Source organism: Pseudooceanicola endophyticus (assembly GCF_018760365.1).
GTDB lineage: Bacteria > Pseudomonadota > Alphaproteobacteria > Rhodobacterales > Rhodobacteraceae > Pseudooceanicola > Pseudooceanicola endophyticus.
In genome coordinates, this window is record NZ_JAHIAB010000007.1 from 1 (window position 1) to 224,181 (window position 224,181).

At 67.8% G+C, this 224,181-nt stretch carries 210 protein-coding genes, 1 tRNA gene and 1 riboswitch (1 of these 212 only partly in view); of the genes, 98 read left to right on the top strand and 113 right to left on the bottom strand.

What is annotated here, in order from left to right:
* On the top strand, nt 1–386 hold a 386-nt coding region (locus tag KM176_RS13010), incomplete at its 5' end, for an electron transfer flavoprotein subunit alpha/FixB family protein (RefSeq protein ID WP_215558786.1).
* A 979-nt stretch (nt 387–1,365) separates the two neighbouring features.
* On the opposite strand, the gene KM176_RS13015 is transcribed toward KM176_RS13010, so the two are convergent.
* Entirely contained in the window at nt 1,366–2,205 is an 840-nt protein-coding gene (locus tag KM176_RS13015) for a DUF6473 family protein (protein ID WP_160894337.1), read from the bottom strand.
* A 156-nt stretch (nt 2,206–2,361) separates the two neighbouring features.
* Between KM176_RS13015 and KM176_RS13020 the strand changes: the two genes are divergently transcribed.
* Together KM176_RS13020 and KM176_RS13025 are read left to right on the top strand one after the other, a co-directional pair.
* On the top strand, nt 2,362–3,237 hold the full coding sequence (locus tag KM176_RS13020) for a 3-hydroxybutyryl-CoA dehydrogenase (protein WP_160894336.1): 876 nt from the start codon (nt 2,362–2,364) through the stop codon (nt 3,235–3,237).
* Nucleotides 3,238–3,337: 100 nt separating this feature from the next.
* Nucleotides 3,338–4,333 carry an FUSC family protein gene (locus KM176_RS13025; RefSeq protein ID WP_160894334.1) on the top strand — a complete coding sequence of 332 codons (996 nt, stop codon included), beginning with the start codon at nt 3,338–3,340 and terminating at the stop codon, nt 4,331–4,333.
* On the opposite strand, the gene KM176_RS13030 is transcribed toward KM176_RS13025, so the two are convergent.
* The 4 genes from KM176_RS13030 to ccrA form a co-directional block, all read right to left on the bottom strand.
* Nucleotides 4,330–5,049, bottom strand: a complete 720-nt coding sequence (locus KM176_RS13030; protein WP_160894332.1) for an SDR family oxidoreductase — start codon at nt 5,047–5,049, stop codon at nt 4,330–4,332. The genes KM176_RS13025 and KM176_RS13030 overlap by 4 nt on opposite strands.
* Nucleotides 5,046–6,572: an ATP-dependent DNA helicase gene (locus tag KM176_RS13035; protein WP_160894330.1), complete on the bottom strand. Its 1,527-nt coding sequence runs from the start codon at nt 6,570–6,572 to the stop codon at nt 5,046–5,048. Before KM176_RS13035 ends, KM176_RS13030 begins: the two co-directional genes overlap by 4 nt.
* Before the next feature lie 314 nt (nt 6,573–6,886).
* Nucleotides 6,887–7,150 (bottom strand): hypothetical protein, encoded by a 264-nt coding sequence (locus KM176_RS13040; protein ID WP_160894328.1) that lies wholly within the window; start codon nt 7,148–7,150, stop codon nt 6,887–6,889.
* Between the two features lie 86 nt (nt 7,151–7,236).
* Entirely contained in the window at nt 7,237–8,523 is a 1,287-nt protein-coding gene (gene ccrA, locus KM176_RS13045) for a crotonyl-CoA carboxylase/reductase (RefSeq protein WP_160894326.1), read from the bottom strand.
* Between the two features lie 360 nt (nt 8,524–8,883).
* Here ccrA and KM176_RS13050 point away from each other — a divergent pair, with 360 nt between their 5' ends.
* The 5 genes from KM176_RS13050 (at nt 8,884) to KM176_RS13070 (ending at nt 14,157) form a co-directional block, all read left to right on the top strand.
* The gene (locus KM176_RS13050; protein ID WP_160894324.1) at nt 8,884–10,881 is read left to right on the top strand and encodes a protein meaA; all 1,998 of its coding nucleotides are present in this window, start codon (nt 8,884–8,886) and stop codon (nt 10,879–10,881) included.
* Between the two features lie 113 nt (nt 10,882–10,994).
* On the top strand, nt 10,995–11,267 hold the full coding sequence (locus KM176_RS13055; RefSeq protein WP_160894322.1) for an acylphosphatase: 273 nt from the start codon (nt 10,995–10,997) through the stop codon (nt 11,265–11,267).
* Between the two features lie 65 nt (nt 11,268–11,332).
* Nucleotides 11,333–12,388: a hypothetical protein gene (locus tag KM176_RS13060; RefSeq protein WP_160894320.1), complete on the top strand. Its 1,056-nt coding sequence runs from the start codon at nt 11,333–11,335 to the stop codon at nt 12,386–12,388.
* Between the two features lie 78 nt (nt 12,389–12,466).
* A complete protein-coding gene (deoD, locus tag KM176_RS13065; RefSeq protein WP_160894318.1) occupies nt 12,467–13,171 on the top strand; it encodes a purine-nucleoside phosphorylase in 705 nt (234 codons plus the stop codon).
* On the top strand, nt 13,168–14,157 hold the full coding sequence (locus tag KM176_RS13070) for an aldo/keto reductase (RefSeq protein WP_160894316.1): 990 nt from the start codon (nt 13,168–13,170) through the stop codon (nt 14,155–14,157). The genes deoD and KM176_RS13070 overlap by 4 nt, the downstream gene beginning before the upstream one ends.
* Before the next feature lie 141 nt (nt 14,158–14,298).
* On the opposite strand, the gene KM176_RS13075 is transcribed toward KM176_RS13070, so the two are convergent.
* From KM176_RS13075 to KM176_RS13090, 4 genes are all read right to left on the bottom strand, one after another.
* Nucleotides 14,299–15,153, bottom strand: a complete 855-nt coding sequence (locus KM176_RS13075; RefSeq protein ID WP_160894314.1) for an urea carboxylase-associated family protein — start codon at nt 15,151–15,153, stop codon at nt 14,299–14,301.
* Nucleotides 15,154–15,582: 429 nt separating this feature from the next.
* Nucleotides 15,583–16,761 carry a type III PLP-dependent enzyme gene (locus KM176_RS13080; protein WP_160894312.1) on the bottom strand — a complete coding sequence of 393 codons (1,179 nt, stop codon included), beginning with the start codon at nt 16,759–16,761 and terminating at the stop codon, nt 15,583–15,585.
* 283 nt (nt 16,762–17,044) lie between these two features.
* Complete coding sequence (locus KM176_RS13085; RefSeq protein ID WP_160894310.1) at nt 17,045–17,251, bottom strand: hypothetical protein; 207 nt, start codon at nt 17,249–17,251, stop codon at nt 17,045–17,047.
* A gap of 100 nt (nt 17,252–17,351) precedes the next feature.
* Nucleotides 17,352–17,498, bottom strand: coding sequence for a hypothetical protein (locus KM176_RS13090; RefSeq protein WP_160894308.1), 147 nt, complete (start codon nt 17,496–17,498; stop codon nt 17,352–17,354).
* Nucleotides 17,499–17,702: 204 nt separating this feature from the next.
* Here KM176_RS13090 and KM176_RS13095 point away from each other — a divergent pair, with 204 nt between their 5' ends.
* Nucleotides 17,703–17,867: a hypothetical protein gene (locus KM176_RS13095; RefSeq protein WP_202397806.1), complete on the top strand. Its 165-nt coding sequence runs from the start codon at nt 17,703–17,705 to the stop codon at nt 17,865–17,867.
* Nucleotides 17,868–17,966: 99 nt separating this feature from the next.
* Here KM176_RS13095 and KM176_RS13100 read toward each other — a convergent pair whose 3' ends face one another.
* The 9 genes from KM176_RS13100 to KM176_RS13140 all read right to left on the bottom strand — a co-directional run bounded on the left by KM176_RS13100 (nt 17,967) and on the right by KM176_RS13140 (nt 25,255).
* The gene (locus KM176_RS13100; protein ID WP_160894306.1) at nt 17,967–18,746 is read right to left on the bottom strand and encodes a succinate dehydrogenase iron-sulfur subunit; all 780 of its coding nucleotides are present in this window, start codon (nt 18,744–18,746) and stop codon (nt 17,967–17,969) included.
* A gap of 12 nt (nt 18,747–18,758) precedes the next feature.
* The gene (gene sdhA / locus KM176_RS13105) at nt 18,759–20,564 is read right to left on the bottom strand and encodes a succinate dehydrogenase flavoprotein subunit (protein ID WP_160894304.1); all 1,806 of its coding nucleotides are present in this window, start codon (nt 20,562–20,564) and stop codon (nt 18,759–18,761) included.
* 15 nt (nt 20,565–20,579) lie between these two features.
* Entirely contained in the window at nt 20,580–20,951 is a 372-nt protein-coding gene (gene sdhD, locus KM176_RS13110) for a succinate dehydrogenase, hydrophobic membrane anchor protein (RefSeq protein ID WP_160894302.1), read from the bottom strand.
* Between the two features lie 14 nt (nt 20,952–20,965).
* Nucleotides 20,966–21,355: a succinate dehydrogenase, cytochrome b556 subunit gene (gene sdhC / locus KM176_RS13115; protein WP_160894300.1), complete on the bottom strand. Its 390-nt coding sequence runs from the start codon at nt 21,353–21,355 to the stop codon at nt 20,966–20,968.
* Nucleotides 21,356–21,699: 344 nt separating this feature from the next.
* Nucleotides 21,700–22,338 (bottom strand): TorF family putative porin, encoded by a 639-nt coding sequence (locus tag KM176_RS13120; RefSeq protein WP_160894296.1) that lies wholly within the window; start codon nt 22,336–22,338, stop codon nt 21,700–21,702.
* Nucleotides 22,339–22,565: 227 nt separating this feature from the next.
* Nucleotides 22,566–23,594 carry a MaoC family dehydratase gene (locus KM176_RS13125; protein WP_160894294.1) on the bottom strand — a complete coding sequence of 343 codons (1,029 nt, stop codon included), beginning with the start codon at nt 23,592–23,594 and terminating at the stop codon, nt 22,566–22,568.
* Between the two features lies 1 nt (nt 23,595).
* Nucleotides 23,596–23,802 (bottom strand): DUF1737 domain-containing protein, encoded by a 207-nt coding sequence (locus KM176_RS13130; RefSeq protein ID WP_160894292.1) that lies wholly within the window; start codon nt 23,800–23,802, stop codon nt 23,596–23,598.
* A 6-nt stretch (nt 23,803–23,808) separates the two neighbouring features.
* Nucleotides 23,809–24,360, bottom strand: coding sequence for an NnrU family protein (locus KM176_RS13135; protein WP_160894290.1), 552 nt, complete (start codon nt 24,358–24,360; stop codon nt 23,809–23,811).
* Between the two features lie 46 nt (nt 24,361–24,406).
* On the bottom strand, nt 24,407–25,255 hold the full coding sequence (locus KM176_RS13140; RefSeq protein ID WP_160894288.1) for an HpcH/HpaI aldolase/citrate lyase family protein: 849 nt from the start codon (nt 25,253–25,255) through the stop codon (nt 24,407–24,409).
* A 252-nt stretch (nt 25,256–25,507) separates the two neighbouring features.
* On the opposite strand from KM176_RS13140, the gene KM176_RS13145 reads away from it, so the two are divergent.
* The 12 genes from KM176_RS13145 to KM176_RS13200 all read left to right on the top strand — a co-directional run bounded on the left by KM176_RS13145 (nt 25,508) and on the right by KM176_RS13200 (nt 39,245).
* Complete coding sequence (locus KM176_RS13145) at nt 25,508–25,807, top strand: hypothetical protein (protein ID WP_236045308.1); 300 nt, start codon at nt 25,508–25,510, stop codon at nt 25,805–25,807.
* A 290-nt stretch (nt 25,808–26,097) separates the two neighbouring features.
* The gene (gene mdh / locus KM176_RS13150; protein WP_160894286.1) at nt 26,098–27,060 is read left to right on the top strand and encodes a malate dehydrogenase; all 963 of its coding nucleotides are present in this window, start codon (nt 26,098–26,100) and stop codon (nt 27,058–27,060) included.
* A 411-nt stretch (nt 27,061–27,471) separates the two neighbouring features.
* Nucleotides 27,472–28,665, top strand: a complete 1,194-nt coding sequence (sucC, locus tag KM176_RS13155; protein WP_160894254.1) for an ADP-forming succinate--CoA ligase subunit beta — start codon at nt 27,472–27,474, stop codon at nt 28,663–28,665.
* A 4-nt stretch (nt 28,666–28,669) separates the two neighbouring features.
* Nucleotides 28,670–29,551, top strand: coding sequence for a succinate--CoA ligase subunit alpha (sucD, locus tag KM176_RS13160; protein ID WP_160894252.1), 882 nt, complete (start codon nt 28,670–28,672; stop codon nt 29,549–29,551).
* A gap of 224 nt (nt 29,552–29,775) precedes the next feature.
* The gene (locus KM176_RS13165; protein ID WP_160894250.1) at nt 29,776–30,477 is read left to right on the top strand and encodes a hypothetical protein; all 702 of its coding nucleotides are present in this window, start codon (nt 29,776–29,778) and stop codon (nt 30,475–30,477) included.
* 5 nt (nt 30,478–30,482) lie between these two features.
* Nucleotides 30,483–30,785 carry a hypothetical protein gene (locus KM176_RS13170; protein WP_160894248.1) on the top strand — a complete coding sequence of 101 codons (303 nt, stop codon included), beginning with the start codon at nt 30,483–30,485 and terminating at the stop codon, nt 30,783–30,785.
* Nucleotides 30,786–31,336: 551 nt separating this feature from the next.
* Nucleotides 31,337–34,297: a 2-oxoglutarate dehydrogenase E1 component gene (locus KM176_RS13175; protein ID WP_160894246.1), complete on the top strand. Its 2,961-nt coding sequence runs from the start codon at nt 31,337–31,339 to the stop codon at nt 34,295–34,297.
* A gap of 6 nt (nt 34,298–34,303) precedes the next feature.
* Nucleotides 34,304–35,809 (top strand): 2-oxoglutarate dehydrogenase complex dihydrolipoyllysine-residue succinyltransferase, encoded by a 1,506-nt coding sequence (gene odhB, locus KM176_RS13180; protein ID WP_160894244.1) that lies wholly within the window; start codon nt 34,304–34,306, stop codon nt 35,807–35,809.
* 172 nt (nt 35,810–35,981) lie between these two features.
* Nucleotides 35,982–36,371: an MAPEG family protein gene (locus KM176_RS13185; RefSeq protein ID WP_160894242.1), complete on the top strand. Its 390-nt coding sequence runs from the start codon at nt 35,982–35,984 to the stop codon at nt 36,369–36,371.
* Entirely contained in the window at nt 36,371–36,784 is a 414-nt protein-coding gene (locus KM176_RS13190; protein ID WP_160894240.1) for an MAPEG family protein, read from the top strand. The genes KM176_RS13185 and KM176_RS13190 overlap by 1 nt, the downstream gene beginning before the upstream one ends.
* Before the next feature lie 117 nt (nt 36,785–36,901).
* The gene (gene lpdA, locus KM176_RS13195; protein WP_160894238.1) at nt 36,902–38,296 is read left to right on the top strand and encodes a dihydrolipoyl dehydrogenase; all 1,395 of its coding nucleotides are present in this window, start codon (nt 36,902–36,904) and stop codon (nt 38,294–38,296) included.
* 121 nt (nt 38,297–38,417) lie between these two features.
* The gene (locus tag KM176_RS13200; RefSeq protein WP_160894236.1) at nt 38,418–39,245 is read left to right on the top strand and encodes a glycosyltransferase family 2 protein; all 828 of its coding nucleotides are present in this window, start codon (nt 38,418–38,420) and stop codon (nt 39,243–39,245) included.
* Here KM176_RS13200 and KM176_RS13205 read toward each other — a convergent pair.
* The 5 genes from KM176_RS13205 to KM176_RS13225 all read right to left on the bottom strand — a co-directional run bounded on the left by KM176_RS13205 (nt 39,242) and on the right by KM176_RS13225 (nt 42,911).
* Nucleotides 39,242–39,907, bottom strand: a complete 666-nt coding sequence (locus KM176_RS13205) for a peptidase associated/transthyretin-like domain-containing protein (RefSeq protein WP_160894234.1) — start codon at nt 39,905–39,907, stop codon at nt 39,242–39,244. The two genes, KM176_RS13200 and KM176_RS13205, sit on opposite strands and share 4 nt — an antisense overlap.
* A 69-nt stretch (nt 39,908–39,976) precedes the next feature.
* Nucleotides 39,977–40,582, bottom strand: coding sequence for a pyridoxamine 5'-phosphate oxidase family protein (locus KM176_RS13210; RefSeq protein WP_160894232.1), 606 nt, complete (start codon nt 40,580–40,582; stop codon nt 39,977–39,979).
* Nucleotides 40,560–41,306, bottom strand: a complete 747-nt coding sequence (locus KM176_RS13215; protein ID WP_160894230.1) for a lysophospholipid acyltransferase family protein — start codon at nt 41,304–41,306, stop codon at nt 40,560–40,562. The genes KM176_RS13210 and KM176_RS13215 overlap by 23 nt, the downstream gene beginning before the upstream one ends.
* A gap of 1 nt (nt 41,307) precedes the next feature.
* Complete coding sequence (locus KM176_RS13220) at nt 41,308–42,237, bottom strand: cell division protein FtsX (RefSeq protein WP_311136154.1); 930 nt, start codon at nt 42,235–42,237, stop codon at nt 41,308–41,310.
* A complete protein-coding gene (locus KM176_RS13225) occupies nt 42,234–42,911 on the bottom strand; it encodes a cell division ATP-binding protein FtsE (RefSeq protein WP_160894228.1) in 678 nt (225 codons plus the stop codon). The genes KM176_RS13220 and KM176_RS13225 overlap by 4 nt, the downstream gene beginning before the upstream one ends.
* Before the next feature lie 238 nt (nt 42,912–43,149).
* Between KM176_RS13225 and KM176_RS13230 the strand changes: the two genes are divergently transcribed.
* Nucleotides 43,150–43,947 carry a zinc-ribbon domain-containing protein gene (locus KM176_RS13230; protein ID WP_160894226.1) on the top strand — a complete coding sequence of 266 codons (798 nt, stop codon included), beginning with the start codon at nt 43,150–43,152 and terminating at the stop codon, nt 43,945–43,947.
* Nucleotides 43,948–44,028: 81 nt separating this feature from the next.
* Here the strand turns inward: KM176_RS13230 and KM176_RS13235 are convergent, their stop codons facing one another.
* From KM176_RS13235 to argH, 4 genes are all read right to left on the bottom strand, one after another.
* Nucleotides 44,029–46,620 carry a TIGR02302 family protein gene (locus tag KM176_RS13235; RefSeq protein WP_160894224.1) on the bottom strand — a complete coding sequence of 864 codons (2,592 nt, stop codon included), beginning with the start codon at nt 46,618–46,620 and terminating at the stop codon, nt 44,029–44,031.
* Between the two features lie 33 nt (nt 46,621–46,653).
* The gene (lysA, locus tag KM176_RS13240; RefSeq protein WP_160894222.1) at nt 46,654–47,919 is read right to left on the bottom strand and encodes a diaminopimelate decarboxylase; all 1,266 of its coding nucleotides are present in this window, start codon (nt 47,917–47,919) and stop codon (nt 46,654–46,656) included.
* Between the two features lie 117 nt (nt 47,920–48,036).
* Nucleotides 48,037–48,216, bottom strand: coding sequence for a hypothetical protein (locus tag KM176_RS13245; protein WP_160894220.1), 180 nt, complete (start codon nt 48,214–48,216; stop codon nt 48,037–48,039).
* Complete coding sequence (gene argH / locus KM176_RS13250) at nt 48,195–49,586, bottom strand: argininosuccinate lyase (RefSeq protein WP_160894219.1); 1,392 nt, start codon at nt 49,584–49,586, stop codon at nt 48,195–48,197. Before argH ends, KM176_RS13245 begins: the two co-directional genes overlap by 22 nt.
* A gap of 22 nt (nt 49,587–49,608) precedes the next feature.
* Here argH and KM176_RS13255 point away from each other — a divergent pair, with 22 nt between their 5' ends.
* Nucleotides 49,609–50,178 carry a TlpA disulfide reductase family protein gene (locus KM176_RS13255; RefSeq protein ID WP_160894217.1) on the top strand — a complete coding sequence of 190 codons (570 nt, stop codon included), beginning with the start codon at nt 49,609–49,611 and terminating at the stop codon, nt 50,176–50,178.
* A gap of 63 nt (nt 50,179–50,241) precedes the next feature.
* Here the strand turns inward: KM176_RS13255 and KM176_RS13260 are convergent, their stop codons facing one another.
* Nucleotides 50,242–50,814, bottom strand: coding sequence for a DNA-3-methyladenine glycosylase I (locus KM176_RS13260; protein ID WP_160894280.1), 573 nt, complete (start codon nt 50,812–50,814; stop codon nt 50,242–50,244).
* A gap of 76 nt (nt 50,815–50,890) precedes the next feature.
* On the opposite strand from KM176_RS13260, the gene KM176_RS13265 reads away from it, so the two are divergent.
* From KM176_RS13265 to yddG, 4 genes are all read left to right on the top strand, one after another.
* The gene (locus KM176_RS13265) at nt 50,891–51,715 is read left to right on the top strand and encodes an EAL domain-containing protein (protein ID WP_160894215.1); all 825 of its coding nucleotides are present in this window, start codon (nt 50,891–50,893) and stop codon (nt 51,713–51,715) included.
* Nucleotides 51,716–51,855: 140 nt separating this feature from the next.
* Nucleotides 51,856–53,031, top strand: a complete 1,176-nt coding sequence (locus KM176_RS13270; RefSeq protein ID WP_160894213.1) for an acetyl-CoA C-acetyltransferase — start codon at nt 51,856–51,858, stop codon at nt 53,029–53,031.
* A gap of 193 nt (nt 53,032–53,224) precedes the next feature.
* Nucleotides 53,225–53,947, top strand: a complete 723-nt coding sequence (gene phbB / locus KM176_RS13275; RefSeq protein WP_160894211.1) for an acetoacetyl-CoA reductase — start codon at nt 53,225–53,227, stop codon at nt 53,945–53,947.
* A gap of 135 nt (nt 53,948–54,082) precedes the next feature.
* Nucleotides 54,083–54,985, top strand: a complete 903-nt coding sequence (gene yddG, locus KM176_RS13280) for an aromatic amino acid exporter YddG (protein WP_160894209.1) — start codon at nt 54,083–54,085, stop codon at nt 54,983–54,985.
* Nucleotides 54,986–55,108: 123 nt separating this feature from the next.
* On the opposite strand, the gene KM176_RS13285 is transcribed toward yddG, so the two are convergent.
* From KM176_RS13285 to KM176_RS13295, 3 genes are all read right to left on the bottom strand, one after another.
* Nucleotides 55,109–55,288, bottom strand: a complete 180-nt coding sequence (locus KM176_RS13285) for a YdcH family protein (RefSeq protein WP_160894207.1) — start codon at nt 55,286–55,288, stop codon at nt 55,109–55,111.
* Between the two features lie 157 nt (nt 55,289–55,445).
* On the bottom strand, nt 55,446–56,225 hold the full coding sequence (locus tag KM176_RS13290; RefSeq protein WP_311136153.1) for a tRNA1(Val) (adenine(37)-N6)-methyltransferase: 780 nt from the start codon (nt 56,223–56,225) through the stop codon (nt 55,446–55,448).
* Nucleotides 56,218–56,433 carry a putative signal transducing protein gene (locus KM176_RS13295; RefSeq protein ID WP_160894205.1) on the bottom strand — a complete coding sequence of 72 codons (216 nt, stop codon included), beginning with the start codon at nt 56,431–56,433 and terminating at the stop codon, nt 56,218–56,220. The genes KM176_RS13290 and KM176_RS13295 overlap by 8 nt, the downstream gene beginning before the upstream one ends.
* Before the next feature lie 57 nt (nt 56,434–56,490).
* Here KM176_RS13295 and KM176_RS13300 point away from each other — a divergent pair, with 57 nt between their 5' ends.
* Nucleotides 56,491–57,486 (top strand): polyprenyl synthetase family protein, encoded by a 996-nt coding sequence (locus KM176_RS13300; RefSeq protein ID WP_160894204.1) that lies wholly within the window; start codon nt 56,491–56,493, stop codon nt 57,484–57,486.
* 77 nt (nt 57,487–57,563) lie between these two features.
* Here the strand turns inward: KM176_RS13300 and KM176_RS13305 are convergent, their stop codons facing one another.
* A complete protein-coding gene (locus KM176_RS13305; RefSeq protein WP_160894202.1) occupies nt 57,564–58,520 on the bottom strand; it encodes a hypothetical protein in 957 nt (318 codons plus the stop codon).
* 51 nt (nt 58,521–58,571) lie between these two features.
* Complete coding sequence (gene greA, locus KM176_RS13310; RefSeq protein WP_160894200.1) at nt 58,572–59,042, bottom strand: transcription elongation factor GreA; 471 nt, start codon at nt 59,040–59,042, stop codon at nt 58,572–58,574.
* Between the two features lie 316 nt (nt 59,043–59,358).
* Here greA and KM176_RS13315 point away from each other — a divergent pair, with 316 nt between their 5' ends.
* From KM176_RS13315 to KM176_RS13330, 4 genes are all read left to right on the top strand, one after another.
* Nucleotides 59,359–61,005 (top strand): electron transfer flavoprotein-ubiquinone oxidoreductase, encoded by a 1,647-nt coding sequence (locus KM176_RS13315; protein ID WP_160894198.1) that lies wholly within the window; start codon nt 59,359–59,361, stop codon nt 61,003–61,005.
* Between the two features lie 122 nt (nt 61,006–61,127).
* A complete protein-coding gene (locus KM176_RS13320; RefSeq protein WP_160894196.1) occupies nt 61,128–62,885 on the top strand; it encodes a tetratricopeptide repeat protein in 1,758 nt (585 codons plus the stop codon).
* Between the two features lie 25 nt (nt 62,886–62,910).
* On the top strand, nt 62,911–63,765 hold the full coding sequence (locus tag KM176_RS13325; protein WP_160894194.1) for a 4-(cytidine 5'-diphospho)-2-C-methyl-D-erythritol kinase: 855 nt from the start codon (nt 62,911–62,913) through the stop codon (nt 63,763–63,765).
* A gap of 98 nt (nt 63,766–63,863) precedes the next feature.
* Entirely contained in the window at nt 63,864–64,337 is a 474-nt protein-coding gene (locus KM176_RS13330) for a lytic transglycosylase domain-containing protein (protein ID WP_160894192.1), read from the top strand.
* Nucleotides 64,338–64,351: 14 nt separating this feature from the next.
* On the opposite strand, the gene mobA is transcribed toward KM176_RS13330, so the two are convergent.
* Nucleotides 64,352–64,969, bottom strand: a complete 618-nt coding sequence (mobA, locus tag KM176_RS13335) for a molybdenum cofactor guanylyltransferase MobA (protein WP_160894190.1) — start codon at nt 64,967–64,969, stop codon at nt 64,352–64,354.
* Nucleotides 64,970–65,063: 94 nt separating this feature from the next.
* On the opposite strand from mobA, the gene KM176_RS13340 reads away from it, so the two are divergent.
* Together KM176_RS13340 and KM176_RS13345 are read left to right on the top strand one after the other, a co-directional pair.
* Nucleotides 65,064–65,798, top strand: coding sequence for an AzlC family ABC transporter permease (locus KM176_RS13340; protein WP_160894188.1), 735 nt, complete (start codon nt 65,064–65,066; stop codon nt 65,796–65,798).
* Nucleotides 65,795–66,121, top strand: coding sequence for an AzlD domain-containing protein (locus tag KM176_RS13345; RefSeq protein WP_160894186.1), 327 nt, complete (start codon nt 65,795–65,797; stop codon nt 66,119–66,121). Before KM176_RS13340 ends, KM176_RS13345 begins: the two co-directional genes overlap by 4 nt.
* Nucleotides 66,122–66,125: 4 nt before the next feature.
* Here the strand turns inward: KM176_RS13345 and KM176_RS13350 are convergent, their stop codons facing one another.
* The 3 genes from KM176_RS13350 to KM176_RS13360 form a co-directional block, all read right to left on the bottom strand.
* Nucleotides 66,126–66,764, bottom strand: coding sequence for a hypothetical protein (locus KM176_RS13350; protein ID WP_160894184.1), 639 nt, complete (start codon nt 66,762–66,764; stop codon nt 66,126–66,128).
* 61 nt (nt 66,765–66,825) lie between these two features.
* Entirely contained in the window at nt 66,826–66,960 is a 135-nt protein-coding gene (locus KM176_RS13355) for an aa3-type cytochrome c oxidase subunit IV (protein WP_160894182.1), read from the bottom strand.
* A gap of 88 nt (nt 66,961–67,048) precedes the next feature.
* On the bottom strand, nt 67,049–68,755 hold the full coding sequence (locus KM176_RS13360; protein ID WP_160894180.1) for an acyl-CoA dehydrogenase: 1,707 nt from the start codon (nt 68,753–68,755) through the stop codon (nt 67,049–67,051).
* Between the two features lie 132 nt (nt 68,756–68,887).
* On the opposite strand from KM176_RS13360, the gene KM176_RS13365 reads away from it, so the two are divergent.
* The gene (locus tag KM176_RS13365) at nt 68,888–69,853 is read left to right on the top strand and encodes an L-threonylcarbamoyladenylate synthase (RefSeq protein ID WP_160894178.1); all 966 of its coding nucleotides are present in this window, start codon (nt 68,888–68,890) and stop codon (nt 69,851–69,853) included.
* Nucleotides 69,854–69,956: 103 nt separating this feature from the next.
* On the opposite strand, the gene KM176_RS13370 is transcribed toward KM176_RS13365, so the two are convergent.
* Entirely contained in the window at nt 69,957–70,523 is a 567-nt protein-coding gene (locus KM176_RS13370) for a YqgE/AlgH family protein (RefSeq protein WP_160894176.1), read from the bottom strand.
* A gap of 208 nt (nt 70,524–70,731) precedes the next feature.
* On the opposite strand from KM176_RS13370, the gene KM176_RS13375 reads away from it, so the two are divergent.
* Nucleotides 70,732–71,562 (top strand): protein-disulfide reductase DsbD domain-containing protein, encoded by an 831-nt coding sequence (locus KM176_RS13375; RefSeq protein ID WP_160894174.1) that lies wholly within the window; start codon nt 70,732–70,734, stop codon nt 71,560–71,562.
* A gap of 4 nt (nt 71,563–71,566) precedes the next feature.
* Here KM176_RS13375 and moaB read toward each other — a convergent pair whose 3' ends face one another.
* Genes moaB through KM176_RS13390 form a run of 3 tightly spaced genes read right to left on the bottom strand, consistent with a single transcriptional unit; the run spans nt 71,567 to nt 73,505 of the window.
* The gene (moaB, locus tag KM176_RS13380; protein ID WP_160894172.1) at nt 71,567–72,109 is read right to left on the bottom strand and encodes a molybdenum cofactor biosynthesis protein B; all 543 of its coding nucleotides are present in this window, start codon (nt 72,107–72,109) and stop codon (nt 71,567–71,569) included.
* Nucleotides 72,110–72,114: 5 nt separating this feature from the next.
* The gene (locus KM176_RS13385) at nt 72,115–72,723 is read right to left on the bottom strand and encodes a LysE family translocator (RefSeq protein ID WP_160894170.1); all 609 of its coding nucleotides are present in this window, start codon (nt 72,721–72,723) and stop codon (nt 72,115–72,117) included.
* Nucleotides 72,724–72,725: 2 nt separating this feature from the next.
* The gene (locus tag KM176_RS13390) at nt 72,726–73,505 is read right to left on the bottom strand and encodes a uracil-DNA glycosylase (RefSeq protein WP_160894168.1); all 780 of its coding nucleotides are present in this window, start codon (nt 73,503–73,505) and stop codon (nt 72,726–72,728) included.
* Between the two features lie 104 nt (nt 73,506–73,609).
* Between KM176_RS13390 and KM176_RS13395 the strand changes: the two genes are divergently transcribed.
* The 5 genes from KM176_RS13395 (at nt 73,610) to KM176_RS13415 (ending at nt 77,653) form a co-directional block, all read left to right on the top strand.
* Nucleotides 73,610–74,551, top strand: coding sequence for an aspartate carbamoyltransferase catalytic subunit (locus KM176_RS13395; RefSeq protein WP_160894166.1), 942 nt, complete (start codon nt 73,610–73,612; stop codon nt 74,549–74,551).
* A gap of 87 nt (nt 74,552–74,638) precedes the next feature.
* On the top strand, nt 74,639–75,223 hold the full coding sequence (locus KM176_RS13400) for a hypothetical protein (RefSeq protein ID WP_160894164.1): 585 nt from the start codon (nt 74,639–74,641) through the stop codon (nt 75,221–75,223).
* Nucleotides 75,224–75,301: 78 nt separating this feature from the next.
* Nucleotides 75,302–76,585: a dihydroorotase gene (gene pyrC / locus KM176_RS13405; protein ID WP_160894162.1), complete on the top strand. Its 1,284-nt coding sequence runs from the start codon at nt 75,302–75,304 to the stop codon at nt 76,583–76,585.
* Nucleotides 76,585–77,196 carry a glycerol-3-phosphate 1-O-acyltransferase PlsY gene (gene plsY / locus KM176_RS13410; RefSeq protein WP_160894277.1) on the top strand — a complete coding sequence of 204 codons (612 nt, stop codon included), beginning with the start codon at nt 76,585–76,587 and terminating at the stop codon, nt 77,194–77,196. Before pyrC ends, plsY begins: the two co-directional genes overlap by 1 nt.
* A gap of 61 nt (nt 77,197–77,257) precedes the next feature.
* Nucleotides 77,258–77,653, top strand: coding sequence for a DUF805 domain-containing protein (locus tag KM176_RS13415; RefSeq protein ID WP_160894161.1), 396 nt, complete (start codon nt 77,258–77,260; stop codon nt 77,651–77,653).
* Here the strand turns inward: KM176_RS13415 and KM176_RS13420 are convergent.
* From KM176_RS13420 to KM176_RS13435, 4 genes are all read right to left on the bottom strand, one after another.
* Complete coding sequence (locus tag KM176_RS13420) at nt 77,647–79,017, bottom strand: glutamate--cysteine ligase (protein ID WP_160894159.1); 1,371 nt, start codon at nt 79,015–79,017, stop codon at nt 77,647–77,649. The genes KM176_RS13415 and KM176_RS13420 overlap by 7 nt on opposite strands.
* A gap of 81 nt (nt 79,018–79,098) precedes the next feature.
* Nucleotides 79,099–79,617, bottom strand: coding sequence for a hypothetical protein (locus tag KM176_RS13425; RefSeq protein WP_160894157.1), 519 nt, complete (start codon nt 79,615–79,617; stop codon nt 79,099–79,101).
* The gene (locus KM176_RS13430; RefSeq protein ID WP_160894155.1) at nt 79,614–80,441 is read right to left on the bottom strand and encodes a GNAT family N-acetyltransferase; all 828 of its coding nucleotides are present in this window, start codon (nt 80,439–80,441) and stop codon (nt 79,614–79,616) included. Before KM176_RS13430 ends, KM176_RS13425 begins: the two co-directional genes overlap by 4 nt.
* A 32-nt stretch (nt 80,442–80,473) precedes the next feature.
* On the bottom strand, nt 80,474–81,208 hold the full coding sequence (locus KM176_RS13435) for a 16S rRNA (uracil(1498)-N(3))-methyltransferase (protein WP_160894154.1): 735 nt from the start codon (nt 81,206–81,208) through the stop codon (nt 80,474–80,476).
* 11 nt (nt 81,209–81,219) lie between these two features.
* Here KM176_RS13435 and ubiA point away from each other — a divergent pair, with 11 nt between their 5' ends.
* The 3 genes from ubiA to KM176_RS13450 are packed head-to-tail and all read left to right on the top strand — an operon-like array spanning nt 81,220 to nt 84,690.
* Complete coding sequence (gene ubiA / locus KM176_RS13440) at nt 81,220–82,197, top strand: 4-hydroxybenzoate octaprenyltransferase (RefSeq protein WP_160894152.1); 978 nt, start codon at nt 81,220–81,222, stop codon at nt 82,195–82,197.
* 60 nt (nt 82,198–82,257) lie between these two features.
* Entirely contained in the window at nt 82,258–84,312 is a 2,055-nt protein-coding gene (locus KM176_RS13445) for an OmpA family protein (RefSeq protein WP_160894150.1), read from the top strand.
* A gap of 48 nt (nt 84,313–84,360) precedes the next feature.
* The gene (locus tag KM176_RS13450) at nt 84,361–84,690 is read left to right on the top strand and encodes a hypothetical protein (protein WP_160894148.1); all 330 of its coding nucleotides are present in this window, start codon (nt 84,361–84,363) and stop codon (nt 84,688–84,690) included.
* Between the two features lie 139 nt (nt 84,691–84,829).
* Here the strand turns inward: KM176_RS13450 and KM176_RS13455 are convergent, their stop codons facing one another.
* From KM176_RS13455 to pgsA, 3 genes are read right to left on the bottom strand one after another with little or no spacing between them, the layout of a single operon-like run.
* Nucleotides 84,830–85,291, bottom strand: coding sequence for a molybdenum cofactor biosynthesis protein MoaE (locus tag KM176_RS13455; protein ID WP_160894146.1), 462 nt, complete (start codon nt 85,289–85,291; stop codon nt 84,830–84,832).
* A 2-nt stretch (nt 85,292–85,293) separates the two neighbouring features.
* A complete protein-coding gene (gene moaD, locus KM176_RS13460) occupies nt 85,294–85,539 on the bottom strand; it encodes a molybdopterin converting factor subunit 1 (protein WP_160894144.1) in 246 nt (81 codons plus the stop codon).
* Nucleotides 85,539–86,201, bottom strand: a complete 663-nt coding sequence (pgsA, locus tag KM176_RS13465) for a CDP-diacylglycerol--glycerol-3-phosphate 3-phosphatidyltransferase (protein WP_160894143.1) — start codon at nt 86,199–86,201, stop codon at nt 85,539–85,541. The genes moaD and pgsA overlap by 1 nt, the downstream gene beginning before the upstream one ends.
* A 262-nt stretch (nt 86,202–86,463) precedes the next feature.
* On the opposite strand from pgsA, the gene KM176_RS13470 reads away from it, so the two are divergent.
* The 5 genes from KM176_RS13470 to uvrC all read left to right on the top strand — a co-directional run bounded on the left by KM176_RS13470 (nt 86,464) and on the right by uvrC (nt 91,507).
* Nucleotides 86,464–87,261, top strand: coding sequence for a S49 family peptidase (locus KM176_RS13470; RefSeq protein WP_160894141.1), 798 nt, complete (start codon nt 86,464–86,466; stop codon nt 87,259–87,261).
* Nucleotides 87,242–87,448 (top strand): hypothetical protein, encoded by a 207-nt coding sequence (locus KM176_RS13475; protein WP_160894139.1) that lies wholly within the window; start codon nt 87,242–87,244, stop codon nt 87,446–87,448. Before KM176_RS13470 ends, KM176_RS13475 begins: the two co-directional genes overlap by 20 nt.
* Before the next feature lie 6 nt (nt 87,449–87,454).
* Nucleotides 87,455–88,408, top strand: a complete 954-nt coding sequence (locus tag KM176_RS13480; protein ID WP_160894137.1) for a calcium/sodium antiporter — start codon at nt 87,455–87,457, stop codon at nt 88,406–88,408.
* Between the two features lie 10 nt (nt 88,409–88,418).
* Nucleotides 88,419–89,210: an SDR family oxidoreductase gene (locus tag KM176_RS13485; RefSeq protein ID WP_160894135.1), complete on the top strand. Its 792-nt coding sequence runs from the start codon at nt 88,419–88,421 to the stop codon at nt 89,208–89,210.
* Between the two features lie 413 nt (nt 89,211–89,623).
* A complete protein-coding gene (uvrC, locus tag KM176_RS13490; protein WP_375372120.1) occupies nt 89,624–91,507 on the top strand; it encodes an excinuclease ABC subunit UvrC in 1,884 nt (627 codons plus the stop codon).
* A 156-nt stretch (nt 91,508–91,663) separates the two neighbouring features.
* Here uvrC and KM176_RS13495 read toward each other — a convergent pair whose 3' ends face one another.
* The 3 genes from KM176_RS13495 to KM176_RS13505 form a co-directional block, all read right to left on the bottom strand.
* A complete protein-coding gene (locus KM176_RS13495; RefSeq protein ID WP_160894133.1) occupies nt 91,664–92,425 on the bottom strand; it encodes an ABC transporter permease in 762 nt (253 codons plus the stop codon).
* On the bottom strand, nt 92,422–93,351 hold the full coding sequence (locus tag KM176_RS13500) for an ABC transporter ATP-binding protein (RefSeq protein WP_160894131.1): 930 nt from the start codon (nt 93,349–93,351) through the stop codon (nt 92,422–92,424). The genes KM176_RS13495 and KM176_RS13500 overlap by 4 nt, the downstream gene beginning before the upstream one ends.
* Nucleotides 93,352–93,633: 282 nt before the next feature.
* Nucleotides 93,634–94,164 carry a CoxG family protein gene (locus KM176_RS13505; RefSeq protein ID WP_160894129.1) on the bottom strand — a complete coding sequence of 177 codons (531 nt, stop codon included), beginning with the start codon at nt 94,162–94,164 and terminating at the stop codon, nt 93,634–93,636.
* Between the two features lie 115 nt (nt 94,165–94,279).
* A riboswitch (TPP riboswitch) is annotated at nt 94,280–94,393 on the top strand.
* Between KM176_RS13505 and KM176_RS13510 the strand changes: the two genes are divergently transcribed.
* The 5 genes from KM176_RS13510 (at nt 94,385) to KM176_RS13530 (ending at nt 98,937) form a co-directional block, all read left to right on the top strand.
* On the top strand, nt 94,385–94,993 hold the full coding sequence (locus KM176_RS13510) for a YkoF family thiamine/hydroxymethylpyrimidine-binding protein (RefSeq protein WP_160894127.1): 609 nt from the start codon (nt 94,385–94,387) through the stop codon (nt 94,991–94,993). Its footprint overlaps the riboswitch before it by 9 nt.
* A 4-nt stretch (nt 94,994–94,997) precedes the next feature.
* Nucleotides 94,998–95,765: an ABC transporter permease gene (locus tag KM176_RS13515; RefSeq protein WP_160894125.1), complete on the top strand. Its 768-nt coding sequence runs from the start codon at nt 94,998–95,000 to the stop codon at nt 95,763–95,765.
* Nucleotides 95,762–96,502: an ABC transporter ATP-binding protein gene (locus tag KM176_RS13520; RefSeq protein WP_160894123.1), complete on the top strand. Its 741-nt coding sequence runs from the start codon at nt 95,762–95,764 to the stop codon at nt 96,500–96,502. Before KM176_RS13515 ends, KM176_RS13520 begins: the two co-directional genes overlap by 4 nt.
* Nucleotides 96,503–96,537: 35 nt before the next feature.
* Nucleotides 96,538–97,554 carry an ABC transporter substrate-binding protein gene (locus tag KM176_RS13525; protein WP_160894121.1) on the top strand — a complete coding sequence of 339 codons (1,017 nt, stop codon included), beginning with the start codon at nt 96,538–96,540 and terminating at the stop codon, nt 97,552–97,554.
* A gap of 306 nt (nt 97,555–97,860) precedes the next feature.
* Entirely contained in the window at nt 97,861–98,937 is a 1,077-nt protein-coding gene (locus KM176_RS13530) for a helix-turn-helix transcriptional regulator (protein WP_160894120.1), read from the top strand.
* Nucleotides 98,938–98,947: 10 nt separating this feature from the next.
* On the opposite strand, the gene KM176_RS13535 is transcribed toward KM176_RS13530, so the two are convergent.
* The 3 genes from KM176_RS13535 to KM176_RS13545 form a co-directional block, all read right to left on the bottom strand.
* On the bottom strand, nt 98,948–99,901 hold the full coding sequence (locus KM176_RS13535; RefSeq protein WP_215558787.1) for a sensor domain-containing diguanylate cyclase: 954 nt from the start codon (nt 99,899–99,901) through the stop codon (nt 98,948–98,950).
* A 218-nt stretch (nt 99,902–100,119) separates the two neighbouring features.
* Nucleotides 100,120–100,196: transfer RNA gene (locus KM176_RS13540), tRNA-Arg, on the bottom strand.
* 100 nt (nt 100,197–100,296) lie between these two features.
* The gene (locus KM176_RS13545; RefSeq protein WP_160894116.1) at nt 100,297–101,700 is read right to left on the bottom strand and encodes a sensor histidine kinase; all 1,404 of its coding nucleotides are present in this window, start codon (nt 101,698–101,700) and stop codon (nt 100,297–100,299) included.
* A gap of 399 nt (nt 101,701–102,099) precedes the next feature.
* On the opposite strand from KM176_RS13545, the gene rpmH reads away from it, so the two are divergent.
* From rpmH to yihA, 9 genes are all read left to right on the top strand, one after another.
* Entirely contained in the window at nt 102,100–102,234 is a 135-nt protein-coding gene (gene rpmH, locus KM176_RS13550) for a 50S ribosomal protein L34 (protein ID WP_005980833.1), read from the top strand.
* A gap of 42 nt (nt 102,235–102,276) precedes the next feature.
* Complete coding sequence (rnpA, locus tag KM176_RS13555; protein WP_160894114.1) at nt 102,277–102,729, top strand: ribonuclease P protein component; 453 nt, start codon at nt 102,277–102,279, stop codon at nt 102,727–102,729.
* On the top strand, nt 102,726–102,947 hold the full coding sequence (yidD, locus tag KM176_RS13560) for a membrane protein insertion efficiency factor YidD (RefSeq protein WP_160894112.1): 222 nt from the start codon (nt 102,726–102,728) through the stop codon (nt 102,945–102,947). Before rnpA ends, yidD begins: the two co-directional genes overlap by 4 nt.
* A gap of 125 nt (nt 102,948–103,072) precedes the next feature.
* A complete protein-coding gene (ttcA, locus tag KM176_RS13565) occupies nt 103,073–103,939 on the top strand; it encodes a tRNA 2-thiocytidine(32) synthetase TtcA (protein ID WP_160894110.1) in 867 nt (288 codons plus the stop codon).
* 56 nt (nt 103,940–103,995) lie between these two features.
* Nucleotides 103,996–105,546, top strand: a complete 1,551-nt coding sequence (locus tag KM176_RS13570; protein WP_160894108.1) for a putative bifunctional diguanylate cyclase/phosphodiesterase — start codon at nt 103,996–103,998, stop codon at nt 105,544–105,546.
* Between the two features lie 191 nt (nt 105,547–105,737).
* A protein-coding gene (locus KM176_RS13575) for an IS3 family transposase (RefSeq protein WP_160894106.1) occupies nt 105,738–106,840 on the top strand; the annotation gives its coding sequence in 2 pieces (ribosomal slippage) (nt 105,738–105,999 and nt 105,999–106,840; 1,104 coding nt in all).
* Nucleotides 106,841–107,341: 501 nt separating this feature from the next.
* Entirely contained in the window at nt 107,342–109,171 is a 1,830-nt protein-coding gene (gene yidC / locus KM176_RS13580; RefSeq protein ID WP_160894104.1) for a membrane protein insertase YidC, read from the top strand.
* A gap of 1 nt (nt 109,172) precedes the next feature.
* Complete coding sequence (locus KM176_RS13585) at nt 109,173–109,910, top strand: MOSC domain-containing protein (RefSeq protein WP_160894102.1); 738 nt, start codon at nt 109,173–109,175, stop codon at nt 109,908–109,910.
* The gene (yihA, locus tag KM176_RS13590) at nt 109,907–110,560 is read left to right on the top strand and encodes a ribosome biogenesis GTP-binding protein YihA/YsxC (RefSeq protein ID WP_160894100.1); all 654 of its coding nucleotides are present in this window, start codon (nt 109,907–109,909) and stop codon (nt 110,558–110,560) included. Before KM176_RS13585 ends, yihA begins: the two co-directional genes overlap by 4 nt.
* Nucleotides 110,561–110,638: 78 nt before the next feature.
* Here yihA and KM176_RS13595 read toward each other — a convergent pair whose 3' ends face one another.
* The 5 genes from KM176_RS13595 to KM176_RS13615 all read right to left on the bottom strand — a co-directional run bounded on the left by KM176_RS13595 (nt 110,639) and on the right by KM176_RS13615 (nt 114,804).
* A complete protein-coding gene (locus KM176_RS13595) occupies nt 110,639–111,151 on the bottom strand; it encodes an outer membrane beta-barrel protein (protein WP_160894099.1) in 513 nt (170 codons plus the stop codon).
* A gap of 85 nt (nt 111,152–111,236) precedes the next feature.
* The gene (locus KM176_RS13600; protein ID WP_160894097.1) at nt 111,237–111,914 is read right to left on the bottom strand and encodes an ABC transporter ATP-binding protein; all 678 of its coding nucleotides are present in this window, start codon (nt 111,912–111,914) and stop codon (nt 111,237–111,239) included.
* Complete coding sequence (locus KM176_RS13605) at nt 111,907–113,154, bottom strand: lipoprotein-releasing ABC transporter permease subunit (protein ID WP_160894273.1); 1,248 nt, start codon at nt 113,152–113,154, stop codon at nt 111,907–111,909. Before KM176_RS13605 ends, KM176_RS13600 begins: the two co-directional genes overlap by 8 nt.
* A gap of 280 nt (nt 113,155–113,434) precedes the next feature.
* A complete protein-coding gene (locus KM176_RS13610; protein WP_160894095.1) occupies nt 113,435–114,223 on the bottom strand; it encodes an SseB family protein in 789 nt (262 codons plus the stop codon).
* Nucleotides 114,220–114,804, bottom strand: coding sequence for a uracil-DNA glycosylase family protein (locus tag KM176_RS13615; protein WP_160894093.1), 585 nt, complete (start codon nt 114,802–114,804; stop codon nt 114,220–114,222). Before KM176_RS13615 ends, KM176_RS13610 begins: the two co-directional genes overlap by 4 nt.
* Nucleotides 114,805–115,003: 199 nt before the next feature.
* Here KM176_RS13615 and KM176_RS13620 point away from each other — a divergent pair, with 199 nt between their 5' ends.
* The 3 genes from KM176_RS13620 to KM176_RS13630 all read left to right on the top strand — a co-directional run bounded on the left by KM176_RS13620 (nt 115,004) and on the right by KM176_RS13630 (nt 118,611).
* Entirely contained in the window at nt 115,004–116,251 is a 1,248-nt protein-coding gene (locus KM176_RS13620; RefSeq protein WP_160894091.1) for a Na+/H+ antiporter NhaA, read from the top strand.
* A gap of 160 nt (nt 116,252–116,411) precedes the next feature.
* The gene (locus KM176_RS13625; RefSeq protein WP_160894089.1) at nt 116,412–117,065 is read left to right on the top strand and encodes an ABC transporter ATP-binding protein; all 654 of its coding nucleotides are present in this window, start codon (nt 116,412–116,414) and stop codon (nt 117,063–117,065) included.
* Nucleotides 117,049–118,611, top strand: coding sequence for a capsule biosynthesis protein (locus KM176_RS13630; protein ID WP_160894087.1), 1,563 nt, complete (start codon nt 117,049–117,051; stop codon nt 118,609–118,611). The genes KM176_RS13625 and KM176_RS13630 overlap by 17 nt, the downstream gene beginning before the upstream one ends.
* 164 nt (nt 118,612–118,775) lie before the next feature.
* Here KM176_RS13630 and KM176_RS13635 read toward each other — a convergent pair whose 3' ends face one another.
* The 5 genes from KM176_RS13635 to KM176_RS13655 all read right to left on the bottom strand — a co-directional run bounded on the left by KM176_RS13635 (nt 118,776) and on the right by KM176_RS13655 (nt 124,500).
* Nucleotides 118,776–120,797 (bottom strand): M3 family metallopeptidase, encoded by a 2,022-nt coding sequence (locus KM176_RS13635; RefSeq protein WP_160894085.1) that lies wholly within the window; start codon nt 120,795–120,797, stop codon nt 118,776–118,778.
* A complete protein-coding gene (locus KM176_RS13640; protein ID WP_160894083.1) occupies nt 120,797–121,834 on the bottom strand; it encodes a HesA/MoeB/ThiF family protein in 1,038 nt (345 codons plus the stop codon). The genes KM176_RS13635 and KM176_RS13640 overlap by 1 nt, the downstream gene beginning before the upstream one ends.
* A 3-nt stretch (nt 121,835–121,837) precedes the next feature.
* Nucleotides 121,838–122,299 carry a dUTP diphosphatase gene (gene dut, locus KM176_RS13645; protein WP_160894081.1) on the bottom strand — a complete coding sequence of 154 codons (462 nt, stop codon included), beginning with the start codon at nt 122,297–122,299 and terminating at the stop codon, nt 121,838–121,840.
* Between the two features lie 41 nt (nt 122,300–122,340).
* Nucleotides 122,341–123,534, bottom strand: coding sequence for a bifunctional phosphopantothenoylcysteine decarboxylase/phosphopantothenate--cysteine ligase CoaBC (gene coaBC, locus KM176_RS13650; protein WP_160894079.1), 1,194 nt, complete (start codon nt 123,532–123,534; stop codon nt 122,341–122,343).
* Nucleotides 123,535–123,621: 87 nt separating this feature from the next.
* Nucleotides 123,622–124,500, bottom strand: a complete 879-nt coding sequence (locus KM176_RS13655; protein ID WP_160894077.1) for an RNA polymerase factor sigma-32 — start codon at nt 124,498–124,500, stop codon at nt 123,622–123,624.
* 123 nt (nt 124,501–124,623) lie between these two features.
* On the opposite strand from KM176_RS13655, the gene cobU reads away from it, so the two are divergent.
* The 4 genes from cobU to KM176_RS13675 all read left to right on the top strand — a co-directional run bounded on the left by cobU (nt 124,624) and on the right by KM176_RS13675 (nt 128,247).
* Nucleotides 124,624–125,136 carry a bifunctional adenosylcobinamide kinase/adenosylcobinamide-phosphate guanylyltransferase gene (cobU, locus tag KM176_RS13660; RefSeq protein WP_311136152.1) on the top strand — a complete coding sequence of 171 codons (513 nt, stop codon included), beginning with the start codon at nt 124,624–124,626 and terminating at the stop codon, nt 125,134–125,136.
* Complete coding sequence (locus KM176_RS13665; protein WP_160894073.1) at nt 125,133–125,711, top strand: histidine phosphatase family protein; 579 nt, start codon at nt 125,133–125,135, stop codon at nt 125,709–125,711. The genes cobU and KM176_RS13665 overlap by 4 nt, the downstream gene beginning before the upstream one ends.
* Nucleotides 125,712–125,787: 76 nt before the next feature.
* Entirely contained in the window at nt 125,788–126,660 is an 873-nt protein-coding gene (locus KM176_RS13670; RefSeq protein ID WP_160894071.1) for a glutathione S-transferase, read from the top strand.
* A 75-nt stretch (nt 126,661–126,735) separates the two neighbouring features.
* Nucleotides 126,736–128,247, top strand: coding sequence for a YifB family Mg chelatase-like AAA ATPase (locus KM176_RS13675; RefSeq protein ID WP_160894069.1), 1,512 nt, complete (start codon nt 126,736–126,738; stop codon nt 128,245–128,247).
* Here the strand turns inward: KM176_RS13675 and gshB are convergent.
* From gshB to rsmI, 3 genes are all read right to left on the bottom strand, one after another.
* On the bottom strand, nt 128,244–129,179 hold the full coding sequence (gene gshB, locus KM176_RS13680) for a glutathione synthase (RefSeq protein ID WP_160894067.1): 936 nt from the start codon (nt 129,177–129,179) through the stop codon (nt 128,244–128,246). The genes KM176_RS13675 and gshB overlap by 4 nt on opposite strands.
* 69 nt (nt 129,180–129,248) lie before the next feature.
* Nucleotides 129,249–129,644, bottom strand: coding sequence for a YraN family protein (locus tag KM176_RS13685; RefSeq protein ID WP_160894065.1), 396 nt, complete (start codon nt 129,642–129,644; stop codon nt 129,249–129,251).
* Nucleotides 129,645–129,656: 12 nt separating this feature from the next.
* Nucleotides 129,657–130,517, bottom strand: a complete 861-nt coding sequence (rsmI, locus tag KM176_RS13690) for a 16S rRNA (cytidine(1402)-2'-O)-methyltransferase (protein WP_160894063.1) — start codon at nt 130,515–130,517, stop codon at nt 129,657–129,659.
* 104 nt (nt 130,518–130,621) lie between these two features.
* Here rsmI and KM176_RS13695 point away from each other — a divergent pair, with 104 nt between their 5' ends.
* Genes KM176_RS13695 through KM176_RS13710 form a run of 4 tightly spaced genes read left to right on the top strand, consistent with a single transcriptional unit; the run spans nt 130,622 to nt 137,773 of the window.
* Nucleotides 130,622–131,830 carry a penicillin-binding protein activator gene (locus KM176_RS13695; protein WP_160894061.1) on the top strand — a complete coding sequence of 403 codons (1,209 nt, stop codon included), beginning with the start codon at nt 130,622–130,624 and terminating at the stop codon, nt 131,828–131,830.
* Between the two features lie 50 nt (nt 131,831–131,880).
* The gene (locus tag KM176_RS13700) at nt 131,881–134,643 is read left to right on the top strand and encodes a [protein-PII] uridylyltransferase (protein ID WP_160894059.1); all 2,763 of its coding nucleotides are present in this window, start codon (nt 131,881–131,883) and stop codon (nt 134,641–134,643) included.
* Complete coding sequence (gene murJ / locus KM176_RS13705; protein WP_160894057.1) at nt 134,640–136,190, top strand: murein biosynthesis integral membrane protein MurJ; 1,551 nt, start codon at nt 134,640–134,642, stop codon at nt 136,188–136,190. The genes KM176_RS13700 and murJ overlap by 4 nt, the downstream gene beginning before the upstream one ends.
* A gap of 59 nt (nt 136,191–136,249) precedes the next feature.
* Entirely contained in the window at nt 136,250–137,773 is a 1,524-nt protein-coding gene (locus KM176_RS13710; protein WP_160894055.1) for a phospholipase D family protein, read from the top strand.
* Nucleotides 137,774–137,782: 9 nt separating this feature from the next.
* On the opposite strand, the gene KM176_RS13715 is transcribed toward KM176_RS13710, so the two are convergent.
* On the bottom strand, nt 137,783–138,478 hold the full coding sequence (locus tag KM176_RS13715; RefSeq protein ID WP_160894053.1) for a rhomboid family intramembrane serine protease: 696 nt from the start codon (nt 138,476–138,478) through the stop codon (nt 137,783–137,785).
* Between the two features lie 124 nt (nt 138,479–138,602).
* Here KM176_RS13715 and trpS point away from each other — a divergent pair, with 124 nt between their 5' ends.
* The 3 genes from trpS to KM176_RS13730 all read left to right on the top strand — a co-directional run bounded on the left by trpS (nt 138,603) and on the right by KM176_RS13730 (nt 141,430).
* A complete protein-coding gene (trpS, locus tag KM176_RS13720; RefSeq protein WP_160894051.1) occupies nt 138,603–139,652 on the top strand; it encodes a tryptophan--tRNA ligase in 1,050 nt (349 codons plus the stop codon).
* Between the two features lie 144 nt (nt 139,653–139,796).
* Nucleotides 139,797–140,279 carry a VOC family protein gene (locus tag KM176_RS13725; protein ID WP_160894049.1) on the top strand — a complete coding sequence of 161 codons (483 nt, stop codon included), beginning with the start codon at nt 139,797–139,799 and terminating at the stop codon, nt 140,277–140,279.
* Nucleotides 140,280–140,563: 284 nt separating this feature from the next.
* The gene (locus KM176_RS13730) at nt 140,564–141,430 is read left to right on the top strand and encodes a branched-chain amino acid aminotransferase (RefSeq protein ID WP_160894047.1); all 867 of its coding nucleotides are present in this window, start codon (nt 140,564–140,566) and stop codon (nt 141,428–141,430) included.
* A 53-nt stretch (nt 141,431–141,483) separates the two neighbouring features.
* Here KM176_RS13730 and KM176_RS13735 read toward each other — a convergent pair whose 3' ends face one another.
* Complete coding sequence (locus KM176_RS13735; protein ID WP_160894045.1) at nt 141,484–142,203, bottom strand: GNAT family N-acetyltransferase; 720 nt, start codon at nt 142,201–142,203, stop codon at nt 141,484–141,486.
* Between the two features lie 110 nt (nt 142,204–142,313).
* Here KM176_RS13735 and KM176_RS13740 point away from each other — a divergent pair, with 110 nt between their 5' ends.
* Nucleotides 142,314–142,790 carry a hemerythrin domain-containing protein gene (locus tag KM176_RS13740; RefSeq protein WP_160894043.1) on the top strand — a complete coding sequence of 159 codons (477 nt, stop codon included), beginning with the start codon at nt 142,314–142,316 and terminating at the stop codon, nt 142,788–142,790.
* Between the two features lie 107 nt (nt 142,791–142,897).
* Here KM176_RS13740 and KM176_RS13745 read toward each other — a convergent pair whose 3' ends face one another.
* Nucleotides 142,898–143,740: an SDR family oxidoreductase gene (locus KM176_RS13745; RefSeq protein WP_160894041.1), complete on the bottom strand. Its 843-nt coding sequence runs from the start codon at nt 143,738–143,740 to the stop codon at nt 142,898–142,900.
* A gap of 81 nt (nt 143,741–143,821) precedes the next feature.
* On the opposite strand from KM176_RS13745, the gene KM176_RS13750 reads away from it, so the two are divergent.
* Nucleotides 143,822–144,229: a winged helix-turn-helix transcriptional regulator gene (locus KM176_RS13750; RefSeq protein WP_160894039.1), complete on the top strand. Its 408-nt coding sequence runs from the start codon at nt 143,822–143,824 to the stop codon at nt 144,227–144,229.
* A 108-nt stretch (nt 144,230–144,337) separates the two neighbouring features.
* On the opposite strand, the gene aspS is transcribed toward KM176_RS13750, so the two are convergent.
* The gene (aspS, locus tag KM176_RS13755) at nt 144,338–146,119 is read right to left on the bottom strand and encodes an aspartate--tRNA ligase (protein ID WP_160894037.1); all 1,782 of its coding nucleotides are present in this window, start codon (nt 146,117–146,119) and stop codon (nt 144,338–144,340) included.
* Nucleotides 146,120–146,517: 398 nt separating this feature from the next.
* Between aspS and KM176_RS13760 the strand changes: the two genes are divergently transcribed.
* From KM176_RS13760 to KM176_RS13775, 4 genes are all read left to right on the top strand, one after another.
* A complete protein-coding gene (locus tag KM176_RS13760) occupies nt 146,518–147,759 on the top strand; it encodes an SAM-dependent methyltransferase (RefSeq protein ID WP_160894035.1) in 1,242 nt (413 codons plus the stop codon).
* 281 nt (nt 147,760–148,040) lie between these two features.
* Nucleotides 148,041–151,325: a carbamoyl-phosphate synthase large subunit gene (gene carB, locus KM176_RS13765; RefSeq protein ID WP_160894033.1), complete on the top strand. Its 3,285-nt coding sequence runs from the start codon at nt 148,041–148,043 to the stop codon at nt 151,323–151,325.
* A 271-nt stretch (nt 151,326–151,596) separates the two neighbouring features.
* Entirely contained in the window at nt 151,597–152,076 is a 480-nt protein-coding gene (locus tag KM176_RS13770) for a pyridoxamine 5'-phosphate oxidase family protein (protein ID WP_160894031.1), read from the top strand.
* Nucleotides 152,077–152,157: 81 nt separating this feature from the next.
* Complete coding sequence (locus KM176_RS13775) at nt 152,158–152,745, top strand: thymidine kinase (RefSeq protein WP_160894029.1); 588 nt, start codon at nt 152,158–152,160, stop codon at nt 152,743–152,745.
* Between the two features lie 152 nt (nt 152,746–152,897).
* Here KM176_RS13775 and KM176_RS13780 read toward each other — a convergent pair whose 3' ends face one another.
* From KM176_RS13780 to KM176_RS13860, 17 genes are all read right to left on the bottom strand, one after another.
* Complete coding sequence (locus KM176_RS13780) at nt 152,898–153,860, bottom strand: 2-hydroxyacid dehydrogenase (RefSeq protein ID WP_311136151.1); 963 nt, start codon at nt 153,858–153,860, stop codon at nt 152,898–152,900.
* Nucleotides 153,857–154,195, bottom strand: a complete 339-nt coding sequence (locus KM176_RS13785; RefSeq protein WP_160894027.1) for a tRNA-binding protein — start codon at nt 154,193–154,195, stop codon at nt 153,857–153,859. The genes KM176_RS13780 and KM176_RS13785 overlap by 4 nt, the downstream gene beginning before the upstream one ends.
* Nucleotides 154,188–155,003: a pyrroline-5-carboxylate reductase gene (proC, locus tag KM176_RS13790; RefSeq protein WP_160894025.1), complete on the bottom strand. Its 816-nt coding sequence runs from the start codon at nt 155,001–155,003 to the stop codon at nt 154,188–154,190. The genes KM176_RS13785 and proC overlap by 8 nt, the downstream gene beginning before the upstream one ends.
* Nucleotides 155,004–155,041: 38 nt before the next feature.
* A complete protein-coding gene (locus tag KM176_RS13795) occupies nt 155,042–155,542 on the bottom strand; it encodes a type III secretion system chaperone family protein (RefSeq protein WP_160894024.1) in 501 nt (166 codons plus the stop codon).
* A 313-nt stretch (nt 155,543–155,855) separates the two neighbouring features.
* Entirely contained in the window at nt 155,856–156,818 is a 963-nt protein-coding gene (locus KM176_RS13800) for a cell envelope integrity protein TolA (protein ID WP_160894022.1), read from the bottom strand.
* A complete protein-coding gene (locus tag KM176_RS13805) occupies nt 156,815–157,210 on the bottom strand; it encodes an ExbD/TolR family protein (RefSeq protein WP_311136150.1) in 396 nt (131 codons plus the stop codon). The genes KM176_RS13800 and KM176_RS13805 overlap by 4 nt, the downstream gene beginning before the upstream one ends.
* 4 nt (nt 157,211–157,214) lie before the next feature.
* On the bottom strand, nt 157,215–157,595 hold the full coding sequence (locus tag KM176_RS13810; RefSeq protein WP_160894020.1) for an ExbD/TolR family protein: 381 nt from the start codon (nt 157,593–157,595) through the stop codon (nt 157,215–157,217).
* A gap of 21 nt (nt 157,596–157,616) precedes the next feature.
* Complete coding sequence (locus tag KM176_RS13815) at nt 157,617–158,624, bottom strand: MotA/TolQ/ExbB proton channel family protein (protein ID WP_236045309.1); 1,008 nt, start codon at nt 158,622–158,624, stop codon at nt 157,617–157,619.
* Nucleotides 158,625–158,882: 258 nt separating this feature from the next.
* On the bottom strand, nt 158,883–159,635 hold the full coding sequence (locus tag KM176_RS13820; protein WP_160894016.1) for an iron ABC transporter ATP-binding protein: 753 nt from the start codon (nt 159,633–159,635) through the stop codon (nt 158,883–158,885).
* Nucleotides 159,632–160,597, bottom strand: a complete 966-nt coding sequence (locus tag KM176_RS13825) for an iron chelate uptake ABC transporter family permease subunit (RefSeq protein WP_160894014.1) — start codon at nt 160,595–160,597, stop codon at nt 159,632–159,634. Before KM176_RS13825 ends, KM176_RS13820 begins: the two co-directional genes overlap by 4 nt.
* Nucleotides 160,590–161,537, bottom strand: coding sequence for an ABC transporter permease (locus tag KM176_RS13830; protein WP_375372121.1), 948 nt, complete (start codon nt 161,535–161,537; stop codon nt 160,590–160,592). Before KM176_RS13830 ends, KM176_RS13825 begins: the two co-directional genes overlap by 8 nt.
* Nucleotides 161,538–161,542: 5 nt before the next feature.
* The gene (locus KM176_RS13835; RefSeq protein WP_236045311.1) at nt 161,543–162,496 is read right to left on the bottom strand and encodes a siderophore ABC transporter substrate-binding protein; all 954 of its coding nucleotides are present in this window, start codon (nt 162,494–162,496) and stop codon (nt 161,543–161,545) included.
* Nucleotides 162,497–162,683: 187 nt separating this feature from the next.
* Nucleotides 162,684–162,923: an Lrp/AsnC ligand binding domain-containing protein gene (locus KM176_RS13840; protein WP_160894012.1), complete on the bottom strand. Its 240-nt coding sequence runs from the start codon at nt 162,921–162,923 to the stop codon at nt 162,684–162,686.
* 204 nt (nt 162,924–163,127) lie between these two features.
* Nucleotides 163,128–164,912: a glucans biosynthesis glucosyltransferase MdoH gene (mdoH, locus tag KM176_RS13845; RefSeq protein ID WP_160894011.1), complete on the bottom strand. Its 1,785-nt coding sequence runs from the start codon at nt 164,910–164,912 to the stop codon at nt 163,128–163,130.
* Between the two features lie 111 nt (nt 164,913–165,023).
* A complete protein-coding gene (locus tag KM176_RS13850) occupies nt 165,024–165,203 on the bottom strand; it encodes a hypothetical protein (RefSeq protein WP_160894009.1) in 180 nt (59 codons plus the stop codon).
* Nucleotides 165,204–165,211: 8 nt separating this feature from the next.
* Nucleotides 165,212–166,894 (bottom strand): glucan biosynthesis protein, encoded by a 1,683-nt coding sequence (locus tag KM176_RS13855; RefSeq protein ID WP_160894007.1) that lies wholly within the window; start codon nt 166,892–166,894, stop codon nt 165,212–165,214.
* A 431-nt stretch (nt 166,895–167,325) separates the two neighbouring features.
* A complete protein-coding gene (locus KM176_RS13860; protein ID WP_160894005.1) occupies nt 167,326–168,708 on the bottom strand; it encodes an aspartate aminotransferase family protein in 1,383 nt (460 codons plus the stop codon).
* A gap of 593 nt (nt 168,709–169,301) precedes the next feature.
* Here KM176_RS13860 and KM176_RS13865 point away from each other — a divergent pair.
* The 6 genes from KM176_RS13865 (at nt 169,302) to KM176_RS13890 (ending at nt 175,429) form a co-directional block, all read left to right on the top strand.
* Entirely contained in the window at nt 169,302–170,282 is a 981-nt protein-coding gene (locus KM176_RS13865) for an ABC transporter substrate-binding protein (RefSeq protein WP_160894003.1), read from the top strand.
* Nucleotides 170,283–170,345: 63 nt separating this feature from the next.
* Nucleotides 170,346–171,125: an ABC transporter ATP-binding protein gene (locus KM176_RS13870; RefSeq protein WP_160894001.1), complete on the top strand. Its 780-nt coding sequence runs from the start codon at nt 170,346–170,348 to the stop codon at nt 171,123–171,125.
* Nucleotides 171,125–171,973: an ABC transporter permease gene (locus tag KM176_RS13875; RefSeq protein WP_202397798.1), complete on the top strand. Its 849-nt coding sequence runs from the start codon at nt 171,125–171,127 to the stop codon at nt 171,971–171,973. The genes KM176_RS13870 and KM176_RS13875 overlap by 1 nt, the downstream gene beginning before the upstream one ends.
* Nucleotides 171,973–173,349, top strand: a complete 1,377-nt coding sequence (locus KM176_RS13880; RefSeq protein ID WP_160893999.1) for an amidohydrolase family protein — start codon at nt 171,973–171,975, stop codon at nt 173,347–173,349. The genes KM176_RS13875 and KM176_RS13880 overlap by 1 nt, the downstream gene beginning before the upstream one ends.
* 73 nt (nt 173,350–173,422) lie before the next feature.
* Nucleotides 173,423–174,412 carry an isopenicillin N synthase family dioxygenase gene (locus KM176_RS13885; protein ID WP_160893997.1) on the top strand — a complete coding sequence of 330 codons (990 nt, stop codon included), beginning with the start codon at nt 173,423–173,425 and terminating at the stop codon, nt 174,410–174,412.
* 63 nt (nt 174,413–174,475) lie between these two features.
* Nucleotides 174,476–175,429 carry an isopenicillin N synthase family dioxygenase gene (locus KM176_RS13890; protein WP_160893995.1) on the top strand — a complete coding sequence of 318 codons (954 nt, stop codon included), beginning with the start codon at nt 174,476–174,478 and terminating at the stop codon, nt 175,427–175,429.
* Between the two features lie 2 nt (nt 175,430–175,431).
* Here KM176_RS13890 and KM176_RS13895 read toward each other — a convergent pair whose 3' ends face one another.
* The 4 genes from KM176_RS13895 to KM176_RS13910 all read right to left on the bottom strand — a co-directional run bounded on the left by KM176_RS13895 (nt 175,432) and on the right by KM176_RS13910 (nt 183,010).
* A complete protein-coding gene (locus tag KM176_RS13895; RefSeq protein ID WP_160893993.1) occupies nt 175,432–176,310 on the bottom strand; it encodes a transglutaminase family protein in 879 nt (292 codons plus the stop codon).
* Between the two features lie 3 nt (nt 176,311–176,313).
* On the bottom strand, nt 176,314–178,851 hold the full coding sequence (locus KM176_RS13900) for a circularly permuted type 2 ATP-grasp protein (RefSeq protein ID WP_236045312.1): 2,538 nt from the start codon (nt 178,849–178,851) through the stop codon (nt 176,314–176,316).
* An 86-nt stretch (nt 178,852–178,937) separates the two neighbouring features.
* Nucleotides 178,938–182,351, bottom strand: a complete 3,414-nt coding sequence (locus tag KM176_RS13905) for a transglutaminase family protein (protein ID WP_160893991.1) — start codon at nt 182,349–182,351, stop codon at nt 178,938–178,940.
* A 161-nt stretch (nt 182,352–182,512) separates the two neighbouring features.
* The gene (locus KM176_RS13910) at nt 182,513–183,010 is read right to left on the bottom strand and encodes a GNAT family N-acetyltransferase (protein ID WP_160893989.1); all 498 of its coding nucleotides are present in this window, start codon (nt 183,008–183,010) and stop codon (nt 182,513–182,515) included.
* 132 nt (nt 183,011–183,142) lie between these two features.
* On the opposite strand from KM176_RS13910, the gene KM176_RS13915 reads away from it, so the two are divergent.
* Complete coding sequence (locus KM176_RS13915; protein ID WP_160893987.1) at nt 183,143–185,494, top strand: Tex family protein; 2,352 nt, start codon at nt 183,143–183,145, stop codon at nt 185,492–185,494.
* 119 nt (nt 185,495–185,613) lie between these two features.
* Here KM176_RS13915 and yghX read toward each other — a convergent pair whose 3' ends face one another.
* From yghX to KM176_RS13960, 9 genes are all read right to left on the bottom strand, one after another.
* Nucleotides 185,614–186,531 (bottom strand): YghX family hydrolase, encoded by a 918-nt coding sequence (gene yghX / locus KM176_RS13920; protein ID WP_202397797.1) that lies wholly within the window; start codon nt 186,529–186,531, stop codon nt 185,614–185,616.
* A 180-nt stretch (nt 186,532–186,711) separates the two neighbouring features.
* Nucleotides 186,712–187,014: a hypothetical protein gene (locus KM176_RS13925; RefSeq protein ID WP_160893983.1), complete on the bottom strand. Its 303-nt coding sequence runs from the start codon at nt 187,012–187,014 to the stop codon at nt 186,712–186,714.
* An 81-nt stretch (nt 187,015–187,095) separates the two neighbouring features.
* Entirely contained in the window at nt 187,096–190,242 is a 3,147-nt protein-coding gene (locus tag KM176_RS13930; RefSeq protein ID WP_160893982.1) for an efflux RND transporter permease subunit, read from the bottom strand.
* Nucleotides 190,243–190,246: 4 nt separating this feature from the next.
* Nucleotides 190,247–191,473, bottom strand: a complete 1,227-nt coding sequence (locus tag KM176_RS13935) for an efflux RND transporter periplasmic adaptor subunit (RefSeq protein ID WP_160893980.1) — start codon at nt 191,471–191,473, stop codon at nt 190,247–190,249.
* A gap of 23 nt (nt 191,474–191,496) precedes the next feature.
* Nucleotides 191,497–191,982, bottom strand: coding sequence for a GbsR/MarR family transcriptional regulator (locus KM176_RS13940; protein WP_202397796.1), 486 nt, complete (start codon nt 191,980–191,982; stop codon nt 191,497–191,499).
* Between the two features lie 141 nt (nt 191,983–192,123).
* On the bottom strand, nt 192,124–192,798 hold the full coding sequence (locus KM176_RS13945) for a TetR/AcrR family transcriptional regulator (protein WP_160893978.1): 675 nt from the start codon (nt 192,796–192,798) through the stop codon (nt 192,124–192,126).
* Nucleotides 192,795–195,845, bottom strand: a complete 3,051-nt coding sequence (locus KM176_RS13950) for an efflux RND transporter permease subunit (RefSeq protein ID WP_160893976.1) — start codon at nt 195,843–195,845, stop codon at nt 192,795–192,797. Before KM176_RS13950 ends, KM176_RS13945 begins: the two co-directional genes overlap by 4 nt.
* On the bottom strand, nt 195,842–196,930 hold the full coding sequence (locus KM176_RS13955; RefSeq protein ID WP_160893974.1) for an efflux RND transporter periplasmic adaptor subunit: 1,089 nt from the start codon (nt 196,928–196,930) through the stop codon (nt 195,842–195,844). The genes KM176_RS13950 and KM176_RS13955 overlap by 4 nt, the downstream gene beginning before the upstream one ends.
* Nucleotides 196,927–197,991 carry an efflux RND transporter periplasmic adaptor subunit gene (locus KM176_RS13960; protein ID WP_160893972.1) on the bottom strand — a complete coding sequence of 355 codons (1,065 nt, stop codon included), beginning with the start codon at nt 197,989–197,991 and terminating at the stop codon, nt 196,927–196,929. Before KM176_RS13960 ends, KM176_RS13955 begins: the two co-directional genes overlap by 4 nt.
* Nucleotides 197,992–198,236: 245 nt before the next feature.
* Here KM176_RS13960 and KM176_RS13965 point away from each other — a divergent pair, with 245 nt between their 5' ends.
* The 3 genes from KM176_RS13965 to KM176_RS13975 all read left to right on the top strand — a co-directional run bounded on the left by KM176_RS13965 (nt 198,237) and on the right by KM176_RS13975 (nt 205,049).
* Entirely contained in the window at nt 198,237–199,817 is a 1,581-nt protein-coding gene (locus tag KM176_RS13965; protein WP_236045321.1) for an efflux RND transporter periplasmic adaptor subunit, read from the top strand.
* 3 nt (nt 199,818–199,820) lie between these two features.
* Entirely contained in the window at nt 199,821–202,988 is a 3,168-nt protein-coding gene (locus KM176_RS13970) for an efflux RND transporter permease subunit (RefSeq protein ID WP_160893969.1), read from the top strand.
* 147 nt (nt 202,989–203,135) lie between these two features.
* The gene (locus KM176_RS13975; RefSeq protein WP_215558788.1) at nt 203,136–205,049 is read left to right on the top strand and encodes a response regulator; all 1,914 of its coding nucleotides are present in this window, start codon (nt 203,136–203,138) and stop codon (nt 205,047–205,049) included.
* A gap of 36 nt (nt 205,050–205,085) precedes the next feature.
* Here KM176_RS13975 and KM176_RS13980 read toward each other — a convergent pair whose 3' ends face one another.
* From KM176_RS13980 to KM176_RS14005, 6 genes are all read right to left on the bottom strand, one after another.
* Entirely contained in the window at nt 205,086–205,499 is a 414-nt protein-coding gene (locus KM176_RS13980; RefSeq protein ID WP_160893964.1) for a response regulator, read from the bottom strand.
* A 100-nt stretch (nt 205,500–205,599) separates the two neighbouring features.
* The gene (locus KM176_RS13985; protein ID WP_160893962.1) at nt 205,600–207,348 is read right to left on the bottom strand and encodes a SulP family inorganic anion transporter; all 1,749 of its coding nucleotides are present in this window, start codon (nt 207,346–207,348) and stop codon (nt 205,600–205,602) included.
* A gap of 96 nt (nt 207,349–207,444) precedes the next feature.
* Entirely contained in the window at nt 207,445–208,329 is an 885-nt protein-coding gene (locus tag KM176_RS13990) for an MBL fold metallo-hydrolase (protein WP_160893960.1), read from the bottom strand.
* Nucleotides 208,330–208,357: 28 nt separating this feature from the next.
* On the bottom strand, nt 208,358–208,798 hold the full coding sequence (locus KM176_RS13995) for a DUF6691 family protein (RefSeq protein ID WP_160893958.1): 441 nt from the start codon (nt 208,796–208,798) through the stop codon (nt 208,358–208,360).
* Nucleotides 208,798–209,232 (bottom strand): YeeE/YedE family protein, encoded by a 435-nt coding sequence (locus KM176_RS14000; RefSeq protein WP_160893956.1) that lies wholly within the window; start codon nt 209,230–209,232, stop codon nt 208,798–208,800. Before KM176_RS14000 ends, KM176_RS13995 begins: the two co-directional genes overlap by 1 nt.
* Before the next feature lie 167 nt (nt 209,233–209,399).
* Nucleotides 209,400–210,074, bottom strand: coding sequence for a Crp/Fnr family transcriptional regulator (locus KM176_RS14005; protein WP_160893954.1), 675 nt, complete (start codon nt 210,072–210,074; stop codon nt 209,400–209,402).
* Nucleotides 210,075–210,659: 585 nt separating this feature from the next.
* On the opposite strand from KM176_RS14005, the gene KM176_RS14010 reads away from it, so the two are divergent.
* The 3 genes from KM176_RS14010 (at nt 210,660) to KM176_RS14020 (ending at nt 215,470) form a co-directional block, all read left to right on the top strand.
* Nucleotides 210,660–211,877 (top strand): NAD-dependent epimerase/dehydratase family protein, encoded by a 1,218-nt coding sequence (locus KM176_RS14010; protein WP_160893952.1) that lies wholly within the window; start codon nt 210,660–210,662, stop codon nt 211,875–211,877.
* Nucleotides 211,878–211,969: 92 nt separating this feature from the next.
* Nucleotides 211,970–213,610 (top strand): cellulose biosynthesis cyclic di-GMP-binding regulatory protein BcsB, encoded by a 1,641-nt coding sequence (locus tag KM176_RS14015; protein WP_160893950.1) that lies wholly within the window; start codon nt 211,970–211,972, stop codon nt 213,608–213,610.
* 9 nt (nt 213,611–213,619) lie between these two features.
* Complete coding sequence (locus tag KM176_RS14020) at nt 213,620–215,470, top strand: glycosyltransferase (RefSeq protein ID WP_236045314.1); 1,851 nt, start codon at nt 213,620–213,622, stop codon at nt 215,468–215,470.
* 21 nt (nt 215,471–215,491) lie between these two features.
* Here KM176_RS14020 and KM176_RS14025 read toward each other — a convergent pair whose 3' ends face one another.
* From KM176_RS14025 to KM176_RS14050, 6 genes are all read right to left on the bottom strand, one after another.
* Complete coding sequence (locus tag KM176_RS14025; protein ID WP_160893948.1) at nt 215,492–216,190, bottom strand: GntR family transcriptional regulator; 699 nt, start codon at nt 216,188–216,190, stop codon at nt 215,492–215,494.
* Nucleotides 216,191–216,342: 152 nt separating this feature from the next.
* A complete protein-coding gene (locus KM176_RS14030; protein ID WP_160893946.1) occupies nt 216,343–217,107 on the bottom strand; it encodes a FadR/GntR family transcriptional regulator in 765 nt (254 codons plus the stop codon).
* Nucleotides 217,076–218,044: an ABC transporter ATP-binding protein gene (locus KM176_RS14035; protein WP_160893944.1), complete on the bottom strand. Its 969-nt coding sequence runs from the start codon at nt 218,042–218,044 to the stop codon at nt 217,076–217,078. The genes KM176_RS14030 and KM176_RS14035 overlap by 32 nt, the downstream gene beginning before the upstream one ends.
* A complete protein-coding gene (locus KM176_RS14040) occupies nt 218,041–219,909 on the bottom strand; it encodes a dipeptide/oligopeptide/nickel ABC transporter permease/ATP-binding protein (RefSeq protein ID WP_160893942.1) in 1,869 nt (622 codons plus the stop codon). The genes KM176_RS14035 and KM176_RS14040 overlap by 4 nt, the downstream gene beginning before the upstream one ends.
* Nucleotides 219,906–220,853 carry an ABC transporter permease gene (locus KM176_RS14045; RefSeq protein ID WP_160893941.1) on the bottom strand — a complete coding sequence of 316 codons (948 nt, stop codon included), beginning with the start codon at nt 220,851–220,853 and terminating at the stop codon, nt 219,906–219,908. The genes KM176_RS14040 and KM176_RS14045 overlap by 4 nt, the downstream gene beginning before the upstream one ends.
* 66 nt (nt 220,854–220,919) lie before the next feature.
* Entirely contained in the window at nt 220,920–222,509 is a 1,590-nt protein-coding gene (locus tag KM176_RS14050) for an ABC transporter substrate-binding protein (RefSeq protein WP_160893939.1), read from the bottom strand.
* 100 nt (nt 222,510–222,609) lie between these two features.
* Here KM176_RS14050 and KM176_RS14055 point away from each other — a divergent pair, with 100 nt between their 5' ends.
* Both KM176_RS14055 and KM176_RS14060 read left to right on the top strand, forming a co-directional pair.
* Complete coding sequence (locus KM176_RS14055; protein WP_160893937.1) at nt 222,610–223,275, top strand: DUF1028 domain-containing protein; 666 nt, start codon at nt 222,610–222,612, stop codon at nt 223,273–223,275.
* Nucleotides 223,276–223,554: 279 nt separating this feature from the next.
* Nucleotides 223,555–224,181 carry the 5' portion of a polyamine ABC transporter substrate-binding protein gene (locus tag KM176_RS14060; RefSeq protein WP_160893935.1) on the top strand. Its footprint extends 390 nt past the window's final position, so 627 of the gene's 1,017 nt are visible here — the first part of the coding sequence; its start codon is at nt 223,555–223,557; its stop codon lies off the right edge, out of view.

Genomic DNA, 224,181 nt, shown 5'->3' on the forward strand with positions numbered 1-224,181 from the left:
AGGTGGCCGAGAGCGACCGGCCCGAGCTGACCTCGGCGAAGATCGTGGTTTCGGGCGGTCGCGGCGTCGGTTCGGAGGCGGATTTCGCGCTGATCTCGGGCCTGGCGGACAAGCTGGGCGCGGCGGTGGGGGCCTCGCGCGCGGCGGTGGATTCGGGCTTTGCGCCGAACGACTGGCAGGTCGGCCAGACCGGCAAGGTCGTGGCGCCGGACCTTTACGTTGCGGTCGGGATTTCCGGGGCAATTCAGCACCTTGCGGGGATGAAGGACAGCAAGGTGATCGTCGCGATCAACAAGGACGAGGAGGCGCCGATCTTCCAGGTCGCCGATTACGGCCTGGTCGCTGACCTCTTCGAGGCCGTTCCCGAGCTGACCGCAAAGCTCTGATCCCAAGGACACCCATCAAAAGGCCCGCCCTGGCGGGCCTTTTTTGTCGATCAGGGCGGCTGCCGGCAGACCGTCAGGAACGCCTCAGCTCCGACCATCGCAAGGCGCCCCCTCTGCCCGGACCGAATGTGTCGAAGGCACCGCCCTCCGGCGTCGGGGCCACCGCCGTCGCGACGACCGCCAGAAGCATGCCCCCCCGGGCCCAGGCCCTCCGGGAGGGCGAAACCTGTCCATGATCCCTGCCATGCGGGCCGGAAACCGCAGGACGCAGCCCTTGGAAAGGAAGCGTTGTGCAAACTGCAGGAGGCATTGCACTGCCCCCCTGCCGGCACTCTCCCGGCTGCCGGCCATAGAGGCGGCGGCCCTGCATAAGAGTTTTACCGCCGCCGGTGGCAGGGCAGATCGCCGCCCGGGAGGCCGAACCGGGAGAGCCCTGTTCGAACGGCACATCTGCGCGGTTTACCTGGCAGCGGCGGGGCTGGCCTTCGGTCAGGTGGCCGGCGGGGCGCTGAGCGTTCTGCTGGGCTCCGACGGGCTGGTGCTGCACTGCCAGCTGAACAGGTCTGAAACCGGTTGATGACCGGCTCTCGCGGTTGAAGGCGCGCCATCCCCACTTGGCGCTGCGGGGGGAGCTCCATGCCCCCCTTCCGCCCGAAGCCCTGTCGCACCATCCCCGGCTGTCGCCCCGGGACTGGACGGACCGGTTCGCCGCTCTTGGACGCAGGGCTTCGTCGCCGGCGGATCATCCGTTTCGACAGCTTCCCTCTGGGCTGTCAGGCAGGGTGGCGGGACAGGGCCTTGCCCTTGGCGGGCGCGAAACCGTCGCAGGGTTGATCGCCAAGGGGAAACCGGCGCGCATATGCCGGGAAACGGCCCCCGTACGGCCGACTTCCCGGTCATCCGGGGCGGCGATTACGCCGACACCAGTGCCCTTCTGGCCTGACTTACGCAGAGCTGACGGCGCCCCGGCCCCAACGGGTCAGGCCCTCAGGCGGTCGGCCGAGAGCAGCCGGCGCAACGGGGCCTCCAGCTGGCGGGCCGCTTCCTGGTGGGCGGCCACGGGCAGGACATGGGCTGTCAGCGCCGCCTCGGACCGGCTGAAGACCATCCCTGCCGTGTCCGCCGCCGCCCCGCCCCCCGGCACGGCCCGGATCAGGCCGGCCGCGTGCGGTTCCAGCGCCTCGATCACCGCCCGGGTCAGCAGCGCCGGCGCCCGCGCCCACTCGACCGGCTGCGCGCAAGGCGCATGATCGGCAAGCCACAGCAGCAGCACCGGGCCGGGCAGCGCCCGCAGCAAGGCCTCCATCCGCGCGCACCAGACGCTTCGCAGGGCCTCGGCCAGATGGTCGAAACGCTCCGGCGCAGCAGCCCGGAGCCGGCCCAGCAGGTGACCGGTGAAATGGATCTCGGCAACATCCACCTCTGGAAACAGGCGACGCAGCAGCGGGTGCACCCGCACCACGCGGTCATTGCGCCGGGGATGCACATCGTAGAAGCGGTTGCTGAGATTGGCAGCCCCGGGCAGTTCCAGTACCACGGCGCGGGCCCCCGCCGCCAGTCGCATCAGACCGGGATCGGCCAGCAGCGCCTCTGGCCCCGCCTGCGCCCTGGCCAGGTTCACGCAGGGCAGGCCCAGCCGGGACTCCAGCAACGCCGGATAGGGCTGCGGAATGAAGCGCCCGAAGGTGTTGATCCCCCCCAGGAAGGCCAGGTAGGCGCCGGTCACGCTGCGCCCCGGCCCGCGAAACAGGCCCTGTGCCGCCCCGTACCGACAGGGGAAATAGTCCAGCCCCGCCGTGCCCTCTGGCTCAAATCCCATTCGTCCCACCATGTCTCTCCCCGCTTGCAGTCTGCGGACCAGAAGTTTCCAAACCCTGAATTCCGCCCGCAGCCCCGCCCTGCTGCGGCTTGTCCCCTTGCGGCGCCGCAGCGTCGGGGGCACATTGCAGCCTGAGGTACAAGCAGGAGGGCCCTCATGGAGATCCAACGAGTAGGCGTGATCGGTGCCGGCCAGATGGGCAACGGCATCGCGCATGTGATGGCCGTCGCGGGATTTGACGTCCTGCTGAGCGACATCAGCCGCGAGGCCCTGGACCGGGCGATCGCCACGATCACCAAGAACCTCGACCGGCAGGTCAGCCGCGACAAGATCAGCGCCGAGGCCAAGGATGCGGCGCTGGCGCGGATCTCGACCACGCTGACGGTGACGGACCTGGGCCCCTGCGACCTGATCATCGAAGCCGCGACCGAGAAGGAAAGCGTCAAGGACGCCATCTTCCAGGAGCTGCTGCCGCATCTGGGCGAACAGACGATCCTGACCTCGAACACCTCCTCGCTGTCGATCACCCGTCTGGCCAGCCGCACCGACCGCCCCGAGAAGTTCCTGGGCTTCCACTTCATGAACCCGGTGCCGGTGATGCAGCTGGTCGAGCTGATCCGCGGCATCGCCACCGACGAGGCGACCTACCAGGCCTGCCTGGAGGTGGTGAAGAAGATCGGCAAGACCGCCTCCTCGGCCGAGGATTTCCCCGCCTTCATCGTCAACCGCATCCTGATCCCGATGATCAACGAGGCGGTCTACACGCTGCTGGAAGGCGTCGGCAACGTCGAGAGCATCGACATGGCGATGAAGCTGGGCGCCAACCACCCGATGGGCCCGCTGGAGCTGGCGGATTTCATCGGCCTGGACACCTGCCTGGCGATCATGAACGTGCTGCATGACGGGCTGGCCGATACCAAGTACCGCCCCTGCCCGCTGCTGGTGAAATATGTCGAGGCCGGCTGGCTGGGCCGCAAGACCGGCCGCGGCTTCTACGATTACCGAGGGGAAACGCCGGTCCCCAGCCGCTGAGCCCGTCACGGGGGCCGCGCGCCCCGTGCAACCCTGCCATGCCTTTCCCCCTGCCCCGGTTCGCGCTAGATCGCGCCCCGGGGAGGCTGAAAGGACATTCATGCAGACCCCAGACCTTGCCCGCGCATTCCGCCTTTTCGTTGCCGCCTTCGGTTCCCTGGCCATCGCCATGGCGCTTGGGCTGCATAATCCCTTCTGGGCGGCGATGCCGGTCTGGGTGGTCAGCCAGCCGTTCCGCGAAGACCTTTTGATCCGGGGCATCCTGCGGGTGCTGGGCACGCTGGCGGGCGCCGCCTACGGGGTCGCGATCCTGCATCTTGGCACCTCGCCCGAGGTGCTGCTGCCGGGGATCGCGCTTGGTGCCGGGCTGGGCGTGGGCCTCGCCTTCTGGATCGGCACCGTCTACAGCTACGGCGCGCTGCTGTTCGCGATGACCACCGCCGTGGTGCTGCTGCCGGTCGTGGCCTCGGATGCGCAGCCGCTGGGGCTGGCGCTGGACCGGGTCGCCTGCACGCTGATCGGCGTCGTCGTGGTGACGCTGGTGACCTTCTTCTTCACCCCCAGCCGGGGCACGCCGCAGCCGCTGCGCCAGGCGCACAAGACCGGCACGCCGCTGCAGCGCGGGCTGATCGCCGCCGCCACCGCTGCCTGCGGCATGACGCTGGTGCTGACCTTCCCCACCCCCGAGGCCCTGGGCGGAGCGCTCGCGATCTGCATCTTTGGCTGCCTCGTCAGCTCCATGCCCGATCCCCGGATGCCGCTGAAATTCCTGGTGCCGGGCGTCGCCATCGCGGTGATCGCGGCGCTCAGCTACCGCGGCATCCTGACCGTCTTCGACGTGCAGGGGCTGGTGCCCTTCCTGGCCATCACCGCCGTCTTCCTGATGGGGGGCGCGCTGCTGCGGGCCAATCCGAAGACCGCGCCGCTGGGGCTTGATTCCAACATGTGCTTCCTGCTGGCCGCAGAAGTCGGCCAGATCGGCCACCCGCTGCCGGTGCAGGCGGTCTCGGCGCTCGCGCTGCTGGGGGGCGCCTGCCTCTGCGTGCTGGTGTTCCGCCCGGTGCTGCGCCCGAACCTGCCGGCCCAGGGCGCCTAGCCGCGCCCGATATAGGGCATCTTCGTCGCCATCAGCGTCATGAACTGGATATTGGCCGACAGCGGCAGGTTGGCCATGTGCAGCACGGCGCGCGCGACCTCCTCGACCTCGATCACCGGGGGCGGATCGTCGGGATTGCGCGCCACCGCCTCTTCCAGGAGGCCGGTGCGGGCATTGCCGATGTCGATCTGCCCGCAGGCGATATCATGGGGCCGCCCATCCAGGCTGAGGCTTTTGGTCAGGCCGGTCACCGCATGCTTGGTCGCGGTATAGGCCACCGCCCCCTCGCGCGGCGCATGGGCCGAGATCGAGCCGTTGTTGATGATCCGTCCCCCCATCGGATGCTGGTGGCGCATCTGCGAAAACGCCGCCCGGGCGCAAAGGAACATCCCCGTCAGGTTCACGTCGACCACGCGGCGCCAGTCCTCCAGCGTCACGGTGTCGATGGGGCCGGAGGGGCCGAACTGCCCGGCATTGTTGAACAGCACGTCGAGGCGCCCGGCGCGCTGGATGAACTCCGCGAAGGCGCCGATCACCTGGGTCTCGTCGGTGACATCCGCCGGCAGGACGATGGCCCGGCGATAATCCTCGGCCAATGCCCGCAGCGGGCCCGTGCGCCGCGCCAGCAACCCCACCGTCCAGCCGACGTCGAGGAACTTGCGCGCCGTGGCCGCGCCGATCCCGTCGCTGGCCCCGGTGATCAGGATCGTGCTCACTCCTCCTGCGCCTCCAGCTCCAGCGTCGGCGCGATGCCCTTCAGGTCCTCGATGCCCAGCGGCTCGGCCGGGCGGGCCAGACGGTTGCGCACCACCCAGTGCAGGCGCTGCTCGGCCCGGGTGATCGCCACGTAGGCCAGGCGTTTCCACAGCGGCTGACCGGCTTCGGAGCGCCCCATCTTGAAGGCCGCGTAAAGATCGGGCGCGAAGACCTGCACATCCGGCCACTGTGAGCCCTGCGCCTTGTGGATCGTCACCGCCGCGCCATGCAGGAAGGTGGCGCCCATATGGGCGGCAAAGGGGATGAAGGGCTCTTCCTCGTCGGGTTTCTCGATCTTCACGATCGAGGCCGCCGAGACCTGCGGGTTCTCTGCCCCCACCACGTGCAGCCGGGAAAAGCCGCGCCGCTTGCCGGGGCCGAGGTAGATCACCTGCGCGCCCTTGATCAGGCCGCGCGCCTCAAGGTCCAGCCGCTTGCGGCGGTGCTTCAGCGGCAGTTCCAGCCCGTCGCAGATCAGCGGCTCACCGGGCAGCAGCGCGTCCTCGGGGGCGCCATGGACGGCGCGGAAGGCATGGATCAGCCGGATCCGCGTCGCGTTGCGCCAGACCAGCACCGGAGAGCGTGCCATCAGCCCGGCCTCGACCCGCTGGGCGAACTGCACGCGCTCATCGCGCTTCGCGGCCTCTTCGACCATGCGTTCGAAGGCGTAGAAATCGACCGCCGGATCGGCCAGCGCATGGGCAAGGTCCAGGATCGGGTTGCCGGCATCCTGCCGATGGATGCGCGCCAGCGTCAGCTTGGCGGGCTCGGGCAGCGCATCGAAGACCATCTTGCCGGACTGGCCGACGGGGGCCAGCTGCGCCGGATCGCCAAACAGGACAAGGTTCGGAAAGATCTCGCGCAGGTCGTCATACTGCTTTTCATCCAGCATCGAGGCCTCGTCGATGAAGCCCACGTCCAGCGGATCGTCGCGCCGCTTCCAGCCGGTGATGAAATCGCTGCCGCGCAGCCCCGCCACGGCCAGCGCCGCCGGGATCGACTTGTTGGTCTCGTAGCTGGCCTTGGCGCGTTCCAGCGCCTCGGGCGTGACGTTCTCGATCTCGGGCTTCTCGCCATGGCCTTCCAGCCATTCGGCGATGTTCTCGTATTCGGGATCGTAGACCGGCTTGTAGAGGATGCGGTGGATCGTCGTCGCCGGCACGCCGCGCAGCCGCAGCACCGAGGCCGCCTTGTTGGTGGGCGCCAGGATCGCCAGCGTGCGGCCGTCCTTCTCGCGCTTGGGTTCGTAATCGCCCGAGACGACCGACAGCCCGGCCTCCTTGCAGGCCTCCGAGAGCGCGGAAAGCAGCATGGTCTTGCCGGAGCCCGCCTTGCCCATGACGGCCAGCACGCGCGAGCGGCCCTCCATCGGGGGGCGCAGCGTGCCGTTTTCGATATCGATGCCGGCGCCGCGCAGCGTCTCGGCCACGCGGTCAAAGGCTTCGGCCTGGTCGGGAGAGAAGGTGATCGCGGGCACGGACATGACGGGCAGGCTACCCGGTGGCGGGCAAAAGCGCCAGATGCCGCGAGGGGCATCGACCTGCCGTCAGGTGACGGGCTGCGCTCTGGGGACGCGGGGGCAAAGGACGATCAGACTGTGAAGGCGATCAGATTGTGAAGAGGCGGCCTCTCAGGGACTGCCTCCCCGTGTGCGGCACGAAGGCCATGACCGGGCCAAAGGAACGCGCCCCGGGAACGGGACGCGCCTTCGGCTCGCTTTTGCCCGAGCCGCCGGGATCACCGTCCATGATGTCAGGACCATCGCGGTCACGGCCCCCGAAGCCAGGGCCTTCGGGGTCAGTGCCGCCGGGCGTAGGACGCACCATGCTCTTCGAGGTGCCCATGGCCGGTGCCGCGCCGCCGGGCCTCGTTGCGCTTGCGCGCGATCTCGCCCTGCACAAGCCGGGTCGTCACCGCCAGCTGCTCGGCCACCACGAACATGTCGCGATCCAGCGCGGCCTCCTGAAGTTCGGCCAGCACATCCACCATCCAGGCATCAGACGAGATCCGCGCAAAGGCGGCCGCATTCATGCTCGGAGCCGTTTTGATATCGACCTGCATCTCACACCTCTCATGCGGGCCACAGTTCGGGCGCCGCGGGTCACATTCATCCATGACCACTCTGCGACGCCCGTCCTAAGAAAGTGTTAAGACCGGCTGGCCAGCACATCCTCGACGGTGCGCAGCCCGGTGCGCGGCGCCTGAACCAGCACCGCCATGTTGCCGGGCTTGTGCTCGTTGCGGTACATCTTCATGTGCGCCTCGGGGATCTCGGCCCAGGGAAAGACCTCGGACATGCAGGGATCCAGACGGCGCTCCAGCATCAACCGGTTCGCGGCGGCAGCCTGTTTCAGATGCGCGAAATGGCTGCCCTGCAGGCGCTTCTGGTGCATCCACATGTAGCGCACGTCGAAGGTGCAGTTGAACCCGGTGGTGCCCGCGCAGATCACCACCATGCCGCCCTTCTTGCACACGAAGGTCGAGACCGGGAAGGTCGCCTCTCCGGGGTGTTCGAAGACGATGTCGACATTGTTGCCCTTGCCGGTGATGTCCCAGATCGCCTTGCCGAACTTGCGCACCTCGTTGAACCATTCCTTGTATTCGGGCGTGTTCACGGTGGGCAACTGGCCCCAGCAGCTGAAATCCTTGCGGTTGATGACGCCCTTGGCGCCCAGGCTCATGACGAAATCGCGCTTGTCCTCCTCCGAGATCACGCCGATCGCATTGCCGCCGGCGGCATTGATTAGCTGGATCGCATAGGAGCCGAGGCCGCCCGAGGCGCCCCAGACCAGCACGTTCTGGCCGGGCTTCAGCTCATGCGGGTGGTGGCCGAACAGCATCCGGTAGGCGGTGGCCAGCGTCAGCGTGTAGCAGGCCGATTCCTCCCAGGTCAGGTGCTTGGGACGCGGCAGAAGCTGCTGGGCCTGCACGCAGGTGAACTGCGCGAACGACCCATCGGGCGTCTCGTAGCCCCAGATCCGCTGGGTCGGGCTGAACATCGGGTCGCCGCCGTTGCATTCCTCGTCGTCGCCGTCATCCTGGTTGCAATGGATGACCACCTCGTCGCCGACCTTCCAGCGGGTAACCTTGTCGCCCACCGCCCAGACCACGCCCGAGGCATCCGAACCGGCAATGTGATAGGGTTCGCCATGGCTGTCGAAGGGGCTGATCGGCACGCCGAGCCCCGCCCAGACGCCGTTGTAGTTGACGCCCGCCGCCATCACGAGAACCAGCACCTCGTGGCTGTCGGGTTTCTTCACGTCGACCACTTCCTGCAGAAAGCTCTTGTCGGGGGTGCCGTGCCGCTCGCGGCGGATGCACCAGGCGTGCATCTTCTCGGGCACATGGCCCAGCGGCGGCAGCTCTCCCACGTCGTAGAGCTCCTTGCGGGGGGCGTCATAAGGGGCAATGCCCGTCTTGTTGTCGAATGCCATCACGTCCTCCTCCTCCTCGGAGTTGCCGCATTGCAGAATCGCGGTTCACGTTAGGACAGGTACGATCCTTCGGGTAATTTTTCAACCCATATTGACCACATTGCGCAACTATATGTCTCGACCAAGACAGATCGTTACCCGGTCGCCGGAACGCCGAAGTCAGAAAACCCTTGTTTTACTGGCCTTGAATCGTCACTCTGGGGTCAACCCGCCCCTATCATCCTCCGACCAAGGTCGAACGCCTACAGGCATAGTGTCGCGCTGCGTCGCAGAAGCTTGACAGGGACGTTTTCTTTCACGCATACGCGTTATCGGGAAATTAAATTACCAACGGGACTCAACCACGCCAGCGAGGCCGCCATGACCGTGCACGACCCCAAGACCGACGGAACCACCCTGCCCCGCAAGGACAAGCCCTGGCTGTTCCGCACCTATTCCGGCCATTCCAGCGCCGCCGCGTCGAACGCGCTTTATCGCACCAACCTCGGCAAGGGGCAGACCGGCCTCTCGGTGGCCTTCGACCTGCCCACCCAGACCGGCTATGACAGCGATCACGTCCTGGCCCGCGGAGAGGTCGGCAAAGTCGGCGTGCCGATCTGCCACCTGGGCGACATGCGGGTGCTGTTCGATCAGATCCCGCTGGGGCAGATGAACACCTCGATGACGATCAATGCCACGGCGCCCTGGCTGCTGGCGCTCTACATCGCCGTGGCCGAGGAACAGGGGGCCTCTGCCGCCGACCTCCAGGGCACGGTGCAGAACGACCTGATCAAGGAATACCTCAGCCGCGGCACCTACATCTTTCCGCCCGCGCCCAGCCTCGCGATGATCGCTGATGTGGCGGAATACTGTGCGCGCGCGCTACCCAAGTGGAACCCGATGAACGTCTGCTCCTACCACCTCCAGGAGGCCGGCGCGACGCCGGAGCAGGAGCTGGCCTATGCGCTGGCGACCGCGCAGGCGGTGCTGGACGCGCTGCGCCCCCGCGTGCCCGAGGCCGACTTCCCCCGCATCGTCGGGCGCATCTCCTTCTTCGTGAACGCCGGCATCCGCTTCGTCACCGAGATGTGCAAGATGCGCGCCTTCGCCGAGATGTGGGATGAGATCGCGCGCACCCGCTACGGCGTCGAGGACGAGAAGTTCCGCCGCTTCCGCTATGGCGTGCAGGTGAATTCGCTCGGCCTGACCGAACCCCAGCCGGAAAACAACTCCCACCGCATCCTGATCGAGATGCTGGCGGTGACGCTGTCGAAATCCGCCCGCGCCCGCGCGGTGCAGCTGCCCGCCTGGAACGAGGCCCTTGGCCTGCCGCGTCCCTGGGATCAGCAATGGTCGCTCCGGATGCAGCAGATCCTCGCCTACGAGACCGACCTGCTGGAATACGACGACCTGTTCGAGGGCAACCCGGCGGTCGAAGGCAAGGTCGCCCAGCTCAAGGCCGCCGCGCTTGCGGAACTGGCCGCGCTCGAGGCCATGGGCGGCGCCATTGCCGCCATCGACCACATGAAGGCGCGGCTGGTCGAAAGCAACGCGGCACGGCTCGCGAAGATCGAAAGCGGAGAGACGGTGGTGGTCGGCGTCAACCGCTGGACCGAGGCCGAGCCCTCGCCGCTGATGGGCGCCGATGGCGGCATCATGACGGTGGATCCGGCGGCAGAGGAAGCCCAGCTCGATCGCCTCGCCGCCTGGCGGGCAGAGCGCGACGCCGATGCGGTTCGCGCGGCGCTCGATGCGCTGCGCGAAGCGGCCCTCGCGGGCGAAAACATCATGCCTGCCTCGATCGCCGCCGCGAAGGCGGGCGTGACCACCGGCGAATGGGCCCAGACCCTGCGCGCCGTCCATGGCGAATACCGCGGCCCCACCGGGGTTGCCGCCGGGCGCTCCAACCAGGCCGAGGGGCTCGACGATCTGCGCGATGCGGTCGAGGCCGCCTCGACCCGCCTCGGGCGCCGCCTCTCGGTGCTGATCGCCAAGCCCGGCCTCGACGGCCATTCCAACGGCGCCGAACAGATCGCCGTGCGCGCCCGCGACTGCGGCATGGAGATCCGCTACGACGGCATCCGCCAGACCCCCGAACAGATCGTCGAGGCCCTGGCCGAAACCCGCGCCCATGTGCTGGGCCTCTCGGTGCTCTCGGGCTCGCACATGGCCCTGGCGACCGAGGTGCTGGAGCGGATGCGCGCCCGCGGCCTCTCCCATGTTCCGGTGGTCCTCGGCGGCATCATCCCCGAGGCCGACATGGCCACCCTGCGCGCCGCCGGCATCGCCCGGATCTACACCCCCAAGGACTTCGAGGTGAACCGGCTGATGGCCGATCTGATCGCGCTTGCCGATCCCGGCGCCAGCGCCGCAGAGTAAGGCAAAGCCCCGCCCGGAACGGCAATTTGACCGGCCCGACAATGGACCCTCCGGGCGCGGCGTGGCACCTTGGTGACCTGCGGCGCTCCCCGCCGCATCACCAGGAGGCCGCCATGACCATCACCCGCAAGGCAAGCATTTCGGGCCGCGTCCAGGGCGTCGGCTACCGGGCTTGGACCGAACGCCGGGCCCGGGGCCTTGCCCTCTCCGGCTGGGTCCGCAACGAGGCCGACGGCAGCGTCACCGCGCTGTTCCACGGCCCCGAATCCGAAGTCGCGCAGATGCTCGATGACTGCGCCGAAGGCCCGGTCTTTGCCCGCGTCGCCGCCGTGCACAGCCACCCCGCCGAGGCCCCCGCCGCGCCCGGCTTCCAGGTCCTGGCCTGAGGTCCGGACCCCTGCTGCACAGGCTGGCCACATATCGCCCCTTGCGCGCCCTGCTGAAACGGGCCGTGCCCCCACGCGCCCGTCCGGGGCATCCCGGGTCCCTGCGGGCAAGCCCGCTTTCCGTGCTGGCCTGCGGCCTGTCCCTCTGCGCCCCGGCGGCCTTCGCGGCCCCCACGGACAGCCAGGACGACATCACCCTGCTCAAGCCCCGGGCCGTGTCCTACGCCACCACCGGCGGCTACGAGCTGTCGATGACCCGCGACTGGACCAGCCTCTCCTTCGATCTTTTCACCCCCCGCGCCGCCTCCGCCCGCAGTGCCCGGTTCGGAGAGCTGAAGCTCTCCTATGCCGGCACCACCGGCACCCAGGGCGTGGCGCTGCTGTCCTACGGCCAGGTCTGGCGCCGCGCGCTCTCCGGTGACCGCGTCTTCGGCGTCAACGCCTATCTCGATTTCGGCAAGCTGCCCGACATCGCCCCCGCCGTCGCCCAGATGACCTTCGGCATGGAATACGAACTGGCCCATCCCGGCGGCTTCCGGAACGAGAACCTGGTTTTCGGCAGCAACATCTACCTGCCCTTCCTGAACTACACCGCAGCCCGCTTTGACACCGATGCCGCCGTGCCGCGCCGCGGCCTCGACAGCTATGTCCGCTGGAGCCACGCGGTCGACGACGATTTCGACCTCGCCGCGCGGCTCAGCGTCTTCCATTACGCGGCCACCCCGACCCGGGCGGCACGCGGGATCGGCACCATCGCGCTCTCGGGCACCTATTCCGGCGGCCTGCCCCCGGGCACGACGCTGAAAAGCGCGCTCTCGGGGCGCTACACCGCCGGCGAGGACCTGGTGCCGACCTTCAGCCTCAGCCTGAACTTCGCCCGCCCCACGGTGGCGGCCCAGGGCACCCACAGTTTCGGCACGCTGCAGCCCTCAGCCGAATGCCACGTGAACCCCGGGCCCGGCGGCAGCAGCCGGATGACGCGGCTCGATTGCGGCGAAAGCCCCTACGAAGCCCCCGATCCCTTCAGCCGCCTGACCTGGGAAACCTCCGCCCCCGAGGTGCTCGCAGCCGTGCCCGCCCCGGAACGCTACCTCGGCTATGCGACCCCGCTCATTCCCTGAAACCCGCCCCGCAGCGCGATCCGCTTGCCCCTGCCGCACCAGCCCCTAGTCTGGCGCCCGAGGACAGGAGGACCGCACATGACCATCCATATCGGGGCTGCCCCCGGAGACATCGCCGAAACCGTACTGCTGCCGGGCGACCCCTACCGCGCCCGCTGGGCCGCCGAGACCTTCCTTGAGGACGTGCGCCTGGTGAACGAGGTGCGCGGGATGCTGGGCTACAGCGGCACCTGGAAGGGCCACCCGGTCACGATCCAGGGCTCCGGCATGGGCATGCCCTCGCTGTCGATCTACGTGAACGAGCTGATCCGGGATTACGGCGCGAAGACCCTGATCCGCATCGGCTCCTGCGGGGCGATGCAGGAAAAGATCGGGCTGCGCGACATCCTGCTGGCAATGACGGCCTCGTCGATCTCGACCCCCTCCGCCGGCATCTTCCGAGAGCTGAACTTTGCCCCCTGCGCCGACTACGGCCTGCTGGCGGCGGCCCATGCGGCGGCAGTGGCGCGCGGCGTGCCGGTCCATGCCGGCGGCATCTACTCGGCCGATGTGTTCTATGATGAACGCCCCGACCTGAACGAACAGATGACCCGCCACGGCATTCTCGGCGTCGAGATGGAGGCCGCCGAGCTCTACAATCTGGCCCATCGTCACGGCTGCCGGGCGCTGGCCGTGCTGACCGTCAGCGATCACCTCATCACCCGCGAGGCCCTGCCAAGCGCCGAGCGGGAAACCAGTTTTGCCAACATGATAGAAATTGCCCTGGAGGCTGCCTTTCCATGACTTTCAAATCCGTCGAGCTGGGCCGGGGCGGCCCGAAGATCCCGCAACTGGGCTTCGGCGCCATGTCCTTCGGGGGCATGTTCGGCCCCACCGATGAAGAAACCAGCTTTGCCTGCCTCGACGCCGCCCTCGACGCCGGAATCACCTTCTGGGACGTCGCCAACATCTACGGCATGGGCGTCTCCGAGACGATCCTGGGTCGCTACATGGCCGCGAAGAAGCCGCAGGTGGTACTGGCGACCAAGGCCAGCATCATCAACGGCCCGCCGCGCCGCATCGACAATTCCCGCGACCACCTGCTGAGCGAGATGGAGGGCTCCTTCAAGCGGCTCGACGTCGACCGGGTGGACCTGTTCTACGCCCACCGCCACGACCCCGAGACCCCGATCGAGCAGGTCGCCGAGGTGATGCAGGGCTTCATCGACGAGGGGCTGATCGGCGGCTACGGCCTTTCGGAGGTCGCCCCCTCGACGGTGCGTCGCGCCCATGCCGTGTCCCCGGTGCGGGCGGTGCAGAACGAATATTCCCTCTGGACCCGCCTGCCGGAGCTTGGCCTGATCGACACCTGCGCCGAGCTGGGCGTGGCCTTCGTCGCTTTCTCGCCGCTGGCGCGCGGCATGTTCGGCGAAACCTCGGTCCGCCGCGGGGACATGCGCGACGGCGATTTCCGCCTGACCAATCCGCGCTTCACCGAGCCGAACTTCAGCGCCAACCTGCGCCACATCCAGGCCTTCCGCAGCTGGGCGCAGGGCAAGGGCTGGACAGTGGCCGGCGCCGCCCTGGCCTGGGTGATGGCGAAGGGCGATCACGTGATCCCGATCCCCGGCACCCGCACCGCCGCACATCTGAACGAATGGCGGGACGCGGCAAAGATCAGGCTCACGCCGCAGGACCTGGCCGAGATCGCCCAGATCCTGCCCGCCGGCTTCGCCCATGGCGACCGCTACGGGGATCACCAGCTGGTGGCAATCGAACGCTACTGCTGATCCGGGGAGGGGGCTCTGCCCCCGCCCGCGCTGCGCGCGGCCTCCCCCGGGATATTTCCGGCCAGATGATGAAGAGCCAGAGCTCCCTGTCATCTGGCCATAAATATCCCCGCCGGAGGCATGCACCGCCGGCAAGAGGCATCACGACTTCAAGCCGTGGCTGCGGTCGTAACCGTTGACGGATGGCGACTGCCAGCCGGAGAGCGCATCGGCTACGGGCACAAGGATGTCGATGGCCAGGGGATGGCAGGCCGCCTCATCGGAGGAATGCTCGGACGAACAATCCCCCCCCGGGCAGGCGGAGATCGCGCCCAGCAGGTCAATCTCAGCCAGGAATGTCAGCTGATCGCCCGGGCGCACCGGGCTGGCCTTCATGAAGTACTGGCCAGTGTCGCGGGTGAAGCCCGTACACATGAAGACGTTCAGCACATCGTGGACATGGGCTTCTGCCTCGGCAGGCGCAAGGCCCGTGGCTTCCGAGAGCGCGCGGGTCAGGTTGGAGTGGCAGCAGTGGTGGTATTGCGTGCCCGCCAGAAGGTTGCCCGTGTAGGGATCGCAGCGGGTGCCGATGACATCGTGGACCGAGCCTCCGAAAGCGTCGATCCCGTACCAGTCCAGGCTGTCGTCCACGATCGTCGCCATCGGGCGCAGGTAAGGCAAGCAGGACCAGAGCCGTTCCCCGGTCGAGACATGGGTGCCGTGCAGGGCGCGGGTCTTGCCCGAATAGAAACGCTCCGAGAGGTCCGACGCGTTCCAGAGATTGAGATCGCCCACCTGTGGCCCGTCGACCGAGCGGATGCGGAAGAAATGCCCGGCAGGCACCCGGAAGGCCGCGGCCTCGCGCGGGGGGGCCAGCAGGGTCTGCGTGACCTCTGCCGTGGCCAGCGCCGCCGCATAGAGCGCCATGTCGGGGCGGGGCAAGGTCTCGTTCGGGTAGCAGATGACCGGGGGGATGGCCCGGCGGGCTGCGGCGTCTTCGGGGGGCTGATGGGACATGGGGCTCTCCTTCGCTTTGCGGCAGGGAAGCCCGGCGGCCCGGGATTGGCAAGGGTCTGCGGCCGGTCCCGGCAACCTGCGGGACGGCGGACGGGCCCCTCCCCCCGCGGGCCCGCATCCTGGGCGTAACGGTTGGGCGCGTCCTGTGTCCGGAAGGCTCCGGGGCCGGAAGCAGCGGCGGGGCGCCCCGAAGGGTAGCACGGTCCCGCGCAGGGGTCCGGGGCCTTCCCCGGCGGCGGGGGGCCGGACAGCGGCACGCGACGAAAATGTCCGCGCGCCACTGTCCGGCCCGTCCTGCACCCTGCGCGGGCCGTTGCCCGCCAGCCTCGAACCTCCGGCGCGGGCCCCTGGGAGCCGGTCCGGAGGGAGGCCGGGGCCAGACTTGCGGCCCCGGTGCGGAGGGGAGACCCCCTCCGTCGTGACATGGCCTCAGTCGGCCAGGACCACCACGTCCAGCGGCGGGAAGCCGTTGAAACCGATGGAGGCATAGGTCGAGGTATAGGCCCCGCAGTTGCGGATGATCACCTGATCCCCCGCCCTCAGCCCCAGCGGCAGCTCGACCGGGCGCCTTTCGTAAAGCACGTCGGCACTGTCGCAGGACGGACCCGCCAGGATGCATGGACCGGTCGCCTCTGCGTCGCGGGCGGTCAGGAACTGGTAGCGGATCGCCTCGTCCATGGTTTCCGCCAGACCCGAGAACTTGCCGATATCGAGGTAGACCCAGCGGTGCAGGTCGGCCTGTGCCTTGCGCGAGACCAGCAGAACCTCGGCGGCGATGGCGCCGGCCTCGGCCACCATGCCGCGTCCCGGTTCGGCCATGATCTGGGGAACCGCACCGAACCGCGCCTCGATCAGCGCCATGACGCGGGCGGCATAGGTGGTGGGGGCGTCGATTTCCTCGCCATAGAAGGCCGGGAAGCCGCCGCCGATGTTGAGCAGCTCCAGCGCGTGACCGGCGGCATGGGCGGACTTCCAGACGGCGGCCACCTGGTCGAGCGTATCGCACCACATCTCGGCCCGGCGGGTCTGGGAACCAACGTGGAACGAGATCCCGACGGGGCGCAGCCCGAGCGCCACGGCCCGGTCCATCAGCGCCACGGCACCGTCGCGGGCGACGCCGAACTTGCGCGACAGGGGCCAGTCGGCGCCGGTCGCCTCGACGATCAGGCGGATGTAGACCTGCGCGCCGGGGGCGTTTTCGGCTATCTTCTCAAGCTCTTCCTCGGCATCGGCGGCAAAAAGGGTCAGGCCGGCGGCATGGGCGAAGGCGATGTCGCGCGGCTTCTTCACCGTGTTCCCGAAGGAGATCTGGTCGGGATGGGCGCCAAGACCCAGGCAGAGCTCGATCTCGGCGCGGGAGGCGGCATCGAAGCCAGAGCCGAGCGCCACCAGACGTTCGATGATCTCGCGCTGCGGATTGGCCTTCACGGCATAGTGGATGCGGGCGCGGCCCAGCCCGGCCTGCAGCGCGTGGAACTGCTGCGCGACGCGCGCAATATCCAGCACCAGCGTCGGGCGATCAAAGCTGTTCTGGCGGATGAATTGTTCCACGCGGGTCGGCGCGCGCACGGCATCACGGGCCGCGAATTGGGCGACAATAGCGTTCATGGTCATCTCCATAGACCCGGCCATATATGACCGCTCAGTTCCATCGGAGACGTTACCGTCGCTACTTGACCCTAGAGGTTTCGCCTAGAGGATCCCTTGCGGATCCCCCAGAGGCTGCCCTTTCGACAGAGGCGCGTGCGTTGGCGTCTTGGCGGGCGATATCGGGCAGATGCGGGATTCGTTCAAGGGGCAAATCCGGTCGCGAAGATAAAATTTCCGCTGACGTGCCGTGACCCGCGGCCCCGCGCAAACATTTGATCAAAAAGGAAGAAAGCAGGAAGGATCAGGATCCGTGCGACAGGCAGAGCTGCGGTGGCCTGCCATCCTCGGACAGCAGGGAGGCCCCGCAGGCCGCGCATCTGTAGAAGGTCTTTCCGTCTTGGTCATGGGCATGGTTCATGCGCCAGCGGCAGCCCTTCATCGAGGGTTTGCCGTAGATCCAGATCAGCACGATCGCCAGCACGAAGGCGATGGGAACGAAGATCAGCATGGGGCCGATACTTGCACGTAGGGTCCTGAAAAGCAAACCGCGCGGCCCGAGGGGGTCCGCGCGGAATGACGTTTCTCCGGGACTGAAACCGGAGGCCGGATCAGGCGGCGTAGGGGATGTAGACCGGCTCTTCTTCCGCCTTGGCGGCAGGCTGGGCGGCTTCTTCGGGCATGTAATAGGAGAGCGACTCTTCCAGCAGGGCCAGCGCCTCTTTCGGGGAAATGGTTTTCTGTTCGGTCGTCGCCATCACGGGCCTCATCACATACGCTTCGTCTTTACCTGGGGGGCTTATGGCAGAAGCGGCCCCTCAGGAGCACCGCAAATCCGGCAGAGGCGCTATGCTGCGGGTGCAAAGGTGCGCCCCGGTCTCATCTTGCGGGCGAGCCGCCGCTTGCCAAGCCGGCCGCGCTGGTGTTTGAGGGGCCATTCGCTCTGCGATCGGAGGCACAGCATGGACTACAGCAAATCGGGTGGCAGCAAGGGCCACGGCAAGGGCCCCAAGCACGTGGCCGAAAACAGCCGCGCCAACGGCAAGCCCGGCAAGGACGGACGTTCGACGAAAGAAGAGCTTCTGGCGCGCATGAAGGCCGCCGCCGAGGCCAAGAAGAAGGGCTGAGAGGCCCCCTTCCCGTCCGGGGTGCCGCACGCGCCCCATCCCAACGCAGAAGGCCCCGGAGTTTCCTCCGGGGCCTTTCGCATGTCGGGGGTCCGGCGATCAGACGTGACGCTCGACCATCATCTGCTTGATGTGCGAGATCGCCGCGGCCGGGTTCAGGCCTTTCGGGCAGGTCTTCGCGCAGTTCATGATGGTGTGGCAGCGGTACAGCTTGAACGGATCTTCCAGCTGGTCCAGACGCTCGCCGGTGGCTTCATCGCGCGAGTCGATGATCCAGCGGTAGGCGTGCAGCAGGGCTGCCGGGCCGAGGTAGCGGTCGCCGTTCCACCAGTAGCTGGGGCAGGAGGTCGAGCAGGAGGCGCACATGACGCATTCGTACAGGCCGTCGAGCTTCTTGCGGTCCTCGATGGACTGCTTCCACTCTTTCGCCGGACGGTTGGTCTTGGTTTCCAGCCAGGGCATGATCGAGGCGTGCTGCGCGTAGAAGTGCGTCAGGTCCGGGATCAGGTCCTTCACCACCGGCATGTGCGGCAGCGGGTAGATCGTGACATCGCCCTTGATCTCGTCCAGGCCGAAGATGCAGGCGAGCGTGTTGTGCCCGTCGATGTTCATCGCGCAGGAGCCGCAGATCCCCTCCCGGCAGGAGCGCCGGAAGGTCAGGGTGGGGTCGATCTCGTTCTTGATCTTGATCAGCGCGTCCAGGACCATCGGACCGCATTTGTCCATGTCCAGGAAGTAGGTGTCGACGCTGGGGTTCTCGTTGTCGTCGGGCGACCAGCGATAGATCTTGAACTTGCGAATGTTCTTCGCACCCTCGGGCTTCGGCCAGGTCTTGCCGGTCTTGATCCGGGAGTTCTTGGGGAGTGTGAGCTGAACCATCTGGCGTCCTCCTTAGAACGTCCGCGCCTTGGGCGCGATTTTCTTGAGCGAAATGCCGCCTTCCTCTTCCTTCGTCAGCGGATCGTGGACGATCGGACGATAGGAAAGCTCGACCTTGTTGCCGTCGACGCGGGAGATGGTGTGCACACGCCAGTTCTCGTCGTCGCGCTCGGCGAAGTCCTCGTGGGCATGGGCACCGCGGGATTCGTGACGGGCCTCTGCGCCGACGATGGTGGCCATCGCGTTCGGCATCAGGTTGGTCAGTTCCAGCGTTTCCATCAGGTCCGAGTTCCAGACCAGCGAGCGGTCGGTGACCTTCAGGTCGGGCAGCTTGGCCGCGATCGCGGTCATCTTCTCGACGCCTTCCTTCAGGGTCTCGGAGGCGCGGAAGACGGCGGCGTCGGCCTGCATGGTGCGCTGCATTTCCAGACGCAGCTCGGCGGTCGGGATGCCGCCCTTGGCGTAACGGAAGTAGTCGAAACGCTCGAAGGCTTTTTCCACACCGGCCTTGTTGGTCGCGGGGATCGCGGCTTCGCGGTCGACCACTTCACCGGCGCGGATGGCGGCGGCGCGGCCGAAGACCACGAGGTCGATCAGCGAGTTCGAGCCCAGGCGGTTGGCACCATGCACCGAGGCACAGCCCGCTTCGCCCACGGCCATCAGGCCGGGCACGACGGCGGTCGGGTTCTCGGCGGTCGGGTTCAGCACCTCACCGTGGTAGTTGGTGGGGATGCCGCCCATGTTGTAGTGCACGGTCGGCAGAACCGGGATCGGTTCCTTGGTCACGTCCACACCGGCGAAGATCTTGGCGCTTTCCGAGATGCCCGGCAGACGTTCGGCCAGGGCTTCCTTCGGAAGGTGCGACAGGTTCAGGTGGATGTGGTCGCCATGCTCGCCCACGCCGCGGCCTTCGCGGATCTCCATGGTCATGGAGCGCGAGACGTAGTCGCGCGGTGCCAGGTCCTTGTACTGGGGCGCGTAGCGCTCCATGAAGCGTTCGCCTTCGGAGTTGGTCAGGTAACCACCCTCGCCGCGCGCGCCCTCGGTGATCAGGCAGCCCGAGCCGTAGATGCCGGTCGGGTGGAACTGGACGAATTCCATGTCCTGCAGCGCCAGGCCCGCACGGGCCACCATGCCGCCGCCGTCGCCGGTGCAGGTGTGCGCCGAGGTGGCCGAGAAGTAGGCGCGCCCGTAGCCGCCGGTGGCCAGCACGACCATCTTGGCGTTGAAGACATGCATCGTGCCGTCATCGAGCTTCCAGCAGACGACGCCGGTACACACGCCGTCGTCGGACATCAGCAGGTCGATGGCGAAATATTCGATGTAGAACTCGGCGTTGTTCTTCAGCGACTGGCCATAGAGCGTGTGCAGGATGGCGTGGCCGGTCCGGTCGGCGGCGGCGCAGGTGCGCTGCACCGCGGGGCCTTCGCCGAATTCGGTGGTGTGGCCGCCGAAGGGACGCTGGTAGATCTTGCCCTCTTCGGTCCGGCTGAACGGCACACCGTAGTGTTCCAGTTCGTAGACGGCCTTGGGGGCGGAGCGTGCGAGGTATTCCATCGCGTCGGTATCGCCCAGCCAGTCCGACCCCTTGACGGTGTCGTACATGTGCCACTGCCAGTTGTCCGGACCCATGTTGGCCAGCGAGGCGGCGATGCCACCCTGCGCGGCCACGGTGTGGGACCGGGTCGGGAAGACCTTGGTCACGCAAGCGGTGCGCAGGCCCTGCTCGGCCATGCCGAGGGTTGCGCGCAGACCCGCGCCGCCGGCCCCGACAACCACGACATCGTATTCGTGTGTTTCGTATTCGTAAGCAGCCATTGGAAACCTCGGGTCTTAGAGTGCGATGCGGATCAGCGCGAAGATGGCCGACGCGGCAATCAGGTAGGACAGGCAGTCGACCAGGATGACCAGCAGACGACCGGTCAGACCGTGCACGTAGTCCTCAAGCGCCATGCGGCAGCCGTTGCGGAAGTGCATCATGCCGACGCCGAAGGTCAGCGCGGCGATCAGCGCGGGCCAGGGACGGGAATAGTAGGCGACGATCTCTTCGTAGGAGCCGCCCAGGTGGGGGCCGAAGGTGAAGACGAAGAACGGCACCAGGAAAATGAGCGCGATGGAGCTCACCTGCATGGACCAGTGATGCTCGGTGCCGGTCTTGGAGGCACCCATGCCAACGGCGCGCTTGCGGTCAGTCAGATAACGCATGGCTGGCTTCCCCCTCAGACGAAGATGATGGTGATGATGGTCAGGACGAGCGAACCGTAGATGACGATCCAGCCCAGCTTGTCTGCCGACTTCATGTCCAGGCAGTAGCCGTTGTCCCAGATGAGGTGCCGGATGCCGGCCAGGGCATGGTACCACAGGCCCAGTGTCGACAGCAGCAGGATCAGGTCACCGATCCAGGAGGTGACGACAAAGTCGGCCACCGCGAAATAATCCGGCCCGGTTGCTGCAGCGATCAGCCACCACGCGATCAGAAACGCCTCGACCACCAGCGCGTTGCCGGTGATGCGGGTGAGGATCGAAGTGACGGAGTTGAGCTGGAACTTGTAGTACTTCCCGAGCATGAAAGGTGAAAGCGGGCGGTTGCCCCGGTTCACATCGGCCATGACATGTCCTTTCCGGTTTCCCTTGAGGCGGTTCTAGCAGAACTTGCCGCCTTGTCATCCATCCACCATGCCGCAGTACACAGAATTTGAAGAGGAAAGTTACGGTTTTTCCTCTCTGTGATCACAAGATTTATGCGTGTGATCACATAACTTGCCCCTGAGAGCGCAATCATTTTTCTGACTGATTTGCTAGGTTTTTGCCGGCGATTCCATCGCCCCGGCACCGCCCCCGGGCCCGGCGCACCACCCTGCCCCGCCGCCTGCGCCGCACATGCGAAGGGCCGCGACACGGGTCGCGGCCCCAGCAGCCCGGATCGCGGCGATCCGGGCGATCCGGAAGCGGATCAGAAGGCGTAGTCGACGGCGAAGACGCCGTAGGGGACGGTCTCGTCGCTGTCGTGGTAGGTCGCGCTGAGCGAGATCGCATCGTTGATCTTGTAGCTGCCGTAGACGGTGCCGTAGGTCGCGCCGTCCTGGCTCAGCCGGCCGAAGGTGGCGCCCAGGCCGATCCGGTCGGTCAGCGTGTAGTCGCCCATCAGACGGGTATCGAGCACGTCCGAGTTCGGATCGTAGGAGACGTGCACGCCCAGGGTCAGATCCTGGTTCGCCGGCGCGGAGACCTCGCCGAAATACTCGCCGCAGCAGTTGTCGCTGGGATCCGAGTAGTAGTATCGCACGTAGCCGACGTTGTAGTCATACGTCCCCGTGGTGCCGCGATAGCCCAGCGTCAGGTCGTATTCCTGACCGTTGCCGGCAACGGCACGCTGCATGTTGGAGGTCCACAGGTTCACGTAGGCCCCGTTGTAGCCCAGCTCGACCCAGGGCTGGAACGCCACGCCGTTGCTGTACTTGGTGCCGGAGGAGCCGACGTATTTGCTGGCCAGGGTGGCGCCGCCCGAGAAGCTGAGGCCTTCGTCGGCCGAGGCGATGCCCGGCGCCACGGCGGCGAGGGTCAGAAGCGAAAATGCGGCAAGGGATTTCATTGCGTTCTCCAGGAAGGTTGGATCCGATCACGCTCTCATGAAGGGGCGGTGCGCAATAATCCAGCCGCCGCGCAAATCCACGCAACGTTATTCCCTGACGGAAACATCGCACTCCGCTAATGTTTCCTGACATATCAAATTGGTAACCTTGCGAAATTGCTATAATTTCACACCTTTTCGACGCTTCGCACGCAAAGGTGACGGCCGGACACGTTATCGTGCGCTGCTCACAGCGGGATCAGCGCCCAGTAGTCCAGATCCAGCAACACCTCCGGAAGGTACTTTCCGGCGGCATCTTTCAACGCGAAGGGGGCCCCGCCCGAGGTCGCCACCAGCCGCAGCCGCAGCGCCCCGATTCCCGGCACCGATGTCTCGGCACGGTCCAGCACCTCGGACCAGGCCTTCACCGTCATGCCTGCGAAACAGGGGTTGGCATGGGCCCCGCCGTTCAGCCCGACGATCAGCTGCGCATTGGCCAGCCCGTTGAAGCTGAGCGCACGGGCAAGCGAGATCACGTGCCCGCCGTAGATCAGCCGCCGGCCATCCTCGCGCAGGGTAGCGTCGAAATGCACCTTGGAGGTGTTCTGCCACAGCCGGGTGGCCATCATGTGCTCGGCCTCCTCGACGGTCACGCCGTCGACATGGTCGATCACCTCGCCCACTTCGTAATCGCCCCAGCGGTGCGCCTCCCCCGCGAGGGTGAAGTCGTAGCCCGAGAAATCGAGGCCCTCGGGGATGATCAGGTCACGGGCCGACAGCACCCCGGGCAGTTCCGGGATCAGCGTCTCGGGCGCGGGGGCGTCCAGGTTGCCCTTTCGCACCATCACCCAGCGCACATAGTCCATCACCAGATCGCCGTGCTGGTTGCGCCCCTCGGTGCGGACATAGACTACGCCGCTTTTGCCGTTGGAATTCTGCTTCAGCCCGATCACCTCGGAGCGGGAGCTGAGCGTGTCGCCCGGCCAGACCAGCCGGTGCCAGCGCCCCTGCGCATAGCCAAGGTTCGCCACCGCGTTCAGCGACACATCCGGCACCGTCTTGCCGAAGATCACGTGGAAGACCGCAAGGTCGTCCATCGGCGAAGCGGGCAGCCCGCAGGATTGCGCGAAGGCATCCGAGGACTGCAGCGCCGTGCGGGCCGGGTAGAGCGCATGATAAAGCGCCCGTTCCCCTGCCCCGATGGTTCGCGGGACCGCGTGGTGAAGTGTTTCGCCGATGCGATAGTCTTCGAAGTAGCGGCCCGCGAATGTTTTCATGTCAGTACTCGCCCAGTTTGATGTCCGGTGAATAGTCGTGCCCCTCGACCTCCTTCACCACGGCCTGGCCGCAGCGCATGGTGCCGTTGGCCGCGTCGAACGCATAGGTCGGAGAGCCGTGCAGCGTCCATCCGGCGTTCAGCGCCTTGGTGACCTTGTGGCAGAAGGCCGAAGTGTCGTCTTCGGAGAGAAAGCGATAGAGTTTCATGCCGCCTCACATTGGCAGAGGGTTGGGTCCGAGCCATCCGTGGATGACCACGATGACGGCATAGACCACGATGGTGATCCCGGCGAGGATGATGTCGCTTTTCAGCCGCCCGCCCTCGTAGCGCTGCCAGGGCCCCTGGTTGCGGTTGCTGACGATCCAGCCCGCAACGGCCCAGAGGATCATGCCGCCCCAGAGCAGGATCGAGGCCAGGTCGCCCCGCACCAGCAGATGCGCGATGCCCCACAGGATCACCGCGACGAACATCGGGTGGCGGATCATGCCGCGCAGGCGGCTTTTCGAATGCGCGGTGCCGAAGGCCGCGACCGAGAACAGCATCAGCAGGTTGTTGACATGCTGGCCCCAGACGGGGGGCGCATAGACAAAGACCGTGTCCGCGCTGCGATAGCCGATCACCAGGAAGACGATGCCCAGCAGGGCGCCGATCGCCCCCAGGGCGCGGCGGCGGTTTTCGGGCAGGCGCGCGGCCAGTGCCGGCGTGTATTCCTTCAACACATGGGGCCAGGTCCACAGGATCAGGCCGAGTATGATCAGCAACATGGGGCTTCCTTTCGGGTCGCGTGTCTTCCCCGGCAGCCTGCCCGGCTCAGCCCATGGCCGCAATGGCCTCCGCCCGGGCAAGGGTCTTGCGGGCGGTTTCCACGTGCAGGTTCTCGACGATCTTGCCATCGACCACCGCAACGGCCTGACCGGCGGCGACACATTCCTCGTAGGCGGCGATCTGGCGGCGGGCCAGATCGACCTCGGCCTCGGCGGGGGCGAAGACGGCGTTGGCGATCGCAAGCTGGGCCGGGTGGATCAGCGTCTTGCCGTCCATGCCCAGATCGCGGCCCTGTTCGCATTCCGCGCGCAGGCCCTCATCGTCCTTGAACTGGTTGTAGACGCCGTCGATGCAGACCTTGCCATAGGCGCGCGCCGCCAGCAGCATGGTCTGAAGCGCCATCTGCATAGGCAGCCGGTCGGACCGGGTGCGGCAGCCCACATCCTTGGCCAGGTCGTTGGTGCCCGCCACAAAGCCTTCAAGGCGCGGATGCGCGGCGATCTCGGCGGCGTTGAAGATCGCCAGCGGCGTCTCCATCATGGCCCAGATCGGCAGGTCGCTCAGCCCGGCCAGGGTTTCGATGTCGGCAGCGGAATTGACCTTGGGCAGCAGCAGCGCCTCGGCGCCCGATCCGTTCAGCGCGGCCACATCATCGCGGCCCCACTCCGTCTCAAGCCCGTTGATGCGCACGATGCGCGCCCGCGCGCCGTAGCCGCCCGCCGCCAGCGCCGCCTTCAGCGTGGCGCGCGCCTCGACCTTCACATCGGGCGCAACGGCGTCCTCAAGATCGAAGATGATGCCGTCGGCGGCAAGATCCCGGGCCTTTTCCAGTGCCCGCTCGCGCGAGCCGGGGATGTAGAGAAGTGAGCGGTAGGGGCGCAGGGCAGCTTCCATCGTCGGGTTCTCCGGGCAATTTTCTGCGCCGTGATGCCATCGCGGCGACGATTCCCTCAAGCCCTGCCAAGGTCGCGGGACAATTTTTCGCACCTGCAGCATGACCGGAAACGGCGCCGGGCCAAAGCCCCGACCGCAGGCATTTGACGCAAATGCCGGTATGTTCGCGGGGCAGCGATTAACCCGGCATAAGCCGTCCGGAGCCATCCTGCCGGCTCCTGCCGGGTCCCCGGTACTTCGAAAGTTCTGCCCATGCTGCGTCCCAGCCTTTGCGCCCTCGTCCTGACCGGTCTGGCCGCGCCGCCGCTCCTGGCCGCCGATCCGCCGCCCTGCGCCCCCCGGGCCGTGGTGATCGACCGGCTGCACACCGCCTTCGGCGAAACCCCGCGCTCGGTCGGACTGGGGGCCAACAATGCCATGGTCGAACTCTTTGCCTCCGACGAAAGCGGCACCTGGACGATCACCGCCACATCGCCCGACGGCATGACCTGCCTGCTGGCCAGCGGAGAGGCCTATGCCGCGCTTCTCCCGCCCCCGGGCGAGGATGCCTGAGCGCAGTCCGGGTTTGCAGAATCGCGTTAACCTTGCGGAAGGTCGGGCAATTCCCGCACCGCCTCCGCCCCGCCCGAGCGGGCGCAAACATGCCTTCGGGACCGTCACGCAAGTGTCACACCCGGGCGGGACGCCGCAGGGGAAAGCGTGGATAAGCAATTGAAATATCTGACTCAACAGCAGGTATCGGGCGCCCTGCCGGGCGTAGGGTAACCTTACGGCTCTTGCGTCGCCGAGATAAAACACCTACCCCGATCCCGACGTTTCAAACCGGACCGGAGACAGATCCAATGGCCAGACCCAAGATTGCCCTGATCGGCGCGGGCCAGATCGGCGGCACGCTCGCCCATCTCGCAGCCCTGAAAGAGCTGGGTGACGTTGTTCTTTTCGACATCGCCGAAGGCACCCCCGAGGGCAAGGCGCTCGACATCGCGGAATCCGGCCCCTCCGAGGGCTTCGACGCCAAGCTGAAGGGCACCCAGTCCTACACCGATATCGCCGGCGCCGATGTCTGCATCGTGACGGCCGGTGTGCCGCGCAAGCCGGGCATGTCCCGCGACGACCTGCTGGGCATCAACCTCAAGGTCATGAAATCGGTCGGCGAAGGCATCCGCGACAACGCCCCCGACGCCTTCGTGATCTGCATCACCAACCCGCTCGACGCGATGGTCTGGGCCCTGCAGAAGTTCTCGGGCCTGCCCGCGAACAAGGTCTGCGGCATGGCCGGCGTGCTGGACAGCGCGCGCTTCCGCCACTTCCTGTCGGTGGAATTCGACGTTTCCATGAAGGACGTGACCGCCTTCGTGCTGGGCGGCCACGGCGACACCATGGTGCCCTCCGTGCGCTACTCCACCGTCGCCGGCATCCCCCTGCCCGACCTGGTCGAGATGGGCTGGACCACCCAGGAGAAGCTGGACGCCATCGTGCAGCGCACCCGTGACGGCGGCGCCGAGATCGTCGGCCTGCTGAAGACCGGCTCTGCCTTCTACGCGCCCGCGACCTCGGCCATCGAAATGGCAGAGTCCTACCTGAAGGACCAGAAGCGCGTCCTGCCCTGCGCCGCCTTCTGCAACGGCGAGTTCGGCCTGAAGGACATGTACGTGGGCGTTCCGACCGTGATCGGCGCCGGCGGCATCGAGAAGATCGTCAACATCAAGCTCACCAAGGAAGAGCAGGAGATGTTCGACAAGTCGGTCGACGCCGTGAAGGGCCTGGTCGAGGCCTGCAAGGCCATCGACGGCTCTCTGGCGTAACCGCCCGAGCGAAGCCATCTCGGCGGCCCGCGATCCAGACCGGATCGCGGGCCGTTTGCGTTTGTGCCCCTGCCCGCCCGCAGACCGTTCCGGCCCGCAGTCAAGCGTGGCCGCCAGCCGCCGTTCAACCCCCGGTTGCAGAGTCCGATTAGGGGAACAGAACCAGCGGAAGCCCGCCGTTGCGGCAACTGCAGCATTCGACTCGCCGCAACGCAGAGAAAGCAGGGGGTTGGGCGATCTCCCGGGGACGTGAGCGAACGTTTACAGCTCTTGTGATCACACGAATTTCTGCTGTGATCACAAAGCGCAAAAAATCCGCCGAAAATCCGCCGAAGCCTGAAAAATCAGTTCATCGGGCGGAAAGACTGTGCCAGTACCGATGGCAATCGTAGTCAAGCGAGGTACCAATTCATGAACATCCATGAGTATCAGGCGAAGGCAGTTCTTCGCGAATACGGCGCCCCGGTCTCGGAAGGCCGTGCGGTCTTCAAGGCCGAAGAGGCAAAGGCTGCCGCGAGTGAACTTCCCGGGCCGCTCTGGGTGGTCAAGGCGCAGATCCACGCGGGTGGTCGCGGCAAGGGCCATTTCGTCGAGGAAAGCGCCGGTCCCAAGGGCGGCGTCCGCCTGGCCAAGTCGGTCGAGGAGGCCGCTGAAGAGGCCAAGAAGATGCTGGGCCGCACCCTCGTCACCCACCAGACCGGCCCGGCCGGCAAGCAGGTGAACCGCATCTACATCGAGAACGGCTCGGACATCGAGCGCGAGCTGTACCTCGCGCTGCTGGTCGACCGTCAGACCTCTTCGGTCTCCGTCGTCTGCTCCACCGAGGGCGGCATGGACATCGAGGAAGTGGCCGCCTCCACCCCCGAGAAGATCCTGTCCTTCCCGATCGACCCGGCGACCGGCTACCAGCCGTTCCACGGCCGCAAGGTTGCCTTCGCGCTTGGCCTGGAAGGCAAGGCGATGAAGCAATGCGTCAAGCTGATGGGCGACCTCTACCGCGCCTTCATCGAGAAGGATATGGAGCAGCTGGAAATCAACCCGCTGCTGCTGATGCCCAACGGCGAGCTGAAGGTGCTGGACGCGAAGCTGGGCTTCGACGGCAACGCCATCTACCGCCACCCCGACATCGCCTCGCTGCGTGACGAGACGGAAGAGGATCCCAAGGAACTCGCCGCCTCCAAGTACGATCTGAACTACATCGCCCTGGAAGGCGAGATCGGCTGCATGGTGAACGGCGCGGGCCTGGCGATGGCCACGATGGACATCATCAAGCTGAAGGGCGGCGAGCCCGCCAACTTCCTCGACGTCGGCGGCGGCGCCACCAAGGAGAAGGTCACCGAGGCCTTCAAGATCATCACGTCCGACAAGAACGTGAAGGGCATCCTGGTGAACATCTTCGGCGGCATCATGCGCTGCGACATCATCGCCGAGGGCGTCATCGCCGCGGTGAAGGAAGTCGGCCTGCAGGTTCCGCTGGTTGTCCGCCTGGAAGGCACCAACGTCGAGCAGGGCAAGGAAATCATCGCGAATTCCGGTCTGAACGTGATCGCCGCTGACGACCTCAGCGACGGTGCGGAAAAAATCGTTAAAGCAGTGAAGGGCTGAGATCATGGCAGTTCTCGTCGACGAAAATACCAAGGTCATCTGCCAGGGCTTCACCGGCTCGCAGGGCACCTTCCACTCCGAACAGGCGATCGCCTACGGCACCAAGATGGTCGGCGGCGTGACCCCGGGCAAGGGTGGCCAGACCCACCTCGGCCTGCCGGTCTTCGACTCGGTCGCCGAAGCCAAGGACCGCACCGAAGCCAACGCCACCGTGATCTACGTTCCGCCGCCCTTCGCGGCTGACTCGATCATGGAAGCCATCGACGCCGAGTTCGAGCTGATCGTCTGCATCACCGAAGGGATCCCGGTCCTCGACATGATGAAGGTGAAGGCCGCGCTGAAGCATTCCAAGTCGCGCCTGATCGGTCCGAACTGCCCCGGTGTCATCACGCCGGACGCCTGCAAGATCGGCATCATGCCGGGCCATATCCACAAGCGCGGCTCGGTCGGCGTCGTGTCCCGTTCGGGCACCCTGACCTACGAAGCCGTCAAGCAGACCTCGGACATCGGCCTGGGCCAGTCCTCGGCTGTCGGCATCGGCGGTGACCCGATCAAGGGCACCGAGCACCTGGAAGTGCTGGAAATGTTCCTGGCCGACCCCGAGACCCAGTCGATCATCATGATCGGCGAGATCGGCGGCTCTGCCGAGGAAGAAGCCGCCCAGTTCCTGGCGGACGAGAAGAAGAAGGGCCGTTGGAAACCGACCGCGGGCTTCATCGCCGGCCGTACCGCTCCTCCGGGACGCCGCATGGGCCACGCAGGCGCCATCGTCGCCGGCGGCAAGGGCGGTGCAGAGGACAAGATCGAAGCCATGAAGTCGGCCGGTATCGTTGTCGCGGACAGCCCGGCCGAGCTTGGCCAGGCCGTCCTCAAGGCGATCGGTTGATCCGCCTCGGCATACATATGCCTGAATGTGCATCACCCGCACATTCTGGACCCGGGCGCGCCGCGCGCCCGGGTTCCGACGCGTTTTGCGTTGAGAATTCCGCACACCGGCGGATCCTTGCCGAAGGGTGCACGCGCACCTCGTTCTGCAATCGCCGGGCGGATCGCCTGTCGCGTCTTGGCGTGGTGGGACAACCGCGTCCGGCCCGACTTCGGGATCCGTACATGACCCTTTCCCCTGCACGTTCCGGACGACGCCAGCCCGCCCTGCGGCTGCGCACCGCGCCGGTCCTGCTTGCGCTTGGCGGGGCTGCCGCCCTGCCCGGCTGCATGATGAAATCCGCCGCCATGGCCACCAGTGCCGCCTTCAGCTCGGCCTCGGGCGCCGTGGGCAGCGCCGTCACCGCCGGTGTCGGCATGGCGGGCTCGGCCAGCGCCGCCAGCGCCCCCGGGATCGGCGAAGGCGCCCTCCAGCTGACCCAGGCCGAGGCCGCGGCCGTCGCGCTGCAGGCCAGCCTGTCGGACATGGCCGAGGGCGTCGAGACCTGCCTGCAATCGCTTGGCGGTGGCGGCGTGGTCGAGAACGCCGTGTCGAAGGGCTGGGTGCTGACCCAGACCGCCGCCCAGGGCCAGAGCGCCGGGCGCCAGATCCGCAAGAACACGCTGCGCGGCACCATCATGCCGAACCGCAGCTGCAGCTTCCGCACCGGTGCGGTGGCCGCCTCCATGGCGACCAGCAAGGTGCAGTCCCTGCTGGACGAGAAATTCTCCGGGCGCTACCGGAAGGGCTCTCCCTACGGGCGCAAGGGCCCCTGCGATGGCTACACGGTGGACCTGGGCGCCGAGCGCGCCTGGATCTTCTTCACGGCGGAAAACGGCGATGTCTGCACGGGCAGCGGCGCCGGGGTGACGGTGCAAAAGCTATGATCCGCATGACCTCTCTCCTCCGCCCCGCCCCGCTGATGAGCGCCGCCGCCCTGTGCGGCCTGCTGGCGGGCTGCGACACCACCGACATGATGAAGGGCGATACCGAGCGTCGCACCACCGCCCATGTCGATTACAACGACGTCGCGCTGACGCCCGACGCCGCCCAGGCCATGGCCCGCGCCAATTGCGGCGAGGCCGAAGTTCTGTCCGTTTCTCAGCCCGTGCTGCTGGAAAACGGGCTTTCGCGCGTGACGGCGACCTGCCTTGCCACATATGACCGCAAGGGTCGGCTGAAGCCGAACGCATGACCGAATGACGGCCCGGGGCGTGGCAACCCGCCCCGGACCACCCGAAGACCAGATGAAACGCCCCCCGGCCCCGTCCCCAGGACGTCCCGGCGCCTGGGGGTCCCACGGAACGGCAAAGCATTGGGATCGCACATGATCGCGCGCCGCACCATCGCAGGACCTGCCCGAGGCCACGTGACCGTGACCCCGAGGGCTGCTGCGCTGGCCGCCGGAGGTGTCGCATGAACCGCGTCTCGGCCCTTCTCCGTCCCGTCGCCACCCCCGGCCTGGCGCTGCACGCGCCCGGCCCGGCGCGGTGCCGTGCCCCCCGCCTTCCCGCCAGCCTCTGCGTGCCGCGTTTCTGGCACGGTGGCGGCTGCCCCGATCTCAATCCCGATGGCCAGTCCGTGGCCCGCCGGTGCCATGCGCCGCCGGCGCTCGACGGCCCTCGCCCGGGCAGCGGATCCGCTGCGTCCCCAACCGGCCTCCCGACGTTCCCAAGACGCCAGCCCCGCCCGCCCCTCAGCTTTCAACCCGCTTAAGATCAAGCGCACCGCCTCAAGGTGAACAGAATGACCGATCAGAGCCCCAACGATCTTTTCCACGCCTCCAGCTTCCTGCAGGGGCATAACGCCGCCTATCTCGAACAGCTCTATGCCGTCTGGGCCAACGACCCCTCGGCCGTGGATGCCGCATGGGCCGACTTCTTCGCCCAGCTCGGCGACAGCGAGATGGACGCCAAGAAGGAGGCCGCCGGCCCGTCCTGGACCCGTCGCGACTGGCCGCCGACCCCCAACGACGACCTGACCGCGGCGCTGGACGGCATGTGGCCCGCCCCCTCCGAGGCCAAGGATGCCGGCAAGAAGATCAAGGCCAAGGCCGCCGAGAAGGGCGTCGAGATCTCGGACGAGCAGATCAAGCGTGCCGTTCTGGACTCGGTCCGGGCGCTGATGCTGATCCGTGCCTACCGCATCCGCGGCCACCTGGCCGCCGATCTGGATCCGCTGGGCATGAAGGATCCGGTCGCGCATCCGGAGCTGGACCCGGCCTCCTACGGGTTCACCGCCGCCGACATGGATCGCCCGATCTTCCTGGACAACGTGCTGGGGCTTCAGGTCGCCAACCTGCGCCAGATCGTCGATATCGTGAAGCGCACCTACTGCGGCACCTTCGCGCTGCAGTACATGCATATCTCCGACCCCGAACAATCGGCCTGGCTGAAAGAGCGCATCGAGGGCTTCGGCAAGGAGATCACCTTCACCCGTGAAGGCCGCCGCGCGATCCTGAACAAGCTGGTCGAGGCCGAGGGCTTCGAGAAGTTCTGCCACGTCAAGTTCATGGGCACGAAGCGTTTCGGCCTGGACGGCGGCGAGGCCCTGATCCCCGCGATGGAACAGATCATCAAGCGGGGCGGCAGCCTGGGCGCCAAGGAGATCGTGATGGGCATGCCCCACCGCGGCCGCCTGTCGGTGCTGGCGAACGTCCTCTCCAAGCCCTACCGCGCGATTTTCAACGAATTCCAGGGTGGTTCCTACAAGCCCGAGGACGTGGATGGTTCGGGCGACGTGAAATACCACCTCGGCGCCTCCTCGGACCGTGAATTCGACGGCAACAAGGTGCACCTGTCGCTGACCGCGAACCCCTCGCACCTCGAGGCGGTGAACCCGGTCGTCCTGGGCAAGGTGCGCGCCAAGCAGTACCAGCTGAACGATCCCGACCGCACCTCGGTCATTCCGATCCTGCTGCACGGCGACGCGGCCTTCGCGGGCCAGGGCGTCGTGGCGGAATGCTTTGGCCTGTCGGGCCTGGTCGGCCACCGCACCGGCGGCACGATCCACATCGTCGTGAACAACCAGATCGGCTTCACCACCGCGCCGCACTTCTCGCGCTCCTCGCCCTATCCGACGGATATCGCGCTAATGGTCGAGGCGCCGATCTTCCACGTCAACGGCGATGATCCCGAAGCCGTGGTCCATGCCGCCAAGGTCGCCACGGAATTCCGTCAGAAGTTCCACAAGGACGTGGTCATCGACATCTTCTGCTACCGCCGGTTCGGGCACAACGAGGGCGACGAGCCCATGTTCACGAACCCGATCATGTACAAGAAGATCAAGAAGCAGAAGACCACGCTGTCGCTCTACACGGATCGTCTGGTCAAGGACGGCCTGATCCCCGAGGGCGAGATCGAGGACATGAAGGCCGCCTTCCAGGCCCTGCTGAACGAAGAGTTCGAGGCCGCCAAGGACTTCAAGCCGAACAAGGCCGACTGGCTGGACGGCAAGTGGTCGGGCTTTGAGCGCGAGAAGGAAGAATATCAGCGCGGCGAGACCGCGATCGCGCCCGAAACCATGGAAGAAGTCGGCAAGTCGCTGACCTCGGCCCCCGATGGTTTCCCGCTGCACCGCACGGTGGAACGCCTGCTCGACACCAAGCGCAAGATGTTCGAAACCGGCGAGGGCTTTGACTGGGCCACCGGCGAAGCGCTGGCCTTCGGCTCGCTGCTGACCGAGGGCTACCCGGTCCGCCTGTCGGGTCAGGACTCCACCCGGGGCACCTTCTCGCAGCGCCATTCGGGCCTGATCAACCAGGAGACGGAAGAGCGCTACTACCCGCTCAACAATATCCGTGCCGGCCAGGCCCGCTACGAAGTCATCGACTCGATGCTTTCGGAATACGCGGTGCTGGGCTTCGAATACGGCTATTCGCTGGCCGAACCGAATGCGCTGGTGATGTGGGAAGCCCAGTTCGGCGATTTCGCCAACGGCGCGCAGATCATGTTCGACCAGTTCATCTCTTCGGGGGAAGCCAAGTGGCTGCGCATGTCGGGCCTCGTCATGCTGCTGCCCCACGGCTTCGAAGGTCAGGGTCCGGAACACTCCTCCGCCCGCCTGGAACGCTTCCTGCAGATGTGCGGCCAGGACAACTGGATCGTCGCCAACTGCTCGACCCCGGCGAACTACTTCCACATCCTGCGTCGCCAGATGCACCGCAGCTTCCGCAAGCCGCTGGTGCTGATGACGCCGAAGTCGCTGCTGCGCCACAAGCTGGCGATCAGCAAGGCCGAGGACTTCACCACCGGCTCCAGCTTCCACCGGATCCTGTGGGACGATGCGCAACACGGCAACTCCGACACCCAGCTGGTGGCGGACGAGAAGATCAAGCGCGTCGTCATGTGCTCGGGCAAGGTCTACTACGACCTGCTGGAAGAGCGTGACGCCCGCGGCATCGACGACATCTACCTGATGCGGATCGAGCAGTTCTATCCCTTCCCGGCGCATACGCTGGTCAAGGAGCTTGAACGCTTCAAGGGTGCCGAGATGATCTGGTGCCAGGAAGAACCGAAGAACCAGGGCGCCTGGACCTTCATCGAACCGAATATCGAATGGGTTCTGGGCCGTATCGGCGCCGCCCATTCGCGCCCGCGCTACGTGGGCCGCGCTGCCGCCGCAGCACCCGCAACGGGCCTCGCGGCTCAGCACAAAGCACAGCAAGAAGCCCTCGTCGACGAGGCGCTGACCATCGAAGGAAACTAAGGACCCATGAGCACCGAAATCCGAGTCCCCACCCTGGGCGAAAGCGTGACCGAAGCCACTGTCGCCACCTGGTTCAAGAAGCCGGGTGACGCGGTCGCGGTCGATGAAATGCTGTGCGAGCTGGAAACCGACAAGGTGACCGTCGAGGTCCCCGCCTCGGCCGCTGGCGTCCTGGCCGACATCGTCGCCAAGGAAGGCGAAACCGTGGGCGTCGACGCGCTGCTGGGCTACATCTCGGAGGCCGGCAATGCCGGCCCCGAGGAGATGAAGGCCAAGGCCACCCCCTCCGAAACCGACGCGGCCCCGGCGGCAGCGGCGGAAACCGTCGCCGTCATGGTCCCCACCCTGGGGGAATCCGTGACCGAGGCCACCGTCGCCACCTGGTTCAAGAAGGAAGGTGACAGCGTCGAGGCCGACGAGATGCTCTGCGAGCTGGAAACCGACAAGGTCTCCGTCGAGGTTCCCGCGCCGGCAGCCGGCGTGCTGACCAAGATCCTCGCCGCCGAGGGTGAAACCGTGGGCGCCGGCGGCCAGCTGGCCGAGATGTCCGCAGGCGCCGGTGCCGCCGCTGCAGCCCCCGCTGCCGCTGCGCCCGCCGCCGCCCCTGCCGCCGCTGCCGGCGGCAAGGATGTCGAGGACGCGCCCTCGGCCAAGAAGGCGATGGCCGAAGCGGGCCTGTCGGCCGGTCAGGTCACCGGCACCGGCCGGGACGGTCGCATCATGAAGGACGACGTGGCCAAGGCCCTGGCCGCCGCCAAGGCGCCCGCCGCGGCCCCCGCCGCGCCGCGTGCCCCCGTCGCCGCCGAGGATGCCGCCCGCGAGGAACGCGTGAAGATGACGCGCCTGCGTCAGACCATCGCCAAGCGCCTCAAGGACAGCCAGAACACCGCCGCCATGCTGACCACCTACAACGAGGTGGACATGACCGAGGTGATGGCGCTGCGCAACCAGTACAAGGACATGTTCGAGAAGAAGCACGGCGCCCGTCTGGGCTTCATGTCCTTCTTCACCAAGGCCTGCGTCCACGCGCTGAAGGAAGTCCCCGAGGTCAACGCCGAAATCGACGGCACCGACGTGGTCTACAAGAACTTCGTGCACATGGGCATCGCCGCCGGCACGCCCCAGGGCCTGGTGGTTCCGGTGCTGCGCGACGTCGACCAGAAGTCCTTCGCCGAGATCGAGAAAGAGATCGCCGAGAAGGGCAAGCGCGCCCGTGACGGCAAGCTCTCGATGGCGGAAATGCAGGGCGGCACCTTCACGATCTCGAACGGCGGCGTCTACGGCTCGCTGATGTCCTCGCCGATCCTGAACCCGCCGCAGTCGGGCATCCTCGGTATGCACAAGATCCAGGACCGTCCGATGGTCATCAACGGCAAGATCGAGATCCGCCCGATGATGTACCTGGCGCTGTCCTACGATCACCGCATCGTCGACGGCAAGGGCGCCGTGACCTTCCTGGTGCGCGTCAAGGAAGCGCTGGAAGATCCCCGTCGCCTGCTGATGGATCTCTGATCCAGGGCCGCCTCCGGTCCGCCGGAGGGGGCCTGCGCCCCGGATCCCCCCGTGCCCGGGGCGCGGGGCGCAGGCCGCCCGGACGCTGTCCGGGCCACCGCAAGCTTCGACCGGGGCGCCCCGATGGTCCGCCCCGCCTTCCCGTCAGGGACCCGCAATCCCAGGTAGGGCCATGACCCCCGAACTCCTCGCCCTCTCGCTTGTCGCGCTCGAGCATGTCGTGCTCGTCGTCTGGTCGCAGCGCCTGCTGACCCGCGACGTCGGCGAAGCCGGCAACACCGGCCCCCGGGACGATCTGCCGCCGCTGTCGCAGGACACCCAGCGGATGCGCCGGGCACTGGCCAACCATACGGAAAACTTCCCCTTCTTCATCGGGGCGATCACCGTGGTCAGCCTCTCCCAGACCACCAGCCTGTTCACCGCCCTCGCCGCCTTCACCTATGTCGCCGCCCGGGCGCTCTACATCCCGGCCTATCGCTACGGCTGGACCCCCTGGCGTTCGGTCCTCTATATGCTGGGCGCCCTGGCCACGATCGCGCTCTACCTGGCGGCCTTCCTGTGATGGACACGCAGCTGCATATCCTGGCCCTCGCCGGCCTGCTTCAGGTGCTCCAGATCGCCCTGATGGCGATCCCGGCCAACCTGGAACTGGGCCCCAAGGCCACCACCGGCCCGCGCGACCCCCAGGACATCCCCGGCGGCAATCCGCAACTGCTGATGTCGCGCCGCACCGGTCGGCTGCACCGCGCCATGACCAACCATTTCGAGGCGCTGATCCTCTTCACCATCGCCACCCTCGCAGTGACGCTCACCACCAGCACCTCCCCCCTCACCCTGGCCTGCGGCTGGCTCTACCTCGCCGCCCGCCTCCTCTACATCCCGGCCTATGCCCTGGCCTGGACGCCCTGGCGTTCCCTGTTCTGGGCCCTGGGCCTTCTTGCCACCACGATCATGCTCCTGGCTGCCCTCGCCTAGCATTTTCTTGTTCCAAATATCCCGGGGGAGTCAGCCGCAGGCTGACGGGGGCAGCGCCCCCACCCCGCGCAAGCCAACCGGGCCCGACGCCCGCAGACAAGACCAAGGAGACCTCAAATGGCCCAATACGACGTCATCGTCATCGGTGCAGGCCCCGGCGGCTACGTGTCCGCCATCCGCTGCGCCCAGCTCGGACTGAAAACCGCCTGTGTCGAGGGCCGCGAGACCCTGGGCGGCACCTGCCTGAACGTCGGCTGCATCCCCTCCAAGGCGCTGCTGAACGCCACCCACAACCTGCACGAGGCGCAGCACAACTTCGCCACCATGGGCCTCAAGGTCCCGGCGCCGGAAGTCGATTTCGACCAGATGAAGGCCTACAAGCAGGACGTCGTCGACGGCAACACCAAGGGGATCGAATTCCTCTTCAAGAAGAACAAGATCGACTGGATCAAGGGCTGGGCCTCGATCCCCGAGGCCGGCAAGGTCAAGGTCGGTGACACCGTCTACGAGGCGAAGAACATCGTCGTCGCCTCCGGCTCCGTGCCGACCGCCCTGCCGGGGATCACCGTGGACAACGAGGCCGGCGTGGTGGTCGACAGCACCGGCGCCCTCGCGCTGCCGAAGATCCCCGAGAAGATGATCGTCGTCGGTGCCGGCGTCATCGGCCTTGAGATGGGCTCGGTCTACGCGCGCCTCGGCGCCGAGGTGACGGTGGTCGAATTCCTCGACAACATCACCCCCGGCATGGACGCCGAAGTGCAGAAGAACCTGCAAAAGATCCTCTCCAAGCAGGGCATGAAGTTCATCCTGGGCGCCGCCGTCCAGGGCGTCGAGACCGTCGATGGCAAGGCCAAGCTGACCTACAAGTCCCGCAAGGACGACAGCGAAACCGTGCTTGATGCCGATGTCGTGCTGGTTGCGACCGGCCGCCGTGCCTTCACCGATGGCCTCGGGCTGAAGGAACTGGGCGTCGAGATGACCGAACGCGGCGTCGTCAAGACCGACGGCCACTGGGCGACCTCCGTCAAGGGCGTCTATGCCATCGGTGACGCGGTTGCCGGCCCGATGCTGGCCCACAAGGCCGAGGACGAGGGCATGGCGGTTGCCGAGGTTATCGCCGGCAAGCATGGCCACGTGAACTACGACGTGATCCCCGGCGTCATCTACACCCACCCCGAGGTCGCCTCGGTCGGCAAGACCGAGCAGCAGCTGAAGGACGAGGGCCGCGCCTACAAGGTCGGCAAGTTCTCCTTCATGGGCAACGCCCGCGCCAAGGCCGTCTTTGCCGCCGACGGTTTCGTCAAAATCCTCGCCGACAAGGAAACCGACCGGATCCTGGGCTGCTCGATCATCGGCCCGGCGGCCGGCGACATGATCCACGAGATCTGCGTCGCGATGGAATTCGGCGCCTCGGCGCAGGATGTCGCGCTGACCTGCCACGCCCACCCGACCTATTCGGAAGCCGTGCGCGAAGCGGCGCTGGCCTGCGGCGACGGCGCGATCCACATGTGATCGCCCCGCCCGGCTGGTCCGGGCGGTTTGCGGCCCTACCCTTTCCCCTCGCGGAGTGATCCGCGGGGGGATTTCATACGTAGACCCTCCGACGCAGCGACGCGATCCGCAGGAGGGCCCCATGGACGACCCCGAAGTCTCCGTCATCATTCCCGCCTGCCATGCCACGGCGACCCTGCCGCGTGCCCTCGCCTCGGTGACGCGCTGCGGCCTTCCTCCGGAGCGGGTCGAGGTGGTGATCGCCTCGGATGACGGGCGCGACTACGCCGCCCTGATGCCCCCGGCCCCGGGGCTGGTCTTCACCGCCCCCGGCCCGGTGCGCAGCGGTCCGGGACCGGCGCGCAACCGGGCGCTCGCGCAGGCGCGGGGGCGCTTTCTGGCCTTCCTGGACAGCGATGACGAATGGGAGCCCGGCTACCTCGCGGCGCTGCTGCCGCTGGCCCGCCGCCACGGCGCCGCCTTCGGGCAGACCGCGATCCTTGATGCCGGGGTCGAGATCCTGCGCCTGCCGCAGCAGGACCCGCAGCTTGACCTGACCACCCTTGCCGAGACCGGCGCCAGCTTTCACCCGGTGATGGCCCGCGCCCAGGCCCGCCCCTTCTCGGCGCTGCCCAGCCAGGACGTGCGACATGCGGCCGAGCTGATCGCCCGCCTGGGCGGTGCGGCGCCCCTGGGACCGGCGGGCTACCGGCTGCATCTGGCGGCGCGCTCGACCACGGCCCAGGCCAGTTTCCCGGAACGCGTCGCCCGGGCCTATGCCGCCCATGCCGAACAGGTGCTGTCGGGCCTGGGGGATGTGCCGGCGCCGCAGCGCGCCGCGGTGGCCCGGGTCTTCACCCGCAAGGCGGCGCTGAACACCGCCTACCAGAAAGGCGCCCTGCCGGGGCAATCCTTCTACCATTTCATGGCGGCCCGGCTGGCACCGCCGCCGCTGGTTGCCGCGCGCTAACCGGGCAGCACCAGCACCAGCGTCGCCACATGGCCGGCGCTGTCCTCGCGCAGGCCGGGATAGACCCCGGGCAGCGGACGGATCGGCACCCGTGGCTGGTCATAGCGCGGATCGGTGCGCCGCAGCACCTCCGAAAGCGCCTCGGGCAGCAGGATCCGGCAGCCCAGCCCCTCGGGGCCTTCCAGCACGCAGAGCAGATGTGCCTGGCGGCCCTCGATGCTGCCGGGACAGACCGTGTCGAACTGCACCACGCCGGTCGCATCGCTGACGCCGCGCCCCTGAAGCATCCTTTCGGCGCCCCAGTTGCCGCCCCGGGCATCGCAATGGCGCAGCCAGACGGAACGACCGCGCAGCCGCGCGCCCTCTGCGGTCACCAGCTGCAGGATCAGGCTCAGCGGGCGGCCCTCAAGCGGGGCGGCAATCGGTGTATGCTCCAGCGCCAGGGTGCCGGCGGCATGCAGCGCCAGCTCGCTCAGCTCCATGTCGAGCTCTTCGGCAGGCAGCGCGACATTGGCGCTGATCAGCCCGGCGGCGCGGGCCCGGGCCCGGGTCGCGCCGGCAAAGCTGCCGATGCCCTGCCGGACCACCGGGGAAAGGGAGAGAAAGCGCAGCAGGTCCCGTCCCTGCCGCGCCCCGTCGAGCGGTCGTGCCAGTGCTGCCAAGTCGCATCCTCCTGCGCGGTTCGCAGGAGATATACGCAGTGCCCGGCGAAATCCGACGCTCGCGCCGGATCACCACATCGTGCGGGCGGCCCGTTCGGCCCAGCTTTCGTCATAGGGACGTCCGCCGACCTCGCCCTCGGTCATCGCCGCCAGGATCTCTCCGACGGTGGGCAGGTCGGCGCTTTCGTCGCCGCTGGTCCAGAGCCCGGCACGCAGGATCGCCCGGGCGCACTGGCTGTAGATCTCGTGGATCTTGATGACGATGACGGTGGCGGGCTGGCGGCCCTGCTTCTCGAAGCTGGCGCGCAGATCGGCATCGTCGGTGACGCGGGCCGCGCCGTTGACCCGCACCGCATTGTTGGACCCCGGCACCATGAACATCAGCGCGATGCGCGGGTCGCGCACGATGTTGCGCAGCGTGTCGAGGCGGTTGTTGCCGCGCCAGTCGGGCAGCAGCAGCGTCTGGTCGTCCAGCGCGCGCACCACCGGGCCGTCATCGCCGCGCGGGCTGCCATCAGCGCCCTCGGGTCCCACGGTCGAGACCACGCAGAAGCGCGACGCCTCGATCCAGCGGCGGTACTCCGGGGTCAGCCGGTCGGCCACCTTACGCGTCGCCGCCGCGCCGGGCGTGCCGTAAAGCGCCTCCAGCGCCTCAATCGATGTCAGGTAGTTCATCGGCCGGGAATCCTTCTTCCACCATCAATGCATTCGAGGCCGTCTCGATCCTCTGGCGCGAGGTGGCGCGGAAGGCGCTCCTGCTCAGGCCCGGCGGGATCGGCTCCAGGAACTCGACCGTGGCGGTGCCGCGCTTGCGCAGGATGCCGTGGCGCGGCCAGAACAGGCCGACGTTGCAGGCCGCAGGGATGCAGGTCTGGCCGGTCTGTTCGTAGATCGCGGCGACGCCGACCTTGTAGGGTTCGTCCGCGCCGGGGGCGACACGGGTGCCTTGCGGAAAGATCACCAGCTGGCCGGGAGTCTCGCGGCCTTTCTGGACCGCCTGTATCATCGCCTTGATCGCCTCGCCGCGCTTGCCGCGCTTGACCGGCACGCAGCCGATGCGCTGCGCGTACCAGCCGAAGATCGGCATGTAGCGCAGCTCATCCTTCATGATGAACTTGGCATGGGGCAGCGCCGAGATCAGGATGATGATATCGAGGAAGCTCTGGTGCTTGGAGGCGACGACGACGTCGCCGTCAGGCACGGTGCCGCGGACCTCGGTCTTCAGGCCGCAGATCAGCGCCAGCGACCAGCGCACGTAACGCGCATAGCTGCGGGTCGCCGTGTAGGCGCCGCGCCGCGACACGATCGACCAGGGCAGGAACAGGATGCCGGCGACCGGCATGGCCAGATACATCTGGATGATGAAGATGAGCGACAGGATCCATTGCAGGATGGGCATGTCAGGCAAGTCTCCTAAGGATGCGGCGGGCGGCGGCGCGGGTCGCCCAGAAGGCCACCACGGCGGCCAGGATGGGAATGAGGAACGGCAGCAGCCACTGCCAGCCCTGCAGACCGAGGCCCGACAGGAAGGCGCCCTCGGCCTCGTCCGGCAGCAGCCAGATCGCGCCGAGACCCGCCACCATGCCGATGCCGGCGCCGGTCAGGGTGCGGAAGGTGAAGCGGCGCACGAAAGCGCGGGCAATGAATTCGTCGCGCGCGCCCACCAGGCGCAGCACCTCGATCACCTGGGCATTGGCGGAAAGGGCGGAATGCGCGGCCAGGGTCAGGATCGCCCCGGTGACGCCGGCAATCAGCAGCAGCGACAGCGCGCCCAGCTCGCGCAGCCGGGTCGCGGCGCGGATCAGCGGACGGCGCCAGCGGGTGTGGTCGTCCAGCACCGCGCCGGGCACCTCTCCGGCCAGGCGCAGGCGCAGGCCGGCAGCGTCAAAGCCCTTGCCGGCCTCGATGATCTCGATCAGGCGGGGCAGCGGCAGCTGGTCCAGCGGCAGGTCCGGTCCCAGCCAGGGGGTCAGCAGCTTCTGCTCTTCCGCATCGCCCAGCACCCGGGCCGAGGCGACGCCGGGCGTGGTCTTCAGCAGGGTCATCGCCGCCGTGGTCTGGGCGTCCATCTGCTCTGCCGGGGCCGAGATCCGCAGGGTGGAGCTGCGTGCCAGCGCGCCGCCCCATTCGCTGGCCATGCGCCCCGCCGCCAGCGACAGCGCCAGCGCGAAGACTGCCAGAAAGGCCATTGCCGCCGCCGCCCAAAGGGTCAGCCCGGCGGTGAAACCGGTGGGCGGCACCACGCGGTCCGCCTGCACGTCGCCGCGCAGCAGGGTCAGGATGCCGCGCACCCCGCGCCCAAGGCCCGGACGATCCCCCGGCCCGGTCACAGATCCGCCCCCGCGTATTGCAGCGTGCCCCCGGCGATCCGCAGCACCCGCGCCTGCACCCGGCTTTTCGCGGCGCGGATCAGCGCCAGATCGTGGGTCGCGATCAGCACGGTCTTGCCCATCCGGTTCAGCTCGACCAGCAGGGCCAGCAGGCGCTGCGACATCTCCCAGTCGACATTGCCCGTGGGCTCGTCCGCAAGGATCACCTCGGGGCTCATGATCAGGGCGCGGGCCAGGGCGGCGCGCTGGCGCTCGCCGCCCGACAGTTCGGGCGGATAGGCCCGCGACCGGGCGCCCAGACCGACCCAGGCCATCAGCTCCTTGAGGTTGCGCGCCTCGGCCGAAAGATCCCGCCCCGAGACCATCAGCGGCAGCGCGATGTTTTCGACCAGGGTCATGTGATCAAGGAAATGCGCCTCCTGATGGACCACGCCGACGCGGCGGCGGAGCCAGGCGATATCGTCGCGGTTCATCTCTTCCAGCGGCTGGCCGAAAACGGTGACGGTGCCGCCGGTGGGTTGCAGCGCGCCGTAGCACAGCTTCATCAGCGTGGTCTTGCCAGACCCCGAGGGCCCGGTCAGAAAGTGGAAGGACCCGGGCGCAAGCTGCAGGCTGATGCCGCGCAGGAGCGCGTCACCGCCGTAGCTGTAGCTGAGGCTGTCAAGCTCGATCACGCCTGGTGTCCTGTTCCCCGGGTCCGGCCCCGGCCATGGCCCGCACCTGCCGGGGCCATCTTCGGGTCCTTGTTCGGGGCCTTTCTGCCCTGTTCCGCCCGGGCGTGCAATCTGCGCCGCAGCGCGATCCGGGGGCCTGCCGCCCGGAGGGGTCTTTTCGCTGGCGCCCGAACGCCATAATCTAGGCAGCGCGGCGGGACCGGGAGGCCCGTCCGAGAAATTCCAGCCGAGGCCCTGAATGCGACTGACCTGCCCCTCTTGCGGTGCAAATTACGAAGTTCCCGATGCCGTGATCCCCGACGAGGGGCGCGACGTGGAATGTTCGGCCTGCGGAATCAGCTGGTTCCAGGCCCCGGGCGCCCCCGGCACGCTGCGGCTGCGCCCCGAGGACCAGAGCGCCGCCGCGCCGGAAGGCGCCGATCCGCATCGCAACCCGGTGCCGGCCTCGGCGCTGAAGGGCCCCTCGGGCGCAGAGGCCGCCCCGCTGGCCCTGCACGCCACCGCCGAAGAGCCGCCGCTGATCTCTCCGCGCCGGGCACAGCTGCAACGCCGCGAGATCGAGCAGGACGTGCTCGACATCCTGCGCGAGGAAGCCGCCTTCGAGGCCAAGGCCCGCGCCCGCGACCGCAGCGCACCGGAAGAGCCCGCCCCCCCGGCGCCCGAGGCCGAACCGGAAGCGCCGCGTGGCGACTGGAGCGCCGGCCTGCAGGCCGACCCGGTCGAGGAAGAGCTGCCGCCGCCCCCCGCCCATATCGAGCAGACCACCGCCGGAAACCGCCCGCGCCTGATGCCCGACGCCGAGGAGATGCACTCCTCGGTCGCGCCCGGCAGCAGCGCCGCGCCGACCGTGGCCACCCCGCGCCAGCGCCGCAGCTTTGCCCTGGGCTTTGCGATCCCAGTTGCCGTCGTTCTTCTTCTGCTGCTGGTCTATGCCCAGGCCCCGGCCCTGGCACGCGCCCTGCCCGGCGCCGCCGCCGGGCTGAACAGCTATGTCGAAACCGTCGATGCCGCGCGGCACTGGTTCGGCGGGCGCTGAGCCCACCCTGACCGCGACAGGTTCCAAAGCAAAGGGCCGCCCCGCGAAGGGCGGCCCTTTGGCCAATCCGGAAGCCCGGACTCAGAACCGGTCGAGCAGCCGGTTCAGGTAATCACGCTCCTCCTCGGAGCGGTCGTTCTGCGCCGAGCGGCGGCGGATCTCGTCCAGCAGGTCGCGGGCGCGCTGGTCGTTATCCAGCTCTCCGTTCAGCATCTCGCGGTCATTGCCCAGCATCCCGTTGCTGCCGGCGTTGCGGCCCAGCGGATCGTTCTGCTTGCCCCCGTCATTGCCCTGGGCCTGGCCCTGCTGGCCCTGCATCTGGCGCTCGGCCTCCGCCATCGCCTCGCCCAGGCTGCGCATCCCTTCGCGCAGCGCCTCCATGGCGGTGGCCTGGTTGTCGATGGCCTGGGCCAGGTCGCCCTCGCGCAGGGCCCCCTCGGCCTCGCGCATGGCGCGATCGGCCCGATCCAGGCTGTCACGCGCCGCACGCCCGGCCTCGGTGCCCGCGCCCGGCAGATTGCCGCGCTGGCGTTGCAATTCGTCGCGCAGCGCCTGCTGACGCTGGGCCAGCGCATCGGCATCGCTGCCCTGGCCCTGCTGGCCCTGGCTGCCCTGCCCCGAACCGCTGCCATCGCCCATCTGGTTACCGCCCTGTTGACCGCCCTGCCCGGGCTGACCCGGCTGGTCGCCGGGGCGCTGGCCGGGCTGGCCCTGCCCGCCCTGACCGGGGTTGAACTGGTCCTGAAGGCTGCGGAAGGCATCGTCCGAGAGGCCCTGCTGGTTGCGCAGCGTCTCGCCCAGACCGTCCATGGCCTGCTGACCGGGGCTTTGCTGGCCTTGCCCGCCCTGACCTTGGGTGACCTGCATGTTCTCCATCAGCTTCTGAAGCTCGCGCAGCGCCTCCTGCGCCTCCGCCATGCGGCCCTGCTGCATCAGCTCCTGGATGCGATCCATCATCTTCTGAAGATCGTCCTGGTTCATCTGCAGGGCATTCTGCATGTCCATGGGCGGCTGGTTCGGGTTCTGCTCGGACTGGCGGGCGGCCTGCTGGGCCAGCTGGCGCATGTAGTCCTGGGTAGCGTCGCGCAGCTCCTGCATCAGCTTGGCGATCTCCTGGTCGGAGGCGCCGTTGCGCATCGCCTCCTCCAGACGCTCCTGGGCGCGGTTCATCCGCTCCTTCGCATCGTCCAGATCCCCGTCCTCAAGCTGGATCGCCAGATCCCAGAGCGATTTCGCCGTGTCATCGACGATCTCGTCGGACAGCGAGGCCTTGTGTTCGAGGCTACCCGCAATGTCCCGGATCCGGCCCTTCATCTCGTCCGAGCGGATGGCGCCGCCGTCGTTCCAGGTGATCGCCTTCAGCACCTCGGAGATGCGCGGCGCATTGGCGCGGTTCCACAGCAGGTCGCGGCGCATCTCGATCAGGCTGGCGGCCAGCGGATCGAAGAAGCGGCGGGCCACCAGCACGGTCTCGTAATCCGGGCCGGTGCTTTCCTGGCCGGCACTGTCGGTCACGCTCAGCGACACCTTCACCGGCATGTTGGCCCAGGGGTGCTGAGAGAAATTCTCAATCAGGGTCTCGTTGAAATCGGCGCGGCTGCCCGAAATCGGCATTGGCAGGGGCACGGTGATCGCCGCGCGCGGCTCGGGATCGAGGGCCAGGCCGTAGCGGCGGTCCACCTTCGGCAGGTCCAGCACGATCCGCGCCTGACCGCTTTCGACGCCGTAGTCGTCGCTGGCGTGGAAGGGCAGCGACAGCTGCCCCTCGACCGAGGCCTCGGCGGCGCCGGTTGCCTCCACCTTGGGCTTCTGATCGGGGATCAGCGCCACCTTCCAGACCCGCCCGCCGGGGCCGTCGATGGCGATCCGCCCGCCCTGATGGACGCTGAATTCCTGGGCATTGGCATCCGAGGGCGGAAGATCCCCCACCCGCCCGGAGACATCCTCGGCCACGTGCAGCTTGCCCTCGGGCCCGTAGAGCCGCAGCGTCACCTTCGATCCCTGCGGCGCCTGAAGCGTGCCGGCGGGGATGTCGGGCAGGTAGAGCACCGGCAGACGGGTGTGCGGCGGCGGGGCGACCCAGCCTTCCCACGAGGGGCCGGCCGCGGCCTCGGCGGCACCGCCCGGCGCCATGTCGGCAACCGATCCGATGCGCCAGAAAGAGCCGAACAGCAGCGCCGTCATCAGGCACAGCAGCGCCACGTAGCGCAGGCCGAAGGGATCGCGGGTGGTCAGGTTCAGATCGGGCCGGACGGCCTTCGCCCCCCGGGTGCGCGCCGCCATGCGGGCCCGGTGCGCCGCCCAGAGCGCGCGGGTGCCCGGATCGTCCCCGCCCGAGGCCATGTCGTCGCCAAGCGCCTGAAGCGGATGGCCTTTCAGCGTCGCATCGAGGCGTTTCAGCGCCTCTTCGCGGCGGGGAAAGCGGAAGCGCAGCGCGCCACGGATGAGAAACCAGACGATGGCCAGGAAACTGCCGGCTCCGACGCTCCAGACCAGCACGATGTTCGAACTGTCCTGGATGCCCAGCATCAGCAGGGCGAGAACCGTGGCGCAGAGCGCCCAGAGCGGCCAGAACGCCCGCATGAAGCGTTCCGCCAGCAAACCGACCCGGGTCAGGCGCAGCGGCCATTTCAGCCGCCGCAGGATCTCATCGAAGTCGCTGTTCTCGGCCATGCTCCGTCCCGCGTGGGCAACGCGGGGATCGCGTCACACCCATTCGGGTATCGTATCGCGGTTAATGATTTCCTCAAAGGAGGGTCTTGCACGAATGACCTCGAACTGGTCGCCCTTGACCAGAACCTCCGGGATCAGCGGCCGGGTGTTGTATTCCGAAGCCATCACGGCGCCATAGGCCCCGGCCGAGCGGAAGGCGACCAGATCGCCCGCGACCAGCGGCGCGAGGGAGCGGCCCTTGGCGAAGGTATCGCCGGTCTCGCAGACCGGGCCGACCACGTCGTAGGGCTGCTGTTCGACGCCGGGGGTGGCCTCCTTGACGGGCACGATATCGTGATGCGCATCATACATGGCAGGGCGCACCAGGTCGTTCATCGCACCGTCGATGATCAGGAAGTCGCGGCCCTCGCCCTTCTTCACGTAGATCACCTTGCTGACCATCAGGCCGGCGTTGCCGGCGATCAGGCGGCCCGGCTCGATCTCGATCTCGACGCCCTTGTCGCCCAGGACCTCCTTGACCAGAGCCCCATATTCCACCGGCAGCGGCGGGGCGGCATTTCCCCGCTCATAGGGAATGCCCAGACCGCCGCCCAGATCGAGGCGGATGATGTCATGGCCATCGGCGCGCAGCGAATCGGTCAGCTCGGCCACCTTGGTGAAGGCCAGCCGGTAGGGCTCCAGGTCGGTCAGCTGAGAGCCGATGTGCACGTCGATGCCCACGGCCTTCAGGCCCGGAAGCTGGGCGATGCGGGCATAGACCTCGCGGGCGCGGGCGATCGGGATGCCGAACTTGTTCTCGGACTTGCCGGTGGCGATCTTGGCGTGGGTCTTGGCATCCACGTCGGGGTTCACCCGCACGGTGACGGGGGCGACGACGCCCAGCGACAGGGCGACCTCGTTCAGGACCTCCATCTCGGGCTCGGATTCCAGGTTGAACTGGCGCACGCCATGGGTCAGCGCCAGGGTCATCTCCTCGCGGGTCTTGCCGACGCCCGAGAAGACGATCTTGTCGCCCGGCACACCGGCGGCAACCGCGCGGCGGTATTCCCCGCCCGACACCACGTCCATGCCGGCGCCGAGCCCCGCCATGATCTTCAGGATCGCCTGGTTCGACGCCGCCTTCATGGCGTAGCAGACCAGGTGGTCCATGCCCGAGAGCGCCTCGTCAAAAAGCGTAAAGTGGCGGGTCAGCGTGGCGTGGGAATAGACGTAGAAAGGCGTCCCCACCTGCGCCGCGATCTCGGCCAGGGGCACGTCCTCGGCGTAAAGCTCTCCGTCACGGTAGAGGAAATGGTCCATGGCAGGTCTCCGGTCAGCATCCCCGCCGCCCCGTTGGCGGCGCGCGTTCGATACACTGCCGGGGCGACGTGTAAAACCCTTTGCGGAACGGAAAACGGCCCCCGAAGGGGCCGTGTCTCACAACTCGTTCTGGTAGATCGTGGCGTCGCTCTTTTCGAGGGCACCCAGAGAGCCCGCGCCCCGGTCCACCCCGCCGCTGCGCGAGGACCAGATATTGCCCTCGGGCGCATTCGGCGCACCGTCGATGCCGCAGCCTGCCAGCAGCAGGCACAGGGTCAGGAGAGCCGCTCTTGCCATGCCGCCACCTGCTGTTTCACCTGTTCCGGGGCCGTGCCGCCGTAGGAGACGCGGCTGGCGACGGAATTGTGCACGCCCAGCACCCCGAAGACCTCTTCGGTGATCCGGGGTTCGACCGCCTGCATGTCCGCCAGCGACAGCTCGGGCAGATCGCAGCCCTTGCCCTCGGCCACGGCGACCAGGCTGCCGGTGACGTGGTGGGCATCGCGGAAGGGCATCCCCAGCACCCGAACCAGCCAGTCGGCCAGATCCGTCGCGGTTGAAAAGCCCGCGCCGGCAGCGGCTTCCAGCACCGGCACGTTGGCCTGCATGTCACCGACCATCCCGGTCATCGCGGCCAGCGCCAGCATCAGGTTGTCGGCAGCATCGAAGACCTGTTCCTTGTCTTCCTGCATGTCCTTGGAATAGGCCAGCGGCAGCCCCTTCATCACCGTCATCAGCGCCACGTTGGCGCCGAAGATCCGGCCGATCTTGGCACGGATCAGCTCTGCCGCGTCGGGGTTCTTCTTCTGCGGCATGATCGAGGACCCGGTCGAGAAGCGGTCCGACAGCGCCACGAAGCGGAACTGCGCGGAGGACCAGATGACCAGCTCCTCGGCGAAGCGCGACAGGTGCATCGCGCAGATCGAGGAGGCCGCCAGGAATTCCAGCGCGAAATCGCGGTCCGACACCGCATCAAGCGAGTTGGCGCAGGGGCGTGCAAAGCCCAGCGCCTCGGCGGTCATGTGGCGGTCGATCGGGAAGGAGGTGCCGGCCAGTGCCGCGGCCCCCAGCGGGGATTCGTTCATCCGCGCGCGGGCGTCGGTGAAGCGCGACAGGTCGCGACCGAACATCTCCACATAGGCCATCATGTGGTGGCCCCAGGTGACGGGCTGCGCGGTCTGGAGGTGGGTGAAGCCGGGCATCACCCACTCGGCGCCGGTCCCGGCCTGCACCAGCAGCGCGCACATCAGCGCCTTCAGCCCCTCGATGGCCGCATCGGCCTGGTCGCGGACCCAGAGGCGGAAGTCGGTCGCCACCTGGTCATTGCGCGACCGGCCCGTGTGCAGACGCCCGGCGGGTTCGCCGATGACCTCTTTCAGGCGCGCTTCCACGTTCATGTGGATGTCTTCCAGCGCGGTCGAGAAGGTGAAACGGCCCTGCTCGATCTCTGACAAGATGGTGAGAAGCCCTTCCCGGATCGCCTCGGCGTCACTATTGCTGATGATGCCCTGGGCCGCCAGCATGGCGGCATGGGCACGCGAGCCCGCGATGTCCTGGGCCGCCAGCCGCTGGTCGAAACCGATCGAGGCGTTGATCGCCTCCATGATCGCATCGGGGCCTTCGGCAAAGCGGCCGCCCCACATCTGGTTTGCGTTCTTGTCGGTCATCGCGCCACCTGTCGGAGGATACATGGGTAAAATTCGTTCCGCGCTCGTTTATACGGGGCTGGTGCTCGGTGCAATGATCCCGGGACTTGCCGTGCAGGCCGATCCCGCGCCGCTGATCGCGGATCATGCCACCGGCGCGCTGAAGAAGCTGACCCTGACCACCCCGGCACGGCCCCTGGCCGATGTGGCCTGGGACAGCCCGAAGGGCACGGTCCGGCTGGCCGACTACCGGGGCAAATGGGTGCTGCTGAACATCTGGGCGGTCTGGTGCGCCCCCTGCCGCGAAGAGATGCCGACGCTGTCCGCCCTCGAACGCGACCTGGGCGGAGACCATTTCGCCGTGGTGACGCTGGCCTCGGGGCCGAATGCCCCCGAAGCCGTGCAAAAGTTCCTGACCCAGGCGCAATCCTCCAACCTGCCCGCCTTCCAGGATCCGAAGGCGGTGCAGGCCCGCGATGCCGGGATCTTCGGCATGCCGGTGACGATGCTGGTCGATCCCGAGGGCCGCGAGGTCGCCCGCCTGATCGGCGGCGCGGACTGGAGCTCCCAGCAGGCCCGCGCCCTGATCGGCGCGCTCACCTCGGGGTCCTGAGCCCCGCATCTGCCGGAGGCAGATGCAATAATCGTGTGCGCCCGGCACGGGCGCGCCTTTGGATCACGCCGCCTTCAGCGCCGCGCAACGCTCGTGGCAATGGCAGCCCGTCAGGTGGTCGTTGACCAGCCCGCAAGCCTCCATGAAGGCATAGACGATGGTCGGGCCGACAAAGCGGAAGCCCGCCTTGCGCAGATCCTTCGACACCTGTTCCGACAGGGGCGTGGAGGGCGGCACCTCGGCCTGGGTGGCATGGCGCGGCTGCAGCGCCACGCCCTCGACATAGCGCCACAGGAACTGGTCGAAACCGCCCTTCGCCTCGATCTCCTGCCAGGCGCGGGCATTGCCGATGGTGGCCTCGATCTTGCCGCGATGGCGGATGATGCCGGGATCGCCCAGCAGCCGCGTCACCTCCGCCTCGCCCCAGCCGGCGATGACATGGGGGTCGAAGCCCGCGAAGGCGGTGCGGAAATTCTCGCGTTTCTTCAGGATGGTGATCCAGCTCAGCCCGGCCTGGAACCCGTCCAGCACCAGCTTTTCCCACAGCGCCCGGCTGTCGCGCTCCGGCACGCCCCATTCGGTGTCGTGATAGGCCTGGTAGATGGGTTCGGGGCCCGCCCAGGCGCAGCGCGGCAGATCGTCAGAGGTCACGCCTTAACTCCTTCTTGAACATGAGGCGCCATACATGGCGCGGTTCAGGAGGCATGATCCGATGGAGCATGGCAAGGCGAAAGGGGCAGCGGGTCCCGAAGGGCTGAGCGATCCGCTGACGCAGGCCGTCAGGACCCGCGACGCCGAGGTGATGACCCATGTCCGCGCCGCGGTGGACGCCAACGAGATGGCTCTGGCCTTCCAGCCGATCGTGCGCGCCGGGCCCGAGGGGCGGGTCGCCTATTACGAGGGGCTGGTGCGGATCTTCGATCCCAGCGGCCGGATCATCCCTGCGGCCGAGTTCATGGCCGAGGCCGAGATCAGCGAGTTGGGCCGCCAGATCGACTGCATCGCGCTGGAGCTCGGGCTGCGCACGCTGCAGGCCCAGCCGCACCTGCGCCTGGCGATCAACATGTCGGCGCGCTCCATCGGCTATCCGCGCTGGATGCGGACGCTGAAACGCGCGCTGATGCGCGATTCCACCCTCGGCGACCGGCTGATCCTCGAGATCACCGAGCAATCGGCGATGCTGGTGCCCGAGCTGGTGGTGAACTTCATGCGCGACCTGCAACGCCAGGGCATCAGCTTCGCGCTGGACGATTTCGGCGCCGGCTACACCTCGTTCCGCTTTCTGCGCGACTTCTATTTCGACATCCTGAAGATCGACGGTGGCTTCATCCGGGGCATCGCCGACAATCCCGACAACCAGGTGCTGACCCGGGCGCTGATCACCATCGGACAGCAGTTCGACATGTTCACCGTGGCCGAGCGGGTCGAGGATTCGCGCGATGCCGCCTGGCTGACGGAAAACGGCATCCAGTACCTGCAGGGCTATTACTTCGCGGCCCCAACCCTTTATCCGCCCTGGGCCAAACGCCCGGCCTGAGGGCAACCGCGATCACCGGATCGCGACCGATCGCCGCCATGCAACCCGCCACTTTGCGCTTCATTGTCCTAAGGGAACGTGTACGTTAACCCTGAAGACAGGGGCGCGGCCTCCCCGCGCCCGAAAGGTGGAGGACTCCCATGACCAATGTCGTAATCGTCTCCGCGGCGCGCACGCCCGTCGGATCGTTTCTCGGCTCGTTTGCCAACACGCCGGCCCATGACCTTGGCGCTGCCGTCCTGAGCGAGATCGTCGCCCGCGCGGGCATCGACAAATCCGAGGTTTCGGAAACCATCCTGGGTCAGGTGCTGACCGCCGCCCAGGGCCAGAACCCGGCCCGCCAGGCGCATATCAACGCCGGCCTCCCCATCGACTCCGCCGCCTGGAGCATCAACCAGGTCTGCGGCTCGGGCCTGCGCACCGTGGCGCTTGGCGCGCAGCACATCATGCTGGGCGATGCCGCCATCGTCGCCGCCGGTGGCCAGGAGAACATGTCGCTTGCCCCCCATGCCGCCGCCCTGCGCGCCGGTCACAAGATGGGCGACCTGAAATACATCGACACGATGATCAAGGACGGCCTGTGGGATGCCTTCAACGGCTACCACATGGGCCAGACCGCCGAGAATGTCGCCAACCAGTGGCAGATCTCGCGCGAGATGCAGGACGAATTCGCCGTCGCCTCGCAGAACAAGGCCGAGGCCGCCCAGGCCGCCGGCAAGTTCAAGGACGAGATCGTCGCCTTCACCATCAAGGGCCGCAAGGGCGACACCATCGTCGAAGAGGATGAATACATCCGCAAGGGCGCCACGCTGGAAGCCATGCAGAAGCTGCGCCCGGCCTTCACCAAGGACGGCTCGGTCACGGCGGGCAATGCCTCGGGGATCAACGACGGCGCCGCCGCCGTGCTGCTGATGTCCGCCGAAGAGGCCGAGAAGCGCGGCCTTGAGCCGCTGGCGCGCATCGCCTCCTACGCCACCGCGGGCCTTGACCCCTCGATCATGGGCACCGGCCCGATCCCGGCCTCGCGCAAGGCGCTGGCCAAGGCCGGCTGGAAACCCGAGGACCTGGACCTGATCGAAGCGAACGAGGCCTTCGCCGCCCAGGCCTGCGCGGTCAACAAGGACATGGGCTGGGATCCGGCCAAGGTGAACGTGAACGGCGGCGCCATTGCCATCGGTCACCCGATCGGCGCCTCGGGCTGCCGCATCCTGAACACCCTGCTGTTCGAGATGAAGCGCTCGGACGCCAAGAAGGGCCTGGCGACCCTGTGCATCGGCGGCGGGATGGGCGTCGCCATGTGCCTAGAACGGCCCTGATTTTCTGAAGCTCTGCGGCTCCGCGTCACGGCGCGGGGCCGAAACCGGGATGTCATGATCCGGATATCGGACCGTGACAGGAGGGAACGGGGGCCGGCGGATTCGGCCTCTGCCCGGGAACGGACAAGGACTTTTCAACGGGATCCGATCCGAATGCGGACGGACATTTAAGACAGACGAGAGGACAGCACTTATGGCGCGCATTGCATTGGTCACCGGCGGGACCCGCGGAATTGGCGCGGCGATCGGCAAGAAGCTGAAAGCCGACGGCTACGACGTGGCGGCGACCTACATGGGCAACGACGAAGCGGCAGCGGCCTTCACGGCCGAAACCGGGATCGCCACCTACAAATGGGACGTGGGCAATTACGAAAGCTCGGCAGAGGGGATCAAGAAGGTCGAGGCCGAGCTTGGACCGATTGACGTGGTGGTGGCCAATGCCGGGATCACCCGCGACGCTCCCTTCCACAAGATGACGCCGCAACAGTGGACCGATGTCATCAACACCAACCTCAACGGTGTCTTCAACACCGTGCATCCGGCCTGGCCGGGCATGCGCGAACGCAAGTTCGGCCGCGTCATCGTGATCTCTTCGATCAACGGTCAGAAAGGCCAGTTCGGCCAGGCCAACTATGCCGCGACGAAGGCCGGCGACCTCGGGCTGGTGAAATCGCTCGCGCAGGAGGGCGCGCGCTACAACATCACCGCCAATGCGATCTGCCCGGGCTACATCGCCACCGAGATGGTCATGGCCGTGCCCGAAAAGGTACGCGAGGCGATCATCGGCCAGATCCCCACCGGTCGCCTGGGCGAACCCGAGGAGATCGCGCGCATCGTCTCCTTCCTGGCCTCCGAAGATTCGGGCTTCATCAACGGCTCCACCGTCAGCGCCAACGGCGGGCAATTCTTCGTCTGACAGCCGCTCCATTCCGGCCCCGGGCAAACCTGGGTCGAGCGCAACCGATCCGGGCCGCAGACCCCTCTGCGGCCCTTTCGCTTGCCCCGCCCCTGCCCGGTGCGCTACCGGGGCCCGCCGAAGACAGGAGCCCCCATGACCCGTTCCCGCGCCACCCTGATCGGGTTCACCGCCATTCTGCTCTGGGCGCTGCTGGCGCTGTTCACCGTGGGCACCGCGCCGGTGCCGCCGCTGCAGCTCAATGCCATGTGCTTCGGCCTGGGCGGGCTGATCGGGCTGGGCTGGACCGCCGCCACCGGCCAGATCGCGGCCTTCCGGGCACTGCCCCTGCCCGCCTTCCTGCTGGGCACGCTGGGGCTGTTCGGCTACCACGCGCTCTATTTCGCGGCTCTGCGCGCCGCCCCCGCCGCCGAGGCCGGGCTGATCGCCTATCTCTGGCCGCTGCTGATCGTGCTGTTCTCGGGCCTGCTGCCCGGAGAACGCCTGCGCCCGGCGCATCTGCTCGGGGCGATACTGGGTTTCTCCGGCGCCGCGCTGATCATCCTGGGTGGCAGCGGCAGCTATGATCCACAGAACCTGACCGGCTATCTGCTGGCGCTGGCCTGCGCGCTGACCTGGTCGGGCTACTCGGTGCTGTCGCGCCGCTTCGCCCAGGTGCCGACCGCCGCCGTTACGCTGTTCTGCCTGGTCACCGCCCTGCTGTCGCTGCTGCTGCACCTGGCGCTTGAGACCACGGTCTGGCCGCAGGGACGCACGGGCTGGGGCGCGGTGCTGGCGCTCGGCCTCGGCCCGGTGGGCCTTGCCTTCTACACCTGGGACATCGGCGTGAAGCGCGGCGACATCCAGCTGCTGGGCGTCGCCTCCTATGCTGCTCCGCTGCTGTCGACCCTGGCGCTGGTGCTGTGCGGGATCGCTCCGGCCAGCGGCAAGCTGATCATGGCCGCGGCGCTGATCGCCGGCGGCGCCCTGCTGGCCGCCCGGGCCAGCCTGCGTGCCGCGCGGGCAGACCGCGCCCCGCAGGCGCAGCCGCCTGCCTGACGCGCGAGGCGCAAAAGGATGGCCCAAAAGGATGGCGGCGCCCCTGGGGGACGCCGCCTTTTCCTGCCTGCCGGAGGGCCCTTCCGCAGGCCAAGTTCAGATCCCGAGGGAACGTGGGATCATTCAGTGCGCATGAACCGCGGGGGCAATGCGCGAAATCTCTTCCTTCAGACGAAGCTTCTGCTTCTTCAGTGCGGTGACTTCCGCGTTGGGAGTGCCGGGCGACCGCTGCGCCTGATCGACGGCGGCCGAGAGGGATGCGTGCTTTCTCTTGAGTTCTTCCAGGTGCGAACCGAGGCTCATAAGGTCGTCTCCTCTCTGTGAGTGTCGTGAGGTCAGTGCAGCATACTTTTACATTTCTGTCACGCTGCGGCTGCGAGACTGGCAGAAAACCCGTTAATCTCCTGTCAAATGTCGGCTGTTTCTTGCCGTAAGGTAAATAACCGGAACAGCGCGCCCGTCAGCGGTCGAAAACCAGCGCAGCGCCGTCGCGCAGGATGTGCTGCGCGGCCTCGGTATAGTCCTCCCGGTCGCCCTCATGAGTCGCGCTGCGATGCAGCAGCAGCCCCGCATGCAGACGGAACGCGGCCCGCCCGCCCTTGCGCCCGCGCAGCAGCACCAGCTGCGATTCGCGGCCCGGGCGCGGCACCAGCGGCATCAGCTCGATCGAGCCCAGCCGGGCTTCAAAGGCCGCCAGCAGTTCCGGAAGGCGTTCGGCCCGGTGGATGAAGGTGACATGGCCCTTGGGCTTGCAGCGCCGTGCCGCCATCTCGACCCATGTGTCGAGCGGCGTCTCCTCGCCCATGGCGGCCTCGCGATCCTCGGCCTGCGCCGGGGAGGAGGCCGTGCGGCGGAAATACGGCGGGTTGGCGATCACATGGTCGAAGACGCACTGGCGCAGCGCCTCGGGCATCTGCGCCAGGTCCCCCTCGTGGACCGTCATCTCAAGCCCGTTGTCGGCGGCATTGCGGCGGGCCAGCGCCGCATAGGGCGCCTGGCGTTCCAGCCCGGCCAGCACCAGCCCCGGCACCCGCCGCCCGGCACACAGCGCCGCCGTGCCCGCCCCGCAGCCCAGGTCCAGCAGGCTCTCGCCCGCACGCGCCCCGACCGAGGCGGCCAGCAGGACCGGATCGACCCCGGCCCGATAGCCCCGGCGTGGCTGTGACAGGCGCAGCCGGCCATCCAGGAACTTGTCCCGGCTCAGCGCCCCCTCGTCCCAGGGAAAGGACGTCTCAGTCACAGACCGGCAGCCCGTTGTCGGAAAGTACCGTCGCGGCAGCTTCGAAATCGTGATCTGCAACCATCAGACGGCGCGGGAAAATCCCAACTGAACCTTCCAGTACGCTCATATTTACGTCCATTTCAAAGCAGTCTATACCCTCGCCCTGAAGCAATGCCCGGGCAAAGGCCAGCTCTGTCGGATCGGTGGTGCGCAGCAACATCTTCATGCCGTTCAGATAAGGATTGCCCACCCGTTTTGTCGAGACCTAGAAGGGGAGACCGGTTTGGACCAGATCGCAACCAGGCCGCATGACGCCTTGGCCGCCGCGCTCAAACCCGAGCTCGACGCGGTCAACACCCTCATTCATGACAAGATGATCTCGCGTCATGCGCCGCGCATCCCCGAGGTGACGGCCCACCTGATCGACGCCGGCGGCAAGCGCCTGCGCCCGATGCTGAACCTCGCCGCCGCCAAGCTCTGCGGCTACGAGGGGCCCTACCATATCCACCTCGCCGCCACCGTGGAGTTCATCCACACCGCGACGCTGCTGCATGACGACGTGGTCGATGAAAGCAAGCAGCGCCGGGGTCGCCCCACCGCCAACCTGCTCTGGGACAACCAGAGCTCGGTTCTGGTGGGCGACTACCTGTTCGCCCGCGCCTTCGAGGTGATGATCGAGCCCGGCAGCCTGCGCGTGCTGCAGATCCTGGCCTCCGCCTCGGCCACCATCGCCGAGGGCGAGGTGCTGCAGCTGACCGCCGCCCAGGACCTGAAGACCACCGAAGAGACCTACCTGACGGTGGTCCGCGGCAAGACCGCCGCGCTGTTCTCGGCAGCAACCGAAGCCGGCGCCGTGCTGGCCAATGCGCCCGACGAACAGATCAAGGCGCTCTACACCTACGGCGACGCGCTCGGCATCGCGTTCCAGATGGCCGATGACCTGCTCGACTACATGGGCGATGCGGGCCAGACCGGCAAGAACGTCGGCGACGACTTCCGCGAACGCAAGCTGACCCTGCCGGTGATCCGCGCCATCGCCGCCGCCGATGCCGAAGAGCACGCCTTCTGGCAGCGCACCATCGGGCGCGGCAAGCAGGAAGAGGGCGATCTGGAAACCGCGCTGGCGCTCTTTGCCAAGCACGGCACCCTCGACAGCACCCGCGCCACCGCTCTGGAATGGTCGGCAAAGGCGCGCGAGGCGCTTACCGTCTTCCCGGAAGGAGAGCTGCGCACCCTGCTGTCGGATCTGGCGGCCTACGTGGTTTCCCGGATCAACTGATCCGTTTCATCTTTCCCCAAATATGCAAACGCGCGCCCCGACCGGGCGCGCGTTTCGCATTTTGCCCGACGCCTGCCTCAGGGTTGGTCGAACACTCCGGCGACCCGCCCCAGCAGCATGAAGGCGCGTGAGGTGCGGGTATCGGCCATCGCCCGGATCTCCGCATCCGAGGCCTCGGCGCAGAACAGTTCCAGCATGGTGTCGTAGCGGCGCAGGAAGTGGTGCACCGCGTCGCGGAACACCGGGTCCTGCTTCATCCGCTCGGCCACCGTGGCCAGCGCCGCGCGGTCGCGGATGCCGCCCAGGCTGGCCACCTGCCCGGCGCGCTCCCCGGCGGCAAAGCGCCGCCACAGCTCGGGCCGGGCCGGATCCGAGTGCAGGTCATCCATGAAGACGTCGTTCTGGCTCAGCAGGGTCAGCACGTCCTGGGCGGCCCGGATCATCAGACCTGCGGGGCGGTCGGCCATGGCCCGGCGCAGCGCGGCAAAGCCCGCCGCGTCCTCGGCGGTCTCGGGAAAGTTCAGTGCCCGGATGAAATCGTCGCGGCTCAGCGGCGCGGGCCCCGGGGCCTCGTCCAGCGGCAGCGGCGCCTGGGCCTCGGGGCGGGACGGCGGCGCGACGGCAGGCTCCGGCGCCGCGACCAGGGCCTTCAGCTCGGCCTCCAGACGGCGTTGCGCCTGGGCCAGTTCCTCGAGGCGGCGCAGCAGCGTCGCTTCGCGGGCGGCGGCGGCGGATTTCTCGGTGCTGGAGGGGCCGCGCGCCTGGGCGGCGGTCAGCGCTGCCAGCGCCGCGCGCTGGTGGCGCAGCCCGCGCCCCAGCAGCGTCACCGACAGGATCAGCGCGGCGGGCAGGATGACGACCGGGACCGTCGCGGTCATGTCGGAGGTCTTCGGCAGCATCAGGGCAGCGGCCCCTGCCGCCCAGCCCAGCCCAGCGATCAGGCCCAGGGCCTCTGCGGGGATCCAGCTGCGGGGCGGGGGCGGCGTGGCCGCCTCCGCCGTTCGGGTCTGCCTGCTCTCGTCTGCTGCGCTCATCCGGGCCTCCGCGTCACATACCGCGCGGACACCGGGAGGGGGCGCCCGCGATCACTCGTAGACGATAGAGAGCACTTCGTAGGACTTTTCGCCACCCGGCGTCTTCACCTCGACGGAATCGCCCTCTTCCTTGCCGATCAGGGCCCGGGCCAGCGGCGATTTCACGTTCAGCAGGCCGGCCTCGATATTGGCCTCGTACTCGCCGACGATCTGCCAGATCTTCTCTTCGTCGGTGTCCTCGTCGACCAGCGTCACCTTGGCGCCGAACTTGATCGCACCGCGCATGTTCGCAGGGTCGATGACATCGGCCAGGCCCAGGACGCCTTCCAGCTCCTTGATGCGGCCCTCGATGAAGCTCTGCTTCTCGCGGGCCGAGTGGTATTCGGCATTTTCCGACAGGTCACCATGCTCGCGCGCTTCGGCGATCGCCCGGATGATCTCCGGACGCTCCACGGACTTGAGCTGCTTCAGCTCCGCCTCGAGCTTGGCGTAGCCTGCGCGCGTCATCGGTATCTTTTCCATCACGGGCCCCCTTAGGTACGCATAAAGGGGCCGAGCATGGCCCCTTCCCTTGAAATTTATCGTCCGGCTAACTGACCCAAAGCCCCCTCCCATTGCAAGGGCTTTGCGGCCTTTCCGGTGTCACGACGATCCCCCGACCGCCGCCGCACGCCCGCCCCGGCGTCACGTCGCGGACGAAGCAAGGAGCGCCGCCTCCGGCGATGCCGCAGCGCGGCACTTTCACGATACCAAGAGTTGCATTTGCTCTTAACGTCGTTAAGACAATGCCCCAAAGAAACAAAATTACGTCCAGCAAGACCAACGGAGAGACCTTCGCATGTCCGAGATCCAGCGCGAAACTATGGCCTATGACGTCGTCGTCGTGGGTGCCGGCCCGGCCGGCCTCTCGGCCGCCATCCGCCTCAAGCAGCTCGATCCGGACCTCGAGGTCGTGGTGCTGGAGAAGGGCTCGGAGGTCGGTGCCCACATCCTGTCGGGTGCAGTGCTGGATCCCTGCGGTCTGGACGCGCTGATTCCCGACTGGAAGGACAAGGGCGCGCCGCTCAACACTCCGGTGACCGAGGATCACTTCTACATGCTGGGCGAAGCCGGCGAGTCGAAGATCCCGAACTGGCCGATGCCGCCGTTCATGTCCAACCACGGCAACTACATCGTCTCGATGGGCAATGTCTGCCGCTGGATGGCCGAGCAGGCCGAGGAGCTGGGCGTGGAGATCTTCCCCGGCATGGCCTGCTCCGAGCTGGTCTATGGCGAGGACGGCACCGTCAAGGGCGTCGTGGCCGGTGAGTTCGGCAAGAACCCCGACGGCACCCCCGGCCCCGGCTACGAGCCGGGCATGGAGCTGCACGGCAAGTACGTCTTCATCGCCGAGGGCGTGCGCGGCAGCCTCGCCAAGGAGCTGATCGGCAAGTACGACCTGTCGGCCGGCAAGGAGCCGCAGAAGTTCGGCCTCGGCATGAAGGAAATCTGGGAAATCGACCCTGCCAAGCACAAGCCGGGTTCGGTCACCCACACCATGGGCTGGCCGCTGGGCTCGAACGCGGGCGGCGGTTCGTTCATCTACCACCTGGAAAACAACCAGGTCTACGTGGGCTTCGTGGTGCACCTGAACTACAAGAACCCGCACCTCTTCCCCTACATGGAATTCCAGCGCTTCAAGCATCACCCGATGGTGGCCGAGCTGCTGAAGGGCGGCAAGCGCGTCGCCTACGGCGCCCGCGCGATCTCGGAAGGCGGCTTCCAGTCGATGCCGAAGATGGTCGTCCCCGGCGCCGCGATTCTGGGCTGCTCGGTCGGCATGGTCAACGTGCCGCGCATCAAGGGCAACCATAACGCCATGCTCTCGGGCATGGCCGCCGCCGAGGCCGCCTTCGAGGCGATCAAGGCAGGCCGCGAGGGCGACGAGCTGACCAGCTACGAGACCTCGGTGCGCGAAGGCGCCATCGGCAAGGACCTGTGGAAGGTGCGCAACGTCAAGCCGCTGTGGTCCAAGTTCGGCATGTTGGCCTCGACCGCGATCGGCGGTTTCGACATGTGGTGCAACCACCTCGGCTTCTCGGTGCTGGGCACGCTGGGCCATGGCAAGACCGATGCCGAGGCGACCGAACCCGCCGCCAAGCACAAGCCCATCGACTACCCGAAACCCGATGGTGTGCTGTCCTTCGACCGGCTGACCAACGTCTCCTTCGCGGCCACCAACCACGAGGAAAGCCAGCCCTGCCACCTGAAGCTGGCCGATCCGGACCTGCCGGTGAAGCAGAACCTGCCGATCTACGCCGGCCCCTCGGCGCGCTACTGCCCGGCCGGGGTCTACGAATTCGTCGGCGAAGGGGCGGATGTGCGCTTCCAGGTGAACTTCCAGAACTGCGTGCACTGCAAGACCTGCGACATCAAGGACCCGGCCCAGAACATCACCTGGACCACGCCGCAGGGCGGGGATGGCCCGAACTATCCCAACATGTGAGCTTTGACTCTCCGGTCAGTGGAACTTTTCCGCGTCCGGAGAGTTTCTCCTATTACGCGCATTGAAATCTGTGGCGCGCCTGCCCTAGGCTTCGGGAAACCGAATGTCATAGAGGTATCGGCATGTCTCTCCGCAGGCTCTCCGCCCAGGTTTCCGCTCTGGCTCTGGCCATCGCCCTGCCGCTGCAGGTGATGGCCGAGTCCACGGCCCCTGACCGGACCGACACCCCCGTACATGTTCAGGGCTTTCCCACGGCGCCCGGCGTCACCGGCCTTTACCTGACCGCGCAGGTTGCCCTGTCGCGCAACGATTTCGTCTCGGCGGCGGATTTCTACCGCCGTGCGCTCGAGAAGGCGCCGATGAACCCGGTGATCATGGGCCACATGATCGACGCCGAGCTGGCCGGCGGAGAGTTCAGCCGCGCCATCGAGCCCTCGCGCCAGTTGCTGGCCGCCGGGATCACCAGCGACCTGGCGCAGATCGTGCTGATGATGGACGGCGTGCACCAGGGCCACTACGCCGAGGTGATCGACCGGATCGGCGAGACGCCCAGCCTCGGGCCGCTCGGCTCGGGCCTGCTGAAGGCCTGGATGCAGATCGGCGAAGGCGACATGCAGGACGCGCTGGCGCAGTTCGACAGCCTCGGCAAGACCGATGGGCTGGCGCGGTTCGCCGCCTATCACAAGGCCCTGGCCCTGTCCTACATGGGCGATTTCCAGGCCGCCGAGAATATCTACGAGAAACAGAGCGACGGGGGCACCACGATGACCCGCCGCGGCGCCGTCGCCCGGATCGAGACCCTGTCGCAGCTGGGCCGCGACCCCGAGGCGCTGGCGCTGCTGGACCGCCTCTTCGGCGCCGATCTCGACCCCGAGCTGGAGGGGCTGCGCAGCACGCTCGCCTCCGGCAAGACCCTGCCCTACACCACCGTGACCTCGGTCTCCGATGGCGCGGCAGAGGCCTTCTACACCATCGCCGCCGCCCTCCAGAGCGAGCTGCCGCCGCGTGCCACGCTGCTTTATGCCCGCCTCGCCGAGGCCCTGCGCCCCGATCACGTGGAAGCAGTGCTGCTGACCGGTTCGCTGCTTGAAAAGCTGGACCAGCCGGGACTTGCGGCGGCCAGCTACCTGCGGGTGCCGCGCGACAATCCCGCCTTCTACCGCGCCGAGACCGCCCGCGCCGGGGCGCTGAAGGCCGCCGGGCGCAGCGATGCCGCCCGCGACGTGCTGGACCAGCTGGCGACCAGCTATCCCGACGTGCCCGCCGTGCACACCGCGCGCGGCAATTTCTACCGCCAGATCGGCGACCTGCCCGAGGCCCGGCGCAGCTTCGATACCGCCCTGCAGCTTTACGCGGAAACCGACGGGCGGCGCTGGTTCGCGCTTTATGCCCGCGGCATGTGCGAAGAGAAACTGGGCGACTGGCGTGCCGCGCAGCGTGATTTCCGCGCCGCCCTGAAGATCAATCCGAACAATGCCAACCTGCTGAACTACTTCGGCTATTCCATGGTCGAGAAGAAGCAGGACATGACCCAGGCGCTGGCGATGATCGAACAGGCCGTGAAGCTGAACCCTGATGCCGGCTACATCGTCGACAGCCTGGGCTGGGCCTATTTCACCATGGGTCGCGCCCAGGATGCCGTCGCCCCGATGGAACGCGCGGTCGAACTGATGCCGCGCTCGGCCGAGGTGAACGACCACCTGGGCGATGTCTACTGGGCCGTCGGTCGCAAGCTGGAAGCCCGCTTCCAGTGGCGCCGCGCCCTGTCGATGGCCCCCGCCCCCGCCGAAGCCGACCGCATCCACCGCAAGCTGAACGCCGGTCTGGACGCCGTGCTTGCAGAAGAGGCCCGCCCGGTGCATCAGGTCGCGCAGGACTGATCCTGCGAAGACCGAAGGGCACTTCATGACGACGATCGAGGGCACCCCCCGGGGCGCCGGGCTTGAGATCCTGGCCCCTGCCAAGGTCAACCTGGCCTTGCATGTGACCGCACGCCGCGCGGACGGGTATCACGAGCTTGATTCGCTCACCCTTTTCGCCGAGTCCGGGGACCTTCTGACGGTCACCCCCGCTGCCGAAAATGCCCTCGAAATCGGCGGACCGCGCGGGGCCGGACTGCCCGCCGGCGACGATAACCTGTGCCTCAGGGCCGCCCGGATGACCGATTTCCCGGTCTCGGTCAGGCTTGATAAGCGACTTCCCGCCGAAGCCGGGCTGGGTGGCGGCTCTGCCGACGCTGCGGCTGTCCTCAGGGCAATTGCCCGGCTTTCGGGCAGCCCCCTGCCCGCCGGAACCGAACGGCTGGGCGCCGACGTGCCGGTCTGCCTGGCCTCGCGCGCGACCCGGATGCAGGGCATCGGAGAACGCCTGAGCCCCGTGCACGGCCTGCCGCCGCTGGCCGCCGTGCTGGTCAATCCCGGCGTTCCCGTCGCCACACCGCCGGTCTTCAAGGCGCTGGTCTGCCGCGACAATCCTCCGCTTGAGGCCCTGCCCGAAACGCCCTGCGACACGGCCACGCTGATCGCCTGGCTGGCCCGCCAGCGCAACGACCTGGAAGCCCCCGCGATCACCATCGCGCCGGTCATCGCCACCGTGATCGACACCCTTGCCGCCAGTCCCGCATGCCAGCTGGCGCGCATGTCGGGTTCGGGGGCCAGCTGCTTCGGCCTCTACCCCGACAGGGCCGCCTCCGAGGCGGCAGCGGCCAAGATTTCAGCAAAACATCCTGAATGGTGGGTAAAACCGGCCATTCTGCGCTGATCCGCCGATCCCGTCGTCCGAGGCGTTCCGGCCTCTTTGCAGCCCCGCCGAAGTCGCTTAACGGAAAGGGTGATGCAACCACGACGGACCCCCGGCCGATGCCTTATGCCCGCGCCACTTCCCTTTTGCTCCTTCTTGTGCTGGCCGCCTGTGCCGGCACCCCCGGAACCTCTGGCCAGAAGCTGAACTTCGTCGACGACAGCCCGCTCTACCCTAACGAGACCCCGCAGCTGCGTCAGATGATCGAAAAGGCCTCGGCCACCTACGATGTTCCCGTCGATCTCGTGCAAAAAGTGGTGGTGCGCGAAAGCACCCACAATCCCGAAGCCCGCAACGGCCCCTATTACGGCCTGATGCAGATCTCGGCCCCGACCGCGCGGGCCATGGGCTTTGACGGCAAGCCGCGCGACCTCCTGAATGCCCGCACCAACCTGACCTACGCGGTGAAATACCTGCGCGGCGCCTGGCTGCTGGCCGATGGCAGCTACGAACGCGCCGTCAAATGGTACTCTCAGGGCTACTACTACGAGGCCAAGCGCCGCGGCATGCTGGAAGAGACCGGCCTGCGCTAGGCCCCCGATCTGCGTCAGGCCCCAGCCAGCGCCGCCTCGGCCCGGACCAGATCCTCGGGCGTGTTGACGTTGAAGAACGGATCGCCCGCCGCGCCGGGAAACACCGCCCGCACCATCCCCTCGGCCTCGGCAAAGAGGCGCACCTTGCGATGGCCTGCCGCCAGTGCCGCGCGCAGACGCCCCCGCGCCGCCACCGGCCAGAGCCCGCAGGCCGGCTGCACCGAGACCGCGCCATCCGCCCCGCCCAGCGCCGCAAGCGCCCCCGGAGCCCCCGCCAGTTCCGCCGCCAGCCGCAGCCGGGGCGCCAGATCGCCCGGCAGGAAGGGCGTGTCGCCGGGCACGGTGATCACCTGCCCGGCGCCCAGCCCTGCCGCCCAGTCCATCGCTGCCAGCACCCCCGCAAGGGGGCCGGGAAACCCGTCGACGCTGTCGGGCAGAACCGGCAGGGTAAATTCCGCGAAGCGCGCCGGATCGCCATTGGCATTCAGCGCCAGAGACCCCAGCTGCGGCGCCATCCGCGCGATCACATGGGCCAGCAGCGGCTGCCCGGCCAGAGGCCGCAGCGTCTTGTCGCCCGGCCCCATGCGCAGCCCCTGCCCTCCGGCCAGGATGACCCCGGGCGGCGCGCTCATGCGGCCCTCTTGCGGCAGTGCAGAGAGGTTCGGCAGAGGCGGTTGTGCAGCACGGGGAATTGTCTCCTGCAAGGGGAGCGGGTAGCTCCGGATCATGTCAGCCTATGCCCAATCCCCTGCCCCTGCCAGTGCCCGCCGCATCTTCCTGAAAGGTGTCACCGACGGGCTGCCCTTCGTTCTGGTGATCACGCCCTTCGGGCTGCTCTTCGGGGTGGTCGCCACCGAGGCGGGCCTTCAGGTCCACGAGGCGCTGACCTTCTCGGTCGCGGTGATCGCGGGGGCGGCGCAGTTCACCGCCCTGCAACTGCTGCAACACGCCGCCCCGGTGCTGATCGTGCTGGTCTCGGCGCTGACGGTGAACCTGCGGATGGCGATGTATTCGGCCTCTCTCACGCCCTATATCGGCGCGGCGCCGCTGTGGCAGCGGGCGCTGGTGGCCTATCTGCTGGTCGACCAGACCTATGCCTGCGCCGTCACCGCCTACGAGAAGCACCCCGAATGGACGGTGCGTGACCGGCTGGCCTATTTCTTCGGGGTGGCGGCGCCCATCGTGCCGCCCTGGTACCTGCTGACCCTGATCGGCGCCCGGGTGGGCGACACGATCCCGCCGGAATGGTCGCTGGATTTCGCGGTGCCGATCACCTTCATCGCGCTGGTGGCGCCGATGCTGCGCACCCTGCCCCATCTGGCGGCCTGCTTTACCGCCGTGGTGCTGTCGCTGCTGCTGGCCGGGCTGCCCTGGAACCTCGGGCTGCTGGCCGCCGCCCTGCTGGGCATGATGGCGGGCGCCGCCACCGAACGCCACCTGGCCGGAAGGAACCTGCCATGATCGACCATCACGCGCTCTGGATCGTCATCTTCGGCCTCGGCATCGGCAGCTACGCTCTGCGCTTTACCTTCCTTGGCCTGATCGGGGATCGCCAGCTGCCGGAATGGCTGCTGCGCCACCTGCGCTACACCGCCGTGACGGTGCTGCCGGCGCTGGTCGCCCCGCAGGTGCTGTGGCCGGCGGGCACCGGCGGGCAGCTGGATCCCGCCCGCCTGTCGGCGGCCTGCGTGGCGCTGCTGGCCGGTGTCGTCTTCCGCAAGCCGATCGCCGCCATCGCGGCGGGTTTCGCGGCCCTCTACCTGGTGCCGCTGATTACGGGCTGAGCGATCACCCGCGGTAGGGCAGGACCTGCGAGCGCAGGGCCGGATTGCCGCCCGGGGGCGTGAAATCCTCGTAGAAGAGCGTCCCGGCCACGCCGGTCACCGACTGGAACTCGGAGGCCAGGCTGTTGGGGAACCAGGTGCGCCCGATCCCTGCGAACCCCGGCAACTGCGCCAGCACCCCCGAGATCGAATGCGCGCAGCGGGCATCGCCCACCGGGCCTTCGGCGAAGGCCAGCTTCAGCGCCTTCTCGGCCACCTCGGGCGGCACCTGGATGGTCTGGCGCCGGACATGGAAGGTCGGGCGGGCATGCATCCGCTCGTAGGCGCTCAGGAACACCGGGTCGATGCCGACCAGCACGTCGCCTTCCCGGCGGATCTGGGGATGGTGGAAGCTGCCGGCGGGATCGAAGATCACCTGCTGGCTGGCGTTGATCAGCAGCGCCGAATGGGCACCCCGGCCATTGGAATTGTTGTCCACCGTCAGCAGCGTCAAAGAGGTCGGCTGATCGGAATGGTACGGGCCCTTTTCGGGCAGGGCCCGGATCGCAGCCGGGTACTGCACCGTCGGCAGGTGGCGCTGACCGCAGGCGGCAAGGCCGCTCAGCAGCACAAGGCCCGTCAGGACCAGAAGAAGACGTTTCATTCGGAAGGGCCTCCGGTGCCCGGGGAGGAAGGGCGATGCCGGAGCGCACCGCCGGAGACGCTTAACTGTTGACCAGCGCGAGGACCAGCAGGATGGCCACCGCGCCGCCGGCGACCAGCGCCGCCGCCCGCACGAAGCCTTCGAAGGTCCGCTCGTGGGCCTCGATGTTCATGTCACCATGGATATGCCGGGCCATGCCGTGCTCCTTAGCAAGATGGGTTGTTCCGGGAATGATAGTGCGGCGCATGCCAGCTGTCATCTGTTTCGGCAAAAAGCCTTGCGTTTCAGGGTAGAAGAGCCTCCGGACCCAGGGCATAGAGGTCCTGCGCCCCGGCCATGGCGGCGGCCAGATGGCCGGCATGTTCGGGCAGCAGGCGGGCGATGTAGATCCGCGCCAGCGCGGTGCGGGGGCCCGGCGCCGCCTCGCTCCCGGCGGCCTTGAGGTGCAGATGCGCCCCCAGTACCCGGGCAAAGCCCTCCAGATAGGGCACCGCCCCGGCAAAGCGCGCCTGCATGTCGCCCTGCGCCAGCATCCATTCGGTCGCCTCGCGCAGGGTCTCGACGGCCTGCCAGACCGGCTCGGCCAGATCGGGGCGGGTGGCGCGGGCGGCCTCGGCGGCCTCCTGCATTTCCTCGATCAGCGCCAGCGCGGCCTCGCCGCCATCGGCCAGCTTGCGCCCCACCAGATCCATCGCCTGGATGCCGTTCGTGCCCTCGTAGATCGCGGTGACGCGGACATCGCGGTAGAACTGCGCCGCGCCGGTTTCTTCGATGAAGCCCATGCCGCCATGGACCTGCATCCCCTGCTCGGCCACGCGCATTCCGGTGGCGGTGCCGAAAGCCTTGGCAATCGGGGTCAGCAGCGCCGCGCGGGCCGCCCAGAAGGCTCCGTCCTCCCCGGCCTGCGCCAGATCCAGCGCCACGGCGCAGGAAAACCCGATGGCGCGGGCCGCGAACAGGTCCGCCTTCATCTGCGCCAGCATCCGCCGCACATCCGCATGATCCAGGATCGTGCCGGTGCCCCCGGCAACCGGGCTGCGGCCCTGCACCCGCTCGGCCGCATAGGACAGGGCCTTTTGATAGGCGCCCTCGGCCACGCCGATCCCCTGCACCCCGACGCCGAGGCGCGCATTGTTCATCATGGTGAACATCGCCGCCATGCCGCGATGTTCCCCGCCCACCAGCCAGCCCCTCGCCCCCTCGTAGGCCATCACCGCCGTCGGAGAACCATGCAGCCCCATCTTGTGTTCAAGGCTGACCACCCGCAGGGCATTGGCCGTGCCGTCGGGCAGGATCTTGGGCACCAGGAACAGGCTGATGCCCCGGGTTCCCTCTGCCGCACCGGGCAGGCGCGCCAGCACCAGATGGCAGACATTGCCGCCGAAATCGTGATCCCCCCAGGAGATGAAGATCTTCTGGCCGCTGATCGCGTAGGTGCCATCCTCCTGCGGCACGGCCTTCGTGCGCAGCGCCCCCACGTCCGACCCCGCCTGGGGCTCTGTCAGGTTCATCGTCCCGGTCCATTCCCCGGAGATGAGCCTGGGCAGGTACAGCGCCTTCAGCGCGTCATCGGCGTGATGCTCCAGCGCCTCGATCTGGCCCTGGCTCATCAGCGGGTTCAGCTCCAGTGCCAGGCAGGCGCCCGAAAGCATGTCGTTCATCACCGTGGCCAGGGTCAGCGGCAGGCCCATGCCGCCATGCTCCACCGGGGCCGCCATGCCGATCCAGCCGCCCTCGGCCAGCGCGCGGTAGGCCCCGGCATAGCCCTTCGAGGTCACCACCACGCCGTTCTCAAGCCGCGCCGGATCGGTGTCGCCCGCCCGTTGCAGCGGCGCCCAGACCTCATCGGCCAGCTTCGCCAGCTCCGACAGGATCGCCTCGACCAGATCGGGGGTGGCTTCGGCAAAGCGCTCGGTCGCGGCGACGCGGGCGAAATCGACGACATGCTCCAGCAGGAAACGATATTCCTCCACGGGCGCGCGGAATGGCATGGGCTCCTCCCTGGCCAGCTTTGCATCGGCCCGGGCGCTGATGTAAGGCACGGGCCAGATCCTCCGGCAACAGGCTAGCCGCGCCCTGCCCGCCGGCCCAGAAAAACGCGGCGTCACAGCAAAGGCGCACCCATGTCCCCCGAGACCCCCTCCCGCAAGACCGAGCTTCTGTCGGCGGATGATGCCGGTATCGCGCGTGCGGCAGAGCTGCTGAGGCAGGCCGAGCTGGTCGCCATGCCGACCGAGACGGTCTACGGGCTGGCCGGCGATGCGTCCTCGGATACGGCGGTTGCGGGGATCTACGCGGCCAAGGGACGGCCCAGCTTCAACCCCCTGATCGCCCATGTGGCCGATCTGGACGCCGCCGAGGCGCTGGTCGACATCCCGGCCGCCGCCCGCGTTCTGGCGCAGGCCTTCTGGCCCGGTCCGATGACACTGGTGATGCCGCTGAAACCCGGCGCGAAAGTGTCACCGCTGGTGACGGCGGGGCTTCCGACACTGGCGATCCGCATCCCCGGCCACCCGGTGGCGCGGCGCCTGCTGAAGGCCTTCGGCGGCGCGCTGGCCGCGCCCTCCGCCAACCCCTCGGGGCGGATCAGCCCGACCGAACCCAACCATGTGCTGGCCGGCCTCTCCGGGCGGATCGCGGCGGTGCTGGACGGCGGCGCCTGCGGCGTGGGGGTGGAATCGACGATCCTGGCGGTCGCCGCCGACGGCACGCTGCGCCTGCTGCGCCCCGGCGGGCTGAGCGCCGAGGAGGTGCAGGAGAAGACCGGCCTGCCGGTGCTGGCCAACACCGCCACCGGGATCGAGGCGCCGGGTCAGATGACCTCTCACTACGCGCCGAAGGGCACCATGCGGCTGAATGCCGACACCGTGGCCCCGGACGAGGTGCTGCTGGGCTTCGGGCCGGTCCGCACGGACTGGAATCTCTCGCCTGCGGGCAACCTGCCCGAGGCGGCGGCGAACCTGTTCCGGATGATGCATGGCCTGGACCGCGCCGGGGTGGCAAAGATCGCCGTCTCGCCGATCCCGGAAACCGGCATCGGGCTTGCGATCAACGACCGCCTGCGCCGCGCCGCCGCCCCCCGGGACTGAGCGTTCCGGCGGCGGGCACCCTTCAGGCACGCCCGGCGGCGGGAATTCCTCAGGCGCGCCCGGCGGCGGGAATTCCTCAGGCGCGCCCGGCTGCGGGAATTCCTCAGGCGCGCCCGGCTGCGGGCGACAACAGCAGCGGGTTGATGCCCTGCGCGGTCATCGACATGCCCCATTTCTGCGCATTCTCGCGGTCGAAGATCAGCTCCTGCGTCGGGTCCCCGATCAGCCAGCCGTTCTCGCCCAGCTCGGCCTCCAGCTGGCCGGGCGCCCAGCCGCAATAGCCCAGCATCATCATCGAGCGCGCAGGCCCCCGCCCCTCGGCAATATCCTCGAGAATATCCAGCGTCGCCGTCATCGACAGTTCGTCCGAGATCGGCAGGGTCGAGACCGAGCCCTTGTATTCCGACGAATGCAGCACGAAGCCGCGCTCGCGCTCCACCGGGCCGCCGGAATGCACGGCCCGCTCGGCCATCTTGCGCGGCACGTCGATCGACAGCTGGTCGCAAAGCGCCCCCAGCGTGACCTGGCCGGCATGGCGGTTGATCATCAGGCCCATGGCCCCGTCGTCGCCATGGGCGCAGATCAGGATGACCGAATGTTCGAATCGGCTGTCCCCGATGCCCGGCATGGCAATCAGGATCTGTCCGGTGAGGTTGAGCTGGTCCTGCACGTTGTCCCTCCTTTGAACGGGGCCGTTTCGGCGCCGGTCGGGCCGGGCCTTGGCGCGGCGCCTGCACGGCACCACCCTTCAAAGGTGAGGTCTGTCGTGCCGCCTGACAAGGCGCCAGATGCGCACCGTGACAATTTCGACGATTGTGTCATCCGGTTCGAGGCTTTGTGAATTGGCTTTTAACCGCTCTGCCTTCATCTGTTTCGCGATGAAAACGCTTCTCGCTCGCCTTTGCCTTGCCGGTCTGGCCGCCCTCGGATCCGTTCCGGTCGCGCAGGCCAATCCCTATGCCGAATACCTGGTTGCCCAGATCCTGCCCGGCTGGCGGCAGGGCGACGGAGAGCATATCGCCGGGCTTGAGCTGACGCTGGCCCATGGCTGGAAGACCTATTGGCGCAGCCCCGGCAGCGCCGGCATCCCGCCGCGCTTCGACTGGTCGGGCTCGGACAACGTGAAAAGCCTGCAGATCGTCTGGCCGAAACCCGTGGTCTTCGACTGGGACGGGCTGCGCTCCATCGGCTACAAGGATCACGTGGTGCTGCCGCTTCAGGTGGTGCCGAAGGACCCCAGCCAGCCGGTGCGCCTGCAGGGAGAGATCAACCTGGGCATCTGCGAGGCCGTCTGCGTGCCGCTGGACGTCCATGTCGTCGCCACCCTGCCCGCCGAGGCCGGGCACCGCGATCCGCCGATTGCCGCAGCCCTGGCCGGGCGCCCCTATTCCGCGCGCGAGGCCCGGCTGACCCGGGTCACCTGCACGCTGAAGCCGCTTCAGGACAAGGGCCAGCCCGACGGGGCAGAGCTTGTCGCGCGGCTGACCATGCCCTCGGCCGGCGGTTCCGAGGTCGCGGTGTTCGAACCGAACCTGCCCGATGTCGCCGTTTCGGATGCCCGCAGTGCCCGGCAGGGCGATGTTCTGGTGGTGCGCGCCCGGCTGCAATCGGGCGACAAGGGCGGCGCGCTGCTGGACCGTTCGCGGCTGAAGATCACCGTGCTGGGATCGAAATACGCGGTCGAGGTACAGGGCTGCGCGGCGCCCTGAGCGCCTACTTGCGGCGCAGGTGCTCGTCCAGGCGCGGCAGGATCTCGACGAAGTTGCACGGCGCGTGGCGATAATCGAGCTGCTTCACCAGGATCTCGTCCCAGGCATCCTTGCAGGCGCCGGTGCTGCCCGGCAGGGCGAACAGGTAGGTGCCCCCGGCAACGCCCCCGGTGGCGCGGCTCTGCACCGCAGAGGTGCCGATCTTCTGCATGGAAACGATGGTGAAGACCGTGGCGAAGGCGTCGATCTCCTTCTCGTAGACATCGCGATGCGCCTCGACGGTCACGTCGCGCCCGGTCAGCCCGGTGCCGCCGGTGGAAATCACCACGTCGATCTGGGGATCGGCGACCCAGGCGCGCAGCTGGTCGGCGATCTGGATGCGCTCATCCGGCAGGATCTGGCGCGCGGCCAGCAGGTGCCCGGCCCCCTCGATCCGCGCGACCAGCGTGTCGCCCGAGCGGTCGTCCGCAAGCGTGCGGGTGTCGGACACCGTCAGCACCGCGATGCGCACGGGAAGGAAGGGGCGTTCGGACATCGGGACGGCCATGGGGATCAGCTCCGTTGCAGGAAGAGAAGGCGGAGCGCGAGGCCCGCGAAGATCAGCGCCGAGAGGCGGCGCAGCCAGCGCCCGCCCCCGCCCGAGACCCGCGCCTGAAGCGCCCCGGCCAGCGATCCGGCAACGCCGTTGACGACCAGCCCGCCCAGCGAGAGCACGGCGCCGAAGCACAGGAACTGCGCCAGAAGGGGGCGCGCGGGATCGACGAATTGCGGCACGAAGGCCAGGATGAACAGGATCACCTTCGGGTTGGTCAGGTTGACCAGCAGCCCGTCGCGGAAGGGCCGCGCGGCCCGTGGCGCCGCCGCCCCCGCCCCGTCCGAGCGCAGGATCTGCACCGCCATCCACAGCAGGTAGCCCGCGCCCAGCCAGCGGATCGCCAGCAGGGCCTGGGGATGGGCGGCCACCAGCGCCCCCAGCCCGATGCCGGCGATGCTGGCATGGATCAGGCCGCCGGTGGCAACGCCGGCGCTGGCCTTCCAGGCCGCCCCGGGGCCGTCACGCAGCCCCTGGCCGATGCAGAACAGCATGTCGGCGCCCGGCGTCAGGTTCAGCGCCAGCGCGGCGGGCACGAAGGTCAGCAGGACCAGCAGATCCACCGGCATTCTCAGCCGAGTCCGTCCAGATGGGCGCGGATTTCAAGCAGGTCGGACCAGGCCTCGCGCTTGGCATGGGGCTGGCGCAGCAGGTAGGCGGGGTGGGTCATCGGCAGCGCGGGGATGCCGAAGGCCTTGGTCCAGTGGCCGCGCAGCTTCAGGATGCCGCGCTTGTTCAGCGCCGCCTGGCAGGAAATGTTGCCCATCAGGATCAGCACCTCGGGCCTGGCAAGCGCGATGTGACGCTGCACGAAGGGCAGCATCATGGCGATTTCCTCGGGTCGGGGATCGCGGTTCTGAGGCGGTCTCCAGGGCATCACGTTGGTGATGTAGAAGGCATTGTCCGGCGTCTCGCCGTCGCGTGACAGGCCGATGGCGGCGAACATCCGGTCCAGAAGCTGACCGGCACGGCCCACGAAGGGACGCCCCTCGCGGTCCTCGTCGCGCCCCGGCGCCTCGCCGAGGATCATCACCTTCGCGCCCGGCAGGCCGTCGCAGAAGACCGTGTGGCGCGCGCCCTGGCGCAGTTCGCAATGTTCATAGGCGGTGATCGCCGCGCGCAGCTCTTCCAGCGTGCTCGCGCCCTGGGCCGCCGCCTGCGCGACCTCCACGGGGTCCAGCTCGTGCCGGATCACGGCGGGGGCGGCCGGTGCTGCGGGGCGCGGGGCGCGCGCCGCCTGGGACGCGACGAAACGGTCCACCGGGGTGTCCCCGATGCACTCGTCCACGCCCATGTCGAGCTGCCATTCCAGCAGCGCCCGGGCCAGGTGCCAGTCTTCAGCCGATTCCATGGCGCCACCCTATCGCCCGGCGCGCCCGAGCGCACGCCTCACCTTGCCGCCCGCCCCCGCCCCGGCCTATAAGCGCCCCGTATCCAGGAACCGGGGAGTCCACCATGACCTTTCGCCAGACCCACCTGCTGGGAATCGAACAGCTTGCCCCGGATGAAATCACCACCGTGCTGGACCTCGCGGACGAATACGTCGCGCTGAACCGCTCGCACGACAAGCACGGCGATGCGCTGAAGGGCCTGACCCAGGTCAACATGTTCTTCGAGAACTCGACCCGCACCCAGTCCAGCTTTGAGCTGGCCGGGCGGCGGCTGGGCGCCGACGTGATGAACATGTCGATGCAGGCGTCGTCGATCAAGAAGGGCGAGACGCTGATCGACACCGCCATGACGATCAACGCCATGCACCCCGATCTGCTGGTGGTGCGCCATCCCCATTCCGGCGCGGTCGAGATGCTGTCCCAGAAGGTCAACTGCGCGGTGCTGAACGCCGGGGACGGCAAGCACGAACACCCGACCCAGGCCCTGCTGGACGCGCTGACCATCCGGCGCGCCAAGGGCCGCCTGCACCGGCTCAACATCGCGATCTGCGGCGACATCGCCCACAGCCGCGTGGCGCGTTCGAACCTGCTGCTGCTGCACAAGATGGAGAACCGCATCCGCCTGGTCGGCCCCACCACCCTGGTTCCCGGCGCCTTCGCAGAGCTGGGCTGCGAGGTCTACGACGACATGAAGGAAGGCCTGAAGGATGTCGACGTGGTGATGATGCTGCGGCTCCAGAAGGAACGCATGGACGGCGGCTTCATCCCGTCCGAGCGCGAATACTACCACCGCTACGGCCTCGATGCCGAGAAGCTGGCCTTTGCCAAGGAAGACGCCATCGTCATGCACCCCGGCCCGATGAACCGCGGGGTCGAGATCGACGGCACCATCGCCGACGACATCAACCGCTCGGTCATCCAGGATCAGGTGGAGATGGGCGTGGCCGTGCGCATGGCCGCGATGGACCTGCTTGCCCGCAATCTGCGCGAGCGGCGCGCCGCCTGAGCGGGAAACGGCCCGGAACGCTGGATTCCCGCTGGACCCGGGCCGGTTCGCGCTACCATCGACGTCATGGTGGACGCGACTCAAAATATGCTGACTGCAGGCGACAGGGCACTGACGCTGGCCCCGGCGGACCGGGAAGCCGTCTACGTGCTGTCCGCAGACCCCGAGAACCCCTTTGCAGGGGCCCGCATCCGCGCGGCCCGGGATCGCGGCGAAGCCCCCCGCGCGGTGGCCGAGCTGCTGGGCCTCGGGGTGGAGGAAACCGCCGACTGGATCGAGCTGATCGACCCCGCCGACCTGACCGGCTTCGGATTGTCGGGATACCTGGTGCAGGGCCTCGGCATGGACGAGGACGACGTGCAGCGCAGCGCCGAGGCGCTGGATGCGCTGCACGGCCCGGTACTGCTGGTGCATGGCCGGCTGGTCTGTCACGCCCCCCGCGCGCTGACACTGCCGCGCGGCCTGCTGCTGCGTGGCCGTTTCGAGCCCCCCCGCCTGCCCATCGGCCTCTCGCCGCTGCCCAGCCCGGGCGCGCGCGGCACCCTGCCGCCGCTGGGCGCGCCACTGGTCACCGATCCGTCGCGCTCGCGGCTGTGGCTGCCGCTGTCGATCCTGGCGGGGCTGGTGATGGCCGCGCTGATTGCCTTCGGCGCGATGCTCGCCTTCGGCTGAAGCCGCGCAAATCGCGCCTACACCCTGCCCGGCACATGGCGTATAGCTGCCCCGAACGAGACTGCCGGGGACCCGCCGATGACCAGCACGCTTCTGTCCAATGTCCGCCTGATCGACCCCGATGCCGGGACCGAGACCGAGGGCGCCCTGCTGATCGGCGCCGACGGGCGCATTGCCGCCCTGGGCGCGCTGACGGGCGTCACCGCCGAAACGGTGATCGACGGCAACGGCCTGTGCCTGGCACCGGGCATCATCGATATCGGCGTGAAGGTCTGCGAACCGGGGGAACGCCACAAGGAAAGCTTTGGCACCGCCGGGGCCGCCGCGGCTGCCGGGGGCGTGACCACCATCGTCACCCGCCCCGACACCGATCCCGCGATCGACAACCCCGAGACGCTGGAATTCGTCTCGCGCCGCGCGCGCGAGGACTGCGCCGTCAACGTGCTGCACATGGCCGCCCTCACCAAGGGCCGCGCGGGCCGCGAGATGACCGAGATCGGCTTCCTGATGGATGCCGGCGCCGTGGCCTTCACCGATTGCGACCGCGTGGTCACCGAAACCAAGGTGCTGACCCGCGCCCTGACCTATGCGAAATCCAGCGGCGCGCTGGTGCTGGGACACATTCAGGAACCCGGTCTGACCAAGGGCGCCTGCGCCACCTCGGGCAAGTTCGCGACGCTGAAGGGCCTGCCCTCGGTCTCGCCCATGGCCGAGCGCATGGGCCTTGATCGCGACATCTCGCTGATCGAGATGACAGGGGTGAAGTACCATTTCGACCAGGTGACCACCGCCCGCGCCCTGCCCGCGCTGGAACGCGCCAAGCAGAACGGTCTGGACGTGACCGCCGGCGTGTCGATCCACCACCTGACGCTGAACGAATACGACGTTGCGGATTACCGCACCTTCTTCAAGGTGAAGCCGCCGCTGCGCGCCGAGGATGACCGCCAGGCCGTGGTCGAGGCCGTGGCCTCGGGGCTGATCGACATCATCAGCTCCATGCACACGCCCCAGGACGAGGAAAGCAAGCGCCTGCCCTTCGAGGAGGCCGCCTCGGGCGCCGTGGCGCTGGAGACGCTGCTGCCCGCCGCCATGCGCCTGGTCCATGCCGGCGACCTGAGCCTGCCGGTGCTGTTCCGCGCCCTGTCGCTGAACCCCGCAAAACGCCTCGGCCTGCCCTGCGGGCGTCTTGAGGTCGGCGCGCCCGCCGATCTGGTGCTGTTCGATCCCGACGCGCCCTTCGTGCTGGACCGCTTCAGCCTGCGCTCGAAATCCAAGAACACGCCCTTCGACAGCGCCCGGATGCAGGGCCGCGTGAAGGCGACCTTCGTCGCGGGCCGTGCAGTCTTCGGGGATCTGTCGTGATCCCGGCGCTGACCTCCGGAGCGGGCGTGCTGATCGCCACGGCGATCCTGGGTTACCTGCTGGGCTCGATCCCCTTCGGCATCGTGATCACCCGCGCCTTCGGGCTGGGGGATCTGCGCCAGATCGGATCGGGCAATATCGGGGCGACCAACGTGCTGCGCACCGGCAACAAGCTGGCGGCCTTCCTGACGCTGATCCTCGACAGCGGCAAGGGCGCCATCGCGGTGCTGATCGCCATGGCGCTGGCCGGGCAGGACGCGGTGCAGGTGGCGGGCTTTGCCGCCTTCCTGGGCCATTGCTTCCCGGTCTGGCTGAAGTTCAAGGGCGGCAAGGGCGTGGCCACCTACCTGGGCACGCTGCTGGCGCTGTTCTTCCCGGGCGGCCTGGCCGCCTGCGGGACATGGCTGGTGATGGCGCTGATCTTCCGTATCTCCTCGCTTTCGGCGCTGATCGCGGCGGCGGTGATGCCGCTCTGGCTCTGGGCCTTCGGGCGCGCCGACATGACGCTGCTGGCGATCGCCCTGGCGGTGCTGATCTTCATCCGCCACAAGGCCAACATCGCCCGCCTGCTGAAGGGCGAAGAGCCGAAGATCGGCAAGAAGAAGGGCTAAGGTCACGCTTGACGGCGGGGGCCGCCCCCGCCACCCTCTCTCGGGAAAGAGGAGGAAACCCATGACCTTCACCGATGCCATCCGCACCTGCTGGGGCAAGTATGCCGTCATCTCGGGGCGCGCGTCGCGCTCGGAATACTGGTGGTGGGCCCTCTTCACCCTGCTGGTCAGCCTGGGCTTCTCGGTGCTGGAGGACGGGTTGCTGGGCGGGGTCACCTACGACCTGCTGGGCTCGATCGCCAGCCTGGTGCTGCTGCTGCCCAGCCTCTGCGCCGGTGGACGGCGCCTGCATGACCGCGACATGTCGGCCTGGTGGCTGCTGCTGATCCTGATCCCGGCGGTGGGCTGGATCGTGCTGCTGTGCCTGATGGTGCTGAAGGGCACGCCCGGGGACAACCGCTTCGGCCCGCCCCCGGCAATGGAAGGGGCCGCAAGCGGCCCCTCCTTCGGTCAGTAGGCGTATTCGCCGAAGATCTTCGTCAGATCGCCGCCCCAGGCGCCGTTGTACTTGTCCAGCATCTCGTCCGCGAGGACCTTGCCGGTGTCGACGCTTTCGCGCAGCGCGTTCAGGAAGTGGGTCTCGTCCGGGATCAGGCCGCCGGCCCCGGGACGGGCGCGCCGTTTCAGACCGGCATCGGCGATCTCCAGAACCTCGCGCGCCAGCTTGTGCATGTCGATGCCCTCGACCTTGGCCTGAAGCCCGTCGGTGCCGGCCGCAACGCGCAGCGCCTCGCGCTGTTCGGCGCTCCAGCCCTTGGCCAGGTCCCAGGCGGCATCCAGCGCCGTGCCGTCATACATCAGCCCGACCCAGAAGGCCGGCAGCGCGCAAAGACGCCGCCAGGGGCCGCCATCGGCGCCGCGCATCTCGATGAACTTCTTCAGGCGCGCTTCGGGGAAGATCGTCGTCAGGTGATCGGCCCAGTCCGACAGGGTCGGCTTTTCGCCGGGCAGCGCCGGCAGTTCGCCCTTCAGGAAATCCCGGAACGACTGGCCAAGCGCGTTGATGTACTTGCCGTCCCGATAGACGAAGTACATCGGCACATCGAGCGCGTAATCCACGTAGCTTTCAAAGCCGAAGCCCTCGTCGAAGACGAAGGGCAGCATCCCCGTGCGCGCATCATCGAGCGAGCGCCACACGGCGGAGCGATAGCTTTTCATGCCGTTCGGCTTGCCCTCGAAGAAGGGCGAGTTGGCAAAGAGCGCGGTCGCGACGGGTTGCAGCGCCAGCGCCACGCGCAGCTTCTTCACCATGTCGGCCTCGGATCCGAAATCGAGGTTCACCTGCACCGTGCAGGTGCGGCGCATCATGGTGGTGCCGGTGGTGCCGACCTGGCCCATGTAGGCATCCATCAGCTTGTAGCGGCCCTTCGGCATGAGGGGCATTTCCTCGTGCTTCCAGATCGGCGCCGCGCCCAGCCCGATGAAGCCCACGCCGATCTTGTCGGCGATGCCCTTCACTTCGCGCAGGTGTTCGTTCACCTCGTCGCAGGTCTGGTGGATGGTTTCCAGCGGTGCGCCCGACAGCTCCAGCGCGCCGCCCGGTTCGAGCGAGACATTGGCGCCGTCCTTGGTCAGGCCGATCAGGTGGCCGGCCTCTTCCACGGGGGCCCAGCCATGGGCATCGCGCAGCCCCTCCAGAACCGCCAGGATCGAACGTTCACCGGCGTAGGGCAGCGGCTCCAGCGTGTCCGTCAGGTAGCCGAATTTCTCGTGCTCGGTGCCGATGCGCCAGTCCTCGACCGGCTTGCAGCCGGCCTCGAGGTATTCCGCCATCTGCTCATGACGCTCGATCGGCCCGCCGCCGGATTGGGGAATGGACATGTTGGGGGGCCTCCGCCTCTTGGTCTCGTGCCGGTGCTCGGTGCTTTGGGGCACAAGTCCTGAGCCGAAACCGGGCGGGTGTCAATGCAGGCGCAGCGTGCTGCGATCCCAGATCACCGCAGGGCGGTTGCGCGTTCCTGCATGGACCTGCTGCACCGCCGCAACCAGCGCCGCGGTGCGCAGACCCGGCAGCGCGGCGAAAAGATCGAACAGCTGTTCGGCGCCCTCGGCATCCAGCGGGATCGACAGATCGGGCTGGCCTTGCTGGGAAAGCCGCCAGCAGGGCCTGTCGGGGCCGGGATCGAGGGTCAGCCGGTAGACTTCGCTCAGCGCCACGGCGCCGCCGGTGAAGGGGCCGTAATAGGCCAGCTGGCCCTCGGTCACCTGTACCACGCCGGGACCACCGGCGCCGGTGCGAAAGCGCGCGCGCTGCACGCCGGTCCAGGCCAGCGCCAGCCCCGCCAGCACGATGACCCCGCTGCCCCATTGCGCAACTGCATGAAAATGCAGCACGCCCCAGAGGCCAAATGCCGCGATCCCGATGCCGGCCAGCGCCTCGCTCCAGCGTTTCAGGCCAGCGGCGGCGGCAGGGCGGATCATTTCGGAACCTCGCCCAGCACGGTCGGAGCCTGGGGCATGGCAATGCGGTAATCGCCGATGCGTTCAAAGCCGATGGCCTCATAGGCGCGGGCCGCGGCGGGGTTGTTGGCAAAGAGAATCGCGGTGCGCGCACCGCGGTCGCGGGCCTCGGCCAGAACCGCGCGGGCGACGCGGCGGCCCAGCCCGGCATTGCGCGCGCCTTCCGGCACGTAGACCCCGCCCAGCTGCACGCAATCCACCGCCTCGGCATTCAGCGCGGCCATGGCGACGGGGCGATCCGCTTCGGTCAGCAGCCGCACGGCGCTGCCGCCCGAAACCGCCTCCTCGGCGCGCAGAAAGGCCTGCAACCGGGCCTCTGCGGGATCGGCTGCGGCAAAGCCCAGATCGCGCTCGTAGGCGGCGAACCAGGCCGAAAGCATCGGGAGTTCCTCCGAACGGGCGCGGCGCAGGGGCGACGCGCCGCCCGGCAGCTTCGAGAGATCCAGCCGATAGAGCGGCTCCAGGTCGTTGACGCGCAGCCCGTCCCACTGGCCCAGCACCTTCAGGAAGGCCTCGGCCTGGCGGGCCTCTCCGGTCAGGGCCTTGAAGGGACGCCCTTTCAGCGCCCGGGCTGCCGCCGCCAGCGCCTCGGGGGCACGGCCCGGCAGCTGAAGCATCAGGTTGCCCGAGCGGGTGGCACCAAAGACGCCGGCCAGCCTGCCCGCATCCTCCCAGAGCCAGAAATCCGTCGCATTGGCCGCCTCGCTGGCGCCGATGCCATGGGCGGCCAGGTTGCCGCGCAGGAACATCGAGGTCTCGGCGTGCCCGGACAGGAAGGCCTCCATGGGGGCGGCATCTTCCGGGCGCGCCGGACGGATCACTGCCAGTCCCCGAGCGCCGCCTGCCAGAGCGTCAGCGCCGCCACCGCCGCCGTATCGGCGCGCAGGATGCGGGGCCCCAGCTGCACCGGCCAGGCGAAATCGAGCGCCCTCAGCCGGGCACGCTCGGCCTCGGAAAAGCCGCCCTCGGGACCGATCAGGATCGCCCAGGGGCCCTTCGGAGCGTTCTTCAGCCCGGCGGGGGTCTCGTCCTCGGCCAGGGCCTCATCGCAGAACATCAGCTGGCGGCCCTCGGGCCAGTCGGCCAGCATCCGGTCAAGGCGCGCAAGGTCGTCGACCTCGGCCACGTAGGTGTTGCCGCATTGCTCTGCGGCCTCAAGCGCATGGGCCTGAAGCCGGTCGCGGCGGATGCGTTCGGCATTGGTGAATTCGGTCTGCACCGGGCAGATCCGCGCCGCGCCCATCTCGGCGGCCTTCTCGACGATGAAATCGGTGCGGGTCTTCTTGATCGGCGCGAACATCAGCCAGACATCGGCGGGGCCGCCCTGAGGTTTCGTCTGTTCGACGCAGGTCAGCTCTCCGCCGCGCTTGCCGGCCCGGGTGACCTCGGCGCGCCATTCGCCGTCCTGTCCGTTGAACAGCGCGATCGCCGCGCCCTCGGCCAGCCGCATCACCCCGAAAAGGTAATGCGCCTGCTCGCGCTCCAGAGGAACGGTTTGCCCCTGACCCAGCGGGTGCTCTACACAGAGCCTGACTTTCGCAGCATTTTCCATGAGGCCTACATATGTCCAACCAGAACGCGACACCAGAGGACGCTTCACCCCGGGGCCAGGTCTCGGACGCGGTGAAGGGCAACTGGGTGGATCACACCGCCCCGGCCTGGACGCGGCCCTATCTGCGACTCTCGCGCGCAGACCGCCCGATCGGCACCTGGCTGCTGCTGCTGCCCTGCTGGTGGTCGCTGCTGCTGGCCATGGTCTCGGACGGACATGCCGGCTGGATGGACCTGTGGATCTTCCTCGGCTGCGGCATCGGCGCGGTACTGATGCGCGGCGCCGGCTGCACCTGGAACGACATCACCGACCGCAATTTCGACGGCAAGGTGGAACGCACCCGCTCGCGCCCGATCCCCTCGGGGCAGGTCAGCGTGGCGGGCGCGGCGGCCTGGATGGTTCTTCAGTGCCTGATCTCCTTCGCGATCCTGATCAGCTTCCCGCGCGCGGCGGTGATCATGGGCGTGATCTCCCTGCTGCCGGTGGCGGTCTATCCCTTCGCCAAGCGCTTCACCTGGTGGCCGCAGGTCTTTCTGGGCATCGCCTTCAACTGGGGCGCCCTGCTGGCCTGGACCGCCCATACCGGAAGCCTGGGGCTGCCGGCGGTGCTGATGTATCTGGCCGGGATCGCCTGGACGCTGTTCTACGACACCATCTATGCCCACCAGGACAAGGAGGACGACGCGCTGATCGGGGTGAAGTCCACCGCCCGCCTGTTCATGGAGAAGACCCGCGCCTGGCTGATCCGCTTCATGCTGATCGCCTTCGCGCTGCTGTGCCTGTCGGTGCTGGCCGCCGTCGCCCCCTCGGGGGATTCGGTGCGGCTGGTCGTGGCGCTGCTGGGCATCCTGGCCTGGCTCTGCCACCTGCTGTGGCAGCTGCGCCGTTTCGACAGCGAGGACATGGACGGGCTGCTGATGCTGTTCCGCGCCAACCGCGACGCCGGGCTGCTGCCCTTGCCGTTTTTCGCCGTCGCCCTGTTCGTCTGATTGCAAGGGGGGGCGGGCGCCGGTACACCGGGCCCCACTGTTCACGAGACCCCGAAGCCGATGCGCCTGACGTCCCTTGCCATCCTCACCGGCTCCCTGCTGGCCGCCGCCGGCGGAAGCCTGGCCACGGCGACCTATATCGCCGATGTGGTCGAGACGACCTCCGAACGCGATGTGCGTGACGCCCTCCAGGGGGCGTCGCTGGGCTGGGCCGAGGTGCGCGCCGACGGGCTTCAGGTGATCCTGACCGGCACCGCCCCCACCGAATCCGCCCGCTTCGACGCCCGGACCGCTGCCGGCCATATCGTCGATGCCTCCCGGGTGATCGACCGGATGCAGACCGCGGCGACCCGCGACCTGGCGCCGCCGGCCTTCTCGGTGCAGATCCTGCGCAATGGCGGGGAACTGTCGCTGATCGGGCTGATCCCGACGAAATCTGACCGTGACGGCCTGCTGAAGGCGATCCGCGCCCTGCCCGGCGTCACCACCGTCAACGACCTGCTGCAAACCGCCGACTATCCCCTGCCCGCCGACTGGCAGGCCAGCCTGGACTATGCGGTGCAGGCGCTGGCACAGCTGCCCAATTCCAAGGTCTCGGTCCGGCCCGATGCCGTGGCGATCACCGCCATGAGCCAGAGCCCGGCCCAGAAGCACCAGCTGGAAACCGCGCTGCGCCGCGCCGCGCAGCCCGGGCTCGACCTCAGCCTGGCGATCAGTGCGCCGCGCCCGATCATCGCCCCCTTCACGCTGCGCTTCGTCTCCGAGGGCGGCCGGACCGGCTTCGATGCCTGTTCCGCCGACACGCCCCAGGCCCGCAGCCAGATCCTGGCCGCCGCGAAAGAGGCCGGGATGACCGGCACGGCAGACTGCACCATCGGCCTCGGCGTGCCCTCCTCGGACTGGGGAGAGGCCGCCGCCATGGCGATCCGCGCCGTGGGCAAGCTGGGCGGCGGCAGCGTCTCCTTCTCGGATGCCGACATCAGCCTGGTGGCCGCCCCCGGCACCGCCCAGGCCAGCTACGACACCGTGGTCGGAGAGCTGGAAAGCAATCTGCCCGACGTCTACGCGCTGCACGCCGTGCTGCCCCCCGCCCCCGACACCCAGGCCGCCCCCGCCGAGCCGCCGGAATTCACCGCCACCCTCAGCCCCGAGGGCCTGCTGCAGATGCGCGGGCGCCTCAGCGATGCCCGGATGCGCAGTGCCGCCGAGGCCCTGGCCCAGGCGCGCTTCGGCAGCGGCCATGTCTACATGGCGGCCCGGCTCGATGACACGCTGCCCGATCTCTGGCCGACCCGGGTGATGACCGCGCTCGACGCGCTGGCGCATCTGTCGAACGGCCTGGTCACGGTCACCCCCGACAAGATCACCATCCGCGGGGACACCGGCGAAAAATCCGCCAGCGCCGACATCGCGCGGCTGTTCGGCGACCGCCTGCCCAAGGGCGCCGATTACGACATCGACGTGACCTACCAGAAGAAGCTGGACCCGGTCGCCTCGGTGCCGACGCCCCAACAGTGCCTGACCCAGCTGCGCGCGGCCCAGAAGCACAGCAAGATCACCTTCGAACCGGGCTCTGCCACGGTCACCGCCGACAGCCGCCACCTGCTGGATGCCATGGCAACAACGCTGCGCACCTGCCCCGGCCTGCCACTGGAGATCGCCGGCTACACCGACAGCCAGGGCCGCGAGGAAATGAACGAGGCGCTGTCGCAGCAGCGCGCCCAGTCGGTGATGAATGCGCTGCAGATGCGCCGCGTGCTGACCCGCAGCTTCGTGGCAAAGGGTTATGGCGAAGCCGACCCGATTGCCGACAACGACACCGAGGAAGGCCGCGAGGCCAACCGGCGGATCGAGTTCCGCCTGCGCGACGACGGCACGGCCGGGACCGCGAAACCCGCGACAGCCCCCGAAGCTGCGCCTGCCTCCGATGCCCCCGAAGCGGCCCCCGCCCCCGAAGCGGCCCCCGCCTCCGAAGCGTCCCCCGCCCCCGAAGCCGAAGAGCCTGTGGGCAGCGGCGATGAGGCCCTCCCGTCGCAGGACGGGGACGACAGCGCGGGTCCGGGCGATGCGGACACCATCGACGACGACACCGGCTCGGGCGACGAGACGGACTGAGGCCACAGCAACGATGCCCCGACAGCCGGGCGGAATGGGAACCGAGACGTGAGCAGGAACGAATTCATCATCGCCACCGCCATCATCCTTTTCGTGGCGTTTCTGCTGGGCTGGTTCGCCTACTGGCTGCTGCACCGCTTCACGCGCGTCGCCGGCGCCGACATGGGAGAGCTTGACCGCATGGCCCACGAGCTGCACGAGGCCGAAGACATGCGCGACCAGGCGATCACCTACCTCGAGCAGCGCGAACGCGAGCTTGGCACCCAGCTGTCACAGACCACGGCCGAGCTGGAGGCCGCCATGGAAGGCCTGCGCGAGGCGCGCCACGAGGCGGAAGAGCTGCGCGCCTACATCGAGCGGATCCACAAGCCGAAGTAAGGTCCGGGCCGAAGTAAGGTCCGGGACGGAAATCGCGCCTGCGGCGCGATGCCTCCGGCGGGCATATTTGAAGAAAGCTGAAAGCAGCGGCCTTCAGGCTTTCATCTTTCCCCAAATACGGAGTGTCGGAACGGCGCCGTCAGCGCCAGCGCCCGAGTGCATCCTCGTCCTCGGACCTGGCAGCGACCCAGCGGGTGCCGTCGCCGGTCTCTTCCTTCTTCCAGAAGGGGGCGCGGGATTTCAGGTAATCCATCAGGAACTCGGCGGCCTCGAAGGCCGCGACGCGATGCGCCGAGGCGGTGGCCACCATCATGATCGGCTCCTGCCCCGTCAGCGCGCCAAAGCGGTGCAGGATCAGCACCGGGCCCAGCGGCCAGCGATCGGCGGCCTCTGCGGCGATCTTCTCCAGCGCCTTCTCGGTCATGCCGGGGTAATGCTCGATCACCATGCGCGAGAGGCCGCCCGCGCCGGGAAGATCGCGCACCAGCCCGGTGAAGCTGACCATGGCGCCCGCCCCCGCCGCCGCGGCGCGCGGCGTGAAGGCCGAAAGCTCCGCGCCCGGATCGAAGGCGGCTTCCTGGACGCGGATCTCGGCAGACATGCTCAGCCCCCCGTCATCGGCGGGAAGAAGGCGACCTCGCGCACGCCGGCCAGGGGGGCGTCGAATTCCGAAAGCTCCTGGTCGAGGGCAACGCGCAGCGCCTTCAGATCCGAGAAGGCCTCGGCGTAGCGCGCCTCGCGGGTGCGCAGTTCCTCCACCAGCTCGGCCACGGTGGTGGCCGAGGTCTCGATGCGTTCCTTCGGCAGGCCGATGCGTTCGCGGACCCAGGCGAAGTAGAGGATGTCCATCACTCGTCCTTCAGATGCGGGCGGGCCTTCAGGAAGTAGTCCGCCCCGGTGATCACGGTCAGGATCGCGGCGATCCAGGTCAGCACCAGCCCCGCCCAGGTCGACCAGTCGGTCAGGGTGGCAAGGCCGCGCAGGTTCTGCCCGTCGGGATCCGTTCCCGAGAGGATATCCTGCACGTCGGCATTTTCCAGCCCGAAGACCTGCATGCCCATCTGCTGTTCGGCGATGCCCTGGGCCAGCAGAACGGCGATGGCGACCATCTGGAAGGTGGTCTTCCACTTCGCCAGCTTCGTCACCTTCAGCAGCCCCGCCGTGTCGCCAAGGTATTCCCTGAGGCCCGAAACGAAGACCTCCCGGAACAGGATGAGGGCGGCGGGCAGCATGATCTGGTCGGCAAGAGAGGAGTAATGCCCCAGCACCGCCAGCGCGATCACCACCATGGCCTTGTCGGCAATCGGATCAAGCATGGTGCCAAGCTTGCTGACCTGTCCGAGGCTGCGGGCCAGGTAGCCGTCGAACCAGTCGGTCGCCGAGGCCACGACGAAGAGGATCAGCGCGCACCAGTCGGCAAAGGGGCGCGGCAGGGCAAGGAAACACACGGCGATCCCGGGCGCGGCCAGCAGGCGCAGGATCGTGAGGATATTCGGCAGGGTCAGACTCATGCCCCTGTCCTATCCTTCCTCCGCGCCATGGGGAAGCGCGATTGCGGGGTGCGCCCTACACCTTCCGGTGCGCCTGCGGACAGGGGCCTCCGGCGGGGATATTTATGGCCAGATGACAGGGAGCGGCCCTGCTTTCATCTTTCCTCAAATATGCATGCCGGACAGGCGTCAAGGGCGCGTCTGCGGGGGCTTATGCGGCGCCTCTGCCACAGGTCCCGCACAACCCTTGTCTGCCCTGCCGGCCACGCCTACATGCGAGAGCATGGCAAAGTGGCACCCTTTCAGGAAGCGCGGCCCCCAGGTCGCCGTGATCCGGCTGAGCGGCATGATCGCCGCAGGCTCCCGTGGACAGCTGAGCGACGCGGGCCTCGCGCCGCTCATCGAGAAGGCCTTCCGGCGCGGCAAGCCCGTGGCGGTGGCGCTGGTGATCAACTCGCCCGGCGGCTCGCCGGTGCAGAGCGCGCTGATCGCCGCGCGCATCCGGCGCCTTGCCGAGGAAAGGAAGATCCCGGTCTTCGCCTTCGTCGAGGATGTCGCGGCCTCGGGCGGCTACTGGCTGGCCTGCGCCGCCGACGAGATCCTGGCGGACGAAAGCTCCATCGTGGGCTCCATCGGGGTGATCTCGGCGGGGTTCGGCGCCCATGTCTTCCTGGCCCGCCAGGGAATTGAACGCCGCGTCTACACCGCCGGCACCTCGAAAAGCATGCTCGACCCGTTCCGCCCCGAGAACGAGGAGGACGTGAGCAAGCTGAAGCTCCACCTGGAAGATATCCACGAGGCCTTCATTGCCCATGTGAAGGCACGCCGGGGCGACCGGCTCGTGACCTCCGAAGACCTGTTCACCGGAGAGATCTTCCTGGGCCGCAAGGCGCAGGCCCGGGGGCTGATCGACGGCATCGGCCATCTGGTCCCGGAAATGCAGGCGCGGTTCGGCGACAAGGTGAAGTTCCGCGACTACGGCCGCAAGCGCGGGCTGCTCAGCCGGCTTGGCGTGCGGGTCCTCGATGACAGTCTGGCGATGATCGAGGAGCGGGCCGCCTATGCCCGTTTCGGTCTCTGAGATGGTGCTGAAGATCGTCCTGCTGTTCCTGGTCCTGATGGGCGTGCTTGCGATGTTCGGCAAGCTGCACCTGCTGGGCTTCGGCAATGGCCGGCGCGGCCGCAAGCCCGCCAAGTGCCCCTCCTGCGGGCGCTACCTGATCGGTTCGGGCCCCTGCCCCTGCCGCAGTTCAAAGAAAAAGGGATAACGGCACATGCTGCCATGGATTTTCTGCGGGATCGGTCTGGTCCTGCTGGTCGTCGCCGGTGATCTGCTGGTGCGCGGCGCCAGCGGGCTGAGCCTGCGCCTGGGCGTGCCCGCCCTGCTGGTCAGCCTGACCGTGGTCGCCTTCGGCACCTCCGCGCCCGAGCTGATCGTGTCGCTCTCGGCCGTCTCCAAGGGCCAGGCGGCGCTGGCGCTTGGCAATGTGGTGGGATCGAACATCGCCAACATCCTGCTGGTGCTGGGGATCCCGGCGATCCTGGCGGCGCTGCACACCTCGGGGCATGACACCAAGAAGTCCTACCTGGTGATGCTGGGTGCCACGGCGCTGACCATCGCGCTCGGGCTGCGGGGGGTCTTCGATCGCTGGGCCGGGCTGATCATGCTGGCCGTGCTGGCATTGATCCTGATCGACCAGGCGCGCGAAGCCCTGGCCCACCGTCGCGAGGGCAAGGCCGCCGCCGATCCCGAGCTGGAGGAGCTGGCCGCCGACGAATCCCTGCCGGTGTGGAAGATCCTGACCATGCTGGTGCTGGGTCTGGTGGGGCTGCCGGTCGGGGCCAACCTGCTGGTCAACGGCGCCTCCGACATCGCGCGGGACTTCGGCATCAGCGAGGCGGTGATCGGCCTGACGCTGGTCGCCGTCGGCACCTCCCTGCCCGAGCTTGCCACCACGGTGATGGCGGCGCTGCGCCGGCAGGCCGATGTGGCGCTTGGCAACGTGATCGGGTCGAACATGTTCAACCTGCTGGCGATCCTCGGCATCACCTCGCTTTTCGGGAAGATCACCGTCGATCCCTCCTTCGTGCATTTCGATTTCTGGGTGATGGCGGCCTCGTCCCTGCTTCTGGTGCCCTTCGTGCTGATGAAAAAGGATATTTCCCGCCTCTGGGGGGCTGGGCTGACGGGGCTCTACGTGCTCTATGTCGGCAGCATTCTGACCTAGGAGGACATCCATGAGCGAGAGCACCGGCAAGGCCCTGGTGACCGGCGGCGCGAAACGGCTCGGACGGGCGATGGCCCTGGCGCTGGCCGAAGACGGTCATGACCTGGCGATCCACTACAACGGCTCGGCCGAAGCCGCCGAGGAGGTCGCCGCCGAGATCCGCGCCATGGGCCGCAAGGCGGTGACCCTGCAGGGCGACCTGACGCAGGAGGCCGAGGTTGCAACCTTGGTGGCGCGCGCCGCCGAAGCGCTGGAGGGGCCACTGACCTGCCTCGTCAACAACGCCTCTGCCTTCGAATACGACAACATGGAGAAGATGACGCGCAGCTCCTGGGACCTGCACATGGAGGCCAACCTGCGCGCCCCCGTGCTGCTGACCCAGCTTTTCGCCGCCCAGGCCCCCGATCCCCTGACCGACGCCATGGGCGAACCCCAGGCCCGCGCGCTGGTGATCCAGATGCTGGACCAGCGGGTGCGCAAGCTGACGCCCGAGTTCACCAGCTACACGATCTCCAAGATGGGTCTATGGGCCTTCACCCAGACCGCCGCGCAGGCGCTGGCGCCGAAGGTGCGGGTCAATGCGATCGGCCCCGGCCCGACGCTTCAGGGCGCCCGCCAGAGCCCGCAGCACTTCCACGACCAGCGCGTCAACACGGTGATGGGGCGGGGCTCCAACCCCTCCGACATCGTCGGCGCGCTGCGCTATTTCCTGTCCGCCCATGGTGTCACCGGCCAGCTGCTGTGCACCGATGGCGGCCAGCACCTGGCCTGGCAGACCCCGGATGTGCTGGGCGTCGAGTGACCCCCGCGCGGGGGCCTGGCCCGGACCGCGCTCCTGCCCCGCCCCGGGCCTGTCCCGGGGCCGCAAAGCTGCCGCAGGGGCGCGCCCGATCCGCTCAGCGGGCCAGCCCGCCCGCCCTTACGGAAGAGTCCTAGGGGAAGTTTTGCACCTGTCATGTTCCATTTACACAGGCGTTACCAAAACTCTAACGATTCCAGCCTTTTGCTCTATGGATAACTTTTTCACCATTAATTTCAGCAGCTTGCAAAAACGCCTAAAATTTAATCTCTTTAAGGAAGGGACCATGATTCAAGGCTTTTTTCACGATGTCAAAATGGTATCCCCACAGTTATCCACAGAACCCGGGGAAACCTTTGCCCTTGCCCCCGCACGATACATCTTGCAGCCAGAGCAGAGAATCGAAGCGAACCTGAATGGCTGAGATGACCGACGATACGACCCCTTCCGAAGCCCCGCTGACGGGCCACAGGCTGATCCAGTCCTACCTGGCGCGGATTGACGGCTCTCCGGGCGTGTACCGGATGCTGGATGGCGAAAGCCGGGTGCTCTACGTCGGCAAGGCGCGCAACCTCAAGGCCAGGGTGTCGAACTATGCGCGCCCCTCGGGGCATTCGCACCGCATCGCGCGGATGATCTCGGAAACCCGGTCGATGATGTTCCTGACCACCCGGACCGAGACCGAGGCCCTGCTGCTTGAACAGAACCTGATCAAGCAGCTGAAACCGCGCTACAACGTGCTGCTGCGCGACGACAAGAGCTTTCCCGAGATCGTCGTGGCCAAGGACCATGCCTTTCCCCAGATCCGCAAGCACCGCGGCGCCAGGAAGGCCAAGGGCGCCTATTACGGCCCCTTCGCCAGCGCCGGCGCGGTGAACCGGACGCTGAACCAGCTCCAGAAGGTCTTCCTGCTCCGGAACTGCACCGATGCGGTGTTCACCGGGCGCACGCGCCCCTGCCTGCTCTTCCAGATCAAGCGCTGCTCGGCACCCTGCGTGGGCCATATCTCGGAAGCCGACTACGCCGCCTCGGTGGCCGATGCGGAACGCTTCCTGCAGGGGCGTTCGACCGATGTGCAGGAGAAACTTGCCGCCGAGATGCAGCAGGCCTCCGACGAGATGGAGTTCGAGCGCGCCGCCGCCCTGCGCGACCGGATCCGCGCGCTGACCCAGGTGCAGACCGCCCAGGGCATCAACCCCCGCGCCACCGCCGAGGCCGACGTGATCGCGCTGCACATGGAGGGCGGCCAGGCCTGCGTGCAGGTCTTCTTCATCCGCGCCCACCAGAACTGGGGCAACCAGGATTTCTACCCCCGCGCCGGCGCGGATGTCGACGAGGCCGAGGTGCTTGAGGCCTTCCTGGGCCAGTTCTACGACGGCAAGGAACCGCCCCGCCAGATCCTGCTGTCCCACCCGATCGAAAACGCCGACCTGATGGAAGAGGCGCTTTCGGAAAAGGCCGGCCGCAAGGTCGCCCTGCTGGTCCCCCTGAAGGGCGAGAAGGCCGAGCTGATCGCGGGTGCGGCGCGCAACGCCAAGGAAAGCCTTGGCCGCAAGATGTCGGAAAGCGCCACCCAGGCGAAGCTGCTGAAGGGCGTCGCCGAGGCCTTCGGCCTGGAGGCCGCCCCGCAGCGCATCGAGGTCTACGACAACTCGCATATCCAGGGCACCAACGCGGTGGGCGGGATGATCGTCGCGGGCCCCGAGGGCTTCCTGAAATCCCAATACCGCAAATTCAACATCCGCGGCGACGACCTGGTGCCGGGCGATGACTTCGGCATGATGAAAGAGGTCCTGACCCGCCGCCTGAAACGCCTCCAGAAGGAGGATCCCGAGCGCGAGAAGGGCCTCTGGCCCGACCTGCTGCTGATCGACGGCGGCGCCGGTCAGGTCTCGGCGGTGCAGCAGATCCTCGACGAGATGGGCGTGCCCGACCTGCCGATGGTGGGGGTGGCCAAGGGCATCGACCGCGACCACGGCAAGGAAGAGTTCCACAAGCCCGGCAAGCCACCCTTCGCCCTGCGCATGAACGATCCGGTGCTCTACTTCATCCAGCGGATGCGCGACGAGGCCCACCGCTTCGCCATCGGTACCCACCGCGCCAAACGCGCGAAATCCAACATGGCCAACCCGCTCGACGACATCCCCGGCGTCGGTGCCACCCGCAAGCGCGCACTGCTGGCACATTTCGGCTCTGCAAAGGCCGTCAGCCGCGCCAACCTCGCCGATCTCAAGGCGGTGGACGGCATCTCGGGCAGCATGGCCGAAACCATCTACGACCACTTCCACGCCCAGGGCTGATCCGTTCCACGCGCCCCCGGCGTCGCAACATGCATATTTTGGGAAAGATGAAACCGACAGGGCGCGCCCGATTGCCCCGGACGCGCTCTTCATCATCTGGCCGGAAATATCCCGGGGGGGCGCCGCAGGCGCGGGGGCAGAGCCCCCTGCCCGGCTTCAGTCGCGCAGGCGCCAGCCGGTCTGGAAGATCCGCCAGATCACCCCGATGCAGATGCACAGGAACAGGAAGATCGCCAGCAGCGAGATCCCCACCGGCACATCCGCGGTCTCGAAGAAAGCCCAGCGGAAGCCCGAGATCAGGTAGAGCACCGGGTTGCACAGCGTCACCGTCTGCCAGAACGGCGGCAGCATCGAGGTGGAGTAGAAGGAGCCGCCCAGGAACACCAATGGCGTCACCACGAGGAGCGGCACCAGCTGGAGCTGCTCGAAGTTCTTTGCCCAGATGCCGATGATGAAGCCCAGCAGCGCGAAGGCCAGGCAGGTCAGCAGCAGGAAGGCCACCATGGCGAAGGGATGGGCGATGCTGATGTGCACGAAGATCGAGGCCGTCCCCAGGATCACCAGCCCGATGAACAGCGCCTTGGTCGCCGCCGCCCCCACGAAGCCCAGGAGCACCTCGAGGAAGTTCACCGGGGCCGAGAGGACCTCGAAGAAAGTGCCGGTGAATTTCGGGAAGTAGATGCCGAAGCTCGCGTTCGAGATCGACTGCATGATCACCGACAGCATCACCAGGCCCGGCACGATGAAGGCCCCGTAGGAGACCCCCTCCACCTGGTCGATGCGCGAGCCGATGGCGGCGCCGAAGACCACGAAGTAGAGCGAGGTCGAGATGATGGGCGACACGAAGCTTTGCAGGATGGTGCGGAAGAACCGCGACATCTCGTTCATGTAGATCGCCCTGATCGCCAGCAGGTTCATTGCGCGCCCTCCGAAACCAGGTCCACGAAGATCTCTTCCAGCGTGCTCTCGGTGGTCGAGATGTCCTTCAGGACGATCCCGGCCTCCTGCACGCGGGCCATCAGCCCGGCGATGCCGGTGCGTTCCGCCCGGGTGTCGTAGCTGTAGCTCAGCGACAGCCCGTCCGGCGCCAGTTCCAGATCCAGCCCCCCAAGCGCCGGCGGGATCCCTGCCAGCGGTTCGCGCAGCTCGATCGTCAGCACCTTGCGGCCCAGGCGCTGCATCAGCTCCGAGGTCTGCTCGACCATCAGGATCTCGCCCTTGCGGATCACCGCGACACGATCCGCCATGGCCTCGGCCTCTTCGATGTAGTGGGTCGTCAGGATGATCGTGACGCCCTCCTTCTTCAGCTCGGCCACCGCATCCCACATGTCCTTGCGCAGCGCCACGTCGACGCCCGCCGTCGGTTCGTCGAGGAACAGCACCTTGGGTTCATGGGCCAGCGCCTTGCCGATCAGCACGCGCCGCTTCATGCCGCCCGAAAGTTCACGCACGCGGTTGCGCCGCTTGTCATAAAGCGAGAAGCGCTTCAGCAGGCCGTCCACCAGCGCATCGTTGCGCGGCTTGCCGAACAGCCCGCGCGAGAAATGCAGGTTGGCCCCGACATAGGAGAAGGGCTCCAGGTGGATCTCCTGCGGGACCAGGCCGATCTGCTCGCGGGCGCGGCGGTAATCCGTGCGGATGTCGAACCCGGCCACCGTCGCGGTGCCCGAGGTCGGCTGGGTGATGCCGCAGAGGGTCGAGATCAGCGTCGTCTTGCCGGCCCCGTTCGGGCCCAGCAGCGCCAGGATCTCGCCCTCCTCGATATCGAGGTTGATGCCCTTGAGGGCCTCGAAGCCGCCCTCGTAGGTCTTTCTCAGGTCTTTCACCTGAAGGATGGGTGCCATCGGTCGCCCCTTGCGGATGAAACGGTCTGCGGCGGTGCATCCCTGGGGTGCGCCGCCGATGATGCTCCGCAGATATGCCAAAACCCGCACGGAAAAACTGTGGGATTTCACACAACCCCGACGTCAGACCTGCGGGGCGGGCAGTGGACAGCCCTTTGCGGGCACGGCAAACCACACAGGATCCCTGTGGATTTGCCGCCGCAGCCTCGCCCGGCGGTGCCCCGGGCGGCGGGCACGCCAAAGGCCCTGTCACGAAGGGATCTGCAGCGGAAGTGCCGGCGCTCAGCCGCCGCGCAGGCGCTTCAGCCAGCCCGGTTTCGCCGGGGCCTCCCCTTCGGGGGGCGGCGCCTCCGGGTCCTCCTCCGGCTCTGCCAGGCCCTCGATCCCCTCCTGGAAGCGGGTGAAGAACTGGTCCGCCATCTTGCGGGCAAAGCCGTCGATGACCCGGCTGCCCAGCTGGGCCAGCTTGCCGCCCACCTTCGCCTCGACCTCGTAGGTCAGCAGCGTGCCCTCGGCGTGATCCTCCAGCCGCACCTTCGCGGCCCCCTTGGCAAAACCGGCGGCGCCCCCCTTGCCCTCGCCGGTCAGGGTCAGCCCCGTGTCCGGTTCCAGGTCCGAGACCGTCACGCCCCCCTTGAACGTCGCCTTCACCGGTCCGACCTTCTGCACCACGACCGCCTCGAACCCCTCCTCCGGGGTGCCGGTGACCTCCTGGGCGCCGGGCACGCAGTCCTTCAGGACCTCCGGCGACAGGAGCGCGGCATAGACGGTGGCGCGGTCGGCCCGGATGATGCGGCTGTCGCTCATCTCCATGGCGTTTCCTTTCCTGTTGGTTCCGGCAGGCTAGTCCGGGGGCCGCCGCACGCCAAGCCTCGCTTTGGTCGGACAGCCGCCCCCTTGCGCCGCGACGGAAGCTGTGATCTGAACGCCCCATCCACAGGGGAGTCCCGTAGAGCCGGGGCTGAGATGGGGGCGCATGTCCCCGGACCCTTCGAAGCTGATCTGGGTCATGCCAGCGGAGCAAGGAGGAACCATGTTCACAGGCGCGCAAATCTCCCTTTACCCGATGACGTCGGAGTTCGTCCCCGTCATCCTCGATGCGCTGAAGGCGCTCGATCCCTGGAAGGATCGCCTCAGGATCGAGACCGACGACATCTCGACCCTGGTCGTGGGCCCGCCCGAGGTGCTGTTCCCGGCGCTGCGCGATCTTTTCGTGCGCGCCGCAGCAACCCGCGCCCATGTGGTGCTGCACGCGACGCTGTCGCGCGGCTGCCCCGGCGAACCCGACGACCCGATGTGCGTGACCGGCGCCCTGGCCAACCCCGACGAACCCGTCGCGCAACGGGTGCAGGACGCCCGGGCCGCCGTCACCGGCGCCGCCCCGACCGGTGAGGAAGCCGCCGCGCAGATGTCGCTTTATGTCATGGGCCAGGGCGACCACATGGCCGAGATCTACGGCTGCATCGACTTCATCAAGGCCAGCGGCGTCTTCGAGAAGTCGAAGAATTTCTGCACCAAGCTGCGCGGCGATGCCGGGCCGGTCTTCGCCACCGTGGCCGAGGCCTTCTGCCGCTTCGGCCCGCCCGAGGGCCATGTCACCGTCGACCTGACGGTCTCGGCCAACAGCCCCTCGAAGGTCTGAGCCGATGCGCCTTTCCGCTGTCCGCCATCAGGCGGGACGGGCGCTTCCGGCGCTCGTCTCGGTCTGTGCGATCCTGCTGGCCTGGGAGGTCTACGTGGACCTTGCCGGCGTCTCTCCCACGCTGCTGCCCGCGCCCTCCAGGGTGGTGGAACAGGGCTGGGCGGCGCGGGCCGTGCTGTTGGCCAATGCCGGCCCGACACTGGCCGCGACGCTTTCGGGCTTCGCGCTGTCGCTGGCCTCGGCCTTCGTCTTTTCGGTCGCCATCGATTTCGTGCCGGTGCTGCGCCGGGCGCTGTTCCCGGTCTTCGTGATCTCCCAGACCCTGCCGCTGGTGGCGATCGCGCCGCTCATCGTGCTGTGGTTCGGCTTTGGCCTGCTGCCGAAGATCCTGCTGGTGGCGCTGGTGACCTTCTTCCCGATGCTGGTGGCGCTGGTGGATGGCTACGAAAGCACCGATGACGACCTGCAACGCCTGCTGCGCAGCATGGGCGCGGGCCGGGCGGGGGTGTTCCGCCGCGCCCGCCTGCCCTCGGCCCTGCCCTATTTCTTCGCCGGGCTGCGGATCTCGATCACCTATGCCGTGGTGGCGGCGATCTTCGCGGAATATGCCGGGGCCCAGCGGGGCCTCGGGATCTTCATCCTGAACGCCAAGAACAACTTCCGCCCCGACCTGGTGCTGGCGGCAGTCTTTGTCAGTTCGGCGCTGACGCTGGTGCTGTTCGCGCTGGCGGCCGGGCTGCAACGGCTCTCCATGCCCTGGAGGCGCGCATGAGCCCGCTGCTGTCGCTGCGCAACCTCGCCCTGACCCGGGGCCGAACGCCGGTGCTGGCCGATATCAGCTTCGATGTCCGGCCCGGGGAATTCACTGCGCTCATCGGCCCTTCGGGGGCCGGGAAATCCTCCATCTTCGAGCTGCTGCTGGGCAACCTTGCCCCGGAGGCCGGGCAGATCACGCTGCAGGGGGCGCCCCAGGACGCCGCCTTCGCCTACATGCCGCAGCGCGATGCGCTGATGCCCTGGCGGCGCATCATCGACAACGTGGGCCTGGGCCTCGAGGTGCAGGGGATGTCGCGCCGCGCCGCCCGCGCCGCCGTCGCGCCGCTGTTCCCGCGCTTCGGGCTGGAGGGCTTCGAACGGCACTGGCCCGCCCAGCTTTCCGGGGGGATGCGGCAGCGCGCGGCGCTGGCGCGCACCCTGGTCCAGGACCGGCCCCTGCTGCTGCTCGACGAACCCTTCGGGGCGCTCGACGCGCTGACCCGGACCGGGATGCAGCAATGGCTGGAGGCCCGCCTGGCCGAAACCCGCACCACCGCTTTGCTGATCACCCACGACATCCGCGAGGCGATCTGCCTGGCGGACCGCATCCACGTACTCTCGCCCCGCCCGGCGCAGATCCTTGCCAGCTTCGACGTGACCCTGCCGCGCCCGCGGCTGGGCCGCCCCCTGCCCGCCGAGGCCCATGCCCTAGAAGCGCGCATCACCGACGTTCTGGCCGGCATCCCCGGCTGACCCCGCCCGCCCCTTCCGATCTTCAGGAGATCCCGATGACACGCCCCCTTCGCACCCTGATCGCCGCCGGCCTGGCCGTGCTGATCGCCACCGCCGCACAGGCCCAGACTTCGGCCCGGACCACCGTCAAGATGGCGCTGGACTGGACCCCCAACACCAACCACATCGGTCTCTACGTCGCCGAGGCCAAGGGCTACTACAAGGAGGCCGGGCTGGACGTGCAGATCCTGCCCTATACCGATACCTCGGCCTCGGCGCTGGTGGCCAACGGGGTGGCGCAGTTCGGCATCCTTTCCTCGGTCGGCTTCTTCACCCAGCGGGCGGCGGGCGTGCCGCTGCAACCGGCCTATGCCGTCGTCCAGCACGAGACCGGCCGCGTCGTCTTTGATGGCACCCGCGCCGATATCGCGCGCCCGGCGGACCTGGACGGCAAGACCTACGGCGGCTTCGGCACCGCCTGGGAGGATGCGCTGGTCAGCACCATCATCAAGGGCGATGGCGGCAAGGGAGAGTTCAAGACCGTGACGCTTGGCACGTCCGCCTATGAGGCGCTGGCTTCGGGGCGGGTCGACTTCACGCTGGAAATCCTGACCTGGGAGGGCGTCAACGCCGAGCTTCTGGGCCGTCCGCAGCGCAGCTTCACCTATGCCGACTACGGCGTGCCGGACCAGTACACCACGATGATCGGCGGCATGCAGCCCTGGATGGAGGCCCATCCCGACACCACCCGCGCCTTCATCGAGGCGGCCGAGAAGGGCTACCGATTTGCCGCCGAACACCCCGAAGAGGCCGCCGAGATCCTGATCAAGGCCACCAACGGGATGCTGTCGAATCCCGCGCTCATCAAGGCCTCCATGGCGGCGTTGGTGAAGGGCCAGTTCCTGATCGACGGCGACGGCACCATCGGCGCCATGGACCCGGCGCGGATCACCAAGATGGGCAACTTCCTGTTCGACCACGGCCTGCTGCGCGACGGCGACGGCAAGCTGCTGGAGACCCGCCCCGACTTCACCGGCTGGACCACCAACGCCTACCTCTCCCCGCAGGACTGAGCCCGGCCCGCCCCCCGGAACGGTGCGCCCGGGCGTGCCGTTCCCATTCCATTTCCAGAATTCCCGCCCAGATCCGTTAAATGAGATATATCACGCATTAAAATGCCATTAATCGTTAGCGCCAACACCGCCCGGGAATGACCGGACGGCGGTCTGCCCGGCATTTCAGCATTGCACGAAAACGTAGAATGGCGCGGATGCGGCATTCGGACCCAATCGTTTCGAAATTGCCACCTGCTTGCGCAATAACACTTGCCCGGTGCACGCCCAGATTGCAGATATGCTTGCATTCAAATGGAAGAATGCATGCCAGGCCGTCTGGACCACCACCTGATCTACGATGCAATCTTGGACGAGGACGCCTTCCAGGCGCTTCCCGAGCATCTCGCGCGGCTGGCCAATGCCCGGTCCTGCTGGATGCTGTGGCAGGACGCAGAAGAGGCCTTCGTGGTCTCCAGCCATCACGGTCACTGGAGCCCGCTGGAGATCGCCGCCTATGCAGAGGCCGGCGCCCCCACCGACCCGCTGATCGCGGCCAGCCGCCGTCCCGGGGTGATCAACCGCTTCGACAGCGCCTCAAACGTGCTGGGACAGGACGCCTTTCTGCGCTCCGAGTTCTACAACGAGCAGATCCGCCGCTCCGGCAGCGGCACCTACTGGATCGCCGGCGCCAGTTTCGACACCCCCTACGGCATCGGCACCGTCGGCCTGCACCGGGAAAAAACCAGCGGCGACTTCTCGAGCGAGGAGATCACCCGGCTGGCCGCCCTGAACGACGACATCCGCCGGATGCTGGCGATCCGCAGCGAGCTTCTGGCCGCGCGGATGCCCGCCAGCCTGGATTTCCCGCTGCGCGCCGCCCTGCGGCTGAACGCCGAGGGCCAGGTCCTGGGCCATGACGCCGCCGCCGACATGCTGGTGCGGGAACATCCGCTGCTGCGCCTGACATCGGCGGGGCTGGAGGTGGCCGGCACGCTGGGAACGCTGTTTCACGACCGCCTGCTGCGGGCCGCCGATCCGCGGATGCCGCGCCCCGATATCCTGCGCCTGCCCAGCCCCTCGGACGAGCTGCCGGACCTGCAGCTGAACTTCGTGCCCGACATCCATGCCCCCGGCGAGGTGCTGCTGATCGTCGCCCAGAAGGAGCGCCCCCGCGCCCTGCTGCCGACGCCGCTGGATCAGCCCGCCCCGCCCCGGCTGACCGCGCGCGAGCACGAGATCCTGCTGCTGCTGACCTCCGGAGAGCGGCGTGACCGGATCGCCCACCGGCTGGGAATCTCGGTGCCCACGGTCGATCTGCACCTGAGCAAGATGCGCCGCAAGCTGGGCACCCGCACCCTGCCCGAGATGGTCGCCGAGGCGGTTCGCTGGGGATTGATCTGAGCCGTCGGACTCAGGCGACGCAGCACAGGTTGCGACCGTCGCGCTTGGCCCGGTAGAGCGCCGCATCGGCCCGGTGCAGCCAGTGCTCCACGCTCGCGATGTCGTTGCCGAGGGCGCAGATCCCAAAGCTGGCGGTGACATGCAGGCGGGCCCCGGCGGCCCGAAAGAAGGTGCCGTCGATCCGGGTGCGCAGACGTTCGGCACAGATGCGGGCGTGATCGGCATCGGTATGCGGCAGGAAAATGGCGAATTCCTCGCCCCCCACCCGACCGAACAGGTCGGCGTTGCGCAACTCGGTCAGGCAGACCTCTCCGATGCTGCGCAGCACCGCGTCGCCGACCGGATGGCCGTAGGTGTCATTGACCTTCTTGAAGTGATCGATATCCATCATCACCAGGGAACCGGCGATGTCGTAGCGCCGGCAGCGCTCGATCTCCTGGCGGACCCCCTCGATCCAGCTGCGGCGGGTCATCGCCCCGGTCAGGCCATCCTTGGCGGCGATCTCGCGCAGCTCGAACTCGTTCATCACCAGCGCCGCGAGGTGGCGCATGATCGCGACATCCTCCGGGGTGAAGGCGCGCGGCTTCACGTCGAAGGCCGACAAGGCGCCGATGTTGAACCCCTCGCTGGTGTGCAGCGGCACCCCCAGATAGGCGCGCACCCCCAGGTCCCGGACCGGCGGCAGATCGCGGAACCGCGGATCGGCCAGGGTATCGGGCACAACCAGCGGGCATTCGCTTTGAATGGTATGATTTCCAAAGGATGCCTCGCGCGGGATTTCACTGAGCGAAATCCCGGAGGCGGCCTTCAGCCAATGACGCTGCGCATCCACCAGCCCGACATTCGCCATCGGCACCTTCAGGACAAGGCGGGCAATTTCCGCAATACGATCAAAGGGCTCCTCGTGCGGCGTATCCAGGACGGCCTTGCGCTCCAGTGCCGCCAAACGGCCCTTTTCGCTCATATCCAGCATCCTGCATTCCCCCGCGTCCGTTTTGTACGCTTGGTAAACGCATTAATCCCGATCAAATCAATGAAAAAGGAAACGCACTATTCTTCGGTATAGGTTGCCCCCGGCCTGCGGTATACACCCGCTGCCCGAACGCCCATGAAACGGCGCCTGGTTCCAGTCCGCCCGGTGATTCCAGCCGGACAGATTTCAAACCAACCATGTGAGGAAAGTGGCGCACCGGGGAGGATTCGAACCCCCGACCCCTTGATTCGTAGTCAAGTACTCTATCCAGCTGAGCTACCGGTGCGTTGGGGGCGATGTACCCGCCCCGCCCGGACCACGCAAGGGCGAAAACGGCGAAATCTGTGGAAAACTCTGCCCGCGCAAATCTGCCGTGGCGGCACCCTCTACTGTGCGGCCAGATCCCGGCTGGCGACATCCTTGGGAAGGTAGATCAGGAAGACCGTGCCGTCGGGCCCGGTGTGCTCCAGCTCGATATGGCCGCCATGGCCGCGCACCAGTTCGGCGGCAATCGCGAGGCCCAGACCGGTGCCGCCCTTGCGCGCCCCGCCCGAGAACGGCGTGAACAGGTTCTCGCGCGCCTTGGGCGGCAGGCCGGGGCCGGTATCGGCGACGCGGATCGTCCAGCAGCTGTCGGTCTCTTCGGCGGCGACGGCGATCTCTCCGGGGGCGCCGGTGTTCTCGATCGCCTGGCGGGCGTTGCGCACCAGGTTGAAGATCACCCGGTGGAGCTGCTCGGGATCGGCGCGCAGGCGCAGGGTGGCGGGGATGTCCTCCGCGAAGGAGATGTCGTGCTCGCCCACCGCCAGGCGTTCGCTGTCGATGACGTCGCCCACCACATCCATCAGCGCCACATGCGAAAGCCGCGGCGCCGGTTCCTCGGACTTGCCGAAGGCCAGCGTCGCCTCGCAGAGATTGACGGCGCGGGTGATCGAATTCACCACCTTGGGCGCCAGCCGCTTGACCGCCGGGTCCTCGGAGACTTCCAGCCGGTCAGTGAAAAGCTGCGCCGAGGTCAGGATATTGCGCAGGTCGTGGCTGATCTTGGCGACGGCAGAGCCCAGCTGCGCCAGCCGCTCCTTCTGCTTGAGCGAGGCGGAGAGCTGGGTTTCCAGATCCAGCAGCGCTTCCTCGGCGTCCCTCAGATCGCGGACGCTGGCCTTGGGTTCGATCACCCGGCGGGCATCCTCGGGATCCTCGGTATAGGCGCGCATCTCGCCGATGAAGCGCTTCATCGGCTCCAGGATGAAGCTGCGCACGGCGACGAACAGCAGAAGCGCCGTGAAGACCGAGAAGATCGCCGAGATCAGGAACATGTTGCGCCCGTAGTCGATCATCGCGGTGCGCAGCGGCCCCGAGGGCATGGTGACCTCGATCAGCAGCCCGGCCTCGCGCACCGGGTTGCCGATGACGCGGATCACGTGGTTCTCCGGGGTGAAAAGGGTGATCAGCGCCTGATGGATCAGCTGGGCGGCGGTGGCGTCGCGCAGATCGAAGGTGGCCTGCACGGGGCCCGGCACCGGAGAGGACAGCACCAGCTGGCGCGCCTCGTCGCGGCGCAGCACGACGTTGTAGACCTCGGCGTTCTTCAGCAGTTCCTTCTCCAGCGAGGGAGAGATCTTGTTGTCGTCCGCCAGCAGCGACAGGGAGGCGATCTGCGCGCGCTCAAGGCGCGACAGCAGGTAATCCTCCCGGAAGCGGGCCACCGATGGCACCAGGATCAGCACCTCTGCCAGGATCACGAACAGCGCCGTGAGGATCAGGAAGCGGCCGGAAAGCGATCGGATCATGCGCAAGCTCTTGCAGCGACGGGCCCCCGGCCCGCCGGTCGTCGTGATGATTTGACGCAAACCTAGTGTGTCGCACGGCCTTATGCCAGTTCCGTGACGGCGGATCCCCGCTTTCCGCCGCTCCCTGCCTGTGCAATATCCCTCCGACCGCCCCTGAAAGCGGGCTTGCCGGGCCGCCCCGGGGCGGTTGCGAAAAGCCGGGGAAAGCCCTCAACTTGGGTTTGACAACCGGCAGGGGCCTTCTTATAGACCGAGCCTCGAACACAGCGGTGCGCCTGGGCGATTCCCGGGGAAGTTCCGCTCGACCCCCTTCCCTGAGCGTCCAGAAGACGGGCATGGCTGGGATCACAGAAACGCCCCGGTGGAACAGCCGGCGGGGATAGTAACGGAGACGGAGCGATGAAACGCACCTACCAACCTTCGAACCTGGTCCGCAAGCGGCGCCACGGTTTCCGCGCCCGCATGGCCACCAAGGCCGGGCGCAAGATCCTGAACGCACGCCGCGCACGCGGCCGCAAGAGCCTGAGCGCCTGATACGGGTGCTCCTCTTCCCTGCTTGAAGAGGCTCTGAAGACCATGACACCGCCGAGCACCCCGCCCGTATCTGATGCAGATCCCCGGGCCAGCGTCTCGGCGGTTTCTTCATGCCCGCAGGAGGCATCCGCAGCGCCGAAGGTGCAGATCCTGCAGAAACGGTCGGATTTCCTGGCCGCCGCCCGGGCCCGCCGCCAGGGCACCCCGGCGATGCTGGTCCAGGCCCGCCGCCGCGCCCCCGACGAAGCCGCCAGCGGCATCCGCGTGGGCTTCACCTGCTCCAAGAAGGTCGGCAATGCGGTGGCCCGCAACCGCGCCAAGCGCCGCCTGCGCGAGATCGCGCGGCTGGAACTGGCCCTGCACGGTCACGACGGCTGGGATTACGTGCTGATCGGCCGCAAGGATGCCACCGCCGAGCGCGATTTCCTGCTGCTGCGGCAGGATCTAGTGGAGGCGCTGCAAAAGCTGCACGCGCCCCGGACCCGCCGGTCATGAGCCCCGCCGCCTGGATCCTGTCGCTGCCGATCCGGGGCTACCGGATGGTCTTCTCTCCCTGGGTGGGCCACAACTGCCGCTACGATCCGACCTGCTCGGCCTACATCCTTGAGGCGCTGGAAAAGCACGGCCCCGTCAAGGGCAGCTGGCTGTCGATCCGCCGCGTCGCGCGCTGCCATCCCTGGGGCGGGATGGGCGTGGACGACGTGCCGGACTGAACGCCCCCGGCGGCGCTTCGGCGCCGCAACGTCAGCCAGCGTTGTCCTGAGGCCCGCGGATCTGCTAAACATGCAGGAAGCCGCAAGCTCTTCCTTGCCCCAGCCCTTCCAGACCGGACCCTCCGATGCTCGACGACGACAGCGACGATATCCATCCCCTTTTCCACGGCGCCCCCGGCTCCACGGAGTTCAAGAAGCTGCGCAAGCGCATCGTCCGCCAGACCCGCGAGGCGATCGAGCAATACGGCATGATCGAACGCGGCGCGAAATGGCTGGTCTGCCTCTCAGGCGGCAAGGACAGCTACACCCTGCTGGCCGTCCTGCACGAATTGCAGTGGCGCGGCCTGCTGCCGGTCGAGCTGCTGGCCTGCAACCTCGACCAGGGCCAGCCGGGCTTCCCGGCGACGGTGCTGCCGGAATTCCTTGAAAAGATGGGCGTTCCGCACCGGATCGAATACCAGGACACCTATTCCGTGGTGATGGACAAGGTGCCCCAGGGGCGGACCTACTGCGCGCTCTGCTCGCGGCTGCGGCGCGGCAACCTGTACCGGATCGCGCGGGAGGAAGGCTGCTCTGCCGTGGTGCTGGGCCATCACCGCGACGACATCCTCGAAACGTTTTTCATGAACCTCTTCCACGGCGGGCGGCTGGCCACCATGCCGCCGAAGCTGGTCAACGAAGAGGGCGACCTGTTCCTCTACCGTCCGCTGGCCCATGTCGCCGAGGCGGACTGCGAGAAATTCGCCCAAAGCATGAACTATCCGATCATTCCCTGCGATCTCTGCGGCTCCCAGGACGGGTTGCAGCGCCAGCAGGTGAAGCAGATCCTCGACGGCTGGGAACGCAATTCTCCCGGTCGGCGCCAGGTGATGTTCCGCGCGCTGATGAATGCGCGCCCCTCGCATCTGCTGGATCCCAAGCTGTTCGATTTCGCCGGGCTGAGCCTGGGCGGCAAGCCCGCAGAAGAGGATTCCATTCCCAACCTGCGTTAAACTGGTGTTGAGTTTCTGGGCCTAGCGTGCCGCCCAACTGTTCGGGATGACTTCAGATGTACGCTTTCTCGGAAAGACGCGCCCAGAAGATCCGGGAAGCCATCACCTGGCTGACATCCGGCGCGCAGCTGCTGGTGCTGCTGCCGCTGCTGTGCCTTCTGGGCTATCTCGTCGCCGGAGAGGTCGCGCTGGTGGTCATCGCCCTGGCGGTGCCGATGATCCGGCTGCTCTCGGGTCTGGCCCATGGCCGGCCCGAGCTGCCCCCCTCGCGGGCCCGGGATGCGGTGACCGGGCTGACGCTGCGGGATTCCCTGGAGGCCATGCTGGACGGCGCGTTGCAGACCCAGGCCAGCTCCACGCTGCGGACCGCCTGCGTGATGATCCAGATCGACGAATTCGATGCCTTCTCGGACCGTTACGGGCCCAATGCCAGCGATGACGTGCTGTATCGCGTGGCCGGGCGGCTGCGCAGCGCGATGCGCGACGACGACCTGATCTGCAAGGCCGGTCACGCCACCTTCGGCATCGGCATGGCCCCGGCGACCCACATGGATCTGGAGGCGATGATCCAGCTGGCCGCCCGCCTGCAACAGATGGTCGAGGAACCGATCGCACTGGATTCGACCACCGTCTACATTTCCTGCTCGATCGGGTTCTGCCTGGGATCGCGCAGCCCGATGCCCACCGGCGCCGCGCTGCTCGCGGCCAGCCAGGGCGCCCTCCAGGAGGCGCTGCGCTACGCCCCGTCGGCGATCCGCGCCTTCTCGACCGAGATGCTGCGTGGCAAGCGTGGCCGCGCCCTGCGGGTCGAGGAAGTTGCCGCCGCACTGGAAAAGGGCCAGATCGTGCCGTTCTTCCAGCCGCAGGTCTCGACCGACACCGGGCTGGTCACCGGGTTCGAGGCCCTGGCGCGCTGGTGCCACCCGGACCGCGGCATGATCGCTCCTGCGGAATTCCTGCCGCTGATCGAACAGGGCGGGCTGATCGAACGGCTGGGCGATGCCATGCTGGTGCAGTCGCTGACCGCGCTGACCCAGTGGGATGCCGCCGGCCTCCAGGTGCCGCAGGTCGGCGTCAACTTCTCCATGGAAGAGTTGATGAACCCGCGGCTGATGGAAAAGCTGCAATGGCAGCTGGACCGCTTCGGCCTGGCCCCCTCGCGGCTGTCGGTGGAAGTGCTGGAAAACGTCGTCGCCGCCTCTCCCGAGGATGTGGTGGCTCGCAATATCAACGGCTTGGCGAAGCTGGGCTGCCGGATCGACCTGGATGATTTCGGCACCGGCCATGCCTCGATCTCTTCCATCCGGCGCTTCGCGGTGGAGCGGTTGAAGATCGACCGCAGCTTCGTGATGAAGGTCGATTGCGATGCCGAGCAGCAGCGCATGGTGGCCGCGATCCTGACCATGGCGGAACGCCTGGGCCTGGCGACCCTGGCCGAGGGGGTGGAGACGCCGGGCGAGCATGCGATGCTGGCGCAGCTGGGCTGCGATCACGTCCAGGGCTTCGAGATCGCCCGCCCCATGCCCTTCGAACAGACCACCGAATGGATCCGCGCCTATCACGCGGGTCTGACAGAGGCGCCGAAGTTCGGACGTGGCAACGCCTGAGACCGGCGCAAGATGCGGCTCTGCGGCCCCGAGGGGCCCCCGCCTGCGAAAGGATCGCATTGCCGGCCCCCTCGCCCGACCCAGCGGCATTGGCCAAACCCTTGTCCGGCTGCTCTGCCCCCTGAAAACTGGACCGGTTGAAGCTGGAGTTTTCGGCTAATCTTTCCTGGCTGGGAGAGGAGCGGAAACGCATGAAGGCATCGAAGTTCACGGAGGCGCAGAAGGCGTTCATCCTGAAGCAGAGCGAACAGGGAACGCCGGTCGCGGAGATCTGCCGCAAGGCGGGGATCAGCCAGGCGACCTACTTCAATTGGAAGAAGAAGTATGGCGGGTTGCTGCCGGACGAGATGCGTCGGCTGAAGGCGCTCGAGGACGAGAACACGCGGCTGAAGAAGATCGTGGCGGACCCGACGCTTGACCGGGAGATGTTGCAGGACGTGATCCGGCGAAAGCTCTGAAGCCTGGGCGTCTGCGAGAGATCGTGACCGGGATGTGCGTCGACTGGGGCGTGTCGATCCGGAAGGCTTGTGGGGCCATCTGCTTCGACACGTCCAGCTACCACTACAAGTCCCGGCGGACGGACCAGGCTGCCGTCGAAAGGCGGATCAAGGAGATCTGCGAGACACGGGTGCGGTATGGCTACCGGCGTGTGCATGTCCTGCTGCGACGGGAAGGATGGGTGATCAACATGAAGAAGACCCGCAGGATTTACAATGAGTTGGGCCTTCAGCTGCGGAACAAGCACCCAAAGCGTCGCGTGAAGGCGAAGCTGCGAGCGGACCGTCAGGAAGCGGTTGGACCGAACGATGTCTGGGCGATGGACTTCGTTCACGACCAGCTCGCCATGGGCAAGAAGCTCCGCATTCTGACGGTGGTCGACACCCATTCCCGGCTCTGCCCTGCGGCCGACCCCCGCTTCGCCTACCGCGGTGAGGACGTCGTGCAGACGCTCGAGAAGGTCTGCGCCAGGATCGGCTACCCGAAGACAATCAGGGTCGACAACGGCAGCGAGTTCATCTCCCGTGACCTGGACCTATGGGCCTATGCCAACGACGTCACGCTGGACTTCTCACGGCCTGGAAAGCCGACCGACAACGGGTTCAACGAGGCGTTCAACAGCAAGCTCCGCTCCGAGTGCCTGAACGCCCACTGGTTCATGAGCCTTGCCGACGCCCGCGAAAAGCTGGAAGATTGGCGTAGACACTACAACGAGGACCGACCTCACAGCGCGATCGGATACAACGTCCCGATTGCCATGCATTATCCCGATGGCGTCACCAGCCCGTCATCGTGAGACTGCCGGGAAAATCCAGCTTCCGGCGGTCCAGGGTTGGGGAGCAGTGCACGGCCCGGAGGCACTGGCCGGACTGTGGACCGGAGGAAAGGCGCGGGCGGACGGGAAACCATGCGCGCGCGCCGGGACAGGCCGGCCACCATTCGGCGCGCGCCGTAATGCCCCGTATGCCGCCGGCTCCCGGCTCCCGGCTCCCGGCTCCCGGCTCCCGGCTCCCGGCTCCCGGCTCCCGGCTCCCGAAGGACTGCGCCGCAGCGGCCCGGGAAACAACCTGAAACTGCGCCATGAAGGTGGATTTCACCCCTGATTCTGCCGGGCAGATCGCCGCTCCGGCACGCCCGTCCTTCGTGAAATCGCCGCATTTGCGGGCTGCGGGACGCTGCGGCGCAATCTTCACATCCGCTTGGAAACCGCGATTGCCCTTGACGTTTGGGCGCTCGGCTTGTTGAACGCCGCTTACCGGATTTTATAAATCGCAGATACCAGAGGTGGCGCAGCGCGATGGACTCGCAGAACAAGAATCTCATCCTGGCCACGGTGCTCAGCTTCATCGTGGTCCTCATCTGGTTCGTGGTCTTCCCGCCGCCGGAGCAAGCCCCCAGCACCGACCCCGCGACCGAGACCTCGGCCAGCGCGGACGGCAGCACCGGCACGCTGACGCCGCAGGCCTCGACGACGGCCGACGGCAGCGCCGTGGCCGCCCCGACCGCAGCCACGACCAACAGCCCGCGCATCGACATCGACACGCCCTCGCTGGCCGGCTCCATCTCCATGGATGGTGGCCGCATCGACGAGCTGAGCCTGAAGAACTACCGCGAGACGCTGGCCAAGGATTCCCCGGACGTCACCCTGTTCAACCCCTCGGGGCAGAAGGACGCCTATTACGCGATCTACGGCTGGGTGCCCACCGATGGCACCGACCAGCCGGTCCCGGGCGCCAACACCCAGTGGAGCGTCGAGAGCGGCGACAAGCTGACCCCCTCGACCCCCGTCACCCTGAAATGGGACAACGGCCAGGGCCTGATCTTCCACAAGACCTTCTCGGTTGACGACAAGTTCATGTTCCACGTCACCCAGACGGTCGAGAACACCACCGACAAGGCCGTCAGCCTGCGTCCCTACGGCCTGCTGCGCCGCGAGGGCCTGCCCTCCGATCTGCAGAACTTCTTCGTCGTGCACGAAGGCCTCATCCGGATGTCCGACGGGCAGCTGGAAGAGACCAAGTACAAGAAGATGTCCGACATGGACGTCGATCCGAAGGAAGGCACCAATGCCGAGCGCATCGAGGTCTCCGACAGCGGCTGGATCGGCTTCACCGAACACTACTGGATGAGCACGCTGATCCCGGGCCACCAGCCGTTCCGCTCGACCGTGAAGTACTACCCGGCGCAGAACATCTACCAGACCGAGGCCGTGCTCGACACGCAGACCGTCGCACCGGGCAAGTCCGTGAAGGTGGAAACCCAGCTCTTCGCGGGCGCCAAGGAAGCCGACACGATCAAGGCCTATCAGGACGCCGGCGTGCCGCGCTTCTTCGACAGCATCGACTGGGGCTGGTTCTTCTTCCTGACCAAGCCGATCTTCTGGCTGATCCACTGGCTGCACAGCTTCATCGGCAACATGGGCTGGTCGATCATCGCGATGACGATCTTCCTGAAGGCGCTGCTGTTCCCGCTGGCCTACAAGTCCTACGCCTCGATGGCGAAGATGAAGGAACTTCAGCCCCAGATGGAGAAGCTGAAGGAGAAATGCGGTGACGACCGGGCCAAGCTCCAGAAGGAGATGATGGCGCTCTACAAGGAGCAGAAGGTCAACCCTGCCGCGGGCTGCCTGCCGATCCTGCTGCAGATCCCGATCTTCTTCTCGCTCTACAAGGTGATCTTCGTCACGCTGGAACTGCGTCAGCAGCCCTGGATCGGCTGGATCCACGACCTGTCCGCGCCGGACCCGTCTTCGATCCTGAACCTGTTCGGCCTGTTCCCCTGGGCAACGCCGGGCATCGACAGCCCGTTCCACATCATCAGCCTCGGCGTGCTGCCGATCCTGCTGGGCATCTCGATGTGGCTGCAACAGCGCCTGAACCCGGCGCCTCAGGACCCCAGCCAGAAGATGATCTTCGCCTGGATGCCCTGGGTCTTCATGTTCATGCTGGGCCGCTTCGCCTCGGGCCTGGTGCTGTACTGGATCACCAACAACACGATCACCTTCGTGCAGCAGTACCTGATCATGCGGTTCCACGGCTACACGCCGGACGTGTTCGGCAACATCAAGGACAGCTTCAAGCTTCCGAAGTTCGGCAAGAAAGCTGCCGAAACCAAGGGCAAGAAGTAACATGGCCCGCGTCGCGCAGATCTGGCGGCACCCGATCAAGGGGATCGGGGCCGAGCCTCTGGACAGCGTGACGCTGACCGCCGGTCGCCCCCTTCCGGGCGACCGGGCCTGGGCCATGACGACGGGTGACACCGTCGACACCGGCACCTGGCAATCCTGCAAGAACTTCGCCAGGGGCTGTTTCGGCCCCCAGCTGATGGCCATCACCGCCCGCAGCGCTGCGGGGATCGTCCACCTGGACCATCCCACCGCCGGAGCGATCCGCATCGATCCGGCACGCGACGGCGCCGCGCTGCGCGACTGGCTTGCCCCCCTCTGGCCCGAGGCGCGTCCCGCCCTCGGGTCCCTCATTCCCGCGCCCGAGGACACCGGTCTGTCGGATGCGAACTATGCCTGCCTCTCGGTTCTGGGCACCGCCTCCCTGGCGGCCCTCTCCGAGGCCTGCGGGCGCCCTCTGGACCCGCGCCGGTTCCGGGGCAATCTCTGGCTTTCCGGCCTCGCCCCCTTCGAGGAGCTTGACTGGACCGGTCGCCGGATGCAGATCGGCGCGACGGTGCTGGAAGTGGTCGAACGGATCGACCGCTGCCGTGCCACGCAGGTGAACCCCGAGACCGGGGAAGAGGACACCCCCACCCTCGCCACCCTGCGCAAGACCTGGGGCCATATTGATTTTGGCGTGAAGGCCCGCGTGATTGCGGGCGGAGACATCGCCACCGGACAGGAGATCACCCTGCTATGACCGCCCTGCCCTTCCCGCTGGCCGAAGAGCCCGACCCCCAGATCGCGGAAACCGGTCGCCTGCTGTTCGCAGGCCCCGTCGACTTCGTGAAAGGCGTGGTCGCCATGTCGGGCCTGCCCGACGCCGATCGTCTGGAGGTCTGCTTTGCCGGCCGTTCCAACGTCGGCAAGTCCAGCCTGATCAACGCCCTGACCGGGCGCAAGGGGATTGCCCGTGCCTCCAACACGCCGGGCCGCACCCAGGAGATCAACTATTTCTCCCTGGGCGAGGAACGCTACCTCGTCGACCTTCCGGGCTATGGCTATGCCAATGCCCCGGTCTCGGTCGTCGAGAAGTGGCAGCGCCTGCTGAAACAGTACCTCCAGGGCCGCGTCACCCTGCGCCGCGCCTTCGTGCTGATCGATTCCCGCCATGGTGTGAAATCCGTGGACGAAGAGATCATGAAGCTGCTGGACAGCGCCGCCGTGACCTTCCAGGTGGTGATGACCAAGGCCGACAAGGTGAAGGCCGCCGAGCGCGAAAAGATCATGGCGCAGGTCCGCCAGGCGCTGGCCAAGCACCCCGCCGCCTATCCCGAGATCGTGCTGACCTCTTCCGAGAAGGGCGACGGCATCGCCACCCTGCGCGCGATCATCGCCACGCTGAGCTGAACGCGCCGGATCCGGGCCTGGCCCGGACACGCAGATCCCGGGCCGGGGCACCTGGCCCGGCCCTCCGGATACGACTCTTCAGAATGTCCAGGTGACCCGGGCCGTCAGCGTGTTGATGTCCGGGTCGCGCCCACTGCCGTTGAAATCGGGGAAGATGTGGTGCTGCATCTCGGCGCCCAGTGACAGATGCGGGCTGAGCGCATAGTCGATCCCCACCCCCAGCACCGCGCCCGCCTCCGCGCCGAAGCGCCCCCGGGCCACGGCAAGCCCGCCGCTGGCATAGTAGAGAAATTGATTCGAACCGCCCCCCAGCGTCAGCTTGACGTGGTCGAGGTTTCGGATCGGCCCGCCCGGCGCTCCGATGTCGGTTTCCGACAGTTCAAGCTCTGTCCCCAGCAGCAGCCCCTTCCAGGGCGCCCTGAGGCCCATGTGCAGGCTCTTGGCATAGTCGTCCGCATCGAAGACCAGCGCCATGTTGCCGCCCAGGTAGAAGCCTTCCCAGCGGCGCTGCGCCTCGGCGGTCCCGGCGCAGCAAAGCATCGCCAGGGCCCCCGAGAGGGGAAGAACAAGGCCCCAGAGATTTGCTCGCATGGCTGGCATCATGACCCATCAACGCATGAACCCCCTGAAGGTTTCGTGAAGATGGCAAGAAACGCAACCCCAAGCTGAATTATTTTCAGATAATACGCCCGGCCTCCAGCCGCACCTTGCGGTCCATCCGCGCGGCCAGGTCGAGGTTGTGGGTCGCGATCAGCGCTGCCAGCCCCTCGGTGCGCACCAGGTTCAGCAGGGCGGCAAAGACCAGCTCCGACGTGTCGGGATCAAGGTTGCCGGTGGGTTCGTCCGCCAGCAGCAGCGCCGGGCCATTGGCCAGCGCCCGGCAGAAGGCGACGCGCTGCTGTTCCCCGCCCGACAGCTCCGCCGGGCGGTGACTGGCGCGCGGGCTCAGCCCCACCGTTTCCAGCAGGGCCTGGGCGCGGGCGCGGGCGGCGGCGCGGGACTGGCCGGCGGCCAGCTGCGGCAGCACGATGTTTTCCTCGGCGGAAAACTCGGGCAGCAGGTGGTGGAACTGGTAGACGAAGCCGACCTTGTCGCGACGGATCGCGGTGCGGCGGCGGTCGCCCAGGCCGGTCATGTCCTCTCCGGCGATCCTGACGGTGCCGCTGTCGGGCTGATCGAGCAGCCCGGCGATATGCAGCAGCGTCGACTTGCCCGAGCCCGAGGGCGCGACCAGCGCCACCACCTCTCCGGCGGCGACGCCCAGGGTGGCATCGCGCAGCACGGTGATCTCGTTCGGCTGGCCGTGGTTGTAGCCCTTGCAGAGGTCCTTCAGGTCGAGAACAAGCTCACTCATAGCGCAGGGCCTCCACGGGGTTCATGCGGGCCGCGCGGCGGGCCGGGAAGATCGTGACCCCGAAGGAGAGGCCGAGGGACAGGAAGATCGACGACAGCACGTCATGAAGCTGCAGCTTGGCCGGCAGGTGGTAGATGCCGCGGATCGAGGGATCCCAGACGCCGCCGCCGGACAGATAGTTCACCACCGAGAAGATCGGGTCGATCCAGATCGCGAAGAGACAGCCCAGGATCACCCCCGCCGCCGTGCCGATCAGGCCGGTGAAGGCGCCGCAGATGAAGAAGACGCGCAGCACCGCGCCCTCGGTCAGGCCCATGGTGCGCAGGATGCCGATGTCGCGGCCCTTGTTCTTGACCAGCATGATCAGCCCCGAGACGATGTTCATCGAGGCGATCAGCACCAGGATCGACAGGATGACGAACATCACGTTGTCCTCGACCGTCAGCGCCTCCAGGAAAGAGCCGTTGGCATCGCGCCAGGTCCAGGCCATCGCCCGGCCCCCGGCGGCCTTCAGCAGGTCCGGGACCAGCGCGTCGACCTTGTCGGGATCGGCGGTCATCACCTCGATCTCGTCGGCGGTACCTTCGCGGTTGAAATAGGACTGGGCCTCTGCGAAGGGCATGTAGAGGCGGGTGCGGTCGATGTCGTAGCGCCCGGCGGTGAAGACATAGGTAACCTCGTAGCTTTTCACCCGCGGGCTGGTGCCGAAGGCGGTCTTCACCCCCTCGGGCGAGATCAGCTTGATCTGGTCACCGACCCGCAGCCCCAGCTCCTGCGCCACGCCCGAGCCGATGGCGACGCCCTTGTCGAAATCGACGAAGTCGCCCCAGGACTTGTCCGGATGGGCGATGCGGGGCACGGCAGCAAGATCCTGCGCGGTGATGCCGAAGACCTCGATCCCGGCATTGCGGCCATTGGCGGTGGCCATGATCTGGCCCTTGATCAGCGGCGCGGCGCGGGTGACGCCGGGCACCTTGGCGATGTTTTCCGCCATGGTGGTGTAGTTACTGATCGCGCGGTCGAGCTGGCCGTTGGGGTTCACGTCGGCAGAATTGTAGATCGTGACATGGGCATTGGCACCCAGGATCGTGTCGACGAATTCGGCCCGGAACCCGGCACGCACGGCGAGCGTCGCGATCAGCGCGAAGACCGCCAGCGCGATGCCGATCAGCGAGATCCAGGTCATGACGGAGACGCCGCCCTCGGCCCGGCGGGCGCGCAGGTAGCGCCAGGCGATCATCCATTCGTAGCGGGAAAACGGGGGGGCACTGCTCACGTCGGGTCTGTCCTGGTTGTTGCCGGTCTGCTGCCCGTCGGGGCGTCCGGCGGAAGGTGGAGCGGTCGGGGGGCCTGGTCAAGGGCCGGTCGCAGGCGGATCGGCGGCGGGTCACCGGCACGCGGGAATTGGCGCCCGGACGGGCGCCAAGCCTCCGGCGGAGGTATTTCAGAACAAGAAAATGCGGAAGGGCACGCGCCCGCACCTTGTCGTGAGGGCGCGGAGGGCCGCCGAGGGCCGCGCCCTAGCGCAGGATCGGCGGCTTTTCGGGATCGGAGCCGGGGGCGATCCGGGTCACTTCCTGGGGCTTGGGCGCCTCGGGCAGGTCGAAGCGCAGCCCGACGCGGGCCAGCGCCCCGGCATGGACATCGGCGGCCCGGAAGAAGCCCACATCCATCTGCCCCGCCTCGATGCCGGAGAAGGTGAGCGCCTCGGAGGCGGCCTTGGCGAGCGACCCTTCGGCGCCCGGCACCGCGTCGATGAAGGCCAGCATGTGCGAGCGGCGGCCCTTGTCGTCCTCGGTCCCGGCCAGGAAGGCGCAGTCGGCAAGGCCCGCGGCCAGGGCAAGCTTGGTGTCGAGCGCGGTGATCAGGGTTTCCGGCAGGCCGTGCGGCGGGTGGAAGGCCTCGATCTGGGCCTCGACCTCCTCGGGGGCATGGCCGATGGTCTCGGCCAGCCAGGAGACGGCCTCGGGGGGGATCAGGATCGCCGAGGGGGTGTCGAGGTTGACCGCGAAGCCGACGCCCTGCCCGGCCAGCTGTTCGGCAATGGCACGCCCCGACAGCGCCACATAGGGCGAGATGCGCCCGGTGAAGGCGGCCAGGCGTTCCTCGCGGTCGAAGAGCAGGACGAAGTTCACGTCCTCGACCGGGAACAGCTCGGGCGTGGCGCTTTGGCCTGCGGCCTCGGCGCCCAGGAGCAGGAAGAGCTCACTGTCGGCGAGGCGCTCGTAGAAGCGCAGGCGGGCCGTGTCGTCCTCGGGGGCGGCGTCCATGGCCGCATGGGCCAGGTCCAGGGGGGTGATTTCGCTCATTCCATCGCCTTTCGTACCTCGGCGCGCAGCACCGGGAGGAGGTCCGTCTCGAACCAGGGGTTGCGGCGCAGCCATGCCGTATTGCGCCAGGAGGGATGTGGCAAGGGGATCGTCCCCGGAAGATGGTCGCGCCAGCCGGCCACGACCTGGGTCAGCGGCGCCCGGGTGCCCAGGTGCAGCTTCTGGGAATAGCCGCCGATCAGCAGGCGCAGGCGCAGCCGCGGCAACTGATCGAGGATGCGGGCCTGCCAGGTGGCGGCGCAGATCGGCGGCGGCGGCAGGTCCGCGCCCCGGGCGTCATAGCCAGGAAAGCAAAGCGCGGCGGGCAGGAAGGCGATGCGGGAGAGATCGTAGAACTCCCCGCGCGTGAGGCCCATCCAGGCGCGCAGCCGGTCGCCGGAGCGATCATCGAAGGGGCGCTGCTTTTCATGCGCCTGAAGCCCAGGGGCCTGGCCCGCGATTAGGATCCGGGCCTGGGGCGCCAGCCAGACCACCGGCGCCGGGGCGTGATGCGTGCGGGTCGCCGCGAAACGGGGCGCGCAGAGGCGGCAGGCCCGCAGATCCTTCAGCAGCGTCTTCATGGCGCCACTGTGACGCCCTGCCCCGGGCACCGCAAGGGGCCGCCCTGCCGCCTTTGGGGGCGCCCGCCGGGGGCCGCTTCCGCCCTGGTTGTGATTGCGCCCAAGAAGTGTCCGGGCGGGTCCGGGCGCGGTTGCCGTTCCGGGGCAAATCCCTTAACCCCGGAGGCAAAATAACCAAAGGGACAGGGGTAAGCGCCGCATGTACCGCGTCTGGAGCTTCATTGCCAATTATTCACTGCTGCTGATCATCGGCGCGGTGATCGCGCTGATCTGGGCGAATGTCGACCCCGATCACTACCACCATTTCGTGCACATGGTCCTGTGGGAGAACGCCCCCATCGGTGCCTTCGAGGACGGCCACCGCGTCCTGACGCTGCATTATGTCATCAACGACATGCTGATGGCCTTCTTCTTTGCCATCGCCGCCAAGGAAGTCTGGGAGGCGGTCATCCTCGAGGAGGGGTCGCTGCGGGGCAAGAAGGCGGCGACGCCGCTGTTTGCCACTGCCGGCGGCATGCTTGGGCCGATCGCGGTCTACCTCGGGCTGGCGCTGGTGCTGGGTTCGGACACCTACGACGCCGTCAAGAACGGCTGGGCAATCCCGGCGGCAACCGATATCGCCTTCTCCTACCTGGTGGGGCGGCTGGTCTTCGGCGCCGGTCACCCGGCGGTCCGTTTCCTGCTGCTGCTGGCCATCGCCGATGATGCCGGCGGGCTGATCATTCTGGCGATCTTCTATCCCTCCAGCGAACTGGCGCCGGAATGGCTGCTGCTGTCGCTGGCCGCCGCCCTGCTGGTGTTCTTCCTGTTCAACCACCTGCCGCGCCGCATGGACAAGCACAACCAGGACCGCCCGAATTCCAGCTGGGTGCGCGAGAAGCTGGGTTTCTGGCCCTACCTGATCGCCGGCTGCTTCAGCTGGTACGGCTTCATGAAGGCGGGCATCCACCCGGCGCTCGGCCTGCTGCCGATCGTGCCGACGATACCCCATGCCGACCGCGCCTTCGGCTTCTTCTCGGAGGCCGAACAGTACCTTACCGACCTGCTGAACCACATCGAGCACGGGCTGAAATACCCGGTCGAGATCGTGCTGTTCTTCTTCGGCCTGATGAATGCGGGCGTGGAATTCAACGCGATTTCCGAACCCACCTGGCTGGTCATGGCCGGCCTGCTGATCGGCAAGCCGCTGGGCATCATGGTCTTCGGGGTGATCGGGGCGCATATCCTGCGGCTGGGCCTGCCTCAGGGGATGCGCACCATCGACCTGTTCGTGGTCGGCTGCGTCGCCGCCATCGGCTTTACCGTGTCGCTTTTCGTGGCCTCGGTCGCCTTCCCCGGCGGAGAGGTTCAGGATGCCGCCAAGATGGGCGCGCTGTTCAGCTTCGCGGCGGCCATCGTCTCGATCATCGCAGGCGTGCTGTGCCGGGTGGAGAAGGTCGAGGGCTGAGCCCCTTCCATCGGAAAATCCCAGGGGCGCATCGGGAAACCGGTGCGCCTTTTCCATGTCCGCGGGGCGTCGGCCCGTGTCGGTAAACCTTGTGGCAACCAACAGGGGTTAACCACGTCCTCCAGAGCCATGGTGCAACCGGGACGGGGCCTGCCGCAGGATGCTGGAATTCGACAATGTCTCAAAGTCCTTCTGGACCGGCAGCCACCGCAAGGTGATCCTCGACCGGGTCTCCTTCCGGGTCGAGCTGGGGCATTCCCTGGGCGTTCTGGCCCCCAACGGCACCGGCAAGACCACGCTGATCAACATGATGGCCGGACTGGAAAAACCCGATGAGGGAGAGATCCGGCGCGGCTGCAACATCTCTTTCCCGCTGGGCTTCATGGGCGGGATCACCAACAAGCATTCGGCGGTCGAGAATTCCCGCTACATCGCGCGGATCTACGGCCTCGATCCCGACTACGTGGAGGCGTTCTGCCGCTGGCTCTGCGGGCTCGGGGAATATTTCGACCGCCCCGTGGCCACCTATTCCTCGGGGATGCGCTCTAGATTCAGCTTCGCGCTGCTGCTGGCGCTGGATTTCGACATCTACCTGATCGACGAGGGGATGCCCGGCGCCAATGACGTGGAGTTCAACCGCCGGGCCGGCGCGGTGCTGCAGGACCGGCTGGAAAGCACCACCATCGTCATCGTCTCGCACAATCCCCGGACCCTGGCGAAATACGTCCGCGAGGCCGCGGTGCTGCGCGACGGCCAGCTGCATCTGTTCGACACGCTGGAGGAGGCGCGCGCGCTCTATGACTACAAAGGTTGAGAGATACCGTTTCCGCCGCACATCGCCGGCGGTCGAGGCACTGCTGGCAGGTCTTGGCGACGATGCCCTGACGGCGGCGACGGAGGCGGCAGGGGATCGCCCGTCACCGGAAGGCGGCGGACCGGTCACCGCCCCTCAGGATTCCTTCGCAGCGCCAGCCCCTGAGCGGGCGCCGGATCCGGCGCCACCACCCAGCGGACGCCAGCTGCGGCTGGCCCGGCGCAAGGCGCAGAAACTGGGGCTGGCGCCGAAATCCGATCTCGACGCGGTCCGGATGCTCGAGGCCAAGGGGCTCGATCCCTTCGCCATCGACAACGGGCTCGATGATCTGCCCGAGGAGATCCCGGGGGCGGTCCTTCCCGCCGCCGAGGCCCGTGCCCGCGATGCCCTGCCCGCTCCTCAGCGCCGCCAGCGCGAGATCTACGACATTCGCCGCGACATCGCCCGGCGCCGGCGGGTGCGCACCGCGCAGCTCCTGGTACGGCTCGCCCTCTTCATCTTCCTGCCAACGCTGCTGGCGGGCTGGTACTTCTTCCGGGTCGCCACCCCGATGTACGCGACCCGGTCTGAATTCGTGATCCTGCAGGCCGATGCCGCCACCGGGCCGCTGGGCGGGATCTTTGCCGGCACCCAGTTCGCCACCAATCAGGACAGTATCTCGGTCCAGTCCTTCCTGCAGTCGATGGACGCCATGCTGCGCCTCGACCGCGACCTGGATTTTGTCGCGCATTTCTCGCAGCCCTGGATCGACGCGATCCAGCGGATGCCCGAGAATGCCACGAACGAGCAGGCCTATGCGGTCTACAAGAAACGCGTGAAGATCGGCTACGATCCAAGCGAGGGGGTAATCCGGATGGAAGTCTCGGCCGCCGATCCCGGGCTGGCAGAGGCCTTTGCAACCCACCTGATCCGCTACGCGGAGGACCGGGTGGACGCGCTTTCGCAACGCAAGCGCGAGGATGCGATGCGCTCGGCCGAGGACAGCCTGAAAGAGGCCCGGGCAGAGCGCCGGGACGCCCAGGAACGGCTGGTCCGGCTGCAGGAGGGCACGCTGCTTGATCCCCAGGCCGTGGTGGGCAGCCTGCGCAGCCAGATCAACACGATCGAGATGCAGATCCAGGAAAAGGACCTGCAGAAGGCCGCGCTGCTGGACAACCTGCGTCCGAACGAGGCCCGGGTCGCCGGGGTGCAGTCGGACATCGACCGGCTGAACGACATGCTGGCCGAGCTGAACGCACGAATGACCCGGGTGCAGAGCGACCGGCAGTCCCTGGCCGAGACCACGGTCCAGGTACAGATGGCCCAGGCCGACCTGAGCACCTCGGACATGTTCCTGCAATCGGCGCTGGAAAACGAGAAGCAGGCCTCGCTGGAGGCCAGCCGGCAGGTCCGCTACCTGACCACCTCGGTCCGGCCCGTGCAGCCGCAGAGCCCGAGCTATCCGCGCGCCTTCGAGGACACGTTGCTGGTGATGCTGGTGCTTTCCGGAGGCTACCTGATGATCTCCCTGACGGCAGCGATCCTGCGCGAACAGGTCTCGAGCTGAACCGGCGCGAGGGGGCGCTGCCCCCTCTTGAGCCTGCGGCTCAATTCACCCCCGGGATATTTTTGGCCAGATGATGAAGAGCCGGTCGGAGCAGCGCCCGCCGGCTCCGACAGGAGGCGGCAGGGGCGTGGGCGGCTCGATGCCGGCCGCGCCCCTTTCCCGGTTCAGCGGGCGGCAAGGCCCCGGCCACGCAGCAGCGCCTCGGGGCCCGGCATGCGGCCGCGGAAGCGGGTGTAGAGGACGTCGGCCTCTTCGGAACCGCCTTTCGACAGGATGTCCTGTTCCAGCGCGCGGGCCGTGTCGAGGTCGAAGGCATCGCCCTTTTCCTCGAAGGCTGCGAAGGCGTCCGCATCCATCACCTCGGACCACATGTAGCTGTAATAGCCCGAGGAATAGCCGTCGCCCGAGAAGACATGGGCGAAATGCGGCGTGGCGTGGCGCATCACGATCGCCTCGGGCATGCCGATCTGGTCCAGGATCTCGGCCTGGCGTGCCATCGGATCGGCGGGCGCCGCACCATTGTGGAATTCCAGGTCCACCAGCGCCGAGGCCACGTATTCCACCGTCTGGAAGCCCATGTCGAAGGTCGCCGCCCCCAGCACCTTCTGCAGCATCTCCTGCGGCATCGGCTGGCCGGTTTCGACATGGGTGGCGAAGCGTTGCAGCACCTCGGGCACCTCCAGCCAGTGTTCGTAGAGCTGGCTGGGCAGTTCGACGAAATCGCGCGACACCGAGGTGCCCGAGACGCGTTCGAAGGTCACGTCCGAGAGCATCTGGTGCAGGGCATGGCCGAACTCGTGGAAGAGCGTGCGCGCATCGTCATAGGACAGCAGCGCCGCCTCGCCTGCGGGCGGCTTGGTGAAGTTGCAGACATTGACCACGATCGGAGCCTGTTCCCGCGGCAGTTTCGCCTGCGAGCGGATGGCCGAGCACCAGGCCCCCGAACGCTTCGAGCCGCGCGCGAAATAGTCCCCGATGAAGAGCGCCACGTGCTTGCCGTCGCGGGTCACCTCCCACAGACGACAATCGGGGTGATAGCCCTTCAGATCGACGGGGGCGAAGTTCAGCCCGAACAGGCGATGGGCGCAGTCGAAGGCAGCCTCGATCATCCGGTCGAGCTGCAGATAGGGCTTCAGCTCGCTCTCATCGACATCATGCAGGGCCTTGCGGCGCTTCTGCGCATAGTAGCGCCAGTCCCAGGGTTTGAAGGAGCCGTTGTGACCATCGGCGGCCAGCATCGGCGCCATCGCCTCCTGGTCCTCCAGCGCGGCGGCGCGGGCGGGTTTCCAGACCTGCATCAGCAGATCGCGCACGCGTTCGGGCGTGCCGGCCATCTCGGTCTCCAGCTTGAAGGCCGCGAAATTGTCGTAGCCCAGCAGCTTGGCGCGTTCCTCGCGCAGCTTCAGGATCTCGGCCACGGCGGCGCGGTTGTCGGTGGCGCCGCCCATCTCTCCGCGCGCGGCCCAGGCGGTGAAGGCCTTTTCGCGCAAAGCCCGATCCGGAGAGGATTGCAGGAAGGGCACGATCAGCGAGCGCGACAGCGTGATCACCGCCCCCTTGCCGCGCTCTTCGCCCGCCGCGCGCGCGGCATCCTTCAGCCAGCCCGGCAGGCCCTGCATCTGATCCTCGGAAACCTCCATGAACCAGTCGCGCTCATCCGCCAGCAGGTTCTGGGTGAACTGGGTGCCAAGCTCTGCCAGGCGCCCCATGATCTGCTTCATGCGGGCGGCCTCGCCCCCCTCCAGCGCGGCGCCCGAGCGGATGAAGCCGCGATGCGACAGGTACAGCACCCGCGCCTCGTCCGGCGTCAGGCCCAGGGTCTCGCGGGCGTCCCACAGGGTGGCGACGCGGGCAAACAGCGCCTTGTTGGCGGTGATGTCCGAGAAATGCGCCGAAAGCCTGGGCGAGAACTCCCTCTGCAGGGCCTCGCGCGCAGGCGTGCTGTCGGCGCCGGCCAGCGCGTAGAAGGGCGAGAGCACCTTTTCCAGCCCCTCGCCCGCGCCCTCCAGCGCCAGGATCGTGTTGGCAAAGCTCGGCGCCTCGGGGTTCTCCGCGATCGCCTTGATCTCGGCGTTATGCTCGGCCAGCGCGATCTCCAGCGCGGGGGCGAAATCCTCGTCGCGGATCCGGTCGAAGGGCGGCAGGTCGAAGGGGGTGTTCCAGTCGGCCAGAAGCGGGTTCGTCATCAGCTCACCTTTGCATGGGTGCCGCAGACCGGGCAGTCCGGGCGGGGTTTCAGGGCGATCTTGCGGGTTTCCCCCCAGAGCGCGTCATAGATCAGCATCTCGCCCGCGAGGGGCGCGCCGGTGCCCGCGATCAGCTTGACGGTTTCCACCGCCATCATCGCGCCCACGACGCCCGGCAGGGGCGACAGCACGCCCGCCACGGAACAGGAAGGCGCCAGACCGGGCGCCGGGGCCTCGGGGAAGATGCATTGGTAACATGGGGTTCCGCGGGCGGGATGGAAGACCGACAGCTGCCCCTCCCACTGCGCCAGCGCGCCCGAGACCAGCGGTTTGCCGGCGGCGACACAGAGGCAGTTCGCCAGATAGCGGGTCTCGAAATTGTCGGTGCCGTCCAGGATGATGTCATAGTCGGCGACCAGATCGGCGGCCCGCGCCCCCTCGAAACGCTCCTGATGGGGATGGACGGTGATGAAGGGGTTCAGCGCCGCCATGGCCCGCGCGGCAGAGGCGACCTTGGGCGTGCCGATATCGGCGTCGCGGTGGATCACCTGGCGTTGCAGGTTGGAATTGTCGACGACATCGGCGTCGATTACCCCGATGGTGCCGACGCCTGCCCCGGCCAGGTACAAAAGCGCGGGCGATCCCAGCCCCCCGGCCCCGATCACCAGCACCTTCGCCTGTTTCAGCTTCTGCTGGCCCGGCCCGCCCAGCTCCCGCAGGATGATGTGGCGGGCATAGCGTTCCAGCTCGGCCTCTTCGAAAAGCGGGCGCGGGCCGGGTTCCGGGGCCACCGCCCGCGCCCGCAGCACCGCCAGGCCCTGCCGGTAGGCCAGCACGACGGCCACGGCCACCCCCAGCAGCGCCCAGGGCATGGGCCCGCCGCCGAAGCCCGCCCGCAGAGGCGAGGCCAGGGGCAGCAGCGCCGCCAGCACCAGCAGCCAGACTGCCGCCAGCCCGACACTGCGCGCCCGCACAGAGACGCCGAAACGCCCCCCCGCGATCCACAGCAGCACCAGCGCCAGAAGCAGCCAGCCCATGGTTCAGCCCCGCCCGGTCGAGCCGAAACCGCCCGCGCCCCGCGCGGTATCATCCAGCGTTTCGACCTCTTCGAAGACGGCGCGCCAGACCGGCGCCACCAGCATCTGCGCGATGCGCTCGCCATGGGCGATGGTGAAGGGCTCACTGCCCGCATTCATCACGATCACCCCCAGCGGCCCGCGATAATCGCTGTCGATGGTGCCCGGGGCATTCGGCAGGGTGATCCCGTGCTTCAGCGCCAGCCCGGAGCGCGGCCGCACCTGCACCTCGAACCCTTCGGGAATGGCGATCCGCAGCCCCGTGGGCACCAGCGCCCGCGCCCCCGGCGCCAGCGTGACCGAGCCGCGATCGGCGAAATTCGCCCGCAGATCGGCCCCCGCCGCCCCGGCGGTCTCATATTTCGGCAGGCCGAGCGCCCGGTCGGCGCCCTCGTCCCAGATCACCCGGATCCCAACGTCTTGCATTCATCTTTCCTTAAATATGCCCGCCGGAGGCGGAAATGTCGTCACGCCAGCGCCAGGGCCACCCGTTCGGCCAGTCGCCGCGCCACCAGCTCCTTGCTCATGCGCGGCCAGCGCTCGGCGCCTTCGTCCGAAAGGATCACCACGGCATTCTCCGTCCCGCCCATGATCCCCGTCGCCGGGCTCACGTCATTGGCGACGATCCAGTCGCAGCCCTTGCGCAGGCGTTTCGCCGCCGCATTGGCCTCCACATCGTCGGTCTCGGCGGCAAAGCCCACGACCAGGGCGGGCCGTCCCGCCGTCCTCTGCGATACGGTGGCCAGGATGTCGGGGTTCTCGGCGAATGTCAGCGCGGGCAGCGCCCCCGCCTGTTTCTTGATCTTGGAGCTTGATGCGGAACTGACCCGCCAGTCGGCCACGGCGGCGGCAAAGACCGCGGCATCGACGGGCAACGCGGCCTCGACCGCCTCCAGCATCTCGCGGGCGCTTTCGACGCGCACCAGTTCCACCCCTTCGGGGGGCGGCACCTCGGCGGGGCCGGTGACAAAGACCACATCCGCCCCCAGCCCCAGCAACGCCCGTGCAATCGCCGTCCCCTGCGCCCCGGAAGAGCGGTTGGCGATGTAGCGCACCGGGTCGATGGGTTCATGGGTGGGGCCGGAGGTCACCAGCACCCGCCGGCCCGCCAGCGGACCGGCCTTCAGCCGGGCGGTGATCGCCTCGAGGATCTCGGAGGGTTCGCTCATCCGGCCGGGCCCGTATTCACCGCAGGCCATGTCGCCCTCAACCGGGCCCACGAAAGCCACGCCGTCGCCCTTCAGTGTCTTGATGTTGCGCTGTGTCGCCGGGTGCTGCCACATCCGCACGTTCATCGCCGGCGCGATCAGCACCGGCGTGTCGGTCGCCAGCAGCAGGGTCGAGGCCATGTCATCCGCCAGCCCATGCGCCATCTTCGCCATCAGGTCGGCAGTGGCCGGCGCCACGACCACCAGATCGGCCACCCGCGACAGCTGGATATGGCCCATCTCGGCCTCGGCCGTCAGATCGAACAGGGAGGTATAGACCTTTTCACCCGCCAGCGCCGAAATCGTCAGGGGGGTGACGAAATGGCCGGCGGCCTCGGTCAGTACCGGCGTCACCGCAGCGCCCTGCTTGCGCAGCAGGCGGATCAGCTCGGACATCTTGAAGGCGGCGATCCCGCCACCGATGATCAGCAGAATGCGCTTGCCTGCCAGCATCTTCGTCCCCCTTCAGGTCTGGAGGGCAGACTAGTGCCACAGCCCGGCAGGGACAAGGTGAACCAGGGTATGCCCCCGGGGCGCGGTTCAGTGCAGCAGGGCCTCGGCTTCGAAGGACTTCGCCTGAAGCGACTTGCGCATCTTGGTGAAGGCGGCGGCCTCCAGCTGGCGGACCCGTTCCTTCGACAGGCCCAGCTCGGTCCCGAGGCTTTCCAGCGTGCGGGGATCCTCGCGCAGCTTGCGTTCGCGCACGATCAGCCGCTCGCGGTCGTTCAGCTCGGACATGGCGCCGGCCAGCCAGTTGCGCAGCGCCCGGCGGTCATGATCCTCCGAGACCTGCTCCTCGGCATGCATACCGTCATCTTCCAGCGTCTCGATCCATTCGCGGCCCTCATCATCGCTGGACTGCGTGGCGTTCAGAGAGAAGTCAGAGCCCGAAAGCCGGCCCGCCATCATCTCCACGTCGCGCAGCGGCACGCCGACTTCGGTGGCGATCATCTGTTGCAGCTGGTGGGTGTCCAGCGTTTCCCCGCGCGAGATCGCCTCGCGCTCCAGCCGGGCCTGGACCCGGCGCATGTTGAAGAACAGCGATTTCTGGGAAGAGGTCGAGCCGGTGCGCACCATCGACCAGTTGCGCATCACGTAGTCCTGGATCGAGGCCTTGATCCACCACACCGCATAGGTCGAGAAACGCACGCCGCGGTCGGGATCGAACTTGTCGGCGGCCTTCATCAGGCCCAGGCCGGCCTCCTGGATCAGGTCGTTCATCGGCGCGCCGTAGCGGCGGTACTTCGAAGCCATGGAGATCGCCAGCCGCATGTAGGCTGTCACCAGGCGATGCAGGGCCGCGGTGTCGCGCTCATCCCGCCACGCATAGGCCAGTTTCAGTTCGGTTTCCGCGTCCAGAAGCTCGGCCTTCATGACGCTGCGGGCGAAAGTGCTGGTCGACGAGTCGGAAAAGGACATGTGGTACTCCCTGAATAAACCTGAGAGCTCCGTTGACGCCCCATGAGTGGGCCTGTTTCCTTGCGGACCTCTGAAGTCTATACGCCCGAGAGCCCGAAAAGTTTCATCGCGCGGGAGAAAAAAGTGCACGCACGCCACATCCTCGTCCTCGGCGGCGCCGCCTCGGGCAAGTCCGAATACGCCGAACAGCTCGTGGCCGACCTGGGTCCCAAGCGGCTTTATATCGCCTCTGCCGAAGCCTACGACGCTGAGATGGAAGCGAAAATCGCGCTCCATGCAGAACGTCGCGACGCCGGCTGGCAGGTCATCGAGGCCCCCCTAGACCTATCCCCCGTCCTCGGCGGAGAATTGCCGGTCCTGTTCGACTGCGCCACCATGTGGCTGTCCAACCATCTAGGCGCCGGAAGCGATCTGTCGAAGGCGCAGGCGGATCTTCTCTCATCGCTCGCCTCGCACCGGGGCACCGTCGTCACCGTCAGCAACGAGGTCGGCCAGGGCATCGTGCCCGTCAATGCGCTGGCCCGCGCCTTCCGCGAGGCGCAGGGGCGCCTCAACATCGCGCTGGCGCGGCAGGCGGATGTGGTGGTGCAGGTGGTGGCGGGCCTGCCGCTGGTGCTGAAGGGAACCCTGCCATGACCCGCCTTTTCCTGGTCCGCCACGGGCCGACCCATGCGAAATCCATGGTCGGCTGGTCGGATCTGCCCGCCGACCTCTCGGACCGTGGGAAGATCGCCGCGCTCAGCCGGTTCCTGCCCGATCAGGCGCGCCTGGTCTCTTCCGACCTGTCGCGCACCCGGGCCACCGCCGATGCGCTCTCGGCCCCCGGACGGCTGCGCCTGCCCGACGCCCCCGCCCTGCGCGAACTGCATTTCGGCGACTGGGAGCTGAAACCCTTCGCCGAGATCGACGCCGAACATCCCGACCTGTCGCGCCACTTCTGGACCGAGCCCGGCGATGTCGCCGCCCCCAACGGCGAAAGCTGGAACCAGATGGCCGAGCGGGTGCAGGCCGGCCTTGCGCCCCTGATGGCGCCGGGCGGCGACCTGATCGTGGTGGCGCATTTCGCGGTGATCCTGTCCTGCCTCGCGCGCTTTCGCGGTGTCGCCCCGGCCGAGGTGCTGTCCCACAAGATCGCGCCGCTCTCGGTCACCTGCCTTGATTACGGCACCACGCCGCCGCAGGCGCCCTGGGTCAATCACGAACCGGAATAGGCTTTCGCGAAAAAGATCCTGAGGGGAATCCCGCCAGAGGTGTAATCTGGCCCCGTCCGCCGGGAAGGAGACCGCCATGACCTACGAGCTTTTCATCGCCGACCGCGCCTTTTCCAGCTGGTCCCTCCGAGGCTGGCTGATGTTCGAGAAATTCGCCATCCCCGTGCGCACCGTGATGGCCGATCTTTACGGCGGCGGCCTGGAGCAGGACCTCGGCCCGCTCTTCCCCGCGCGCCTGGTGCCGGTGCTGCGCACCCCGGAAGGCCATGTGATCGGAGAGACCCTCGCCATTGCCGAGACCCTGGCGGAACGCCACCCCGAGGCCGGGCTCTGGCCCGCCGATCGCGGGGCCCGCGCCCTGGCCCGCTGGATGTCCGCCGAGATGCACGCGGGCTTCACCGCCCTGCGCAGCGCCTGCCCGATGCAGCTGCTCTACCGCTACGAAGGGTTCCAGCCTTCAACCGAGGTGCTGGCGGACCTGGAGCGGATCGGCGCGCTGATCGCCCATGCCCGCAAGCTTTACGGCGCCGAGGGGCCCTGGCTGTTCGGCCGCTACTCCCTGGCCGATTGCTTCTACGCCCCCGTGGCCGCCCGGATCGCCGGCTACGGCCTGCCGGTCGCCCCCGAGGTGGCGGAATACGTCGCCCTGACGCTGGCCGATCCCGCCTTCCGCCGCTGGCGCGCCCTGGGCCTGACGAAAACCTATGATCCGGTGCCCTATGCCATGGCCCTGCCCACGGCCCCCTGGCCCGGTCCGGATCCCATTGCCGCCCATCCCCTGCCCCACGGCCCCGCCGACAACGACGCCTGCCCCTATTCCGGGGAAACACCCATGCATTTCATGCAGCTGGGCGACAAGGTGATCGGCTTCTGCAACCCGACCTGTCGCGACAAGTCGGTGCTGGATCCCGAGGCCTGGCCGGCGCTGTCGCCCTGGCTGCCGGCCTGAGCAACACATCCGGGGCAGCGTTAACCAACAAGTAACCAGGACCACGTTAACCCTGATGAATCTACGGGGGAAACCATGGTCCTGCGCACCTACACCGTTGCCTTCCAGGGCGCCGAGGCCGCCCCGGTCGAGGTGCAATGCGCCCTCAGCCCCGGCCTGCCCGGGGTGTCCATCGTCGGCCTGCCCGACAAGGCGGTGAGCGAGGCGAAGGAGCGGGTGCGCGCAGCCCTTGCCAACATGCGCATCGCCCTGCCCTCCAAGCGCTTCACCATCAACCTCTCGCCCGCCGACATGCCGAAGGCGGGCAGCCATTACGATCTGCCCATCGCGCTGGCGATGCTGGGGGCGATGCAGGTGATCCCCGCCGATGTCGCAGCCGAGCTGACCTCGCTCGGAGAGCTGTCGCTGGACGGGCGGCTGGTTCGGGTTGCGGGCGCGCTTCCCGCCGCCCTCAGCGCCGCCACCGAGGGGCGCGCCCTGCTCTGCCCCGAGGGCTGCGCCCCCGAGGCCGCCTGGGTCGAGGACACCCGCGTCATCGGCGTGCCCGGCCTGATGGAACTGGTGCGCCACCTGACCGGCAAGGCCCTGCTGCCCAATGCCGAGGCCCGCCTGCTGCCCGAACCCGCCCCCGGCCACGACCTGCGCGAGGTCCGCGGCCACGAACGCGCCAAGCGCGCGCTGGAAATCGCGGCGGCCGGGCGCCACCACCTGCTGATGATCGGCCCGCCCGGTGCCGGCAAATCGATGCTGGCGAAATGCCTGCCCGGCCTGCTGCCGCCGCTCTCCGCCGCCGAGATGCTAGAGACCTCGATGATCCATTCGGTCGCCGGGCGGCTTTCGGGGCACGGGCTCTGCCAGCAGCGTCCCTTCGAGCAGCCGCATCATTCCGCCTCGGCCCCCTCGATCACCGGCGGCGGGCGGATGGCCGGCCCCGGCGCGATCAGCCTGGCGCATAACGGCGTGCTGTTCCTGGACGAGATGGCCGAGTTCCCGCCCTCGGTGCTGGACCAGCTGCGCCAGCCGATGGAGAACGGGACGGTCGTGGTGTCACGTGCCCTGGCCCATGTCAGCTACCCGGCGCGCTTCCTGCTGGTGGCGGCGGCCAATCCCTGCCGCTGCGGTCACCTGGCCGATGCGGGCCGCGCCTGCGGCCAAGCGCCGCTTTGCAGCCAGAAATACCTCTCGCGGATCTCGGGGCCGCTGATGGACCGGATCGACCTGCGGCTTGAGGTCCCGGAGGTGAGTTTCGATGAGCTGGAGCGCCCGCCCGAGGGCGACAGCAGCGCCACGGTGCGCGCCCGGGTGACGGCGGCCCGCGTCCTTCAGGCGGCACGGCACGCAGAGCTGGGTCCGGGGATGCTGAACGCCGATCTTCAGGGGGCGGCGCTCGATGCCTTCGCGGCCCCCGATGCGGAGGGCCGCGCCCTGCTGCGCCGCGCCGGAGAGCGCTTCAACCTCTCGCCGCGCGGCTATCACCGGCTGCAAAGGGTGGCCCGGACCATCGCCGATCTGGACGGTCACGCCACAATCACCCGGCAGCACATCGCCGAGGCGGTGAGCTACCGGATCCTGACGCTGGCCGGTTAGGCGCGCTTGGCCTCGATGGCGTCCCAGATCATGCCCGCGACGTTGATGCCGTCGAAACGTTCCAGCTCCTGAATGCCGGTGGGCGAGGTCACGTTGATCTCGGTCAGGTAGTCGCCGATCACGTCGATGCCGACGAAGACCTGGCCCTTTTCCTTCAGCACAGGGCCGATGGTGGCGCAGATCTCGCGGTCGCGCTCGGTCAGCTCGACCTTCTCGGGGCGCCCGCCCACATGCATGTTGGAGCGCGTCTCGCCGGCGGCGGGCACGCGGTTGATCGCGCCGACGACCTCGCCATCGACCAGGATCACCCGCTTGTCGCCCTTGGTCACGGCGGGCAGGTATTTCTGCACGATCAGCGGCTCGCGCGAGAAGCCGGTGAACAGCTCATGCAGCGACGAGAGGTTGCGGTCGTTGGCATCCAGCCGGAACACGCCCGCGCCACCGTTGCCGTAGAGCGGCTTCAGGATGACATCGCCGTGCTTGTCCTTGAAGGCCTTGATGGTCTCAAGGTCGCGGGCCACGGTGGTCGGCGGGGTCAGCTGCGGGAAGTTCAGCACCAGCAGCTTTTCCGGCGAATTGCGCACCCAGAACGGGTCGTTGACCACCAGCGTCTTGGGATGGATCCGCTCCAGCAGATGCGTCGTGGTGATGTAGAACATGTCGAAGGGCGGGTCCTGGCGCAGCCAGACCACGTCGAAATCGGCCAGGTCGACATCGACCATTTCGCCCAGGATGGCATGGTCGCCCTGCACGCGCTGCACCCGCAGCGACTGGCCGCGCGCCATGATCCGCCCCTCGCGGAAGCTCAGCATGTCGGGGGTGTAGTAGAACAGCTCATGGCCCCGCGCCTGGGCTTCTTCCGCCAGGCGGAACGTGCTGTCGGCATTGATGTTGACCGCGCCGATCGGGTCCATCTGAAAGGCAATTTTCATGGCACCGGGTCTCCTGGAAATCCGTCACCACAGGTGATGACCGATCCGGCGCCGGGGTGCAATGGCAGGTCAGGCCGCCATGGAGACATTCTCGAGGATGCGCACGGCGCCCTGGCCATCGACCAGTGCCGCGTCAACGCGCATCTCGGGCGGCCAGCCGCCCAGCCCCGCCGCATAGGCCTCGGCGGCACGGAAGATCCGGGTCATCTGTCCCCAGCGCAAAAGCCGGGCCGCCGCATCGAAGCTGCGGCTGGCCTTCACCTCGACGAAGACCAGGGTCTCTCCGTCAGTGACGATCAGGTCGATCTCGGCACCGGCACCGCGCCAGCGCCGCTCCAGCACCCGGTAGCCCAGCCGTTCGAAGTGGCGCGCCGCGCAGTCCTCCGCCGCCTGGCCCGCCACGAAGGCGCGATGCCCGCGCCGCTGGTCGCTGTCCATGCGATCAAACCGGAGAACCTCTGCCATGGCCTGCCCTTCCTAGCTGTCCTGCCCCATCTTGAGGGCCATCTGATAGACCTTGCGGCGCGGCAGGTTGAACAGCGCGGCCACCTCGTCGGCGGCATCGCGCACCGAAGACACCGCCAGCGCCGCCTTCAGTTTCGACTCTAGGTCCCCTTCGCTAACAGTCTCTGAATGTCCGCGATCGATCAGCAACACGATCTCGCCGCGCGGCGGATCATCGTGGCAGCCCTGGGCCAGCTCCGCCAGCGTGCCGCGGCGGATCTCCTCGAAGCGCTTGGTCAGCTCGCGGCACAGCGCGCCCTGGCGTTCACCGCCCAGGATCTCGGCGGCGGCCTCCAGGGTCTGGGCGACGCGGTTGGGGGATTCGTACAGCACCAGCGTCGCCTTCAGCTCTTTCAGCTCCAGCAGCGCGGTCTTGCGCGCCGAATCCGCCGGCGGCAGGAAACCCGCGAAATGGAAGCGGTCGGTGGGCAGGCCGCCCAGCGACAGCGCAGTGATCACCGCCGAGACCCCCGGCGCCGTGGTCACCAGCGCGCCACTGTCGCGCAGCTCGCGCGACAGTTCGAAGCCCGGATCGGCGATCAGCGGCGTCCCTGCCTCCGAGGCATAGGCAACGGACCGCCCGTCGGCGATCTCGCGCACCAGCCGGGCGCGGACCTTCTCGGCGCTGTGATCATGGTAGGCCAGCAGCGGCCGGTCCCCGAGCGAAATCCCGTGGATATCCAGCAGCCTGCGCAGCGAGCGCGTGTCCTCGGCCGCCAGCACCTGGGCCGAAGCCAGCACGTCGAGCGCCCGCAGCGTGATGTCGCGTGCCGTACCGATCGGCACCGCCACGAGGTAGAGACCTGCCGGCAGGTCGAGCTTTTCGGCATTCATCGCTGGACCCTTCGATGGATGGACTTATTATCTGGCTCGCCACGGAAATATCGCCGGACCCTGCACTGTGGCAGCCCCGGCCGACCCGATTTGAGGAGATGCCCATGTTCGCTCTTTTGAGCGCCGCCCGCAAGGCAGTCGCCCCCCGGCGCTTTGCCGCCGGACGCCGCCGGTTCGTGCTTGCCCTGCCCGTCCTGGGGCTGGCCGCCGCCTGTCAGCCGGTCTCGATGAACGGGGCAAGCGGCCCGGCGCTCGACGCCAGCCAGCCGGTGCCGGTGGCCCTGCTGGTGCCCAAGGGCTCGGGCCAGTCGGGGGATGCCATTCTCTCGCAAAGCCTTGAAAACTCGGCCCGCCTGGCCGCGTCCGAGCTGAACGGCGTGCAGATCGACCTGCGCGTCTACGACACCAAGGGCGACCCGGGCACGACCCAGGCGGTGACCGCACAGGCCATCGACGAGGGCGCCAAGATCATCCTCGGCCCGGTCTATGCCGCCGATGCCAATGCCGCCGGCCATATCGCCAAGGCGCGTGGCGTCAACGTGCTGGCCTTCTCCAACAACGCCTCCATCGCCGGGGGCAACGTCTTCATCCTGGGCCCGACCTTCCAGAACACCGCCGACCGGCTGACCGCCTACGCCGCCGCCCAGGGCCGCTCTCGCATCGTCGTGGTCCATGCCAATACCCCCGAAGGCCAGGCCGGCGCCTCGGCAATCCAGGGCGCGGCACAGCGCTATGGCGCCACCATCGCCTCCAGCGTGCCCTACGAGTTCTCGCAGCAGGGCGTGACCAAGGCGATCCCCTCGATCGTCAGCGCCGCCGGCAACGGCCAGGCCGACGCGATCTTCCTGACCGCCAACACCGCCGGTGCCCTGCCGATGCTGACCCGGATGCTGCCCCAGCAGGGCCTGGGCACCGACACGATCCAGTACATGGGCCTGACCCGCTGGGACATCCCCAGCCAGACCCTGCACCTGCCCGGCGTCCAGGGCGGCTGGTTTGCCATTCCCGACCCGAACCTGACGGCGCAGTTCATCCAGCGTTACCGCGCGGCCTACGGCGGCGACCCCCATCCCATCGGCGGCCTGGCCTTCGACGGCATCAACGCCATCGGCGCGCTGATCCAGCAGGGCGGGCGCGATCCGCTGAGCGCGGCCGCGCTGACCCAGAACGCCGGCTTCCAGGGCGTCGGCGGGGCCTTCCGCTTCCGCACCGACGGCACCAACGAAAGAGCGCTTGCGGTTGCGACGGTGCGTGACAATCAGGTCGCGATCCTTGATCCTGCCCCGCGTAGCTTCTCCGGCATGGGATTCTGATCACGGGTCCGCACCGGATCTCCCGCAGACATCCAGCAACCGGATGAACCATGACTGAAACGATCACCCTGCCGGACGACCTGGTTCGTCCGGCACGGGACATTCTGGATCCCGTCGCGCTCCAGGCTGCCCTGGCCGAGGCCGCCGGCAAGGATCCCGCCGCCCCCGAGGCCCGCACCCGCATCGTCCAGGTCCTGTCCAGGGCCCGGGCCCATGGCGCGGGCGCCATCGCCGAGGCGCTTGGCGAACATCCCTTTGCCGCCCGCCCCACCACCCGCGCCTTCACCTGGCTGACCGATTGCCTGATCCGCGCCGTGCTGGACCAGGCCCGCGCCGGACTTACCCCCGCGCAGCGCAAGGCGCTTGGCGATTTCGCGGTCTGCGCCGTCGGCGGCTATGGCCGCGGCGAGATGGCGCCGCAATCCGATGTCGACCTGCTGTTCCTGTCCAAGGGCAAGATCTCTCCGGCGCTCGAGGCGCTGATCGAGGCGATGCTCTACATGCTGTGGGACCTGAAGCTGAAGGTCGGCCATTCCAGCCGCACTATCAGGGAATGCATCAAGCTGGGCGGCGAGGATTACACCATCCGCACCGCGCTGATGGAGAACCGCTACCTTGCCGGCAGCGAGGCCCTGGCCCAGGAGCTGAACACCCGGCTCTGGTCCGACCTCTTCAAGGGCACCGAGACCGACTTCATCGAGGCCAAGCTGAAGGAGCGCTACGAGCGTCACCGCAAGCAGGGCGGCCAGCGCTACGTGGTCGAACCCAACGTGAAAGAGGGCAAGGGCGGCCTGCGCGACCTCCAGTCGCTCTACTGGATCGCCAAGTACGTCCATGCCGTGCAATCGGTGAAGGAGCTGGTGCAGCTAGGCGTCTTCACCCAGGAGGAATACGACCGCTTCCAGCAGGCCGAGGATTTCCTCTGGGCGGTGCGCTGCCATCTGCACCTGCTGGCAGGCCGTCCGATGGACCAGCTGACCTTCGACATGCAGGTCCAGGTCGCCGAACGCATGGGCTACAAGGACCGTGGCGGGATGCGCGCGGTCGAGGTCTTCATGCAGGCCTATTTCCGCCACGCCAATGCCGTGGGCGAGCTGACGCGCATCTTCCTGGTGAAGATGGAAGACGCCCATGTGAAGAAGAACCCCAGCCTGACCAAGGTGCTGCGCCGCCGGCCTCGCAAGAACGACCTGTACCGGCTGGAGCACAACCGCCTCGACATTGCCGACGAAGAGGCCTTCTTCGCCGACAAGCTGAACATGCTGCGCATCTTCGACGAGGCGCTGCGTTCGGGGATGCTGCTACACCCCGACGCGATGCGGCTGATCCACGCCAACCTGCACACCATTGACGACCGTATGCGCGAGAACCCCGAGGCGGCGAAGATCTTCCTCGGCACGCTGCTCAAGCATGGCAACCCGGAACGCGCGCTGCGCCGGATGAACGAGCTGGGCCTGCTCTCGGCCTTCATCCCCGAGTTCGAGCCCATCGTCGCGCTGATGCAGTTCAACATGTACCACCACTACACGGTGGACGAACATACGATCCAGGTGATCCGCAACCTGGCCCTGATCGAGCACGGCGACCTGGCCGAAGAGCTGCCCATCGCCTCCACCATCCTGAAGGAAGGGGTGAACCGGCGGGTGCTCTATGTCGCCATGCTGCTGCACGACATCGGCAAGGGCCGCGAAGAGGATCACTCGGTCCTGGGCGCCAAGATCGCCCGCAAGGTGGCGCCGCGCCTCGGGCTGACGCCGGATGAATGCGACACCGTGGAATGGCTGGTGCGCTATCACCTGCTGATGTCGGACATGGCGCAGAAGCGCGACATTGCCGATCCCCGCACCGTGCGCGACTTTGCCAAGGCGGTGCGCACCCGCGAACGGTTGGACCTGCTGACGGTGCTGACGGTCTGCGATATCCGCGGCGTCGGGCCGGACACCTGGAACAACTGGAAGGCGGCGCTGCTGCGCGGACTCTACAACCAGACCCGGCGCGCCATGGAAACCGGCCTGGAAGAGCTGAACCGCACCCATCGCGGCCGCGAGGCCCGCAAGAACCTGCGCGACCGCCTGACCGGCTGGAGCCGCACCGATCTGGACCGGGAGGTGAAGCGCCACTACCCGCCCTACTGGCAGGGTCTGCACGTGGATGCCCATGCCACCTTCGCCGAGATGCTGCGCGACCTGCCGGTGGATGAAATCCGCATCGACCTGCATCCCGACGAGGACCGCGCCGCGACCCGCGCCCTCTTCACCATGTCCGATCACCCCGGCATCTTTGCCCGCCTGTCGGGTTCGCTGGCGCTGGTGGGAGCCAACGTGGTGGATGCGCGCACCTACACGACCAAGGACGGCTACGCCACCGCCGCCTTCTGGATCCAGGATTCCGAGGGCAAGCCCTACGAGGTCTCGCGCCTGCCGCGCATGACCCAGATGATCCACAAGATCCTCAAGGGCGAGCTGGTCGCGCGCGAGGCGATGCAGGACCGCGACAAGATCAAGAAGCGCGAACGTGCCTTCAAGGTCTCGACCTCGGTCGCCTTCGACAACGAGGGTTCGGAAATCTACACCATCATCGAGGTCGATACCCGCGACCGTCCGGGTCTGCTGTACGACCTGACGCGCACCATGGCCTCCAACAACGTCCAGCTCGCCTCGGCGGTGATTGCCACCTACGGCGAGCAGGTCGTCGATACCTTCTACGTGAAAGACATGTTCGGCCTGAAACTCTACTCCGAATCCAAGCAGAAATCGCTGGAACAGAAACTGCGTGACGCGATCACCGCAGGCCAGGAAAGGGCACGTTCTTGACGCCCATCCGACTGGTCTCGGGCATCTTCACCGTCGGCATCTGGACCCTTCTCAGCCGTGTGCTGGGGCTGGCGCGGGATATCATCCTGCTGGCCACCCTCGGCACCGGCCCGGTCTACGAGGCCTTCGTGGTGGCCTTCCGCCTGCCCAACATGTTCCGCCGCTTCTTCGCGGAGGGCGCCTTCAACATGGCCTTCGTGCCGATCTTCTCGAAAAAGCTGGAATCCGGCGAGGGCGCGCGCCACTTCATGAACGAGGCCTTCTCGGGCCTCGCCACCATCCTGATCGGCCTGACCGTGCTGGCCCAGGTCTTCATGCCCTGGCTGATCCTGGCGCTGGCCTCGGGCTTCCAGGGATCCGAGCAGTTTCCCCTGACCGTGGCCTTCGGGCGCATCGCCTTCCCCTACATCCTGTTCATCTCTCTGGCGGCGCTGCTGTCGGGGGTGCTGAATGCGGCCGGGCGCTTTGCCGCCGCCGCCGCCGCACCCGTGCTGCTGAACGTGCTGCTGGTGGGCGCCATGGCGCTGGCCGGACCGCTGGGGCTGAACCTGGGCTACACGCTGATCTGGATGATCCCGGTCGCCGGCGTGGCGCAGTTCACCCTGCTCTGGATCGCCGCCCATCGCGCGGGCTTTTCCCTGCGGCTGCGCCGCCCGCGCCTGAGCCCCGACATGAAGCGGCTGATCCGCATCGCCATTCCCGCAGCGCTGGCGGGGGGCGTGGTGCAGGTCAACCTGCTGGTGGGCCAGCAGGTCGCCAGCTACTTCGACCGCGCGGTCGGCTGGCTTTTCACCGCCGACCGGCTGTATCAGCTGCCGCTGGGCGTCGTCGGCATCGCCATCGGCGTGGTGCTGCTGCCCGACCTCTCGCGCCGCCTCAAGGCCGAGGACACCGAAGGATCGCGCAACGCCCTGTCGCGCGCGGGGGAACTGGCTCTGGCCCTGACCCTGCCCTGCGCCGTCGCGCTGATGGTCATCGCCCTGCCCATCGTCTCGGTCCTGTTCGAACGCGGCGCGGCGCGCCCCGAGGACAGCCGTGCCATCGCCCTGGCGGTCGCGGTCTACGGTGCGGGCCTGCCGGCCTTCGTGCTTCAGAAGGTGCTGCAACCGCTGTTCTTCGCCCGCGAGAACACCCGCAGCCCGTTCAACTATGCCCTGGTCGCCATGGCGGTGAACGCCCTCATCGCCATCGGTCTGGCGCCGGTGATCGGCTGGATCGCCCCCGCCATCGCCACCACCACCGCCGGCTGGGCCATGGTGGTGCTGCTGGCACGCGGCACCCGCCCGATGGGCGAGATCGCGCGGTTCGACGACCGCTTCCGCCGCCGCGCCCCGCGCATCCTTGCCACCGCGCTGATCATGGGCGCCGCGCTGATCCCGGCCCGGATGCTGCTGCACGGCTGGCTGCACAGCGATTTCATCCGTTATCCGGCGCTGATCGTGCTGATCGGCTGGGGCTGCCTGGTCTACTTTGCCGTCGGCCCGCGCATCGGCGCCTTCACGCTGGCGGACTTCACCGGCGCGCTGCGACGCAGGGGAAAGCGCTGAACCTTTCGTGAGGTGGCGGCGTTGACCTAGCGATCCGTCACCTCCCAAGGGGTCTCAGAATGCCGAAAGACAAGGACTTGTTCCCCAAGCTCGACCTGTTGGTAACAGCGGCCGAGATGTTTCCCGCACTGGAGCGCCTGTGCCTGGAGGCCCGGGAAGAGGTGCTGATGTCGTTCCGCATCCTCGATCCGCTGACGCCGTTGCGCAGCCCCGAGGCGCTGGCCCTGGGCCTGACCAACTGGGGCCAGCTGCTGGGCCATGTCGCCGGGCGCGGCGTGGTGCTGCGGCTGCTGATCTCGGATTTCGACCCGCTTTTCGCCGCGGAACTGCACCGCAATGCCTGGATGAACGCCCGCGGCTTCGCCACCGAGCTGGGCGAGGCCGCGCAGATCCTGTGCGCCCAGCACGAGGCCACCGCCGCGCCGCTCTGGAAGACCGTGTTCCGCCCCAAGGTGCGCCAGCTTCAGGCCCAGCTTGCGCGCTATGCCCCCGCGCATCTGACCCCGCCCCAGCATCAGGCCCTGGCCGGAGAGATGACCATCCGCCCGGCCTCCCTGCACCAGAAATTCGCCGTCGCCGATGCCGAGCATGTCATCTGCGGAGGCATCGACATCAACCAGCGCCGCTGGGACGATGCCGACCACCAGCGCCGCGCCGAGGACACCTGGCACGACGTCTCGGTCGCCGTCTCGGGGCGGGTGGGCGAGGATCTGCGCCACCATTTCGCCGAATGCTGGGACCGCGCGATGCAATCCGGCGCCGCTTCCTTCGGAGCCGAGCCCACCGCCGTGGCCGAGACCCGCGCGGTGATCGACAAGCTGCCGCCCTCGGGCGGGCCGCGCCTGCTGCGCACCCTGTCGCGGGCGCGGGGCGGGATGCTGCACCTGGGTCCCGAGCCCGACATCTGCGAACACGAGGAGGCCCACCTGGCCGCCTTCGAGACCGCGCAGGAGATGATCTATCTTGAGACCCAGTTCTTCCGCCACCTGCCGCTGGCGCGCACGCTGGCCGCCCAGGCCCGCCGCGCCCCCGACCTTCAGGTCGTGCTGGTGCTGCCCACGGAACCCGAGCGGCAGATCTTCGACGGCCATTCCGGCATCGACGTGCGCCATGCCCAGGCGCTGCAACTGCGCTGCCTGACGCTGCTGAAACGCGCCCTCGGGGATCGCATCGCCATCGTCTCTCCGGCGCAGCCGCGCCCGGCGCCGCGCCACACACCGATGCCGCTGCACGGCGCCGGCATCGTCTACCTTCATTCCAAGGTGACGCTGGTCGATGACCGGCTGGGCATCATCGGCTCGGCCAACCTCAACGGGCGCTCGATGCGGTGGGACACCGAGGCCTCGCTCCAGTTCCACGAACCCGAAGAGATCCTGTCGATGCGCGAGCGGCTGATGCGGCACTGGCTGCGCGCCCGGATCGGAGAGATCGACACCACCCGCGCCAGCGACTGGATGCGGCTGGCCCGCGAAGAGGCCGCCCGCCCCCCCGAGGCCCGCAGCATCTACCTGCTGCCCTGGCCCGAGGCCCGCAACCGCCGCTTTGCCCGGGCCTTCCCGCTGCTGCCCGCCGACATGTTCTGACGGCGCGCCTCAGCGCCGTTGCAGGCGGGCGCGCAGCCGGGCGAAGCCACCGGGCAACAGCAGCGGCGACAGGGCGAAGCCGGTGACAAAACCCGAGAGTTCTGCCACCCAGCCCATGCCGACCTCGAAGAAGATGCCGAACAGCAGCTGCAGGCCCATCAGCACGCCAATCAGCCGGAAGGCCGCGATGGCGCGTTCGCCGACCCGCTGGTAGGTGACCCACAGGATGTAGCTGTAGGCGCCGATCAGGCCGTAGGTCGGCGGATAGGCCCCGTAGAGCGGCTGGGTCGGCGGCGCCACCAGGCCGAAGATCAGCGCCCCGACGATGGCGGAGACGAAGAAGATCACCAGCAGCGCCACCGGCTTCATGATCTCTCCGACGAACTTGCCGAGCGCCAGCATCATCACCCCGGCAATCACCGCCTGGGTGAAGCTGCCGTGGATGAAGGGATAGCTGACGAAGCGCACCAGCACCCGGGGATCGAAATCGTGGCTCTGCGCCAGATAATCGAGGAAGGCCGGGAAGAAGGCATAATCCTGAAGCGCGCTCAGCCGCCAGCCCACGGCCGAAGGCCCCCCCACCAGCCCGGCCTTGCCGAGCGAAAAGATCCCCTCGATCCCGATGATGGCGATGAACAGCAGGACCACGACGGGCGGCACCGGGTTGACGGGGTGCTCTGGGCGCCGCTGGAAGGGGTCGTTCATGGGCTGTCCTTTCGATGCCATCTGGGGGCCACCTGTGGCCAGGGCCGCGGTTGACGCCCCCCGGAGGCATGGGTAAGCCAGCTCAGACGGAATTTCCAGACGAAGCCCAGCAGGAGCGGGACATATGTCCGACGTGACCGACCAAAGCAAAAGCACCTTCCAGCCTCGCGTGTTCTCGGGGATCCAGCCCTCCGGTGGCCTGACCCTTGGCAACTACCTCGGCGCCATGCGCCGTTTCGTGGACTGGCAGGAGCGCGGGCTGAAGGAGGGCTTCGAGACGATCTTCTGCATGGTCGATCAGCACGCGATCACCGTCTGGCAGGACCCCGAGGCGCTGCGCCGGCAGACCCGGGAACTGGCGGCAGGCTACATCGCCTCGGGCCTCGACCCGTCGAAGTCGATCCTGTTCAACCAAAGCCAGGTGCCCGAGCACGCGCAGCTGGCCTGGATCTTCAACTGCGTCGCCCGCATGGGCTGGATGCAGCGGATGACCCAGTGGAAGGACAAGGCGGGCAAGAACACCCAGAACGCCTCTCTCGGCCTGTTTGCCTACCCTGCCCTGATGGCCGCCGACATCCTGGTCTACCACGCCACCCATATCCCGGTGGGCGAGGACCAGAAACAGCACGTCGAGCTGACCCGCGACATCGCCGCGAAGTTCAATCACGACTACAAGACCGAGTTCTTCCCGATCACCGAACCGGTGATCGAGGGCGCCGCGACCCGCGTCATGTCGCTGCGCGACGGCTCCAAGAAGATGTCCAAGTCCGATCCTTCGGACATGGCGCGCATCAACATGACCGATGATGCCGATGCCATCGCCAGCAAGATCCGCAAGGCGCGCACCGACCCCGATGCCCTGCCCTCCGAAGTTGCGGGCCTGGCCGAACGCCCCGAGGCGAAGAACCTGGTCAACATCTATGCCGCCCTGGCGGACATGAGCATGGAACAGGTGCTGGGCGATTTCGGCGGCAAGCAGTTCTCGGAGTTCAAGCCGGCGCTGGCCGATCTGGCCGTCGCGAAACTCTCGCCCATCTCGACCGAGATGGCGCGCCTGATGACCCAGCCCGACGAGATCGACGCGATCATCGGCAAGGGCGCCCTGAAGGCCCGCGAGATCGCCGAGCCGATCCTGAAGAAGACCTATGACATCGTCGGCATGATCCGCAGCTGATCCCGACCGATGGCGAAAACAGGGGGCGGTGCCGGCAACGGCGCCGCCCCTTTCGCATCCCCGCACAGCCCCCGTGCGACCGGCGGGCTTTCTGCACCGCCCGACAGCGGCGTAAATGGAACCAGCACAGCGCGGGAGGTTTCCATGATCAAGCCCATCAACCCAGGCGTCCGCCTCGGCCATGTCCACCTGAAGGTGGCCGACCTTGACCGGGCCATCGATTTCTATTCCGGCATCCTCGGGCTGACGGTGACGCAGCGCTACGGGCGCGCCGCCGCCTTCCTTTCGGCGGGGGGCTATCACCATCATATCGGGCTGAACACCTGGGAAAGCCGGGATGGCGAACCGCCCGCCAAGGGCACGACCGGCCTTTACCACCTGGCGCTGCTCTATCCTGACCGCGCCAGCCTGGCGGATGCGCTGCGCCGGCTGGAGGAGGCCGGCGTGACCATCGACGCCGCCTACGACCATGGCGTCAGCGAGGCGATCTACCTGAACGATCCGGACGGCAACGGGGTCGAACTCTATTACGACCGCCCAGAGGACCAGTGGCCGCGCCAGCCCGACGGCCAGCTGGCCATGTACAGCGCCCCTATGGAGCTGGAGAGCCTGCGCAACACACGCTAAGCGCGATCCGATGCCGAAGTTGTGAGCGCCATCATGATCACATCACCTTCCGCGCATGATTTTCGCGATGACGTTGGGAAAGGGTCATGGAACGGATTCAATTCCCATGCATTCTATCCTCATACAGCGGGCCAACGCTGGCCGCGGCCCGCTCTTTACCCCCCAAGGGCTTTTCATTACCAAGCACCCCCGGTCTTCGGACCGGGGGTTTTTCCGTCGCGGCGCCCTTCCGCTTCCCCAAGGGTTGGCCTATCCCTTGGCCCTGAACCGCAGGAGTTTTGAACATGGCAGGTGAAATCCATACCTATTTCGAAGGCAGCTGGCACCAGGGCGACATCCCCGTGATGAAGGCGGGCGACCACGCCGCCTGGCTGGGCAGCACGGTCTTCGACGGCGCGCGGATGTTCGACGGCATGATCCCCGATCTGCGCCCGCACCTGGAGCGCGTGAACCGTTCGGCAGAGTCGCTGATGATCAAGCCGACCGTCGGCGTCGACGAGATGATCGAGATCACCCGCGAAGGCCTGAACCGCTTTGCCAAGGGCACGCCGGTCTATGTCCGTCCGATGTACTGGGCGCTGGTGGGCAACGAAACCGTCGTGCAGCCCGCCTATGGCGAGGGCACCGGCTTCTGCATCGCGCTGGAAGAAATGCCGCTGGCCCCGCCCGAGGCCGCGACCACGCTGACCCGCACCCGCTTCCGCCGTCCGACGCTGGACTGCGCGCTGACCAATGCCAAGGCCGGCAGCCTTTATCCCAACAACGGCCGGATGCTGGCAGAGGCGCGCTCCAAGGGCTTCGGCAACGCGCTGGTGACCGACATTGCCGGCAATGTCGCCGAGACCGCCACCGCCAACGTCTTCATGGTCAAGGACGGAGAGGTCTTCACCCCGATCGCCAACGGCACCTTCCTGTCGGGCCTGACCCGCAAGCGCCACATCGCCAACCTGCGCGCCGATGGCGTGACGGTGCACGAGGCAGTGCTGACCTATGCCGATTTCGAAGCCGCGGATGAAATCTTCCTGTCGGGCAACGTCAACAAGGTGACCCCGGTCACCGCCTTCGATGACGTCTCCTACCAGATCGGCCCGATGACCAAGCGCGTGCGCGAACTCTACTGGGACTGGGCCAAGTCCGACATGATGCTGTAAGGCATCCCCGATTGCGAAAAGGCCCCGGACGGCAGCGTCCGGGGCCTTTTTCGTCAGTCCAGATCCAGCGCGGGATCGGCGGCCCGCAGCGGCGCCGTCAGCGCCGAAAGCCGGGTGATCTGGCGCCCCTCTTCATCGAAGTTCGCCGGTGACAGCCAGCGGTCATAGGCGGCCTTCAGCGGCCCCCAGCGATCATCGGGAATGGCAAACCACGCGGTGTCGCGGTTGCGCCCCTTCACCACCATGTGCCTGACGAAGACCCCTTCGTAGCCAAAGCCCAGCCGCTGGGCCGCGCGCCGCGACGGCAGGTTCAGCGCGTTGCACTTCCATTCGTAGCGCCGGTAGCCGTTGGCAAAGGCCCAGCCCATCATCAGCACCATCGCCTCGGTCGCCGCCGGGCTGCCCTGCAACGCCGGAGAGAAGCAGATGTTGCCGACCTCGATGCTGCCGTTCCCCGGCACGATGTTGAGGTAGCTCGCGACGCCAAGCGCCCGGCCCGTCTGCACGTCGCAGAGCGCCAGGAACAGCACCGCCGGGTCGCCCTGCACCGAGGCGATCCAGGCGCCATAGGCATCGGCATCCGCGAAGGGACCGACCGGCATGTAGTCCCACAGCCAGTCGTGTCCCTGCCACTGCGCAAACAGGTCCGTCGCATGGGCGGGGGTCAGCGGCTCGGCCCGGACCAGCCGTCCGCTCAGCACCAGGTCGCGCGGCGGCACGGTTGCGGGCGTCCAGTCGTCCAGCATTTGGCCCAGCGGGCGGGGATCTTCCATGTCAGGCTCCGAATTTGTTGATCCCAGACTACGCGGGCAAGCGGCAATGACAAGGAACAGCCCCGCCGGGCAGGCGTTGATCCCTCACAGCCGCCCGAAAGGAGACAGCCATGCCATCGATCTACGACGCCATCCGCGACGATCACGCCCGTCACCGCGACCTGCTGAAGACCATTGATGCCACCGAAGGCGCCACCGCCACCCGCGAGGCCGCCTTCCAGGCGCTTTACCACGACATCAAGTCCCATTCCGCCGCCGAGGAAGAGACCTTCTATTCCAAGCTGATGCAAAAGACCTGGGGCCAGGACATGGCGCGCCATTCGGTGGCCGAGCACCACGATATCGACGACATCCTGGAAGAGCTGCGCGAAAAGGACATGTCCTCGCCCGGCTGGATCCAGCGCTTCCGGGTGCTGAAGCATGATTACGAGCACCACATGGACGAGGAAGAGGCCGATCTGTTCACCCGCGCCCGCGAGGTCATCGGCGCCCAGCACAATGACCGTTTCGGCGCCGACTTCCTGAAGCGCAAGGCGCAGGAAGAGGAGCTGATCGAGAAGAAGCGCGCCGAGGCGCTGGAGGAATAAGCCCCCGACGGCAAAATGAACGGCAAAAGGCCCAGACCATCAGGTCCGGGCCTTCTTTCCGGGGGCGGACAGAACCGAGGGAGCGACCCGCCCGGCCCCCGAAGGGATCAGAGCGCGGCAGCCATGGCCGCCGACAGCGGCGTCGTCGGGTGGCCGATCAGCGTCGACAGCGTGGTGCCCGTGTCATACAGCGCGCCCGTCTTGGCGCCGGTGTCGAAGCTGGCGTAGGCGGCGGCCATCGGGGCGGGCAGGCCCGCGCCCTCCAGACCCTTGGCATAGTCGGCCTCGCTCAGGTCGACGTAGGGAACGTCCTTGCCCGATTGCCTCGACAGCTCGGCGGCCAGCTCGCTCAGCGTGTAGGCGCTGTCGCCCGAGAGCTCCAGCACCTGACCGTCATAGGCGTCGGTGGTCAGCACGGCGACGGCGGCATCGGCATAGTCGGCGCGGCTGGCGGAGGAAATCTTGCCCTCGCCCGCAGCGCCGTAGAAGGCGCCATTGGCCAGTGCCGGGCCGACCGAGGCAAGGTAGTTCTCGGTGTACCAGCCATTGCGCAGGATCACCGTCTTTAGGCCGGACGCGGCCAGTGCCGCTTCGGTCGCCAGGTGCTCTTCGGCCAGGCTCAGGACCGAGGTATCGGCATGGAGCAGGCTGGTATAGACGATGCGCGCGACACCGGCGGCCTTGGCGGCGGCAATCACGTTGGCATGCTGGGTGGCACGCTGGCCGATCTCGTTCCCCGAGATCAGCAGAACGGTGTCGATGCCCGCCAGCGCCGGTTCCAGCGTCTCGGGCTTGTTGTAATCGGCGGCGCGGGCGGTGACGCCCAGATCGGCGGCCTTTTCGGGGCTGCGCACCAGCGCGACGATCTGATCGGCGGGCAGCTTGGCCTTCAGTTTCTCGATGACAAGGCGGCCCAGCTGGCCGGTGGCTCCGGTAACGGCGATGGTCATGGCGATGATCCTTTGCATTCGGTGATGCGACTCGGATATACGAAGCGCAAACTTTTCGTAAGTACGCACAGGAATGTAAGTATGGAACAGCCCGGCCCCCTGGAACCCGAGAAGCTGTCGGAACGGTTGCGGCGCGGCGACCTGATGGCGGCAAACTGCCCCTCGCGCGAGGTGCTCAAGCACATGACAAGCCGCTGGGGGGTGCTGGTGCTGATCGCGCTGGAACACGAGACGCTGCGCTTTTCCGCCCTGCGCCGCCGCGTCGGCGGGGTGAGCGAGCGGATGCTGGCGCAGACCCTGCAATGGCTGGAGGGCGACGGGCTGGTGCTGCGGGTGGCCCATGACGTGATCCCGCCGCATGTCGACTACAGCCTGACGCCGCTGGGCCGGGAGGCCGCCGTGCATGTCCGGGGCCTGGCCGACTGGATCGAGACCGCCCTGCCCCGCATCGCCGCGCACTGGCCGGATCCGCAAGAGGCGGAGGCCTGAAACGGAAACACCCGGCCCACGAAGGGGCCGGGTGTGCTGCCTGTATATTTCGATCTGCCTCGTCCAGGGTGCCCGACACCCCGGAATCTGAGGTGCCGAATCCCTAGATCATTCTTGCGGGATAACCCGCAGATTCAGCTCCATGAGCTGTTCGGGGGTGGGCTCGCCGGGCGCGCCCATCATCAGGTCTTCCGCGCGCTGGTTCATCGGGAACAGGATGACCTCGCGGATGTTCTGCTCGTCTGCCAGCAGCATGACGATGCGGTCGATGCCGGCCGCGCAGCCGCCGTGCGGGGGCGCGCCGTACTGGAAGGCGTTGACCATACCGCCGAAGCGCTTGATCACCTCTTCCTTGCCATAGCCGGCCAGTTCGAAGGCCTTGAACATGATCTCGGGCTTGTGGTTCCGGATCGCGCCCGAGACCAGCTCATAGCCGTTGCAGGCCAGGTCGTACTGGAAGCCGCGCACGTCGAGCGGGTTGCCCTCCAGCGCTTCCATGCCGCCCTGGGGCATCGAGAAGGGGTTGTGCTCGAAGTCGAGCTTGCCGGTCTCGGGGTCCTGTTCGTAGATCGGGAAATCGACGATCCAGGCAAAGGCGAAACGGTTCTGGTCGGTCAGGCCCAGCTCGTCGCCGATGACGGTGCGGGCCTTGCCGGCAACCGTCTGGAACTGCTTCGGCTTGCCGCCCAGGAAGAAGGCCGCGTCGCCGACGCCCAGGCCCAGCTGCTGGCGGATCGCCTCGGTGCGCTCGGGGCCGATGTTCTTGGCCAGGGGACCGGCCGCTTCCATCTCGCCATTGGCTTCGCGCCAGAAGATGTAGCCCATGCCGGGCAGACCTTCCTTCTGGGCGAAGGCGTTCATGCGGTCGCAGAACTTGCGGCTGCCACCTTTCGGCGCGGGAATGGCGCGGATCTCGGTGCCTTCCTGCTCCAGCAGCTTGGCGAAGATCGCGAAACCGGATCCGGCGAAATGCTCGGACACGACCTGCATCTTGATCGGGTTGCGAAGGTCCGGCTTGTCGGTGCCGTACCACAGCGCGGAATCCTTGTAGGAGATCTGCGGCCAGCTTGCCGGATCATCCACTTTCTTGCCTTCGCCGAATTCCTCGAAGACGCCTGCCAGCACCGGGCTGATCGTGTCGAACACGTCCTGCTGGGTGACAAAGCTCATTTCCATGTCGAGCTGGTAGAAGTCGGTGGGCGAACGGTCGGCGCGCGGGTCCTCATCGCGGAAGCAGGGCGCGATCTGGAAATACTTGTCGAAGCCCGACACCATCAGCAGCTGCTTGAACTGCTGGGGGGCCTGCGGCAGCGCGTAGAACTTGCCCGGGTGCAGACGCGAGGGCACCAGGAAGTCGCGCGCGCCTTCGGGGCTGGACGCGGTGATGATCGGCGTCTGGTATTCGCGGAAGCCCTTGTCCCACATGCGCTTGCGCATCGAGGACACAACGTCCGAGCGCAGCGTCATGTTCTTCTGCATCACTTCGCGGCGCAGGTCGAGGTAGCGATAGCGCAGGCGGGTTTCCTCGGGGTATTCCTGTTCGCCGAAGACCATCAGCGGCAGTTCCTTCGCGGCGCCCAGCACCTCGATGTCACGCACGAAGACCTCGATCTCGCCGGTGGGCAGCTTGGGGTTCACCAAGCTTTCGTCGCGGGCCTTCACCTCGCCGTCGATGCGGATGCACCATTCGGAACGGACCTTCTCGACAGCGGCGAAGGCCGCGCTGTCGGGGTCGCACAGAACCTGGGTGGTGCCATAGTGGTCGCGCAGGTCGATGAAGAGAATGCCGCCGTGATCGCGCACCCGGTGCACCCAGCCGGACAGGCGAACGGTTTCGCCGACGTTGGCCTTCGTGAGAGCGGCGCAGGTGTGGCTGCGATAGGTATGCATGGTTCTGTCCTCGGTGTCCGGGTCGGATGGGCGGCGGCTCACGCGCGTGCGCGGGAAAAGCCTGCGCCGGATCACATGGAAGGCACTTGAAGTCAAGGGAGGCAGGGCCGCGCGTGCCGGAACGGCAGGCGAGACTCACCCCGGGCGACTCATTGCCTGCCCCCTTGCTGACCCCGGGTCCGCTGCAAATTTAGGCGGGTCCTCCCGATAATGTTCCCAAAATGCGGGCTCGGAGTACGCCTGTGCACATTGCAAAGGCCCTCTCGCGATTTACAATCATCTTCACGCTCTGCACAAAATGCGGAACCAATGGCTTTTGCCGGTGGTGTCCCGAGGGTGGCGGGAGATGCCGGGCCAGCATTCAGGACGAGGGACTCCCTTCACGGGGAGACACGACTATGTGGGAAAAACTGATTAACACCTTCCTGGAACGCGCGATCCGAAAGGGTCGGCTCTCCATCACCTATGCCGACGGCACGGTGCGCACCTTCGGTGGTGCCCCCGGCGCCCCGGATATCGCGGTGAAAATTCACGATGCCGATCTTCCCCGGAAGATGGTGTACGACTTCGAACTGGCCTTCTGCGAAGCCTATATGGACGAGCGGCTGACCATCGAGAACGACGACCTTTACGGGATCATCACCCTGGGCCTGACCAACCTGCGCGACGCCCCTGCAGCGTGGTGGCAGCGTCCGATGCAGATGATCCGCCACGCTTCGCGGCGGATCGCCCAGTTCAACCCGGTCGGCAAGGCCCAGGACAACGTGGCACACCACTATGACCTGTCGGGCAAGCTTTACGACCTGTTCCTCGACGAGGACCGTCAGTACAGCTGCGCCTACTGGCCGAGCCTGGACATCACCCTGGAAGAGGCGCAGCTTGCCAAGAAGCGCCACATCGCCAACAAGCTGCGCATCGAGCGCGGCATGAAGGTGCTGGACATCGGCTGCGGCTGGGGCGGCATGGCGCTGACCCTGGCGCAGGAATACGGCGCCAAGGTCGTCGGCGTCACCCTTTCGAAAGAACAGCACGCCATCGCGGTGAACCGGGTCAAGGCCCTGGGCCTGGAGGGCCAGGTCGACATCCGCCTGCAGGACTACCGCCACGTGGACGAGACCTTCGACCGCATCGTCTCGGTCGGCATGTTCGAGCATGTCGGCGTGCCGCATTACCGCGAGTACTTCCGCCACGTGAAGAAGTTCCTCGCCCCCGACGGCGTGGCGCTGATCCACACCATCGGGCGCTCGGACCCGCCGGGCATCACCAACAACTTCATCACCAAGTACATCTTCCCGGGCGGCTACGTGCCGGCGATGTCCGAGGCCATGGCCGCGGTGGAGAAGGAGAAGCTGGTCGCGACCGACGTCGAGGTCTGGCGCCTGCACTATGCCGAGACCCTGAAGCACTGGTACGAGCGCTTCATGGAGAACGTCGACAAGGCGCGCGAGATCTACGACGACCGCTTCGTGCGGATGTGGCGCCTCTACCTGATCGCCTGCGAGATGACCTTCCGGCTGAACGACCAGGTGGTGTTCCAGTTCCAGCTGGCCCGCGACCAGGAAGCCGTGCCGCTGACCCGCGACTACCTTTACGTGGAACCCGAGCACGTCCCCCTGCCCCAGGCCAAGGCCGCGCAGTAAGGCAAGATCACGGTTTCGGGACGGCGCCCCCTGCGGGCGCCGTTTCGCGTTCCGGGCCGGTCCGGGGGCGCTGCCCCCATCGGCCCCGGGGGGCCGATTCCCCCGAGGTATTTCGGACAAGAAAATGACCGAGCCCGAGTTTCCCTGCGGGCACGGGGGCTTGGCGCGAAGGCGGGGCTGCGTGCCGAGAGGGGTTGAACCCCGCCGCTTGCCGGATATAACGCAGCCAATTTGCGCGGGGCTCACGAAGCCCCTGATTTGCTCTGCCTGAGGGGTCTGCCATGCCGAAAAGAACCGATCTGCAATCCATCATGATCATCGGTGCGGGGCCCATCATCATCGGGCAGGCCTGCGAGTTCGACTACTCCGGCGCCCAGGCCTGCAAGGCGCTGCGGGAAGAGGGCTACCGGGTGATCCTGGTGAACTCCAACCCGGCCACGATCATGACCGATCCGCACATGGCCGATGCCACCTACATCGAGCCGATCACCCCCGAGGTCGTCGCCAAGATCATCGAAAAGGAGCGCCCCGACGCGCTGCTGCCGACGATGGGCGGCCAGACCGGCCTGAACACCGCGCTGGCGCTGGATGACATGGGCGTGCTGGAGAAATTCGGCGTCGAGCTGATCGGCGCCAACCGCGACGCCATCGAGATGGCGGAAGACCGCAAGCTGTTCCGCGACGCCATGGACCGCATCGGCCTGGAGAACCCCAAGGCCACCATCGTGACCTCTCCGAAGCTGGAGAACGGCAAGCGCGACATCGCTGCCGGGATGCAGGACGCCATGGAGGCGCTGGACCATATCGGCCTGCCCGCCATCATCCGCCCCGCCTTCACCCTGGGCGGCACCGGCGGCGGCGTGGCCTACAACCGCGACGACTACATCCACTACTGCCGCTCGGGCATGGAAGCCTCTCCGGTGGGCCAGATCCTGGTCGACGAGAGCCTTCTGGGCTGGAAGGAATACGAGATGGAGGTCGTCCGCGACAAGGCGGACAACGCGATCATCGTCTGCTCGATCGAGAACGTCGATCCGATGGGCGTGCACACCGGCGACTCGATCACCGTGGCCCCGGCGCTGACGCTGACCGACAAGGAATACCAGGCCATGCGCTCGGCCTCGATCGCCGTGCTGCGCGAGATCGGCGTGGAAACCGGCGGCTCGAACGTGCAATGGGCGATCAACCCCGCCGATGGCCGCATGGTGGTGATCGAGATGAACCCGCGGGTGTCGCGTTCCTCGGCGCTGGCCTCCAAGGCCACCGGCTTCCCGATCGCCAAGATCGCCGCCAAGCTGGCGGTGGGCTATACGCTCGATGAGCTGGACAACGACATCACCAAGGTGACGCCGGCCTCCTTCGAGCCGACCATCGACTACGTGGTCACCAAGATCCCGCGCTTTGCCTTCGAGAAATTCGCGGGCTCCGAGCCCAAGCTGTCGACGGCGATGAAATCCGTGGGCGAGGTGATGGCGATCGGCCGGACCTTCCACGAGAGCTTCCAGAAGGCCATGGCCTCCATGGAGACCGGCCTGACCGGCATCGACGAGATCGAGATCGAGGGCGCCCCCGACAAGGCCGCGATCATCAAGGCGCTGTCGCAGCAGACCCCGGACCGCGTCCGCGTCATCGCCCAGGCGATGCGCCTTGGCCTGAGCAACGACGAGATCCAGGGCGCCACGGCCTTCGACCCGTGGTTCCTGGACCGCTTCCGCGAGATCGTCGACTTCGAGGAGAAACTGAAGGCCGAGGGCCTGCCGGTCACCGAAGAGGGCCTGCGCGCCTGCAAGATGATGGGCTTCAGCGATGCGCGCCTGGCCAAGCTGACGGGCCGCGACGAGGACAACATCCGCCGCGCCCGCCACAACCTGAACGTCACCGCCGTCTTCAAGCGCATCGACACCTGCGCCGCCGAGTTCGAGGCCCAGACGCCCTACATGTATTCGACCTACGAAGAGCCCATGATGGGCGAGGTCGAGGACGAGGCGCGTCCCTCGGACAAGAAGAAGGTGGTGATCCTGGGCGGCGGTCCGAACCGGATCGGCCAGGGGATCGAGTTCGACTACTGCTGCTGCCATGCCTGCTTCAGCCTGACCGATGCCGGCTATGAGACCATCATGGTCAACTGCAACCCCGAGACCGTGTCGACCGACTACGACACCTCGGACCGGCTGTATTTCGAACCGCTGACCTTCGAGCATGTGATGGAGATCCTGCGCGTCGAGCAATCGAACGGCAGCCTGCACGGCGTCATCGTCCAGTTCGGTGGCCAGACGCCGCTGAAGCTGGCCAATGCGCTGGAAGAGGCCGGGATCCCGATCCTGGGCACCACGCCGGACGCCATCGACCGCGCCGAGGACCGCGAACGCTTCCAGGAGCTGGTCAACAAGCTGGGCCTGAAGCAGCCGAAGAACGCCATCGCCCATTCCGACGAACAGGCCCTGGCCATCGCCGAGGACATCGGCTTCCCGCTGGTGATCCGCCCCTCCTACGTGCTGGGTGGCCGCGCCATGGAGATCGTGCGCGACATGGACGGCCTGCGCCGCTACATCCGCGACGCCGTGGTCGTCTCGGGCGACAGCCCGGTGCTGCTCGACAGCTACCTCTCGGGTGCAACCGAGATCGACGTCGACGCGCTCTGCGACGGCGAGCAGGTCCATGTCGCCGGCATCATGCAGCATATCGAGGAAGCCGGCGTGCACTCGGGCGACAGTGCCTGCTCTCTGCCGCCCTATTCGCTGAGCGCCGAGATCATCGCGGAGCTGAAGCGCCAGTCCGAGGCCCTGGCCCTGGAACTGGGCGTCGTCGGCCTGATGAACGTGCAATATGCCGTCAAGCCCAACGAAGAGGGCGTCGAAGAGATCTACCTGATCGAGGTCAACCCGCGCGCCTCGCGCACGGTGCCCTTCGTCGCCAAGGCCGTGAACAGCCCGATCGCCACCATCGCCGCCCGCGTCATGGCCGGCGAGAAGCTGTCGACCTTCGATCTGGTGGATCCGCAGATCGACCGCTTCGCCGTCAAGGAAGCCGTGCTGCCCTTCGCCCGTTTCCCGGGCGTCGACACGCTGCTTGGCCCCGAGATGCGCTCCACCGGCGAGGTCATGGGCTCGGACACCTCCTTCGCCCGCGCCTTCCTGAAGGCACAGATGGGCGCAGGCACGATCCTTCCGACCGAGGGCCGCGTCTTCCTGTCGATCCGCGATGCCGACAAGACAGCCGACATGATCGAGGCCGCACGCCTGCTGATCGAGATGGGCTTTGTCATCGTCGCGACCCGCGGCACCGCCGCCTGGCTGAGCGAGGCGGGCCTGTCCTGCGAGACCGTCAACAAGGTCTACGAAGGGCGCCCGAACATCGTCGACCTGCTGAAGGACGATGCCGTCGCGCTGGTGCTCAACACCACCGAAGGCGCCCAGTCGGTCTCCGACTCGCGCGAGATCCGCTCGGTCGCGCTCTACGACAAGATCCCCTACTTCACCACCGCCGCCGGTGCGAAGGCCGCCGTGCGGGCCATGAAGGCCCGCGAGGAAGGGGAACTCACGGTTGCCAGCCTGCAGGAGCTCTGACAGGCTGGCCGGGTGAAAAAGGAGAACCCATGCGTCCCTACATCCGGCTTGCGGCCCTGGGCGCGCTGATCGGCCTTTCGGCCTGCGGCGTGCCCTTCGTCCCGCTGATCTGACGATCGGCTGCACCTTTCGAAACCCGCCCGGGCCCGGCCCGCGGCGGGTTTCTGCTGCCCGGCGGCCTGCCGCCGGTGCGCGCCCGCCAGGGAACCCGGCCCCCGGGGGTCTTCGTTAAGTCTGTGATCCAACCGCAAAACCGCGAAAGGAGCAGACCATGAAAGACCTCTCCAACAACACCGCCCAGGACCTCTGGACCCGCCTCGACAAGGCCACTGCCGGCATGTTGCAGACCGGCCCGGAGCAATTCGACCCGATGGCCCCCTTCGCCGATGCCGAGGAGGGGATGGTATGGTTCATCACCGCCATGGGCACCCAGGCGCACCAGGCCGCAATCGAAAAGCGCGACAGCCGCTTCCTGGTCTGCGACCAGCACGCCCGGCTGCACGCTCATCTGGAGGGGTCCCTGCACGAGGTGTTCCGCCCCGCCAAGCTCGATGCGCTCTGGTCCCCGGTGACGGAGGCCTGGTTCGAACAGGGCCGCGCCGATCCCGCCGTACGGCTGCTCTGTTTCCGCCCGACCCGTGCCGAGGTCTGGCTGACCGAGGGCGGCGCCAGCTTCCTCTACCAGATCGCCCGGGCGCGGCATTCGTCCCGCACCCCCGATATCGGCCACCACGAGGTCCTGACCTTCTGAAGGCCCCTCCCGCGGCGCCTGTCGCTGCGGGAGGCCTTCCCGCGCTTGCCCGCTCCGGCGTCAGAGGGTAACTCCGGCGCCATGGCCAAGCTGCACTTCCATTACTCCACCATGAACGCGGGCAAGAGCACCCTGCTGCTCCAGGCCGCGCACAACTACATTGAGCGGGGCATGCAGACCTACCTGCTGACCGCCCGCATCGACGACCGCGCCGGCGAAGGCCGCATCGCCAGCCGGATCGGCATCGCCAGCCCGGCCGATGCCTTCGATCCCGCCGATGATCTTTTCGCGATGATCTCGGCCCGGCTGGCAGGCGGCCCCTGCGCCTGCATCTTCGTGGACGAGGCCCAGTTCCTGACCCGCACCCAGGTCTGGCAGCTGGCCCGGGTGGTGGATGACCTGGGCACACCTGTGATGTGCTACGGCCTGCGCGTCGATTTCCGCGGCGAGCTCTTCGAAGGCTCCGCCGCCCTCTTGGCGCTGGCCGACGAAATGCGCGAAGTCCGCACGATCTGCCACTGCGGTCGCAAGGCCACGATGGTGGTACGGCGCGGCCCGGATGGCCAGGCCCTGCGCGAAGGCGCCCAGATCCAGATCGGCGGCAATGAAACCTATGTCTCGCTCTGCCGCCGCCACTGGCGCGAGGAGATGGGAGAGCCAACCACCTGAGCGCATCGCCGCCGGAAAGCAAAGATGCCTCCGGCGGGGATATTTATGGCCAGATGATAAAGAGCGCCTGCTCCCTGTCATCTGGCCAAAAATATCCCGGGGGAGGCGCTCCGCAGGAGCGGCGGGGGCAGAGCCCCCTGCCCGGCCCGGCTTCAGTTCACCCGATTGGGCACCGGCTCGCCGGCGAAGAAGGCCCGCAGGTTCTCGACCGCCATGGCGCCCATGCTTTCGCGCACGTCGAGGCAGGCGGTGCCCAGGTGCGGCAGCAGGACGGCATTCTCGTGTTTCAGCAGGCCCTGCGGCACCTTCGGCTCGAACTCGTAGACATCGAGCCCCGCCGCCGCGATCTGGCCCTGATCCAGCGCCGCGATCAGCGCCGCCTCCTCGACGATGTCGCCGCGCGCGATGTTGATCAGCACCGCATGGGACGGCATTGCCTCCAGCACCGAAGCATCGACCATGTGATGGGTCTCGGGGCTGGCCGGGACCGCGACCACCAGGATATCGGCCCAGGCCGCCAGATCGCCCAGGCTGTCGTGGCGGGTGGCCGGGAAGGCCAGATCCTTCTGCGAGCGCGCGACATAGCCCACGTCCATGCCGAAGCCGAAATGGCCCCGGCGGGCGATCGCCTGACCGATCCGGCCCATGCCGAGGATCCCGAGCCTGCGGCCCGTGACATGCATGCCCAGCATCTGCGTCGGGTGCCAGCCGCTCCAGCGGCCCGCGCGCACCAGGCGCTCGGCCTCTCCGGCACGGCGGCAGGCCATCAGGATCAGCGTCATCGCCACATCCGCCGTGGCATCGGTCACCGCGCCGGGCGTGTTGGAGACGGTCACGCCATGGGCGCGGCAGGCCTCGGTGTCGATGTGATTGAAGCCGACCCCGAAATTGGCCAGGATCTTGCAGCGCGGGCGGCCGAAATCCTGCAGCAGGTCCGCCGTCACCACGTCGCCCAGCGTCACCATCATGCCGTCGAACACCGCCAGGCCCGAGCGCAGCTCGGCCCGGGTCATCGGCTGGGTGCTGGGGCGCACCTCGATCTCGAACAGCGCGTCCGCCGCGGCGATGGTCGCCGGCGGCATCGGACGGGAGAGCAGGATGCGCCGTTTCCTCACTGCATCCGCTCCCCGGGGGCAACGTCCTGGTCGGGGGCCAGCAGCACGATCCCGCCCGTCGCATCGGCGACGCCCAGGGTCAGCACCTCGGACATGAAGGGGCCGATCTGGCGCGGCGGGAAGTTCACCACCCCCATCACCATCCGGCCCACCAGGGTTTCCGGCGTGTAATGGGCGGTGATCTGCGCCGAGGTCTTCTTCTCGCCGATCTCGGGGCCGAAATCGATCCAGAGCTTGATCGCCGGCTTGCGGGCCTCGGGGAAGGGTTCCGCGCGTACCACCCGGCCCGCGCGGATATCCACCTTCAGGAAATCATCGAAGGAGATCTCAGCCATTGGCCAGTTCCCGGCCGCGCTCGGTGGCGGCCTTTACGGCCTTCTTCAGCAGCGGCGGGAAGCCCGTCGCCTCGTCCATCAGCACCTCCAGCGCGGCCTGGGTCGTGCCATTGGGCGAAGTCACGTTGATGCGCAGCTGCGTGGGGCTTTCCGAGGCGGCCTCGGCCAGGGCGCCGGCCCCGGCGACGGTGGCCTTGGCCAGCTGCATCGCCATCTCCTCGGGCAGGCCCTCGGCGACGCCGGCGGCGGCCAGGGTCTCGATCAGGTGGAAGACATAGGCGGGGCCGGAGCCCGAAACGCCGGTCACCGCGTCGATCTGGTGCTCGCCCTCAAGGCGCACCACCTGGCCGACAGCCGAGAGCAGCTCTTCGGCCAGGGCCAGGTCCGCTTCGCCGACATTGCCATTGCCGCAGATCGCGGTGATCCCCCGGCCCACGGCGGCGGGCGTGTTGGGCATGGCGCGCACGATCGGGCTGTCCGCCCCGAAGGCGGCCTCGAAGGCGGCGATCTGGGTGCCGGCGGCAATCGAGAGAAAAACCGTCGTGCCGTTGCCAAGTGCCTGAAGACCGGGCAGTGCGGCACCCATCATCTGCGGTTTCACCGCGATGATGGCGACGGCCGGCGCCTCGGGCAGGCCGTCGTTGACATGGACACCGGTGGACTTCAGCCAGTCGGAGGGATGCGGATCCAGCACCCAGACGGACCCGGGTGCCAGACCGTTCGCCAGCCAGCCAGCCAGCATCGCGCTGCCCATCTTGCCACATCCGAGCAAAACCAGGCCATTCGCGGCCACACGTTCCAGTGCCATGATACCCCCTTGGGACTTAATCCTGTCGGGGGAAAGTTTTAAGCGCGCCCGTAGGCCTCTGCAATGGCGACTTCCAGCGCGTCCTTCGGGCTGCGACCGCCCCAGACGTTCAGCTGGAAGGCCGGGTAGAAGCGCTCGGCCGAGCTGACGGCGGCAGAGATCAGCGTGGTGATCTGCTCCTGCGAGGCCAGCTGTTCGCCCGCCAGCAGCAGCCCGTAGCGATAGACCATCAGCTGCTGATCCGCCCAGAAGGTGAAGGAGCCCGCCCAGCACTGGTCGTTGACGTGGTTCAGCAGCTCGTAGAGCCCCGGCAGCGCCTCGGCGGGGGGTTCCATTTCGAAGGTACAGACGAGGCGCAGCGTCTCGTCATAGGCGGACCACGCAAGGGTCACGGAGTAGGTCCGCCACTGGCCTTCCACGGCCATGGCGATCTGGTCTTCGCCGATCCGGTCGAACTCCCATTCCTGGTGTTCGGCAAGGGTCTCGACGATGTCGATCGGGTGCAGTTCTTCGGAGATGAAGGTTTCGGACAGTGCCATGACGCCACCTCATTCGTGCGTAGCGCGAAGGGGTTGGCTCCCCCCCTAACGCTAGGTGCCTGCTCAAGAAACGGGGACGATTTCCCTGCCTCATACGAGATATGGTGGGCCTCACCCTGCAACCTGTAAAGCCGTTATTTGGGGATAAGGAAGATTTGTTGTGGATAGAGAAATGGCTTTTTAACACTCTCGCCGGTTTTCGGGGCAGAGGTGTACAGGATCGTATGCAATCCCGCCCCTGCGGCAGGGGTGCTGAAAAGCGGGGCAGGCGCGGGGTGGACGCCCGCGCCTGTTCGCCGTGCAGGCGATTCCCTCAGCTGAAATCGACCGGCAGGTTGAAGCTGTAGCTGGCCTCCTTCAGCTGCGCGGGCGCCTTAGGCATCCTGCCGGCGCGCTGCACCGCCGAAAGCGCGGCCTGGTCGAAGGCGGCCTCTCCGGAAGAGCGCACCACGCTGGCGCCCAGCAGCCGGCCATCGGGGGCCACGGTCAGGCGTACCACGACGCGCCCGGAACTGCCGCGCATCGCGCCGGGGAAGCGCTTTTTCCGCTCGATCCAGCCCCGGATCTTGGCACCCCAGACGGCCTCCAGCCGGGCCTCTTCCTTGCCCTTGCCGGTGCGCACGCTGCCAGAGCTGTTGCCGGCCTGCGCCGAGCCGCCGGACCCTGCGGCGCGCTGCGTGACGCCACCCTCGCCGCCCTTGCGGGCAGCCTGGGTGACCGGGCCGGGCACGGCCTTCTCGGGCTTCTTCTGCGGTTCGGGGGCAAGATCCTGCGGACGCGGCATCGGGCGGCGGGCCTCGGTGGGGGCGGCGCTGTCGGGCTGGGCCTCGGCGACCTCCTCCTGGGGCTGGGGCTCGGGCTCGGGTTCAGGCGGGGCCTCGGCCACGGGAGGCGGATCGGGTTGCGGCGGCGGCGGCACCTCGGTCTCGATCTTCGGCAGGGCGACGGTATCGGGCTGCTGCGCGGCCAGATCCAGCTGCGGCATCGCCGGGGGCGGCGCGTCGGGCTGCGGCGTGGTAACCGGGGTCGGCGGCGGCGTGTCCTGGGGCACCGGCTCGACCTGCTGGGTGGTCTCGGGCGGGGTTTCCCATTGCTGGACCATGGCGATGGTGCCGGGGGCGGCGCCCTTCAGCGACACCAGCGCATCGCCCCCCTGCCCGCCGGCATCGCTGCCGGTGTCCTGGGCGGGAAGGCGGATCGCCAGGGCCACGTGCAGGCCCACGGCCAGGGTCAGGAAGACGGCGCCCTCGGCCAGGCGTCTGGGCAGGGCGCTCATTGCGGGGCCACCACCAGGGCGACGTTCTTCAGCCCGGCCTCGGACAGCTCCTTCAGCACATGGGCCACGGTCTTGGCCTCGGCGGCGCCATCGGCGCGCAACTGCGGCGTGCCCGGGACGTCGCGGGTCTCGGCCACGAAGGCGGCGATCGCGGCGGGGCCTTCCTGCCCCATGTAGCCCAGCTGCCCCTCGGACGAGAGGTAGAGGACGCCGGTGCCCTCGGCCTCGGTGCCCTCGGCGGCCTGGGGCGGCGTCACCTTGAAGGGCTCCGCCGGGGTCAGCCTTGAGGTCATCAGGAAGAAGATCAGCAGCAGGAACACCACGTTGATCATCGGCACGATGGATTCGGCGCGCGGGCGGCGCGGCGGGGGCGTGAAATTCATCACGGTCATCGGATCACTCCACCAGCACGAGGTTCGAATGGCCGGCAGCACGCAGCTGCCCCGCCACATCGACCACGCGCTGCAACTTGGCGCCCTCGGCGCCGCGCAGGATGATGGTGTCCTGCGGTTTCGCGGTCAGGCTTTCGATCTTGGCGGCCAGCTCGGACGCGGGGATCGTGACGCCGTTGACCTTCACCCCCTCGGGCAGGACATCGACCAGGCGCGGCGGGCCTTCGTAGCCCTGCCCGCCGGAGGCCAGCGGCAGCGGCAGCACCTGGTCGACACCAAAGCGCGAGGCCAGCATGAAGAAGACCAGCAGCAGGAACACCACGTCGATCATCGGCGTGAGAGACGGCTTGCGGCGCGGTCGGGGCGTATCGTCGGTAAAGCTCATGGCGCGGGGCCCGTCCGGTCCCTACTGCGCCGCAAGCTTGGTGATACGGGCCGAGGCCTGCCCCTCGCCGGGGATCTCGGCCACGAAGATGCGGGCGGCCAGGTCCTCAAGATCAGTGCGCAGGTTCTCAAGCACGGCCTCGAACCAGGTCAGCGCCGCCGAGGCCGGGATGGCGACGGCCATGCCCGCGGCGGTGGTCAGCAGGGCTTCCCAGATCCCGCCGGCCAGCATCGAGGGGTCGGCGCTGCTGCCGGCCTCCTGAAGCGCCTGGAAGGCCGAGATCATGCCCATCACCGTGCCCAGCAGACCCAGCAGCGGCGCCACGGTCGAGATCAGTTCGAGCGCGCGCAGCGCCACCCCCTGAGAGGCGATCAGCGACTTGGCGATGCGGGCGGTCTCTTCGCGGGCGGCGGTCTCGTCCAGCGACAGGCGGGCACGCATGGCCCCGCGCACCAGCCGCGAGCGCAGCCCCGAGCGCCCCTCGATCGAGGCGAGCGCCCGCGCGGCATCGCCGCCCTCCCAGGCATCCACCGCCCGGCGCGAGGCCCGGCGCGACCAGGCGCCGGCGGCGATCAGGCGCCAGATCTTCCACAGGATCACCGCCACGGTGATGACCGAAAGCGCGGCAATCGCCCAGATCGAGGGGCCGCCGGTGATCAGGAAGTCCATGGTCCGATCCAGCGCGCCCTGCACGCCGGTGGCGGGTTCCGGAGCGGCTTCGGGCAGCGCGGCCGGCACGGTTTCGGAATTTGACTCCGCAGTCGAAACTTTTTCTTCGGAGTCTGCGACGGAACCCGCCGGTTCATCCGTAGAACCAGCGGAAGCGGCGGGGGAGATGTCCCCTGCGGGGCTGACGGGCGCGGCATCTGCCCCGCCCGTCAGAGCCGGAGCCCCGTCGTTTTCCACCTGCTGGGGCGCCGTCAGCACGGGGCTGTCGCTGCCGACCTGCGGTGCGGCGTCCTGGGCGCTCAGCGGAAGGGCAAGGCCCATGGCGAGGGTCAGCCCAAGGGCCAGACGGGAAGCGGCCATCTCGATCTCCATCACTAGGCGCCTTCGGGAAGGATCGGCGCTGCGGAATTGTCCGGAATGCCCCGCAACAGGAAGAGGCCCGCAGCCGGCGCCCCTTGGCGCGGCACGGGAAATCTGGGGGGCAGGAGGCTGGCTGCGCTGAGAAACCGGGAAATGCGCGGCGGCTGGCGTTCCTACGCAGACCTAGAATAACCGACAAAAGCAGTCAACTATAAACCCCGGGGCAGCCCCCCGAGGCGCGCAATGGCGCGGATGCGCTCAGACCAGAACCTGGGGCCGCCCGCCGATCACCGAGACCTCGGCATCGGTGCCGAAGACATCGCGCAGCAGCGCGGTATCGACGATCTGCGCGGGCGTGCCCTGGGCGGCGACGCGCCCGTCCTTCAGCGCGACGATGCGGTCGGCGAAGGCGCTGGCATAGTTGATGTCGTGCAGCACGATGACGATGGTCTTGCCGTCCTTGTCCGCCATCTCGCGCAGCAGGCGCATCAGGCTGCGGGCCCCGGCAATGTCGAGGTTGTTCAGCGGCTCGTCCAGCAGCAGGTAGTCGGTGTCCTGCGCGAAGGCCATGGCGACGAAGGCGCGCTGGCGCTGCCCGCCCGACACCTCGTCCAGGAAGCGATCCGCGATGGGCAGCAGGCCGAACCGCTCCAGCGCGGCCTCGATCAGGGCGCGATCCTGGGCGCCGGGGCGGCCCTGGTGCCAGGGGTAACGGCCAAAGCTGACCAGTTCGCGCACCCTTAGCCGGGCCGAGACATGGGTGCTTTGCGCCATGATCGCCAGCACCTTGGCCAGATCGCGGTCGGAACAGGCGCCGATCTTCAGGGTTTCCACCGTGATCTCGCCCTGTTTCAGCGGCGCGAGGCGCGCAACCAGCGACAGCAGCGTCGACTTGCCCGCCCCGTTGGGGCCGATCAGGGCGGTGATCCCGCCCTTGGGGATATCAAGGTCGATGCCATGCAGGATCCGGGCCTTGCCGATTGCATGGTGCACGTCGCGGATCCGGATCATGCGCGTCTCCGTTTCACCAGAAGGAAGAGGAAGAGCAGCCCGCCGATCAGCTCGATCACCACGGTAAGCGGCGTGCTGAGATCGAGGAAACGCTCCATCACGGTCTGGCCGGCGACCAGCAGGATGCAGCCGGTCAGCGCCGCCGAGGGGATCAGGGTCGAATGCCGCTCGGTCGGGGTCAGCACATGGGCCAGCGCCGTGGCGATCAGCCCGAAGAAGTTCGCAGGCCCCCCGCCCCCGCCCGACATCGGGCCGACCAGCGCGGTTGCGGCGGCCACCAGCAGGCAGATCAGCACCAGCGCCTGGGCCTGCCCGCGCGCCGGGCGTTCGCCAAGGCCGGTGGCCGGGACCTCTCCCAGCCCCAGCACGTCAAGGCGCGCGCGCATCCGCCAGGCCAGCCACAGCACCGGCACGGTGACCGCCGCCGTCAGCGCCAGCAGCTTGGGATCGACCGAGGTGAAGCGGGCAAAGCTGATCGACTGCACGACCGAGAATTCGGAGGGGTCGATCATGCGTTGCAGGAATTCGGTGATCGAGCGCAGCAGGATGCCCAGGATGATGCCGGTCAGCACCAGCCGCATCATGTCGCCGCGCGCGCCCCGCCGCAGCAGGGTGAACAGCAGGAGCCCCAGCAGCGTCATGCCGGTGACGTTGATCGCGAACAGCACGACCGAGGGGATGGCGGCAAAGCCCGCCGAGCCGAACAGGTGCACGACCGAGGTCAGCACCAGGATGTAAAGCGCGTCGAACCCCATGACCGAGGGCGTCAGGATGCGGTTCGCGGTGATGGTCTGGAACAGCACGGTCGCCACCGACAGGCAGGTGCCCACCAGCAGCATCGCCCCCAGCTTCTGGGCGCGGAACGGCAGCAGGAAGCTCCAGGCGCCCTGGGCATCGACCAGCATGTAGAGGGCCGAGACCGCGACCAGCACGGCGGCAAGGGCGATCAGTCGTTTAGCCATGGCGCGGCTCGCTGTAGAGCAGGATCAGGAAGACCAGCGCCCCGGCCAGGCCCACGACGGTGGCCACCGGGATCTCGAACGGGGCGCGCAGGATGCGGCCCAGGATGTCGCCCGCCAGCACCAGCGCCGCCCCCGAGAACGCCGCCACCGGCAGCGCCCGGCGCAGGTTGTCGCCCATGCGGCGCGCGACGATATTGGGGATCACCAGCCCGACGAAGGGAATGGCGCCCAGCGTCACCACGACCATCGCCGTGGTGATCGAGATCGCCCCGAGGCCCGCCGCCGAGACCAGCCCGACGTTCAGGCCAAGCCCGCGCGCGGCGTCCTCGCCCAGGCTGAGGACGGTGATCCGGTCGGCGATGAACCAGGTGACCCCGGCGGAAATGGCGGCAACCCAGAGCAGCTCATACCGCCCCTGCAGCACGCCCGACAGCTCTCCGGTCAGCCAGGTGCCGATGAACTGCATCATGTCGCCCTGATAGGCGAAATAGGTGACGAAGGCGCCGATCACCCCGCCGTAGACCAGCGCCACCAGCGGCACCAGCAGCGGCTGGGTCGGCGGCAGCGGCCGGATCAGCAGCATCAGCCCGGCGGTGCCGATCAGCGTGGTCAGCGCGGCAATGCCCATCTTGGCCCAGATCGCGGTCGCCGGGAACAGCAGCGCGGCGATCAGGATGCCGAGCGCGGCGCTCTGGCCGGCACCTGCGGTCATCGGCTCCACGAAGCGGTTGCGGGCGAGGATCTGCATGATCTGGCCGCAGACCGCCAGCGCGCCCCCCGCCAGCAGCGCCGCCAGGGTACGCGGGATGCGCGACACCACCAGCAGCTTCTGGCCCTCGGGATCGGTCAGCAGGTCGCGCAGCGTGACCGGCACGGCGCCGGTCATCAGCGAGACCAGCGCGAGCGCGGCCAGCAGCCCGAAGGCCAGGGTCCAGCGCAGGGGTGTCAGGACTGCGCCCCCTTCAGCGCCGAGGTGATCTGATCCAGCGTCACCATCAGCGACTGCACGCCACCGGCGCCGACATAGGCCTCCGGGGTGGAGAGGTAGACGACCTTGCCGGTCTTCCAGGCCTTGGTGCCCTGCACCAGCGCATTGTCGAGGGTCTGCTGCGCCGATTGCGCCCCCTCGCCCACCGTGGTGCCGCGGTCGATGACCAGGATCGTGTCGGGATCGGCCTGGGCGATGAATTCGAACGAGACGGGCTCGCCATGGCGCGAGGCCTCCAGGCCCTGAACGGCCTGGGGCCAGTCAAGGTTGGAGTTGATCCAGCCAAAGCGGCTGTCCGCGCCGAAGGCGGTCACCTTCGGGCCGTTGGCGAGCAGGATCATCACCTTGCCGCCATTCTTGGCGACCTGGGCCTTGGCCTCGTCCAGCTTGGCCTGCAGCAGCACCTTCAGCGACTCGGCCTGCTCGGCCTTGTCGAACAGCCCGGCATAGGCGGAGAGCCGCGCCAGCCCGTCGGCCACCGCGTCATCGCCGATGCTCATGTCGGCGACCGGGGCGATCCGGGACAGGGTGGCGTTCTGGGCCTCGGCGCGCAGCCCGGTGATGATCAGGTCGGGGCGCAGCGCCGCGACCTTCTCCAGGTCGGCCTCGAACATGGTGCCGACGGAGGGGACGTCATTGACTTCCTTCTCCAGCGCCGAAACGAACAGCGGCGTCGCGACCCCGGCCATCGGCACGTCCAGCGCGGCCAGCGTGTCGATCGCGGCGACGTCCAGAACCACCAGCGTCTTCGGCACGGCCTTCAGGGTGATCGGACCCTTCGCGGTCTCCAGCGTCAGCGCCTCGGCGGCCAGCGCGGGCCCGGCCAGGGCACAGGCGAGCGGCAGCGCCACCCCTCCCATCAGGACCCTGCGGCGGCTCAGCACGGGGCGGGGGGAAGAGATTGCGGTCATGGCTGTCTCCGGTAGCTGGGGCGGGATGCGCCGAAGCGTGAATCCTGCCTCCGGGGCTAGACCGGGGAACCGGAAGGGTCAAGCGCATACCTTACCAAAAGGATCGGATAAGCGCTCTTGCACCACCGGGGGCGGCGCCGTGCGCAACACGGCGGAAGACCGGAACGCGCCGGGGAAAAGTGTCCGTTCAGAACGCCTTGAAGGTCAGCGTGGTGAGGGTCCTTTCGACCCCCTCGATGCCGGCGAAGCACTGGTTGACGAAGTGGCCGACATCGCCGCCTTCCGGCGGATAGACCTTGATCAGAAGGTCGAATTCGCCCGAGGTCGAGTAGAGTTCGGAATGGAATTCGCGCAGCGCCAGGGCCTCGGCGACCTTGTAGGTGAGGCCGGGGGTGCAGCGGACCTGGATGAAAAGCGGCGTGGCCATGGGGATGTCCTTCGGATCTGAACCTGTGCGGAGCGGCTCCGCGGCGCCAGATTGCGCGCCCGGCGCGCCGGGTGCAAGCACGCCGCTGCGACAGCACGTCGCGCAAGCGTGACAGGGCGTCAGCCCGCCGTGGGCGCGGCTTCAGGCAAAACCCCCGCCCGGGCGGGGCCGGACGGGGGCGCAAAGGGCGGGCAGCCGCCGGGTTCAGGCCGGGGCGGCCCCGTTCTGCAGCCCGGTCGAGGTATCGGCCGGTTCGGTCGTATCGGTGCCGGTCCAGCGGGCCAGCAGCGCGCGATAGGCCAGCACGACCTCCGAGGGGGCGGTCTCTTCCGGGCTGACGAACAGGCCGCGCCCGATCGGCTGCGAGGACAGAGAGATGATCCAGGGTGCCAGCAGCATCGGCACGCCGACGGGCAGCATCCAGATCAGCAGCTCGGGGGCGATGTACCACACCAGCGCCAGGGCGGCGGCCCCGAAGACCTGGATCCAGGCGGTGGCGGCAAAGCCCTCGGCCAGGGACAGGCGGCCTTCGCCGCGCTGGTTGGCAGGCCAGCCGCCGTCCCGGCCCGAAAGCACCTGAAGCACGGCCTTCGACTGGTACATCAGCATCACCGGCGCCATCATCGAGGACAGCAGCAGCTCGATCACCACCGAGGCCGCGAGCTTGCCGGCCCCGCCGTAGCCCCGGGCCCGGCCCGAGGCGGCCGAGATGCCCAGGATCGCCAGCTTCGGCACCACCAGCAGGCCGAAGATGCCGATGCCGAGCGCGATGATCTGCTGCGTGCGATCCGACGGGAAGACCGGGAACAGCTGGTAGGGGTCGGGGAAATAGTCGGGCAGCGGCGCCATGATCGTGGCGATCACCGAGGCGATCAGGAACAGCCCCCAGATCAGCGAGACGATATAGGCGAAGATCCCCTGCACGAAGACGAAGCGCGACCAGGCGCGCAGCCCCGGCGCGGTCAGCAGGCGGATGTGCTGAAGGTTGCCCTGGCACCAGCGGCGGTCGCGCTTGGCGAAGGCCAGGATGTTGTCGGGGCCTTCCTCGAACGAGCCTTCGATGGTTTCATCCACCTGCACGGTCCAGCCGGCGCGCGCCAGCAGCGCGGCCTCGACATAATCGTGCGACAGGATGTGACCGCCGAAGGGCGGCTTGCCGGCCAGCGGCGGCAGCGCGCAGCTTTCGGCGAAGGCCTTCACGCGGATGATGGCATTGTGGCCCCAGAACGGACCGGTCTTGCCCTGCATCCGCGCCAGCCCGCGCGAGAAGACCGGGCTGAAGAAGCTGGCGGCGAACTGCTGCGCCCGCCCGAACAGCGAGGTCGAGCCGGTGATCTTCGGCAGGGTCTGCAACAGGCCCATGTTCGGATCGGCCTGCATCCGCGCGATCATCTGGCGGATGGTCTGGCCTTCCATCAGGCTGTCGGCATCCAGGATCACGGCGAATTCGTAGGCCCCCCCCGAATTGCGGATGAAATCCTCGATATTGCCGGCCTTGCGGCCCCGGTTGTCCTGGCGGCGGCGGTAGTAGATCCGCCCTGCCCCGTCGGTTTCCTGCAGCAGCCGCGCGAAGGCGGCGCGCTCGGCGCGGAAGTTGTCCTCATCGCGGGTGTCCGAGAGCACGGCGATGTCAGAAACCACGCCGGCAGCGCGCATCGAGGCATCCATCACCGCGATCCGCGCGAAGGTCTGCACCGGGTCCTCGTTGCAGATCGGCACCAGAACGACGCAGCTGTCGCCGGGGCGGTACAGCGCGCGCTCGGCCTTGCCGAAGCTTTTCGGGCGCGGCGCCAGCCCCAGCAGCGCCATGGCGGCGCCCCAGGACAGCCAGGCCGTCGTCACGAAGATCAGGAAGGCGCGCACCACGTCCCAGACATCCAGACCATCCTCGACCGCGGCTTCGGCCAGAAGCACGGTGGCTGTGATCGCGGCGACAAGGGCGAACAGGATGGCGGCAAGCCGGTACAGGGGGGTCGGATCGAAGCGCATGGCTGGGCTCCTCGGACGGGACCCAGAGCAGCGCGGGTCCGGTAAAGGGAAAATCGCGTCCCGGTGGGAGGACCGGGGCGCGATCAGTGTGGCAGCAGCAGCAGAGAACGCTCAGGCAACGTGCAGGAAGGAAAACGCGCGGGCCAGCAGGCCGGGACGGCGATCGGCGCGGGGCTCGGCCTCAAGCTGCTGGCGCGGCATGTCCAGGGGTGCAAGCGGCGGTTCCCAGGCACTGGCCTCGTAGGCCGTGATGTCCTGCTTGTCGTTCTCGATGCTCAGGTCGAAACTCATGATGACTTTCACTCCTTCATCCATTGATAGACCCAGGTTTCGCTCAGCCGGCGCCCGTAACCGTTCAAGCTCGCCTTGATTTCCATGATGTCATCCCCGGGGGATTCGACATCGATCGCCAACCGCCAGATGTCCTGCCCTTCGATGGGCGAGACAATGGCTTCGGTGACCTTGCCGCCGGAGACCTCGATCTCAGGTTTAACCGTCGCGTCGGCCGGAAGTTCCGCCATTAGTCCGCCCACGTAGTCGATGACGAACTTTCGGCGGCCTTTTGCCGGTGTACTGCCCGCAACTCCGGCATGGCCGGACCGCGTACGGATCACTTGCGCAAGCTCATGATTTTCGGAGCCCGGGGACATGCCCCAGGCCATCCGGTAGGACAGGTCGTAGCTTGCGCCTTTGACGAACTTGTCCTTTGGGACCCAGAAGGCGACGATGTTGTCGTTGCCTTCCTGGTCCGATGGGATCTCCACCAGGCAGATGTTGCCCTCGCCCCAGTCGCCCTGCGGCTCGATGGTCAGCGAGGGGCGCAGATCGTAGCGCGCCTGGGCATCGAGGTAATCCGCGAAGATCCGGTTGCGCTGGATCAGACCGAATTTCTTCGGGTTCATCGCCCAGAGGTAGGAGGTGGCCAGCCGCGGCGGGTTCTTCAGCGGCCGGAAGAAGGTCTCGTTCGCGCCGGTCTGCAGGATCAGCGCATCGCTGTCGTGCACGCCGGGGCGGAAATCCTCGAAATCGCCACGGTCGGGCCCGCCGAACAGGAACATCGAGGTCAGCGGCGCGATGCCCACCTGCTGGATGTCGTTGCGGGTGAACAGCTTGACCTTGACGTCCATGATCGTGGTCTCGCCGGGGCGGATGGTGAAGGCATAGGCCCCGGTGCAGCTTTCGCTTTCCAGCGAGGCATAGACCCGCGCCACCGGCTGGCCGGGCGCCGGGCGCTCAAGCCAGAAGGCAGTGAAGCGGGGGAATTCCTCGTTGCCGGACAGGCCGGTGTTCACGGCCAGGCCGCGGGCCGACAGGCCGTAGCGGTTGTCGCGGCCAAGCGCGCGGAAGTAGGAGGCGCCCAGGAAGGCCACCAGCTCGTCGAACTTGTCGGCGCGGTTCAGCTGCGCGTTCAGGCGGAAGCCCGCAACGCCCGGCATCGCGAAGTTGTCGGGGATCTCGACGTTCAGCGGCTTGTGGTAGATGAAATCCGTGGTGTTGAAGATCATCGGCGTGGCCTGGCCATCGACGACCTCGTACAGCTCCACCGGAGCCTTGTAGAGCCAGCCCAGCTGGTAGGCCAGCACGCGGAATTCCTGGCCCTCGTCCTGCCAGCGGGCCTTCGCGGGGTCGAACTGGATGCGCTGGTAGCTGTCGTAGTCGAGCTTGGTCAGGAAGCCCTGCGGCGCCTCGGGCTTGCGCGGCGCCTGCGTGGAGAGCTGCTGCATCTGCTCGGCCAGCCAGTCGAAGCTGAAAGGCTGCTTGGCGGGCACCGCCGGCTGGGCCGGGGCGGCGGCATCGGCATTCTGATCCGTCTGGGCGGGTTGTTCCTGGGCCAGCGCAGGCAGGCCGACAACGGCCAGCGCCGACGACCCGGCAAGCTGACGCAGCAGGCGCCGACGGGAGGGCGACGCCAGATGGCGCAGGGAAGAAGAGGATCGCTGCCCCGGGCGGGAGGTCCGGGAGGGCAGGTCAGATCGGTGCATATGCTTTCCTCGAGTGCTTCATGTCGTCCAGGCGGGAGGCCTTATACAAAATTGTTCCAATGACGCCCTGGGGCAATCCGATATCCGGCATGTGGCGGGAGCTTGCCCAGACATCGCGATGCCAACGCGAACGTGATGGAATTGGTTCAGGGGCGGCGGCGAAACATTGTTGCTCTCGGTAGGAAAGTCGGGGATTTACAGTGTGATTCCCACGGCTTGGGACTGCGCAAAATATTGCTAATCGCCCCTTTCGCACCAGTGGGTAGATGCCGCGCGCCGTCGCGGAATAGGCCATTTTCCGCCAGAGCGCGTGTTGCAATCACGACTTCCCCGTTTCGGAGCCCGCTCACGCCGCCTCACATTACAGAAACGTAACAGGCCGCGACCTGATCAGCCGCGACCACCGCCCCTGCCTGCGAGCGCTGCGTCTTTCAGATCACACCTTCCGCAGCCAGCCAGGCCTGGGTCGCATCCAGCGCCCGCTCCATCCGCGCGACGATCTCTCTCACCTCGTCCTCGGTGACGATCAGCGGCGGGCACAGCGCCAGCGCATCGCCGATGGCGCGCACGATCAGGCCCTGTTCGTTGCAGAACTCGGCCGCCTTGGCGCCCAGCTTCAGCTTGGCATCGAAAGGCGTCCTGGCGGCCTTGTCGGCAACCATCTCGACCGCGGCGATCAGGCCGGTGCCGCGCACCTCTCCGACCAGGGGATGATCGGCCAGCCGGGCCAGTTCCGCCTGCATCACGGCGCCGACGCGGGCGGCATTGCCCACCAGGTCGCGCTCTTCGATGATCTTGAGGTTCTCCAGGCCCACGGCGCAGGCCACCGGATGACCGGAGCCGGTATAGCCATGACCAAAGGTGCCGATCTTGGCCGAGTTGTCGGCGATGGCATTGTAGACGGCATCGCTGACCAGGATCGCCGCCAGCGGCATGTAGGAAGAGCTGATCTGCTTGGACAGCACCATGATGTCGGGCACGAAGCCGAAGCTTTCGCAGCCGAAGGTGGTGCCCAGGCGCCCGAAGCCGTTGATCACCTCGTCGGCGACCAGCAGGATGTCGTATTTCTTGCAAAGCGCGGCGACGCCTTCCCAGTAGCCCTCGGGCGGCAGGATCACCCCGCCCGCGCCCATCACCGGCTCACCGATGAAGGCGGCGATGGTCTCGGGGCCCTCGGCCAGGATGGTGTCCTCGATCTCCTTCAGCAGGCGGGCGGTGAACTGCGCCTCGCTCTCGCCCTGCGCGCCGAAGCGCCAGTAATGCGGCGTCGTCAGGTGGGTGACCGGGATCGCCGGCAGGTCGAAATCGGTGTGATTGCCCGGCAGCCCGGTCAGCGAGGCCGAGGCGACGGTGACGCCGTGATAGGCCTTGTTGCGGGCCAGGAACTTCTTCTTCTGCGGCCGGCCAAGCGCGTTGTTCAGATACCAGACCATCTTGATCACGGTATCGTTCGCCTCGGAGCCCGAGTTGGTGAAGAACACCTTGGTCAGCGCCTCGGGCGACATTTCCACCAGCTTCTCGGCCAGGCGGATCTGCGGCGCATGTGCCTTGGAGGTGAAGGTGTGATAATAGGGCAGCTCATCCATCTGGGCGAGCGCGGCGGCCTTCAGGCGCGGTTCGGAAAAGCCCACGGCAACGGACCACAGCCCGGCCATGCCCTCGATGTACTGCTTGCCGTTGCTGTCCCAGACATAGATCCCCTCGCCGCGCGAGATGATCATGGGCCCCTGGTCCTCATGCGCACGGGCATTGGTGTAGGGGTGCAGGGAATGGGCGATGTCGGCTGCAGCAAGCGAGTTGGACAGGTCGGTCATGGTTGAACTCTGGCAGGAGGCAGGCAGCCCGGGGCCGCCCTTCAAATGAAACTTGCGGAACCCTACCCTCCTGTCGCCCGGGTGAGAAGACTTTCCTTGCAAGACAACGGCTTTGCCGATTTTGCCACAGCTGGAGGCCGGGCCTGCCGGGGGCGCGCCGCGCAAGCACCACCCGGGCACAGCCAAGGGCTGTATTTCCGAACACCCGCACCCGCATACCCTGCCGCGGCGGCAGAGTATGCCCAATTCCATGGCGCCACGGCCGCCACCTGCCCACAAAAAAGGCGCGGCACGGCCATTCCGGTGATTTTCGGCGAAGCCGCGCCGGTTCCTTGACCCATCGTCGGGCGGGGCGGCTAAAACGGGGACGAGTAGAAGCGGTAGGCCCCGGGCGGGCAAGGACATTGCTCATCGGACCAACGGTTTCAGGTCAGGTGAACGCATGCGACGCGACTTGCTCAATCTCCAGTTTCCGGGACAGCCGCACGCGGCCCGGGCCCCTGCGGGCCGGGTGACGCGGGCCTCGGGTCGCAGGGCCCCCGCTGGCCGCGACTGCCGGACAAGATCAACCAGAACAACAGGGAAGAACTGACATGAAACGCCTTTGCGCGGCCTCCGCGCTGATCGCCTCGCTGGCCTCGCCCAGCTTCGCCGACGACAAGATCACCTTCCAGCTGGACTGGCTGCCGGGCGGCGACAAGGCCCCGATCTACGTCTGCGTGCAGGAAGGCTTCTGCAAGGATGCGGGCTTTGACGTGACCATCGCCAGCGGGCGCGGCTCTTCCGAGGCGATCACCAAGCTCGCCACCGGCGTGGCGCAGTTCGGCTCGGCCGGGCTCGATGGCGTGATGGCCGCCAAGGCGACCGAGAAGGTCCCGGTCGAGGCGATCATGTCGATTTACAACATGCCCCCCGATGCCTTCTTCACCACCAAGGACAAGGGCATCGCCGCGATCGCCGACGTGAAGGGCAAGAAGGTCGTCACCTCTCCCTTCACTTCCTCCAACGTGCTGCTGCCGCTGATCCTGAAGGCCAACGGCCTGAGCGACAGCGACATCACCCTGACCAAGGCCGATCCCGGCGCGCTTGGCCCGCTGATGTTCACCGGCCAGCAGGATGTCGCGATTGCCTGGCTGACCAACGTGTCGCGCTACACCAACCAGGCGAAAGAGGCCGGCAAGGAGCTGGTGGTGCTGCCCTGGGCCGAGGCCGGGCTTGAGACCTACTCGGCTGCGCTGGTGACCAATTCCGACTACGCGAGCGCCAATCCCGAGCTGACCAAGCGCTTCGTCGCGGCCTTCAAGAAGTCGCTGGAATTCGCCCAGGCCAATCCCGACAAGGCCGCCGCCGATGTCGTCGCCATGGTGCCCGAACTGACCGTCGATGACGTGAAGGCGATGTGGGAGGACACCTCCAAGCTGATCTTCAACGACATGACCGAGAAGCTGGGCCTTGGCTCGCTCGATGCGACCCGCGTTGCCTCGACCTGGGCGCGCGTCGCCGAGGCGCAGGGCCTGGATCCGGAGAGCCTCGATCCGGAAACCGCCATCAACCGCAGCTACCTGCCGCAATGATCCGGGACTGATCCAAGGGTGCGGCCCCTGCCCCGCGCGGGGGCCGCAGACGGAGAGAAGAACATGAGTATCGACCAGGACGCGATCCGGTTTTCCGACGTGGGCATGACCTTTCTGACCGATCACGGGCCGCTGACGGCCCTGTCGGGGGTCGATGTCGCGCTGAAGCGGCACGAATTCGTTGCCGTGCTGGGCCCCTCGGGCTGTGGCAAGTCGACCCTGCTGCGGCTGACCTCGGGGCTGATGAAGGCGACGCAGGGCACGGTGTCGGTCTTCGGCCACCCGGTCAGCGAGCCGCGCGACGACATCGGCATCGTCTTCCAGCAGGCGACCCTGCTGCCCTGGGCCAATGTGCTGGACAACGTGACCTTCCCGGCAAAGCACAAGCGCGGCCGCGTCAGCGCCAGCGACCGCGACCATGCCCGCCAGATCCTGGCGACCTGCGGGCTGGCGGGGTTCGAAAGCCGCCTGCCCTCCGAACTCTCGGGCGGCATGCAGCAGCGCGTCGGCATCGCCCGGGCGCTGTTCCTGAACCCCGACATCCTGCTGATGGACGAACCCTTCAGCGCGCTTGATGCCCTGACCCGCGACGCCATGGGGTTCGAGCTGCTGCGGATCTGGCAGGCCAGCCCGAAGACCGTCCTGTTCATCACCCATTCCATCCCCGAGGCCGTCATCCTGGCGGACCGTGTCGTCGTCATGTCGGGCCGCCCGGGCCGGGTGATCGCCGACATGGAGGTGCCGCTGGGCCGTCCGCGCGACGAAAGCAGCCTGCGCAGCCCCGAGATGCAGGATTACATGGCGCATCTGCGCTCTCTTCTGATCCGCGAGGAAGTCGCCTGATGACCGCGCCCGCCGACGTTTCCACCGCCACCGGCAAGACCACCGCAGCCCCCGTGAAAGCGCCGAGGATGACGCTGTCCGAATGGCTGATCCGGACCCCGGTGGTGCTGCCGCTGCTGACCTTCGTGCTGATCCTCGCCCTGTGGGAGGGCGGCACGCGGCTGTTCAACGTGCCCAGCTACGTGCTGCCGGCCCCCTCGCGCATCCTGGAAGGCTTCAGCGCCATTCCTGCAAGCCGCTGGGTCGAACATGTCTGGTCCACCCTGCGCGTGGCGCTGATAGGCTATATCGCCTCCATCGTCATCTCTTTGCCGATCGCGGTGGGGCTGGCGAAATCGCGGCTGCTCAGCCGGGCGCTCTATCCGCTTCTGGTGGTGATCCAGTCGGTGCCGATCGTCGCCGTGGCGCCGATCATCATCGTGGTGCTGGGCACCGATGACCTGCCGCGCATCGTCATCACCTTCATGATCTCGTTCTTCCCGCTGGTGGTGTCGATGACCACCGGCCTGATGGCCACGCCCCCCGAGCTGATCGAGCTGTCGCGCTCCCTGCGCGCCCCCGTCTGGCGCGAGATCAGCCAGATCCGCCTGCCCTATGCGACGCCCTACATCTTCTCGGGGCTGAAGATTTCGATCACCCTGTCGGTCGTCGGTGCCGTGGTCGCCGAATTCGTCGCCGCCGAGGCCGGGATCGGCTATTTCATCCAGTTCTCGACCTCGATGTTCAAGCTGCCGCAGGCCTGGGCGGGCCTCGGCATCCTGCTGGTGATGTCGCTGGCGCTGTTCCAGGTCGTCAACCTGGCGCAGAAGATCCTGTTCCCCTGGTCGCTGCCGAAGGAGCGCCGCTGATGCTGATCGCCAATATCCGTCATGGCCTGACCGGTCGCCTGGGCACGGATGAACGCTTTGAGGGCGCGATCCGTATCGAAAACGGGCGCATCGCCGAAATGGGCGCGCTGCGGCCCCGCCCCGGCGAAGAGGTGCTGGATGCCACCGGTTGCACGGTGATCCCGGGGCTGGTGAACACCCATCACCACCTGTTCCAGTCGGTGCTGAAGGCCGTGCCGAAGGGCATGAACATGCCCCTCGATCCCTGGCTGATGCATGTGCCCTACGCGCTCTGGCCGCTGCTGGACGAGGAAACCTTCCGCGTCGCCGCCCGTATCGGCCTGACCGAACTGGTGCTTTCCGGCGCGACCACCGTGGCCGATCACCATTACGTCTATTCGCCGCGCTACGATTACGACCCCTCCGAAGTGCTGTTCGAGGAAGCCGCGCGCATGGGCGTGCGCTTCGTGCTGGGGCGCGGCGGCATGACAAGGGGCCGCGCCTTCGACGATCCCGCCATCCCCCCCGCCCCCTGCGAGACGCTGGGGCAGATGCTGGCCGGGATCGAGGCGACGGCGGCGCGCTGGCACGATCCTTCCGATCTGGCGATGACCCGTGTCGCGGTGGCCCCCACAACGCCCAACTTCAACCTCGCCCCCGAGGAACTGTCGGAAATCGCGCGCTTTGCCCGCGACGGCGGGATGCGGCTGCACTGCCACCTGTCCGAGAACCGCAACTACGCCGATTTCACCCTGGCGAAATACGGCAAGCGCCCGGTGCCCTGGCTGGCCGAGCACGACTGGCTGGGAGAGGACGTGTGGTTCGCCCATCTGGTCGACCTGGAGCCCTTCGAGATCGAGATGCTGGCCGAAACCGGCGCCGGCATGGCGCATTGCCCGAATGCCAATGCGCGCCTCGGCTCGGGCATCGCGCCGGCACTGGCGCTGCACCGGCTGGGCGGCCGCGTGTCGATGGGCGTTGACGGCGCCGCCGCCAACGAGGCCGCCGACATGGGCATCGCGATGTTCTCGGCCTTCACGCTGCACCGCGCGCTGCACGGCGCGGAGGCGCTGCGCGCCGAAGAGGTGCTGCACTGGGCCTCGGCCGGGGGGGCCGCCGTTCTGGGCCTGCCGAAATGCGGCACGCTGGCCCCCGGCATGGCCGCCGACATCGCCCTGATCGACCTCTCGGCGCCGCGCAACATGGGGCTGCACGATCCCGCGCTGGCCCCGGTGATCACCGGCGGCTGCGTCGTGAAACATTCCCTCGTCGGCGGGCGGCTCATCGTCCGCGACGGGCAGCCTGCGGGGCTGGATCTTGGCCGCCTGGCCGAGGACGCGACCCGCCTCACCCAATCCCTCATGCACAGGGCGGCGCAGATCGCCGAACCCGCATGAGGTCCACCCGGAGCAGAAGCGGGCAGCGCGGCAACGCGCGGGTCATTGCTCTCCTACTCTCAGGAGAAACTCCATGAACGATTATGCACTGACGGAACTGAACAAGGAAAAGGGCTTTGGCGGAGAGGGCCTGACCGTGGATCGCGAGATCCCGATCATCGACATGTCCGACTACTTCCACCGCAAGGCCGAGATCACCGAGGAACTGTGGAAGGCCGCGACCGAGATCGGCTTCTTCCAGCTGAAGAACCACGGCATCCCGCAGGAGCTGATCGACGAGGCCTTCTTCCTGTCCGGCCAGTTCTTCGACCTGCCGCAGGAGACCAAGGCCAAGTATCCGATGCTGCCGGGCACCAATTCGGGCTGGGAGTACAAGGCGCAGGTGCGCCCCTCGACCGGGACGCCCGACAACAAGGAAAGCTACCAGATCACCCTGCCCCGGATGAAGCCGCTCTGGCCGACCGGGGAAGAGGTGCCGATGTTCCGCCCCAGCCTGATGGCGTTCGAGCGTCACAACTGGGCGCTGGCCATGAAGGTGCTGTCCTGCTTCGCCGACAAGCTGGGGCTGAACAGCGATTTCTTCACCGCCCATCATGATCCCGAAAGCCCGGAATACCAGTCCACCGTGCGGCTGATCCATTACCTCGGGATGGAGGACGCCAAACCCGAGGACTTCAAGTTCTGGCGCGCGGGCGCCCATACCGACTACGACTGCCTGACCCTGCTGCACCAGCGCCCCGGTCAGGGCGGGTTGCAGCTGTGCCCCGGCAAGGATGCCCAGGGCCGCGCCATCGCCTGGACCGACGTGCCGCCGCTGGCGGGCGTCATCACCTGCAACATCGGCGACATGCTGATGCGCTGGTCCGACGACAAGCTGGTGTCGAACCTGCACCGGGTGCGGATGCCCAAGCCCGACGAATACCTGGGCCCGCGCTATTCGATCGCCTATTTCGCCCAGGCCAACAAGGACGCCGTGCTGGAAGGCCCGGAAGGCAAGTACGAACCGATGACCGCGCATGACTACATGCAGATGCGGCTGGGCGCGAACTTCGGCAAGAAATGACGCTCTGATGCCTTTCGGGGCGGGCCTTCCGGGGCCCGCCCCTTTCCTTCTGCGGAGGCCCCGATGCCCCAGACCCTGCCCGTCATCGACATTGCCGACCTGTCATCCTCGGATCCGGTGGCCCGCCAGCAGGTTGCCGAGAAGATCCGCCGCGCCTGCCTGGCGCATGGCTTCTTCTACATCTCCGGCCATGGCATCCCCCAGGGCCTGATCGAGGCCGTTCTGGACGAGACCCGCGCGCTGTTCGATCAGCCCGAGGCCGCCAAGGATGCGCTTTCGAAGGCGCTCTCGCCCTGCAACCGCGGCTACGAGACGCTGGGCGGGCAGACCCTGCAACCCGGCGCCCTGCCCGACCGCAAGGAGGGCTACTACATCGGCGAGGAGCTGGGCCCCCGCGATCCCCGCGTGGCGGAGGGCTGGTTCAACCACGGCCCGAACCAGTGGCCCGCCGACCTGCCGGGCTTCCGCCCCGTGATGATGGCCTATTTCGCCGCCCTTCAGACGCTGGGCGCCACGCTGATGCGCGGGCTGGCGCTCTCGCTCGACCTGCCCGAGGATCACTTCGACGGCTTCACCGAACAGCCGATGTGCACCCTGCGCCTGCTGCATTATCCCCCCGCCCAGCCCGACGTGGAGGGAGAGATGGGCGCCGGGGCCCATACCGATTTCGGCGGGCTGACCCTGCTGCTTCAGGACAGTGTCGGCGGGCTTCAGGTGCAGGCCGGGGACGGCTCCTGGATCGAGGCGCCGCCGATGCCCGGCACCTACGTGGTGAACCTGGGCGACATGATCGCGCGCTGGACCAATGAGCGCTACCGCTCGACCCTGCACCGGGTGATCAACCGCTCGGGACGAGAGCGCTATTCCGTGCCGTTCTTCTACACCGGCTATCCCCGGCACGAGGTCGCCTGCCTGCCGACCTGCCTCTATGCCGGGGAAAGCCCGAAATATCCCCCCATCACGGTCGAGGAGCACCTGCGCGCCATGTATGCGCGCACCTACCAGGCGGCGCGCTGAGGTCAGTCGAGCGCCACCACGTCCACCGCCTGGGAATTGCTCTGGCCGCCGGCGATGCGCAGCGCGCCCTTCACCGGGGCAACGTCGAAATAGTCGCGCCCGTAGGCGATCACCACGTGGTCCTGCCCGGCGCGCATGGCATTGGTCGGGTCGAATTCGACCCAGCCCATGTCCTTGCCGCACCAGGCCCGCACCCAGGCATGCATGGCATCCGCGCCCTCCAGCCGCTCCTGCCCCTCGGGCGGCAGGGTGCGCAGGAAGCCCGAGACATAGCCCGCCGGGATCCCCAGAGAGCGCAGCGCGCAGATCGCGATATGGGTATAGTCCTGACAGACCCCGCGCTTGAGGTGGAAGGCCTCTTCCAGCGGCGTGTCGACCATGGTGGCGGTGGAATCGAAGGTCATGCGCTCGTGCAGCGCATCGCTGATCGCCTCGGCGGTGGTCAGCGCGGTTTCGGCGCGGCGGGCGACCTTGGCGGCCCAGTCCGCCACCGCGCGATGCGTCCCCACCCGCACCGAGGAGAACAGGTAGTTCTGCGGCGCATCCGCCGCGATGGAGGGGGTGGCGGCCAGCTCTGCCTCGAAGCGCGAGCGGTCGGGCGACACGTCCAGCCCCAGATCCTGCGCGATGCGTTCGACCCGGGCGCTCATTTCAAAGCGGGTCTCGCTGAGGGCGGCGCCATAGGCGACCTCGGTGCAGTCGTTGCCGAAGAAATCGGTCCGGTGGATCTTCTCCGAGGGCGCCGGGTCCAGCTTCAGCGCCGCGTGCAGCACCCGCTGGACGCCCGGGATCTCGCGCGGGGCAATCCGCAGGATGTGGCGCCCGACATCCGCCGGGGCCTGGTATTCATAGGCGATGCGCAGCCGGATGTCGTAGATCATGGCTCACCTCAGGTAGGTCTCGGCCAGAAGGCCGGACAGCCGCATGGTCGCCGCCACGATCTCCTGCAGGCGGTCGGGGTCGATGTCTTCGGCCTGGGCGATCGCCAGGTCGGTATCAAGGCGCAGCACCTCGCGCCGGATCGGCGTCATGTGCGGATGCAGACCGGCCTCTCCCATGCGCTCCAGCCCGTCAAGCTGGCGCAGCATCTCTCGGCACTGGGCCAGCACGGAGCGCGGGTTTTCCGGATCCAGCAGCAGCAGGCTCAGGACGCTTTCGCGCGAAGTGAAGCTGGGGAATCGGTGGCGGTGGGTCATGATCGCATCGCCCGCCTCGATGGCGATGCCAAGCGCGCCTTCAGCGGCGCCCGGCAGGGTGAAGACCTGCAGCATCAGCGCATTGCCCGAGGCCCGTTCGACCGCGCGCCCCAGGCTGAGGAACCGCCAGCCCGCCCCGTGGTACATGTTGTCATGCACCAGCCCCGAGAAACCCGAGATCTTGCGCAGGAAGACCGACATGGCGCGCGCCGCATCATCGCCCGGCTTCAGGCGCGGCCCGATCCGCTGGACCGAGCGTTGCAGGTCGGTCAGCGCGTTCCAGCCATCGGTCGAGAAGCGGTCGCGGATATTGCCCGCGCTGGTCAGCGCCGCCTGGATGTCATAGCGCAGCCCGTCGGGGAAGGCCTGCGCCATGTCCAGGTTCATCGTCCCGAGCGTCGTCGACAGAAGCTGCATCAGCGGCAGGTCGGTGCGCCCGCTTTCCGCCAGTCGCAGGTGCCAGGCGCGCAGCAGGCGGAACTTCTGCTCGACCCGTTCGGAATAGCGGCCCAGCCAGAACAGGTTGTCCGCCGCCCGCGTCGGCAGGGCGCCCAGCTGCGGCAGGACATGGCGCGGCGCCCCCTTGGAGAGCAGCGTGTCGTCCTCGGGCTCTTCCGGGCAGACCACCCATACATCCGAGACCGAGCCCCCCTTCTGCACCGAGATATCCGCCGAGGCATCCGCCGGGCCGATGCGGGCAAAGCCGCCCTGCATGACCTGCCAGCCCTCGGGGCCGCGCGCCAGGATCACCCGCAGCGTCACCGGGCGGGGCTCCAGCCTGCCGGCCTCGGACAGCGCCGGCGCCGTGGAAAGCGAGACGATCTCCTGCGCGGCCAGGCGGCCGGCGGCCTCGTCGATCAGGGCCGGATCGAAGGGTTTGCCGCGCCGGGTCTCTCCGGCGATGATCACGTCGGGGCCATGGTCGAAGGGCAGCCGGTTCGACAGCGCCCGGTCGATGGTCATCCGCCCCGCATTGGCCTTCACGTAGTCGCGGGCCTCCTCGGCACCGCACCACCAGGTGGCGATATTGGGCATCGCCAGGTCGTGCCCCAGCCATTGCCGCGCGATCCGGGGGATGTAGGCCATCAGGGCGCGGGCCTCCAGCACGCCCGAGCCGGGCGCGTTGACCATGGTCAGGTTGCCGGCGCGCAGCGCGCCCAGAATGCCCGGCGTGCCCAGCTGCGAATGCTCGTTCAGCTCCAGCGGGTCCAGCCAGCCGCTGTCGAGCCGCCGCCACAGCACCGAGACCGGGGACAGACCGCCCACGGTCTGCACCATCAGCTTGCCGTTCTTGACCACCAGATCCTCGCCCTGGACCAGCAGGAAGCCCAGGTAGCGCGCGATATAGGCGTGCTCGAAATAGGTGTCGTTCATCGGGCCGGGGGTCAGGATGGTGACCCGGCTGTCGTCATTGTCGCGCAGCGCCAGCAGCGCGTCGCGGAAATTGCGGAAGAAGCCCGCCAGCCGCGCGACATGGCTGTCCGAGATGATGCCCGGGAAACTGCGCGAGGTCGCCATGCGGGTTTCCAGCGCGAAGCCCGCCCCCGAGGGCGCCTGGGCACGATCCCCCAGCACCCACCACTTGCCATCCGGCCCGCGCCCGATGTCGAAGGCGACCATGTGCAGGTAATGGCCCGATTTCGGCGCCACCCCCACCATGGGGCGCAGCCATTCGGGGTTCGCGGCCAGCAGTTCCGCCGGCACCAGCCCCTCGCTGACCAGCGTGCCGGGGCCGTAGAAATCGGCCATCATCCGTTCCAGCAGGTCCGCGCGCTCGATCAGCCCCTCCGAGATGCTCTGCCATTCGGCCTCGGCGATCAGCAGCGGCAGATGCGAGAGCGGCCATTCGCGCTCCTCGTGGGCATCGGGGCCGTAATGGCGGAAGAACACGCCCGCGTCGCGCAGATACTGGGTGCCGCGCGCCTGCGACAGCGCGATCTCGTCCGCAGAGAGCCGCGCGAGGCGGTCGAGGAAGGGCTTCCAGACCGGGCGGATCGTGCCGGTGTCATCCATCAGCTCGTCCGAGACGCCGGTCGTCGGGTGATAATCGGCCAGCAGCTCCTTCAGGCGGGCGGTGCGGGCGGCCTGCGCCGCGCCGGGGGGCTGGTCGGGCTGGCGGGCGGTCTGGCCCGACTGCCGCTGCACCTGCATCGGGCGCCCCTGAAGGGATTGCGACATGGAAGAGACCTGCACGTCATCCTGGCGCGGCGGTTTTTCCGTGGTCATGCCCGGCCCCTTCCTGCGCGATGATGTGCTGCCATGTGGCCCTCCCCCGGGAAATGAAGGGGCCGGGGAAATCCCCGGCCCGCCTCCTAGATGCCAGCAGGACGCCGGAGGTCAAGGGTCAGCGGGAATTCCCCGTGCCGGATTTCCTGCGGCGGCAGGTACAATCCCGGCGTGTGGCCGCGGGCCTCGAAGCGGGCGAGGCGGCGCGCCTCGGCCTCGTTGGCATTGACCGGGAAGGTTTCGTAGTTGCGCCCGCCCGGGTGGGCGACGTGATAGGTACAGCCGCCGATGGCACGCCCCGACCAGGTGTCGAAGATATCCAGCGTCAGCGGCGTGTGCACCGGCACCACCGGGTGCATCGCCTCGGGCGGCTGCCAGGCCTTGTAGCGGATCCCGCCGACCATTTCCCCCGAGGTGCCCGAGGCCGTCATCGGCACCCGGCGTCCGTTGCAGCAGACGGCATATCGGTTCGGATCCAGCGCGCTCAGCTTCACCTGCACCCGCTCGGTCGAGCTGTCGGTATAGCGCACCGTGCCGCCGATGGCGCCGGTCTCGCCCAGAACGTGCCAGGGTTCCAGCGCCTGGCGCAGCTCAAGATGCACGCCGTCGTATTCCGCCTCGCCGCAGAAGGGGAAGCGGAACTCGGACTGGGCCTCGTACCATTCGGGACGGAAATCGAAGCCGTGGCGGCGCAGGTCGCCCAGCACATCCATGAAGTCCTGCCACAGGAAATGCGGCAGCATGAAGCGATCATGCAGCGTGGTGCCCCAGCGGGTGAAATCGCCGCCGATCGGGCTGTTCCAGTAGCGCACCAGCAGGGCGCGGATCAGCAGCTGCTGGGCCAGCGACATGCGGTAATCCGGCGGCATCTCGAAGCCACGGAATTCGACCAGCCCCAGACGCCCGGTGGGACCGTCGGGGGAATAGAGCTTGTCGATGCAGATCTCGGAACGGTGGGTATTGCCGGTCACGTCCACCAGCAGGTTGCGCAGCAGCCGGTCGGTCAGCCAGGGAAGCGGCTGGATGCCCTGCCCCGGTGCCGGGATCTGCGCCAGCGCGATCTCAAGCTCATAGAGGTTGTCGGCCCGCCCTTCGTCCACCCGGGGCGCCTGGGAGGTCGGCCCGATGAAGAGGCCCGAGAAAAGGTAGCTCATCGACGGGTGGCGCTGCCAGTGCAGCACCAGCGATTTCAGCAGGTCGGGCCGGCGCAGGAAGGGGCTGTCGTTGGTCGAGGCGCCCCCCACCACGACGTGGTTGCCCCCACCGGTGCCCACATGCTTGCCGTCGATCATGAACTTGTCGGCGCCCAGGCGGACGTTGCGGGCATCCTCGTAAACGCCCGAGGTGATCTTCTTGCACTCCTCCCAGTCCGAGGCGGGCTGGATGTTGACCTCGATCACGCCGGGATCGGGGGCGACGCGGATCACGTTGATGCGCGGATCACTGGGCGGGGCGTAACCTTCGATATGCACCGGCAGGCCCACCTCTTCGGCGGCGTGCTCGGCGATGGAGAGCAGTTCGAGGTAATCCTCGATGGTCTGCACCGGGGGCATGAAGACGCAGAGTCGCCCGTCGCGGGGCTCCACCGCCAGCGCCGTGCGGACATGGCCGCCGATGGATTCGCCCACGTATTGCTGCAGCTGCATGTCCTGGGTGCGGCCATCCTCGCGGAAGCTGGCGCGGGGCTGGTCGCTGTCGGCGGCGGGCGTCGCCTTGCCCTTCACCGCCGCCATCTCCATCGCGGCGGCCTGCGCGCCGGAGGGGTGTTCGCCCTTGCGGATGCGCCGTTCGAAGCTTGGCAGGTCGCCGCGCGGGATCGTCGGATCGGCGGGGTGGATATAGGGATAGACCGCCGGCGACAGGTAGGGCAGCGACGACAGCGGCATCCGGTAGCCGACCGGGCTGTCGCCCGGGACCAGATACAGGAAACCCCGGCGGAAGCGCCACAGTTCCGTCTGCCAGCGCCCGGAAGAGGACCGCCCCTGCCAGCGCTGCACCGGCAGGATGTAGCCCGAAGGCTTGGTCAGGCCGCGATCAAAGACCTTGGCGATGCGGTGGCGGGCCTCGGCGTCCTCCAGCTTGGAATTGGCCGGGGTCACGTTGTCGGGCAGCTGGGCTTCCTTCAGGATCCATTCGGCGGGATCCTCGAAGGCGGGGGTCACGCAGTCCGCATCCAGGTTCAGCCCCTTGGCCATGGCCTTCAGCAGCTTCTCGGCATCCTCGGGGCCCACATCGGCGGTCTTCGATTCATCGGCAATCAGCGATCCCTCGTGCCAGATCGGCTTGCCGTCGCGCCGCCAGTAAAGCGAGAAAGTCCAGCGCGGCAGGGTCTCGCCCGGGTACCACTTGCCCTGGCCGTAATGCAGGAAGCCGCCGGGCGCGAAACGCTCGCGCAGGCGGCGGATCAGCTTGTCGGCCAGGCCGCGCTTCATAGGGCCGACGGCGGCGGTGTTCCACTCGGCGCTTTCGAAATCGTCGATCGAGACGAAGGTGGGTTCGCCCCCCATGGTCAGGCGCATGTCGGCGGCGGCAATCGCCTCGTCGACCTTGGCGCCAAGGGCATCCAGCGCCTCCCAGGATTCATCCGAGAAGGGCTTGGTGATGCGCGGGGTTTCCGCAACCCGCGTCACCGTCATGTCGAAATCGAACTCGACCTCCAGCCCCTCGTCCGCCGAATAGCCACCCGAGATCGGCGCGGCATTGCGGTAATGCGGCGTCGCGGCCAGGGGGATGTGGCTTTCCCCGGTCAGAAGCCCCGAAGTCGGGTCAAAGCCGATCCAGCCGGCGCCGGGCAGATAGACCTCGCACCAGGCATGCAGGTCGGTGAAATCGACCTCGGTGCCCGAAGGCCCGTCGAGGGATTTCAGGTCGGGCTTCAGCTGGATCAGGTAGCCCGACACGAAACGCGCCGCGAGGCCCATGTTGCGCAGGATCTGCACCAGCAGCCACGAGGTGTCGCGGCACGAGCCCTTGCCCGCCTCGAAGGTCTCTTCCGGCGTCTGCACGCCGGGCTCCATGCGGATGGTGTATTCGATGTCGTTCGACAGCCGCGCGTTCAGCGCCACCAGCATGTCGACGGTGTTCTGCTTGCTCTTGTCGAGCGTCGCCATGAAGGCCTTCAGCTCCGGCCCCATTTCCTCGGGGGTCATGTAGATCGACAGGTCTTCCTGGATCTCCTCGGGATAGGTGAAGGGCCAGGTCTCGGCCACTTCCTCCACGAAGAAGTCGAAGGGGTTGTAGACCGACATGTCGGCCACGACATCGACCTCGATCTTGAACTCGCGCACCGGCTCGGGGAAGACGAAGCGCGTCTGCCAGTTGCCGTAGGGGTCCTGCTGAAGGTTCACGAAATGCTTCTCGGGCGTGACCTTCAGGCTGTGGGAAATGACCGGAGTCCGGGAATGGGGCGCGGGGCGCAGCCGAATGATCTGTGGCCCCAGCGTGACCGGACGGTCGTATTTGTAATGGGTTACGTGATGAATCGCCGCCTTGATCGCCATGAGCTTTTCCGCTTGTTGCCCCTGAGGTTAACCTTCCACGGTTCTCCCCCGCCTTCAAACGAATGTGGAGGCGGATCGCTCACGCAAAGTCAACTGCGCCCGTTCTGCCCGATGGCTGATCACTTCCGCAACGTGACATGGGGGCCGCAGGCGGGGGGCCGTCACGCCGGGTCGAAAGCCGCCGCATAGGTCACCGCCCCCGATGGCGCGGGGCCGGAAAAGCGCAGCTGCATGAAGGCCTCGGGCGGGACGCCGGCCAGGCTCAGCCCCTCGGAGCGGGCAAAGCCGAACCGCGCGTAATACAGCGGATCGCCCAGCACCACGCAGCCCCGCAGCCCCATCAGCCGCAGCCGGTGCAGCCCCTCGCGCAGCAGCGTCCGCCCGATCCCCTGCCCCTGGCGCGCAGGCGTGACCGAGATCGGGCCCAGCCCGACCCAGCCCAGATCCCGCCCGCCGATCCGCACCGCGGAAAAGGCAGCATGGGCGACGATCTGCCCCTCTTCCTCGACCACCAGTGACAGCAGCAGCGCCCCGCTGGCGCGCAGCCGCTCGATGATCGCGGCCTCCTGTCCATTGCTGTGGCGCGCCCGGGCGAAGGCCGCCCGCGTCACCTCCGCAATGGCCTTGTGATCCCCTGGCCCCTCGTCCCTGATCCGCATCGCGCCCCTCCCTCCCGTATCGGCCCATTCTTGCATGGGGCGCAGGCCCCGGGGAACCGGCCTTGACGCGCCGATGCCGGGGAAGAGGCTTGGCGGCCACGCCCCCGCTGGCTAGAACGATACACCCGAGCCATGGAGGACCCGTTGGACAAGACCGCCCCCGCAACCGCCGCCCGCATCGCCTCTCGAATCGCGGAGGAGATCGGCGCCCGCCCCCAGCAGGTCACCGCCGCCGTGGGCCTTCTGGACGAGGGCGCAACCGTCCCCTTCGTGGCCCGCTACCGCAAGGAAGTGACGGGGGGCCTGGACGACACCCAGCTGCGCACCCTGGCCGACCGGCTGTCCTACCTGCGCGAACTGGAAGACCGCCGCGCCGCCATCGTCAAAAGCATCGACTCTCAGGACAAGATGACCGACGCGCTGGCCCGTTCCATCGCCCAGGCCGATACCAAGGCCCAGCTTGAGGACATCTACCTGCCCTACAAGCCCAAGCGCCGCACCAAGGCGATGATCGCCCGCGAACGGGGCCTTGAGCCGCTGGCCGAGGCGATCCTGGGCGATCACGGCAAGGATCCCGAGGCGCTGGCGCAGACCTACCTGAACGCAGAGGTCGCCGACGTGAAGGCGGCGCTGGACGGGGCGCGTGACATCCTGACCGAACGCATGGCCGAAGATGCCGACCTGCTGGGCCGCCTGCGCGGCTGGATGCAGCGCGAGGCCGTGCTGAGCGCCAAGGTCGTGCCCGGCAAGGAACAGGAAGGCGCCAAGTTCTCGGACTATTTCGCCCATGCGGAAAACTGGTCCAAAGTCCCCAGCCACCGCGCCCTTGCCATGCTGCGCGCCGCCAACGAGGGCATCCTGACGGTCGAGGTCACGCCCCCCGAAGACGCCGCCGAGCGCCCCGTGGAGATGATCTCGGCCCAGCTTCATGCCTCGGGCAACGGCCCCGGCGATCAATGGCTGCGCAAGGTTGCCGGCTGGACCTGGCGGGTGAAACTGTCGCTGTCGATGACGCTGGACCTGATGTCGGACATGCGCACCCGCGCCCATGAAGAAGCGATCACCGTCTTTGCCCGCAACCTCAAGGACCTGCTGCTGGCCGCCCCTGCCGGCACCAAGGCGACGCTGGGCCTTGATCCGGGCATCCGCACCGGCGTCAAGGCCGCCGTGGTCGATGCCACCGGCAAGCTGCTGGCAACCGACACGCTCTACCCGTTCCAGCCCAAGAACGACGTGCGCGGCGCCCAGCAGGGCATCCTGGCGCTGATCGCGAAACACGGGGTCGAACTGATCGCCATCGGCAACGGCACCGCCTCCCGCGAGACCGAGAAACTGGTCGCCGATACGCTGAAGATGATCCCCGACCACGTGAAGAAACCCCAGAAGGTGGTGGTCAGCGAGGCCGGCGCCTCGGTCTACTCGGCCTCGGAACTGGCGGCCAAGGAATTCCCCGGCCTCGACGTCAGCCTGCGCGGCGCGGTGTCGATCGCGCGGCGCCTGCAGGATCCGCTGGCGGAACTGGTGAAGATCGAACCGAAAAGCATCGGCGTCGGCCAGTACCAGCACGATGTCGACCAGCACCGGCTGAGCAAATCCCTGGAAGCGGTGGTCGAAGATGCGGTGAACGCCGTGGGCGTCGATCTCAACACCGCCTCGGCGCCTCTGCTGGCCCATGTCTCGGGCCTCGGCGCCTCGCTCGCCGAAGCCGTCGTCGCGCATCGCGAGACGAACGGCGCCTTCACCTCCCGCAAGGAGCTGCTGAAGGTCTCGCGCCTCGGGCCTAGGGCGTTCGAGCAATGCGCGGGCTTCCTGCGCATCCGCGACGGGGCCGAGCCGCTCGATGCCTCCTCGGTCCACCCCGAGGCCTATGGCGTCGCCCGCAAGATCGTGACCGCCTGCGGCCGCGACCTGCGCGACATCATGGGCCGCCCCGAGGCGCTGAAGGGCCTGCGTGCGGAACAGTTCGTCGATGACACCTTCGGCCTGCCCACCGTGCGCGACATCCTCTCGGAGCTGGAGAAACCCGGCCGTGACCCCCGCCCGACCTTCAAGACCGCGACCTTCGCCGAAGGCGTCGACCAGATCACCGACCTGAAACCCGGCATGGTCCTCGAGGGCACGGTCACCAATGTCGCGGCCTTCGGCGCCTTCGTCGACATCGGCGTGCACCAGGACGGCCTCGTCCACGTGAGCCAGCTTGCCGACCGTTTCGTCAAGGACCCGCACGAGGTCGTCAAGGCCGGCGACGTGGTCAAGGTCACGGTGACCGAGGTCGACGTGCCGCGCAAGCGCATCGGGCTCACCATGCGCAAGGACGGCGGCGCCTCCGCCAAACAGGAGCGCACCTCCCGCGACGCCCAGCCGCGACGCCCCGGCCCGGGTCCGAAACCGCGCGGCTGCAAGCCCCAGCACAGCGCCGGCCCGAAATCCGATGCCCCGGGCGCCCTCGGCGCGGCCCTGCTGAACGCGATGCGCAAGAAGTGACGCGAAGGGGGCGGCCCCAGAGCCGCCCCCATTTTCTTGTTCAAAATACCTCGGGGGAGTCCGCCGCAGGCGGACGGGGGCAGCGCCCCCTCCTCGCCCCGCTTCCGCCCGCTATCCCGTCACGCCAGGTAGGTCCCGAACCACTCCAGCGTCCGCGACCAGGCCAGATCCGCCTGTTCGGGATCGTAGCGCGGGGTGGAATCGTTGTGGAACCCGTGGTTGGCGCCCTCGTAGACATGGGCCTCGTAGGTCTTGCCCGCCGCCTCCAGCGCCGCCTTGTAGGCGGGCCATCCCGCATTGATGCGCTCGTCCAGCCCGCCGTAATGGATCAGCAGCGGCGCCTCGATCCGCGCCACGTCCTCCGCTTTGGGCTGGCGCCCGTAGAAGGGCACGGCCGCGCCCAGATCGGGGAAGGCCACCGCCGCCGCATTGGCCACCCCGCCGCCATAGCAGAACCCGGTGATTCCCACCTTGCCGGTGGTCATGTCGCTGCCCTGCAGGTAGCGCACCGCGGCCAGGAAATCCTCCAGCAGCTTGCCCTGGTCCAGCTGGGACTGCATTGCGCGCCCCTCGTCGTCATTGCCCGGATAGCCGCCCAGCGGCGTCAGCCCGTCGGGCGCCAGCGCGATGAAGCCGGCCTTGGCGACCCGGCGCGCGACATCCTCGATATAGGGGTTCAGGCCGCGATTCTCATGCACCACCACGACGGCGGGCAGCGCCCCCGAGACCCCGGTCGGACGCACCAGGTAGCCGCGCACCTCTCCATGCCCCCGAGGCGAGGGATAGGTGATGTATTCCGGATGGATATCGGGATCGGTGAAGGACACCTGCTGCGCCAGGGCGTAATCGGGCTTCATCGCCTCGTAGATCGCGGCAGCGGACAGGCCGCCCACGGCAAAACCCCCGGCCTTCTCCAGGAAGGCCCGCTTAGAAATCATCCCATGGGCATACTGGTCGTAGAGATGCAGCAGTTTCGGGTGAAAATCGGCAGAGGTCAGTCGGGTCACGGCAGGCTCCTGTCTGGGATGATGTCCCATTAGCTGCCGCCGAATGCCCCTGGGTCAAGCCTCCCTTTCCCGGGAGGCCCCGGAGGGCGCCCCTCCGCCGGTCCCCCGCGCGTCGCCCCCTTGGGACCGACGAAAACCAGCCCCCGGCATTACAAATCCGGGGGTCCGTAAACCCGTTGGGCGGCCATGACGGCCGTCAGCGCGCGGCGGTCAGCGTGCCGCGTGATCCCTGCGGGCCACCCGTGCCGGCACCAGGCTGGCACGGCGGCGCAGGGACAGAATCCCGAGGCCCAGCACGCAGACCGGTGTCGCCACCACATAGGCCAGAATCCCGCCCAGCAGCCCGCCTCCGGCCATCCCGGTGCTGACCGCGATCACCAGACCCAGGCCGCCGCCCGCGATTGCCAGACCGAAGCCGCGCGCCGCAGCCAGGGGCTCCGTGCCGTCCTGCATGATGCCATGCCGGGACTGTTCACGATCCGGGACCGTGAACTTGTTGCTGTCGAAAGCCATCTCTTCCCTCCAAGCTTCTCCCCAAGCTTGCAGAGGTTATGTTAACGGCTTCTTTCCTCCCGGCCAATCCCCCGGATCCGATTATCGCGATTTCGACAGATCCGGCGAAGCCCGGTGCCCTCCCCCATCGGCTCTGGCCTCGGGCGCGCGCGGGAACAGTCGCGCCACCCTTGCGCCCAGACGGTCGATATAGGTCAGCAGCACCGGCACCACGACCAGCGTCAGCACCGAGGAAGAGATCAGCCCGCCGATCACCGCATGGGCCATCGGCGCGTTCTGCCCCGAGCCGCCGTGGATGTTCAGCGCCAGCGGCAGCATCCCGAAGATCATCGCCAGCGTGGTCATCACGATGGGCCGGAACCGGGTATGGCCGGCCTCGACGAGGGCGTCGAACAGGTGCATCCCCGCCCGCACATGCTGGTTGGCGTTGTCGACCAGCAGGATGGCGTTCTTCACCACCAGCCCCATCAGCATGATGAACCCGATGGCCGAGAACATGTTCATGGTCGAGCCCCCCACCAGCAGCCCCAGCATCACCCCCACCAGCGCCAGCGGCAGCGAGGACATGATGGCAAAGGGTTGCAGGAAGCTGCCGAACTGCGAGGCCAGCACCATGTAGATGAAGATCAGCGCCAGCAGCAGCGCGGTGCCGGCGGTGGCCGAGGTCTCGGCAATGTCCTCGGCATCCCCGCCCATCGAGGCGGTGTAGCCCGGCGGCAGCGCCAGGGCGGCGATCTTCTTCTTCACCTCGGGCGTCACGTCGCCGGACTTGCGCCCGTCGAGGTTGGCCTCCACCGTCACCGCGCGCTGGCGGTCGATGCGGGTGATCTCTCCGGGGCCTTCGACGGCGGTGATCTGGGCGATCTGGTCCAGCCGCACCGTGCCCGAGCCATCGGAATTGGCGACGATCGGCAGGCTGCCAAGCGCCGTCGGATCATCGCGGAAGCGTTTCGGCAGCCGCACCGTCACGTCGATGGAATTGCCCTCCGGATCGGTCCAGTCGGCAACGCTCGATCCTTCCAGCATCGGGTTCAGCGCATTGCTGACCTGCGTCATGGAGACGCCCAGGTCCGACGCCGCGTCCCGGTCGATGCGCACCGCCAGCGTCGGCTGGGGATCATCCAGCGTGGTGCCCACATCCACCAGCCCCGGGATGGAGCGCATACTGGCGGCCAGCTGATCGGCCAGCCGGCCCAGCATGTCCAGGTTCTCACCGTAGATCTTCACCTGCACCGGGGCGGCAATGCCACCGATGCCCGGGTCGGCGGCGACCTTGTACTTGGCGCCGGGCACCGATTTCAGCGCGTTGCGCACCGGGCCGGTCATCTCCTCGGGGGTGCGGGTGCGCTCCTTCGGATCGCTCATCAGCGCATAGACCGTCGCCACGTTGGGAGAGCTCTGGGTGCCCGAATTCACCGTCGCATAGGTGGCCGTCACCTCGGGGAAGGCGCGCAGCACCGCATCGACCTGGGCGATCTTCTCGGCGGTGCGGTCCAGGGTCGATCCGACCGGCGTGGTCAGCTCCACCTGGATCTCTGAGTTGTCGGCGGGGGGCACGAATTCGGTGCCCACCAGCGGGAAGGTCAGGATGCCGGCCACGAAGGCGCCAAGCGCGGCCAGCAGCGTGGTCTTGCGCCAGCGCAGGCAGACCCGCAGCAGCCGGGTGTAAAGCCGGCCCAACCCCTCGAAGGCGCGGTCGAACTGGCCGATGGCGCGGCCCACCCGGCCCCGTTTCGCCCCCGGCACCGCCGTCGGATCGTACCAGACCGAGGACATCATCGGGTCCAGCGTGAAACTGACGAAGAGAGAGATCAGCACCGCGACCGACACGGTGATGCCGAATTGCAGGAAGAAGCGCCCGATGATGCCGTCCATGAAGGCCACCGGCAGGAAGACCGCGCAGATCGACAGGGTGGTGGCCAGAACCGCCAGGCCGATCTCGTTGGTGCCCTCCAGCGCGGCGGTGTGGTGGTCCTTGCCCATGTGCAGGTGGCGCATGATGTTTTCGCGCACCACGATGGCATCGTCGATCAGCAGGCCCACCGACAGCGACAGCGCCATCATGGTCATCATGTTCAGCGTGAAGCCCAGGAAGTAGATCGCCGCCATGGTCCCGATGACCGAGATCGGCAGCGTCAGCCCGGTGATCACCGTGGAGCGCCAGGAGTTCAGGAACAGGAAGACGATGACGGTGGCCAGCGCCGCCCCCTCGACCAGCATGGAGCGCACGGAATGGAAGCTGTCCTCCACCGGCTTGGCATTGTCGCGCAGGATCTTCAGGTCGACGCCGTCAAACGCGGCCTCGCCGCGCATCTTGGCCAGTTCCTTGCGCACGTCCTCGGCCACGCCCACGGTGTTGGCGCCCTGCGTCTTCACCACGTCGATGGCCAGCGCCCGCTTGCCGTCCAGCATCGCCAGGCTTTCGGGTTCGGCCAGCCCGGTGTCGATCCAGGCCACGTCCGCCAGCCGCACCGGCACGCCGCCGCGCTTGGCGATGATCACGTCACCGAAATCCTGCAACGCGCGGATGCGGCCCTGCACCTGCACCGATTGCTCGGCCCCGCCATCGCTGACCGATCCCGCCGGCAGGTCGATGGTGTCGGACGCCAGCGCCGCGGTCACCTCGGTCACGCCGATGCCAAGGGCCGCCTGGCGATCCGGATCCACATCCACCTGCACCTCGCGCGGGCGCCCACCGACGACCGAGGCCCGCCCCACCCCGTCGATATTGGCCAGCCGGGTCGCGATGTCGTCCTCGGCCATCTGGGTCAGATCCCCGACCCCGACGGTGGAAGAGCTGATGCCGATCGACAGGATCGGCAGCTCGTTCGGGTCGAAGCGCAGGATCTGCGGCGCCTCGGCGGCATCCGGGAAGTCGCCGGCGATCTGGTCGACCTTCTCGCGCACGTCCTGGGCGGCGGAGGCGCTGTCGACCTCGAGCTGGAAGGTCAGCAGCACGATGGAAGAGCTGGTCTGCGCCGTGCTCTCGATCGTGTCGAGCCCCGAGAGGGTCGAAACCGCCTCCTCGATGGGCTTGATGATGTCGCTTTCCACCGCCTCAGGGGTGGCGCCGGGATAGGAGGTGACGACGGCGACGATGGGAAAATCGACATTGGGCAGCTGCTCGACCGGCAGGCGGGTGTAGGAGAACAGGCCCACCACCAGCATCGCCAGCATCATCATGGTCGCAAAGACCGGCTGGCTGACGGAAATGCGCGTCAGGATCATGGGATCACTCCGTCTGCGGCTCTGCGATCACGTGGATCGCGGCCCCGGCGCGCAGCCCTTCCAGCGGCTGGGCGACAATGATGTCGCCGGCGGCCAGCCCGGAGGAGACTTCGGTGACGCGCCCGCCCTCCCAGGTCCGGGCCGTCTGCACCGCCTGGCGCGTCGCCACGCCGTCGACGACCTTCAGCACATAGGTCCCCTCCGGGTCCTGGCGGATTGCCTCGCTCGGCACGCCCAGGGCATCGGCCTTGGTCTCCATCACCAGCAGGCCCGAGGCGAACATGCCGCCGCGCAGCTGGGTGTCGGGATTGTCGAGGCCGACATAGACCGGCAGCATCCGCGTGCCGGAGGCGGCCACCGGGTTCACCCGGTCCACCACCCCGGTGAAGGCGGCATCGCCCAGCCCCTCGACCGTCAGCTCGACCCGCTGGCCGGCATGGATGCCCGGGGCATAGCGCACCGGCACATCGGCCTCGAACTCCATCCGGGTCAGATCGACGATCGAGAACAGCTCCGTTCCGGTGGCGACATAGGCCCCCGGATCGACATCCCGCTCCGAGATCATGCCGCTGAAGGGCGCGGCAATGCGGGCCTTGGCAATGGACTCCTCGGCACTTTCCACCTGGGCCTCCAGCGCCTTCAGGCTGGCGGCCAGCTGATCGACGCTGGCCTGATCGCTGTCCAGCTCGCTGGTGGCGACGACGCCGCGCTTGACCATGCTGCGGGTGCGCTCCAGCTGGGTCTGGGCCAGGCGCAGCTGGGCGCGGGTCGCCTCGGCATTGGCGCGCTGCTGGTCCAGGGTGTTCTCCAGCGTCTCGGTGTCGATCTGCGCCAGAAGCTGACCGGCCTGCACCCTGTCACCGGCACGCACCGCCACGCTTGCCAGCCGCCCCGACACCTCGGCCGAAAGATGCGCCTGGGTTTCCGGCGCCAGCGATCCGGTGACCTTCACCGTGTCGCGCAGCTCGGCGGGCTGCACCTTTGCCAGTTCCGAGGGCAGCATCTGAAGGGTGATCTGAGGGCTGTCGGTGCCGGTGGCGGCCCCGGGCGCGGGCGTGCGGTCCTGGCGCAGCCAGAGCGCGCCGCCCCCCAGCACCACCAGCCCCAGCACCACCCAGGGCCAGCGGCGGCGGCGCGGCTTCAGCCCGCGCGCGGCACGCGCCTGATCGGCGCGCTCGCGTCCGCTGAGCGCCCAGTCGGGTTTCTCGGGTCTGCTGGTTCCGTCAGCCATGTCGTCTCCGGTCGGGTACGGTCTCAGGGGTGGTCCGGGTCGGGGGCAGCCGGCAGGCCGTCCTCTCTGCCCGGCACGGCCCGTGCGTTGTCGATGTAATGCGCCGAACTGCGGTAGAAGGCGGCCAGCTCCAGCACCCGCCCCCGCGCCGCGCCCTGCCCCGGCGCGAACCGGGCCGAGAGCGCCTCGATCCGGGCGGCGTTGCGTCGGAAGCGCCCGGCAAGGGTACGCAGGACCGGGGCGTTTGGATGTGCCGCCAGTTCGTAAAGATCATGGCGCCCGCCCACCGGCGACACCCGTTCCAGCATCCCCTGCGCCGCCAGCAGCCGCGTGTTGGTCGAGACCGAGCCCTTCGAGACCCCGAGCGCCCCGGAGATCTGCCCCAGCGTGCGCGGCGCCCCCTCCAGCAGCAGGTAGCCGAAGACCTGGCCGGCAATGCGGGGCTTGCCCTGTTCCTGCATGACAAGGCCCATGAGTTCGATGAAATCGGTGGCGGCGTCGGTTGTCATGGGGGGACACTGGCAGAGGCGTTCCATTGGTTCAATTGGCACTGAACGGACCGAATGCGACAAATCCGACAGGAAATCGCGGTCCGGAGATGACCGCGGGACCGCGGTTCTTGCAGGTCTTACGGCCCCCGCTCCGTCTCCCTACGCCGAGGCGCGCCGAATGCGGTCGGCGCGGGCGATCAGGCTGTCCTCGGCGGCGCTGAGCGGCGCGACCTTGCACTGCGAGAGCCGCGCGGCCTCTTGCGCGGGCAGGCCCAGCACCCGCAGGATCGCCGCCACGGCCTCTTCGGCATGAGAGGGGTGGCCCTCGATCTCGTGGACCATGACGTTGAACATGCCCGCCTCGATGAATTCCAGCGCCAGGTGCATCGGCATGGTGCAGAACCGCCCCGTGCGGATGCCCCAGCCCAGGTAGTCCGGCATCAGCTCGTGAACCAGGCTGCCGGGGCCGCCGCCCTGGCGCCCCATCCGGGCATGGAACTGCGACAGAAGGGGATAGCGGCGGAAGGTTTCCACGAAGGTCAGCAGGTCGCTGGCCAGGGATTCGGCAGGATCCTTCACGCCCGGCTCGGCCGACAGCACCAGCGCCACCAGTTCGCGCACCACCGTCATCTTGGCGTCCTGAAGCGCGTCCTCAAGCTGGGTGTAGTAAGTGTAGAAGGTGCCCCGGGACAGGCCCGCCCCGGTCACGATATCCTCGATCACCACGTTTTCCGGCCCCTTGGCCGCAATCGCCAGCACGGCGGCCTCCACCAGCCGGGCGCGGGTCTTTTCCCGGCGGGTGGCGGCGGTGATCTGTCGGTGGTCCGGTCTCACCCCTGCTCTTCCTTCGGCGGACGCACCCCGAAGACCGCGCAGTAAAGCGCCGGCGCGAACAGGAGCGTGATGATCGTGCCCGCGATGATCCCGCCCATCATGGCATAGGCCATCGGGCCCCAGAACACCTGCCGCGAGATCGGGATCAGCGCAAGGCTTGCCGCTGCGGCGGTCAGCAGGATGGGCCGGGCGCGGCTGTCGGAGGCCTCAAAGACCGCCTCCCAGCGGGTGCGCCCCTTCGCCAGCAGGTCCTTCACCTCCTGGAACAGGATGACCGAGTTGCGGATCAGGATGCCGATCAGCGCCAGCACGCCCAGGATCGCCACGAAGCCCAGCGGCGCCCCCGATGGCAGCAGAGCCGCCACCACCCCGATCAGCCCCAGCGGCGCCACCGCAAGGACCACGATCATCAGCCGGAAGCTTTGCATCTGCACCATGACGAGGGTCAGCATGATCAGCAGCATGATCGGCACCACCGCCAGGATCGGCGCCTGGCTTTCACCGCTGGATTCCACCGCACCGCCCAGGGCGATGTTGTAGCCCGCCGGCATGTCCGCGCGGAACGCCTCTACCTTCGGCGCCAGATCCGCGACGATGGTGGCGGGCTGGGTATCGCCCAGAACGGCGCCCTCCACGGTGATCGTCGGCACCCGGTCGCGCTGGTAGATCACCGGCTGCTCGGTCGTCCATTCCAGCTTGGCGAAGGAGGACAGCGGCACCGGTTCGCCATCGGAATTTCCGAACTGGAGGTTTTCGAGCGTTTGCAGCGTGCTGCGGTCGCCCTCGACGCCGCGGGCCAGCACCTCGACCAGCTTGTCGCCGTCGCGCAGGTCGGTGACCGAGGACCCCGAGAAGAGCTGGTAGAGCACATTCGCCACGTCCTGCTGGGTCAGCCCCAGCTGGCGCAGCCGCGCCTGGTCCAGCTGCACCCGCACCACCCGGGCCGGTTCGTTCCAGTCCAGGCTGATCGCGGTCAGGCGGGGGTCCTGCCCCAGCACGCCGGCCAGCTTGCGCGCGGTGTCGCGCAGCACTTCCGGATCATGCCCCGACACCCGGTACTGCACCGGCTTGCCCACCGGCGGACCAAGCGAGAGGAACTTGGGGAAGAACTCCACCCCGGCGGTGCGCGCATCATAGGCGCGGATCTTCTCGGTCAGGGCGTTGCGGGCGGCAAGGCCCGGGGTCATGATCACCACCTGTCCCATGCTGGGCGTCGCGGTCGGCGCATCCAGCGTCAGGATGAAGCGCGGCGCCGCGCGGCCCACATAGGCGCTCCAGTAGGTGGTTTCGGGCTGCTGGGCGAGCCAGGCCTCGAAATCCGTGATCGCCTTGTCGGTGGCGGCGAAATCGGCGTTCTGGCGCAGCGTCACGTCGACCAGCACCTCGGGGCGGTCCGAGGTCGGGAAGAACTGCTGCTCGACCCGGCCCAGCCCGACGACGGAGGCGGCGAAGACCAGCACGGTCAGCAGGATCGTCACCCATTTGAAGCGCATCGCCAGGCGCAGCGCCCGGTGGAAGCCCCGGCGCAGGCGGCCCGGCGCATGGGCGTCGTGCTTCTTCATGCTTTTCGGCAGGAAGGTCGCCCCCAGCACCGGCGCGAACAGCACCGCGACGATCCAGCTGAGCACCAGAGAGATCGCGATCACGTAGAACAGCGAGCGGGTGTATTCCCCCGCCTGAGAGCTGTTCAGCCCGATCGGGATGAAGCCTGCCACCGTGACCAGCGTGCCGGTCAGCATCGGGAAGGCGATGGAGGTCCAGGCATAGCTGGCGGCCTTCACGCGGCTCTCGCCCTGCTCCATCCGGCTGATCATCGTCTCGATGGCGATCATCGCATCATCGACCAGCAGGCCGAGCGCGATGATCAGCGCGCCCAGCGACACCCGTTGCAGCGTCACCCCGATGGCATCCAGGATCACGAAGGTGATCGCCAGCACCAGCGGGATTGCCAGCGTCACCACCATGCCCGCGCGCACCCCCAGCGACACGAAAGAGACGATCAGCACGATGATCACCGCCTCGGCCAGGGCCCGCACGAAGTGGTTGACGCTGTCGTCCACCACATGGGGCTGGTCGGCGACGCGGGTCATCTCGATCCCCACGGGAAGCTCGGCCTGCACCTTGTCCATCAGCGTCTCAAGCTGCTTGCCGAAATCCAGGATATTCTCGCCGTCGCGCATCCCGATGGCCAGGGCGATGCCCTGCTTGCCATCCACCCGGAACAGCGCGGAGGGCGGATCCTCGTAGCCTGCCGTCACCGTCGCCACGTCCGAAAGCGTGAAGAAGGTGTCGCCCGCGCGCAGCGGCGCATAGGCCATCTCGTCGGCGGATTTGAAGTTGCCGGAGGTGCGCACCAGGATCTGCTCGGCCCCGGTGTGGATGATCCCCGAGGGCACGATGGCATTCTGCGCCGCCAGCGTGTCCAGCACCGTCTGCTTGTCGAGGCCAAGCGCGGCGAGGCGGGCATTGGAGAACTCGATATGCACCACCGGGTCCTGTGTGCCGACCAGTTCGACCTTGCCGGCGGCGGGCAGTTGCAGCACCGCGTCGCGGACTTCGTCGACCTTCTCCTCCAGCTCGCGCGGGGAATAGCCATCGCCGGTGAAGGCGTAGATGGAGCCGTAGACATCGCCGAAGTCGTCGTTGAAGCCGAAGCCCTGGAACTCGTCCGGCATCTGGCTCTTGATGTCCGACATCATCTGCCGAACCCGCAGCCAGATCTGCTCCACCTCGTCGCCCGGCGTGGTGTCGCGCAGCTCCACGTAGACGACGGCCTGGCCCGGATAGGTCACCGAATGGGTGTAATCGAGCGTATCAAGCTCCTGAAGCTTCTTCTCGATCCGGTCGGTGACCTGGGTGACCGTCTCTTCCGCCGTGGCACCGGGCAGCGTGCCGGTGATCACCATGGTCTTGATGGCAAAGCTCGGGTCTTCCTCGCGGCCCATGGAGCTGTAGGCATAGATCCCCGCCACCATCGAGATCAGCATCAGGAACCAGATGAAGGAACGGTGGTTGAGCGCCCAGTCGGACAGGTTGAACTTGGTCATTCTTCACGGGCTCCGACGATCTGGCCTGCTTTCAGCGATCCGGCGCCACGGGTGACGACCTCGTCGCCCACCGCGATGCCGCTGCGGATCTCGACCCGGGTGCCCAGCGGGGCGCCCAGCGTCACCGTCACGGCCTGCACGGCCCGGCTTCCGGGGGTGACGCGCCAGACGCTGGGGGCATCGGGCGTGCCGGCAATGGCGCTTTTGGGCAGGGTGATCACCTCTTCGCCGGTGACGGCATAGGTGGCGCGCACCAGCGATCCGATGCGGAAGGCGGGAAGGCCCGGGCCCTCGGCGATGCGCAACCGCAGGGTCCTGCCGCGCAGCCTGTCATCGGCCACCGGCTCCACCAGGCGCAACGTGGCGCGGGCGGTTTCGGCATCGCCCTCCTGCCGGCGCAGGGTGAAAACCGCATCCGGCGGCAGCACCGAAAGGAATTCGGCCGGCACGTCAATCACCGCCTCCCGTCCCGTCAGATCCGCCAGCGTCAGCACCGTGGTGCCCGAGGCGACCACAGTGCCGACCTCGACCGGGCGGGTCAGGATGATGCCGTCCGAGGGCGCGGTCAGCGTGGCGTAGTCCAGCGCATCCTGAGCGCTGTCCAGGTCGGCCTGGGCCGAGGTCACACTGGCAGCCGCGGAATCGTAGCTGGCCCGGGCGGATTCCAGATCGGACTGGCTGGCGATGTTGCGCGCCTTCAGCGATTGCGTGCGCTCCCAGCTGGTGCGCGCGTAATCCGCCTGCGCCTGCGCAGAGGACAGCGCCGCCTGGGCGGCATCCACATCCTGTTGCAGCGTCACCCGATCCAGCGTCGCCAGCACCTGGCCCTTCTGCACCCGGTCCCCCACCTGCACCGGCAGGGTCGCGATGCGGCCCACGGTCTGGAAGGCCAGGTCGGTTTCATGGGCGGCCTCGACCTCTCCGGGGAAGGCGCGTTCGCGTGTCGGGTCCGCCGTCACGATTTCCGAGATCACCGGGCGGGGCGTTGCGGCGGCCCCGGTATCTGTCCCGCTCTCTGCCCGGGTGTCCGCCTGTGCGGGCAGCGCCAGCAGGGCCAGCAGCGCAAGGGTCATCGGCGCCTTCATGGCTGCACCTCCTGTCCGGCTACGGTCCGGCCCGGGTAAAGCCCCTGGGCGCCCTGCCCCACCACGACCTCTCCGTCCTTCAGCCCGGAGGCCACCAGGATCGAGTCGTCGGTAAAGGCCGAGATGGTGATCGCACGCAGCGACACGGTATTGTCCGCGCCCACCACCCAGACCGCCGGCCCCTCCGCGGTCGAGGTCAGCGCCGTCCAGGGCACCGTGATCTCGGGCGGCAGCGGGAAGGTCAGCATCCCCTCGACCGCCTCGCCGATGGTCAGGGTCCGGGCGCTGTCCTCGTCGATGCGGGCCTTGGTGGTCACCGTGCCGTTGTCGGCCACCACCGGAGAGATTTCCGAGACCGTGGCGGTGACCGCCTGGCTGCTGTCGCCGGTCACGGGCCGGATCGACACCCGCGCGCCAAGCGCCTGGTCCAGGTCCTCCATGTCGGGCGCCAGAAAGACCGCCTCGCGCCCCGAGACCCCGGCCAGCGTGACGATGGCGGTGCCCGCGCTGACCACCTGCCCCGGCTCGGCCGAGCGTTCGGTGACCACCGCATCCTCCACGGCGCGCAGCACGGTATCCTCCTCGGTGCGGCGGGCGGCGGCCAGCTGGGCCTGGGCCTGGTCCCGCGATCCCTTCGCGGTCAGGTAGCTTTCGGTCGCGCTGTCCAGATCCGCCTGGGTGCCCGAGCCGCGCTCCAGCAGGCCCTGCGCCCGGTCCCGCGCCTGCCGCGCCTGCACCAGCGAGGCCTCGGCCGCCTGCAGCGCCGCCTGGGCCGAACGCAGGCTGGCCTCGGCCTGCTTGGGATCGATCCGGGCGATCTCCTCTCCGGCATGGACCACGTCGCCCACATCCACCGAGACGGAAATCACGCGGCCGCCATCGCGAAAGCCCGCCGAATAGCTTTCAAGCGCCTCGATCGTGCCGGACAGGCGGAAATCGCGCAGCGGCGTCACCGTCTTCACCGGGACCAGCTGCACCGGCAGGGCATCGCCCGCCAGAACGGCGCAGGGGGCCGCCAGCGCCAGCGCGCAGAGGGCAGTTGCGGTCAGTAAGGTCCTCATTCCGGCCTCCGGTCGGGTGGCTTCGGGCAGCGCACGCCGCCTTGCCCGCAGGCCCGGCCACATGTCGCCTTCACCTCGACTCACATTGACGTCATTGTCAAGTTGACACGGATGTCAGTTTGTCGCGGGGCGGAAACCCGACAAATTTCTCGACGGAAACGGGGCAAGATCCCGTATCATTGCGAAACCTGCCCGCAAAACCGCCCTGCCCGCCGCCCGAGAAGGACCCTTTTGCCATGCGCGTGATGCTGAGACTCGTGATCGTCGTGACCCTGACACTGATGGCGGCTGGGCTGGCGATCTTCGAGGGAGAGCGGCTGTGGCGCGCCGTGACCGCCGGGGCGGAGGGCGCGGGCCAAGGTGCCGGCGGGCCGCCGGGCATGGGCGGGCTCGGACGCGGGACGGGCGGCTACAGCGCCCCCGAGGCCAGGGTCGCCACCACCGCGCCGACCCGCGTCACCCCCGAGATCGCCGCCTATGGCCGGCTGGCGGCGCAGGCCCGCGCCAGCGTCTGGGCCCCCGCCGCGGGCACCGTGGCCCTGGTCCGCGACGGGCTGGCCGACGGCACCCGCGTCCCCGCCGGAGCGCTGCTGGTGCAGCTGGACGATGCCGCTGCCGGCACGGCGGTGCAGCTGGCAGAGGCGGCGCTGCACCGCGCCCGGCTGGCCCAGGAGGAGACCACCCGCCAGGCCGAGGCGACCCGCGCTGACCTGGACCGGCAGCAGCAGATCCTGGAGATCCGCCAGGCCGAGGCCCGGCGCATCCGGACACTGCTGGACAAGGGATCGGGCGTGCAATCCGACCTCGACAGTGCGCGGCTGGCAGTGATCGACGCCGAGCAGAGCCTGGTCGACAGCCGCAACATCCTGGCCGAGCTGGCCAATACCGCCCGCCAGGACGCGCTGGAGGTTTCCGATGCCGGGGCCGAGCTGGCCAGCGCGCGGCGCGCCCTGGGGGATCTGGGCATCCGCGCCGGGATCACCGGGGTCTTTCACGGCACGGTGCCGGTGGTGGGCGAGGCGCTGTCCTCGGGGGCCGAGCTGGGCGTGATCACGGATCTCGACCACCTGCAGGCGCGGCTTGATCTGACCGCGCAGGAGATCGACCGCATCCAGGCCCCCGGCGGCGGGCTGCAGCCGCTGGCGGTGACGCTGCAGAGCCCCGGCGGGACCCGCAGCTACCCGGCGGTGCTGTCCCACGTGACCCTGGCCGAGGATGACACCACCGGCACCGCCCGCACCGTGATCGCGCAACTCGACCCCGCCGGCTGCCCCTGCCCCCTGCCCGGCAGCTTCGTCACCGCGCGGATCGCGGAGCCGGCGCTGGAGCAGGTGGTCGTGCTGCCCGCCACCGCCCTGTCGGTCGATGGCAAGGCGCTGGTGCTGGGCCAGGACGACCGGCTGCGCGAGGTCCAGATGACCGTGCTGCGCCGGCTGGGCAACAATGTCGCCGTCGCGGCCCCCGAGACGCCGCTGACCTACGTGCGCGAGCGCAGCCCGCAGCTGGGCGCCGGGCTGCGCGTGCGCCCGGTGCCGGCCGAGACCGCCACAGAGGCCGCCACAGAAGCCGGGGGGCAGGCCGATGCCGGGGCCCCGGTGCCCGGGACCCGCGCCACCGGCCTGGCCGGACCCGGCGCGTCCCGCGCCGGCTCCGGCGGCGCCCCGGACGGACCGATGGTGCCCCTGGACGACAGTCGCCGGGCCGCTCTGGCGGCGCAGGTCCGTGCCTCGGACCTGTCGGAGGGCGCCCAGGCGCGGATGCTGGCGCTGCTGCGCCGCGACGAGGTGCCCCAGGGACTGATCGACCAGCTCTCGGCAGGGAACTGAGCCATGGGGCTGCTGCGCTTCTTCACCCGCCACGGCACCGCCGCCAACCTGCTGCTGGTCGCCATCGTGGCCTTCGGTCTCTATGCCGCGACCCAGATCCGCGCGCAGTACTTTCCCGACGTGGTGTCGGAGGCGATCACCATCACGGTGAAATGGGACGATGCCTCGGCGGAGGATGTCGACAAGTCGATCATCGCCGTCGCCACCCCCGACCTGCTGGAGGTCGAAGGGGTCAGCGACCTGTCCGCCATCGCCCGCGACGGCCGCGCCCGCATCACGCTGGAGTTCGAGCCGGGCTGGAACCTTGACCGCGCGATGAACGAGGTCGAGGCGGCGATGCCTGCGGCCTCGGCCCTGCCGGGTGGCGCGGAAACGCCGGTGATCCGGCGCTCGGCCTGGCGGGACGGCGTGCTGACGGTGGTGCTGTCGGGCGATCTGGACCGCCCGCAGATGGAGCGGCTGGGCGAGACGCTGAAGGGCGATCTGCAACGCGCCGGGGTGACCCGGATCAGCCTGCGCGGGCTGACCGCGCCGCGCATCGCGGTGGTCGCGGACCCGGCGGCGCTGGCGGAATACGGGCTGACCCTGTCGGACCTTTCCGACCAGGTCGAGACCGAGGCCACCGAAGCCTCGGGCGGGCAGCTCTCGGACAGCGCCACCCGGCTGCGCGCCGGGCATGACCGCCGCGATGCCGACAGCATCCGTGCCATCCGCATCGAGACCGACCGCGGCCCCGTCGCCCTGAGCGACCTGGCCCGGGTTACGGTGGACAGCGCCGGTTCGGGGCGGGCCTATTTCATGGCGGGCCGCGCCGCCGTGACGATCGCGGTGGATCGTGGCGTCGGCGGCGATGCCCTGAAGATCCAGAAGACCGTGCGGCAGGTCTCGGACCGGTTCCTGGAAAGCGCTCCCCCAGGGCTGAGGATCGACCTGATCGACAACAAGGCCGCCCGGATCTCGGACCGGCTGGCGATCCTGGTCGACAACGGCATCTTCGGGCTGCTGCTGGTGCTGGGGCTGCTCTACCTGTTCCTGTCTCCCTCGGCGGCGCTCTGGGTCGCCGCCGGCATCCCGGTGTCGCTGGCCGCGGGCATCGGGCTGATGTGGCTGACCGGGCAGTCGCTCAACATGATCTCGCTCTTCGCGCTGATCCTGTGCCTTGGGATCATCGTCGACGATGCCATCGTGGTCGCCGAACATGCCGAGTACCGCCACCGCAGCCTTGGCGAACGCCGCCCCCGCGCCGCCGAACGGGCGGCGATCCGGATGCTGGGGCCGGTGCTGGCCTCGACCGTGACGACCGTGGTGGCCTTCCTGTCGCTGCACTGGGTGGGCGGCCATTTCGGCAGCTTCATCGCGACGATCCCGCTGGTGGTGGCCGCCGTGCTGGTGGCCTCTCTGGCGGAATGCTTCCTGGTGCTGCCCCATCACATGGCCCGCGGGCTGGGGCGGCTGGACGATGGCCCGCTCGGCGCGCCGGCCCGCGCCGTCACCCGCGGCTTCGACCGGATGCGCGCCGCGATCTTCGAGCCGGCGCTGCGATGGGTGATCCGGCTGCGTTACGCGGTGCTGCTGCTGGCCGTGGCCGCCACCCTCCAGGCGGTACTGATGATCCAGACCCGCGAGGTGCAGTGGCGCTTCTTCCAGTCCCCGCGCAGCGACACGATCACCGCCAATATCGCCATGCTGGACGGCGCCACCCGCGACGACACCCTGGCCATGCTGAAGGAGGTGGACCGCGCTACCCGGGCCGTGCGCAGCCGTTTCACCGCCGACTACGGCGCCGATCCCGTGCAATACGAGATCAGCCAGATCGGCGGCACCGCCGGTCGCGGCCTGGCGATCGAAGACGACAAGGACACCGACCTGCTGGCCGCCATCAGCATCGGGCTGATCCCTCCGGACCAGCGGCCTTACGGCAGCGATGCCTTCGTGCAGGCGCTGGAGGCCGAGCTGCGCAAGCCCGACACGCTGGAAACCTTCTCGTTCCGGGCCGGGCGCTACGGACCGGCCAGCGACGGGCTGAGCGTGATCTTCGCCGGCGACGACCTGGAGAAGCTGAAGGCGGCCTCCCTGGCCCTCCAGGAGCAGCTGGCCGGGATCCCCGAGGTCAGCGGCGTCCAGGACGACATGAGCCGCGGCACCATCGACCATGCGCTGAGCCTGAACGCCTATGGCCGGGCACTGGGGTTTCAGGTGGGCGCGCTGGCCACCGAATTGTCGGCCCGGCTCTCGGGGCTGACGGCGCTGACCTACCTTGATGGCAGCCGCGAGGCCGAGATCGACGTCGAGCTGCCAGAGGGCGCGATCAGCGCCGGCTATCTTGACGAGATCCGCCTGCAGTCGCAGGTCACCGGCGAATGGGTGCGCCTGGGCGAAATCGTCGATGTCGCGCCCCGCCCCGCCCTGGGCAGCCTGCGCCGCGAGAACGGCCGCAACCTGCTGCATGTGACCGGCGACCTGGACGACAGCGACGCCGCCCGGGCCGAGGCGGTGCGCGACCGGCTGAACAGCGGGATCCTGCCCGGCATCGCGCAGACCTATGGCGTGGACTACGCCCTGGGCGGCCAGGCCGAACAGGAGCGCGCCTTCCTGAGCGACGCCATGAAGGGCTACCTGATCTGCCTGATCGGCATCTACATGACGCTGGCCCTGGTGCTGGGCCGCTGGGGCCAGCCGCTGGTGATCCTGGCCGTTGTGCCCTTCGGCCTGATCGGCGTGGTCTGGGGCCATGCGCTGTGGAACATGCCACTGTCGATCTTCTCGGTCGTCGGCATGATCGGCATGAGCGGCATCATCGTGAACGATTCCATCGTGCTGGTCTCGGCCATCGACGAGAAGCTGCCCAGCCGCGCCACCATCCCGGCGGTGATCGAGGCCACCTCGCAGCGACTGCGCCCGGTGCTGCTGACCACCCTGACCACGGTGCTGGGCCTGGCACCGCTGCTGACCGAACGCTCCAGCCAGGCGGAATTCCTCAAGCCCATGGTGGTGACGCTGTGCTACGGGCTGGGGCTGGGCTTCGTGCTGGTGCTGCTGGTGGTCCCCTCGGTCGTGGTGATCAAGCACGACCTGTCGCTGGCGTTGCGCAGCACCCGCCGTCTGCCCGGCCTGCTGGCCCGGCTACAGGCCCGTCGCCGCAGGGCCGCCTCCAAACCGTACGAAATGTGATAAAAAAATCAGCTGCTTCGCAAAGCTTTGCCGAGCCCCCTACGGAAGCCATTAAATGATTTGCAACGCCGATTTCCAAAGATAGCCTCTCAGTAGAGGGGTCCGACCGGTTCGCAACCGGATAGAGAGACAGGCATACGATCATACATGCGCAAGCAGTTCTCGGCGTCGCCCGGAGGGTACAGGGACACCATCGCACAGGTCCTGAACAGCCGTTTCATGCAGCCCCTGCTGATCGCAGCGGCGGTGCTGTGCATTCTGACGATCCCGGCGCTGAACTTCCTTGTCAGCAACCGCTTCTCGGAGGCGCAGATCGCCGCCAACCAGCTGCCCACCGCCCTGCAGCAGCTGGAACGCAACATCGGCTACTCGGGCTTCATCCACAATTTCAAGAATGCCATCCTGCGCCCGGCGGAGCCGCGCTACTACGACCTCGCGATCGAGGATTACGAATCCGCGATGGTCGAGCTGCGCACCATCGACAGGCTGGTCGAGGCGCTGGACCGGCCGCTGGACATCTCGGCACTGGAAAACACGCTGGAACAGTACCGCAGGAATATCGACGTGGCCCGCACTGCCGCCGCCGGCGGCGCCAGCATCCCCGAGGTCGACGCCCTGGTGCGGGTGGATGATGCGCCGGCACGCCGGGACCTGGATGCGATCCACGACCAGGCCCAGGCGGCACTGGACGACTGGCTGCGCCGGGACCGGCTGATCGCGCGGCTGCAGATCCTGGGGCTGACGCTGCTGCTGCTGACCATTGCCGCGGTGGTGATCCTGATCCTGATCGGCACCGGCAAGGCCCGTCGCGACCGTCTGCGCGAGGCCGGAGAGCTGAAGGACCGCATCAATGCCCTCAGCCAGCTGACCGCCGGGATCGCCCATGACGTCAACAACCTGCTGGCCACGATCTACTACGCCGTAGAGCTGGCGCTGGACGACAAGATCCCCGACACCTCCGCACGCTTCCTGGAAAGCGGGCGGCGGGCGATCCTGCGCGGCCAGGCGCTGACCGGTCGGCTGCTGGCCTTTGCCCGGCCCCAGCCCGGCCAGGCCCGGAGCCTGTCGGTGCAGGCGCTCTTCTCTGCCGCGGAGGCCCGCCTGGCCCCCGACCTGGCCAGCGGGGTCACCCTGCACCTGGCCGAGGACCCCGCCGGTCTGACCCTGTTCTGCGACCAGACCCAGATGGAGGAGGCGCTGTTCAGCCTGTTGCAGAACGCCAACGAGGCGATCCAGCGCAGCGGCAAGGGGGGCCGGATCACCCTGACCGCCCGCAAGAGCCCCGGGTTGCAGGCCTTCATGCGTACCGATCGCGACACCACGCGCCCGGCGCTTGGCATGGCGATGACACCTTCGGCGGCGAAATCCCCGGTGAAGGGCCTGGTGGAGCTGATCGTGGAGGACGACGGCCCCGGCATGTCCGCGAACATCCGGCGCCGCGCCTTCGAACCCTTCTACACCTCCAAGGCCGACCACGCGGGCTCTGGCCTGGGACTGGCGATCACCTACGGCTATGTCCAGAGCACCGGCGGCGACATGAAGATCACCTCGCGCCCCGGGGCCGGGACGGCCGTCCACATGCTGCTGCCCCAGGGCGGCAAGATCCGCCCCGCCGAGGACACCCCGCCCGAAGAGGCCTTCCCCCCCGAGGACAGCAGCCCGTCCCACAAGGGCAACCGCGTCCTGCTGGTCGAGGACGAGGCGACGCTGCGCGACCTGATGCGGATTTCGCTGGAGAACAGCGGCTACCTGGTGCGGGTCGCCGATGATGGGGCCAGCGCCCTCAGCCAGCTGCGCGCCGGAGTGGAGTTCGACCTGCTGGTGACCGATATCGTGATGCCCGGCCCCATCGACGGCTTCCGCCTGGCCGAGCATGTCGCCCGGATGCGGCCCGGCGTGCCGATCCTCTACCAGACCGGTAACACCGGCCCGGATCTGGCCGCGCGGATGGTGGTGCAGGCGCCGATCCTGCTCAAGCCCTGCTCTCCGGAGGACCTGGAGACCGCGATCCGCACGGCGCTGGACCTGGCGGCGCAGCGCAGGGCCGACGCGCAGGACTGAGCCGCGCCTCAGCGCCGGGCCCGACAGCCCGGCGCGTCAGCCCTTCAGCAGGTCATCGATGGCGGCATGGAGCTTTTGCGGCGGCACCGGCTTTTCCAGCCGGATATTGGCGCCGGTGGTCTCTGCAATTTTCAGGAAATGCCCCTCCGAGGGGCCGCCCAGCACACCGGACATGGCGATGATCGGCACGCTGCGCTCGGTCGCGACGGGGCCGGTGCGCGTGCCGTTGCGCAGGAAACCGATCAGCCGCAGCCCGCCACTGCCCACCTGCACCCCCTTCTGCTGCACGAAGAGATCGGTGATCACCAGATCGTAGGCGGTGGCGTCGGCCTTCGCGATGGCCTCATCCGCCGAAGCGGCGATATCGACCTGATGGCCGCGCTTCTCGATGATCAGCGACAGCATGACGGCCTGGTCGACCTCGTCTTCCATGAGCAGGATGCGTGCCATCGGACCTCCGCAGGCTGGGGCGCTCCCATGACATAATCCGGACCGCCCCGCCTTCAACATCTTGATGAATTGAAAAGGTAAACTTGCGGTGCACCCCGGATCACTCTGCCGCAGCGCGGCGTTGCCGGCACTCTGGCGCGGCCAGCGCCGTCCAGGCGTCATATTGCGACAGGAAGACCTTGCCGTTCATCTGGTCGAGGAAATGCGTGCTCTTCAGACGGTCCATCACCGGCCCCTTCACCTCCGAGAGGTGCAGCCCGATGCCGGCGGTGCGCAGCCTCCGGCTGATCGCCTCCAGGCTTTCCAGCGCCGAATAGTCGATGGAGTTCACCGCCGAGCACATCAGAACCACGTTCTTCACCCGGCTTCCCCGGGCCAGCCGGTCGGCGATCTGGTCTTCCAGGAAATGGGCATTGACGAAATAGAGGCTTTCGTCGACGCGCAGCGACAGCAGCGCCGGGTCGGTCAGCACGTCGTGGCGGTTGATGTTGCGGAAATGCTGGCTGCCCGGCACCAGCCCCACCTCGGCGACATGCGGCTTGGTGGTCTTGTAGAGATGCAGCAGGATCGAGATGCCGACCCCGGTGGACACGCCCGCCTCGACCCCCAGGCCCAGCGTCACCAGGATGGTCGCGGCAACGGCCCAGAAATCGGCCTTGGAATAGGCCCAGGTCTTTTTCAGGATGCTGAAATCGACCAGCCCCAGCACGGCCACGATGATGGTGGCGGCCAGCGTCGCCTTGGGCAGGTAATGCACCAGCGGCGTCAGCAGGGCGGCGGCAATGGCCAGGCCAACGGCGGTGAAGGCCCCGGCAGCGGGGGTGCGCGCCCCGGCATCGTAGTTCACCACCGAGCGGGCAAAGCCCCCGGTCACCGGATAGCCACCGGTGAAGGCCGCGCCGATATTGGCCGCGCCAAGGGCGATCAGCTCCTGGTCCGGGTCGATGCGCTGGTTCTCCTTCGCCGCGAAGGTCTGCGCGACCGAGATGGACTCCACGAAACCGATGATCGAGATCAGCAGCGCCGGCACGAACAGCGTGCCCAGCAGCGCCGGCGACAGGTCCGGCAGGGTCAGCGGCGGCAGCGCCTGGGGCACGTCGCCGACGATGGCAACGCCATGGGCACCAAGGTCGAAGGCCCAGACCGCCAGCGTCGAGGCGATGATCGCCAGCACCGGGCCGGTCTTGGCCAGCATCCCCGCCAGCCCGGGCTTCAGCCCCAGCCGGACCAGCGCCCCCTTCATCCCCTTGCGGACCCAGAACAGGAAAGCCGTGGCCAGCACGCCGATCACCAGCGTCACCACATGGGTCTGGCCGATATGGGCAAAGATGCTCTCGATCACCTCGGGCATGGTGTCGCCCGAGGCCTGCACCCCCAGGATCGACTTCAGCTGGCTGACCGCGATCAGCAGCCCCGAGGCGGTGATGAAACCGGCGATCACCGGATGCGACAGGAAATTGGCGATAAAGCCCAGCCGGAACAGCCCGGTGAAGACCAGGATCGCGCCCGAGAGCAGCGCCAGCGTCAGCGCGGCAGTGGCATAGCCCATGGAGCCCTGCTGGGCCACCTGCCCCACCGCCGTCGCCGTCATCAGCGACACGACCGCCACCGGCCCCACCGCCAGCGCCCCCGAGGTGCCGAACAGCGTGTAAAGCAGGATCGGCACGATCGAGGCGTAGATCCCGGCCTCGGGTGGCAGACCGGCCAGCAGCGCATAGGCCAGCGACTGCGGGATCAGCATGATCGTCACGATCAGCGCCGCCATCAGGTCGTTGGACAGCGTGGGCCGGTCATAGGCACGGCCCCATTTCAGGATGGGCAGGTAGCGGGAGAGGACGCGGGCGGCCATCGGAAGATCCTTTCAGGGCGAGAGGCAGCACCTCCCGCGGGCGGGGCACGTGGTCCGCAGGGGTGGGCCACGGGACGTTTCTCTGGATCGAACGGCTCAGAGCCCGTTCAGCGGCACCTTGAGGAAGCGCTTGCCGTCTTCATCCGCCGGCGGCAGCTCTCCGCCGCGCATGTTGATCTGCAGCGAGGGGATGATCAGCTTGGGCATCGCCAGGGTGGCGTCCCGCTCGGTGCGGAACTTGACGAAGTCTTCCTTGGTCTTGCCTTCGCCGACATGGATGTTGTGGGCCTTTTCCTCGGCCACGGTGGTTTCCCAGCGGATGTCGCGGCCGTTGGGGCCGTAGTCGTGGCACATGAAAAGACGGGTCTCTCCGGGCAGCGCCAGCACCTTCTGGATCGAGTCGTACAGCGTCGCCGCATCGCCGCCGGGGAAATCGGCGCGGGCCGATCCGCCATCGGGCATGAACAGCGTGTCGCCGACGAAGGCCGCGTCTCCGATCACGTGCACCATGCAGGCGGGCGTGTGGCCGGGGGTGTGGATCACCCGGGCGGTCATGGTGCCGATGGTGTAGGTATCGCCATCCTCGAACAGCCGGTCGAACTGGCTGCCGTCACGCTGGAACTCCGTCCCCTCGTTGAAGACCTTGCCGAAGGTGTCCTGCACCACGGTGATCTTGGATCCGATACCCAGCTTGCCGCCCAGCTTCTTCTGGATGTAGGGCGCCGCCGAAAGGTGATCGGCATGGACATGGGTCTCGATCAGCCATTCCAGGGTCAGGCCGTGTTCCTCGACGAAGGCGATCATCGTGTCGGCATGGTCATAGGTGATCCGCCCGGCGGCATAGTCGATGTCCATGACGGAATCGATGATCGCGCAGGCCTGCGAAGCCGGGTCCTTCACCACATAGGAGATCGTGTTGGTGGCCGCATCGAAGAAGCCGGTGACATCCGGATGGACGGGGGCGTTTGAATGCTCGGTCATGGCAGGGACTCCGGTCGGTAAGGTGGGTTCAGGAAGCGTGCGCTGCCTGGCGTTGGGACTGGACCATCTTCACCCCCCGCGCAATGAGCAACCCGGCAATCAGCGCGCCGACGAAGAGGAAGACCTGGGGGATGCCCGTTCCGAGGGCCGGCAGGGCGCCGCCCGGGCAGAAGCCCGCGATGCCCCAGCCAATGCCGAAGGTCAGCGACCCCAGCACCAGGCGGGTGTCGATCAGGGTGGTGCCCGGCAGCTGGAAGCCGGTTTCGAACAGCGGGCGCTGGCGGCGGAAGACCAGCCGGTAGCCGGGGATCGCCACCAGCAGCGCGCCGCCCATGACGAAGGCCAGACTGGGGTCCCATGTGCCGGCGATATCGAAGAAGTTCAGTACCTTGGCCGGGTTGATCATCCCCGAGATCGCAATGCCGGTCCCGAAGACCAGCCCGATGAGAAGAGCGGTAAGGTAGCGCATCAGAAGCCTCCCAGCACGTGGCGGGTGATGAAGACAGAGAGGAAGGCGCCGGCCATGAAGACCAGCGTGGCGATCATCGAGCGGCGCGAGAAGCGGGCATTGCCGCAGACCCCGTGCCCCGAGGTGCAGCCGCCGCCGTAGGACACGCCGATGCCCACCAGCACCCCGCCCAGCACGATGGCAAGGTTGCCGATCGGGATCTGCACGACCGGGCCCTTGCCGGTCAGCAGCAGCAGCGCCAGGGGTGCGGCCATCATGCCGATCAGCAGGCTGGCGCGGATGCCCCAGTCCTGGGTGATCCGCGTGCTCAGCAGGCCCGAGAGGATGCCGGTGGCACCGAAGATGCGCCCGTGCACGGCCATCAGCAGGACCGCGGCCGTGCCGATCAGCAGGCCGCCTCCCAACGAGGCCAGGGGGGTGAATGCGGTTTCCATGTCCTGTCCTTCCATCCGCCGGGGCGCGGGGCCCCGGCCCGGTGTGTTTCATGAAACGCTGTGTCGCACGTCACCTGCCATTGTGACGGTGACTAGATCACCGAACCAAGAAAAAGATGCAGAAAATCGAATGCCGGCCCGAAATCCGCCCGCGCCCCGAAATCCGGTCAGCCTGCCGAGCGCGCCATGCGTTCGAGCCCGGCGCGCCCGGTGATCTTCACGGCGCCGCGGGATTGCTCGACCCAGCCGCGGCGCTGGAAATCCGCCAGCGTGCGCGAGATCACCTCGCGCGCGGTGCCCAGTTCGTTGGCCAGCACCTGATGGGTGGCATGAACCGTGTCGTCGGTCCCGGCCAGCTCCAGCAGGCGGGCGGCCAGCCGCACGTCAAGGCGCTGGAACACGATGTCATCGATCAGCGTCAGCAGATCGGTGATCCGGCGCGAGAAGGCACGGAACACCATTTGCCGGAACAGCGGAGAGCGCGCCACAAGGCTGTCGAAGGTCACGCGCGAGATCGCCAGCGCCTCGACGTCGGTCTCGGCGACGCCATCGGCAGAGTAATCCTCGTAGGCCAACATGCAGGCGGTGGTCATCACGCAGCTGTCGCCGGCATGAACCCGGTAGAGCGAGACCTCGCGCCCGGTTTCCGACTTCTGCTGCACCCGCACGGTGCCCTGCACCAGCATCAGCAGGTTGTCACCGCTGTCGCCGGGCTGAAAGATCTGCTCTCCGGCGGCATAATGCACCAGGCGACTGCCCTTCACGAGTTCCTCGCGCAGGTCCTCGGGCAGATCCGCGAGGCCGTCGAAACGCGCCAGCCAATCCTGTTTGAGAAAGGTCATCGGGGTCTCCGGTCGAACTGGCCCGAGTATAGGCCAGCCCCGGCAGAGGGAAAAGCCGCAGCGTGTCGCGCCCCCTGCCGTCCCCTGCCAGGAGCGGGCGGCGCTCCAATTACCATTAGTCGGATATCATTTTAAATAGATGCATCCCCACGGAATTAATGGAACCCTCATCCATTAGCGCTAACGCGGGTTTTTCCGACCCGCCCCATTAACGATACGATACGGTTTTCAACTGGACAGTCGCCGGGATCTCGACAAAGTGGCGGCACGGGTGGCCGCCAGCGGCGCCACCACGACGGAAATCGGTCACTGACGGACTGATTCGCCCCTTGTTTGTCCGGGTGTGTAGGACCAACAGAGCCAATAAAACTTGGCATCTGAGCGCGATTTCTATATCCGCCGACAATCCCCGGAACCGTCCCGTTTCTACCCGATCGCGCGATTCGCCTACCCCTTCGGATAGGACATCTTTCCAAAGAACACCCCGCTCTGCCCGAAGTAATATTGCTGGGCGGATGCCATTTACCTTAATCAATGGAACCCGGGACTATTCAAAACACGCCTATAATCCGCAAAGGAAACAAAATGGCTCGCATTCTTGTTCTGGGCGGCGACGGCTTCTGCGGCTGGCCCACTTCCCTTCACCTGTCCGCGCTCGGCCACGATGTCGCTATTCTGGACAATCTTTCCCGCCGCCGCATCGACGCGCAGCTGGGATCCGACAGCCTGACCCCGATCGCGTCCATCGAGACCCGGATCGCTGCCTGGTCCGACCTGACCGGCCGGGACATTGCCTTTTACAACACCGATGCCGCAGATTTCGCGGCCCTGCGCCAGACCCTTGCCACGGTCCGGCCCGATACCATCATCCATTTCGCCGAACAGCGCGCCGCCCCCTATTCGATGAAGGGCGCCGAAGAGAAGGTCTACACGGTCAACAACAACATCGGCACCACGCACAACCTGCTGGCCGCCGTGACCGAACTGGGCCTGCACACCCATATCGTCCACCTGGGCACCATGGGCGTCTACGGCTACGACGGCGACGGGCTGGAGATCCCCGAAGGCTACCTGAACGTCTACGTGCCCGGCGACAACAAGCAGATCTTCCAGCGCGAGATCCTCTATCCGACCAACCCCGGCTCGGTCTACCACATGACCAAGTCGATGGATCAGCTTCTGTTCCAGTTCTACGCCAAGAATGACCGGCTGCGGATCACCGACCTGCACCAGGGCATCGTCTGGGGCACCCAGACCGAGGAAACCCGGATGGACGAGCGGCTGATCAACCGCTTCGACTATGACGGCGACTACGGCACCGTGCTGAACCGCTTCCTGATGCAGGCCGCCATCGGCCACCCGCTGACGGTGCACGGCTTCGGCGGCCAGACCCGCGCCTTCATCAACATCCAGGACACCGTGCGCTGCGTGGCGCTGGCCGTGGCCAACCCGCCCGAGGAAGGCGACCGGGTGAAGATCATCAACCAGATGACCGAAACCCACCGCGTCCGCGACCTGGCCCGGCTGGTCAGCGCCGTCACCGGCGCCCGGGTCGCGATGGTCGAGAACCCGCGCAACGAAGCCCCCGAGAACGAGCTTCGCGTGTCCAACAAGACCTTCCTGTCGCTCGGCCTCGATCCGATCACGCTGAAGAACGGCCTGCTGGACGAAACGCTGGAAATCTCGCGCAAATACGCCCACCGCTGCCGCAAGGACATGATCCCCTGCGTCTCGACCTGGACCCAGAGCCAGCACCCCGGCGTCGTCTCGAACGAGGTCCCGCTGTTCGCCGTGGGAAAGTAACCCCCGATCAAAGCTAGACGAACCGCCTGACCGCCCGTGCCCTTCGGGGCGCGGGTGCTTCGGTGCGGCCCAAGACATTTAGGTACGAATTCATGCGACTGTTTGGCCTGGCCCTTCTGGCCTTCCTGCTGGCCGGCGCGGCCGTGGCGCTGTCCTACCTGCGCGCCGACGACATCCTGGTGAAGGCCCGCGACCTGGTGAGCAACCCGCCGCTGCGCTTCGAACAGGTGACGCCGGTGCAGTCGCACCCCAAGGACCAGACCACCCTGACCCTGCGCGCCGACCCCGAGGCGCCGATGATCCTGTCGGGCGTGCCCGCCTACCAGGGGGCGGCCTTCGTGCTGCCCTTCGATGCCCGCCCCACCGGCGGCACGCTGGTGATCGACACCACATCCCAGACCCTGCCCGGGATCGAGGCGGTATTGCGCGTCACCCTCAACGGCACCCGCCGCGCCGAGCTGCTGCTGGGCGCCGGCCACCTGACCCGCCGGATCGAGATCCCGCTGACCGCCGAGGAGCTTTCGGGCGGCGTGCTGCCGGTCTCCTTCAGCCTGCAGGGCCATGGCACCAACGCCCCCTGCTCCGAGGACGGCATTGGCGCCGTGGTCGAGATCGAGCCCTCCAGCGCGCTGCACCTGGAACTGGACAAGCCGGTCTCAAGCCTGCGCGACCGGGTCATCGCCTGGGGCGATACGGTGCGCATCGGCTGGCCCGAGACGCTGGACCGGGACACCCGCCAGCAGCGTCTGGCCCTGGGCGCCGCGCTGATCCGCCAGCACTATGCCCTGGCCTTCCGGACCGCCCCCGGGGCCGACGCCCTGACCACCGAAGACCTGGCCGCGCTGCAGGCGCTCCGCCCGCTGCCCACCGCCCTGCGCACCCGCAGCGAGGCCGAGGTCCTCAGCTATAACTGGCCCGTCGACCTCTCGACCCTGGGCGGCAATGGCGGCACCCGGCATTTCTACCGCGACACCACTTGGCGCGCGCGCTTCGATCCCGGCCAGCTGCCCGAGGGCGAGGTGCCCCGGACCCTGCATCTGAAGATGGCGCTCGGCCCGCTGCCGCGCGATACCGACTGGACCGTCTCGGTCACCGCGAACGGCAACCTGGTCAGCGCGGCCAAGCTGCCCGGCGACATCGGGACCTACACCCCCGAAATCGCCCTGCCCGCCCTGCCCGCCAACCAGCCCGCCACGATCGAGATCACCGCGACCTCGGATTACGACATCACCGGGATCTGCAACAACGGCCCGCAGCTGCTGGCCGAGCTTCAGCCCGGCACCACCGTCACCGGCGGGCCCAGCCCTCTGGCCGATCCGCTGGGCGCGCTGCGCCGCCGCATCGCTCGGGACGGGCATCTGGGCGTGACGCTCGGCACCGAACTGACCGGCCCCGAGGCCGCCCGGATCGCGCCGCTGATCGCCACCCTGGCCCCCGCCGGCACCGCCATCACCGCCGGAGACGACAGCGCCCACCCCCTTGCCGTCGCCGTGTCCGGCGCCCTGGTGGCGGATGCCGCGGCGCTGACCCGGCCCGGCTGGGACCACTGGGTGATCTGGTCAGATCCCGACACCCAGCTGCCGCGCGCCCTGCCGCTGGCACAGGCCGAAAGCCGCTACGGCGGGCTGATCTGGCCGGCGGCGGTGCTGCTGTCGCTGCCGGTGCCGCCCCGCCCCGCCACCGTGCCGCAGGATCCCGCCGCACCGCAGCCCGCCGCCGTGCCGATCCGCTGAGGTGACGCCATGGCAATGACCGAGACCGACAAGCGCAGCGAGATCATCTTCGACTCCGTCGACAGCAACCCGCGCCGCTTTGCCGTCGCGGTGCCGCAATGGAAGGCGCCCGCCACCCTGGTCAGCTTCGTTCTGATCGCCTGGGGCCTGCTGTGGCTGCGCGGCCTGCCCGGGATGGACCGGGTCTTCACCGGCCATGACTTCCTGCTGACCGACTATGCGGGCAGCCATTCCATCGCGGTGCGGATCTTCGTCCTGGCCTTCTTCCTGGCCTTCTCGCTCTTTGCCACGGCCTCTTTTCTGGGACGGCTGATGTTCCTCGTCGACCTGCTGGTCACCTATGCGCTGCTCTGTGCGGTCCTCGATCTGGCCAATGGCGTGATCGCCACCTTCGGAGGCATCCGCTACCCGATGGCCCTGACCGAGATCGCCAGCGGCATCTTCGGCTTCGCCCTCTTCGCCTTCAAGCTGCTGGAACGCGGCCAGATGCCCTCGCGCATCCAGATGGTCTACCGGCCCGGGCGCACCGGGCCGGCGCTGGTCCGGCTGATTGTCACCCTGGCCCTGGCTGCCGCCGGCGCCTGCTGGGTCGCCGCGCTGGATCTGCCGCTGGTGCACTGGCTGCGCGCGGTGTCGCTGCTGGGGGGGATCGGGCCCGGGGTCTTCCTGTTCCTGCCGCTGTTCTTCGTGCAGATCTACCTGCTGGGCCGCTGGGACGACTGGCGCGTGCAGCGCCGCCGCATCCGCGATCCCTTCACCCCGCCGCTCAGCATCATCGTGCCCGCCTACAACGAGGAATACATCATCGCCCGCACCATCGAGGCGATCGATGTCGCCGCCTCGAACTATGCCGGGCCGGTGCATGTGCTGATCCTCGACAACAACTCCTCGGACCGGACCGGCCAGATCGCCCGCGACGCGCTGGCCGCCTGCCGTGCCGCCACCGGCGAGGTGCTGCACATCCCCACCCCCGGCAAATCCCACGCGCTGAACGCGGGCCTTGCCGCCGTGCAGACCGAGTTCCTGATCCGCGTCGATGCCGATACCCAGCTGGGCCGCGACAACCTGGCCCGGGCGATGCAGTATTTCCGCGATCCCGGCGTGGGCTGCGTCGGCGGGATGCCGATGCCCCCCGGCGGCGGCCCCTTCGACAGCGCCCGCCTGCTGGAGGTCATGGTCAAGCACGGCTTCTATTCGGTGGGCTTCACCGCCATCAACTGCGTGGTCGGCATCCCGGGCATGTTCGTGTGCTACCGCACCGCCCACCCGCGCGAGCTGGGCGGCTTCGTCGAGGGCATGAACGGAGAGGATACCGACATTTCCCTGCGCATCGGAGAGATGGGCTATCTCTCGGTGGTCGATCCCAACATCCGCTACATTTCCGAGGTGCCGACCACCTACCGCCACATGCGCGAGCAGCGCATCCGCTGGTTCCGCTCAGTCTACCACATCAGCGCACGCTGCCGGGACCTGATCTATTCGCCCTGGCCGACGCTGCGCGGCAAGCTGCTGCTGCCCTTCATGCTGGTGAACTCGGGACGCCGCACCATGCTGCTGCCGCTGTTCCTGTTCGGCCTGATCGAGCATTTCGGCCAGTTCAACCCGGTTCGCCCGGTGCTGTGGTCGGCAATCCTCGCGCTGCTGATCGGGGCGCCGGCGCTGATGGCGATCTTCGCCGCCTGCGCCAATGGCCGCCCCGGCGCGATCCGCGCCATGGGGCCCTACCTGCTGTTCCGCTTCCTGAGGGCCTATTTCACGCTGGAATCCATGCTCTCGATCCGGATCACGCCGCGCCGAGAGGATCTGGCCCGCGCCTACCTGAAGAACATCGTGCCGCGCAAGCCGCTGCGGGTGGCCTGAAACGCGGAACCGGAGCCGCCCCTACTGCCAGGCCGCCACGGGTTCGCGGCTGGGCCGCGCTGCGGGCGCGACCGGGCCCGGCGCGCCCAGGGTGCCGCCATGGCAGATGTGATCGGACAGCAGCGCCGTCGCCCGCGCCCCGTCCCCCGCCAGCACCGCCGCGACCAGGATCCGGTGCTCGCGCAGCGTCAGCGCCGTGCGCGCCGCGATGCGTTCGTTCTGATGCCGCAGCACCGCCATTTTCGGCGCAATCGCCCGGTAGCTGTCGGCCAGGTAGCTGTTGCCGGCGGCGTCGATGATTTCCTGATGGAATTCGGTGTCGACGGCGCGGTATTCGAAATCATCGCCCAGTTCCAGTGCCGCCTCCATGCGCAGCACGCAGTCCTGCAGCCGCCGCCCCAGACGCGCCGCATCCTGCTGCATCGCCGTGGCAAGGGCCGCCCCCTCCAGCGCCACCCGCACCGCGCTGATCTGCGCAAGGTCCTGATCCTCCAGCTGGAAGACGAAGGTGCCGCGCTGCGGCACCACCTCGACCAGCCCCTCGGCCTCCAGCCGGTTGATCGCCTCGCGGATCGGGGTGCGGCTGACGTTGAGCTGCTGCGCCAGACGGACCTCGGACATGTGGCTGCCCTGCGCCAACCGCCCGCCGATGATCCAGCTGCGCAGCATAGAGGTGACCTGTTCCGTCAGTGAGCGGGGCTTGAAGGGGGGAGCATTCATCGTGTTTTCCTGGCTTGGACTGGCTGGGAAACGCCGCATTTACCCTGCGTTTCTAGACCGTTACCGCCCCACGGGGCACTGCCAGAACATTAGCCGTATGCTCACGATATTTTTAGCTATAGGAAATCATAGCTGGATTTTGCCGATGAAACTCATTCTTCCATGAAGCGGCTCAGCGCTCGGGCCTCCTGATCCCCCATCAGCGCCCAGGCGGTTTCCATGTGGGATTTCATGATCGCCCGCGCCGCGCCCGCATCGCCCTCGCGCAGCGCCACCAGAAGGCGGCGGTGGAAATCGTGGCCGCGCAGGCGCAGCTCCGGATTGGCGGGCGCGTAAAGCTGGCGCGACACGGTGATGTCGGTCAGCAGCTTCACGGTGAATTCGATCACGAAGCTCAGCAGGCGGTTTTCGCCCTGCGCCGCCAGCAGCGCGTGGAATTTCAGAGAGGCAACATGCTGCGCGCGCTCCTCCTCCGGGGTGGCGGCGGGGCTGGCGTAGTCCTCGGTCAGGGCCTCCAGCTCGGCCAGCGCCTCCTCCGAAAGCCGCCCGGCCAGCGCCGCGACCAGCTCTGGCTCCAGCGCGCGGCGCATCTGGTAGGCATCGCCGATGGTCAGGTCCTGAAAGTAGAAGTAGTTGCCCAGCAGCGCCGTGGCGCGTTCGGTGCTGACCGCATGAACGAATGATCCCCCGCCCGGCCCGGTGCGGGTGCGGATCAGCCCCTGCGCCTCAAGGATGCGCATCGCCTCGCGGATCGTGCCCTTGGCCATGCCGAAGGTCTCGATCATCTCGGGTTCGCTGGGCAGGCGGTCGCCGGGCTTCATGGCGCGTTCCACGACCATGTCCTTGATCGCCTCGGCCACCGCCGCCGGGCGCGAAAGCTTCGCTTCAGGTTTCGAGCGGGTGGTGGCAGGCGGCAAGCTGGTCCTCTCCCATCTGGCGCAGCGCCGGGTCTTCGCGCCGGCAGAGGTCTGTCGCCCGAGGGCAGCGCCCGGCAAAGGCGCAGCCCGCAGGCGGGTTCAGCGGATCGGGCAGTTCGCTGCCCTTCTGCTCGGGCGCGCTCAGGGGGCGTCCCACCACCGGCGCACTCTCCGCGAGAAGCCTAGTATAGGGATGACGGGGAGAATTGAATATCTCTTCCGCCCGCCCGACCTCGACCACGGCGCCGAAATACAGCACCACAACCCGGTCCGAGATCGCCTCGACCACCGCGAGATCGTGGGAAATGAAAAGGTAGGTCAGCCCCAGGTCGCGCCGAAGCTGCCCCAGCAGGTTCAGCACCTGCGCCTGCACCGAGACATCGAGCGCCGAGACAGGTTCATCCAGGATCAGGATCTCGGGGGCGGCGGCCAGGGCACGGGCGATGCCGATCCGCTGCGCCTGCCCGCCCGAGAATTCATGCGGGTAACGTTCCAGGAACTCCGCGCGCAGGTTCACGCTGCCGAAGATCTCGGCGATGCGGGCCTCGCGCGCGGCGCGGTCCATGCCGTGCAGCTGCTTCAGCGGCACCTCAAGGATCTGCCGGATGGTCTTGCGCGGGTTGAGGCTGCTGATCGGGTCCTGGAAGACATACTGGATCAGCCGTCCGAAAGCCGCCGGATCGGCGGTATCAAGCGCCTTTCCAGCAATCTCGATCTGCCCCGTCGAGGGCGGGATCAACCCCACCAGCATCCGCGCCAGCGTGGACTTTCCGCATCCCGATTCCCCCACGATGCCAAGGGTTTCGCCCTTTCTGACCTGAAGCGAGAGCGGCCGCACCGCGCGCACCCCGGGCCGCGCCTTGCCGAACAGGGGCTTGGGCAGCGGGAAGGTCTTTGACAGCTCGGTGATGGTCAGGGCGTTCATCTCGGCACTCATGTCGGGGCCTCCTCGGGGAACAGGCAGCGCACGGCGCGGGGGGCGGCCCCTTCCAGCGCGATCTCGCCGCGCCGGCAGGCCTCCTGCGCCTTCGCGCAACGCGGGGCGAAGGCACAGCCCTCGGGCAGCTTGTCGACCACCGGGGGCAGCCCGGGGATCGCGGCCAGCGTGCGGCGCCCGCCGCCCAGCTCGGGCACGCAGGCGATCAGGCGTTTCGTGTAGGGATGGGCGGGCGCGTCGAGGATCTGCATCGTCGGCCCCTCCTCGACGATGCGGCCCGCATACATCACCGCCACCCGGTCGCAAAGCTGGGCGACGACGCCGAAATCATGGGTGATGAACAGGATCGCAAGGCCCCTTTCGCGCCGCAGCTCGTCCAGCAGCGACAGGATCTGCGCCTGCACCGTGACGTCGAGCGCGGTGGTCGGTTCATCCGCGATGATCACCTCGGGCTCGTTGATCATGGCCATGGCGATGCCGACACGCTGGCGCATGCCGCCCGACATCTCGTGCGGGTAATTCTCCAGCCGGCTTTCGGGGTTGGGGATGCGGACAGCCTCCAGCATCTCCAGCGCGCGGGCGCGGGCCTGCGCCTTCGGCAGGGCGCGGTGGCTCCGGATCGCCTCGATCAGCTGGTCGCCGATGGTGAACAGCGGATGCAGAGTCGCCAGCGGATCCTGGAAGATATAGGCCACCTTCGCGCCGCGCCGCGCCCGCAGATCCCCGGGCCGGAGCGAGAGCAGATCGGTGCCGTCATGGCGCACCGCCCCGCCTGTGATCACACCCGGAGGCGAGGCCACAAGCCCCATCACCGACAGCGCCGTGACGGATTTCCCGGACCCGCTTTCACCAATGATCCCAAGGCATTCTCCTGGCTTCACATGCAGCGAGACATCGTTGACCGCGCGGTAGACCCGGCGCCCGACATGGAACTGGGTTTCCAGGTTCTGCAGATCCAGCACGCCCTGCTGCGGTACCTCGGGCACATGCTCGCGCGCCACCCGGGTGGCGGCGCGGGGCCGCGACAGGGCGCCCGATTTCAGCCGCGGGTCCAGCGCGTCGCGCACCCCGTCGCCCAGCAGGTTGATCGACATCACGATGAGGAAGATCATGATCCCCGGCACGACCGAGCTGTGCGGCGCGGTGATCAGCGCCGCGCGCGCCTCCCCCAGCATGGAGCCCAGATCCGCCTGCGGTGGCTGGCTGCCCAGTCCCAGGAACGACAGGCCCGCGGTCTCCAGGATCATCCAGCCGACGGTGGTCGAGATGCCGATGACGATGACCGGCAGGACGTTGGGCAGCAGCTCCGACAGGATGATCCTTGTGTGCCCCAGCCCCGACAGCCGCGCCGCGTCGATGAATTCGCGCCCCGCAAGGCCCACGGTCAGGCCCCGGATGTTGCGGGCGAAGAAGGGCACGTTGACGGCGGCCACCGCGATCAGCGCATTGACCAGGCCCGGCCCCAGGGCCGCGACGATGGCCAGCGCCAGCAGGATGTAGGGAAAGGCCATCAGCATGTCGATCAGCCGCATGATGACATTGTCGGTGCGCCCGCCGAAATAGCCCGCCACGATCCCGATGGCCGATCCCGTCACCGCCGCCCCCAGCGCCGCCACGGTCCCCACCGCCAGGCTGAGCCGCGTGCCAAGCAGCAGCCGCGACAGCAGATCCCGGCCCAGATTGTCGGTGCCCAGCAGATGGCCGGGGCTGAAGGGCCGGGCAAAACGCTCGGCCGTGTTGGTGACATCGGGCGGTTGCAGCGGCAGCAGCGGCGTCACCAGCGCCAGCGCCACGATCCCCGTGATCACGACGCCCCCCAGCGCCGCCAGACGGTTGCGCAGCAGCAGTTTCAGAAATCCGCTCATGCCTTGATCCTCGGGTCCAGAAGGCCCTGGACCACGTCCACGGCAATGTTGAAGACCACGTAGCAGGCCGCCACGAAGACCACGCCGCCCTGCACCAGCAGGATGTCGCGCTTCAGGATCGCATCGACCAGCATCCGCCCCACCCCGGGCCATTGAAAGACCATCTCGATATAGACCGCCCCCGACAGCACAAAGCCCGCCTGCAGGCCCAGCACCGGCAGGATCGACACCATGGCGGCCTTGAGCGCATGGCGCAGCACCACCCGGGTTTCGCTGACGCCTTTGGCGCGGGCGGTGCGGATATAGTCCTGGCGCAGCACCTCCAGCATCGCCGATCGGGCCATCCGCGCGATCACCCCGGTGGCCACGGCGGCCAGCGCCAGTGCTGGCATCGCCAGGTGGCGCGCCAGATCGGCCAGATCGCCGCCGCCATAGATCGCATACATCCCCGAGACGGGCAGCCATTTCAGCCGCACCGCGAAGATCAGGATCATCATCATGCCCAGGAAGAAGCTCGGCACCGAGATGCCGATCAGCACCACGAAGGTGATCGCCCGGTCCGCCCAGCCATATTGCCGCGCCGCCGAGACGACGCCCGCCAGCACGCCGAGGATCGCGCAGAGCACGAAGCTGGTCCCTGCCAGCACCATGGTGGCGCTGAAACGATCCAGGATCTCGTCCAGGACGGGACGGTTCAGCGCATAGCTGCGCCCGAAATCCCCGGTCAGCATGTGGCCCAGCCAGATGAAGTAGCGCTGCACCAGCGGCTTATCGAGCCCGAGCGAGGCATTGATGCGCGCGACGTTCTCGGGCGTGGCATAGCTGCCGAGGATGGCGGTGGCGGGGTCTCCGGGGATCATGGCCATGATGAGGAACACGATGACCGTGATCCCCAGCAGCACCGGGATCGCCGAGACCAGGCGCCTCAGGATATAGCCCGTCATCAGAGCTCTCCTCGTCTGGCTGTCGGATGGCGGGGGCGCCGCGACGCCCCCGGGATTCAGGCGGGATCAGGCCTTGGTGACCTTGCCCAGCTCCAGCAGGAACGAGGGCTGCAGGGTAAAGTGCGACACCGCCGCCGAGGTCACGGCGTTCTGCTTCCAGTTTGCCACGAAGACCCAGGGCGCGTCGTCATGGACGATCCCGGCCATCTTGCGATAAAGCGCGCCGCGCTTGTCCTGATCGGTTTCCTTGCGGGCCTCTTCCAGCAGGCTGTCGACCTCCGGGTTGGAATAGTAGCCGGAGTTGAAGCCGCCCTGATCGGGGAAGGCCGCCGTGCGCAGGGTCAGGAAGGGCAGCGTGTCGGGATCATTGGTCATCCAGGCCATCTCGGCCATGTCGGCCTGCCCCTCCAGCCCGGGGTTCACCTTGCCGAGGAAGGTGTTCCATTCGAAGGTCTCGATCTTCACGTCGAAGCCCACGGCCTTCAGATCCGCCTGGATCGCGGTGCCCATCGGGATCGGGTCCAGCATCCCCGATCCGCCCTCGGTCACGTAGAAGGTCACCGACAGATCCGTGGCGCCGGACTGCGCGATCAGCGCCTTCGCCTTCTCGGGATCGTAGGGATAGGGCTCCAGGCTGTCGTCATAGGCCCAGGAGAACGCCGGGGCGACGGGACCGTTCGACACCGCCGCCGTGCCCTCCAGCACATCCCCGCAGAGCGCCTTCTTGTTGATCGCGTAATTCGCCGCCTGCCGCAGCAGCTTGTCGGCAAAGGGGCCGTCCTTCATGTTCAGGATCAGGAACCAGACATGGGGCCCGGCCTGCTCGGCCAGCTTGAAATCCTGGGTCCGGAACTGCGCCAGCGCCGTCGGCGGCACCTCGACCATCATGTCGATGCCGCCCGACAGCATCTCGGCCACGCGGGTATTGGCATCGGTGATGGGCCGGAAGACCAGCGCCTCCAGCTCCGGGGCGCCATCCCAGTAATCGGGGTTCTTCTCCAGCACCACCGCCTCGTTCGAGCGCCATTCCTTGAACTTGAAGGGCCCGGTGCCGACCGGGCTGCGGCCAAAGTCCTTCCCCCCCGCCTTCACCCCCGCGGGCGAGACGATCAGCCCGGTCGGATAGGCCAGGTTCGACAGGAAGGGCGCATAGGGTTCGTTCAGGGTGAACTTCACCGTCCTGGCATCCACCGCCTCGGTCTGCGTGATGGCCGAGAAGAAGAAGGCCAGCGGGAAGGGGCCGGTGTCGTGATAGGGATGATCCTCGACCAGCATCCGGTCGAAGTTGAACTTCACCGCCTCGGCATCGACGGGCGTGCCGTCATGGAACTGCACGCCCTCCTTGAGGGTAAAGGTATAGACCGTGCCACCCTCCGAGATCTCCCAGCCCTCCGCCAGCGCCGGCTCCACCTCCAGCGTGCCGGACTTGTAGCGCACCAGCCCGTCGTAAAGGTTCACCAGGATGCGGAAATCATTGACGGCGGTGTCGGCGGCCGGGTCCAGCGACTTCGGCTCGGCGATCTGGCCGACGATCAGCACGCCGGCGGGCGTCTGCGCCAGCGCCGGGCTGGCCGCACAAAGCGCCAGCGCGCTCACCGCCATGGTCGATCCTGCCAGGCCAAGGAAGCCCCGGCGTGTCCAGCTTGCAGATGTCATCTCGGGCACTCCCCTGTTGGTATGGAATCGAATTTATCATGATAATTTGCCCGGTCAAATTTTTCATGATAATTAGGGGCAGATCAGACGAAAGCAGACCATGACCTATTCGATTCTTGTGCGAGACCCAGACACCGGCAGCCTGGCGGGGGCGGCCACCACCGGATCGCTCTGCGTGGGGGGCTGGGTGCTGCGGGGCGACCTGCGGGCCGGGATGTCGGCCTCCCAGGGGGCCTCGCCCTCGACGCTCTGGGGCGGGGACGTGCTTGCGGCCATGCGCGCGGGCGCGACCGCCGCCCAGGCGGTCCGCCAGATCACCGGGGCCGACAGCGGGCGCGGCTACCGCCAGCTCTCGGCGCTGGCCCGCGACGGCATCGGCGCCAGCTTCACCGGCCCCCTCAACACCCCGCAGATGGGCGGCCTGGTCTTCGACAACGGCGTGGCGGCGGGCAACCTGCTCTCCAGCACCGACGTGATCGCGGCGGCAGCCGAGACCTGGCAGCAGACCCGCGGCCCGATCGGAGAGCGCCTGATCGCCGCCCTGCGCGCCGGAGAGGCCGCCGGCAGCGACAGCCGCGGCCTCCTCTCGGCCGCCCTGCTGATCCTGCACCCCGACCAGGCCCCCCTCACCCTGCGCATAGATTACCACCCCGGCGACCCGATCGGCGCCCTCGCCGATCTCTTCGCCCGCGCCACCAGCGGCGACTATGCCTTCTGGGCCCGCCAGGTCCCCTCGCTCTCCCAGCCCGAACGCGGCCTCGACTGAACGGCCCTCGCCCTGCCGTTGCACCGGGCACGCGCCCTCCCTGTCATCTGGCCGCAAATATCCCGGGGGAATCGCGCCGCAGGCGCGATGGGGGCAGCGCCCCCGCCGCCCGTCCATCCACAACCTGCACAGGAATTGACCATTTGCCCACGAACGGGAAAAGTCCCGCAACGGCATCATCCCGCTTGACTTGCACCCCCGCCCTGTCGCCCTACTCAGTCACCGGATCATCTGGGCAGGCACAGGCCCGATTCACTCAGGAAGCGACAGGTCAGCGACATGAAGAAATCCCTCATGGTCTCCGCCCTCGCGCTCGTGGCCTCGGCGGCTGCGGCGCAGGCCGAAACTCTCACCATTTCCTGGTGGGGCTACAACGGCGACAAGCTCAACGCCAACATCATCGAGCCCTTCAAGCAGAAGTGCGGCTGCGACGTCGTGTTCGAGACCGGCAACAACGCCGACCGTCTGGGCAAGCTGGCCGCGCGCGGCGGCAAGGGCGTCGACGTGATCTTCCTGACCGACGCCTATTCCCAGGTCGGCATCGAGAACGGCGTCTTCGCCAAGTTCGACCGCTCCAAGCTGACCAACCTCGACAAGATCTACCCGATCGCCCGCGATCCCCAGAACGGCTACGGCCCGGCCTATACCGTGGGCCGCATCGGCATCGTCTACGACGCCGACAAGGTGGCGCCGATCACTTCCTGGAACGACCTGTGGCGCGATGACCTGAAGGGCAAGATCTCCCTGCCCAGCATCACCACCACCGCCGGCCCGATGTTCGTGGTCGAAGCCGGCAAGCATGCCGGTGTCGATGCCTACGAAGACCCCGATGCCGCCTTCAAGGCGATCGAGGAGATCAAGCCGAACACCGTCAAGAACTACAACACCGGCTCCGAGATGGTGAAC

Excerpts from the sequence above, each read along its gene's own strand:
- KM176_RS13315 (WP_160894198.1), top strand. The coding sequence starts at position 59,359 with ATGTCCGAGATCCAGCGCGAAACTATGGCCTATGACGTCGTCGTCGTG.
- carB (WP_160894033.1), top strand. The coding sequence starts at position 148,041 with ATGCCGAAAAGAACCGATCTGCAATCCATCATGATCATCGGTGCGGGG.
- sdhD (WP_160894302.1), bottom strand. The coding sequence starts at position 20,951 with ATGCGTTATCTGACTGACCGCAAGCGCGCCGTTGGCATGGGTGCCTCC.
- sucC (WP_160894254.1), top strand. The coding sequence starts at position 27,472 with ATGAACATCCATGAGTATCAGGCGAAGGCAGTTCTTCGCGAATACGGC.
- yidC (WP_160894104.1), top strand. The coding sequence starts at position 107,342 with ATGGACTCGCAGAACAAGAATCTCATCCTGGCCACGGTGCTCAGCTTC.
- KM176_RS13775 (WP_160894029.1), top strand. The coding sequence starts at position 152,158 with ATGGCCAAGCTGCACTTCCATTACTCCACCATGAACGCGGGCAAGAGC.
- KM176_RS14045 (WP_160893941.1), bottom strand. The coding sequence starts at position 220,853 with ATGACGGGCTATATCCTGAGGCGCCTGGTCTCGGCGATCCCGGTGCTG.
- KM176_RS13870 (WP_160894001.1), top strand. The coding sequence starts at position 170,346 with ATGAGTATCGACCAGGACGCGATCCGGTTTTCCGACGTGGGCATGACC.
- KM176_RS13995 (WP_160893958.1), bottom strand. The coding sequence starts at position 208,798 with ATGCGCTACCTTACCGCTCTTCTCATCGGGCTGGTCTTCGGGACCGGC.
- KM176_RS13305 (WP_160894202.1), bottom strand. The coding sequence starts at position 58,520 with ATGAGCGCAGCAGACGAGAGCAGGCAGACCCGAACGGCGGAGGCGGCC.
- KM176_RS13120 (WP_160894296.1), bottom strand. The coding sequence starts at position 22,338 with ATGAAATCCCTTGCCGCATTTTCGCTTCTGACCCTCGCCGCCGTGGCG.
- KM176_RS13470 (WP_160894141.1), top strand. The coding sequence starts at position 86,464 with ATGGCAAAGTGGCACCCTTTCAGGAAGCGCGGCCCCCAGGTCGCCGTG.
- KM176_RS13505 (WP_160894129.1), bottom strand. The coding sequence starts at position 94,164 with ATGGAGATGAGCGACAGCCGCATCATCCGGGCCGACCGCGCCACCGTC.
- KM176_RS13330 (WP_160894192.1), top strand. The coding sequence starts at position 63,864 with ATGCCTTATGCCCGCGCCACTTCCCTTTTGCTCCTTCTTGTGCTGGCC.
- KM176_RS13630 (WP_160894087.1), top strand. The coding sequence starts at position 117,049 with ATGACTACAAAGGTTGAGAGATACCGTTTCCGCCGCACATCGCCGGCG.
- KM176_RS13125 (WP_160894294.1), bottom strand. The coding sequence starts at position 23,594 with ATGAAAACATTCGCGGGCCGCTACTTCGAAGACTATCGCATCGGCGAA.
- KM176_RS13265 (WP_160894215.1), top strand. The coding sequence starts at position 50,891 with ATGGAGCATGGCAAGGCGAAAGGGGCAGCGGGTCCCGAAGGGCTGAGC.
- KM176_RS13665 (WP_160894073.1), top strand. The coding sequence starts at position 125,133 with ATGACCCGCCTTTTCCTGGTCCGCCACGGGCCGACCCATGCGAAATCC.
- dut (WP_160894081.1), bottom strand. The coding sequence starts at position 122,299 with ATGCAAGACGTTGGGATCCGGGTGATCTGGGACGAGGGCGCCGACCGG.
- KM176_RS13730 (WP_160894047.1), top strand. The coding sequence starts at position 140,564 with ATGGCAGGTGAAATCCATACCTATTTCGAAGGCAGCTGGCACCAGGGC.
- KM176_RS13800 (WP_160894022.1), bottom strand. The coding sequence starts at position 156,818 with ATGAGCGCCCTGCCCAGACGCCTGGCCGAGGGCGCCGTCTTCCTGACC.
- KM176_RS13365 (WP_160894178.1), top strand. The coding sequence starts at position 68,888 with ATGTCCCCCGAGACCCCCTCCCGCAAGACCGAGCTTCTGTCGGCGGAT.
- KM176_RS13230 (WP_160894226.1), top strand. The coding sequence starts at position 43,150 with ATGCGACTGACCTGCCCCTCTTGCGGTGCAAATTACGAAGTTCCCGAT.
- yghX (WP_202397797.1), bottom strand. The coding sequence starts at position 186,531 with ATGGGACATCATCCCAGACAGGAGCCTGCCGTGACCCGACTGACCTCT.
- KM176_RS13815 (WP_236045309.1), bottom strand. The coding sequence starts at position 158,624 with ATGGCCGCTTCCCGTCTGGCCCTTGGGCTGACCCTCGCCATGGGCCTT.
- KM176_RS13745 (WP_160894041.1), bottom strand. The coding sequence starts at position 143,740 with ATGACCATCGCCGTTACCGGAGCCACCGGCCAGCTGGGCCGCCTTGTC.
- KM176_RS13325 (WP_160894194.1), top strand. The coding sequence starts at position 62,911 with ATGACGACGATCGAGGGCACCCCCCGGGGCGCCGGGCTTGAGATCCTG.
- KM176_RS13925 (WP_160893983.1), bottom strand. The coding sequence starts at position 187,014 with ATGGCTTTCGACAGCAACAAGTTCACGGTCCCGGATCGTGAACAGTCC.
- greA (WP_160894200.1), bottom strand. The coding sequence starts at position 59,042 with ATGGAAAAGATACCGATGACGCGCGCAGGCTACGCCAAGCTCGAGGCG.
- yihA (WP_160894100.1), top strand. The coding sequence starts at position 109,907 with ATGACCGCCCTGCCCTTCCCGCTGGCCGAAGAGCCCGACCCCCAGATC.
- KM176_RS13955 (WP_160893974.1), bottom strand. The coding sequence starts at position 196,930 with ATGAAGGCGCCGATGACCCTTGCGCTGCTGGCCCTGCTGGCGCTGCCC.
- KM176_RS13215 (WP_160894230.1), bottom strand. The coding sequence starts at position 41,306 with ATGCCCATCCTGCAATGGATCCTGTCGCTCATCTTCATCATCCAGATG.
- KM176_RS13435 (WP_160894154.1), bottom strand. The coding sequence starts at position 81,208 with ATGGAAAATGCTGCGAAAGTCAGGCTCTGTGTAGAGCACCCGCTGGGT.
- KM176_RS13655 (WP_160894077.1), bottom strand. The coding sequence starts at position 124,500 with ATGTCCTTTTCCGACTCGTCGACCAGCACTTTCGCCCGCAGCGTCATG.
- KM176_RS13080 (WP_160894312.1), bottom strand. The coding sequence starts at position 16,761 with ATGAACGCTATTGTCGCCCAATTCGCGGCCCGTGATGCCGTGCGCGCG.
- KM176_RS13495 (WP_160894133.1), bottom strand. The coding sequence starts at position 92,425 with ATGAACCTGCTGGCGATCAGGGCGATCTACATGAACGAGATGTCGCGG.
- sdhC (WP_160894300.1), bottom strand. The coding sequence starts at position 21,355 with ATGGCCGATGTGAACCGGGGCAACCGCCCGCTTTCACCTTTCATGCTC.
- KM176_RS13700 (WP_160894059.1), top strand. The coding sequence starts at position 131,881 with ATGACTGAAACGATCACCCTGCCGGACGACCTGGTTCGTCCGGCACGG.
- pgsA (WP_160894143.1), bottom strand. The coding sequence starts at position 86,201 with ATGAGTCTGACCCTGCCGAATATCCTCACGATCCTGCGCCTGCTGGCC.
- KM176_RS13420 (WP_160894159.1), bottom strand. The coding sequence starts at position 79,017 with ATGTCCATTCCCCAATCCGGCGGCGGGCCGATCGAGCGTCATGAGCAG.
- KM176_RS13715 (WP_160894053.1), bottom strand. The coding sequence starts at position 138,478 with ATGAACGACCCCTTCCAGCGGCGCCCAGAGCACCCCGTCAACCCGGTG.
- KM176_RS13475 (WP_160894139.1), top strand. The coding sequence starts at position 87,242 with ATGCCCGTTTCGGTCTCTGAGATGGTGCTGAAGATCGTCCTGCTGTTC.
- KM176_RS13390 (WP_160894168.1), bottom strand. The coding sequence starts at position 73,505 with ATGGAATCGGCTGAAGACTGGCACCTGGCCCGGGCGCTGCTGGAATGG.
- KM176_RS13805 (WP_311136150.1), bottom strand. The coding sequence starts at position 157,210 with ATGACCGTGATGAATTTCACGCCCCCGCCGCGCCGCCCGCGCGCCGAA.
- odhB (WP_160894244.1), top strand. The coding sequence starts at position 34,304 with ATGAGCACCGAAATCCGAGTCCCCACCCTGGGCGAAAGCGTGACCGAA.
- mdh (WP_160894286.1), top strand. The coding sequence starts at position 26,098 with ATGGCCAGACCCAAGATTGCCCTGATCGGCGCGGGCCAGATCGGCGGC.
- KM176_RS13320 (WP_160894196.1), top strand. The coding sequence starts at position 61,128 with ATGTCTCTCCGCAGGCTCTCCGCCCAGGTTTCCGCTCTGGCTCTGGCC.
- KM176_RS13770 (WP_160894031.1), top strand. The coding sequence starts at position 151,597 with ATGAAAGACCTCTCCAACAACACCGCCCAGGACCTCTGGACCCGCCTC.
- KM176_RS14005 (WP_160893954.1), bottom strand. The coding sequence starts at position 210,074 with ATGACCTTTCTCAAACAGGATTGGCTGGCGCGTTTCGACGGCCTCGCG.
- KM176_RS13360 (WP_160894180.1), bottom strand. The coding sequence starts at position 68,755 with ATGCCATTCCGCGCGCCCGTGGAGGAATATCGTTTCCTGCTGGAGCAT.
- KM176_RS13270 (WP_160894213.1), top strand. The coding sequence starts at position 51,856 with ATGACCAATGTCGTAATCGTCTCCGCGGCGCGCACGCCCGTCGGATCG.
- KM176_RS13600 (WP_160894097.1), bottom strand. The coding sequence starts at position 111,914 with ATGAGTGAGCTTGTTCTCGACCTGAAGGACCTCTGCAAGGGCTACAAC.
- KM176_RS13350 (WP_160894184.1), bottom strand. The coding sequence starts at position 66,764 with ATGAAACGTCTTCTTCTGGTCCTGACGGGCCTTGTGCTGCTGAGCGGC.
- KM176_RS13835 (WP_236045311.1), bottom strand. The coding sequence starts at position 162,496 with ATGACCGCAATCTCTTCCCCCCGCCCCGTGCTGAGCCGCCGCAGGGTC.
- KM176_RS13400 (WP_160894164.1), top strand. The coding sequence starts at position 74,639 with ATGCTGACTGCAGGCGACAGGGCACTGACGCTGGCCCCGGCGGACCGG.
- KM176_RS13675 (WP_160894069.1), top strand. The coding sequence starts at position 126,736 with ATGGTCCTGCGCACCTACACCGTTGCCTTCCAGGGCGCCGAGGCCGCC.
- KM176_RS13855 (WP_160894007.1), bottom strand. The coding sequence starts at position 166,894 with ATGCACCGATCTGACCTGCCCTCCCGGACCTCCCGCCCGGGGCAGCGA.
- KM176_RS13395 (WP_160894166.1), top strand. The coding sequence starts at position 73,610 with ATGACCTTTCGCCAGACCCACCTGCTGGGAATCGAACAGCTTGCCCCG.
- KM176_RS13510 (WP_160894127.1), top strand. The coding sequence starts at position 94,385 with ATGTTCACAGGCGCGCAAATCTCCCTTTACCCGATGACGTCGGAGTTC.
- KM176_RS13340 (WP_160894188.1), top strand. The coding sequence starts at position 65,064 with ATGTCAGCCTATGCCCAATCCCCTGCCCCTGCCAGTGCCCGCCGCATC.
- yddG (WP_160894209.1), top strand. The coding sequence starts at position 54,083 with ATGACCCGTTCCCGCGCCACCCTGATCGGGTTCACCGCCATTCTGCTC.
- KM176_RS13865 (WP_160894003.1), top strand. The coding sequence starts at position 169,302 with ATGAAACGCCTTTGCGCGGCCTCCGCGCTGATCGCCTCGCTGGCCTCG.
- KM176_RS13710 (WP_160894055.1), top strand. The coding sequence starts at position 136,250 with ATGCCGAAAGACAAGGACTTGTTCCCCAAGCTCGACCTGTTGGTAACA.
- mobA (WP_160894190.1), bottom strand. The coding sequence starts at position 64,969 with ATGAGCGCGCCGCCCGGGGTCATCCTGGCCGGAGGGCAGGGGCTGCGC.
- KM176_RS13415 (WP_160894161.1), top strand. The coding sequence starts at position 77,258 with ATGACCTTCACCGATGCCATCCGCACCTGCTGGGGCAAGTATGCCGTC.
- coaBC (WP_160894079.1), bottom strand. The coding sequence starts at position 123,534 with ATGCTGGCAGGCAAGCGCATTCTGCTGATCATCGGTGGCGGGATCGCC.
- KM176_RS13740 (WP_160894043.1), top strand. The coding sequence starts at position 142,314 with ATGCCATCGATCTACGACGCCATCCGCGACGATCACGCCCGTCACCGC.
- KM176_RS13905 (WP_160893991.1), bottom strand. The coding sequence starts at position 182,351 with ATGGCGATCAAGGCGGCGATTCATCACGTAACCCATTACAAATACGAC.
- uvrC (WP_375372120.1), top strand. The coding sequence starts at position 89,624 with ATGGCTGAGATGACCGACGATACGACCCCTTCCGAAGCCCCGCTGACG.
- lysA (WP_160894222.1), bottom strand. The coding sequence starts at position 47,919 with ATGGACCATTTCCTCTACCGTGACGGAGAGCTTTACGCCGAGGACGTG.
- KM176_RS14050 (WP_160893939.1), bottom strand. The coding sequence starts at position 222,509 with ATGACATCTGCAAGCTGGACACGCCGGGGCTTCCTTGGCCTGGCAGGA.
- KM176_RS13135 (WP_160894290.1), bottom strand. The coding sequence starts at position 24,360 with ATGTTGCTGATCATACTCGGCCTGATCCTGTGGACCTGGCCCCATGTG.
- mdoH (WP_160894011.1), bottom strand. The coding sequence starts at position 164,912 with ATGCGCTTCGATCCGACCCCCCTGTACCGGCTTGCCGCCATCCTGTTC.
- moaB (WP_160894172.1), bottom strand. The coding sequence starts at position 72,109 with ATGGCCGTCCCGATGTCCGAACGCCCCTTCCTTCCCGTGCGCATCGCG.
- KM176_RS13485 (WP_160894135.1), top strand. The coding sequence starts at position 88,419 with ATGAGCGAGAGCACCGGCAAGGCCCTGGTGACCGGCGGCGCGAAACGG.
- pyrC (WP_160894162.1), top strand. The coding sequence starts at position 75,302 with ATGACCAGCACGCTTCTGTCCAATGTCCGCCTGATCGACCCCGATGCC.
- KM176_RS14035 (WP_160893944.1), bottom strand. The coding sequence starts at position 218,044 with ATGAGTGCCGAGATGAACGCCCTGACCATCACCGAGCTGTCAAAGACC.
- KM176_RS13685 (WP_160894065.1), bottom strand. The coding sequence starts at position 129,644 with ATGGCAGAGGTTCTCCGGTTTGATCGCATGGACAGCGACCAGCGGCGC.
- KM176_RS13840 (WP_160894012.1), bottom strand. The coding sequence starts at position 162,923 with ATGGCCACGCCGCTTTTCATCCAGGTCCGCTGCACCCCCGGCCTCACC.
- ccrA (WP_160894326.1), bottom strand. The coding sequence starts at position 8,523 with ATGGCATTCGACAACAAGACGGGCATTGCCCCTTATGACGCCCCCCGC.
- gshB (WP_160894067.1), bottom strand. The coding sequence starts at position 129,179 with ATGAAAATTGCCTTTCAGATGGACCCGATCGGCGCGGTCAACATCAAT.
- KM176_RS14055 (WP_160893937.1), top strand. The coding sequence starts at position 222,610 with ATGACCTATTCGATTCTTGTGCGAGACCCAGACACCGGCAGCCTGGCG.
- KM176_RS13885 (WP_160893997.1), top strand. The coding sequence starts at position 173,423 with ATGAACGATTATGCACTGACGGAACTGAACAAGGAAAAGGGCTTTGGC.
- deoD (WP_160894318.1), top strand. The coding sequence starts at position 12,467 with ATGACCATCCATATCGGGGCTGCCCCCGGAGACATCGCCGAAACCGTA.
- KM176_RS13570 (WP_160894108.1), top strand. The coding sequence starts at position 103,996 with ATGTACGCTTTCTCGGAAAGACGCGCCCAGAAGATCCGGGAAGCCATC.
- KM176_RS13585 (WP_160894102.1), top strand. The coding sequence starts at position 109,173 with ATGGCCCGCGTCGCGCAGATCTGGCGGCACCCGATCAAGGGGATCGGG.
- KM176_RS13515 (WP_160894125.1), top strand. The coding sequence starts at position 94,998 with ATGCGCCTTTCCGCTGTCCGCCATCAGGCGGGACGGGCGCTTCCGGCG.
- KM176_RS13725 (WP_160894049.1), top strand. The coding sequence starts at position 139,797 with ATGATCAAGCCCATCAACCCAGGCGTCCGCCTCGGCCATGTCCACCTG.
- KM176_RS13425 (WP_160894157.1), bottom strand. The coding sequence starts at position 79,617 with ATGATCCGCCCTGCCGCCGCCGCTGGCCTGAAACGCTGGAGCGAGGCG.
- KM176_RS13445 (WP_160894150.1), top strand. The coding sequence starts at position 82,258 with ATGCGCCTGACGTCCCTTGCCATCCTCACCGGCTCCCTGCTGGCCGCC.
- rpmH (WP_005980833.1), top strand. The coding sequence starts at position 102,100 with ATGAAACGCACCTACCAACCTTCGAACCTGGTCCGCAAGCGGCGCCAC.
- KM176_RS13295 (WP_160894205.1), bottom strand. The coding sequence starts at position 56,433 with ATGAAGATGTTGCTGCGCACCACCGATCCGACAGAGCTGGCCTTTGCC.
- KM176_RS13520 (WP_160894123.1), top strand. The coding sequence starts at position 95,762 with ATGAGCCCGCTGCTGTCGCTGCGCAACCTCGCCCTGACCCGGGGCCGA.
- KM176_RS13595 (WP_160894099.1), bottom strand. The coding sequence starts at position 111,151 with ATGCGAGCAAATCTCTGGGGCCTTGTTCTTCCCCTCTCGGGGGCCCTG.
- KM176_RS13900 (WP_236045312.1), bottom strand. The coding sequence starts at position 178,851 with ATGACCACGGAAAAACCGCCGCGCCAGGATGACGTGCAGGTCTCTTCC.
- KM176_RS13875 (WP_202397798.1), top strand. The coding sequence starts at position 171,125 with ATGACCGCGCCCGCCGACGTTTCCACCGCCACCGGCAAGACCACCGCA.
- KM176_RS14020 (WP_236045314.1), top strand. The coding sequence starts at position 213,620 with ATGGCAATGACCGAGACCGACAAGCGCAGCGAGATCATCTTCGACTCC.
- KM176_RS13480 (WP_160894137.1), top strand. The coding sequence starts at position 87,455 with ATGCTGCCATGGATTTTCTGCGGGATCGGTCTGGTCCTGCTGGTCGTC.
- proC (WP_160894025.1), bottom strand. The coding sequence starts at position 155,003 with ATGGCACTGGAACGTGTGGCCGCGAATGGCCTGGTTTTGCTCGGATGT.
- KM176_RS13545 (WP_160894116.1), bottom strand. The coding sequence starts at position 101,700 with ATGATCCGATCGCTTTCCGGCCGCTTCCTGATCCTCACGGCGCTGTTC.
- KM176_RS13915 (WP_160893987.1), top strand. The coding sequence starts at position 183,143 with ATGGAGGACCCGTTGGACAAGACCGCCCCCGCAACCGCCGCCCGCATC.
- KM176_RS14025 (WP_160893948.1), bottom strand. The coding sequence starts at position 216,190 with ATGAATGCTCCCCCCTTCAAGCCCCGCTCACTGACGGAACAGGTCACC.
- sdhA (WP_160894304.1), bottom strand. The coding sequence starts at position 20,564 with ATGGCTGCTTACGAATACGAAACACACGAATACGATGTCGTGGTTGTC.
- KM176_RS13985 (WP_160893962.1), bottom strand. The coding sequence starts at position 207,348 with ATGGCCGCCCGCGTCCTCTCCCGCTACCTGCCCATCCTGAAATGGGGC.
- KM176_RS13430 (WP_160894155.1), bottom strand. The coding sequence starts at position 80,441 with ATGGAGGCCTTCCTGTCCGGGCACGCCGAGACCTCGATGTTCCTGCGC.
- KM176_RS13200 (WP_160894236.1), top strand. The coding sequence starts at position 38,418 with ATGGACGACCCCGAAGTCTCCGTCATCATTCCCGCCTGCCATGCCACG.
- KM176_RS13950 (WP_160893976.1), bottom strand. The coding sequence starts at position 195,845 with ATGACCAAGTTCAACCTGTCCGACTGGGCGCTCAACCACCGTTCCTTC.
- KM176_RS13535 (WP_215558787.1), bottom strand. The coding sequence starts at position 99,901 with ATGAGCGAAAAGGGCCGTTTGGCGGCACTGGAGCGCAAGGCCGTCCTG.
- KM176_RS13965 (WP_236045321.1), top strand. The coding sequence starts at position 198,237 with ATGCTGAGACTCGTGATCGTCGTGACCCTGACACTGATGGCGGCTGGG.
- lpdA (WP_160894238.1), top strand. The coding sequence starts at position 36,902 with ATGGCCCAATACGACGTCATCGTCATCGGTGCAGGCCCCGGCGGCTAC.
- KM176_RS13040 (WP_160894328.1), bottom strand. The coding sequence starts at position 7,150 with ATGCAGGTCGATATCAAAACGGCTCCGAGCATGAATGCGGCCGCCTTT.
- KM176_RS13825 (WP_160894014.1), bottom strand. The coding sequence starts at position 160,597 with ATGGCTAAACGACTGATCGCCCTTGCCGCCGTGCTGGTCGCGGTCTCG.
- KM176_RS13890 (WP_160893995.1), top strand. The coding sequence starts at position 174,476 with ATGCCCCAGACCCTGCCCGTCATCGACATTGCCGACCTGTCATCCTCG.
- KM176_RS13375 (WP_160894174.1), top strand. The coding sequence starts at position 70,732 with ATGAAAACGCTTCTCGCTCGCCTTTGCCTTGCCGGTCTGGCCGCCCTC.
- phbB (WP_160894211.1), top strand. The coding sequence starts at position 53,225 with ATGGCGCGCATTGCATTGGTCACCGGCGGGACCCGCGGAATTGGCGCG.
- rnpA (WP_160894114.1), top strand. The coding sequence starts at position 102,277 with ATGACACCGCCGAGCACCCCGCCCGTATCTGATGCAGATCCCCGGGCC.
- trpS (WP_160894051.1), top strand. The coding sequence starts at position 138,603 with ATGTCCGACGTGACCGACCAAAGCAAAAGCACCTTCCAGCCTCGCGTG.
- KM176_RS13970 (WP_160893969.1), top strand. The coding sequence starts at position 199,821 with ATGGGGCTGCTGCGCTTCTTCACCCGCCACGGCACCGCCGCCAACCTG.
- KM176_RS13795 (WP_160894024.1), bottom strand. The coding sequence starts at position 155,542 with ATGGCACTGTCCGAAACCTTCATCTCCGAAGAACTGCACCCGATCGAC.
- KM176_RS13930 (WP_160893982.1), bottom strand. The coding sequence starts at position 190,242 with ATGATCCTGACGCGCATTTCCGTCAGCCAGCCGGTCTTTGCGACCATG.
- argH (WP_160894219.1), bottom strand. The coding sequence starts at position 49,586 with ATGACCGACAAGAACGCAAACCAGATGTGGGGCGGCCGCTTTGCCGAA.
- KM176_RS13620 (WP_160894091.1), top strand. The coding sequence starts at position 115,004 with ATGTACCGCGTCTGGAGCTTCATTGCCAATTATTCACTGCTGCTGATC.
- KM176_RS13025 (WP_160894334.1), top strand. The coding sequence starts at position 3,338 with ATGCAGACCCCAGACCTTGCCCGCGCATTCCGCCTTTTCGTTGCCGCC.
- KM176_RS13130 (WP_160894292.1), bottom strand. The coding sequence starts at position 23,802 with ATGAAACTCTATCGCTTTCTCTCCGAAGACGACACTTCGGCCTTCTGC.
- KM176_RS13085 (WP_160894310.1), bottom strand. The coding sequence starts at position 17,251 with ATGCTGATCTTCGTTCCCATCGCCTTCGTGCTGGCGATCGTGCTGATC.
- KM176_RS13635 (WP_160894085.1), bottom strand. The coding sequence starts at position 120,797 with ATGACGAACCCGCTTCTGGCCGACTGGAACACCCCCTTCGACCTGCCG.
- KM176_RS13530 (WP_160894120.1), top strand. The coding sequence starts at position 97,861 with ATGCCAGGCCGTCTGGACCACCACCTGATCTACGATGCAATCTTGGAC.
- KM176_RS13100 (WP_160894306.1), bottom strand. The coding sequence starts at position 18,746 with ATGGTTCAGCTCACACTCCCCAAGAACTCCCGGATCAAGACCGGCAAG.
- KM176_RS13940 (WP_202397796.1), bottom strand. The coding sequence starts at position 191,982 with ATGACAACCGACGCCGCCACCGATTTCATCGAACTCATGGGCCTTGTC.
- KM176_RS13095 (WP_202397806.1), top strand. The coding sequence starts at position 17,703 with ATGGACTACAGCAAATCGGGTGGCAGCAAGGGCCACGGCAAGGGCCCC.
- KM176_RS13785 (WP_160894027.1), bottom strand. The coding sequence starts at position 154,195 with ATGGCTGAGATCTCCTTCGATGATTTCCTGAAGGTGGATATCCGCGCG.
- KM176_RS13075 (WP_160894314.1), bottom strand. The coding sequence starts at position 15,153 with ATGTCCCATCAGCCCCCCGAAGACGCCGCAGCCCGCCGGGCCATCCCC.
- KM176_RS13345 (WP_160894186.1), top strand. The coding sequence starts at position 65,795 with ATGATCGACCATCACGCGCTCTGGATCGTCATCTTCGGCCTCGGCATC.
- KM176_RS14000 (WP_160893956.1), bottom strand. The coding sequence starts at position 209,232 with ATGGAAACCGCATTCACCCCCCTGGCCTCGTTGGGAGGCGGCCTGCTG.
- KM176_RS13165 (WP_160894250.1), top strand. The coding sequence starts at position 29,776 with ATGACCCTTTCCCCTGCACGTTCCGGACGACGCCAGCCCGCCCTGCGG.
- KM176_RS13860 (WP_160894005.1), bottom strand. The coding sequence starts at position 168,708 with ATGACCGACCTGTCCAACTCGCTTGCTGCAGCCGACATCGCCCATTCC.
- KM176_RS13035 (WP_160894330.1), bottom strand. The coding sequence starts at position 6,572 with ATGTCCGTGCCCGCGATCACCTTCTCTCCCGACCAGGCCGAAGCCTTT.
- KM176_RS13070 (WP_160894316.1), top strand. The coding sequence starts at position 13,168 with ATGACTTTCAAATCCGTCGAGCTGGGCCGGGGCGGCCCGAAGATCCCG.
- KM176_RS13190 (WP_160894240.1), top strand. The coding sequence starts at position 36,371 with ATGGACACGCAGCTGCATATCCTGGCCCTCGCCGGCCTGCTTCAGGTG.
- KM176_RS13975 (WP_215558788.1), top strand. The coding sequence starts at position 203,136 with ATGCGCAAGCAGTTCTCGGCGTCGCCCGGAGGGTACAGGGACACCATC.
- KM176_RS13750 (WP_160894039.1), top strand. The coding sequence starts at position 143,822 with ATGGAACAGCCCGGCCCCCTGGAACCCGAGAAGCTGTCGGAACGGTTG.
- KM176_RS13810 (WP_160894020.1), bottom strand. The coding sequence starts at position 157,595 with ATGAGCTTTACCGACGATACGCCCCGACCGCGCCGCAAGCCGTCTCTC.
- KM176_RS13090 (WP_160894308.1), bottom strand. The coding sequence starts at position 17,498 with ATGGCGACGACCGAACAGAAAACCATTTCCCCGAAAGAGGCGCTGGCC.
- KM176_RS13910 (WP_160893989.1), bottom strand. The coding sequence starts at position 183,010 with ATGCGGATCAGGGACGAGGGGCCAGGGGATCACAAGGCCATTGCGGAG.
- aspS (WP_160894037.1), bottom strand. The coding sequence starts at position 146,119 with ATGCATACCTATCGCAGCCACACCTGCGCCGCTCTCACGAAGGCCAAC.
- KM176_RS13960 (WP_160893972.1), bottom strand. The coding sequence starts at position 197,991 with ATGAGGACCTTACTGACCGCAACTGCCCTCTGCGCGCTGGCGCTGGCG.
- KM176_RS13145 (WP_236045308.1), top strand. The coding sequence starts at position 25,508 with ATGCTGCGTCCCAGCCTTTGCGCCCTCGTCCTGACCGGTCTGGCCGCG.
- KM176_RS13235 (WP_160894224.1), bottom strand. The coding sequence starts at position 46,620 with ATGGCCGAGAACAGCGACTTCGATGAGATCCTGCGGCGGCTGAAATGG.
- KM176_RS13935 (WP_160893980.1), bottom strand. The coding sequence starts at position 191,473 with ATGGCTGACGGAACCAGCAGACCCGAGAAACCCGACTGGGCGCTCAGC.
- KM176_RS13385 (WP_160894170.1), bottom strand. The coding sequence starts at position 72,723 with ATGCCGGTGGATCTGCTGGTCCTGCTGACCTTCGTGCCCGCCGCGCTG.
- KM176_RS13990 (WP_160893960.1), bottom strand. The coding sequence starts at position 208,329 with ATGACCGAGCATTCAAACGCCCCCGTCCATCCGGATGTCACCGGCTTC.
- KM176_RS13500 (WP_160894131.1), bottom strand. The coding sequence starts at position 93,351 with ATGGCACCCATCCTTCAGGTGAAAGACCTGAGAAAGACCTACGAGGGC.
- KM176_RS13020 (WP_160894336.1), top strand. The coding sequence starts at position 2,362 with ATGGAGATCCAACGAGTAGGCGTGATCGGTGCCGGCCAGATGGGCAAC.
- KM176_RS13185 (WP_160894242.1), top strand. The coding sequence starts at position 35,982 with ATGACCCCCGAACTCCTCGCCCTCTCGCTTGTCGCGCTCGAGCATGTC.
- rsmI (WP_160894063.1), bottom strand. The coding sequence starts at position 130,517 with ATGAATGCCGAAAAGCTCGACCTGCCGGCAGGTCTCTACCTCGTGGCG.
- KM176_RS13245 (WP_160894220.1), bottom strand. The coding sequence starts at position 48,216 with ATGGCAAGAGCGGCTCTCCTGACCCTGTGCCTGCTGCTGGCAGGCTGC.
- KM176_RS13015 (WP_160894337.1), bottom strand. The coding sequence starts at position 2,205 with ATGGGATTTGAGCCAGAGGGCACGGCGGGGCTGGACTATTTCCCCTGT.
- KM176_RS13640 (WP_160894083.1), bottom strand. The coding sequence starts at position 121,834 with ATGGGCTGGCTGCTTCTGGCGCTGGTGCTGCTGTGGATCGCGGGGGGG.
- KM176_RS13355 (WP_160894182.1), bottom strand. The coding sequence starts at position 66,960 with ATGGCCCGGCATATCCATGGTGACATGAACATCGAGGCCCACGAGCGG.
- KM176_RS14015 (WP_160893950.1), top strand. The coding sequence starts at position 211,970 with ATGCGACTGTTTGGCCTGGCCCTTCTGGCCTTCCTGCTGGCCGGCGCG.
- sucD (WP_160894252.1), top strand. The coding sequence starts at position 28,670 with ATGGCAGTTCTCGTCGACGAAAATACCAAGGTCATCTGCCAGGGCTTC.
- KM176_RS13210 (WP_160894232.1), bottom strand. The coding sequence starts at position 40,582 with ATGAACTACCTGACATCGATTGAGGCGCTGGAGGCGCTTTACGGCACG.
- yidD (WP_160894112.1), top strand. The coding sequence starts at position 102,726 with ATGAGCCCCGCCGCCTGGATCCTGTCGCTGCCGATCCGGGGCTACCGG.
- KM176_RS13285 (WP_160894207.1), bottom strand. The coding sequence starts at position 55,288 with ATGAGCCTCGGTTCGCACCTGGAAGAACTCAAGAGAAAGCACGCATCC.
- ubiA (WP_160894152.1), top strand. The coding sequence starts at position 81,220 with ATGTCCAACCAGAACGCGACACCAGAGGACGCTTCACCCCGGGGCCAG.
- KM176_RS13605 (WP_160894273.1), bottom strand. The coding sequence starts at position 113,154 with ATGATCGCCTGGCGCTACCTGCGCGCCCGCCGGGCCGAGGGCGGCGTC.
- KM176_RS13880 (WP_160893999.1), top strand. The coding sequence starts at position 171,973 with ATGCTGATCGCCAATATCCGTCATGGCCTGACCGGTCGCCTGGGCACG.
- KM176_RS13525 (WP_160894121.1), top strand. The coding sequence starts at position 96,538 with ATGACACGCCCCCTTCGCACCCTGATCGCCGCCGGCCTGGCCGTGCTG.
- KM176_RS13140 (WP_160894288.1), bottom strand. The coding sequence starts at position 25,255 with ATGGAAGCTGCCCTGCGCCCCTACCGCTCACTTCTCTACATCCCCGGC.
- KM176_RS13050 (WP_160894324.1), top strand. The coding sequence starts at position 8,884 with ATGACCGTGCACGACCCCAAGACCGACGGAACCACCCTGCCCCGCAAG.
- KM176_RS13820 (WP_160894016.1), bottom strand. The coding sequence starts at position 159,635 with ATGATCCGGATCCGCGACGTGCACCATGCAATCGGCAAGGCCCGGATC.
- KM176_RS13455 (WP_160894146.1), bottom strand. The coding sequence starts at position 85,291 with ATGTCTGCCGAGATCCGCGTCCAGGAAGCCGCCTTCGATCCGGGCGCG.
- KM176_RS13615 (WP_160894093.1), bottom strand. The coding sequence starts at position 114,804 with ATGAAGACGCTGCTGAAGGATCTGCGGGCCTGCCGCCTCTGCGCGCCC.
- KM176_RS13735 (WP_160894045.1), bottom strand. The coding sequence starts at position 142,203 with ATGGAAGATCCCCGCCCGCTGGGCCAAATGCTGGACGACTGGACGCCC.
- KM176_RS13055 (WP_160894322.1), top strand. The coding sequence starts at position 10,995 with ATGACCATCACCCGCAAGGCAAGCATTTCGGGCCGCGTCCAGGGCGTC.
- KM176_RS13895 (WP_160893993.1), bottom strand. The coding sequence starts at position 176,310 with ATGATCTACGACATCCGGCTGCGCATCGCCTATGAATACCAGGCCCCG.
- KM176_RS13170 (WP_160894248.1), top strand. The coding sequence starts at position 30,483 with ATGACCTCTCTCCTCCGCCCCGCCCCGCTGATGAGCGCCGCCGCCCTG.
- KM176_RS13670 (WP_160894071.1), top strand. The coding sequence starts at position 125,788 with ATGACCTACGAGCTTTTCATCGCCGACCGCGCCTTTTCCAGCTGGTCC.
- KM176_RS13610 (WP_160894095.1), bottom strand. The coding sequence starts at position 114,223 with ATGAGCGAAATCACCCCCCTGGACCTGGCCCATGCGGCCATGGACGCC.
- KM176_RS13175 (WP_160894246.1), top strand. The coding sequence starts at position 31,337 with ATGACCGATCAGAGCCCCAACGATCTTTTCCACGCCTCCAGCTTCCTG.
- moaD (WP_160894144.1), bottom strand. The coding sequence starts at position 85,539 with ATGGACATCCTCTACTTCGCCTGGGTCCGCGAACGCATCGGCCTGCCG.
- KM176_RS13625 (WP_160894089.1), top strand. The coding sequence starts at position 116,412 with ATGCTGGAATTCGACAATGTCTCAAAGTCCTTCTGGACCGGCAGCCAC.
- KM176_RS13760 (WP_160894035.1), top strand. The coding sequence starts at position 146,518 with ATGTGGGAAAAACTGATTAACACCTTCCTGGAACGCGCGATCCGAAAG.
- KM176_RS14010 (WP_160893952.1), top strand. The coding sequence starts at position 210,660 with ATGGCTCGCATTCTTGTTCTGGGCGGCGACGGCTTCTGCGGCTGGCCC.
- KM176_RS13980 (WP_160893964.1), bottom strand. The coding sequence starts at position 205,499 with ATGGCACGCATCCTGCTCATGGAAGACGAGGTCGACCAGGCCGTCATG.
- KM176_RS13695 (WP_160894061.1), top strand. The coding sequence starts at position 130,622 with ATGTTCGCTCTTTTGAGCGCCGCCCGCAAGGCAGTCGCCCCCCGGCGC.
- ttcA (WP_160894110.1), top strand. The coding sequence starts at position 103,073 with ATGCTCGACGACGACAGCGACGATATCCATCCCCTTTTCCACGGCGCC.
- KM176_RS14040 (WP_160893942.1), bottom strand. The coding sequence starts at position 219,909 with ATGAGCGGATTTCTGAAACTGCTGCTGCGCAACCGTCTGGCGGCGCTG.
- KM176_RS13255 (WP_160894217.1), top strand. The coding sequence starts at position 49,609 with ATGGGTAAAATTCGTTCCGCGCTCGTTTATACGGGGCTGGTGCTCGGT.
- KM176_RS13850 (WP_160894009.1), bottom strand. The coding sequence starts at position 165,203 with ATGAGTTTCGACCTGAGCATCGAGAACGACAAGCAGGACATCACGGCC.